The following is a 230686-nucleotide window of genomic DNA, read 5'->3' as shown; positions in this document are numbered from 1 at the left end:
AGCTCGAAGGTGCCAGTTAACGGTGCTCAAAGGTGCCGGTTGGCGGTGCACGAAGGTGCCGGTTGGCGGTGCACGAAGCTGCATCTGACCACAGCGAGCGGGCGCAAAAGGCCGTAGGACGGGCGCAGGCACGGCCAGCCGTGGCAGGCAAGTGTCGAAGATCAGGGCTGTGGCTGGCGAGCGCATCCGGCCACAGTGCGTAAGCGCCGAGAGCCATGACTCGCCGACGCATCTGGCCGCAGCACGCAAGCCCGAACGCGGCTGTGGGACGGGGCTTTAAACGGCATAGCACGGGCCCGAATGGCCATGGGACTCGGGCCTCAACGGGCGTAGCACGCGGGCTCGAACGACCGTGGGACACGACCCCGAATGACCGTGACGCGCGGTCTCGAACGGCCGTAACACGCGGCTCCGAATGGCCGTGGAGCGCGTCCGGATGGCCGTGGGACGTGGGTCCGGATGGTCATAGGACAGGAGCGGGGCGGGCCCTGGCCGGTGGAGGTGTGGAAGGTGTGTTGGGGCGGGGGAGGGTCAGGGGGACAGGTCGCGTAGGGCTGTGTAGAAGGCGTGGTGGCGGGTCAGTTCGCGTTCGACCGGCTCCACGACCATCGTGGTCGACACGGCGGCCACGCGACGGCGCATCTCGCGCTCCAGACGCTCCCGCTCCCGCGAAGCCCCCAGTTCCACGAAGTTGCGGGAGGCGATGCCCGACAGTGCTCCCAGGCCCAGCACCGACGCCATCATCAGCCCCACCCACGGCAGCGTCGCGCTGTCGCCCAGCAGTTCCAGGGCCGGAGGAAGCTGTCCCGGCATCAGCAGGCCCGCGGCCAGCCAGGCCAGGCCGGCGACGAAGGCGACCACCAGGACGTACTGCCACACCTTGAGCGCGCGCCACCACCCGGGTACGCGGTCGAGCTGCGGCGCGATCTCCGTGAGGTCCTCGGTGAGGGCCTGCGGGAGCTGGCTGGAGCGGGAGCGGGCCGCCTGGTGGACCCCGGTGCGCCACACCGGGTGCATCCCCCCGGACAACCCGTCGGCGAGTGCCTGTACGGCGTTGGCGACCTCGGCCGACTGCGCGCTCACCGAGCCGGTCGTGATGCCGCGGATCTCCTCCCCCAGGTCCTGCAGGCGCAGGCTCCTGAGCGGGTCCGAGCGGAACTTCGAGAACCACCGCGGGTACGGCCAGCCCACCCAGTGGCTCGACCGCTCGGCGTAGACGTTCTCCATGGCCTCACCCACGGCCGGTACGCCCACCGCGTCGCACAGCGCGTCCGTGAGCCCCATCCGGCGGGCCTCGTCGACCGAGGACGGCGCCGACAGGGCCTCGCCCAGCGGCATGGCCTTGCTGAGGCGCTGCTCCAGCCGGTGCAGGTCGGCCTCCAGCTTCTGGATGGCGGCGCGCCTGCGGGCCACCGCGGTCGCGATGACGCTCCTGAGGCTCTCGATGCCGCGGCCCGTGACCGCGGAGGTGGGTACGACGCTGGGATGCTCGACGCCCTCGCGGCGCAGCAGGTCGTTGAGGTCGATGACCAGCTCGGCCAGCTCTTCCTTGGTGAGCCTGTCGGCCTGGTTGAGCGCGAACACGGTCACCGCGTCATGCCCGGCCAGCTCCGTCACGTAGCGGCGGTGCGTGGACGCGTCAGCGTACTTCTGCGGGTCGAGCACCCACACCACCAGGTCGGCCAGGCCGATGAGCCGGTCGGCCTCGGTGTCGGTGAGGGCCCTGATCGAGTCGTGGTCGGGCAGGTCGAGCAGGATCAGCCCGTGGAGCTGGCTGTCGCCCTTGTCGAGCGCGCTGGCCCGGGAGAAGCGGTGCCGCCACTGGATCTGCAGCCAGTCGAGCAGCGGGCCCGCGCCCTCCAGCCCCCACACGCAGGCGTGCGTACGGGCGGTGGTCGGCCGGCGCACGCCGGTGGGCGACAGCTCCAGCCCCGAGATGGCGTTGAACAGCGACGACTTGCCGCTGCCCGTGCCGCCGGCCAGCGCGACGACGGTGTGCTCGGAGGACAGCTTGAGCCGGTCTCCGGCCTGCGTCAGCAGCGTGTTGGCCTCGGTGAGCAGCTTCTTGTCCAGCCGCCCTGGGCCGTGCTCCACCACCTTGGTGAGCGCGGACAACCGCGGAGCCAGCCCGGGCCTGGTCGCCATGGTGGTCATCGGGCGACCTCGAGGTTGTACGTCGCCTGGTAGAGGCGAGTCGCCACGGACTCGTCCGGGATGCCCGCGGTGTCGAGGGCTTGCACGTAACGCATGGATTCCTCGTCGAACAGCATGCCGATCCTGGCCCGCAAATCGCTGAGCGCCTTGGCCCCGATGCCACGCAGGGACTCCGCGCCGAGCAGCGCGTTGACCAGCCGGTGCGGCACCCCTTCGCCGTTGGTCCCGCTGAACATCGCGACCGTGAAGATCAACGAGAGCGAGTCGGGATCGAACGACACCAGCTTCGACACCGACCGCTTGGCCACGCCGTCGGTGCGTACGAGCTCGCTCAGGTGCTCCTGCCACGACGCGATGGCGCGACCGGCGTGACGTACGAGATTGTCGGAGGGCCTGTCGAGGCCCTCACCGAGGTTGGCGCCCAGCTCGGAACGGTGCCGCCAGCGCGCGACCACCTCCTCGGTGGCGCGGTTGGCGGCGGCGACGATCACCGCCTCGAGCCCGGCCCGGATCGCCGCCTTGAACGCCAGCACCCGTTCCGGCGCGTGCTTGTCCGACCGGCCGCGTTTGCGCACCTGGAGCGAGCGCACGAGGTCGCCGGAGCCCGCGAAGTCCTGCCAGCGGGCCAGCACCTCACCGTGCAGCAGCGAGCCGTTCTTCGACGCCTTGTCGACCTCGCCGAGCGCGCCCCGGAAGGCCGCCTCCACGTCGCTGCGCAGCTCCGTCCTGAACGCGACCTGCCCCTCCAGGTGCCTGGCCAGCGCGGGTACGCGGGTGCGGAAGCTGTTGAGCACGCCGTTGAGCGTCTCGCGCACGGCCTGGGCCCTGCGCTCCTCGTCGACCGACAGCTCGGCCAACCAGAGCCGCAGGTCGGTGACCTCGCTGTCGGGCAGCCGGCCGTCGGTGACCTTCGCCTCGTTGATGACGAACCTGTCGATCTCGCCCAGGCCGTATTCGGTGAGCATCCGTACGAAATGCTTCAGAACCACCTCAGTCGACCGGGGCTGCACCCGCGACAGCACGATCGCGAGCCGGGCGCCGCGCTCCTTGGCCAGCTTCAGCAGGTTCCAGGCGGGAGCGTCGGCGTAGCGGGCCGCGGTGGTCACGAAGATCCACAGGTCGGCGGCGTCGAGCATGCGGTGGGCGACCTCGTGGTGCTCCTCGACGACCGAGTCGATGTCGGGGGTGTCGAGGAGCGCGACGCCCTGCGGGAGCTTCTCCGTCGCGACCACGACCATGCTCCGCACCCCGGCTTCCGGGGCGGGCTTGTCGAGCCGCTGGAGGCTGGCGAGCAGCTCCCCCTCCGCGAACCACTTCCGGTCCTCCGGGTGGCAGACCAGCACGGGGGTGCCGGTGGTCGGGCGGCGTACGCCGGTGCGCGAGACGTTCTTCTCGGCCAGCGTGTTGACCAGGGTGGACTTGCCTGCGCCGGTGGAGCCCGCGACCACGATCAGGGCCGGGGCGGCGGTGGTCCTGACCCGGGGGAGCACGTAGCCCTCCAGCTGGGCCAGCAGCTCGGCCTGCGTCTGCCTGGCCTCGTCCGCGCCGGGCAGGTCGAGGCTGAAGCGCAGGTCCGCGACGCTCTCCCTGAGCGTGCCGAGCGCCGCCGTGAGCGCCTTGGCGGCCTCGGCGGGCAGCGCCTCTCCGCGGCCCGACTTCTCCCCGGTCGCCGCGCCGCCTCCGGGCTTCTCGCCCCTCGCCGACTCCTGGCCCTCCTGCGGCTCCGCGCCGTCACGGGGTTCGTCGCCGTCCTGCGGCTCTTCGCGATCACGAAGCTCATCGCCGTCGCGGGGCTGCCGCTCGGCCTCCGGCTCGTCGCCATCCGCCGGCTCGGGCTGCGGTAGCTCGTCGCCGTCCGCCCCGTCGGCCTGAGAATGCTCGCCGGCCCGAGAAGGCTCGTCGATCGCCGGCTCGGCCTGCGACTCCTCACCGGCCGCCTGCGCGCCCTGAGGCTCCCCGGAGGCCGACTCCACGTCCTGGGGTTGCCCGGAGGCCGTCTCCACGCCGTGAGGCTGCTCATCGCCCGGCTCGGCGTCCTGAGGCTCGTCGTCCTCCGTCGCCACGTCGTCCTGAGTCTGCTCGTCGAGTGCCGCCGGCCCGTCCGGCGACGACGCCTCGGGCTCCTCGGACGGGTCCTCCGTGGCGAAGGCATCGAAGGACGGCTGCTCGCCGCGCGGCTCCTCCCCGTCAGACGGGGGTACGGGCGGCGCCTTGCGAGGCCCTGGACCGCCGAGCGCGGCGGGCTTCACGAAGAGGGAAGGCCGCTCCACGGGATCGCCGGCCTCCTCAGGCACGTCGTCGTCAGCCGTAACCGCGTCGGCGGGCTCCTCCGGCGCCGGTGGCCCCGTGGAAGCCGCGGCAGCCTCCCGCTCCCCCGGAGCCGATGGCTCGGGAGCCGCGGGCTTCTTCCGCGCCTTCTTCGTGCCGAAGGCATCGAAGGCGTCGTCGCCCTGGACCTCTGTCAGGTCCTCGTCACCCACCGGGCGAAAGCTCAACGTCTGCTCTCCCGGTGACTCCTGCCGCCCATCATCCATGGCCGTGTTCACGGCAAGCGCTCCGCTCGAACCATCTCGACCTCCTGGCCGACCCTCACGACGTCGCCGACGATGACGATCGCCGGCGGCCGGATCCCAGCCGCGGACACGCGGTCGGCCACGGTGGAAAGGGAAGCGGTGACCGCCCGCTGGGTCGGAAGGGTACCGTCCTGTACCACCATTGCGGGAGTCTCCGGGGGACGTCCGTCTCGGATGAGCGCTTCTGCCACCTTCGCCAGCCGCTCGACGGCCATCATCAGCACCAGCGTGCCCTGGGAACGGGCCAGGGCGGGCCAGTCGACGGTGGACTTGGGGTCGTCGGGCGCGACGTGCACGGAGATCACGTGGAACTCCTGGCTGACGCCCCGATGCGTCACCGGCACCCCGGCTGAGCCGGGCACCGCCACGGCGCTGGTGATGCCCGGGACCACCAGCACGGGAATGCCGGACCGGGCGCAGGCGATCATCTCCTCGCCGCCGCGCCCGAACACGAACGGGTCGCCGCCCTTGAGCCGGACCACGAACTTGCCCTGTCTGGCTCGATCCACGAGCAGCTCGTTGATGGTCTCCTGGGAGAGCGAGCGGCCGTAGGGGACCTTGGCGGCGTCGATCAGCTCGACGTCGGGGGCCAGCTCGTCGAGCAGGGCCCGGGGCGCGAGCCGGTCGGCCACCACCACGTCGGCCTGCGCGAGAAGCTGCCGCCCGCGCACGGTGATGAGGCCGGGATCGCCGGGGCCGCCGCCGACGAGCGCCACGCCGACCGGTTTGGTGCGGTTGCGCCGGGCATCGACCGTGCCGTCGCGCAGAGCTTCCACGACCGCGTCTCTGATGCCGGCGGCCCTGCGCGGGTCACCGCCCGCGGTGACGGCGACGTTGATCTCGTCGACGCGCCCGGTGGCGGGCGTCCAGGCGGCCGAGGCGTCCTTGTCGTCGGCCCGCACGCACCACACGCGTTTGGCCTCCGCCTCGGCGGCGATGGCCGTGTTGACGGATCTGTCGTCGGTGCAGGCCTGTACGAGCCAGGCACCGTCGCAGTCGCCGACCTCGTACGGCCGGTCGTGCCAGGTGACCCTGCCGGCGGCGATCAGGTCGTCGAGCGCCGGCGTCACACTCGGCGACACGATCGTGACCTCCGCACCGGCCTCTAGCAGCGCGGGAACCCGCCGCTGTGCGACGCGCCCGCCGCCCACGACGAGGACCCGGCGGCCGGAAAGCCGCAGGCCGAGGAGGTAGGGGCCCATGGGGGGAATCTCCCGTTCGCGATGGTTCTGTGTTAGGACGTAAACCTACCGGCTCCAGAAGCGTCATTTGCTGCGCACGGGTCAACGACCGTCGAGAAGGGGCTGCCGCGGGTCCCAGCGAGGCCCGCCCTGAGCGTCCTTCCGGCGTCTGGCCATCGCTGAAAGCGCTTCAAGGATAACCCGGTTTCCCAGGTAGGCGGTGATGTCCGCGTGGTCGTACGGCGGCGCCACCTCGACCACCTCCATTCCGGCCACGGGCAGTTCGTAACAGATGCGGCGAACGGCATCGAGCAACTGCCTGGCGGTCAGTCCCCCGGGCTCGGGCGTGCCGGTGCCGGGAGCGTGGCCGGGGTCGCAGACGTCGATGTCGACGGACAGGAAGATCTGGTCGCATTCGTCGAGCGCGATCGCGAACGACTCTGTCAGGCACTCTTCCAGCCCACGGGCCACGATCTCCGTCATCTCGTACGAACGCATGTTCTGAGCGGCCATCCAGCTCAGCGTCTCCGGCTCGGGCCAGTAGCCGCGCAGCCCGATCTGCAGGAACCTGTCGCCCCGGATGGCCTCAGACTCGATCAGCCGCCGCATCGGCTGGCCGTGCCCGTAGAGGTGGCCGAACTCGATGTTCCCGGTGTCGGCATGCGCGTCGAAGTGGACCATTGACGTACGGCCGGGCGCGTACGCCCTCGCGGTGCCCCGGGCGTCCGGCAGCGCCACCGTGTGGTCGCCCCCGAGCACCAGCGGGATCGCCCCGGAGGCGGCCACGCGGTGCACCGCCTCCTCGATCGCGGCCAGCGAGCCCTCGACGTCGCCCGAGTAGCACTCGACGTCACCGGCGTCCAGCACCCGCAGGTCGCGCAGGGCGTCCACGCGCAGCGCCAGGCTGGGCCTGGAGCCGTCGTGCGGCAGGTAGCAGGCCTGGCGCAGCGCCATCGGGCCGAACCTGGCGCCGGGGCGGTTGCTGGTGCCTCCGTCGAAGGGGGCGCCGACGATCACCACGTCGGCATCCTCGTAGGAGGCCGGATCGTTGACGTCGCACCGGTCCACGCCCAGGAACGTGATGTCAGGACCGTACATGGGGCCGTAACGGGACACCGCTCACCTCCAGTGCCTCCATCATCACACGGTCTTTTCGGTCACTCCCGCCGAATCGAACGTCGCCACGTCGTGCATCACCCGTACGGCCGCGCAGACCACCGGATACGCCAGCAGGCCGCCCGTGCCCTCCCCCAGCCGCAGTTCCAGGTCCACCAGCGGGCGCAGCCCGAGGTGGGCGAGCGCGGCGGCGTGGCCGGGCTCGGCCGAGCGGTGGCCGGCGATGCAGTGGTCGAGCGCGGCCGGGTCCAGCGCGGCGGCCACGAGGGCGGCGGCACCGGCGATCACGCCGTCGAGGATCACCGGCACGCGGGCGGCGGCGCCGCCCAGGATGAAGCCCACGATGGCCGCGTGCTCGAACCCGCCGACCGCCGCCAGGGCGCGCAGAGCATCGCTGGGCGTGGCCAGGGCCCCCGACAGGCCGTTCGTGCGCAGGGCCTCGCGGACGATGCCCACCTTGCGGTCGAACGTCTCGTCGTCGATCCCCGTGCCCCTGCCGGTCACCTCGGCCGGGTCACGGCCGGCGAAGACGGCGATCAGGGCGGCGGAGGCGGTGGTGTTCGCGATGCCCATGTCGCCGGTGATCAGGCACCGGGCTCCCGACGCCACCAGGTCGCGGGCCACGCCGATCCCGGCCTCCAGGGCCCTGACCGCCTGGTCGACGCTCATCGCGGGGCCCTCGGACAGGTCGGCGGTGCCGTACGCGATCTTGTGGTTGACCAGGTTGGGCGCGTCGGGCAGGTCGGCGGCGACGCCCACGTCCACGACCGTCACGGACACGCCTGCCTGGGCGGCGAAGGCGTTGGCGACCGCGCCGCCGGACAGGAAGTTGGCCACCATCTGCACCGTGACCTCCTGCGGCCACGGGGTGACGCCACGCGCGTGCACGCCGTGGTCGGCGGCGAAGATGGCCAGCGCCGCGGGCTCGGGCATGGGCGGCGGGGTGGCACCCGCGGCGCCCGCGAGGCGTACCGCGATCTCCTCGAGCGCGCCCAGCGAGCCGCGGGGCTTGGTGAGGCGGTCCTGGTACGCGCGGGCCTCGGCGATGGCTCGAGGATCCGCGGGACGGATCGCGGCGAGCGTCTCAGCGAGCACGGCAAACCTCCACTTACGGGACGAGTTGGAGCGCTTCCTCATATCGGTCGATCACGACGTCGGCCAGGGTCTCACAGTCGCCGATCACCTCGGCGCACCGGATGTCGAGATCGGGGTGTCCCGCGCCGTACGCCAGCGCCTGGGCCCACACGCGCTCCAGCATGCCGCCCGCGAACAGCAGGTACGGCACCACGATCACGCGCTTGGCCCCGAGGCGGCGGCAGCGCTCGAGCCCGCCGGGCACCCCGGGCGGGGTGACCGACACGAACGCGGTCTCGACGGTCATGAAGTCGTAGGCGTACGTCTCCCAGAACAGCCGGGAGACCCGGTGGATCTCGGCGTTGGCGGTCGCGTCCGTCGAGCCCTCGCCGACCAGCACGACCGCCGTCTCGCCGGGCTCGATGTGCACGGGGTGGTCCTCGACGGGCAGGGAGTCGACCGCGCGGAGCCGGGGCCTGGCTCCCACGAGCTCCAGGGCGCGCGGCTTGGAGATCTCGGCGGCGGCCTCGTTCAGCCGCTCGGCCAGCAGCCCCAGCACGCGCGGGTCGGGGCCGAGGGGACGGCCGTAGTCGTACATGAGCGTCGGATGCCGCTTCTGCTCCAGCTCCATCGCGGCCGGGAACTCCTCGCTCATCCTGCTGAGGCTCATCGGCAGCGCCACGAGCCGGTGGTGCCCCTTGGCGACGAGGGAGGCGACGGAGTCGCTCAGCCGCGGAGAGGCACGTTCCAGGTAGCCACCGGACACGTCGGCGCCCGTCTGGTCCAGCCGGCAACGCAGCCGGTGTACGAACCTGCCGAACTCCGCGGCGTAGGCGTCATCCTGTGAGCCCTGCCCGATCAGCAGGAGCGGCGGCTTCATTATGAGGGAATCTCCGGTGCGTTAGACAAAGACAGGCGAGGATAACCGATGCGCCCCGGTAGGGAACAGGTCACGCTGTGTGCGCGGGGGTCGCATGCACGACGAACACGGGGTCGGAGGCGGTCAGACGGTGGGAGCCGTCGGGGTCGAGCGTCAGTCTAGATGCCAGGATCTGGGTGCCCTCGCCACGGTAGCCGTGCTCGCGCAGCTGTTGGAGCACGGCCGTGACCTGCTCGACCTTCCTGAGCGAGCACACCAGCGTCCGCGGGCCGCGGGCGGCGCAGGCCACCACGACGTCGGGGCCGCCGCCGCCCACGTAGACGGCGTCGGGGTCGGGCAGCGGCTCCAGCGCCGGCGGCGCCTGGCCCCTGGTCAGAGCCACTTTGACGCCGTGCTTGAGCACGTTGGCGCGCAGCCGGGCGCAGGACTCCTCCGCGCGCTCCACGGCGACGACGGCGGCGCCCATCCGCGCGCACTCGACGGCGATCTCGCCCTCACCCGCGCCCACGTCCCAGACCAGGTCGCCGAGCCGCGGGCCCAGCTTGGCCAGGATGAACGCCCGTACCTCCGGCGGCAGCGCCCCCTCGAACGGCAGCGCCCACTCGGCCGGGCCCGGCTGCGCGCCCGCCAGCCAGCCCGGCTCCTTGGGCTGGTGCAGCGGATCGATGACGAGGACCACGTCGGGGTCCTTCCACGGCCTGGTGGTGGCCTCGCCCATGCGGCTGTGCGTGACCCGCTCGTCCGGACCGCCGAGGTCCTCGCAGACGATCAGCGCGCGGGGCGTGGTCGGCGCCAGCTCCCTGGCGATCTCGCCGGGGCCGACGCCGGGCGCGACCAGCAGCGCCACCTTGGGATGGGCCCGGCAGGCGTTCACGACCCGGTCGATCTGGCCCGGGCCGGACGGGGCCACGACCAGCGCGTCCTCCCAGTTGAGCCCGGCACGGGCGAAGGCACGGGTGATCAGCGAGATCGCCGGCACCACCTCCGGTTTGAGGCCATGGGCCCGCAACGTGCGGACGACACCGAAGAATCCGGGATCGCCCTCGGCGACCACGACCGCGGGACCTTCTCCGTGCTCGAGGTGATCGTCCAGAACTTCGAGCAGCGCGCCGTCGGCCGCGGTCGGCGCGGAGAGCCTGAGCTGCCCGAGCACGGCGTCGGGGCCCACGACGAGCTTCGCCTCGCGCAGCTTGTCCACCGCCTTGGCCGAGAACTCGTGCCCGTCCCACCCGACCACCGTGATCATCACGCCTCACCGTCCTCACCTCAAGGGTGACGGCTGCGATCGGGTTTCACAAAGGGTACGAAGGTCAGTCCGGTGTGCCCTCAGGCCAGGTCGGACGGGATGAGGCTGTAGACGATCACGTCCTGGCCGCCCAGCGAGGACCTGGCGACGCCCTCGCGGACGAAGCCCGCCTTCTCCGCCACCCGCTGGGAGGCCGTGTTCGTCGCGAGGGCGCGTAACTGCAGCCTTCTGAAGCCCTGCCGCTCGAACAGCCAGCGCGCGATCGCCACCACGGCCTCGCCCGCGTACCCGTTGCCGCGGGCCCACGGCGCGGTCATGTAGCCGATCTCGGCCGACCTGTGGGCCCAGTCGACGTCCCTCAGGTCCACGTTCACGGCGAACCGCCCGGTGTCCCGCTCCACGACCGTCCAGGTGATGCCCGCGCCCCTCATCCGTATTCGTTCGGCCGTGCCGACGGACGCCCGAGCGTGCTCCTGCGTGTAGTCGCGCGGATAGCCCGTCATGGCCTGGGTGACCGGGTCGGCGACGGTGGCCGCCAGTTCGGGCGCGTCCTCGGCGGCCGGCTGGCGCAGCAGCAGCCGCTGGGTACGCAACTCCGTCCTGGGCAGGGCGTCGGCCTGCCGGCGGCGGTCGTAGGCCAGCAGGCCGAAGATGACCAGGTCGTGCGGCCCGTCCTCGTCCAGCACCGCGTCGCGCAGCAGACCCTCCCAGGTGAAGCCGGATTTCAGCGCCACGCGGAGCGAGGCGAGGTTGTCCAGCTTGGCGGTCAGGTCGACCCGGCGCAGCCCGACGGTCCCGAACGCCCAGTTCACCAGCCCGCGCACGGCCTCGGTGGCGAAGCCGCGGCCTCGGTAGAGGGGGTGGACGCCGTACCCGACCTCGGTCGTCCCCGCCGTCCACGAGGTCTTGAACAGGCTGATCGCGCCCACGATGACGCCCTCGGCGTCGACCATGGCCAGATGCAGGCCCTGCCCCGAGCGGCGCAGCTCGTGGACCCCGATCGACAGCCACCGGGGGATGCCGGAGGTCTTCTCGGGGGCTCCGGGCGGAAGGAACCGGGCGCCGGACCGCACGATGGAGCGGATCCTGGCGGAGTCCTTGAGGCTGAACGGCCGCAGTGTCAGCCGTTCCGTGGCGATGCTCACGTCAGCGTCGAACACGTCGGCAGGGTACACACTCGCGATGTTTGCCCCTGAAAGCGGGGGTAGGGGCGCAATTGAGAGGAGTGTGGAGAAGCGGAGGTGGTGAACGGTGCGGCTCGACTTCATCCGCCCGCTGTACGAGCGGCAGGGCCCGTACGCGTCCGTCTATCTGGGCGCGTACACGGGGCAGGAACGTGAGGCCCACTGGCGCGGCGTACGGGACCCGCTCGAGAAGGACGGGGCCGACAAGGCCACCCTGGAGGCCCTGGACGAGGAGGTCCAGCGGCTGGTGACCGGGCAGGCGATGTTCGCCGCCCACGGCGACCTGGTGCTGACCGACTCGCTCCCGAAGTCACCGGGAGAACTGGGCCGGTGGTCCCCGCTGCCGCACGTCACGCCCATGCTCATGTACCGCGGCGAGAACGTCCCGCACATCCGGGTCATCGTGGACCACGCGGGGGCCGAGCTGACGGTGTTCGGCGGCGGGTCGCCGCGCAGGGCCGTCGTGGAGGCGGAGGACTGGCCGCTGCAGAAGACCGCGCAGGGCGGCTGGTCGCAGAAACGGTACGAGCGGTGGGTGGACGAGACCTGGGAGAAGAACGCCGTCGCCGTCGCGCACGAGATCGACGAGCAGGTACGCCGCATCGGCCCGGAGCTCATCCTGGTCGCCGGCGAGCCGAAGTCGCGCTCGTACCTGCTGCACCACCTCAACACCAGGTCCGCGGACCGGGTGGTGATGGTCGAGCACGGCAGCCGCGCCGACCACGGGCAGTTCGAGGAGGACGTGGAGCGGGCGCTCGACCAGTGGCTCGACCGCAAGCGCGCCGAGCTGCTGGGGCGGCACCAGGAGACGTCCGGGCCCACCGGGGTGGCCCGCGTGGCGCACGCGCTGCGTGAGGGCCGCGTACAGGCGATCCTCCTGCCCGGCGAGCTGCCGCGGGAGATCTGGATCGGCACGGGCGGCACCCAGCTGGCCACCGATCCGCAGGAGCTGCGGCGCTGGGGCGTCGGCGAGCCCGTCCAGGAACGCGCGGACTCCGCCCTGGCCAGGGCCGCCGCGATGACGGACGCGGAGCTGTGGTTCTGCGACGGCGTCTCCGACGTGGCGGCCGTGCTCAGGTACTGATGATCACCTCGAGGGTCCTGGGTCCGTGCACGCCCTCGACCCGGTTGAGCTCGATGTCGCTGGTGGCCGAGGGGCCGCTGATCCAGGTCAGCGGGCGCGCCGGGTCGAGCCTGGCGATCGCCTCGGGCACCCCGGCCACGATCTGGTCGGCCCGCACCACGCACAGGTGGTAGTCGGGGACCAGCGTCTGGGCGCGCGTGCCCTGGCCGGGGCCGTGGTCGAGCACGATGGTGCCGGTCTCGGCGATGGCCACGGCGCAGGACGTGATCACGCCGTCGGCCGTGTCGAGGTCGGCCCAGCCGCCTTCCCGGTCGAAGCCGTCGGGGACGATCATGCGGCGCCCCGCGACGGCTTCGTCGATCTTGGCGGGCACCTCGGCGGCGGGAAGCACGTGCACGATGGCCCGGTAGTCGTCCACTCGCTCGGCGAACAGCCCCACGATGTCCTCGACCTGCTGATCCGTGCGGTAGTGGCGGGGGATCTCGACGTCCGCCGCCCCGGCCACGGCCTTGCCGATCCTGGCGAGGATCTCCTCACGCGCGCTCATTCCGCTCCCACCAGTCTCTGAAGGATTCTTCCGGAATTTCGGGAATGTCCCTGGTGTCCGTCCAGGCCGCCATCGGCCCCGGCAGGCGCTTCGGTACGAGCCCGCGCAGGCGGCTCGCCGCCCTTTGCGCCTTGGCCAGGCGTTCGTGGTCGTTGAGGATCCAGCCCGCGACCTTCATCCCGGCCCGCTCGGCCGCCGCGTGCGGGGCCTTGGCGCGCAGGTCGACCAGGACCTCGGGGATGTCGATGGCGACCGGGCAGACCTCGTAGCAGGCACCGCACAGGCTGGAGGCGTACGGCAGGGAGGCGTCCAGGTCCGAGGACATGCCGCGCAGCTGCGGGGTGAGGATCGCGCCGATCGGGCCCGGGTAGACCGAGCCGTACGCGTGGCCGCCCGCGCGCTCGTACACCGGGCACACGTTCAGGCAGGCCGAGCAGCGGATGCAGCGCAGCGCCTGGCGGCCCACCTCGTCGGCGAGCACGTCCGTGCGGCCGTTGTCCAGCAGCACCAGGTGGAAGTCCTGGCCCTCGACGGCGCCCGTCCACATGCTCGTGTAGGGATTCATCCGCTCGCCTGTGGAGCTTCTCGGCAGGAGCTGGAGGAACACCTCCAGATCCCGCCAGGAGGGCAGGAGCTTCTCGATCCCGACGACGCTGATGAGCGTCTCCGGGAGCGTCAGGCACATCCGGCCGTTGCCCTCCGACTCCAGCACCACGAGCGTGCCGGTCTCGGCGATCATGAAGTTGGCGCCGGAGATCGCGACCTTGCTCTTGAGGAAGCGTTCGCGCAGGTGGAGCCGGGCCGCCTCGGCCAGCGCGGGCGGGTCGTCGGTCAGGTTCGGCGGGACCTTGGGCATCTTCTCCAGGAAGATCTCGCGGATCTCCGACCGGTTGCGGTGGATGGCCGGGACCAGGATGTGGCTGGGGAAGTCGTCGCCGAGCTGGACGATCAGCTCGGCCAGGTCCGTCTCGTACGCGGTGATGCCCTGCGCGGCCAGTGCCTGGTTGAGCTCGATCTCCTGGGTGGCCATCGACTTGACCTTGACCACCTCGGTCTCGCCGGTGGCCTTGACCAGGCTCGCGACGATGGCGTTGGCCTCGGCGCCGTCCCTGGCCCAGTGGACGGTGCCGCCCGCCCGGGTCACGGCCGCCTCGAGCTGGACCAGGTAGCGGTCGAGGTTGCGCAGGGCGTGGTCCTTGATCGCCTTGCCGGCCGCGCGGAGCTCCTGCCAGTCCGGGAGCTCGCCGACGACGCTCGCGCGCTTGCCGCGGATCGTGTGCGTGGCTTTGCGAAGGTTGTAGCGGAGCTGCGAGTCCTGTACGGCTTTGGCCGCATTTTTCGGGAAATCGCCGGGCATTCCGAGGAAAGTCGCGCTCACTGGTGCTCCTCCGTCGATGCGAGGATCTCGGCCAGGTGCATCGTCCTGACGCCGGTCTTCTGGCGGCTCAGCGTGCCGCCGATGTGCATCAGGCACGAGTTGTCCGCCGCGCAGAGCACCTCGGCGCCCGTGTCCAGGATGTTGCGGGTCTTGTCGGCGCCCATGGCCGCGGAGACGGCCGGGTTCTTGACCGCGAACGTGCCGCCGAAGCCGCAGCACTCCTCGGCTCCCGGCAGCGGGACCAGCTCCAGGCCGCGGACGTTCTGTAGCAGCCTGGTGGGCCGGTCGCCCAGATGGAGGCCGCGGAGCGAGTGGCACGTCGGGTGATATGTCACCCGGTGCGGGAAATATGCGCCTACGTCGTCGACCTTCAGGACGTCCAGCAGGAACTCGGACAGCTCGTACACCTTCGGCGCCACCTCCGCGATGGCCGCCGCCCCCTTGCTGCCCGGCCTGGCCAGCTTCGGGTACTGCTCGCGCACCATGGCCGCGCACGATCCCGACGGCACCACCACGGCGTCGTACCCGGCGAACACCTCGGTGAAGTGGCGGGCCAGCCGCACGCCCTCCTCGCGATAGCCGGTGTTGACGTGCATCTGGCCGCAGCACGTCTGGGCGGCGGGGAAGTCCACGTCGCACCCGAGCCTGCGCAGGAGCGACACGACGGCCTTGCCCGTGCCGGGGAAGAGCGTGTCGTTCACGCACGTGATGAACAGGGCGATTCGCACGGCTCTCCTTCCAGGTATGGTCTGACCACAGTATGGTCAGACCATACCTAACCACATCCTTTCCGGCCACCATGAGGGGGTCCCGTGGACGACAGCGGCTGGCGTCCCGTCAAGCGAACGCGGACGTTCGAGGACGTTCTCGCACAGATCGAGCGGCGTATCGCCGAGGACGGCCTCACCGTGGGCGACCGGCTGCCCGCCGAGCGCCACCTGGCCGAGCAGCTCGGCGTCAGCCGCTCGTCGGTACGCGAGGCCATGCGCGTGCTGGAGACCCTCGGCGTGGTGTCCTCGCAGGCGGGCCGGGGGCCGGACGCGGGGGCCGTGCTCACCTCACGTCCCGACACGGCGCTGACCGACCTGCTCAGGCTGCACCTCGGCCTGGCCAGCCTGGAGATGCGCGAGGTCATCGACACCCGGCACATGATCGAGCAGTGGGCCGCCGCCCACGCCGCCGCCGCGCGGGCCGACACCTCCGCGCTCGCCGCCGCCCTTTCCGGGATGGACCGGGCGAAGAGCGCCGAGGAGTTCGTGGAGCACGACACCGCCTTCCACTGCGCGATCGCGGACGCGTCGGGCAACCGGCTCATCGCCGCCATCATGCGCTCGCTACGCGACTCGATGCGGAGATACTCGGTCGAAGCGGTGCAGCGCCTGGGCGACACGTCGATCCTGCGCGCCGACCACGTACGCATCCTCGACGCCATCGACCGGGGCGACGCGGACGAGGCCACCCTCGCCGTCTCGGACCACCTCGCGCACGCCTACCCCTCGCTGTTCGATCCCTGAAGGAGGTCGGCCTGCCGGCACGTGGCGCCCGAGCAGACCGCCATCGCGTCCAGCCGTTGCCGCAATCCTTCGAGCAGCGCGGGATCGGCGGTCGCGGCCAGGTTGCGCAGCTCGTACGGGTCCGCGCGCAGGTCGTAGAGCTGGCTCTCCCCCGTCGCGTACCGCACGTACTTGTACTGATCCGTACGCAACGCGCGATACGGGGGCACCGGCGTCTGCGCGGCCGACGACGGGTCCAGCGGCCTGGCGAACTCGACCAGCACGTTCCGCCGCCACACCGCCGGCGGCTTGCCCTTCAGCAGCGGCACCAGCGACCGCCCCTCCGCGAACGGCGGCACCGCGGCCCCGCCCAGCTCGGCGAACGTCGGCGCCAGGTCGACCGACGAGCTCAGCTGGCTGACCGTGGCCCCCGCCTTGATGCCGGGGCCGCGCACGACGAGCGGGACCTTGATGGCCTCCTCGAACGGAGTGGTCTTGCCCTGCTTGAGCCGGTGCGTACCCAGGTGGAAGCCGTTGTCCGACGTGAAGAAGATGTAGGTGTTGTCCAGCTGACCGGTCCGCCGGAGCTCGTCCACCACGGCCCCGACGAGGTCGTCCACACCGAGCATGGACCGCATCCTGGCGCGGTAGCGCTCGTCGACCTGGTCGATGGTCGCCTGGTCGAGGCCGGGCCGTTCACGCAGCCACTCCGGCTCCGCGCTCACGTCCTCCTGGTTGAACGAGGGCGTACGCGGCGCGATCGCGCCCGGGAACGCGTTCGCGTGCCGGACGGCGGGGTTGGCCGGGTTGTGCGGGCCGATCGGCGTCAGGTACAGGAAGAACGGCTCGCCCTTGGAGCCGGCGATGAACTCCCGGGCCTTGCCGGCCAGCACGTCCGACAGGTAGGCCTGCTCGGAGAAGCCGTAGTCGTTCAGGGAGCCGTTCTCGTTGAGCCGGTAGTCGTACTCCTCGTAGAGGCGCCGGGTCGGCACGTCCCACTCGTCCCAGCCGGGCGGCACGAACGTCTCCTCGGCCGACCCGCCCGGGTAGTGGTTGAGGTATTTGCCCATCAGCGCCGTGCGGTATCCGGCCTGCTTCATCCAGGTTCCTACCGTGGAACGTTCCAGATCACTGGTATGAAAACGGTCGAACCCGCCCTCCGGCGGCGTGTTCGTCCACACGCCATGACTGTGGACGTACTGGGAACGCAAGATCGACGATCTCGACGGGCAGCACCAGGAGTTCGTCACGAAGTACCGGTCGAACGAGGTGCCCTGTTGTACGAGTTGCCGGGTGATATTGGGAAAGTACGGCAATGTCCCGGATTCGAGGTCGTCGGCCATCACGAACACGATGTTCGGCCGGGACTCGACCTCGGCCATCGCGGGCCCTGCCGCCAGCAGTAGTAGCAGCAAGCACACGAGTCGACACAGAGCGTTGACCACAGGGTCTGAATACCCCGGAATATCCGCCATTGACACTCACGGCTGCCACAGCCGTAATAGAACTTAATTCCGGAGGTGTCATATGAAGCTCGGCCTGAACCTGGGCTACTGGCAGCGCAACGCCGACGACGCGACCGAATCCGTGCTGGCGGCCGAGCGGCTCGGCTACGACTCGGTGTGGACCGCCGAGGCGTACGGCAGCGACGTCTTCACGCCCCTGGCCTGGTACGGAGCGCGTACGAGCCGCATCAAGCTGGGCACCTCGATCGCCCAGATCTCCGCCAGACCGCCCGTCACGACGGCCATGACCGCCATGACCCTCGACCACCTCACCGGCGGCCGGCTGCTGCTCGGCGTGGGCGCCTCGGGCCCGCAGGTCGTCGAGGGCTGGTACGGCCAGCCGTTCGCCAGGCCCCTGGCCAGGACGCGCGAGTACGTCGAGATCATGCGCAAGGTGTGGCGCCGCGAGGAGCCGGTCACCAGCGACGGCCCGCACTACCCGCTCCCCCTGGCGGACGGCCTGGGCAAACCCCTCAAGCTCATCACGCATCCGCTCCGCGCGGACATCCCCGTCTATCTCGGGGCGGAGGGCCCCAAGAACGTCGCCCTGGCCGCCGAGGTGGCCCAGGGCTGGCTGCCGCTGTTCGCGTTCCCCTCCAAGATCGAGGAGATGTACGGCGAGTCGCTCGCCGGCGCTCCCCCGGGCTTCGACGTGGCCGCGATGGTGATGGTGGTCATCTCGGACGACGTGCGGGCGGCGCTGGACGGCGTGAAGATGATGCTCACGCTGTACATCGGCGGCATGGGCGCCCGGCAGCGCAACTTCCACGCCGACATCATCGGCCGCATGGGGTACGCCGAGGCCGCCGAGCACATCCAGGCGCTCTACCTGGCGGGCCGCAAGGACGAGGCGTTCCGGGCGATCCCGGACGAGCTGGCCGACGGCATCTCGCTCGTCGGGCCACCCGGACGGATCAAGGAACGTCTGGAGCTCTGGCACAAGAGCCCGGTCACGAGCCTCCTGGTCATGGGCCCGCGCGACGAGCCCTCGCTGAAGCTCATCCGCGACCTGGTGCTCGGCTGACCCCGCGCCCGGGCTAACCCGTACGGCCGATCGGAGTCGAACCCGGCGCCGGTTGGGGCTGCTGGGACGAGAACGCGTGAACCGTGCCGGGCTCGGCGGCACGGGGCACGCGGGCGGCCCGCTGGAGGCGCGTCAGCTCGCGTACGGTCCCCGCGCACAGCAGAGCGGCCAGCGCCGAGCAGGCCAGCTCCGGCAGGCCCACGCCCGTCAGGTCGCCGGCGGAGGAGTCGAGGGGAAGCCGGATCGTGATCAGCGCGAGCATGGCCAGCCAGCTCAGCCACCACCCGGTCAGCAGCGCCAGCCACCTCACCCGGTGGCCCGCGGGCGGCCTGGTGCCACGCCACACCTCGTCCACCAGCACGACGGGCGCCACCAGGTTGTAGCCGGGCATCAGCCAGGCGGCCGCCACGGGGCCGGAGACGGCCGAGCGGTCATTGGCCTGCCTGGCACGTACCAACCACGTCACGTAAGCGGCCGCCGCCGCGATCGAGGTGCCCGCCACCAGCATCATCAGCACCGCGAACGCCGTCACCGCGCCCACCACGGCCTCGGCGTCGGCTCCCTGCGGGCGGCCGCCGAACGCGGCGAGCTGGGCGGCGAGGTGGCGCCCGCGGGAGTGCTCGAAGATCACAAGGGCGCCGAGGGAGAGAACCTGGGCGGCAAGCGTCACATATACGGCAGAGGCGGCTCTCGTCGGTGTTGTCTGGTCATAGCGCACGTTGTTCTCCCCCCGGGCCATGCGCTGAGGTTCTGATTCACTTGTATCCCGGGAGCCCCGCTGTTAATCAGCTCACCACGCCGGATTCCCACGCCCAAGCTGCGATTTCGACTCGATTTCTGACACCGAGCTTGGCGAAGATGCTGCCCAGGTGCGTCTTGACCGTCGAGAGCGACACGAACAGCTCCGCGGCCACCTCCTGGTTGGTCCGGCCCCGGGCTATCAGGCGCACGACGTCCAGTTCCCGATCGGTCAGCGGGTCGTTCATGGGGGGCACGGTCCGCCTGGGCTGGGCCAGGTGCTGCAGCAGCCGTACCGTCACCGACGGCGACACCAGCGCGTCGCCCGCCGCGGCCGCCCTGACCGCCTCGATCAGCAGGGTGGGCCCGCTGTCCTTGAGCAGGAAGCCGGTCGCGCCGGAGCGGAGGGCTCCGTACACGTACTCGTCCAGGTCGAACGTGGTGACGATGACCACCCGCAGCGGGTTCTCCACGCCCGGCCCGGCCAGCGCCCGGGTCACCTCGATCCCGTCGAGCTTCGGCATCCGGATGTCGAGCAGGCACACGTCCGGCCTGAGCCGCCTGGCCTCCGACACCGCCTCCGCGCCGTCGGCCACGGCGGCGACGACCTCCATGTCCGGTTGAGCGTCCAAAATCATCTGGAAGCCGGTTCGTACCAGTTGTTGGTCGTCGGCGATGAGAACCCGAATAGTCACGGCCCCAACTCTAAGGATCGGCCGTTCGGCCGAGGCGGAAATGGTCGCACGGCCGATCCGCCGCACCCCCGCCCGCCGAGATTCTTTACGGCATGAACGACGTACTTGTTGGACGAACCCTGACCAAGAGGTTCGGGCAGACGGTCGCCCTGGGCGGCGTGGACATCACGGTACGGGCGGGCGAAGCCGTGGCGATCATGGGGCCGAGCGGTTCCGGCAAGTCGACGCTGCTGCACTGCCTGGCCGGGATCATGAAGCCGGACGCCGGAGAGGTGCACCTGCTCGGACAGCGCATCGACGCGATGGGCGAGCGGGAGCGCAGCGCGCTGCGCCGCACCCGCTTCGGCTTCGTCTTCCAGTTCGGCCAGCTCCTGCCCGAGCTGCCCGCCGAGGAGAACGTGGCCCTCCCGCTCATGCTGGGCGGGGTGCCGAGGGCCCAGGCGGTACGCCAGGCGCGCGAGTGGTTCGCGCCCCTCGGCCTGCACTCCCTGGAGGCCCGGCGGCCCGGTGAGCTGTCCGGCGGGCAGGCCCAGCGGGTGGCCATCGCCAGGGCGCTGGTCACCAAGCCGGCCGTGGTGTTCGCGGACGAGCCCACGGGGGCGCTCGACCAGCAGACCGGGCAGGACACGATGCGGCTGCTCGTCGAGGCGACCAGGCACAACGGCGCCTCGCTGATCGTCGTCACCCACGACCCGAACGTGGCCGGCTGGTGCGACCGCACGGTCGAGGTCCGCGACGGGCAGCTCCTCACGACGAGCGGGGCACGCGCGTGAACCTCGACCTGACCTGGCGGCTGCTCAAGGGCGGTGGCCGCAAGGGGATGCTGGGCACCTGGCTCACGCTGGGCGCCGTCGCCGTGTCCACGGCGCTGCTGCTGTTCGCCGTGGCCGCGAACTTCGCCTTCGAGGCCAGGAGCGACCGCGGCGCCTGGCGCAACCCGGTCCCGGCCAAGGAGAACGCTGTCGCGGTCGAGGCGGCCCGCTTCGACTTCGTCGGCGACCAGGCGATCACCGTCATCGACCTGGCCGCGCTCAAGGCCGGTGCCCCCGCGCCGCCCGGAATGCCACGCTTCCCCGCGCCGGGCGAGGTGTGGCTGTCCCCGGCGCTGGCCGAGCTGGCCAGGACGCTGCCGGCCGATCAGCTCGCCAGGCGTTACCCCGATCCGAAGGGCGTACTGGGCGACGAGGCGCTGGTCCACCCCGGCGAGCTGGTCGCGGTCGTCGGCCACGAGCCGGACGCGCCCGCGATGACGGCCGCGCGCAGCGACGACTGGATCATCGGCAAGGGCCCGGCCCGGGTGGCCGACCTCGCGGGCACGCCGTCGGAGGACTCCGAGGCCTACCGCGCGCTCACGCTCGTCGCGAGCGTGCTCATGGTGGTGCCGCTGCTGGTGTTCGGCGGCGCGGCGGCCAGGCTCACGGTCGCCCGGCGCGACCAGCGGCTGGCCGCGCTGAGGCTGGTGGGCGCGACGCCGGGCCAGGTGATCCGGATGACCGTGGCCGAGGCCGTGATCGTCGCGCTGGCGGGCGCGCTGCTCGGCGCCGTCGGCTACGCGGTCGCCGCACCGCTGCTGGCCCGCATCCCGATCGGGGGCGGTGCGTGGTTCGTCTCCGACCTGTTCCCCTCCCCGCTGATCCTGGCCGCGATGCTGGTCGCGGTGCCGCTGCTGGTGGGCCTGTCCGCGGTCGCGGGGCTGCGGCGGGTCGTGGTGAGCCCGCTCGGGGTGGCCAAGCGCGAGACGCCGCCCGGCATGAAGTTCGTCCGGGTCGTCGCCCTGCTGGCCGTGCTGGCCGTGTTCCCGCTGCTGACCAGGGGGACCAGCATCGCGATCGTGGCGGTGGCGCTCGGACTGGCGTTCCTGTGCATCAACCTGGCCGGCCCGTGGGTGGTCGGCGTCATCGGCCGCGTCACCGCCAAGAGCGCCCGGGCGCCCGCCCGGCTGCTGGCGGGCCGCCGGCTGGTCGACGATCCGCGCTCCGCCTGGCGTACGGTGAGCGGCGTCGCCCTGACCGGCTTCGTGGCGGGCTTCCTCGGGCTGCTCAGCCCGGGCGCGTTCGCCGGCGACCAGGAGCCCCCGCAGCTGCGGGTCTCCGCGCCCGCCGCCCAGGCGACGGCCGTCGCCGGCCAGGCCCGCGACCGGCTGCGGGCGGCCGGGATCACCGCGACGGTGAAGGTCACGGGGCGCTCCTCCGATCGGGTCGTGGCCGCCGCCCTGGGCAGCTCCGCCGACCCGGCCACGATCGACCGCGCCCGCACCGCGCTCGCCGGGCTCGTCCCCGGGCGCACCCCCACGACGGGGGACGACGACCGGCGGTTCGGCCTGCAGCTCCTGGCCGACGTCCGGGTGGGCACGATCGTGGTGCTGTCGGTGTCGTTCCTGGTCGCCATCGCCAGCTCGGGCATCACGGCGGCGTCGTCGGTGCTGGACCGGCGGCAGACGTACGGGCTGATGCGGCTGGCGGGGACGCCGCTGGAGGTCCTCGACCGGGCGCGGCGCGCGGAGACGCTCATCCCGCTGACCGTGATGGGCGGCGGGGCGATCCTGGTGGGGGCGTTCTGCGCGGTGCCGTTCATGATCGGTGCGATGAACGTGGTGGGCGTGGTCACGCTGGCGGGCTGCGTCGCCGTCGGCTTCGGCGGCGTGATCGCCGCGGGCGCCCTCAGCCGGCCCCTGCTCCGCTCGGTCACCGCCGACCCGGCCCCCCGCCCGGACTGACCCATCCGCGCCGCCGTACCCCGGTGGCGCGGCCGGTGGGTGGGGGGGTCAGGCCGCTGTGGGGCCGGAGCTGCCCGGGCTGGCGTGCCAGAGCTGCCGGGGCGGGTTGGCGACGGCCGGGCCGAGGTCGGAGTAGGGCGAGAGGCGGAAGCCGTTGGCGTACTCGATCTTGCGACCGCCGACCCCCGCGACCTGCTCCGGCGCCTGGGAGAGGAGGGCGCGGACCGCCTCGATGCCCTCCGCGCGCCAGAGCCGTTCGAGGTCGACGAGGTTCCAGCAGTCCACCGCGCGCATCGACACCGCCCGCGTCCCCGTGCGCCTGACCACCCCCCTGGCCAGCATGAGCCACGAGCCGAACACCGTGGCCGCGCACCGCCCCTGCACCGACTCGAAGAACGTCAGGTCGATCGGCCCCGTCGAGTCGTCGAGCGTGGTGAAGATGACCCGCTGCCCCGAGCGCACCGCCGGCGTCTGGGTCGCCACCTTGACCCCCGCGACCAGCACCTCCGCCCCGTTGCGCTGCTTCAGGAGATCTCTGGAACGTACCACTCCGAGCGCGTCGAGCAGCTCGTCGTGGAAGCTGATGACGTGGCGGCTGATGTCGATGCCCAGGATCTCCAGCTCGGCCTCGACCATCTCCGTCTCCGTCATCTCCGGCAGCTCCCCCGGCGGCAGGTGCTCGGTGAAGCCCAGCGGGAGCTGCACCGACGGCGGTTCCTCCACGCGGGCGGGTCGCGCGGTGTAACGCCGGGAGGCGCGCGGGCCCGACCGCACGCCGATCGACGAGGCCCGTTCGAGGGCCCCCACCTGGGCGATCAGGTCGCGCCGGGTCAGCACGCCCGGACGCCAGCGGGGCCCGCCCGGGTGCAGGTCGTGGAGCGCGTCCAGCCCGCCGACCTGGACGATCCGCTCGATGGTCGGCCGCGAGGGCCGGGCGCGGTCCCAGAAGTCGGCCAGCGACGTGTACGGCTGCCCGGCGACCATGCGTTCGACCTCGGCCTCGCTCACCCCCTTGACCGCCGAGAACGGCACCCGCAACGCGTACCCCTTGCCGATCTCCCCGACCTTGAACTCCCTGCGCACCGGGGAAGAAGCGCCCTCCAACGCGGCGGGCCGCACCCGAAGCCCCAGCCGCTCCACCCGCCAGTCCTTGCCCGACTTGTTGATGTCGAGCGCCAGGATCTTGACCCCGCACTGCCGGGCCTCGTCGATGATGACGCGCGGCGGGTACATGCCCGGCTCGTGCGTGAGCACCCCGGCGAAGAACGCCGCCGCGTGGTGCCGCTTGAGCCAGGCCGACTGGTACGTGGGCAGCGCGAACGCCGCCGCGTGCGCCTTGCAGAACCCGAAGGCCCCGAATGCGTCCAGCACCTGCCAGGCCCGCTCGACGGCCGTGTCGTCGAACCCGTTGGCCTTGGCCATGGGCACGAACGTCTTGCGCACCCGCTCCCGCCCCTCGGACGTGTCCAGCGTGCGCCGCAGCTTCTCGGCGAACGACAGGTCCCGCCCCGTCATCACCTCGATGATCCTGAGCACCTGCTCGTGGAACACCACGACGCCGTGCGTCTCCTTCAGCGCCTCCCGCAGCCTCTCGTGCGGGTAGTACGGCCGCCGCCACCCGTGCCTGGCCTCCAGATAGGGGGTGACCATGTCGGAGTTGACCGGGCCCGGCCTGAACAGCGAGATGTCCACGATCAGGTCGTGGAGGGTGCGCGGCTCCAGCTTGGCGACCAGCTCGCGCTGCCCCGGCGACTCGATCTGGAAGCAGCCGAGGGTGCGGCTGGCGCAGATCATGTCGTAGGTGTCCTGGTCGTCGTGCGGCACGTACTGGATGCCGGTGTCCTCGCCGCGCTGGGTGTCCAGCGCGACCACGACGTCGTCCACCCGCTTGATCTCGCTCAGCGCGTACGCCATCGCGGACTGCATCCGCACGCCCAGCACGTCGAGCTTGAGCAGCCCGGCCTCCTCCACGTCGTCCTTGTCGAACTGCGACATCGGGAAGTCCAGCAGGCTGCGCTCCACCGGCGTCCTGTCGTGCAGGCCCGCGTTGCCGATCAGCACGCCGCACGGGTGCATCGCGATGTGCCTGGGCAGGCCGTCGAGCCGCTCCGCCAGCCGGAACACCCGGTCGAGCCCCGCCTCGCCGAGCCGGCTGTCGCGCAGCTCGGGCAGGTCGTGCAGGGACGCGGTGATCTGCTTGGCCCTGATGTGCGGGAACGCCTTGGCGATGGCGTCGATCTCGTGCGGCGGCAGGCCCATCGCCCCGGCGACGTCGCGGATGGCGCTGCGCGCCCGGTAGGTCTCCATCATGGACACGCAGGCCACGCGGGCCTCGCCGTACCGCTCGAAGATGGCCTTGTAGCAGTCGAGGCGGCGGGCCGACTCCACGTCCACGTCGATGTCGGGCAGCCCGACGCGGCCCTCCGACAGGAAGCGCTCCATGAGCAGGGCATGGTCGAGGGGGTTCACCTCGCCGATGCCGATGAGGTAGTTGACCAGGCTGCCCGCGCCCGAACCGCGGATGGCGCAGCGGATGCCCATGCCGCGGATCATGTCCGTGATGCCGGCCACGGCGATGAAATATCCGGACAGGCGCTTGCGCTCGATGATGGCCATCTCGCCCCGGAGGCGCCGCCTGGCGTCGCCCGAGCGGTCGAGGCCGCGCGAGATCAGCCCGTCCTCCACCCGGTGGCGCAGCAGCGGCACCGGGTCGCGGCCGATCTCGGGCAGGTGCAGGTTGGGCGGGTCGCTGCGCAGCGCGAGCAGCTCCTCCGGATCCATCGAGCATGCCTCGGCCAGCCGCCTGGTCGTGATCAGCAGCCGCGACACCCGTTCCTGGTCCGCCCCGCAGACCTTGTTCGCCACCTGCCGCATCTCCTTGGTGCCCTTGAGGTAGGCGTGAGAGGTGGTGCGGTCGAGGTGGCGGGGGTGCAGCGGGACGAGCTGGCGGGCCGCGTCGAGCACGTCGCCGACCTGGTGGTCGACCGGGTCGAGGTAGCGCACCGCGTTGGTCAGCACGGCCGGCACGCCCATGGACTCGGCCAGCCCGAGCATGCGCACGGCCGTGGTGGCGTCGCGGTAGCCGTACTGGTCGACCAGCTCGATCACCACGCCCGGCACCGCGGCCCGCCAGAGGCCCAGCAGCATCCTGGCGTGCTCGTCGCGCCGCTCGGCCACCGCGCGGCCCACGTCGGACCTGGGGCCGAGCAGCACCACGAGGCCGTCCTCGGCGCCGAACCCGTGGTCGCCGCCGTGTCCGTCATCGCGCCCGCCGGCCCACTCCCCGATCAGCTCGCGGGTCACCTTGGGCGTGCCGCGCTCGCCCGCGTAATGCGCGGACGTGACCAGGCGGCACAGGCGGGACCAGCCCTTGGCGCGGGCCAGCACCGTGACGCGGTCCTCGGCGTCCGGCCCGGTCTTCGGCCCGGGCGCGCGGCGGCGGCCGGGCAGGTCCAGGCCGGGCACCCCGAACCCCGGCAGCGGGGGCAGGGCGTCGAGCGCCAGGTTGACGCCGAAGACCGCGGAGATCCGGGCCTCCGCGCACGCGTGGGCGTGCTTGATCGCGCCGTAGAGCCCGTCGCGGTCGGTCAGCGCGAGGATGTCCATCCCGTGCTCGACCGCCCGGCTCACCAGCGCCCGCGGAAAGGCCGTGCCGAAGCGCATGGAGTACGCGGAGCACACGCTGAGGTGCGGGAACGGCGCCGCCATCAGTCCCACGCCCTCAGCAGCAGCCAGGCGTTGCCGGCGGTGTCGTAACGCAACTCGTACGAGCCCACCTCGCGCCCCGGGCTGGCCTCCACCCGCCAGAACTTGCGTTCACCGGGATCACCCTCGCTGGTCTTCCACCACTCGCGCGCGACCACCCAGTGGTCGAGGACCCGGCGGACGAGATAGAGCCGGTCTCGCCAGACGAACTGGGTCGGCTCCCCGTCCCTGGTCCACACCTCTATCGGATCGCCATAGAGTCTGCTCAAGACGCTTCTCCCCGCGGCTCTGGTCGTTATGCTGAGCCACCCGGGGGAAGGCGGGCGCTTATATGTCGAACATATGTTCTCAGCGCCCCGAACGCAAGTCGCCGGCCTGTCTCACGAGAGGGTTGGCGCCGATCGAGTTGCGGATGCTGAAGGTCACGCTGCCCGGCCGGTAGCGGTCGTCCGAGGACTCCACCGGACGGCCCTCGTGCGTGGTCGTGACCCGGCGCTGGCGCAGGAGCGGGCTCCCCCGGCGCACCCCCAGCAAGCGGGCGTCCTCGGCGCCGGCGGACACCGCGTCGATGAGATGCTCGCCGTAGGCGAACACAAGGCCGATCGAGTCGTACAGAGCCTCGGTGACGGACTCGCAGTCGGCCGGGATCCGCTCGACGGCGGCGGCCACCCACTCGGCGTACACGGTGCGTTCGAGCAGGACGGGCTCACCCTCCAGCGAGCGCAGCCGCAGCACCTCCAGGACCTCGCCGGGGCCGAGCCTGGCGGACTCGGCGGCGCTCGCGGTCCGGCGGCGCTGGGTGATCACCTGGCCGCCGAAGCGGTAGCCGTTCGCGCGCGCCCACTGCGCGAAGCTGTGCAGCTCGGCGAAGCTCTGGCTGCGCGCCCTGCCGAGCACGATGCGCCTGGCCCCCTGCCGGGAGCCGAGCAGGCCTTCGGCGGCGAGCACGGCCACCGCCTGGCGCACGGTGCCGCGGGCCGCGCGGTAGCGTTCGGCCAGCTCAGCCTCGCTCGGGAGCTGCGAACCGACCGGGAGCGCACCGGAGACGATCTCGTTCCGAAGATCAGCGGCGATCAGTTCATAGCGCGCAACCATCAGCGACCCTTCCCATTCACGAAAGAGCAACATTCATGCGACTTACTGGTGCTCGCTTGTTTGTACAAGTTCCCTTAGGTTCCTTCCACATCCCCTGAAGTGGAGGCGTTGTGTTCACACCTCGCGCCCGTGCGGCCGGCGTTGCCGCAGCCCTTACCGTAGTCACCGCGGCGTGCGGCGCCGCGCCCGGCACCCAGCAGTCCACCGCGTCCTCCTCCTCCGCTCCGAACGCGGCCACCGCCACCTCGGCGGCGGACTTCGGCGGCCTCGACAAGCTCGTCGAGGCGGCCAAGAAGGAGGGAAATCTCCACGTCATCGCCCTTCCGCCCGACTGGGCGAACTACGGGGAGATCATCCAGAAGTTCCAGGCCAAGTACGGCATCAAGATCGAGAGCGAGACGCCCGACGCGGCCAGCGCCGACGAGATCAACGCGGTCAAGACGCGCAAGGGCCAGGACCGCGCCCCCGACGTGCTCGACCTCGGCCAGTCGTTCGCGATCAGCGGAGCCGGCGAGGGCCTGTTCGCTCCGTACAAGGTGCAGTCCTTCGACAAGATCCCCGAGGGGCAGAAGGAGAGCACCGGGCTCTGGGTCAACGACTACGGCGGCTACGTGTCCATCGGCTGCGACGCCAAGAAGATCGCCGCGTGCCCGACGAGCTTCGCCGACCTGCTCAAGCCCGAATACAAGGGCAAGGTCGCGATGAACGGCAACCCGACCAAGGCGGGCTCGGCCTTCGCCGGCGTGTACGCCGCCGCCCTCGCCAACGGCGGCTCGTTCGACGACATCCAGCCCGGCATCGACTTCTTCAAGAAGCTGAAGGACGCGGGCAACTACAACCCGGTGGAGACCACGCCCGCGACCATCGAGAAGGGCGAGACCCAGATCAGCATCGACTGGGACTACAACAACTCCGCCTACGCGCCCCAGATGGCCGCCAAGGGCCTCGACTGGAAGGTGAACATCCCCTCCGACGGCAAGTACTTCCAGATGTACGCCCAGGCCATCAACAAGGACGCCCCGCACCCGGCGGCCGCCAGGCTGTGGCAGGAGTACCTCTACAGCGCCGAGGGCCAGAACCTCTTCCTCAAGGGCTTCGCCCGCCCCGTCCTGCTGCCCTCGATGACCACCGACGGCACCGTGGACAAGGCCCTGGCGGAGAAGCTGCCGTCGGTGGAGGGCAACCCCACCTTCCCGACGAGCCAGCAGGTGGACGCGGCCAAGGCCAAGCTGGCCAGCGGCTGGGACGCCGCGATCTCGGGATGAACCGCTCCGGTTCGAAGGGCTGGCTGGGGGCGCTGCCGCTGCTGGCCTTCTTCGCGCTCGTCTTCGGCGTCCCCGCCATCGCGCTGGTGGCGGGGGCGTTCACGGCGCAGGGGCGGCCGAGCCTGGCGAACCTGTCGCAGAGCCTGCAGGGCGGCTACCTCGTCGCGATGCTCGGCAGCGTGAAGCTGTCCGCCGTGGTCGCCCTGCTGGGGGCCGTGCTGGGGACGTTCCTCGCGTACGCCGTCGTGACCTCACGCCTCACGTTCCTGCGCGAGGCCGTGCTGACGGCCTCCGGCGTGCTGGCCAACTTCGGCGGGGTGCCGCTGGCGTTCTTCTGGATCGCCACGCTCGGCAACTCCGGCGTGGTCAGCGGCCTGGTCGGGCTGCCGTCCGGCTCGCTCTACACGTTCTGGGGCCTGGTGGTGACCTACCTGTACTTCTCGATCCCGCTGATGGTGCTGGTCATGGCGCCGGCGCTGGACGGGCTGCGGCCGCAGTGGCGCGAGGCGGCGGCCAACAACGGGGCCACCGCCTGGCACTACTGGCGCTTCGTCGCGCTGCCGGTGCTGGCGCCGTCGATGCTGGGCGGGGTGGTGCTGCTCTTCGGGTCGGCCTTCTCCGCGTACGCCACCGCCAACGCCATGGTCGGGACCGTCGTCCCGCTCGTCACGTTGAAGATCGCCAGCGCGCTCACCGGCGACGTGCTGATCGGCTACGAGAACATCGCGCTGGCCCTCAGCCTCGACATGGTCGTGGTGGCCGGGCTCGTGATGGCGATCTACCTGCCTCTGCAGAAGAGGAGCTCCCGATGGCTGCACTGACCGGCCTGGAGCGCATCTCGGGTGGCTCCTCGCGCCCTCGCGTGTGGCGCGGCGCGGTGTTCCTGCTGGCGGCGGCCTACTTCCTGATCCCGCTCGGGGCCTCGCTCTGGTACACGATCTACACCCCGACCACGGGCGTGTCGTTCGCGGCCTACGGCGAGCTGCTGACGGCCGACGGGTTCGTGCGCTCGCTGCTGCTGTCGCTGTCCCTGGCCGTCGCCACGATCGTGCTGGTGCTGCTGCTGGCGTTGCCCGCGATGCTGGCCGTACGGCTCTTCGCGCCGCGGCTGCGCCCGCTGATGGAGGTGCTGTGCACGCTGCCCCTGGTGGTGCCGCCCATCACCTTCGTGGCCGGGATCGGCACGTCGCTGCGCACCGGGACGGACGTGCTGGCTCCGACGCCGTTCTGGGCCACGCTGATCGCGGTCCAGGACCCGGCGTTCCCCGTGGTGCTGGTGCTGGCGTACGTGGTGCTGGTGCTGCCGTTCGTGTACCGGTCGCTGGACGCGGGGCTGCGCGCGATGGACGTGCGGACGCTGGTGGAGGCGGCCCGCAACCTGGGCGCCTCGTGGCCGTACGTGCTGGTCAGGGTGGTCGTGCCGAACCTGCGCTCGGCCCTGGCCAGCGCGTCGTTCCTGACGCTGGCCCTCGTGCTGGGCGAGTACACCGTGGCCAGCCTGCTGGGGTACGAGCCGTTCGCGGTGTGGATCGTGACCGTCGCCGGCTCCAAGGGGCAGCTCTCGGTCGCGGTGTCCATCCTCAGCCTCCTGCTCATCTGGCTGCTGCTGCTCGCCGTGTCCTCGGCATTTGGTAAGGAGAAGGGGAAATGACCGCATCGGTGGAGTTCCGCGCGCTGCGAAGGGTGTTCGGTAAGACGGTCGCGCTGGACGGCTTCGACCTCATCGTCGCGCCCGGCGAGTTCGTCGCGCTGCTGGGGCCCTCGGGCTGCGGGAAGACGACCGCGCTGCGGTGCGTGGCCGGGTTCGAGCGGCCGGACTCGGGCGCGGTGCTCGTGGACGGCCGGGACATCACGGACGTACCGGCCAACAAGCGGGACGCGGGCATGGTCTTCCAGTCCTACTCCCTCTTCCCCAACCTGAACGCCCGCGACAACGTGGCCTTCGGCCTGCGCGTCCGCAAGGTGCCCGTGGCCACCAGGCGGAAGAAGGCGGACGAACTACTCGAACTGGTCGGCCTCCCCTCGCACGCCGACCGCTACCCGCACCAGCTCTCCGGCGGCCAGCAGCAACGCGTCGCCCTGGCCCGCGCGCTCGCCCTGGAACCGCGCGTCCTGCTGCTGGACGAGCCGCTGTCGGCGCTGGACGCGAAAGTACGCGTGTCGCTGCGCGAGGAGATCCGCCGTCTCCAGCTCGACCTGGGCATCACGACCATCTTCGTGACCCATGACCAGGAGGAGGCCCTGTCGATCGCGGACCAGGTGGCGGTGCTGCGCGACGGGCGGCTCGAACAGGTCGGCTCGCCCGCCGAGATCTACGACCGCCCGGCCACCGCCTTCGTGGCGGAGTTCGTCGGCACCATGAACCACCTCGCCGGCCAGGTCTCCGGTGACCAGGTCACGGTGCTCGGCCAGCTCCTGCCGGTCGACGGCGAGGTGCCCGCGGATCCGTCCGTGGACGTCCTGATCCGTCCGGAGGCCGTCAAGGTCGTCCCGGTCGAGGACGGTCCCGCCCACGTGCTCGCCGCCTCCTTCCGCGGCGCCTCGGTCCGCCTCCGGGTGGCGGTGGAGGGCGGGGAGGTCCTGGCCGACGTCCCCGGCCACGAGGCGGCCCGCCTCGCACCCGGAACGCGCGTCACCGTCCGCCTGGTGGACCGGCCCGTCCTGGTGGCGCCCCGCACGGTGACCGTCCCGGCCCCGGTCGTGGCGGCCGATGCGATCTGAGCACGCCGGCCCGGATGCCGTCCTGTTCGACATGGACGGCACCCTGGTCGACACCGAAGGGCTGTGGTGGCAGGCCACCGTCTCCATCGCCGCCTCCCTCGGCCGGCCGTTGGGGCCGGAGGACGTGCCGTACGTACTCGGCCGCACGGTCGAGGACGTGGCCGCCCACCTCCTCACCCCCGCTTCGGACACGCCACTCATGACCGAGGTGGCCGGACAGCCCACAGACGCCCCACTCACGACCGAGGCGGCCAAACAGCCCACAGACGCCCCGCCCACGACCGAGGCGGCCAGACAGCCCACAGACACCTCACTCACGACCGAGGCGGTCAGGCAGCCCACGGACGCCTCACTCACGACCGAGGTGGTCAGGCAGCTCACGGACGCCTTCGCCGACCTCATCGGGCAGGGCGTGAAGGTCACGCCGGGGGCGTCGGAGCTCCTGGCCGAGCTGGCCGCCACCGCCATCCCGACGGCCCTGGTCAGCGCCTCTCCCCGGACCATCGTGGAGCTGGTGCTGCCATGGCTCGGGCACACGTTCGACCTGGTGATCGCGAACGAGGACACGGCCCGCGGCAAGCCGTACCCGGACCCGTACCTGGAGGCGGCCCGCCGGCTCGGCACGACCCCCTCCCGCTGCGTCGCCGTCGAGGACAGCCCCACGGGCGTCGCCGCCGCCACGGCCGCGGGGTGCCGCGTCCTGGTGACGTCCCCGGAGAAGGGCCTGCCGTCGCTCACCCACCTCATGACCAACGCCCACCCACCAGAGGGCTGAGTGCTGGGCCTGAGGGTTGCCGATGAGGGGTGAGCGCTGAGGGCGGGCGCTGAGGGGCGGGTCGTGGGAGCCGAGGGCTTGGGGTGACGGGCCGGGTTGTGACGGGCCGGGTTGTGAAGCGCTGAGTGGCGAGGTGCTGAATGGTGACGGGCTGGGTTGTGACGGACCCCGGCCGGTGACGGGCCCGGCGAGGACACCGAGCCGGGGCGCTGGGCGCGAACCCCAGGCACGGACCCTGGACGCAGACCCTGGACGCCGAGCCGGGGCGCTGGGTCGGGGTGGGGGGTCGGGGCGCTGGGTCGGGGTGGGGGGTCGGGGTGGGGGGTCGGGGCGCTGGGTCGGGGTGGGGGGTGGCTGGTTGGTAGGTGAGGTTACTGAGGTGGTCGTGGTTCGTTAGTCGGTGCTGAAGCGGGCCAAAGCGCCCGCCTCCAGGGCCACCCAGATCGCCCCGTCCGGCCCGACCGTCAGCCCGTGCGGCTCGGCCTTTCGCGCGCCTTCGTCCCCCGCCTGCGGTCCGGTTGGGAGCGGGTACGAGTCGATGGTGCCGTCGGTGGTGATGCGGCCGAGGCGGTCGGCGGCCCACTCGGTGAACCAGAGGGCACCGTCGGGGCCGGTGACGATCGCGTGCGGCCGTGCGACCCGGTCGGGCAATGGGTACTCGGTGATCTTGCCGGCGGTGTCGATCCGCCCGACCTGACCAGCGCCGATCTCCACGAACCAGAGCGCGTCATCCGGCCCCAGCGTGATGCCCACCGGGGCGGCACCCTCCGTGGGGAGCGGGTGAACGGTCACCTCGCCTGCCAGCGAGATCCGCCCGATGGCGTTGCCCTGATTGATCGTGAACCAGAGCGCGTCATCCGGCCCCACCGTGATGAAGGCGGGCATACCGCCTTCCACCGGCACCTCGAACTCCGTCCGCTCCCCGCCGGGCCCGATGCGCCCGATCCGGCCGGTCTGCATCTGGGTGAACCACATGGCCCCGTCGGGCCCGGCGACGAGCCCGTACGGCGAGTCCGCCTCATGGGAGGTCACCTGCCCGTCGGCGGCGATCCGGGAGACCCGGCCGCCCTTGCCCTCCGCGAACCACATCGCCCCGTCCGGCCCCGGGGTGATAACCATCGGCTGCCCGTCGGCCGGATCGAGCTGATGAATCACCGGCTTCTGGCCCGGCACCATCCTGCCGACACGCCCTTCGTGGACGAGCGTGAACCAGAGCGCCCCATCCGGCCCGGTCGCGATGCCGTACGGCGCGCCCTCATCAATCCTGGTCAACATCTGCGGTCCTTCACTGGTCGATCCTGCACTGCTCAACATATGCGTCCTCCTGCCAGCGTGATCTCGGTCCCCCGGAAGCGCCGGATGAGGGCGCGGTCGTGCGACACCACGACGAGCCCGCCGCGGTAGTCGTCGAGTGCCTGCTCGATCTCCTCGGCCAGGACCGGCGAGAGGTGGTTGGTCGGCTCGTCGAGCAGGAGGAGGTCGTACTCCTGCGCCAGCAGCCGGGCCAGCGCCAGTCTGCGCTGCTGCCCGACCGACAGCGTGCCCACCTTCTGGTCGAGGGCTTGGGGCTTGAAGAGGCCGGTGCTCAGCAGAGCCGCACGCCGCTCGTCCGCATAGCTGTGGTCGTGGCCGTAGGCGTCCAGGACGGTCAGGTCGGGGTCGAACGTCACCTCCTGCGGCAGGTGGCCGACCCTTACCCGGGCGTGCTCGGCCAGGGTCTGGAGCAGCGTCGACTTGCCCGCGCCGTTGGCCCCGCGGACCAGCAGCCGGTCACCGGCTTCGACGGTCAGGGAGGGGACGTGCAACCGATCGCCGACCCGGACATCGCGCAGCTCCACAAGCACGCGAGCTTGGGCCCAGTCGTGCCCGACCGCATACCCGTGCCCAGCCGCATACCCGTGTCCGACGGCATGCTCGTCTCCGGCCGCCCGCTCGTCTCCGGCACGCTGGTGTCGGAGGCCGAGCTCACGTCCCGTATCAGGGGCGCATCGCACGCCGGCCACGCGTCCCGTAGCGGGCTCATGGATTGGAGCGGGTGCGTGTCCCAAAGCGGACGCACGGCTCGGAGCGGGCGCACGTCCCGGAGCGGACGCACGGCTCGGGGTGGGCGCATGGCTTGGAGCAGGCGCGCGTCCCGAAGCGGGCGCATGTCCCAGAGCCGGCGCATGGCTTGGGGTGGGCTCGTGGGTCGTATCAGGGGTGCGTTGTGTGCCGGGCCGGCGTTTCGGGGTGGGCTCCGGTGCTGCGTTGGGTGCAGGGCGGCCTGGGGCGGGGGTGCTGGGACTCGTTTCGTCGGTTTCCAGCGGGTCGGGGAGGGCCGGGGTGGGGGTGAAGGTGCCGTGGAAGCGGAGGGGGGCGGGTGGCCGAGGGACCGGGTCGGCCTCCAGTCGGCGCAGGCGCTCGTGTGCGTTGCGGACCCGGCTGGCCACCGAGCTCTGCACCCGCCCGGCGTTGCGGTCGTAGGCCATCTTGTTGTTGTCGCGCATCTGCCGCCCCGTGGCCACCCGGTGGGCGGTCGTGGCCGCGTAGTCGCGCACCTGCCGCACCTCCTCGCACCACGCCGCGTACGACTGCTCCCAACGGGCCCTGGCGGCGGCCTTGGCGGCCAGGAAGCCGGTGTAGCCACCGCCGAAGCGGGTGATCGCCCCGTGCTCGACCTCGAGCACGGCCGTGGCCACCCGGTCGAGGAAGACGCGGTCGTGGGAGACCACGACGACCGTGCCCCGGTGCTCGCGCAGCCGGGCTTCGAGCCAGGTCAGGGCCGACTCGTCGAGGTGGTTGGTCGGCTCGTCGAGCAGCAGGGCCCTGGGGGCGGCGGCCAGCACGCAGGCCAGGCCGAGGCGGGCGCGCTCCCCGCCCGACAGGCTGGACAGCGGCCGGTCGCGGCCCACGCGCGACAGCCCCAGCCCGTGGAACGCCTTGTCGACCCGCGCGTCGGCCTCGTAGCCGCCGCGCAGCTCGTACGCCGTCAGCAGCTCCCCGTACTCCGCCATGACGTCATCGGTGAGCGCCGACTCCAGCTCGCGGATCCGGCGCTCCATGGCGCGCAGGCCGGCCAGCGCGGCGTCGACGGCCTGCTGGACCGTGTGGCCGGGCGGCAGGTCGAGCGTCTGCCGGAGGTAGCCGGTGTCGTCGGCCAGCGTCACCTCGCCATCGTCGGGCCGCTCGACCCCGGCCAGCAGCCGCAGCAGCGTGGACTTGCCCGAGCCGTTCTCGCCGACGATGCCCACGCGCTCGCCGGGCTTCACGGACATGGACGCCTCAGCGAGGACGGCCCGCTCGCCGTATGACTTGGAAACCCCTCGAAGACTGATCAGGATGGAACTCCAATCGCAACCGTTGTAGCGTTAGTGTGCCATGCGGGAGACGCTAATGCAACTGGAGTAGTTTTTGGAGTCGAACAAGCGGCCGGGCGGGCGAAGCGCCCGGGTTCGGGACGCCGTACGGGAGGCCACCCTCGCCGAGCTGGCCGAGCACGGATACCGGGGCCTGACGGTGGAGAACGTGGCCGAGCGGTCAGGAGTGCACAAGACGACCGTCTACCGGCGCTGGGGCAGCGTCGCGGGGCTGATCTCCGACGCCCTGGAGCTGGCCAGGGACGAGCCGTGGCCCATTCCCGACACGGGCTCGATCGAGGGCGATCTGAGGGGCATCGTCCAGCTGGTGCGCAGCGGCTTCGACGACCCGGAGCTGGGGCCGGTGTCGTCGGCGTTCGTGGCGGCGGCCGTACAGGATCCCGACGCGGCGCGGGCGCTGCACGAGTTCTTCATGGCCCGGCACGAACAGTCGGCCGAGGTGGTGCGGCGGGCGGTCGCACGCGGCGAGTTGCCTGACGTCGTGGATGTCAGGGAAGTGATCAGGGTGGCCGTCGCGCCTGTTTACTACCGGTTGTTCGTGGCGCATGAGCCGGTCACCGAGCGGGACGCCGATCGTGCCGCCGACGCGGCGCTCGCCGCCGCCCGCGCCGGTGTTCTGTGAACTGCCACCCGTGCCGGTGCTCTATGAACCGCCGCCCGTGCTGCCGCCCGCGCCGGTGTGCGGCACTCGCCGCCGGCCATGCCGGTGCGCTGTGAGCCGCCGGCCATGCCGGTGCGCTGCGAACCGCCGCCCGCGCCGGCAAGAGCAGCCCGCGCCGGTGCCCCGGGAGGGTCAGGGGGTCTTCTGGCCGCGTAGTTCGAAGTCGTCGAACGTCGTCTTCAGCAGCGACGTCTCGTCCTTGGGCGTACGCGCGAACAACCCCACATACCCGTTCCCGAGCCCGTTCGGATCCTCCACCTGGTGCACCCGCCGATCGTTCACCCACATCGTCAGCCGCACCGCCGACCCGGTCTGCTCGCACGCCGCCACCACCCGGGCCTTGCCGGGCAGGCCGTCCACCTGCACCGGCTGAGCCAGCGTCCCGCCCGATCCGTCCACGATCCGCCGGATCCTGGCCTTCCCGGTCGTGTCGAGCGCGAACTCGTAGTACGTGTCGTCATCGTCCATGTTGTGGCAGTACACGCCGTACTCGCCGCTCCCGACCGACTTCTTGACCTCGGCGGTGACGGCGACGACGACGGACGAGGGCAACATCGGCGTGGGCGTGGCCGACGGGTCGGGCGTGTTGGTCGGCGTGGCGATGAGGAAGGGTATGGGCGCCTTCGCCCACCGCTCCTCGGACCCCTTCTCCACGTCCAGCCCGTACGTCCCGTCCGTCCGGTAGCCGTAGCTGGCCGTCTCGTCCGGGTCGTAGACGCCGTTCCAGCCGCCGGAGGTCTGCGTGAAGTCCTCGCGGTAGAGAACGCTCATGTCGGGCGGCCCGCTGGGGCTGAACACCGCCCACGCGGCCACCGAGCCCGCCACGAGCACCGCCGCGGCCGCCGCCGCGACGCCCGCGATCAGCTTGGCGCGGTTGCCCTTGGGCTTCTGCTGGACGGACGTGTACGGCACCGTGGCCTGCTGCCAGGCCACCTGTACGGTATGCGCCGCCTGTTCGGGCCCGGCCGACCGCCCGACGAGCTGGTCGAGCAGCTGCTGCGCGCTGGGCCGCGCGGCCGGGTCCTTCCGCAGCGCGGCCCCGACCAGCTCGCGCAGGCCGGGCTCGACCTCGCTGAGATCCGGCTCGGTGTTGAGCACCTGGTAGACGATCGAGGGCAGCGTGTCGCCGCCGAAGGGCGCCCTGCCGCTGGCGGCGAACGCGACCAGGCATCCCCACGAGAAGACGTCGCAGGCCGGGGACACAGGTTCGCCCCGCAGCACCTCGGGAGCCATGTAGCGGGGCGTGCCCACCAGCTCGCCGGTGCCCGTGACGCCTCCGAGCGTGTCGAGCGCCCGCGCGATGCCGAAGTCGATCACGCGCGGGCCGACGGGCGACAGCAGCACGTTCGACGGCTTGAGGTCCCTGTGCACCACACCGGCACCGTGGATGGCGGTCAGCGCGGTGGCCACGCCGACGGCCAGCGCGTCGAGGCTGGAGCCGCGCAGGGGGCCCGACTGGCGTACGGCGGCCTCGAGGTTCGGGCCGGGCACGTATTCGGTGACGACATAGAGCTGGTCGCCGTCGAGCGCGGCCTCGATCACCGCGGCCGTGCAGAACCTGCGCACCCTCTGGGCGGCGTCCGCCTCCCTGCGGAACCGCATGCGGAACTGCTCGTGCTGGGTCAGCTCCGGGTTGATCACTTTGACGGCGACCCGCTGCCCAGCCGGATCCTCGGCGAGATGGACCGTGCCCATGCCGCCCCGACCCAGCACGCTAAGCAACCTGTAGCGCCCGATGTGGGAGGTTTCACCGCTCACGGCGCGCTAGCTTACCGACACGCCGCACACCGCGCAGGGCCGAGCACGCCACGTATTCGCCACCTGGGGGAAAGCCGGACCCGGGTGGCATTCCCCCGCACGTACGGAGTTGACTAGGCGTCATGCATGCCATCATCGTCTCCGCCCCTGGCGGTCCTGAGGTTCTCGAATACGTGGAGCGGCCCGATCCCGTCCCCGGCGAGGGGGAGATCGTGGTCGACGTCGCGGCCAGCGGGGTCAACTTCATCGACATCTACCACCGCTCCGGCGCGTACCCGCTCGACCTGCCCACTCCCATCGGCTCCGAGGGCGCGGGCACGGTCTCGGCCGTCGGGCCCGGGGTGCAAGGGGTGGCCGTGGGCGACACCGTGGCCTGGGCCAACGTCCTGGGCAGCTACGCCGAGAAGGCGGTGGTCCCGGCCGACCGGGCCGTGCCCGTGCCCGACGGCGTCCCGGCCGACGTGGCCGCGGCGGCGATGCTCCAGGGGATGACCGCCCACTACCTCACCCACTCCACCCACGAGGTGCGGGAGGGCGACGAGGTGCTCGTCCACGCCGGAGCCGGCGGCATGGGGCAGCTGCTCATCCAGCTGGCCAAGCTCAGGGGCGCCAAGGTCCACACCACCGTCTCCACCAGCGAGAAGGAGAAGCTGGCCAGGGAGGCCGGCGCCGACGAGGTGCTGCGGTACGACGACTTCGCCGAGGCGCTGCGGGACAGGATCGACGTGGTGTACGACGGCGTCGGCAAGGCCACGTTCGAGGGCGGGCTCGACGCGCTGCGGCCGCGCGGCCTCATGGCCCTGTACGGCGCCGCCAGTGGCCCGGTGCCGCCGATCGACCCCCAGATCCTCAACCGCAAGGGCTCGCTCTTCCTGACCAGGCCCACGCTCGTCCACTACATAGCCGAGCGCGAGGAGCTGCTGCGGCGCGCCTCCGACCTGTTCGGCTGGATCAAGTCGGGACAGCTCACCATCAACATCTCGCACCGCTACCCGCTGTCCGAGGCGCACCAGGCGCACGAGGACCTGGCGGCCCGCCGGACGACAGGAAAACTGCTCCTCATACCCTGACGCCATGGACATCGCAGGATCAATCTGGTCGTTCGCCGCCGTAGTGGCACTGCTCACGCTCACCCCCGGCCTCGACACGGCTCTGATCCTGCGTACGTCCTTGCTGGCGAGCAGGCGAGCGGCCTGGGGCGTGACGCTCGGCATCCAGCTCGGCACGCTCACGTGGGGCGTGCTCACCGCGGCCGGGCTGTCGGCGCTGCTGGCCGCCTCGCGGCTCGGCTACGAGATCCTGCGCTGGGCCGGCGTGGCGTACCTGGTGTGGATGGGCCTGCGCATGCTCCTGGCCAAGACCGCGCCCCACGACGAGCCGGAGCAGGCGGTGCGGTTCGGGGGCGGGTTCCGGCGCGGGCTGGTCACGAACCTGCTCAACCCCAAGGTCGGGGCGTTCTACGTGGCCATGCTGCCGCATTTCATCCCGGACGGGGCGCCGCACGCGGTCATGGGGTTGGTGCTGGCCGGCGTGCACGTGGCCGAGGGGCTGCTGTGGAGCGCGGCGCTGATCGGGTTCGCTTCGCTGGTGGGCGGCTTCCTGCGGACGCCCGCCGTACGCCGCTTCCTCGACCGCCTGACCGGCGTGGTCATCGTCGGCTTCGGCATCCGCCTCGCCGTCACCGACTGAGGCCGAAGCCGGGGCTCGTGGGCCAGCCCAGCAGACGGGCCCCGAGCACGGCGGTCTCCAGGGTGAAGCGCTGCGTCGGGTCGTCCGGCGAGAAGCCGGTCAGACGGCGGATGCGCTCCAGCCGGTACGTGACCGCCCGCGGGCTCAGCCCCAGCCGCCGGGCCGCGGCCGTCTGGTTGCCGTGCGAGGCGAAGACGGCCTCCAGCGTCTCCAGCAGCGGCTCGTGCCCGCCCCGCGCCCCCAGCAGCGGGCTCAGCACGCTGGTCACGAGGTCCTCGATCGCGCCCCTGTCGCGCAGCAGCACGGGGAAGACGAGCAGGTCGGCCGCCTTGACCACGTCGGCCCTGAGCCCCAGCCCGTCGGCCAGCTCCAGGGCCTGCGCCGCCTCCCGGTAGGAGGCCACCACGCCGCCGGGGCCGCGCTGCGGCCGTCCCACCGCGACCCGCCACCCGGCCGGGAAGCGGGCGCGTACGTGATGGGTGAACTCTCCCACCGCGGCCGGCAGCGTCGCCGGGGCCACGCACACCAGCAGCCCGTCGCGCACGGCCACGAGCACGTTGTGCGAGCCGAACCGGGCGATCAGGTCCCGTTCGATGCGGTCCTGGTCGCCGTCGCGCATGCCGCGGGCCACGGCCACCACGTACGACCCCGCCAGCCGCAGCCCGAAGTGCTCGGCCCGCTCCGCCAGCCGCTCGGCCCGCCCCTGGAGCAGGTCGTCCACGAACTCCCGCCAGGCCTGCTCCTCCTCGCGGATGGCGGCGAGCTGCGCCCTCTCGTACCCCTCCATCAGCGCGGAGACCGCCTTGCGCAGCGCGGGCAGCGCTTCCGGCAGCCCCTCGCCGGCGGCGAGCGCGCCGTCCACCAGCACCCGCAGCGGCACCCCCAGCGTGGCGGCGCGCCTGCCCGCCGCGCGGTAGGCGTCGAGCGCCTCGCGGGAGGGTAAGCGGCCGGTCGCGGCGTGCTCGGCCAGCACCCGCCGATGCCCGCCGAGCAGGTCGGCGAGCAGGTCGGCGGGCAGCTCGGAGATCGCCATCACACTCCTACGTCACGCCTGTCGAAGGAGAGCACCGCGGTGAGCGCGAGCACGGCCGTCGCCCCCGCCAGCACAAGGTAGTCCCCGACCGGCAGCCCCTCATAGAGCGGCCGGCCCTCGGCGTAGTAGTGGAACGGCGAGACCCACTTCAGCCAGGAGATGGCGTCGATGTTCCGGCCGATCGTGACCACGACGTAGCCGGCCACCACCCACACCCCGACCACGGCGGAGGCGATCGACCTGCGCCCGGTGGCCGCGCCGACCGCCAGCCCCATCGTCCCGAACAGCAGCCCGACCAGGAGCACCCCGAGGTGCGCGGCCAGGATCCGGTCGAACGGCACCCCCATCTCCACGACCTCGCTCATCGCCCACATGGCGAGCAGCGTCACGACGGCCAGCACGAGCATCGCGACCGCCAGCGCGGCGAACCTGTCCAGCACCAGCCGCCGCCGGTCCACCGGCAGCGTGACGACCAGCTCCAGCGTGCCCGACTCCTCCGGCTGCGCGATCGCCCGGTTGGCCAGGAGCGTCGCGAACACGATGAACAGCATGGGGACGAAGAGCTGGTAGACGACCGTCTGCAGGTAGCCGGCGCTGGAGGCGAAGTCCCCGAGCCCGCCCATCAGGTCCTTGAGCGGCCCGGGGAACTTGGCCATGGCCATGGAGTCGTAGGTCTCGGGGTTCAGCTTGACGTTGGCGTACGCGCCCAGATAGACGCCCATGAAAGCGCTGATGCCCAGGCACCACCAGATGAGCGACCGCCGGTTGTCGCGCAGGCTCTTAGCGATCATGGTGCCGCTCCTCGTCGCTGTAGTAGGTCAGGAAGATCTCCTCCAGGTCCGGTTCCGCGCTCACCATGTGCACCACGGTGAAGGCGGCCGCCGCCTTGATCAGCGCGTCCGGGCGGCCGTCGATCGTGCAGCGCACGCCGGCACCCTCCACGCGCAGATCGCGCACGCCGGGCAGGTTCTCGAACGCCGCTCGCGGCACGGGCGCGTCGAAGTGCAGCTCGACCCGGCGCACCGCCTTCTCGCGCAGCGCCGCCACGTCCTCCACGGCCACCAGGCGCCCGTCCCGTACGATTCCGACCCGGTCCGAGACGTTCTCGACCTCGGCGAGCACGTGCGAGGACATCAGCACGGTTCGCCCGGACTGGCGCACCTCCCTGACCATGGCCAGGAACTCGTGCTGCACCAGCGGATCCAACCCGCCCGTCGGCTCGTCCAGGATGAGGAACTCCGGCTCGTGCATGAACGCCTGGATCAGCCCGACCTTCTGCTTGTTGCCCTTGGAGAGCTTGCGCATCTGCACCGACAGGTCGGCCTCGAGGCGCTCGGCCAGGGCTTCGATGCGCGTGTCCGGCACGCCGCCGCGCATCCTGCCGAGGAAGCGCAGGTAGTCCCTGGCCCGTTCGCGGCCCTCCAGCGCCAGCTCGCCCGGCAGGTAGCCGATCCTGGAGCGGGTCGCGGCCTCGCGCGGGTCGGCGCCGAGGACGCGTACCGTGCCCCGGGTGGGCCTGATCACGTCGAGCAGTAACCGGAGCGTGGTCGTCTTGCCTGCGCCGTTCGGCCCGAGATACCCGAAGATCTCCCCCGGCTGGATCTCCAGCGTGAGATCTTCCAGGCCGCGGCGCCTGCCGTAATACTTGGTCAGCCCTTCGGCCTGCACCACTGCTGTCATGGCCGAATCGTCCCGCCGCGCGGGACCTCCGTCACCGGACGGGTCCGGCAGCGTGCGGATGGCTTTGCTTCCGGGACGCGGCAACGAGAGGGTGGGTGGCGTGGAAACGGCGTTCGTGCTCGGTGGCGGGGGCGTGCTCGGCGCGCACGAGGTGGGCATGCTGCAGGCGCTCGACGAGGCGGGCATCAGCCCCGACCTCGTCGTGGGCACATCCGTGGGCGCCCTGAACGGGGTGGTCATCGCCGCCGCCCCGTCCGAGGCGGTGGAGCGGCTGACCACTCTGTGGCGCTCCGACGTCGTACGTACGGCCTTCGCCGGTTCGTGGGTGGCCCGGTTGTCCACGCTGGCCAGGACCGGCACTCATCTGCACCCGATCGGGCCGTTGCGCGAGGTTCTGAGCGGGACCGTGGGGGTTTCGCGGATCGAGGAGCTGGAGGTCCCCTTCCAGTGCGTGGCGGCCTCGGTCGAGCGGGCGGCGGCTCACTGGTTCACCGGCGGGCCGCTGGTCGATGCGGTGCTGGCGTCGTGCGCGGTGCCCGGGCTGCTGCCGCCCGTCGTGATCGGCGGCGAGCACTTCTACGACGGGGGGCTGGTGCACAGCATCCCCGTGGGGCGGGCCGTGCAGCTCGGCGCCAAGCGCGTCTACGTCCTGCACGTCGGGCGGATCGAACGGCCGCTGGCGCCGCCCAGGAGGTTCTGGGAGGTGGGCATGGTGGCGTTCGAGATCGCGCGCAGGCACCGGTTCGCCGAGGACATGGCCAGCCTGCCGCCCGGCGTGGAGGTGCACGTGCTGCCCGCCGGGATGACCGAGGCGCTCTCCCCGCTGCGCTACCGCGACATCTCGCAGATCTCCGCCTGCATCGAGCGGGCGTACAGCGCTTCTTCCCGCTATTTGCGTAACAGAGGAGGATGAGGGTTAGACCGTTGCAGGGAGGCCGCCGTTGCTTCCACCGCGTATTCTCCGCCGGCTGGTGCTGGCTCCGCTGGTCATCGTGGTGACCGTGTTCATGGTGGTGACGCTGCCGTTCTGGCTCCTGGTCACGGCCGCGGCCTCGCTGCGCCTGCCGCCGCCGCGGCGCAGAGGGGCGAGGTTCGTCTGGTTCGCCACGGTGTGGCTGACGCTGGAGTCGGGCGTGCTGATCGCGTGCCTGTGGCTGTGGGTGGCGGGCGGGGCCCGGCGCCAGGAGCGGCATTACGCCCTGATCAGGTGGTTCCTGGCCAAGGTGCACGCGGCCGCCGTCCGGATCTTCCGGCTGACGCTGGAGATCCGGGAGCCCGACCTGACGACCGAGGAGCAGTCCGCCAGGCTGACGCGACCGGTCATCGTGCTGTCCCGGCACGCGGGCCCGGGCGACTCCTTTTTGCTGATTTATTACCTTTTGGCGATCTATCACCGGCAGCCGCGCATCGTCATGAAGGCCGCACTCCAATACGACCCCTCGCTGGACGTCGTGATCAACCGGCTGCCGAACGCGTTCGTGCCCCGCAAGTCCGGGCAGAAGCGGGTCATCGAGGAGATCCACCGCCTCGCCGCCACGATGGGCGACCAGGACGCTCTCGTGATCTTCCCCGAGGGCGGCAACTTCACCCCGCGCCGCCGCCGGCTCGCCATCCGGCGACTGGAGGAGAAGGGCCTGACCGAGGAGGCGGAGCGGGCGCGCGGCATGGACCACCTGCTCCCGCCCCGCCCGAACGGCGCCATCACGGCCATCGAGGCGTGCCCGGCGGCGGACGTCATCTTCGTCGCGCACACCGGGCTCGACGACCTCATCACGCTGGGGGACGTCTGGCGCAAGCTGCCCTTCAACGCTCAGATCACCGCGAAGTGGTGGCGGGTGCCCGCGGCCGAGATCCCGGCGGAGCGGGAGGACCGGATCCGGTGGTTGTACGACCATTGGGAGCAGATCGACGCCTGGATCGACGCCCAGCGCACAGCCCGGGCAGACGGAGCCCAGACAAAATGAGCCCAGACGCGATGAGCGCGGGCTAGCCGAGCGGCGGCGCGCCCGGGGGCAGGACCGGGACGTCCGGCGGGCCGTGCTCGATGAGGCGGAGCAGCGCGTCCGTGTCGAGGTGCCGTTCCACCAGGTCGCCGAGCGCGTCGAGCCGCTCCTCCCGGAGCGCGGCGAAGTCCGTGCCGGGAGCCGGCGCGAAGTCGCGTCCCGCCCGCGCGGCCACGTCGGCCAGGAAGGCCCGGCGGAAACCGTCGTTCTCCAGGGCGCCGTGCCAGGTGGTGCCCCAGACGTTGCCGGCCCGGCAGCCGTCGAGGAACGGCTCGCCTCCGTCGACCGAAGCCAGCCCGTGGTGGATCTCGTACGCGCGGACCGGCTGCCCGTACGCCGTGCCCTCCGGCCGCCCGAGCCGCTTCTCCTTCGCGAACTCGACGCGTACCGGCAGCCGCCCGAGCCCTTCGACCTTGCCCGCCCCCGACTCCACCTCGTCCACGATCTCCCGCCCGAGCATCTGGAACCCGCCACAGATCCCCAGCACGGGCCCCGCGCGGTCGATGATCGCCGCCGCCAGCCCGCGCTCCCGCAGCCACGCCAGGTCGCTCACCGTGGCTCTGGAGCCCGGCAGCACCACCAGGTCGGCGTCGTCCAGCTCGACCGGATCGGTCACGAAACGCACCACGACCCCCGGCTCGGCGGCCAGGGCGTCCAGATCGGTGAAGTTCGAGATCCTCGGCAGCCGCACGACGGCCACCCGGAGGGTCTGCCTGCCGTACGGGGCGCCCACCGCGACCTTCCGGCTGTCCAGGGCCAACGAGTCCTCGACGTCCAGCCAGAGCCCGTCGAGCCAGGGCAGGACGCCGTACACCTCGCGCCCGGTCAGCCGCCTGAGCATGTCGAGGCCGGGCTCCAGGAGCTCCCGCGCGCCGCGGAACTTGTTCACGACAAATCCGGAAATATGCGATTGGTCGTCGGCGTCTAAGAGGCCCACCGTGCCGTAGAACGCGGCGAACACCCCTCCCCTGTCGATGTCGCCGACCACGATCACGGGCAGGTTCGCGGCCCTGGCCAGGCCCATGTTGGCGATGTCGCCGCGGCGCAGGTTGATCTCGGCGGGGCTGCCCGCGCCCTCGCACACGACCACGTCGTACTGACCCCTGAGCCTTTCGAGCGCCTCCAGCGCGGTGGCGCGCAGGAGGTCCTTGAGCGCGCCGTACTCCATGGCGTCCACGTCCGCCACCGGGTTGCCCATGAGGACGACCTGGCTGCGGCGGTCGGTGCCCGGTTTGAGGAGGATGGGGTTCATGTCCACCGTCGGCTCCAGGTAGGCGGCCTGCGCCTGCGTCGCCTGGGCCCGGCCGATCTCGGCGCCTTGAGCGGTGACGTACGAGTTGAGCGACATGTTCTGCGCCTTGAAGGGCGCGACGCGCACGCCCCTGCGGGCCAGCCACCGGCAGATCCCCGCCGTCAGCACGCTCTTGCCCGCGTCGGACGTGGTCCCCGCGACCAGCAACCCCCCTCTGACCATGCGATCACCGTACAGGCCCGCGCTAGGCTGGCCGCATGCCACCGGCCGACCTGCCCATTTGCCGCACCTGCGGCGTCCAGTACGCCGAGCCGCGCCCCGACTGCCCGATCTGCGAGGACGAGCGCCAGTACGTCGGCTGGGACGGCCAGCGGTGGACCACGCTGGCGGGCCTGGCGGCCGAGGGCCATCGCGGCCGGGTGGAGGAGGAGGGCCCGCGCGTGTTGGGCATCGGCACCGCCCCGCCCACGGCGATCGGGCAGCGCGCGCTCCTGCTGCGCACGCCGGAGGGCAACGTGCTCTGGGACATGGTCTCCTACCTCGACGACGACCTGATCGCCGAGGTCGAGGAGCTGGGCGGGGTGTCGGCCATCGCCATCAGCCACCCCCACTTCTACGGCTCCATGATCGAATGGTCCCGGGCCTTCGACGCCCCGGTATACATCCACGCCGCCGACAGGCGGTGGGTGGCCAGACCGGACGACTCGGTCATCTTCTGGGAAGGCGACACCCACCGGCTGTCGGAGGACCTCACCCTGATCAACGCGGGCGTGCACTTCGAGGGCGGCCAGGTGCTGCACTGGTCGTCCGAGCGTGCCCTGTTCTCGGGTGACATCCTCCAGGTCGTCCAGGACCGGCGCTGGGTGAGCTTCATGTACAGCTACCCCAACTACATCCCGGAACGTCCGCACGTCGTGCGCCGTGCCCTGGACCTGCTGGAGCCGTACGCGTTCGAGAGGGTTTACGGGGGTTGGTGGAAGCGCGTCGTGCACGGGGACGGCACGGAGGCCGTCCGCCGCTCAGCCGACCGCTACCTCTCCTTCGTCGAGGACAGGTAGCCGGCCGTTCAGCCCTCGCGCCTCTGGTCCCTGGTCTCCTCGTCCCGAACGGGCGGCTGCTTCTGACCGCCGCCGCCGTAACGCTCCTGCACCGCGTCCGCGCCCTTCGAGATCTGGTCGTCGTACTTGTGGCCGGTCCGCTCCTTCGCGTAGCGCTCGGCCCGGTCCAGCAACTGGTCGGCCTGCTTGGAATGCCCTCTGGCCAGGTTCTCCGCCTTCTTCAGCCATTCCCCGATGCGGCTCATACACGTTCCCCATTTCTTCGGACTACGGGCGCCCCCTACCCCCGCATCCTGCACATTCACTCCCGCCGCCCGGCGGCGAGCAGCGGAACCACCGCCCACCCGGCGAGCACCGTGAAAGCCGCCCAGGTCGGCGGCAGCACGAGGACGATCGTCACCAGCGCCGCGGTCGCCACGGCCCCGTTGCGCAGGATCACGCCGAGCGACAGCCCGAGCAGCGTGGCCACCAGCCCGGCGCCACCGGTCCGCGGCCTGGACGTCACCGAACGCGAGCGCGAGGTCCTCGTCCTGGTGGCCCGGGGCCTGTCCGACGCGGAGATCGCGCAGAGCCTGTACGTCAGCCTCAGCACGATCAAGACGCACGTCAGCAGCCTGCTGACCAAGCTCGGTGCGCGCAGCCGCGTCCACCTGGTCATCGCCGCCTACGAGGCCCGGCTGGTCTGAGACGTGGACTCCCGGCGGTCTCGTATGGCCTAGACTCCGGCAGATGTTCAGGGCCCCCGCCCGGCTGGCCTGGCTGGACGCCCTGCGGGGGCCGGCCGCGCTGGCCGTCACCATGCACCACGCCGGCTGGACCTTCGTCCCGGACCTCTGGGTGGAGGTGGACCGGAGGATCGACCTCGGCAGCTGGGGCGTGTTCGTGTTCTTCCTGGTCAGCGGGTACATCATCCCCGCCTCCCTGGAACGGCGCGGCGACGTGCGCGCCTTCTGGACCGGGCGGGCCTTCCGCCTCCTCCCCCTGCTGATCAGCGCCTGCGGCCTGGTGCTGCTCCTGGCCCTGGCAGGCGTGCTCCCCCTCGAACCCCAGCTCGCCGAGCGTCCTCTCCCCGTGGTCGCGCTCGGCAATCTGACCATGTTGCAGGAGCTGCTCAACCTGCCGGCCGTCATCACCGTGACGTGGACGCTCTCGTACGAGATGGCGTTCTACCTGATCAGCGTCGCGCTGTTCCAGGTGCGGCAGGCCGGCAGATCGGCGGAGATCGCCGTCGTCCTGGCGCTGGTGGCCGTGGGCCTGGGCCTGCTGGTGCCGCAGACGATGATCGGCGGCCGGGACGACGTGGCCGCCGTGCTGCTCCCCGTCGCGGTCGTGGCGGCCATCGCGGTGACCGCCCTCGGGCACGGCAGGGTACGTACGGCCGCCGCCGTCGCGGGCGGTCTCCTCGGGCTCGGGCTGGTGATCCTGGGCAGCCGGGCCGGCACCTGGCAGGGCGTGATCATTTTGGCGACGATGTTCGCGGGGACGGCGGTGTACCGGGCCGAGCAGGGAGCCGTCCGCTGGCGTACGGCGGCCGTCGCGGTGGCGGTGGTGCTGGGCTGCGGGCTCTTCGCCAAGGACGAGCCCAGCTGGGCGCCCGCGATCGCGCTCGCGTACGGCGCCTTCGGGCTGGCGTTCGCGCTGCGCCGGCGGGCGTTCCCGCGCTGGCTGGCGCGGCTCGGCGTGATCAGCTTCTCCCTCTACCTGCTGCACCCGATCCTGCTGCACGTGATCCCGAACCCGGTGCTGTACTTCCTGGCCCTGATCCCGCTCAGCGCCATGACCTACCGGCTGATCGAGGCCCCGGCCCAGCGCCTCGGCAAACGCCTGGTCGCCGGCGGCGCGGAGCCTCGATGAGGCGGCTCACGGCTTGCGGCCGACTCCTCCGTACAGCCATCGCGTGGCGGCGGGAGCCGGGTCGGCCGGGTCAGGGTGCCAGGCGTCGATGGTGACCAGACCGGGATCCACCAGGTCGAACCCGTCGAAGAAGCTCGCCACGTCGGCGTGCTCGCGGAAGTAGATCGGCGTCGGCGTGGCCGCGTACACCGTCTCGATCTGGGCGACCGCGTCCGCCGGGTGGCCGTCGACGGTGACGTGGGTGGCCGTCAGGTGGCTGCCGGACACCAGGGCGTGGCGGAGCTGGCCCATGACCGAGGCGCGCTCCTCCAGGGTGAGGAAGTGCACCATGGCGATCATCAGGACGCCGACCGGCTCGTTGAAGTCGATGAGCTTGACGGTCTCCGGGTGCCCGAGCACGTCGGCCGGGCGGCGCATGTCGGCGGCGGCCACGGTGGTGTTGTGGTCGGTCGCCAGGAGCGCGCGGCCGTGTTGCAGCACGACCGGGTCGTTGTCGACGTACACCACCCGGGCGTCCGGGATGATCTGCTGGGCGATCTCGTGCGTGTTGCCCACGGTGGGCAGGCCGGAGCCGATGTCGATGAACTGCCGGATCCCCTGCCGGGCCATGTGCCGCACCGCGCGGCGCAGGAACGCCCGGTTTTCCTGGGCCAGCTGACGGATCTCGGGCATCGCCTTCTCGACCCGCCCTACGGCGTCGCGGTCGACCTCGAAGTTGTCCTTGCCTCCGAGGTAGTAGTCGTACATACGGGCGACGCTTGGCCTGGTGACGTCGATCCCCATAGCTCCGCCACCGCCTTGCTCCGGCATGTCACGGCCTCCATTCGTGATCATTCCGTACACAAGCTATCGCAATCCGCGAAGGAGACTGTCAGGTTTTGGTGTCAAACGTGGCGTTCTGCTCCCATCGTCGAGCCGGCCGGGGCCGCCTACAGGAGGTCGTTGATCAGGTCCCGGAAGTCCTTGCGGTAGTCGAAGTTCTGCATGTCCTGCAGCCACACCGTGCGGATGAAGGGGATCTTGAGGTCCTTCCTGATCCTGCGCAGCCAGATCTCCCAGTCGTCGTCCTTGATGACGCCCAGCCGGTAGCCGGTGTGGGCGGCCTCGTAGCGATTGAATATGGACCAGGCGAGGGCGATGTTCTGCACGGAAATTTCCGGATTTCGCCGGACACTGTCGCCGATGAAATCGATGTCCGCGAATATCTCGCGAACGCGGTCATTATCGATGATCATGGTGTTGATCTCGTTGAGATAATCGATGAGCCGCTGATGGGTGCCGTACTCGAGATTGGCCGCCACCAGCCTGGTCTGCCTCGTCAGCGCCCTCGTCTGGAGCCCGACGAAGAGCAGCGTGACGAGGTTCATCGCCGCGGTCAGCAAGGCCACGCCCTGCGCATTCATGAGACGAGTATCCGGAAGACCACCATTCCATAATACGCGGACCCGATATTCATCGCATCGCGCAAAGTTATTCAGCCGGAATTGCTCCTATTACGACCGAATGGCGTGATGGTGGATATCCGCGTGGCGAGTTCGGTCAAGTGGGTCAGCCACGAATCGGCGGCGGGGTCGGGCACGGCGACGATGACGTGGTCGATGCCGAGGGCGGCGAGTTCGGCGCAGCGCCGGACGCTCTGCTCGACGCTCTCGCCCTCGGGGATGCGCATGTGGAGGGTCTTCTCGATGTCCTCGTAGGGCCGGCCCAGGCGTTCGCAGTGGGCGCGCAGGACGCCGAGCTTGTGCCGGACGTCGGCGCCGTACAGGAAGTTGCAGGCGTCGGCGTACTGGGCGACGAGGCGGAGGGTCTTCTTCTCCCCGCTGCCGCCGATGAGGATGGGCGGGTCGGCCTGCGGCGCGTTGAGCGTACGTTCCAGGCTATAGTGCCGGCCCCGGTACGGCCCGTCCTGGTCGCTCCACATCTGCCTGGCGATCTGGAGGGTCTCCTCGAGCCGCTCGAACCGTTCGGCCAGCGGCGGGAAGGGCAGCCCGAGGCCGCGGGCCTCGGGCTCGTACCAGCCGGCGCCGATGCCGAGGACGGCACGACCGCCGGAGAGCGCGTCCAGGGTGCTGACCTGCTTGATCAGCAGGCCGGGCGCGCGGTAGACGGCGCCGGTCACGAGCGCGCCCAGGCTCACCCGGCTGGTGAGGGCGGCGGCGTACGACAGCGCGCCGTACGCCTCCAGCATCGGGTCCTCCGCGGAGCCGAAGTTGGGGATCTGGAAGAAGTGGTCCATCACCCAGAGGCTGCGCAGCCCCGCCTGGTCGGCGCCGCGGGCGACGGCGGCGAACTTGTCGGCGATCGCGGCGTCGCCACCGGACCAGAGGAAACGCGGGCAGGTCAGACCGAGGTCCATAGGGGCACTCCTTGATGGGGTGGAGGGGGAGACGCCCGCCGCGGGTCACGTGGTGAGGGCGGGCATGAAAAAACCCTCCCGCCCGGGCTGCGCCCGGGGCCGAGAGGGCTCCGATAAGAGCATTATCTCACGGATGCGGCACACGTCCGGCTTCCGACCCATGTGACCTGCGGAGATTTCCAGATAACGGAATCACCTCATTCCTACTTATCCTCCGCATAACCTCCTAGCCTGTTCCTCGCACTCAAAGGGGATCTTGTTCGACACCGGCAGCTGGCTGAGCACTCGATGCTGTCCCGCTCCCCTTACGCAGCCCCGTCCGGACGAGACGGGCCCGTTCCTCCGGAGGATCAGTGAGACTACGGTCTCTGCTGGCGAGCGTTTCCATGCTCGCCACCACGATGACGGGCGCCCTGGCCGCCGCGTCGCCCGCGCAGGCGGCCGCGGACGATCCCGCCGTCGCGAAGAGCCTCGCCGCCGAGGTGAAGAGCGGCCACAAGGTCCGCGCGATCATCGAGATCAAGGGCGGCGAGAGCCTGGCGGCCGTGGCCGACAAGACGGAGAAGGCCTCGAAAGAGACCAAGGTCATCGACCGGACGAGCTCCAAGGAGTTCCTGGTCGCCTCCCTGGACCAGGCCACGCTCGACAAGCTCAAGACCGACGACCGGATCAAGTCCATCTACGAGGACGAGCTGAGCGCGCCCTCGCTCGACGTCAGCACCAAGCTGATCGGCTCCGACTGGGCCAACAAGACGGGCTGGACCGGCAAGGGCTCCACCGTCGCCATCGTCGACACCGGCATCGACCGCGACCACCCGTTCTTCGCCGGGCGGATCGTGAACGAGGCCTGCTTCTCCACCGTCGACAACGACCCCGCCATCCAGGCCGAGTCGCTGTGCCCGAACGGCCTGCCGGTCCAGACCGGCCCCGGCTCGGCCGACGCCAAGACCCCCAAGTGCCTGGTCCAGGGGGCGAACAAGTGCGCCCACGGCACCCACGTGGCCGGCATCGCGGCGGGCAAGAAGGCCGGGAACGCTCCATCCGACGGCGTCGCCCCCGAAGCGGGCATCCTGCCCGTCCAGGTCTTCACCCGCTTCAACGGCCCCATCTGCGGTGAGCTGGGCACCAGCGCCCCGTGCTTCCTCAGCTACACCTCCGACCAGAAGCTGGCCCTGCAGTACGTGGACAGCGTCCACGCCGCCTACAAGGTCGTGGCGGCCAACCTGAGCCTGGGCGGCGGCCCGAAGCAGACCAAGCCCTGCGACGACGACCCCGAATTCGGCGGCCTGCGGGACGAGATCGTCTGGCTGCAGCAGTTCGGCGTGGCCACGGTCGTCGCCTCCGGCAACAACGGCTTCACCGACGGCGTCTCCAGCCCGGCCTGCATCTCCCGGGCGGTCGCGGTCGGCGCCACCGACGACAACGACGCGGTGGCCTCGTTCGGCAACCGCGGCCCGCTGCTGGACTTCTTCGCGCCCGGCGTGGGCATCAACTCCTCGGTGCCCGGCAACGGGTTCGGCTCCATGAACGGCACCTCGATGGCGGCCCCGCACGTCGCCGGGGCGCTGGCCGTGATGCGCCAGGCGTACCCGAACCTGTCCATGGACCAGCTCCTCGACAAGCTGAAGGCCACCGGCAAGAACATCACCTACACCAGCGGCGGCACCTCGGTCACCACCAAGCGGATCGACGTCGCCAGGGCGATGCCGTGGACCCCGGACGCCACCCCGACCCCCACGCCGACCCCGACCGCGACTCCCACCGTGACGCCCACGGTGACCCCCACGGGGACGCCCACCGCGACGAAGTCGCCGAGCCCGACCGCGGCGCCGACCCCGTCGAACCGCCCGACCGACCCCGGCACGGACGCCGAGCCGGTGCCGGTGCCCACCCCCGACGACTGCGCGCGGGGCAAGGGCACCAAGCCGCTGAGCGCCAAGGCGTGGGCCAAGGAGATGCTGCGCGGGAAGGGCTCGCTGAGCGACCAGACGCTGTCGTGCTACCTCGCGATCGCGCAGAACGGCAGCAAGGTCTTCCCCGAGCTGACCGACGCCACCACGCTGTCCACCGCGTACAAGGCCCTCGCCACCAAGAGCAAGGCCGCCAAGGCGCTGCTGGACCGTGAGCTGCTGGCCGCGTGGCTGAACTACGCGCACGGCGTCTACAACGGCTCGGCCAAGGTGTCCGGGAAGACGACGCTGAAGCAGGCGATCGCCGCCGCGGAGCGGCACCGCACCGGCCGGGCGAGCGCCGCCCAGCTGAAGAAGGCCGCCGTGTTCCTGTACGGACACGTCAACAAGTAACGGCCTGCGAGCAACGGGGCGGCGGGGTGAACCCGCCGCCCCGTTGTCGTTTCAGGACGGTGCAAACGGTTGCCTCTATTTGTTTCATGGGTTGACGTAACCCGAAATGCCGACGTAACGTGACCTTCCCCCTACCCCCCAGGACGTCTCGTCGCCGGCTCGCCGGCGCCCTCTCGAAGGGACCGCGCCCAGATGACCCCTCGATCCGCTCGAATGGCCCCGATGTCGTTAAGCCGAAGGAATCTGGTGAAGTTGGCCGGTCTGTCCGGCCTCGGTCTCGGCCTGGCGGCGTGCGGCCGGGGCTTCGGCGGAGGCGGCGACGGATCCGGTGGCGGCGGCGTCCAGCTGAACATGGTCTGGTGGGGCGACGCCTCCCGGGCGCAGAAGACGCAGGCCGCGCTGGAGGTGTTCAAGAAGAAGAACCCCGGCGTCACGGTGAAGACCGAGTATCAGGACAGCGGCCCGTACAAGGACAAGCTGGCCACGCGTTTCGCCGCCGGAAACCCGCCGGACCTGATGATGATGCGCATGGACAGCCTGCGCGAGTACGCCGACCGGGGCGCGCTGCTCGACCTCAACCAGCACGCCGGCGCGGTCGACCTGTCCGGGCTGAGCGAGAGCGTACGGGCGCTCGCGGCCGTCGGCGACAAGAACTTCGGCGTCGCCTCCGGCCTGAACAGCATCGGTTTCGTCGTCAACAAGGCGCTGACCGAGAAGTACGGCGTGAAGATCCCGGACGGGAACACCTGGAGCTGGCAGGACCTGGCCACCTTCGCCCGCGAGATCAGCAAGGCCAGCGGCAAGAAGGTGTACGGCACCGGGTTCGAGGCGTACACGCTGGCCAACCTCATCGTGTTCACCCGCCAGCGCGGCGAGGACTTCTACACCGCCGACGGCAAGCTCGGCATCAGCGAGGCCACCCTCGTCGCCTGGTTCGAGATGTTCCAGTCCATGCGGGCCGACGGCGGGTTCCCGCCGGCCGGGTTCTTCGAGAACGTGGGAGGCGGCGCCGAGCAGTCGTACCTGGCCAAGGGCGCGATCGCGTCGCAGATCATCCCCACCAACAACTTCCTGGGCTACAACGCCGCCGCCGGAGGCAATCTCGTCCTGCTCCGCATGCCCGGCGAGACCACCGAGAAGCGGCGCGGCCAGTCGATCGACACCCCGGCCCTGTGGTCGGTCGCCGCGAAGTCCAAGCACCCGGCCGAGACGCTGAAGCTGCTCAACTTCCTCATCAACGACCCGGACGCCTCCAGAGCGACCGGCACGACCCGCGGCGTGCCCGCCAACACCAAGGTGGCCACCGAGGTCAGGCCGAGCCTCGCGGCCGACGACCAGGTCGCCACCGACTACCTGATCGGGCTGCAGAAGGAGGAGCTGCCGCGCTCCTACACGTACCCGCCGGGGTCGAGCAGCATCGCCTCCAGCCTGCAGTCGATCGCCGCCGAAGTGGAGTTCAAGCGGCAGACGCCGCAGCAGGGCGCCGCGGCGTTCCTCGACGCGGGCGGGAAGGCGCTCGGCGGGTGAGCGGGTCGAAGGCCGCGCCGGTGCTGGACCGGCCCGTCACCGGAGCGGAGGCGTCCGCCGGGCCGCGGCGCGGGCGCCCCGCCAGGCCGCCCCAGGACCGGGCCGGGTACCTCTTCCTGCTGCCGTGGTTCATCGGGATGCTCTTCACGGTCATCCCGTTCTTCGCCTCGCTGTATCTGGCGTTCACCGACTACAACCTGCTCAACGCGCCGAAGTGGATCGGGCTGGACAACTTCGCGGAGATGCTCCGCGACCCCGTGCTGCACCAGTCGCTGAAGGTCACCTTCGTCTACACGTTCGTGTCGGTGCCGCTGTCGCTGGCGGCGGCGCTGGGCGTGGCCATGCTGCTCAACCGCGGCATCCGGGGCCTGTCCGTCTACCGGGCGGTCTTCTACCTGCCCTCCCTGCTCGGCGGGAGCGTCGCGATCGTCCTGCTGTGGCGCTACATCTTCGGCCTCGACGGCATCGTGAACGCGTTCCTCAGCTGGTTCGGCATCGACGGGCCGGGCTGGACGACCGACCCCGACTACGCCCTCACCACGCTCATCGTCCTGCACATCTGGACGTTCGGCTCCCCCATGGTGATCTTCCTGGCCGGGCTGCGGCAGATCCCGGGCATGTACTACGAGGCCGCCGCCATCGACGGGGCCTCGCGGTGGCGGCAGTTCCGCTCGATCACGCTGCCGCTGCTGAGCCCGATCATCTTCTTCAACCTGATCCAGTCCCTGATCTCGTCGTTCCAGACCTTCACCCAGGGATTCGTCATGAGCGGCGGCACCGGCGGGCCGGCCAACTCCACGCTCTTCTACAACCTGTACCTGTACCAGCAGGGCTTCTCGCAGTTCAACATGGGCTACGCCTCGGCCATGGCCTGGATGCTGCTGGTGATCATCGCCGCGTTCACCGCGGTCAACTTCCTGGCCGCGAAGTATTGGGTCTTCTATGACAACTGAGGAAAGTTTCGTCGAGCGCGTGGGCCGGACCCGCCGTTCCCGGTACGCCAAGCACGTGCTGCTCTGCGTGGTGGGCGCGGTCATGATGTACCCGCTGGCGTGGCTGATCTCCAGCTCGCTCAAACCGGACCGGCTGATCTTCACCGACCTGTCGCTGTGGCCCTCCGAGTGGAACCCGGCCAACTACCTGGACGGGTGGACCGCGCTGGAGCAGCCGTTCAGCGTCTACCTCGCCAACTCGTTCGTGATCGTCGTGCTGAGCATCATCGGCAACCTGGTGTCCTGCTCGCTGGCGGCGTACGGCTTCGCCCGGCTGAAGTTCACCGGCCGCAAGCTGTTCTTCACGCTGATGCTCGGCACCATGATGCTGCCCGGCCACGTGCTCCTGGTGCCGCAGTACATCGTCTTCGCCAAGCTGGGCTGGCTCAACACCTACTACCCGCTGCTCGTGCCCAACTTCCTGGCCACCAACGCGTTCTACATCTTCCTGATGGTGCAGTTCATGCGCGCGCTGCCCAAGGAGCTGGATGACGCCGCCCGCATCGACGGCTGCGGGCCGTTCCGCACCTTCTGGAAGGTGATCATGCCGCTGTGCATGCCGGCGTTCGCCACCACGGCGATCTTCACGTTCATCTCGGTGTGGAACGAGTTCTTCGGCCCGCTGATCTACCTGACCGACTCCGAGCTGTACACCGTGCCGCTGGCCCTGCGGCAGTTCATCGACTCCGAGGGGCAGTCGCAGTGGGGGCAGATGTTCGCCATGTCGTTCCTGTCGCTCGCGCCCGTGATCGGGTTCTTCATCGCAGGCCAGAAGTACCTGGTCAAGGGCATCGCCACCACCGGCCTGAAATAGGGGATCGAAACGCATGGCCCGACCTCGCCGCTACGCCTTCGTCGGCACCGGTTCACGTGCCCGCATGTACCTGGGGGCGCTGCTCGGCCCGTACTCCGACGTCGGTCACCCGGTGGCGTTCTGCGACACCAATGAGGTGCGCATGGCGTACTACGACCGTCTCGTCGGCGAGACCAGGCCCGACCTGCGGATGGCGCACTACGACCCCGGCGACTTCGGCCGCCTGCTCGACCGGGAGCGGCCGGACGTCGTGGTCGTCACCTCGCCCGACGCCACCCACGCCGCCTACATCGGCCAGGCGCTGCGCGAGGGCGCGGACGTGGTGTCGGAGAAGCCGCTGACCGTGGACGTCGCCGGTCTGCGGCAGATCCGCGACGCGCTCGCCGCCGGCACCGCGGGCCTGATCCTCACCCACAACTACCGGTACTCGCCCCGGAACGCGCTGGTGCGCCGGCTCATCGCCGAGGGCGCCATCGGCGAGATCACCTCCCTGACGTTCGAGTGGTGCCTGGACACCGTGCACGGCGCCGACTACTTCCGCCGCTGGCACCGCGACAAGGCCGTCTCCGGCGGCCTGCTGGTGCACAAGGCGAGCCACCACTTCGACCTGGTCAACTGGTGGCTCGCCGACCTGCCGGAGACCGTGTACGCCCGCGGCGGCCTGCGGTTCTACGGCTCGGACAACGCCCGCAGGCGGGGGCTCGGGCCGCGCCCGGAGCGCAGCAGGGACGCCGCCGGGCCGAGCGACCCCTTCGCGCTCGACATCGCCGCCGACGACCGGCTGCGGCTGCTCTACCAGGACGGCGAGCATCTGGACGGCTACATCCGCGACCGCGACGTGTTCTCCGACGGCATCACGATCGAGGACAACCTCAACGTCGTCGTCGGCTACCGCCGCGGCGCGTCGATGTCGTACACGCTGCACGCGCACTGCCCCTGGGAGGGATATCGCGTGGCGATCAACGGCACCGGCGGGCGCATCGAGCTCGACGTCGTCGAGCGCACCCACGTCGAGCCCGTCGCCACCAGCGCGGCCATCGCCGCCGCCACCGCCGTGGACGCCCGCGCCGCGGACGGCGGCCAGGACGGCGAGCCGGAGCAGCCGCGCCGCCGGGGCGCGCGGCTCCTCCTGCAGCGGCACTGGGAGCCCGCCCGTCAGGTGCCGATCCCCGAGGGCGGCGGCGGGCCCAGTGGCGGGCCCAGTGGCGGGCCCAGCGGCGGGCATGGTGGCGGCGACACGATGCTGCTCGACGAGGTGTTCCGCGGCGCCTCCGGCGACCCGCTGCGCCGGCAGGCCGGGTTCCTCGACGGCGCCGCGAGCGTCCTGACCGGGGTCGCGGGCAACGAGTCGTTACGCACCGGGAAGGCCGTCCGCCTCGACGACCTCGGGCTGCCGCTGACCTCGGCGTCCCGTCCCACGTGACCCCACCGGGGCACGCCCTGCACACCCGCCGATCTCGAAACTGGGGGAACCGGGAAGTGTCGTACGCTCAACCCTGGGGAAAGACCCTCGGCCTCGTCGAGGCCCAGAGAGGCGGCGATACGACCATGCACGCTCCCGGCGTACCTCCCGCGCGCACCGACCGCCCGCGCGGAGTCGCCGTGCTGAGGCTGCGCGGGCAGGACGTCGCCGAGTACGTCTGGGAGCCCGACCTGCCGCTGTCGGCGTCCCCGCGCCCCTACCTCCATCCCGTGCGCACGCTCGCCGGCGTCACCGTCACCGACGCGGCGCCCGACTCGCACCCCCACCAGTTCGGCATCAGCGTGGCCGCCCCCGACCTCGACGGGTGCAACTTCTGGGGCGGGCGCACCTTCGTCGCCGGCCACGGCCCGGCCTGGCTGGACAACCACGGCACCCAGCGCCACCAGCGCTGGCTGCGCCGCACGAACACCGAGCTGCACCACACCCTCGAATGGGCCGACCCGCGCCAGGCGACGCTGCTGCGGGAGCAGCGTTCGATCGCCTGCCGGCCGGTGGACGAGACCGCCTGGTCCCTGAGCGTGCACACCCGGCTCACCAACGCCACCGACCGGCCGCTGCCGTGGCGCACCCCGGCGGCGCTGGGCCGGGTCGGCGCCGGCTACGGCGGCGTCTTCTGGCGCGGCCCCGCCTTCGACGGCGCCGCGCAGGTGCTCAGCCCGGACGGCGCCGACGTCCGGCGCGTCCACGGGCAGGACGCCGACTGGGTCGCCGTCACCGGCCGCGACCGCGACGGCCGCCCCTGGACGACGCTCTTCACCCACGCCGACGAGGCCGGCGCGCGGGACAGGTGGTTCGTCCGCGCCCGCGACTACCTCGGGGTCTGCTCGTCTCCGGCCTGGGACGAGCCGCTCGTGCTGGCGCCCGGCGAGAGCATCGACCGGCACGTCGTCACCGTGGTGATCGACGGTGCCGTCACCGCCGCCACGGCCGCCGAGCTCGCCGGCACCGCCCGGTCGGCCGCATGACCGCGCGCGTCCGGCCGAGCAGGCCCCGCCAGTCCGAAGAACCCGTAAGGCAGGAAAACCTGCGCACCCTCAACCTCGAGCTGGTCTTCCGCCACATCCTCGCCGCCGACGGCCCCATCTCCCGCACCGAGCTCGCCTCGGCCACCGGGCTGACCCGCCCCACCATCACCCGCATCGCCGAGGAGCTCCTGGCCGGCAAGCTCATCACCGAGGCCGGCCTGTCGCACAACGGACGCGCGGGGCGGCCCCGCGTCGGCCTGACGCTGTCCGAGAAGGGGCCGGCCGGGCTCGGGCTCGACATCCGCGCGGACGGCCTGGCGGCCTGCGTGGTCGACCTCACCGGCACCGTCCGCCATCTGGCCTTCACCCCCGCGACGTACTCCGGCTGGAGCGCTCCCGACGTGCTCGGGCGGCTGGCCCACATGGCCCGGGCCGCCATCGACGCCACCGCCGCCGAAGACCTGACCGTCCTGACCGCCACGCTCGCCGTCCCCGGCCCCGTGCAGGCGGGCACCGTGCAGTCCGCGCCCGAGCTCGGCTGGCGCGACGTCGACGCCCAGGCGTTGCTGCGCGACGCCCTCCATCCCCTCGACCTGCCGATCACTGTGGACAACGAGGCCAATCTGGCGGCCCTCGGCGAGCTCTACGCCAGCGACAACACCCTCGACAGCTTCGTGTACGTCTCCGGCGGGCTCGGCATCGGCGCCGGCATCGTCCTGGACGGGCAGCTCATGCGCGGCGCCCGGGGCTGGAGCGGCGAGCTCGGGCACGTGACGGTCTATCCCGACGGCAACGCCTGCCCGTGCGGCTCGCGCGGCTGCCTGCAGACGTACGCCAGCCTGTCCGCCGTCCTCGGCGACGAGCCCGCGCCGGCCGGCACCACCCCCGACGCCGCCGCCACCGGCCGGGCCGAGGCGGGCCACCCCGCCACCATCGCCGCCCTCGACGCGGCCGGCACCGCGCTGGGCATCGCGCTGGCCGACATGCTCAACATCCTCGACATCGACACCGTGCTGCTGGGCGGCAGCTTCTCCCTGCTGGCGTCCTGGCTCACCGCGAACGCCAGAGCCGAGATCGACCGGCGCGTGCTGACCGCCGCCTGGGCGCCCATCACGCTCCGGCCCGCCCTGCTGGGCCCGGACGCCGCCGTCATCGGCGCCGCGCTGACCTCCATCGACCAGATCCGCCGGCACCCGACCACCTGGCTCGCCCGCCAGTCAAACCACATGACCTCGGCCTGAGGGTCTTCCCGGCGGGCCGCCGGGAAGACCCCCGCCCGTCAGCGGGCGTGCAGGCGCCAGGGCAGGCGGACGGTGATGAACTCGTCGTTGTCCGGCTGGCCCGGCGTGCGTCCCGACGAGAACGGGAAGTTGTTGTCGTTGAGGATCCCGAGCGTGCGGTCGTCCAGGATGACGACGTCCTCGATGGTCTGGAACGGGAAGCGGAACGTCTCGCCGAACCCGCCGAGCCCCTTGGGGTTGGCCAGGTCCAGCAGGTCGGCGGCCAGGGTCTTGTCCATGGCGCCGTCGTGGTCGCGGTCGCGGCTGTCGGCCAGGTAGACGCGCTTGAGCGCGGCCGCGTCGCCCTGGTTGTTGTCCCGCTCGATGATCAGGAAGCGGTGCTGGTCCACCGCGATGGCGTCGCCGATCGCGTTGGCGGGGCTGTCCAGCCGGTACGTCCACCGCTTGCCGGTGTAGGCGCGCTTGCGCACATCGAACTCGTTCATCCGCAGCGTGCCCGCCGGGTCACCGTTGACCGTGCCCTCCAGCAGCGGATACAGCCACCGCCCGTCCGCGGAGCGGGCCATGCCCTCGAAGCCCTTGCTGCCGGCCAGGTTGGAGGTCGCGCCGTTCAGCGTGGGGTTCTCGGGCGCCTTGACGCCCGGCAGCTCGATCGGCGCCTCCAGCAGCGTGCCCCGCGCGGAGAAGTGCAGCAGGAACGGGCCGAACTCGTCGCCGATCCAGTACGTGCCGTCATCGGCCCGCACGATCGACTCCACGTCGAAGTCCGCGCCGGTGAGCTTGCGGTCGGCCCTGGTCAGCGGCCAGGACACCCGGCCTTGCGGGTCGGACAGGTTGAACCCGCCGAGCACGTTCACGGTGCCCGCGCGGAAGTCCGGCTTGATGCGGTGGACGCGCAGGAGGAAGTCGGCGCTGTTGGCCTTGTTCCCGTACCCGTTGTCGGACAGCACGTCGAACGTGCCGTCGCCGCGCCGGACGATGCCGCTGAACCCCTGGACCGGCTGGCCGGAGAAGGGCGGGGTCACCCCGTTGATCGGAGCCGTACCGATTTGGGAGCCGGACGGCTCGCTGCCGGGCACGAAGGTCTGCGCGGGGAGCGAGGCGAACCCGGTCAGCGTGGCCCGGCCCGCGCCGTCCGGCGTGGCGGCAGCGGTGGCGTAGGACGCGGGACCGGTCGCGGCGATGCCCACGGCCAGCGCGGCGGCGCCTACCGCCAGGGAGATGCGTTTCATGCCCGGCACGGTAGAGGGTGCAAATGACGCGTTTCCTAACAAAACGTGCATGCCGCGTTCACCTTTGGCGGGACCTCAGCGGTTCGCCGCGGCCCGCATCGCGGCCGCCATCGCCGCCGAGTCGTGGTCCGGCTCCGCGCCGTCCACCAGCACCAGGTCACCGGGGATGTGGTCGGCACGCAGGTGCAGGATCTCCTGGTAGGCAGGCGAGTCGTACCACTCGCGGGCCTCCTCGATCGACGGGAACTCGATGATCACCAGCCCGCCGGGCCACTCTCCCTCACGCACCTCCACCGGCGCCCCGTGCACCACGAACCTGCCGCCGAACGGATCCAGGGTGGCCTGGATGCGCTCCATGTACTGGAACACCTCCTCGTGCGGCTCCGCAACGGGACGCAGGTGGGCGAGGGCGTACGCGCTCATGGCTTGCTCCTTCGTCAGCGGGCCGCCGCCCCGGCGGCCTCATGGGAACCATCCTGCCGGGGTGCACGTAAGGGCGTCGATTACCTCATAGGTAGGCGGAACCGTCAGAGCGGCAGCGGGATGCGGTCGAAGAACCAGTACAGGCTGACCGCCACGATGGGGACCGAGATCGCGGCCACCGCCCAGCGGGCCGCGGACGTGCGGCGCAGCAGCGCCAGCAGGGGGAAGAGCACGGCGATGAGCACGAGCTGCGTCACCTCGATGCCGAGGTTGAAGCTCAGGAGCGACAGGAGCAGCCCCCAGGACCCGCTCTCCTTGATGTCGAGCGCGCCCGCGAAGCCCAGCCCGTGGATCAGGCCGAAGGCGAAGACGATCGGCAGCCGCCACTTGCCCAGCTTGTCCTCGTCGCGGCCCAGGAGGTTGGCGACCGCCACGACGATGATCGACACCGCGATGACCGGCTCGACGATCGCTCCCGGAACGTCCACGACCCCCATCGCCGCCAGCAGGAACGTGATGCTGTGGGCGACGGTGAAGGCGGAGGCCGTGACGACGACGTCGCGCAGGCGGCGGGCCCCGATGACCAGGGCCAGCAGGAAGAAGATGTGGTCGAGGCCGAACAGCAGGTGCTCGGCGCCGAGCACGAAGAACTCCCCTATCTGGCTCGACGCCTGGTGCTCGCCGACCTTCACCGTCGGCGCCGTGGCCTCCAGGACGGCCGAGCCCGTCTCGCCGTCGAGCTCGTAGCGGACCATCGTCTTCGTGCTGTGGACGAAGCTCTCGGCGTCGGGGAACAGCGCGCTGGAGATCTCGTGCGTCCCCCCGCTCTCGCCCTGGCAGGCGAAGGCGTAGGTGAGCACGGCGAAGGCCGCCTTGCCGCGCACGCGGATGTCCGCGTCGCCGACCTGGGCAGGCGTGCAGGGCTTGCCGGCGTACGCCACGGCGAAGCGGCGCGAGACATAGTCGGTCACGGCATCGCGGTTGATCTTGAGCTGGCGGAGCTGCTCGGTCCGCTCCTTCGCGTCGTAGGCCTCGGCGTAGAGCCAGGCCGACTTCATGAGGAGGTCGTACTCGAGGTCGAGCACGGCCTTGACGTTCAGGCCCGAGCCGGTCACCTCGGCGTGGGCGGTCGTGGTCGCGTCATGCGCCGCCGCCGGGGCGGGACGCGCCAGGTCGGCCAGCACACCGCCGAGGACCAGGGCGAGGACGACGGCGGGCAACCAGCGCATGCGGCGCATGTCTCGTCTCTCCATGTAGGGGATGAAGGGCCGCCCCCGGACCGGGGTCCGGGGGCGGCGGGGATTGAGTTAGCGGTTGAACCAGTGGTACATGGGCGAGTCCGGTCCCCACGTGCCGGGGCGGCCGTGCTCGTCCTTGGTGACGAAGACGCTCGGCTCGGAGGCGGTCACGCCGCCGCCGGTGGAGCGCGCGGTGACGAACCAGGCGTAGGCCGTGTCGTCCTTGAGTCGCTTCCAGGTAACCGAGGCGACCTGGCCCGAGGTGACCGTGCTCTTACCGATGACCCGCGTGGGCTTGTAGATCGCCAGCGAGTCGGTCTGGAAGGTGGTCGTACGGGAGGTGAGGTCGACCGGCAGCACCATGTTGTCCTCGAGCCCGTTGTAGCGGCGCAGCGGGTCGTACTCGTTGGCGCCGAACTCGTTGAGCAGCGGGGAGTAGGTGTCCACGCTCAGCTCCGACCGCTTGACGTTGAACTGCAGCATGCGGAAGAAGCTCGCGCCGAACTGGAGCTGGTCCTGCGGGTTGTAGCCGCCGATCGCGGTCAGCCCGAGCCGGTCGGCCGAGACCGTGTAGAACTGGTAGTCCGCCAGGAGCTCGACGACGCCGTTGCCGACCTGGCCCACCTTCGGCTTCACGTTGGTGCCCACGCCGTGCTCGTGACCGGCGAGGATGAGGAAGACGTTGGCGTTCTTCTCGACCACCGTCTTGTACAGCATCGAGCCGTCGGGAGCCGAGAAGCCGGCGCCGCGGCCGTCCGGGTTGGTGCTCGGCACGAGGTAGTCGTGCGAGAGCAGGATGCCGTTGCGGTTGGGGAACTTCTTGAAGACGGAGTCGGCCCACTCGGCCTCCTCCCTCGTCACGCCGTACGACAGGCCGACCACGACGAAGTCGAGCCCGCCCGCGGAGAACAGGTCGTAGTGGTTCTGGTTGTCGCCTTCCTTCCACGGACCGCCGTACTTGGCGTGCTGCCAGCCCTGCGACGCACCCTGGTACCGGCCGGGACCGTAGTACTTGTTGTAGATCGCCTCCGGCCCGTTCTCGGTGCCGGACTGGTTGTCGTGGTTGCCGGCGATCACGCCGTTCGGGATGCCCGCGTCGTCCAGCACCTTCTGCTGCTTCGAGGACACCTCCATCTCGCCGACGACCTGCTGCTGCGTGGCCTCGTCGGCGGGCTTGCGGATGTTGTTCTCGATGATGTCGCCGGTGTGCGCGACGTACGAGATCTTGCGCTGGTCCTTGTTGTCCTTGATCCAGTTGACGACGCCGGCGTAGGCGGACTCCCACACCGCGCGCTCCTCGGCCGTCTCCTGCTCCACCGCGCCCTCGGAGATGTACTGCGTGTCGGTGTAGTGGACGATCGAGAAGTCGTAGGAGGAGGGGTCGGCGAAGCCGTTCGGGTCGCCGGGGTCGATGTCGTCGGCGAACGGGTCCTCACCCGTCACCATGACGTGGACCTGCTGCCTGTCGATGTAGTCGTCGTCGACGACCGCCGTGAGCACGGTCTTGCCCTCGGCGGCGCCGCGGGCGCTCGTCAGCAGTTCCCACGCCTTGGACTTGGTGTTCCACGCCCGCAGCCCCGCCAGGCGCTCGGGGTCGATGGCGCCCTCCCAGCGCAGGACCGGGGAGTCCACGTGACCCTGCACCTCGACGTCGTACCGCTGGTAGACGAGGTCCTGCCCGGAGGGCGCGTCCAGCGTCTTGCCGTCGGCCGGCTCGAGCCCGTCGGTCTTGACGCGCTTCTCGCCCGGCACCCGCAGGGTCGTCGGGAGAGACTGGGCCGTGCCCTGGTAGGCCTGCTCCGGGGTGAGGATCTTCGCCTCGTTGAACGTGGCCGTCACCTGGCCGCCGTCGGGCTCGGCCACCTTCGCCGAGAGCGTGACGGGGTCCGACACATCGGTGGCCCCCCGCGCCGGGCTCAGCTCGGCCGGCGCGTCCGGGATGCCCGCGGACTCGAACACGACCTCGCGGGCCGTGGTGTTGCCGAGCCCGTCGGCGCCGGTCACGGCCAGGGTGTGCTTGCCGGCGCGCAGCCCCGGGCCCACCTGGGCGCCCAGCTCGATCGGCTGGCCGTCGAGCTTGACGTCCGGCCCGGACACGACGCCGGAGGCGTCCTCCAGCTTGACGTCCAGCACGACCGAGGCGGTGATCTTCTCACCCTCGGCCGGGACGCTCTTGGCGACCTTCGGCGCCGAGTTGTCGGTGATCAGGGTGCGGGTGGCGACCTCGCCGGTGGCCGACTCGGCGGCGAGCTTGTGCTTGCCGTCCTTGATGGCGGTGGTGTCGAGGTCCGCGCGCAGGCCGCGGGCCGGGGCGTCCACCAGGAACTCGAGGTCGATCTCGGTGAGCGGGTTCACGTTGTCGCCGCAGTTGCCGTCGCCCAGGCTGTACGAGGTCTTCAGCAGCTGTCCGGTCGCCGTGCCCTGCGCCGGGGTGAGCGCGATGTTCGAGATCGCGAAGTCGTCGCGGTTGTTGCCGCACGAGGTCGGGAAGGTGCCGGCCACGAAGTCGATCGTGTTCCAGCCGGGCACCAGGAACTCGTTCGGGATCGTGAAGTCGACGCGCTTGCTGACGAAGTCTCCGTCGAGCACGATCTTCTGGCCGTTGACGAGCAGGAAGTTCTGGTAGCGCGCCTCGATCGAGTTGCTGCCCACGTTGAAGCTGAAGGTCGCCTGGCCCGAGCCGAGCGTCTCGATGACCGGCGCCGCCGGAGCGTCGATCTTGTAGCGCAGCTCGGCCTCGCGCAGGAGGGTCTGGCTGCTGCCGCAGGTGCCGTCGCCCATCTCGTACGACGGCTTGAGGTCCTGGCCGGTCACGGTGGCGCCGTCGAGGGTGAGCTCGAGGTTGGTGATCGTGAAGTCGTCGCGGTTGTTGCCGCAGGTCTCCTTGGCGTCGCCGGTGACGACCTTGATCGTGTTGTCGCCGGGCACCAGGAACTTGGCCGGCACCGCGATGGTCACGCGCCGGCTCGCCCAGGTGCCGCCCAGGTCGATGCGCTTGCCGTTGACGAGGAGGAAGTTGTCGTACTTGTCCTCGATCCCGTCCGCGCCCACGTCGAAGCTGAGCATCGCGGCGCCGTTGCCCAGGGTGGGCTTCGTGACGGGCTTCTCGCCGTCCACGGTGAGGGACTTGACGCCGCCCGCGCTGTTCGCCGGGACATTCGCGAAGACCGGCTTGGTGCCCGCCACGAGCGTGCCGTCCGTCGGCAGCAGGCGCGGCGCCCCGGCCGGGGCGTTGTTCACGGTCACGGTGTTCTTGACGGTCACGCCCGCCGCGGTCGTGGCGGTGATGGTGTGCTCGCCGTTGGACAGCGTCGCGGTGTCCAGGTCCGCGGCGAGGCCCGTGGTGCCCTGCGGGTCGCCCTGGACGAAGAACTTGAGCGTGGCCCGCTTGAGCAGCGTGGTGTTCGTGCCGCAGCTGCCGTCGCCGAAGGAGAGCGTGTACGGGTTGTCCTCGCCGTCCGCGACCTCGCCGAGGAGTTCGAGGCCCACGTCGGACAGGACGAAGTCGTCGTAGTTCGTGCCGCACGAGGACGGGATCGCGCCCACGACGATCTCGACGGTGTTCTCTCCCTTGACGAGGCGCTCGTTCGGGATGTCGATGCTCGCGCGCTCGTTGACGAAGTTGCCGATTTCGCTGCGGTACTCGCCGTTGACGAGCACGTAGCTGTGGTACTGCGCCTCCGTCGAGTTCGAGCCCACGTCGAAGCGGAGCTTGGAGACGCCCACCGTACGGGTGGCGTTGAGCGCGGTGTCGTCGACCGCGAGCTTCGTGACGCTGTCACCGGCCGCGGTCGGGACCGCCGCGACCTTGGCCGTCCCCTCCAGGTACGAGCCGCCGGCGGGGGTGAGCGTCGGAGGGCTCGGGACGGCGGTGGTCGTCGGCGTGGGGCTGGGCCGGCCCTTGTCCTGTTCCGCCGCCCCCGGGTCGGCGTACGCGGCCGTGACGAAGCTGCTCACCAGCAGCGTCGCGATCGAGGCGGCCAGGGCGAAACGCGCCCGGCCCCCTAAACCGCCCAGTGACTTTCGTGCTGCCATTGGCAGTCCCTTCTTATGTGCATAAGGAGCCCATAAAGCGGCATGCTCCCGGGCGGACACATTGGAGCGCACGAGTGAACGTTGTGCATAGAGGGGCTGAAGGGACGATAAACGATTGCGTGATTCTGGTCATCCGTTACAAATAGGTCTCAATGGGCGCGTACCGGAACATTGGGATGTCACACGACAGCCCTCTCAGGGGCTCTAAGAGCAGTAGTCACACGCATAGGGGGTCCGTGATGTCCGATGTCACCCAGGTGTTCGCCGCCCATCGCGAACTGCTGTTCTCCATCGTCTACAACATGCTGGGCAGCGTCACCGACGCCGAGGACGTGCTGCAGGAGACCTGGCTGGCGTGGTCGTCCAAGGATCCGGACGAGATCGACCATCCGCGCGCCTACCTCGTACGCGTCGCGGTGAACCAGGCGCTCGCCCACCAGAGCGCGCTGCGCCGGCGCCGCGAGACCTACGTCGGGCCCTGGCTGCCCGAACCCCTCGTCACCTCCCCCGACGCCGCCGACCACGCCGTACGGACCGACACGCTCTCGCTCGCGCTGCTGGTGGTGCTGGAGACGCTCACCCCGCTGGAGCGGGCGGTGTTCATCCTGCACGAGGTCTTCGCCTACGCCCACACCGAGATCGCCGCCATGATCGGCCGCAACCCCGCCGCGGTGCGGCAGCTCGCCCACCGTGCCCGTGAGCACGTCCAGGCCCGCCGCCCCCGCACCCAGGTCGCCCCGGGCCTCCAGCGGCAGGTGACCGAGCGGTTCGTGGCCGCGGCCTTCGGCGGCGACCTGGAAGGGCTGATGGAGCTCCTGGCGCCGGACGTGACGCTGTGGGCCGACGGCGGCGGCAAGTCGAACGCCGGCGGCCCGCGCCCCATCCGCGGCCGCGACAACGTCTCCCGCGTGCTCGTCTCCCGCGCCGCCCAGCCCCTCGACGGGCTGGACATCCAGTACCGCCAGGTCAACGGCGATCCCTGCGCGGTGCTGTTCGTGGAGAACGCCCCGTACGCCGTCATGGTCGTGGACATGACCCCCGACGGCTCCCAGATCCAGGACGTCTACACCGTCAGCAACCCCGACAAGCTCGCCCACGTCCCCCGGCCCTCACGGGCTTCCCTGGTGACGGACGGCGAGGACGCGGCGGGGCAGCGGGCCGAGGTGATGGGGGAAGCGGTGGCGCAGCACGCCGGTCGCGGCGGCGGCCAGCACGACGAGGGCGGCGCCGACGAGCAGCGCCGGATGGTAGCCCCGGTGCAGGAGCGGGGTCACGACCAGGGGGCCGAGGATCTGTCCGATGCTGTAGCCGGTGGTGAGGATGGCGACGGCGCGCGGGATCCGCAGGTGGGAGCCGATGGCCAGGGTGAGGGTGGCGACGCCGAGGAACGTGGCGCCGAACAGGATGGCCGAGACCAGGGCGGGGACGATCCCGCCGGCCAGGGCGGGCAGCGCGATGCCGACGGCCTGCACGACGAGCGCGGCGAGGACCAGCGCCGGGCGGGACCAGATCTGGCTGAGCCATGCCCACAGGGCCGTTGAGGGCAGCGCGGCGAGCCCGACCAGGATCCAGGCGCCACTGCCGGCCCAGCCGGGCGCGCTCTGGTCGATCGCGGCGACCAGGAACGTGCCGGCGATGATGTAACCGGTCCCTTCGAGGGTGTAGCCGGCCAGCAGCGCCCCGAACCAGCGCAGCCCGGACCCGGCTCGGGGACCGGACGGGGCGGGCGGCGGCGCCTCCGGGGATGCCGGGCCGGTGCGCAGGCCCCAGGCCGGGATCGCGAGCACGGCGGTCAGCGCGGCCGCCGTCCACCAGGCCTGCTGCCAGGTGCCGGCGGTACGCAGGACCAGCACGGCGACGCCCGACAGGGCGATCCCCGCGCCGATGCCGCCGAAGGCCCAGCCGACGAGGTGGTGCGCGTGGCCGCGCAGACCGGTGAGCATGGCGTCGGCGGCGATGACGAAGATCAGCGCGCTCGCGATCCCGGCGACCAGCCGGAGCGACGACCAGAGCGCGCCGGCGTGCATGACCGGCATCAGGGCCAGCGTGACGATCAGGATCGCCAGGGACGGGCGCAGCGCCCGCCGGGAGGCGAAGATCCGAGGCGCGACGATCGCGGCGACCGCGCCGAGGAGGTACCCGACGTAGTTGGCCGTGGCCAGCTCCGCCCCCAGCCGCGGGGACAGCCCGGCCTGCGCGTGCATCATCGGCAGGATCGGGGTGTAGGCGAACCGGCCGACACCCATGCCCGCCGCGAGCGCCGCCGCGCCCTGCCCGACGATCCGCCAGGGCCGATCCGCCCGGGTCTCCTCGCCGCCGTCCGTGCCGTGCTCTCGTACGGAGGTCAAACTTCGCCTTTCGTTCGGCCGGCGGGAGCGGACGCACCCGGTGGCGGGGGACTCAGTGACCGGCGTTCTGGCCGCCGTCGACGTGCAGGATCTCGCCGGTGACGAACGGGGCCGTCTCGAGATAGACGATCGCGTCGACGATGTCGCTTATCTCGCCCATCCGGCCCACGGGGTGCAGGCCGGCGAGGAGGTCGTAGGTCTCGGCCGGGTGCATCGGCGTACGGATGACGCCGGGCGCGACCGCGTTGACCCGGATGCCCCGGGAGGCGTACTCGATGGCCAGCGACTTGGTGACCGAGTTGAGGCCGCCCTTGGTCAGCGCCGCCAGCGCGGACGGCACGCGGGTGTCCGCCTGGTCGGCCAGGCTGGTCGTGATGTTGACCACGTGCCCGCCGCCCTGGGCGAGCATGACGTCGATGGCCCGCTGGGAGATCTCGAAGAACCCGCGCAGGTTGACCCTCGTCACCAGCTCGTAGTCCTCGTCGGTGTAGTCGGTGAACGGCTTGGACACGAAGACGCCGGCGTTGTTGATCAGCGTGTCGACCCGGCCGTACGCCTCCAGCGCCTGCTCGATGACGCGCCGGCCGACGGACGGGGCGGCGATGTCACCGGCGATGGTCCGCACCAGGGGGTCGTCGGAGGGCTCGATCGATCGGGAGTTCGCGACGACCGCGTAGCCGAGCTTGCGGTAGGCGGCCACCAGCCCCGAGCCGATACCCTGGGACGCGCCGGTGATCACCGCGACTTTGTACATGCTCATGGGTTGCTCTTCTCATATGGATCGAGGCCATACGTCCCGGGCCTCGATCAGCGCGGCCGGCCGGCGAACGGGCGGACCGGCACCGCGCGGTCATGGTTCAAGCTTGCGCCAGTCGGGCGCGATCCCGCCACGACCGGTTCACTCTCTGCTGTGAGGCTGTGCCTCCCAGCGCACTACCCTGGGCGGATGGAGCTACGCCAGCTGCGATATTTCGTCGCGGTGGCCGAGGAGCTGCACTTCGGCCGTGCCGCGGTCCGGCTGCGCATCGCCGGCCCGTCGCTCTCCCAGCAGATCAAGGCCCTGGAGCGGGATCTGGGCGTACGCCTGTTCGACCGGGACCGCCGTTCGGTCGCGCTCACCCCCTCGGGGCAGGCGCTGCTCCCCCAGGTCAGGGCGCTGCTCGAGCAGGCCGACGAGCTGCGCCGCTCCGCGGCCGGCATGGCCGCCACCGAGCCGGTCCGGCTCGGCTACGTCAGCTGGCGCCCGCCCGACCTGACCGCCCGCGTGTCCGGCGTCGCCCAGCTGCACGTCGACGCGTGGGTCATGCCGTCACACACCCAGGCGGGACGGGTCGCCGACGGCAGCATCGACCTGGCCATCTGCTGGGTGCGGGCCGACGACCTGGCCGCCCACGCCCTGGAGGCCCGGCTGATCGGCGCCGACCGGCTCTTCGCGATCTCCACGGGCACCGGCACGTCGGCGGTCCCGGCCAAGGACACGTCGGTGCTGGTGGACTCCGACACCGCCACCTGGGACTCCTGGAACCGCTATGCCGAGGAGTTCGCCCGCGACACCGGTGCCCGCGTCGTGCGCATCGACGACGGCGGCATCACGGGGCCGGCCTTCTTCGACCACGTACGGCGGCTCCGCCGCCCCGTCGTCAACTCGCCGAAGGGCCAGACCGCGCCGGTGCCGCCGGACCTCGTCCAGCGCCCGGTGGTCGATCCGGCGCCGTACTGGACCTGGGCCCTGGTGTGCCGGCGCGACGAGACCCGCAAGGCCGTACGGGCCGCCGTCGAGGCGCTGACCCGGGACGTCGGCGGGCTCGGCCTGGACGCCGACACGGCCTGGCTACCGGCCGACGACCCGTTCCGCACCACCGGATGACACGGCGCCGGTCGGCGTGACGCCGGTCGGCGTGGCGCCGACCGGCCTGGTGATCGTGGTCAGCGTGGTGATCGTGGTCGGCGCGGTCGGCGCGGTCGGCGTGGTCGGCGTGGTGATCGTGGTCGGCGCGGTCGGCGTGGTCAGCGTGGTCAGCGGGCTTCGAGGGTCGCGAGGTCGCGCAGCGTGTAGCGGCGGTGCTCGCACTCCTCCTCCATCACCACCCGCAGGCAACCGCCGACCGTGCGCGGCTCCTCCGGGTAGCCGGGCGCGGGTGCGCGGGTGCAGGCCCGTTCGAGCCCGGCGTCGGTGAGGCCGTCGAGGATGCCGCGCACCAGCGCCACCCGCCCGGCGCGCACCTGCGCCACCTCCGCGTACGACGGGCGGGCGTCGAGGTCGATGCCGAGCGCCGCCGCGTCCTCGGCAGGGTAGCCGGAGTGGGTGAGGCCGAGCCGGTGGAACGGGTCCGGCGCGTCGAGGATCGCCCGGCCCGCCCAGGCGTCGGTGGCGAAGACGAGGTGGCGCAGCGTCTCGACGAGGGACCATTCGTCGTCGACCCGTTCGTGGCGCACCGCTTCGGGCAGCCGTTCGGCGCGGGCGAGCGTTTCGGACCAGAGCCGCTCGATGGTCTCCCACATCGCGCGGAAGTCGTCGGCCGCGCTCATCTCCCGTAGCCGCACCCGTTCGGGATGGCGCCGGTCGAGCTCGGCCTCGACGTAGGGGGTGACGTCCACGTCGTTGACGCGGAAATTTCGTATTTCTCCGGACACGTTGACGTCCATGAGCCAGGAGTCGACGATCTTGATCCGGCGCAGATCGCAGCTGCGGAACGTCGCGGCGGAGAGGTCGGCCATCGTGAAGCTCGCGCCTTGGAACGCGTCGGTGTTGTCGTACTGCGCTGCCATCGCGCCATTGTGCCCCGGCTACCCGCGACCGTACAGCGGCGTCACCCCGCGCACGACGGGCAGTCCCGTGCCCGAGTCGAGCACGAGGCGGTCGCCGAGCGGACGTGACAGCGTGACGGTGGTCGTGTCCATGTGGAGCGCCAAGTCGCAGATCTCGCCGGAGCCGGAGCTCTCCTCGTCCACGTCCACCACCACGAGCTTGCCGGTCTCGTACGCCCGCGCCCCGTGAACGCGGTCACAGGAGCCGTAGCCGTACTCCAGGAGCAGGTCGTGCGGCTTGCCCGCGATGAGGTCGAACCCTTTCACCTCTTCGAACTCCCTCTCCGCGGCCTGCGGCCGGGCGGTGATGGCCGAGGGGGTGACCGCCACGTACACGAACTTCGACTCGACCCCCTTGACGGTGAACAGCCACGCGGGCACCCGGATCGTGCCGCGGCTGGTCTCCAGCGTCGTCTCGCCCAACTCGGCCCCGGTCACCCGGAGCGGGCGGCAGCCCTTGGCCGGGCACTCCTCCTCGATGAAGTCGGCGGGCTTGCTGAGCTCCGCGTACGCGTGGGCCGCCGTGACGAGCGGCACCTCCGAGACCGAGCCGTCCGGCCACCGCAGGCGCGCTTCGGCCAGGGGGTCCGCGGGCAACTCGGCCGCGAGCTTCCACACGCCGTTGTGCGCGCTCAGGGCGGCCCAGGCGGGAGGGTCGGTCCAGCCGCCTCGATCCTGGAGCCCTCCGAGCGGGACGAAGCCGGAACGCCAGGCGCGGTCGCCGGCCGAGCCGTCCCAGCGCGCCACCACCTCCCGGGCACGTGCCTCGAACCGGCCCGGTGAGACCCGATTGGACCAGTTGCAGGAGGCCAGGAGCAGCATCAGGCACAGGCCCGCGATCGTCCTACGCACGACTTCGTGATCACCCCCGGACGCCTAACGTAGCCGCCCACACACCGGCCAAGTGCCCCTCTTATCGGATTTGCGGGGGAATCTCCCTGAATTAGGGGCGAACGCACTCCATGTGGTCTTCTGACTACCGGGGTGTGGAGTGATCAGACGGCTGGGCCGGTCGCTGCGGATGCGGTTGGCGCTGCTCGCCAGCTTGGCCATGTTGCTGCTGAACGTCGTCGTCAGCGCGTTCGTGCTGTACGCCATCCGGAACGAGGCCGCCGACATCCGGGCGTACGACGTGGCCAGCCAGGCCCTGCGCGTGCTGCTCATGGTCAAGCGGAACGCGTTGCCCCCGACGGTGAACACCGACGGGCTCGACGGCATCCAGGTGATCAACTCGGCGGGCCGCGTGGTCTCCTCGACGCCGAACCTGACCGGCCTGCCCCGGGTCACCACGGCGATCCCCCATCGCAACACGGCCAACGACGTCGCCGAGTTCTGCGACCTGCCCGCGTTTCCCGGACGGTGCGAGCTGGTGGTCGCCATGCACGCGTTCCAGCCGGACGGCGCCTGGGTCATCTACGCCTTCGCCCCGGCCGTGCCCTGGTACGTCAGCCTGAAAGTGGTCCTCTTCCAGATCTGCGTGGCGGCCCTGCTGCTACTCCTGAGCTGGTTCGGGGTGTCGCGCGTGGTGGCCCGGACGCTCGCACCCGTCCACAACATCACGAAGAGGCTGGCCGAGATCACCGCGGGCGGAGGCGGGATGCGGCTCCCCGTACCGGAGAACGTGGACGACGAGATCAGGACGCTCGCCTGGACCGGCAACCAGATGCTGGAGCGGCTGGAAGCCGCGATGAAGAAGCAGCAGGAGGCGGTGGAGCAGCAGCGCAGGTTCGCCGGGGACGCCTCGCACGACCTGCGCAGCCCGATCACGGCGATGCGCACCCAGGTCGAGGACGCGCTGCTCAACCCCGAGGAGGCCGACTGGCGGGCGACGGGCGAGGCGCTGCTGGCCAGCCTGGACCGGCTCCAGGCCATCGTCACCGACCTGCTCACGCTGACCAAGCTGGACGCGGGCGCGCCGAGCTCCCGGGAGCCGGTGGACCTGGGCGAGCTGGTCGCCGCCGAGACCGGCAGGCCGCGTACGAAGAACGTCGTCACCACCCTGCAGCCGGGCGTGACCGTCACGGGCGACCGACTGCAGCTGGCCCGCCTCCTGACGAACCTGCTGGACAACGCCGAGCGGCACGCCGAGTCCCAGATCCTCGTCACCGCACGGCGGCAGGGCCGGCAGGCCGTGCTGGAGGTGCTCGACGACGGCGCCGGCATCGAGCCCGGGAAGCGCGAGACGGTCTTCCAGCGCTTCACCCGCCTGGACGCCGCGCGCAACCGCGACGCCGGCGGGACCGGGCTCGGCCTGCCCATCGCCCGCGAGATCGCGCAGGCCCACGGTGGCACGCTCACGATCGAGGACTCCGAGCGCGGCGCCCGCTTCGTCTTGCGCATCCCGGCCTGAGAGGACTGAGCATCCGGTCCGCGAGGACCGAGCATCCCAGCCCGCGAGGACCGAGCAAACCGGTCCGCGAGGGCTGCCCCACACCCCCCAAGTCGGCTCCAAGCCACGCACAAGAGCCGGACCTCACCATTTCCGGATGTGAGAGGAAATTTCAGGACAAGATTGATGAAGATCGCCGCAGGTGCGGCGGTCGCCATGGCGGTCGCGCTGCCCGCGTTACCGGCGGCGGCCGACACGCCCGATGAGCGGCCCGACGTGCCCGTCGGCACCTGGCTGGCCGCGCGTACCCAGCCCGCGGTCCAGCTGACGAGCTTCACCTACACCGGCACCGTCGCCGTACCGACCAGCACGATCAACCAGGCCGCGTTCAACCGGCTCGTGGAGCAGGCCACCGCCACCGTGGCGTCCGGCAAGATCTCCTCGGACGAGCGCAGCATCGCCAAGTGGCTGTTCCAGCAGATCGCGGCCGACGTGGACACCTACCTCGCCTCGACCACCCCGGAGCGTACGGTCGAAGCCGAGGTCGGCGGCCTGTGCACCGGCTGGTGGGTCACCCCCGACGGGTACATGGTCACCGGGGCGCACTGCGTCCAGGTCGGCGAGACCGAGCTGAGCCAGCTGTTCGCGCGGCAGGCGCTGGCGAAGTTCAACCAGCAGGACGCCAAGGAGATCATCAGCGGGCTGCGGGGCCTGGAGGCCGACGAGGAGATCGTCAAGCTCGCGCAGCAGATCTACGTCACCTTCAACACCAACCACATGCAGCTCCGCAACCTGAAGCAGAGCCTGTCGGTGGTCCAGAGCCTGCCCGGCGGCGGCGTGGACAAGACGGCCAAGCCGGTCCCGGCCGAGCTGGTGTCGGTGGGCGAGAGCTACCCGGGCAAGGACTTCGCGCTGCTCAAGGTCAACGGCCAGCAGAACCTGCCGACCGTGCCGCTCGGCGACGACTCCGACGTGCGTACCGGTGACACGCTCTATATCAGCGGCTTCCCCGGCCTGGTCACCAATACGCCATTCTTCAGCCTGGAGTCCAAGCTGGAGCCGGCGCTGACCGAGGGCCCGTACAACGCCAAGCGCACCACCCAGACCGGCGTGCCGTACATCCAGACCCAGGCGCCCTCCTACCACGGCAACTCCGGCGGCCCGGTGTTCAGCAAGGACGGCAAGGTCATCGGCATGCTGATCGCCGGCACGGTGAGCGAGAACGGCGAGGCGTCGGAGAGCGAGAGCTTCGTCCTGCCGGTGGGCATCATCAAGGAGAAGCTCGGCGAGAAGAACATCAAGCCCGCCCAGACCACCACGACGACCCGCTACAACGAGGCGCTCAACGACTTCTTCCGGCACTACTACTCGGACTCGCTGCCGAAGTTCCGCGAGGTCCAGGCGCTGTTCCCGAACCACCCGTACGTGGCCAAGTACATCAGCGACGCGCAGCAGGCGATCTCCGCGGGCAAGGACGAGTCGCCCAAGCCGATCCTGCTGTGGGTGCTGATCGGGGCCGGCGTGCTGGTCGCCGCCATAATCGTCGCGGTCCTGGCCAAGGTCCTCCGCGGCCGCGGGCGGCGGCGCCGCCACCCCGAGCCGTCCTTCGTCCAGCCCCCGCCCGGCGCGGTGCAGCCTCCGTCGTGGCGGCAGCTCCCCGCGGGCCAGGTGCCGCCCCCGGCGCAGGGTGCCTATGGGCAGACGGCGTACGGGCAAGCGGCGTACGGGCAGGGCGCCGACGGGTACGGCCCCGTCGCGTACAACGCCGGCGGCTACGGCGCCGCACCGTACGGTTCGGCCCCTGACCACGCCAACCCCCACTACGGGTCGGCCCCTGACCACGCCAACCCCCAGTACGGGTCGGCTCCAGACCACGCCAACCCCCACTACGGACCGGGCCCAGACCACGCCAACCCCCACTACGGACCGGGCCCGTACGGGTACCCCGCGCCCCCGCACGGCCAGGCCCAGCCGCACTCGGGTGAGCAGACCCGCGCCGTCCGCTACGGCCAGTTCACACCGCCTCCGAACGACCGGCCCTCCTAGTCCTGGATTCGCCTTGCCCGCCCTTTCATACTGAAGGCGACGCCCGGAGACATGACTGCCGTCGATGCCGGGCGGGATCCCGCTCGTGCCCGTGAACGCGAAACCCCCGATTCCGTCGTCGGCCAAGAGGGAGACAGGAGATGCGCACGTCGTACAGACTCGTCCCGCCCGCTGTCCTGGCGATCGGCCTGCTCCTCTGCCCGGTCGCACCCGCGTCGGCCGCCGTCGCCACAACGGCCGGCCCGGCGACGGCCATGGCCCTGACCCTGGACGAGGGCAGCTGCGAACCGCTCGCACGGCGCTTCCTCTGCTCCGTCTCCTACAGCGGGGCGATCGCACCGGTCGCCATCCGCTGGTTCGTCGACGGCGGCTACATCCCCGCGTACGACAACAGGAGTTTCGTGGGGATCGGCTGCCAGCCCACGGTGCGGTACGACATCCGGGCGGTGATCTCCGACGCCACCGGCGCGTCCGTCGAGTACCACACCACGCCCGTCTGCCGATCGGGCAATCCCTGACGTGTCCCGACTGCCCGTCTTCGGTTGATCTTTCCCTTTAGGGTGGTTGCCTGAGGGAGGTATCGATGCCGAGCAACCCTGGGCGTTCCACGCTGGCCACCATCGCCGCCTCGGCCGGCGTGTCCGTGGCCACCGTGTCGAAGGTCCTCAACGGCCGCACCGACGTCGCACCCGCCACCCGCTCGATGGTGCAGTCCCTGCTGCAGGAGCACGGTTACGTCGCCCGCCGGTCACGCCGGACGCGGACGGCGGCTCCGGCCACCCTCCAGGTGGAGGTGGCCTCGGATCTGTGTACCTACTCCGCCCAGATCATCCAGGGCATGATCGAGGCCGGAGCCGGTTCGGGCGCGGCCGTCATCGTCACCAGCACGGCGGTCATGACCGGCGGCGGGACCTCCTGGGTCCGCGGCCTGGTCGACGCGGGGCGGCGAGCGGTGATCACGATCGGCGGCGAGCCGGCCCCGGCCCAGCTCGCCGCGCTGTCCCGGGCCCGCCTGCCGGTGGTCGTCGTCGACCCGCTGAACCTGCCGGACACCCCTGTGACCAGCGTCGGCGCCACCAACTTCGCCGGCGGCATGTCCGCCACCCGCCATCTGCTGGACCTCGGGCACCGTCGCATCGCCTACCTCGGCGGCATCGCCGACGCGGCCTGCAACCAGGCGCGCATGCACGGCTACCGCGCCGCGATGGAAGCCGCGGGCGTGCCCGTGCCCGCCGAATACGTCCGTACGTCGGGCTTCCGCTATCCCGACGGGGAGACGGGCGGAGCCGCACTGCTCGACCTGCGGCTCCCGCCGACGGCCATCTTCGCCGCCAGCGACGGGAGCGCCCTCGGCGCCATGCAGGCCGCCAGGGCTCGGGGCCTGCGCGTCCCGGAGGACCTCAGCGTGGTCGGCTTCGACGACACCGAGGTCGCGGTCATGACCTCGCCGCAGCTGACCACCGTACGCCAGCCGCTGCGCGAGATGGGCGGCATCGCCCTGCGCACGGCCCTGCGCCTGGCCGCCGGCGAGAAGATCGAGTCCCGCCACATCGAGCTCGCCACCGAGCTGATCATCCGCGGATCGAGCCGGGCGGCCGGCCCATGAGGTGGCGCGGCGGCTCTGGACAATGCGCCGCATACGTGATCTGACGGAGTAAGAGCGCCGACGATCGCGAACAGGAGCACCTGGACATGAGCGACACGCCGCGACTGCACACCGCGGGCAACACCCTGCTGGAGCGAGCCCGCGCGCTGCGCCCGCAGATCGAGCGCGACGCGGACCGGGCCGAGGAGCAGGGCAGACTCTCCACCTCCGTCGTGGACGCCCTACACGAGGCAGGACTTTTCGGGATATGGGTGCCAGTGCCGCTCGGCGGCGCCGAGCTGTCGCCCAGCGAGCTGATGGCCGTCCTCGGAGAGCTCTCCTACGCCGACCCTTCGACGGGCTGGGTGGTCATGGCCACCTGCCTGGAGAACGGCACGGCCGGCGCCTACCTGGGCGACGAGGCCGTCGAACACATCTTCAAGGGCCCCCGGATGCCGCTCTTCGCGGGCCAGGGCACCCGTCCGGGCATCGCCGTCCCCGAGGACGGGGGCTTCCGCCTCAGCGGGCAGTGGAGCTTCGCCTCCGCCATGCTGCACTCCCAGTACGTCCACAGCCTGGGCGCCATCGAGGGCACCGACGAGGTCCGGATCTTCATCACGCCGATCGAGGACGTCAAGCCGCTCGGCAACTGGGACGTCCTGGGCCTGCGCGCGACCGGCAGCATCGACTACTCCATGGACGACGTCTTCGTACCGGAGTCGCAGTCGCACGTCTTCGACACGAACGAGCCCCTGCGCGGCGGCGCCATCTACCGGCTCGGCCTGGTCGACCAGGCGCTGATCTGCCACTCCGCCTGGGCGCTCGGCGTCGGCCGCCGGCTGTTGGACGAGCTGAGCCGCTACGCCGTGGCACGGGCCGGGCGGACCGGGCAGATCGCCGGCAGCGACGCCTTCCACACCGACTTCGCCCGTGCCGAGGCGAAGTTCCGCGCCGCGGCGGCCCTGGTGCGCGAGACGTGGGACGACGTGGAACGCACCCTCGACTCGGGCCGGACGCTCGACGTACGGCAGGAGACGATGGTGCGGCTCGCGCTCAACCACATCACGTCGACGATCACCGAGGTCTCCCACTTCGTCTACGCGTCGGGCGGCACCTCGGCGCTGCGCGACGGGCTGATCCAGCGGCTGTTCAGGGACGTCCACGCCGGCGCCGCGCACATCACCTCGGGCCCGCAACTGCTCCGGGAGTGCGGCCGCGAACTGGCCGGCCTGGCCGCGGGCGAGTCCTGGGCACTGTTCGGCCTGGAGCCGTGAGGGTGCGCTGACCCGCGCGCTCGGGGCCGGGGCGGCGCGGTGAGACTCCGGTGAAATGTCCGTGGAACGCCGCGCTCCCAGGCTGGTCCGCATGCCAATGACTGACATGACCAGGAGCGCGGCCTGCGGGGCGGCGCTCGTGCTCGCCCTTTCCGCCTGCGGTGCGCTGGGGCGGCCGGCTCAGCCCTCGGCCTCGGTGAAGGCTCCCGACGCCCCGGCGCAGGACCAGCCCGAGGACCCGCCGGAGGAGACGCCCTCTCCGGAGGACTCTCCCGCGCGGCCGGAGTCGCCCTCGGAAGGCGTGGTCGCCGGTCCCACCTCGTCCGCCCTGCCGGTCGAGGGCCGGAACCTGCGCCTGGTCAGGTCCGGCGAGAACGAGCTGGCGCTGCAGTTCGAGCTCTTCAACGGCACGGACGACGAGATCTCGCTCGGCACGCTCGGCCTCGACAGCCGCGAGCAGCTGATCACGCTGGTGGACCTGCCCCGCGGCACCGCCTACGGCCTGATCGGCAGCTCGGGCCCGGACGGGCGGATCAGCGCGGACGTCGACATCGAACCGGGCCGGTCGGCCCCGGTGACGGCGGTCTTCGCGGCGCCGCCCAAGGAGGCCACCGAGATGCTCGTCGTGCTCAACGGCCTGCTCCCGGTGACCGTGCCGATCACGGACGCCGAACCGGCCGACGACCCCGCCCTGCGCGGCCCGCACAACGAGCTCCAGGTCGGTCCGCTGGTGTGCAAGACGACTGGCGGCACGCGTGAGGCGTTCCGGTTGCCCAGCGACGTGCTGTTCGAGTTCGGCAGCTCCAAGCTGTCACCGTCGGCCAAGTCCGCCATCGAGGCGCTGCGCGGCCGGGTCTCCGCCTCGTCCGGATCGGTGACCGTGGACGGGCACACCGACGCGATCGGGGGCACCTCCGACAACCAGACGCTGTCGCAGGAACGCGCCGCGGCCGTCAGCCAGGTGCTGCGTCCTTCTCTCGGCGACAGCTTCGCGTACCGGACGAAGGGGCACGGCGAGGGCGAGCCCGTGGCGCCCAACACCAAGCCCGACGGCAGCGACGACCCGGACGGGCGGGCACAGAACCGGCGGGTCGAGGTGCAGATCGACAGCGACACCACCGTGCGGGCCCCGGAGACGGGCAGCGATCTGACCGACGCGGGACTCCAGGTGCGGGTGGAGAGCGTACGGCGGCTGTCGGGCTACCTCCTGGCGAGCGTCAAGGTCACCAACCCCGGGTCGGAGGCCGCGTCCCTGGAGTACGAGAACCACTTCACGCCCAAGGAGCTCACCTCGGGCCAGCTGTCGATCGCGGCTCAGAACGGCCGGCAGGAGCTGTGCGGCTTCGCCGAGCCCACGTACTTCGACTTCGTCGGCACGATGAGCGCCTCCTTCGCGCCGGGCAAGCTCGACACGGTGCCCGCGGGCGCCGAGGTGACGCTGTGGGGGCTCTTCCCGGCGCCGAGCACGAACGTTACGTCGGTGAAGGTCCAGGTCGGCGGCTACGACCAGGCACTCCCGGCCGACGTGGCGAGCTGACTCCGCACGCTTTCTGGCCGAGGTCGCGAGCTGACCCCGCACGCGTCCCGAACCGAGGTCGCGGCGAGCTGAGTCCGGGTGTTGCGCGGGCCGGTCATGGGGTGGCGAGCGCGGCTCTGACCTCCTCCAGGCGGGCGGCGTAGCGGGGCCAGCCGAAGCCCGAGGCGGTGTAGGCGGCGGCCGTCGCCTCCGCCAGCTCCCCGGCCCGCCGCCGGTCCCGGCCCGCGAGCGCCAGCGCCGCCGACACGGCCCGGGCCGCGAGCCAGGGCGTGCTGTGTTCGGCCGACTCGGCGTAGACCTCGTCCAGCAGCGCCGCCGCCTCGCCGAGCTCCTCGCGCCGGATGAGCACGTCGGCCAGGTCGATGTGCGCCATGCTCGCCCCGGAGCCGTCGGTGACCGCGTAGCCGACGGCCGTACGCATATGGGCTTCCGCCCGGCCCAGCTCCCCCTCGGCCATGGCGACGGCGCCCCTGACCAGCTCGTTGAGCGGGAGGATCTGGCGGTCGTCCAGCCGCGCGGCGTAGTGGTCGGACTCGGTGGCGCACGCCAGCGCCTCCTTGAGGTGGCCCATGCCCAGCAGCGCCTGCGCCTGGTTGCTGAGACCGCGCGCCAGCCCGTGCTCGTCGCCGGTCTCCAGGTCGAAGGCGTTGGCGGTGACGTAGCGCTGGAGCGCATGCTCGGCATCGCCCGAGTAGAGGTGGAGCGTGCCGAGCGCGTCGGCGAAGGCGGACACCCGCTGCGTGTGGGAGACGCTCTCGGCCAGCTCCAGGCCCTGGAGCAGCGGCGGGAGCGCCTCGCGCAGGCGGCCGCGTTCGATCTCCACGATGCCGCGGTAGTAGAGGACGTTCATGGTCACCATGTCGTCCGACGCGATCTCGGCCAGCTCGGCGGCCCTGGTCAGCAGCTCGGCCGCGGCGCCGAACTTGCCGACCATGGTGGAGACGAAGGCGTGGTCGCTCAGCGCGGTCGCCTGCTCGGTCGGCGTACTGCCCGGCGCGTCGGCCAGGGCCGAGAAATGGCGCTCGGCCTCGCCGTACCAGCCGCGGATCAGCCACGGCGTGTGCAGTTCGAGCGCCAGCCGCAGGCCGTCGGCCGCCCGCTCGGTGCCGGGGGCGCGCTCCAGCGCGTCGAGCAGGTTGGGCCACTCCGCGAACACGGCCGACACCTCCTCCGCCGCGAGGAAGTCGGTCGGCGCGCCGAGCCGGCGGACGAACGCCACGCACCAGCCCAGATGGGCGGCCAGCGCGCCCTCCGTCTCCCCTGCGGCGAGCAGCTTCGCCCGCGCGTAGTCGCGTACGGTCTCCAGCAGCCCGAACCGCCGCCCGCCCCCGGACGTCTCCACGGTGACCAGGCTCCGGTCCGCCAGCTCGGCCAGCGCGGGCGCGACGTCCCCGACGGTCACACCCTCTCCCACGGCGTCACCCGGGCCGGGACCGCCCGTGCCGAGGTCACCCGTGCCGGGGCCGCTCGTACCGGGACCGCCTGGGCCGGCGTCGCCCGGCACGGCCGGCACGAGGTGTTCGGCGGCCTCCAGGTCGAAGCCGCCGCTGAACACCGACACCCGCCGCAGCACCAGCCGCTCCCGATCGGCCAGCAGGTCGTGGCTCCAGTCGAGGGCGGCGCGCAGGCTCGTGTGCCGGCCGCCCGCGGTGCGTCCGCCGCCCACCAGCAGGCGCAGCCGGTCCTCGACCCGTGCGGCCAGCTGCGCCACGGTGAGCGTACGGGTCAGACCGGCGGCCAGCTCGATCCCCAGCGGCAGCCGGTCCACGGCGGCGCAGATCGCCGCGACGGCGGCGAGTTCGGCGCCGACCTGGTCGGGGGCGCATCGCTGGGTGAACAGCGTCGCCGCCGCGTGCGCGGGCAGCGGTCCGACCCGGTTGAGCTCCTCCCCCGCCGCCAGCAGCGGGAGCTGCGAGGTGACCAGCACGGCCAGCCCGTCGGTACGGCCCAGCAGCCCCATGACCAGCTCGGCCACCTGGTCCACGAGGTGCTCGGCGTTGTCGAGCACCAGCAGCCCGCCGTCCAGGCGCGCGGCCAGCTCCGGCAGGGGATCGTCGGACTCCGACTCCAGCCCCACGGCCGCCGTCACCGCCGCGCGCACCGCCCCTTCCCGGTGTAACGGCGCCAGCTCCACCAGGGTCACCGCCCTGGGCTCCGCGGCCGGGGCCTGGGCCACGGCCTTGGCCGCCTCGATGGCGAGCCGCGACTTGCCGCTGCCCGGCCCGCCTGTGAGCGTGACGAGCCCCGGCCGCGCGAGCCGTCTCACCAGCGCCGCCAGCTCGCCGTCCCGGCCGACGAAGCTCGTCGCGGGGCCCGGCAGGCGTACCCGGGAGCGAGCCTGATCCGGAGCGGGCGACTCGACAGGGGGCGGCCCCGGCGACCCGGCCGAGAGCAGGGACGGCTCCGCGACGGAGAGCGGGGACGGCTCCTGCCCGGGTGCGATCACGCCTTGCGCCGGGGCGGTGTTCGTGAGCTGCAGGGACGGATCCTGGCGGAGGATCCGCAGCTCCAGCGCCGCCGTCTCCGGGACCGGGTCGACGCCGAGCGCGTCGGCCAGCCTGCGGCGGAGCCTGGCCAGCCGGTCGAGCGCGTCGGCCTGCCTGCCGGTGCGATAGAGGGCCAGCGCGAGCAGGCAGGACACCCGCTCGTGCAGCGGATGCTCGTCCGCCAGCCGCTCCAGCTCCGCGCTCACCTCGGCCGCCGCGCCGAGGGCGAGGTCGGCGGTGAGCCGCTGCACCATCAGGTCCAGCCGCCACGCCTCCAGCCGCTCCCCCTCCAGCTCGGCATAGGGGATCGCCCGCAGATCCGCCAGCGCGCTGCCGCGCCAGAGCCCGAGCGCCTGCGCCGCCGAGCCCCGGGCGCCCGCGTGGTCGCCGGACCTGGCCGCCGCGTGCGCACGTTCGGCGGCGGACCGGGCCTTGACCAGGTCGGCGGCGTGGGCGTCGAGCGCGTAGCCGCCGGGCGTCCTGACCAGGGATGAGGCCTGCCGCGACCGGCCCGCGCCCTGCCCGGGGCCGGCGGGGAGGGCGGGGAGGGCGGCGCGCAGGCGGGAGACGAGGACCCGCAGGCGTTCGGTGGGACGGGCCAGCTCCGCCTCCCCCCACAGGTCGGCGGCCAGCCGCGCGTCGGGAACCGGAGACCCGCCCGCGAGCGCGAGCCGGGTCAGCAGCGCGCGCTCAAGGAGGCGATCCACCACGATCGTCGCGTCTCCGGCACGGACGGTGACCGGTCCGAGCACGAGGACGTCCAGGCCGGGGAGGGAGGGCATGGGGGAATTATCTCAGCGAATTCCGTGAGACGTCCGTGAAACGGGGGTGCAAGGTCATCCGCTCAGGCTGGCCTCATGACACACGACATCACGGACCTGCGAGCCACCGTACAAGGAGAGGTCCTCACCCCGCGGGACGCCGGCTACGAGGACGCCCGGGCCCTGCACAACAGCATGATCAGCCGCAGGCCGGCCGCGATCGTGCGGGTCAGCGGCACCGCCGACGTCGTCAGGACGCTGTCCTACGCACGCGAGCACGCCCTGGAGGTCAGCGTGCGCGGCGGCGGGCACGGGGTGGCCGGGCACGCGCTCGGCGGCGACCTCGTGATCGACCTGTCGGCGCTGCGCGGCGTCACCGTGGACGCGGCCGCCCGGACGGCCGTCGTTCAGGCGGGCGCGATCTGGGGCGAGGTCGACCAGGCCACGCAGGCGCACGGCCTGGCCGTGCCCGGCGGCCGGATCAGCCACACCGGCGTCGCCGGGCTCACCCTCGGGGGCGGCGAGGGCTGGCTGTCTGCGAAGTACGGGCTGAGCTGCGACAACCTGATCGCCGTCGAGCTCGTCACGGCCGACGGCCGGGTGGTCGTCGCCGACGACGAGAGCGAGCCCGAGCTGATGTGGGCGCTGCGCGGCGGGGGCGGCAACTTCGGCGTGGTCACGTCGTTCACCTTCCGCCTGCACCCGCTGGGCCCGCTGGTGCTCGGCGGCATGCTCGGTTACCGGGTGTCCGACGCGCCCGCCGTACTGGAGGCCCTGGACCGGCTGCACTCGGCCGGGCACGACGACTTCGCCCCCGCGGCGGTCTTCCTGACGGCGCCACCGGCGCCGTTCGTGCCCGGGCACGTGGTGGGGCGGCCGATCCTGGCGATCGCGCCCGTCTGGCTCGGCGACCCGGAGGCGGGGGCCGAGGTGATCCGGCCGCTGTTCGAGGCGGCGACGCCGCTGTTCGACGCGGTCCAGCCGATGCCGTACCTGGCGTTGCAGTCGATGCTGGACGACGGCTCGCAGCCGGGGCGGCGCAACAGGTGGTCGGCGGAGTTCGTGCCCGGCCTGGAGCCGAGCCTGATCTCCGACCTGCAGGACGCCGCGATCGCCGCGCCGAGCCCGCTGTCGCAGCTGATCGTCTCGCCGCTGCCGGAGGCGGTCAGGACGGCGCCGGACTCCGCCTTCCCCAGCCGCCACGGCGGGCGCTGGCTGGTGCACCCCGTCGGCGTGTGGGTGGATCCCGGCGACGACCCCGCCAACCTCGCCTGGGTGGAGGAGGTGACCTCGGCGATCAGGAAGCACGGGGTCACCGGCTCCTACCTGAACCTGGAGCAGGCCGACGACGACCGGGTGCGCTGGGCGATGGGTGTGCGCAGGTATCGCCGGCTGCAGCAGGTGAAGGCGGCCTGGGACCCCGGGGACGTGTTCCGCCACTGCGCCCACGTCAGTCCGTGAGGAGCCCGGCACCCGCCCGGACGGCGGGCGGGTGCCGGTCGCGCTAGGACGGTTGCCTGGCCGCGCGCCACTCCGGCGCGAGCACCGACCAGACCTCCATGTCGTGCCGCTTGCCCCGGTACGGGTAGCTCTCCCGCAGCACGCCGTCCTTGGTCATCCCCAGCCGCCGGGCCACGGCGATGCTGGCCGCGTTCTCCGACGCGACCACCCACTCGATGCGGTGGATGCCCCGTTCCTCGACGGCCCAATCGATGATCACCCGTGCGGCCCTGGACACCAGGCCCTTGCCCGCCGCCGACGGCTCCAGCCAGCAGCCCACCTCCGCGACGCCCGTCAGGACGTCCATCGTGCGGAAGAGCACCCCGCCGACCAGCGTGCCGTCCAACCAGATGCCGTAGATCCGCCCGGTGTCGGTGGCGGCCTTCTCCGCGTATCTCTGGAGCAGGGACCGGCTCGACTCCAGGTCCGTGGCCCTGTCCGCGAACGCGATGAACTGCCCGACGAACTCCCGCGCCCGGTCCATGTGGGCCAGGAACTCCTCTGCCGACCACGGCTCCAGCGGCCGCAGCTCCGCGCCGTCCTCGCCCAGGGATATTGCGAACATCGTTTCCCCCAACGATCGAAAACCAGGCCATATCGCCAGCAGATCCTCTCACGCGGCGCGGCGGGGGCAGGTTGGCGATCTTCCCGAACAGCCCAAAACTGTGCATCGTCCCGCACGCCGACCGGCCGGGCCCGGCGGGTGCCCGACGACACTGCTGCCATGGACACGCATGACGCCGAGGGCGGCCAGGAGCGGACCGAGTTCGCGGGGGCCGTGTACGGCTCGCTGCTGGCGGCCTCGGTCGTGGCCGGCAGCGCGGTGGACGGCACGCCGGTGTCCGCGGGCGACCTCGTGGTCGTGTTGATCTGCACGGGCGTGGTGTTCTGGCTCGCCCACGTCTACGCCTGGGTGGTGTCCAGCAGAACCCAGCCCCTGACCTGGGAGCGGCTGCGCACGGCCGGCCGGCACGACTGGCCGGTGGCGCAGGCCTCGTTCCCCCCTGCCATCGGCGCCGCCTTCGCCTCGTCGCTGGGCCTGTCCGACAAGGCGTCGACCTGGGTGGCGCTGGTCGTCGCCGTGGCGAGCCAGACGGCCTGGGCTGTCGCGGCGGCCGTCACGGCCCGGGCCTCCGCGCGGGTGGTGGCCCTCTCCGGGGCCGCCAACCTCGCGATGGGGCTGGCCATCATCGCGCTCAAGACCCTGGTCGGCTCCCACTGAGGTCTTGACACGGCGCCGCCGATTTGAAAACTTCCTTAACAGATCGGGGTTGACAACGTTGTCATCACTCCTCCTGGGAGACCGCTGTGAGCACCCTCTGGCCTTCCCCGTCCCGTCGTAAACGATCTCTTATGATGGCGGTCTTATGCGCCGTGACCACCCTCGCCCTCGCCGCACCCGCCGCCGCGCTGACCGGCCCGGCCGGACCTGAGCCCGTGCCCAATCCCGGCCCTTCGGGCACTCCGACCCCCAACCCCTCCTACAGCCCGCCCCCCGGCCCGCAGGCCGCCGAGCCGGCTCCGCCCGCGGCGGAGACGCAGCGGGCGGCGCGGGACGGGCAGGCCCTGGCCCGGGCCGAGGGCGCGGCCTTCGCCTCCTCCTTCGAGCCCGGCGACCCGCAGCCGACGTGGGCCGACACGACAGAGACCGACGCCCGCGGCGTCAAGAAGGCCGCGAACGTCATCGGCACCCTGCCCGGACGCATCGAGGGCAGCATCTCGGACCGGATCGCCCGGTTCAGCGTCAGCGGCGAGAACGCCTCCGGCGGCGAGGGGAAGGAGAACCTGGCCGACGATGACGCGAACACCAAGTGGCTGGTGTTCGCCGGCACCGGCTGGGCGCAGTACGGCCTGTCCGCCCCGGTCGCGGTCGTGCACTACGCGCTGACCTCCGCCAACGACGCGCCCGAACGCGACCCGCGCGACTGGCAGCTGCAGGGCTCCCAGGACGGGCAGAGCTGGACCACCTTGGACACCCGGACCGGCGAGACGTTCACGGCGCGCTTCCAGCGCAAGGAGTACCGCTTCGCCAACCCGACCGCCTACGCCCACTACCGGCTGAACGTCGCCCGGATCGGCGGCGGCTCGACCCTGCAGCTGGCCGAGTGGGAGCTGTCGGACGGCCGGACCGGCCCCACGCCGCCCAGCGACATGCGCAGCCAGATCGGCGCGGGGCCGAACGGCGGGTTCGTGTCCAAGCCGCGCGCCGGCTTCTCCGGCCTGCGGGCGTTCCAGTACGCGGGCAGCACCACCGCCGAGACCGGCGGCCACTCCACCAACAAGGTGTTCGAGGTGGACATCCCGGTCACGGCCACGACGGAGCTGTCCTACGTGGTCTTCCCCGAGTTCACCGCGGCCGACCTGCGCTACCCCAGCACGTACGTCTCGGTGGACCTGGCCTTCCGCGACGGCACGTACCTCAGCGACCTCAAGGCCGTCGACCAGCACGGCGTCCGGCTGGCGCCGCGCGCGCAGGGCGAGTCCAAGACCCTGTACGCCGACCAGTGGAACTACAAGCGCGCCCAGATCGGCGAGGTCGCCAAGGGCAAGCGGATCAGCCGCATCCTGGTGGCCTACGACAGCCCGGCAGGGCCCGCCGGGTTCCGCGGGTGGGTGGACGACATCAAGATCGTCTCGGAGCGGAAGCGGCAGCCGTACGAGGGCCGCCCGGCACACGACGATCGCAGCCCTACCCAGTACGTGATGACCACCCGGGGGACGCACTCCACCGGCGGCTTCTCGCGGGGGAACAACTTCCCGGCCACCGCGGTGCCGCACGGGTTCAACTTCTGGACGCCGATGACCAACGCCGGCTCGACGAGCTGGCTGTACGAGTACCACCGGGCCGGCAACGCCGCCAACCTGCCCGAGATCCAGGCGTTCAGCGCCAGTCACGAGCCCAGCCCGTGGATGGGTGACCGGCAGACGTTCCAGTTCATGCCCTCGGCGGCCGAGGGGGTGCCCAACCCGTCCCGTACCGCCCGCGCGCTGGCCTTCCGCCACGAGCGGGAGGTCGCGCAGCCGCACCTGTACGCGGTCACGTTCGACAACGGGCTCAAGACCGAGATCGCCCCGGCCGACCACGCGGCGCTGGCCCGCTTCACCTTCCCCGGCACCGAGGCCAAGCTGATCTTCGACAACGTGAACAACAGCGGCGGCCTGACCCTGGATCCGGCCGGCGGTGTGGTGACCGGCTACTCCGACGTGCGCAGCGACCTGTCCACCGGGGCCACGCGGATGTTCTACTACGCCGTCTTCGACCGCCCGGTCACCGGCGGCGGCAAGCTGACCGGCCAGGGCCGCGACAACGTGCTCGGTTACCTGTCCTTCGACGCGGGCACGACGAGGACGGTCACCATGCGCATCGCGTCCTCGCTGATCAGCATCGACCAGGCCAGGCACAACCTGGAGCTGGAGATCGCCGCCTCGGACACCCTGGAGACGGTCAGCGAGCGCGCCCGCCGGGCGTGGGACGCCAAGCTGGGCGTCATCGAGGTCGAAGGAGCCGGCCGGGACCAGCTGGTCACGCTGTACTCCAACCTGTACCGGTTGTTCCTCTATCCCAACTCCGGCTTCGAGAACACCGGCACCGCGGCCGCGCCCGTCCACAAGCACGCCGTGCAGTCGGCGACCGGCACCCCGCCCAGCACGCCCACCCAGACCGGGGCGCCGGTGGCGGACGGGAAGGTGTACGTCAACAACGGCTTCTGGGACACCTACCGCACCACCTGGCCCGCGTACGCGCTGCTCACGCCGAAGGCGGCCGGGGAGATGATCGACGGGTTCGTGCGGCAGTACCTGGACGGCGGCTGGATCTCCCGGTGGTCCTCGCCCGGGTACGCCGATCTGATGGTCGGCACCAGCTCCGACGTCGCCTTCGCCGACGCGTACCTGAAGGGGGTGACCGGTTTCGACGCCGTGGCCGCCTACCAGGCCGCGGTCAAGAACGCCACCGTCGCCCCGCCCACCCGGCAGGTGGGCCGCAAGGGCCTGAACACCTCCGTCTTCCTCGGGTACACGAGCGTCCAGTCGACCGGCGAGGCGATGTCGTGGGCGATGGACGGCTACATCAACGACTTCGGGATCGCGAACATGGCCAAGGCGCTGGCCGAGCGGTCCACGGGAGCGGAGCGTGCCCGCTACCTGGAGGAGTACGAATATTTCCAGAACAGGGCGCGTAACTACGTCCACCTGTTCGACCCGGCGGTGCGCTTCTTCCAGGGACGGAACGCCGACGGCTCCTTCCGGCTCAAGCCGAGCGCCTACGATCCGCGTACGTGGGGCTTCGACTACACCGAGACCGACGGCTGGAACATGGCCTTCCACGTCCCGCAGGACGGCCGCGGCCTGGCCAACCTGTACGGCGGCGCGGACAAGCTGGCCGCCAAGCTGGACGCGTTCTTCGCCACCCAGGAGACGGCGGCGTTCCCCGGCTCGTACCGGGGGATCATCCACGAGATGCGCGAGGCCCGGGACATCCGGATGGGCCAGTACGGGCACAGCAACCAACCCTCGCACCACATCGCCTACATGTACGACTACGCGGGACAACCGTGGAAGACCCAGGCCAAGGTGCGCGAGGCGCTCTCGCGGCTCTACCTGGGCAGCGAGATCGGCCAGGGCTACCCCGGTGACGAGGACAACGGGGAGATGTCGGCCTGGCAGGTCTTCGGGGCGCTGGGGTTCTACCCGCTGCAGATGGGCAGCCCCTACTACGCGATCGGCTCGCCGCTGTTCAAGAAGGCGACGGTGCACCTGGAGGGCGGCAGGAAGCTGGTGATCAAGGCGCCGGGCAACAGCCCGCGCAACGTCTACGTGCAGGGGCTGACGGTCAACGGCAGGCCGTACGACAAGACGTACCTTCCGCACGAGCTGATCGCCAAGGGCGGCGAGCTGGTGTTCGAGATGGGGCCGAAGCCGTCGCGCTGGGGCACGGGCAGGAACGCCGCCCCGCCCTCGATCACCGACGACGACCGGATCCCCGCCCCGCTGCACGACCTCACGGGGCCGGGACGCGGCACGGCGTCGGCGGCCGGCGGCGCGGACGTGAGCGCGCTGTTCGACGACGACTCGGCCACCCGGGCGACGCTGCCCGAATGGGTGCGATACACCTTCGACGGCGACCGGGAGGCGCGTTACTACACGCTCACCTCCGGCGCCGGACAGCCTTCCGAGGATCCGTCCGGATGGGTCCTGGAGGGCTCCGCCGACGGCACGTCGTGGAAGGTGCTCGACGAGCGGGCCGGCGAGAGCTTCCCGTGGCGGCTGCAGACCCGTCCGTTCAAGATCGCGCATCCTGGCGCGTACGCCCACTACCGGATCAGGTTCACCGGCGGCACGTCGCTCGCGGAGATCGAGCTGCTCGCCCCCGCGCCGCCCGCCACGTCACCGCTGGTCATCGAGGCCGCCGGGGTCTTCGCCGCTCCTGGGGAGACCGTGACAGTCCCGGTGACCGTGTCCGACCACGCCGACCGGCCCGCCGCCGGACGTCTGACCGCGACCGGCCCCGAGGGCTGGACCCTCCAGCCCTCGGGAGGGGTCGCCTTCGGTCCCGTCGCGCCGGGCGCGTCCCAGACCGTGACGTTCCAGGTGACGGTGCCGGCGACGGCGGGTCCCGGCAGCCATCCGATCCGGCTCGCCGCGACCTCCGACCAGGGGCCGGCCTCCGAGCAGGTGACGGTCACGGTGGTCGGCGACACCGTGGAGTTCACGCCCGGCACGGCGGCCGAGGAGCCGTGGCTGCTGGAGGCCGACGGGTCCCAGCTCGACGGCGAGGTGTTCGACGGGCGCGCCCGTTTCACCGATGGCGACGGCCACGCCACCTACCGGTTCGAGCTGCCGGCCCAGGTGAGCGGGGGTTCGGTGACGCTGGACATCGGCAACCAGTTCCTGGTGCAGGTCTCGGCCGACAACCGGAGCTGGCGGACCGTGCTGCAGGAGAGCGCCGACGTGCGCGATCTGTCCAACCGCTCGGCGCGCACGCTCGACCTCGACGAACTGCGGGGCGAGGCCCGTACGTTCTACCTGCGCATCGGGGACAGCCGGCCGGAGAACGGCTGGGGGTCCTGGCTGGCCAGGGTGCGGCTGGACCTGCGGCGCTAGGAGTTGCGGAAGATCACGTCTCCCTGAGGAGGTTTCCAGGCGAAGCCCGCGGCCAGCGCCGAGCCCGTACGCGGCACGGCGACGAGGTCCGTCCATTCGAATCCGGTCGCCGGCGGAGTGACGCTCTGCCGGGTCAGCACGCCGCCGGCGTACCGGAGCGCGTCGATGGACAGGGTGGTGTAGGCGTAGGGGTCCTGGCCGTCCGGGGTCGCGGTGATCGACTGCCGGGTCGTCGCCGCGTAGACGCCGCCCGAGCCGTCGCCGGACAGGGTGGTGACGTGGTCGTCGGGCAGCCGGAGCTGCTCCCACGTCCCGCCGCGCCGGTGCAGCAGGACGGCCCCCGGCTGCGTCCAGTCGCCCTGCTGGAACCCGGCGGCGATCCAGACGTCCCCGTTCGCGGCGGCGAGCACCGCGTCGTAGCGGACCCGTACCGGTCCGTACGCGGGCACGGCCGCCGCGGGCACCGCGACGGCGGGCAGCGCCACCGGGTGCCACGCCGTGCCGTCCCAGCGCATGACGGCGGAGGGACCCCAGCCCCAGATCTCTCCGGGCGTGCGGACGCTGATCTCCCTCAGGGACGCCGGCGCGGGCAGGCTCGTCCAGCGGCCGCCGTGATAGCGCTTGAAGAACACTCCCCGTGTACGGTCGTCGCGGCCCACGACCCAGGCGTGCTCGCCGTCCGGGACGTCCAGATCGGTGATCGTGGTCCGGCCCGACCCCATGAGCCGCCAGCGCCTGCCGTCCCAGCGCGACAGCACCGAACGGGCGCCGGTGTTCCCCGCGATCCACACGTCGGCCGGGGAGGACGCCTCGATCAGGGAGATATCGCGCAGGGACCCGCCCGGGCCGGCGAACTCCGTCCACTCCCTGCCGTTCCAGTGCCTGATCAGGGGCGCGGTGACGGGCGAGCCGGTCCGCGGATCGAGCTGCTCGGTCTCGCGCCGGCCCGCGGCCCAGGCGTCCGCCGGCCCGGTCGCGGCGAGATCCGCGATGTACGTACGGGCTCCGCCGCGGAAGCTGACCTGCCAGCCGACGGCAGCCTCGACCGGCGTGACCATGGTGAGCGCCGCCAGCACGACGGCCACCGGAATGCGGTACACAGAGGCATGATGGCGCCTGCCCGGGATCCGGCCGGCTGCGCCGAGCTGAACGATTGACGAACTTCACCCCATCCGGGCGGTCAGCGCGCGCAGGCCCGCCAGGACCTCCGCCCCCGTCGGAGCCTGGTCCGGGTCGTTGAGCCACTGCATCATCACGCCCAGCAGCAGCGCGAGGTGCACCGAGCCGACGGTGCGCACCTCGCGCTCGGCGAGGTCCGCCTCGTCGCCGTCCACCAGGTGCGCGGCCATGCCGCGGCGGCCCTCGCGCTGACCGGCCACGAGCTCGTCGCGCAGCTCCGGCGAGTGCTCGGCCTGCACCATGGCCTCCAGATTGGCCAGCCACAGCGTGCGGTGCTCGCCGATCGACGCGATGAGCCGCTCCCAGAGCGCCTCGAAGCGCTCGCCGGGCGCGGCCGCCTCGTCCACGGCGGCCATCGCGGCGCCGATCTGCTCGCCCCACTCCCGCATGGCCTCCACCAGCGCCGCGTTGAGCAGCGCCTCGCGCGAGCCGAAGTGGTAGCCGATCGCGGCCATGCTGACGCCGGCCGCCGCCGAGATGTCGCGGACGGTCGTGCGCGCCCACCCCTTCTCCTCCAGGCAGCGCCGCGCCCCGGCCAGCAAATCCTCCCGGTTTCCCATGGCAGGCAGCCTAGCACGCACGCATGAGACGTCCGTCTTGCGCATTTGCCCAAACTCCGCGTACGGTTGCCCCACACCAACCGAGAAGGGAAGTCCCCATGCGGATCCTGATCTCCGGCGGCAGCGTCGCCGGTCCCGCCCTGGCCTACTGGCTGCACCGGCACGGCCACGCGCCCACGATCGTGGAGCGGGCCCCGGTCGTCCGCGGCGGCGGCGCGGCCATCGACTTCCGCGGCAGCGCGCTGGATGTGCTGGAGCGGATGGGCCTGCTGGAGGAGATGCGCCGGCACGAGACGGGGATGACCGGGATGACGCTGGTCGACGACGCCGGCGCGCCCCTGGCCGAGCTGCCCGCCAGCGCCATCTCCGGAGACCTGGAGGTGCTCAAGTCCGACGTGACGGCCATCCTGTACGAGGCCACCCGCGACACCACCGACTACCTCTTCGACGACACGATCACGGGGCTCGACCAGGACGGCTCCGGCGTCCACGTGACCTTCGAGCGCGCCGGGTCCCGTACGTTCGACCTGGTGATCGGCGCGGACGGGATGCACTCGACCGTGCGCCGGCTCGCCTTCGGCCCCGAGTCCCGCTACGTCCGCCACCTGGGCATCTACGGCGCGCTGTTCACCACGCCCAACCTGTTCGGCCTCGACCGCACGGGCCTGATGCACAACACCACCGGCCGCAACGCGCTGGCCTTCGCCGCCCGCGGCAACAGCGAGCTCCGCGTCGGCCTGTCGTTCGGGGCCGACCACCTGGACTACGACCGGCGCGACCGCCGGCAGCAGGAGAAGCTGGTGGCCGAGCACTTCGACGGCGCGGGCTGGGAGGTGCCCCGGCTGCTGGAGGCCATGAGCGAGGCCGAGGAGTTCTTCTTCGACTCCTCCGGCCAGGTCGTGATGGACTCGTGGTCGGCCGGCCGGGTGGCGCTGGTGGGCGACGCCGCCCACTGCGCCGCGCCCACCTCCGGCCGCGGCACCTCGCAGGCGTTGATCGGCGCGTACGTGCTGGCCGGCGAGCTGGCGGAGGCCCCGGACCACGCCACCGCCTTCGCCGCGTACGAGGGCCGGCTGCGCGACTACGTCGAGCGCAACCAGCTGCACGGCCGGGCCGCGGCCCGCTGGTTCCTCCAGCCGCCCACCGAGCCCCCGGTCGAGGTGGCCGAGGACGTCGTGCCGCTCAAGGACTACACCGTGGGATGAAGGTCCCGCTCAGTCCATGTCGATGTCGTCAAGATGCCCGAGCAGGCGCGAGAGGACCCGGAGGCAGGCGGTGACCTCGGCGTCGGTGAGGTCACCGCCGATCCGGCGCAGCTCGGCGCGCTGCTGCGCCACCTGGACACGGGGCCGGCGGTCCTGGCGGGCGTGTCCATGGGGGCGAGCATCGCGGTCGACACCGCGCTGGAGCATCCGGACCTGGTCGCCGCCGTGGTCGTCAGCGGCGCCGGCACCGGCGAGCCGTACTTCACCGACCCCTGGACCACCCGGGCCCTGGCCACCTGGCACGCGGCGATGGCCGCCGGCGATCTGGAGGGCTCCGTCGAGGGGTTCATGCTGTTCGCCGCGGGCCCGCACCGCGCTCTCGACGACCTCGACCCCGGCGTCGCCGGCCGCCTGCGCCGGATGGCCAGGGCCACCATGTCCAAGCACACCGCCGGCGAGCCCGACCTGCTCGTCCCGGTCCGCGACACCTGGGAGCGCGTCGCCGGGATCGGCGTTCCCGTGCTGGCCGTCAACGGCGCTCTCGACTCGCCCGACCACATCGGCATGGCCGAACGCCTCGCCCGCACCGTGGCCGACGGGCGGGCGATCTCGATCGACGGTGCCGCCCACTACCCCAACATGGAGCGCCCGGACCTCTTCAACGGCATCCTCGAGGGCTTCACGTCCGCTGCGGCATCGTGAGATGCCGTTCGGCGCGGGCCGCGGTCAGAGCCAGCCGGCCTCGGAGGCGATGCGGATGGCGTCGATCCGGTTGCGGGCGCCCAGTTTGGCGACCGCCGAGGTCAGGTAGTTGCGGACCGTGCCGTAGGTGAGGAAGAGCCGCTCGGCGATCTCCAAGGGCTGGGCGCCGGTCGCCGACATCCGCAGCACCTCCGTCTCGCGCTGGGTGAGCGGGCTCTCCGGCGCCCGCAACGCGGTCATGGCCAGGGCCGGGTCCACCACCTCGCCTCCGGCGGCGACCGTCCGGATGGCGGCGACGAGGTCGCCGGGCCTGATGTCCTTGGGGACGAACCCGGCGACCCTCGCATCGAGCGCACGGCGCAGCTCTCCCGGCTTGCTCAGCGCGGTCAGGATGAGCACCCGGCAGGCGGGCAGGCGGTCGTTCAGCTCGGCGGCGGCCGTGATGCCGTCCATGCCCGGCAGGTCGATGTCGATCACCGCGACGTCCGGCCGGTGACGCTCCGCCGCCGCCACGATCTCCGCCCCGCTGGACACCTGGGCCACCACGTCGATGCCGTCGTGGAGGTGGAGCAGCTCCACGAGCGCCTCGCGCAGGAGGAGCATGTCCTCCGCGAGGAGAACGCGGACCACGCTCATGTGCGCAATTCGGCTCGCCGCGTCGTCACGATCACTCAGCTTAGAGGCCCCGCTTCACAGTGTCTCCTCCTCGGCCTCGCCCGCGGCGGCGACCAGGTGGACGAGCCGCTCCACCTCGGCAGCGGTCGTGTGCGGGTTGAGCAGGGTGAGCTTGAGCCGCACGCGGCCCGGCCCCGCTCCCGGGAGCTCGGTACGGCCGACGACGGCGCGTCCCTCGTGGAGCAGGCGGCGGCGCAGCCCGGCGTTCACCCGATCCGCCAGGGCGGAGTCCGCCGGGAGATACCGGAAGAGGAACGCCGTCAGCACCGGGTCGGCGTGCAGTTCCAGCCGGGGATGGACGCGGACGGCCGCCGCTCCGGCCCGCGCCAGATCGTGGCAGGCGTCCACGAGGCGGCCCAGGCCGTCCCTGCCGAAGGTGGCCAGCGTGACGGCGATCTTGAAGCCGTCGGGGCGGCGGGTGGTGCGCAGCGAATGCCCGAGCAGGCTGGTGTAGCCGGCCTCCTCGTCGTCGGCCGGGTTGAGATAGGCCGCGCGCCGCTTCAGCGACTCGTACGTCTCGGCCCGCCGTACCAGGAAGACGCCCGCGGCGACGGGCTGCCAGCCCAGCTTGTGCCAGTCCAGGGACACCGAGTCGGCCCGCTCGATGCCCGCCAGCAGCGGAGCCAGCCGGTCGGACAGCAGGGCGCCACCGCCGTAGGCGGCGTCCACGTGCAGCCAGGCCCCGTGCTCGGCGGCCAGCGCCGCGCAGGTTCCCAGCGGGTCGATCGCGCCCGTGTCGGTGGTGCCGGCCGTGGCGACCACGGCCATCGGCAGCTCGCCCCGCCGCACGCACTCCCGCAGCGCGGCGGCCAGCTCCTCCGGCCGCATCCGCAGCTCGCCGTCCACAGGGATGGTCACGACCGCGTCCTCGCCCAGGCCCAGCAGCGCCGCGGCGCGCCGAATCGAGAAGTGGGCGGCGGCGGAGGCGAAGATCCGCGCCTGCGGCGCGTTCGCCGGCAGGCCGCTCCGCTCGATCCGGTGGCCGGTCGCGTGACCCAGCACCCGGTCCCTGGCCAGCATCAGGCCCATGAAGTTGGACTCGGTGCCGCCGGAGGTGAGCACACCCGCGGCCGAGTCCGGGTAGCCCACCGATCCGGCCAGCTCACCCAGCAGGAGGGTCTCCAGGGCGGTGGTCGCGGGGGCCTGGTCCCAGGAGTCCTGCGACGGGTTGAGCGCGGAGATCGCCAGGTCGGCGGCCACGGCGACGGCGAGCGGCGGGCAGTGCAGGTGCGCGGCGCAGGCCGGGTCGGCCGGGTCAGCGCTGCCGGCGGCCACCAGCTCGGTGAACCGGCGCAGGGCGTCACCGCCCGGCCCGGCGAAGCCCTGGGCGACTCCCGCGAAGAGCTCGCCGGGCGTACCGGCGGGGATCGGCCCGCCGCGCCGTGCCGCGCCTTCCGAGAGGGCGGTCAGCACCGTGCGCAGCAGAGGTTCCAGGGCGGCGGCGCCGGAGACGCCGCCGGACAGGTCGGGCACGACGGTCGGATGCGAAGACATGCGGGCTCCGGACGGGATGGACAAATGGACCGCGGTCGTACGGTTTCACCTCCTCGAACGCTACTGGGACGGGCGGCTCGCCTCCTGGGCGGCCTGGGTGGTGTCGGCCGGATCCGTGCGGAACTCGGCGAGCACCTCGAACCTGCCACCGGGGCGATGCCCCGCCGTCAGCCGCCCGCCGGTCCGCGACGCGATGCTGTCGAGCCCGGTCCCCCGCTTCCCCGGCCGTTCGGTGGCGCCGTCGTTGACCAGCCGCAGCCGTACGGACCCCGCCGCCTCCGACACGGTGATCTCGCAGGTGTGGGCCCGGCTGTGGCGCAGGACGTTGGTGACGCCCTCACGGAGCACGGCGGCCAGCGCGGTGTCGGCCTCCGCCGCCAGCGGGCCCGTCCCGACGCTCGCCACCACCTCGATGCCGGCGCTCGCCAGCACCTCGCGGGCCGCGTCGACCTCGGTACGGAGCCGCAGCTCGACCCGGTCCCCGGTGATGGAGCCGAGCTCCGCCACCGCTCGTTCGACCAGCGACCCGAGCGCGGCGATCTCGGCCCTGGCCCGGGAGGGGTCGGTGTCCAGCAGGCGTTCGGCCACCTCGCCCTTCAACGCGACCGCCGACAGGCTGAAGCCCAGCACGTCGTGCAGGTCACCGGCGACGCGCGCCCGTTCGCGGCGGACCGCCGCCTCGGCGAGCTCGTGCCGCATCCTTTCAAGCACGGTGAGGAGCCCGCTCAGCCGTCCGAGGCAGTACACCAGCCACATGATCATGATGTGGCCGCCGAACTGGGAGAGCGCCGCGGCGACGTCGTCGACGAACAGGGCGCCGCTGTCCACGGAGTGGAGGAGCCAGGTGAGGTGCCCGGCCAGGACGAGCCCGGTCATCGCCCAGGAGAGCGGCGGCCGTACGTTGAGCAGCAGCCTGCCCGTGAAGACGCTCAGCAAGCGGTCCCAGGCCTCGGGGAAGACGGCCAGCGGCAGCAGGATCAGCAGGCTCTGCGCGATCAGCGCCGCCCGCGACGGCGGGAGCACCTGGAGGATGACGACGGCGGCCAGCAGGGCCGCCGCGAGGGCGAAGGCCGGCCAGTCGTAGGGGTGGGAGGGCGCCATGACCCTCAGGACGAGCACGCACTGGATGAGCAGGACCGCGAGCAGCACGTGCCGGGCCAGGCGCGGCGACTCGATCGGCGGCGGGGCCTCCTGAGGAGCGGCGGCACGGTAGGCGCCGGCCGTGGCCCGCACCTCCGCCAACGTGCGCCGCGCGAGCTCGACCCCTTCCCGGAGGTCGCGCCGGGCGAGTTCGGCATCTCCCCCGGGGTCGCGCCGGGCGGGTTCGACGCCTTCCCGGAGGTCGCTCCGAGCGTCCCCGGGCTCCTCCTGGGCCGCCTTCCGCATCCGGAACGCGATCGCCCGCAGCTTTCCGCCGAGGACGCCGCGTAACTCTCCGTCCAGCCGCAGGCGCTCCTTGGCCAGGGCCACCCGGGCCAGCTCCTCCCGGGTGCCGTGCACCTGCTCGACGGCCCGGACGAGCGCGGACAGGCCGAACACGATGAGACCGTCGTCCGCCGTGATGATCATGTACCCGAGGAGGGCCTGGATCTCCTCCCCGGGATAGGCGTCGTACCCGAGCACGAGGACGGACGCGCCGGCCGCGGCCACGACGAGGACGAACAGCGGCCAGGCGGCCCGCCGGGGAAGAGCGCACAGGACGGCGGCGGCCACGGTCCACGGCACCCAGTCCCAGGACTCGCCGACGACCGGGAACGGCAGGAAGTAGAGCAGCACCACGGCCGCGAGGAGCGCGTACCGGCCGGCCAGGCTCCAGCGCCGCACCGCCAGCGCGACCAGCGGCGGGTACGACGCCATCGGGAGCAGCACCCCGAGCGGTCCGGCGCCGCTGTCCAGCCCGGCGAGCGCGCGGATGGCGAACAGGATGCCGAACGAGGCCCACAGCATGGCTCGGGCCAGCCGGAGCGGAAGATCGTCCGCGGTCCGCGCCACCCGGCCCCTCCTCGTGAACCGTGCAAAATGCATACCCGGCCGAGTACAGCGACACTATCAGCGGCTATGCCCCCGATGTCACGATCCCTCTGCGCCGAGATCACTCCGGCGGCCGGGTTCGTCCGAGCCCTCCGAGCACTGTGGAGACATCATGCTGAACCGACTGGCACCGGCCGTGGTCTCGGCCGTGGCCGTACTGGGCCTGGCCGGCGCGCCGAGCGCGTCCGCCGCGGCACCGACCACCGCGCGGGTCGCCGCCCAGCTCCAGAGCGCGCGCGCCGCGGCACCGATCACCGCGCGGACCGCCGTCCAGGTGCGGAGCGCGCCCGCCGACGTCCTCGCGCCCGGCCCCTTCCACCGGCAGCTCGACCCGCTGGTCGGCACCTGGAAAGCCGTCAAGACCAACTACCTCCTCGGCGGCGGCAAGCCGATCGTCTCCCGCGACATCACGGTCACGACGCGGTGGATCGCCAGGACCGGCGGCCGCTTCCTGGAGGAGCGGACCGAGGGGACCCTGGGCGGCAACCCCTACTACCGCCTGGGCGTCCTCGGCTTCTCCACCATCGACCGGCGCTACGAGTGGACGACCTTCGACAGCGCCACCCCCACCGCGATGACCTACCGCGGGCCCGCGCTCGCCAAGCGCACCAACAAGCTGTCGCTGCCCGGCACGTTCACCGACCCCGGGGTGCTCGGCCCCGAGTACGTCGGGAAGACCATCCCGATGCGGACCGTGATCACCATCAGGTCGAACGACAAGCACACCTTCGACCTGTACTTCACGCCTCCCGGCCAGTCCGAACGGCTGGTGGACCGCGTCGTCTACACCCGCAGGGCCGGCTAGGGGGATCCCAGCGCGACGGGCCAGATCACCAGAAGGTATGACTCGCCGGGGCGGTTGGACAGCCGTTCCCCCCGCCGGGCGCGGCCGTGGACCTGCAGGCCGTAGCGACCCGTGCCCTGGAACGTCAGGTTGGGCGGGCGCTCGCCGTCGGTGTGCATCCCCTCGATCTGCATGATCCCCGTCGTCGTGACGAACTCGATCTCCTCCACCTGCTCCCACCGGCTCACCGGCAGGCGGGGCGCCGCGGCATCCCATCGCACGTGCACGCCCACCCGGCCCTGGCGCTTGAGCGTGCGGATGACCAGCAGGTCGGGCACGGCCGCCACCAGGCCGCCGGGCAGCTCAGGCTCGGCGGCCGGCTCCCGGTAGGGGTTGCCGATGCGTAAGCCGTGCTCCGAGGCGAGGGCCGTCCCGCGCACGGGGGTGGGCGGCGGGGCGGGCCTGGCACGAGCGACTCGCCCCGGCACGGACGACGGCACCCGGGCGACGTCCCCCCACTCACCCTCCGCCCGCGCAGCGCGCCCAGGCTCCCGCTCCGCCCGTGCGACGCGACCGGGCTCCTGCGCCGGGAGGCCGAGATGCCGGGCCCGCTCCCGGAGATCGCGGGACTTGCCGGGCAGTCCCAGCTCCTCGGCCACCCCCACCCCGAGCCGGCGCCGGGCCTCGGGCCCGACGTCGATGGGCCACACGGTCACCAGGTAGAACTCGAACGGCACCCGCGCCACGCCGTCGTAGTCGATGTCGCGCCCCCGGGCGTGCACCCGCATGCCGTAGCGGCCGGGGCCGTGCGGAGTGAGCACGGGAAGCTCCTCGGGCGGGTCGCCCAGGAGGCCCGCCAGCCGCATCCCGCCCTCGAAGCTGATGAGCTCCACCTCCTCCACCTCGTCCCACCCCTCGGCGGCGGCGCCGGCGGGCGGGGCGTCGGCGAGCCGCACGGTGACGTCCACGACGCCGGTGTGGATGCCGGTGCGGATCACCGCCGCGCCCGGCACCGAGGCGGTCAGGCCGTTGGGCACGCCGTCCACGACGGGCACGTCCCCCTCTTCTTCCCGCACCTGGATCTGGTGGTAGCTCACGTGCACATCGGCCCGGGCTGTCGTGCTCATGCGTCACCCCTTCGACGGTCGGCTGTACCGACGCTGCCAGGCGGGTCCGACAGAATCCGGAAAGGCATCAAGATTACGACTTGTTGCAGTGCTCTACAATGGTGAGAAGTTTCCGCAAGGTAACGCCTCCTTGAAGCGCGACACGCGGCAGCGCTCCTTCGACATGCTGTTGATCTTCTGACAGCCACGAGACAGGTGCCGGTCATGACATCCACATCCGAGGACGACGAGCTGACGTTCACCACGGGAGAGCGGGCGCACGCCGCGCTGGTGGTCGAGATCCTGGGGCCGGTCGTCCCGATGCTCGCCCAGGCCATGGGCCCCAAGACCGAGGTCGTCCTGCACAACCTGACCACGATGCCCAACACGATCGCCGCCATCGGCGGCACGCTGACCGGCAGGGACATCGGCGGGCCGGCCACCGACCTGGGGTTGCGCACGTTCAAGGCGGGCTGGACCGAGCACCTGATCGGCTACCGGTCCGAGACGGCCGACGGGCTGGTGATGCGCTCGTCGAGCGTCTTCTTCCACGCCCCCTCGGGCCGGTCGGTGGCGTGCCTGTGCATCAACACCGACATCGGCGACCTGAAGCGGGCCGAGGAGATCCTGCGGGCGCTGACCTCGACCGACCCGGGCGCGGGCCCGCTGCTGAGCGGGCCGCCCGGAGGGCCGGCCGAGACGTTCCCGCAGACGCTGGAGAGCCTGGGCGACGGCATCCTGGCCGACGCCGTCGGCGGCGTGGGGGTGCCGGTCGAGCTGATGAAGAAGTCCCACAAGATCGCGGTGGTCGAGGATCTCAACAAGCGCGGCTTCTTCACCCTGCGCGGCGCCGTGGACCTGGCCGCGCAGCGGCTCCAGGTCAGCCGCTTCACGATCTACAACTACCTCAACGAACTCCAGGCCGAACCTCTTGACTAGATATTGAATTCCTCTACTGTGTGTTGAACATTGGAGGTGGGCATGGAGTCGGGAGGGTATTTCGACACGGCGTCCATCGGGCTGGTGCCCGAGGCCGTCCGTGCCGCGGTCGGCGCCTGCTACGACGCGTTGGGGCGCGGCACCCGGGGCTCGCGCGAGTGGCGGCCGGTCGTCGAACGGGCTCACCGGCGCTACGCGGCCGAGCTGGGCGTGGCCGAGGACGAGGTCGCCTTCATGGCCACCACCGGCGAGGCGGTCAACGCGATCGCGCACGCGGTGCCGTGGCGGCCGGGTGACGAGGTGCTGGTGCTGCGCGACGAGTTCCCGACCGTGGTCTACCCATGGCGGGGGCTCGGCGACGCCGTACGCGTGGTGGAGGTGGACGCGCTGCCCGGCGACGACCGGCTCGGCGCGCTGCTCACGGCCATCGGCCCGCGCACGCGGGTGGTGGCCGTCTCCCACGTCAGCTCCTTCACCGGCACGCTGGTGGACCTGGACGTGCTGGGCGCGGCGTGCGCGCGGGCGGGCGCGACGCTGGTGGTGGACGGCGCGCAGGCCGCGGGCGCGATCCCCATCGGCCTGGACCACGTGGACTTCTACGTGGCCACCGGCTACAAGTGGCTCCTGGCCGGGTTCGGCGTGGCGGTGGTCGCCGCCCGGCGCGCCGCGCTCGACTCGCTGCGGCCCACGCTGCTCGGGCATGGCAATCCCCCGCCGACGCCGCGCCTGACGTACGGGCATCTGAACCTGCCCGGCGTCTACGCGCTGGAGGCCGCCGCGGCCTTCCGCGAGACGGTCGGGCACGAGGAGATCCACGCCCGCGTGGCCCGGCTGGCGCGCCGCCTCCACGAGGAGGCGGCGGCGCTGGGCCTCGTCCCCGTCGCCCACCCCGAGCGCATGGGCGGGATCGTCAGCGTCGCCGGGCACGCCGACGCCGTCGACCGGCTCGCCGCGCGGGGGCTGGCGGTGGCCCACCGCGGCGGCCACCTGCGCATGTCCCCGCACTTCTACGCCTCGGACGCCGACGTCGACCGGCTGCTCGCCGAGCTGAAAACCCTCTGACGGGAGAGCACATGCCGAAGAGCTACACAACCCGCTGGGAGTCGTCGGTGCTCGCCGGAGCCGACGGCGTCCCCGACGCGCTCATCTCCGGTACGAGCTACGTCGTCCCCGGCTCGGGGCGGCGGCCCGTGGTGTTCCTGTTCAACGGCGGTCCCGGCGCTTCGTCGTCGCCGCTGCACATGTCGGCGTTCGGCCCCCAGCGCTTCGAGACGGTCCCGGCGGAGACCGGGCGGCGGCGGATCGTCGTGCCCAATCCCCTGTCGATCATCGACGTCGCCGACCTGGTCTTCGTCGATCCCGTCGGCACCGGGTTCAGCCGGGTGCTGCGGGAGGGCGGCGCGTCGCCGTACATGACCGTGCACGGCGACGTGGCGGCGATGCGGCACTTCATCCGCGACTGGCTGGCCCGCCACGACCGCCGGGACTGCCCCGTCTACCTCGTCGGCGAGAGCTACGGCGGCCACCGGCTGGCCACGCTCTGCGCGGAGGTCGGCGACATCGACGTGGCGGGGCTCGTCTTCGTCTCGCCGCTGCTGGACGCGACGGCGTCCACGCCCGCGCCCGGCAACGACCTGCCGCACGTGCTCGAACTGCCCACGATGGCGGTCGCCGCCTGGGCGCACGGCCGCGCGTCGGCCGGTGCGCCGGACGCCGCGACGGTGTTCGACCGGGCCCAGGAGTTCGCGCAGTCGCGCTTCCTGACGGCGCTGCACCTCGGCTCGGCGCTCCCCCAGGACGAACGCGCCGCCGTCGCCGAGCGGGTCGCCGAGCTCATCGGGCTGCCCGTCGGGCAGGTGCTGGCCGCGGACCTGCGCGTCGGCAGCGAGGACTTCCTGCGTACGCTGCTCGCCGACCGGGACGAGCTGGTCGGCCGGCTCGACACGAGGGTGACCGGCCCGATGCCGCCCCCGCCCGAGGACGACCGGCCGCTCGCGGCCGACGACCCGGCGTTCGGCATCGGCAGGTCCAACGTCATCCTCTCCGAGGAGCTGGCCGACTATCTCAGGCGCGAGGCCGGGGCGACCGACGAGGGCACCTACGTCTCGCTCTCCCTGGAGCTCAACTTCGCCTTCGACTGGCGCGGCGAGCACCCCAAAGCCGACTTCTACCGCAACCCCACCAAGCACGTCGCGCAGCTCCTGCGCGAGCGCCCCGGCATCCGCGTGCTCGTGACCGGCGGCTATTTCGACCTGGCCACGCCCCTGGCCGCGAGCACGCACGCGATCCGGCACGCCGGGGTGCCGGCGTCGAACGTCCACGTGCTGCCGCTCGTGGCGGGGCACTCCCTCGGCGACGGCGAGTCGCTGGAAACCGCCGTCTCCGCCGTACGCGCGCTCCTCGCCCCTCAAGGACAGGCCCGATGACCCTCCCCACGCTCTCCCTCACCCTGTCGCCGCGCCCCGAAGGCATCGACGTCGAATACGTCCTGCAGTCGCCGTCCGTCCCGGCGGGCCAGGCGGTCTGCCGCCTGCCGGGTGTCGTCGTCGGCATCCCCGGCGTCACCCTGCGCACCGCCGACCTGCGCGTCACCGACGACCTCGGCGAGCTCCCGATCAGTGAGGAGGCCGAGCCGCCCACGTCGAGCTGGGCGTATCGCCGGTAGTGCGCCACGCGTGACAGCGTCGGCGATGTCAAGGTGGCCTACTTCGCACCGGTACGCGCCGTGGACTCCGCCACCAGGAACGGCCCGCTGTTCGACCTGCGCGCCGAGGCGGGTGGGGTGCATGGGGCGGGCATCTCGTTCCTGGCGCTGCCCGACACCACCCACGACTACGCCATCACCCTGCGCTGGGCCGGCCAGGGCGTCTCCAGCTTCGGCGAGGGCGACGTCGAGCTGACGGGCACCGCCGAGAAGCTGGCGTTCAGCTACTATTTCGCCGGACCAATAACGAAATATCCGGACTCGGGGCCGTTCGCGATGTACTGGCTGAGCGAGCCCTCCTTCGACACCGTCGCCGTGGCCACCCAGGTCGAGCGCATCTACCGGGCGATGTGCGACTTCTTCCGCGAACCCGAGCCCGGGCACCGGGTCTTCATCCGCAAGCACCCCTACCGGGGCAACGGCGGCACCGCGCTGCACCGCTCGTTCATGTTCGGCTGGAGCGAGGCCGAGTCACCGGCCCCCGAAGACCTCACCTCGCTGCTCGCGCACGAGACCGCGCACAACTGGCCGCACCTCGACGGCGAGCACGGTGACGTCAGCTGGTACACCGAGGGCACCGCCGAGTACTACTCGATCGTGCTGCCCCACCGCGCCGGGCTCATCGACGACGACGCGTTCCTCCGCCTGATCAACGACCGCGCCCGGAGCTACTACACCAATCCCCTCCAGACGCTGAGCAACCGGGCGGCCGCCGAGCTGTTCTGGAAGGACCAGCGGGCGCAGCGGGTCCCGTACGGGCGCGGCCTGTTCTACTTCCTCGGCCTCGACGCCAAGCTCCGCGCGGCCGGCCGCCGCCCCCTCGACGAGCTCGTGCTCACCGTGCTCGACCGGAAGCGGGCCGGGGAGAAGGTCGGCGTGCCCGAGTGGATCGACCTGGTGGTCGCCGAGCTGGGCGAGCAGGCCAGGCGCGACTTCGCCGCGCTGGAGGCGGGCGAGTGGATGGTCCCCGCCTCCGACGCCCTCGGGCCTCCTTTCCGGCGCGAGGACCTCCGCGACCGCGTCGCGGAGGCCGGGTTCGACCTCGGCAGCATGGAGACCGGCGTCGTCGCGGGGCTGGTGGCCGGATCGGCCGCCGACCGGGCGGGCATGCGTGAAGGTGACCGCATCCTGGCCGGCCCCAGCGGCTCCGAGCTGGCCAAGGGCTCGCCCGCCGAGGTCACGTTCACGCTCGAGCGCGGCTCGCGGCGGTTGGAGGTGTCGTACGAGCCGCGCGGCGCCGAGGTCGCCTCCTACCGCTGGGTGCCGGCGTAGCCGTCGTGGAGGTACCGGCCGCGGAGCTCTGAGATCAGCTCCTCGTCCACGCCGAGCCGGTCGGTGACATAACGCCGAACGGAGCCGTGAGCCGCCGCCAGGTCGGCCAGGAAGAGCCGCATGATCTCGGCGGGGGCTCTGCCGTACCCGGGCCACTTCAGCTCGCGGCCCGGGTGGGCCGCCCGCCAGTCGGCGATCAGCCGGTCGGTGGCCAGCTCGGTCAGCGCGAAATCCCGCACGATGTCGTCTTCCGGCACCTCCAGCAGGGCCAGCACCAGCGCGGCCACCAGCCCGGTCCTGTCCTTGCCCGAGGCGCAGTGGAACACCACCGGCTCGTCCGCCGAGGCGATGACCTCCAGGGCCTGCCGCAGCTCCGCGACCCCGTCGAGGGCGACCTCGGCGTAGCGGTCGGCCAGGAAGCGCCACGGGTCGGCGTCCGGGTCGATCTCCGCCTGGTCGTAGGGCCGGTGCTCGATGCTGAGGTTGTGATAGGCGACCCCGTCGTGGTGCGGCACCCGCCCCCTGGCCTCGATCTCCCAGGGGTAGCGCAGGTCGATCACCGTACGGACGCCCAAGCCCAGGAAGCGGTCCCAGTCCTCGCCGCGCAGCTTGGCCAGCGAATCGGATCTGAACAGCCGCCCCCACCGCACCACGCTCCCGTCGGCGGCCCGGTAGCCGCCGAGATCCCGGAAGTTGTGCAGCCGCTCGAACGCGATATGTCTTCTCACGCGGTCACTCTACGACCGCCCCAGGCCCGCGTAGTGCTCGGCGATCTCGTCGCTGGTCGTCAGCCATACGCCGTCGTGGCCGGCGACGTACTCCAGCGCCTGGTCCAGGTACTTCGCCCGGAACGCCTGGCCGATGACGAACGGGTGCAGCGCCAGCGCCATGACCCGCCCGCTCTCGGCGGACTCCGCGTAGAGCTGGTCGAACTGGTCCTTGACCAGTTGCACGAAATCGCCGCCACTCCTGCCGTGCATCGTGAAGATGCCCAGGTCGTTGAGTTCGAGCGAGTACGGCACGCTCAGCATCCCCGGGACGTTCAGCCGGTACGGCTGATCGTCGTTCGTCCAGTCGAGCACGTAACCCAGGCCGAGCTCGGCGAGCAGGGACGGCGTCCGGAACGTCTCGGTGAGCGCGGGGCCCAGCCAGCCGCGCGGCCGCCGCCCGGTGGCCTTCTCGATGGTCTCGACCACCTCGGTCAGGTAGGCGCGCTCGTCGCCGACGTCGACCTGGAGCGTGGAGTTGTTCTTGCCATGGGCCAGCCACGCCCAGTCGCGGGCGTTGCCCGCCTCGACGATCTGGGGGTACCGCTCGCACACGTCGGCGTTGAGCAGCACGCTCGCCCGGATCCCGTGCCGGTCGAGGACCTCCATCACGCGCCAGATCGCCACCCGCGGCCCGTAGTCGCGCCAGCCGTAGTTCAGCGGGTCCGGCACGAGTGCCGCGGTCGCCTCGTTGATGCTGGTGGAGGGGCGGTCGACGGTGAAGTGCTCCACGTTCAGGCCGACGTAGAAGGCGACGCGGGCACCGCCCGGCCAGCGGATCGGCTCGCGCCCGACGATCGGGCTGTAGTCGAACAGCGTGTTCTCCATCATGTTCCTCCCGCAAGGGCCCCTGAAGGGGCTGTCTGCCCATGAAGGTAGAAATTGCGGGAGTCCGTCAGGAGGGCCGAAGGCGTCATCGGGTGGGCCGAAGGCGCCACTTCCGCTGGGAGTTCATGGTGAGCAGCACGACGGGGGACGACACCGCGAAGGGCACCGTCTCGCCCCATCTGACCCGCTTGCTGGTCAGGGCGGGCATCGCGGCGGGGCTGGACCGGTCGCGCCTCGCCGGCGTGCCCGGCCTCTCCGTCCTGGACGAGGACGGGATCCGCATCCCCACCGCCACCATCCTGCGGGTCTGGGAGCTGATCTCCGGCCCGGCGTGGCAGACGGGCGGCAGCAACCGGGTCATGGAGCTGTGGCGGCCGGGTGGCCTGGGCGTGTGGGACTACCTGTTCGCCGTCTCCGGCACACTCGGCGACGCGTTCCAGGTGGCCTCCCGCCGCCTCACGGCCATCGCCGACCCCGCCGACCGGCTCGTCGTCACCCGCGACGACGACGGCGGGGTGACGGTCAGCTGGCAGGGGCCCTACCGCGACCACCCGGACTACCCGATGATCGCGGAGTTCGCGACGTACATGATGCTCGTCATGGCGAGCTCGGGCGCCGGACGGTGGATCACGCCCGTACGCGTACACCTGCCGCACCGCTCGCCCGCCGCGCCCAGGCAGCTGATGGAGCTCTTCGGCACCAGGCGCGTCGAGTTCGAGACCGGCGAGCCGTCGATCACGTTCGCCCGGGCCGACATGGAGGCCTCGCTGCCGCGTGCCGACCCCGCGCTCGCCGCGATCCTGGACGACCACGCGCGGCTGTCCGTCGTCACCGCCCGGCCGGTGCTGGGCTGGCTCGACCGCTTCCACGCCGTGCTCGAGTCCGCGGTCGCCGGCAGCCCGCCGGGCCTCGACCAGGTGGCCGCGCGACTGGCCATGAGCCCCCGGACCCTCCAGCGCCGCCTGCACGACGAGGGCACCAGCTGGCGGGAGGAGCTGGAGAGGCTGCGCCGGCGGCGGGTGGACCGCCTGCTGCGGGAGACCACGCTCAGCGTGGAGTCCATCGCCGCGCGGGTCGGCTTCACCGACTCCCGGGCGCTGCGGCGGGCCATCCACCGCTGGTACGGCCACGGCCCCGCCGTCATCCGGGCCGGCGGCCCCACGTAGCCCGCTCCGCGCCGACTGCCGGAGATGACCGGCGTCCCTGATCAACGGCCCGGGCCAATGGACAACGTCACCGTCTGGCTGGTCATCGACGGGCCCCGTAGTCAGGGATCGCTGGCAGACGTCCAGCAGCGCGAGAGGAGAGCGAACGTGAGATCACCTTCGAGGCTGCGCCGTGCGGCGGTCGTCCTGGCCGTGAGCGGCGCGGTCGTCACGAGCGGGTTGACCGCCGGCGCGGCCCGCGCCGACATCGACCCGTTCGGAGGGTTCGACCCCGGCTCCGGATTCCTGCCGTCGGACGACTCGGGCGGCCTCAACATTCCCGGCCTCCCCGGCATCCCGAGCATTCCCGGCATCGGGGACATCGGATCCGGGCCCGCCCGTAGCTCTGGCGAGGACAGCCCGTCCTTGTCCTTGGAGGAGCCCGAGAGCGGCGGGGACACGCCCACCGGCACGGGCGACCAGCCGGGTCCGGCCACTCCGAAGACGTTCCCGAAGACCAGCGGGGGTTCCAAGCTTCCCGCCTGGCTCGAACGGGTTCTGGAGCGTGGCGCGAACGCCGCCATCGACCGGTACATCGTCGGCCGGCCGGGAAGCGGCCAGCCGCAGCGTCCCTCCCAGGGCTCCCCGGCACCGGCGCAGCGCGGCACACCGGGCCAACCGGCCCAGCAGGCTCCCCAGGCCCGGCAGGACTCGTACGGCCGCCAAGGCTCGTACGGCCAGGAGGGCTCGTACGGCCAGGAGGGCTCGTACGGCCAGGAGGGCTCGTACGGCCAGGACGGTTCATACGGACGGCAGGGCTCGTACGGGCGGCAGGTCATGCGGTTGCGGCCGAGCCTGCAGCGGCAGACCTGCCGCGTCCCCGCCTACGTCCGCCTGTACGGGACGACGGCCCGCACGGGCAAGTTCACCCCGAGGTTCTACATCGGCGGCGACAACCTCGGCAAAACACTCGTCCTCGGCGGCAACACCTATCTGGCACCCTTCGGCGACAAGCTCGCGAAGAGCAGCACGGCCGAGTACGCCTTCCTGTCCGAGTCGGGCGACGAGCTCCTCAACCGGCAGCCCACGGTCGCCAGGAACACCGTCCTGGAGGACCGCACCAGGTACGCCGCCTCCTTCCTGACCAGGGGCGTCCGGTACATCGTGATCGTCCGGTACGTGAACACGTGCGGCGAGCCGGTCGTCGACATCCTCGGCAAGGTCAAGGTGGGCTGACGATGAGACTCAAAAGCCCGCGCCGCCTGCTGCCCGTCCTCGCCGCGCTCGCGGTGATCACCGGAAGCGGAGCCGTGGCGACCGGCCCGGCCCGCGCCGACGTCATCGACCTGTGGTCGGACCCGGAGGAGCCCAGCTGGTACGAGGACCTCTATGACGATGGCACGGAGGACGAGCCCGTGATCGAGGAGGAGGAAGAGAGCCAGCGGCCCTCCCCCGGACCGACCCCCCTGAGGCCGCCCGACCCCGCGACGGCCGACAAGGAGTTTCACCTGGCCGTGGACACCGCGCTGTACCTGCTGGAGCGCCGCCCCCGCTGCAACAGCTTCGTCACCGGTCTGGACAGCCCCGGCGGCGAGAGCGCCCTGTCGATCCTGCGGGCGATCTGGAAGGCGCCCAGGCTGTTCGACCTGTACTCCAAGCACGGCACGCCCGCGCCGGACGGGCGCCTGCCGTACGCGGAGTCGACGACGGGCCGCGGCTCGGCCGGAACGATCTACCTCTACCAGGAGTGGCACCAGTCGAAGCCGCAGCCGGTGCAGTACAACAACGATGACGGCGGCAGGCCGCTCGACCCCGACGAGTGGCGCACGCTGATCCTGCTCCACGAGCTCGCGCACCTCACCGGCGCCATGGCGAGCCACCGGACCGAGGCGGGGAACACGAAGAACACCTACACGATGAACGAAGGCATCGTCCTGACCTGCCTGCGGGGCAAGGGCAGAGGGTAGGAAGCCGGACGCCTGGCGGGGAGCGGACGCGCCCCCGCCAGGCGCTTCGCCGTACGTGCAGTCCGCCGGCCGTGTGCCCACGAATAGGGGGCGACACTTCACGGCAGGGGGCACGATGACACACGACGGCACCACGACACCTGGGCGGCGGGAGCGGCCGGTGCCGCCCGGCCCGCTCCAGGACTTCGCCCAAGGGTTGCGCGACCTCCGGGGGGCGGCGGGCAATCCGAGTTACCGGGCGATGGAGCGCAAAGCGGGTTACTCGGCCTCCGCACTGTCCGCGGCGGCGGCGGGCGACCGGCTGCCGAGCCTGGCGGTCACGCAGGCGTACGTCGGCGCGTGCGGCGGCGATCAGGACGAATGGACCCGTACCTGGTACGCGATCAAAGCGAGGCTGGACACCACGACGTCGCCGCCGCCGGCCCGTCCGCGCCGCCGCTCGGCGCTGCTCTGGCTGGCCCTGGTGGCGCTCGGGCTGATCGCCCTGGTCACGGCCGGCACGCTCCCCAAGAACCTCATGGCGGCGACCGGGCCCGACCTCGCCTTCACGGCGGTCGCCGCCCCCAGCTGCCCGCGCGACGACATCCGCGGCACACCGGGCACGGGCTGCGGGAACACCTTCCAATGGCGGTTCACCACCGGCCTGCGCGGCCGGCACCAATGCTTCGTGGACGTCTCCGTGGGCAGCCCTCCCCTCCCCACCCGGCAGGTCCGGTACACGGTCAAGGACGGCTTCGGCGACGACGCTCGCACCGTCGCCGAATTCACCCTCGACCAGCACACCCACCAAGGCACCTGGGTCCCCGTCGACACCTCGGACGGCCTGGTCACGGTGGAGATCGCGGACCCGGCAGGCGCGCAGTCCACGGCGGCCGGCCCGGTCCGCCTCTCGTGCCGGTGAGCCTGACGAATAATTCGGTGCGTCGTCGGTAATCCAGAGGCGTCCGGAGGGACTACTGGGTGTGGATGATCCCGAGGAACGATTCACAGACCTCTACGACCGGCACTACCGCAGCGTCCTGGGCTACGCCCTGCTGCGGGCCGAGCGCGACCTGGCCGAGGACGTCTCCAGCGAGACGTTCCTGGTGGCGTGGCGGCGGCTCGACGACCTGCCGGAGCCGCCGCTGCCGTGGCTGCTCGGAGTGGCGCGCAACCTGCTGGCCAAGCAGCGCGACTCGCGCCACCGGCGGCAGGCCCTGGTCGACCGGATCGTGGCCCTGACCACCCCGCGCGACCAGGTGGCCTGGGACGTGGCCGAGCACGTCATCGACAGGGAGACCGCGCTGGCCGCGCTGTCGGCCCTGCCGGAGCACGACGTGGAGGCCATGATCTTCGCCACCTGGTACGGCCTGCCGCCCGAGCAGGCGGCCTCCGTCGTGGGCTGCTCGGTCCGTACGTACAACGTCCGGCTCCACCGTGCGCGCAAGCGCCTCACCCTGGCCCTCCGCCTGGGCGGCGCGAGCCCGGCCCGCAGCCTCGACTCCTGACCACACCCTTGGAGGACCCCTCATGACCGACCGAATCTTCGCCGAGCTCAAGCCCGACGGGCTGGACGAGCTGGCCGAGGACGGCTACCGGCGGCGCCGCTCGGCCGACCTGGCCCGTGCCTTCGCCACGCCGCGCGTCAAGCGGCGCTCGCGGTGGCCGCTCCTGCTGGTGGCGAGTACGGCGGCGGCCGGGCTCGCGGCCGCCACCGTGGTCGTCGCCTCCGGCGGGACCCCGACCCCCAAGACGCCAAGCCCGGCGGTCGCGGCCAAGCCGCTGACCGCCCGCTCCTTCCTGCTCGCGGCGGCCTCGACGGCGATGCGAGAGCCGGCCGAGTCCGGCCGCTACTGGTACCTCCGGGAGCGCACGTTCGCGAAGGTGCACAACGTGCCGGGCGACTACGAGGCCAAGCTCAATGCCCTGCTCAAGGCGCAGAAGGACAAGGAGGCGGGGCTCAAGGGCGCCCCGGAGCGGCTGGCCGCCGCAAAAAAGGAGTTCGACCGCAAGGTCGTGGAGCTGAAGACCAACGGGGTCGCCGAGCTGCCGTACACGGCCTTCACCGCCGACACCCGTGAGACCTGGCGGCCGATGAAGGCGGGCGAGACCGGCCGCAGCGTGAGCAACCAGGACGTCGAGGTCACCTTCGGCTCCCCGCAGGACGAGGCCGACTGGCGGGCGGCCGGCTCCCCCGAGCTGGCCGAGAAGAAGCCCAAGACCTACGACGACGCCACCGAGCGGATCCTGTCGATCGACAACCCGAGCCTGAACCTGCGCAACCTCGCGAACCTGCCCACCGGCGAGGACGCGCTGCGCCGCCGCCTGGACGACCTCTGGAAGCGCAGCCCGAACAGCGCGGACATCGGCAAGGCCGGCTACCTCTGGCAGACCGCCGTGGACCTGATGACCGCGCCGCTCCAGCCGGGCACCCGCTCGGCCCTGTTCCGCGTGCTGGCCGACCAGCCGTCCGTGACGCTGGAGGGCAAGACCTCGGACGCGCTGGGGCGTACCGGGGTCGCCCTCTCGACGCCGACGGCGCGCGAGCTCACGGTGCGGCTGGTCGTGGACGAGCAGTCGGCGGAGCTGCTGCAGTACGAGCTGGCCGAGAAGGGCAAGCTCCTGCTGCGGGTGGCGCTGGAGGACATGGGCTGGTCCGACGAGCTCGGCAGGCGTCCGGCCGGCTGAGGCCCCGGCCGGACGCCTGCCGCTGCCCCGGGGGCTCAGCGGCGCCAGATCACCGCGGAGGGGGTCCCGGCGTCGACGGTGACGTCACCGTTCCAGGTGAGGAAGGACGGCTGCGGCAGGTAGTCCTGCCCCAGGAAGAAGCCGCGCTTGATACCGGTGACGTGCACGACGGCGCCGTTGTCGGTGCCGACCACGACGCGGTTGGCGGTGATCTCCTGGATGTCGTCGGCCGTCGTGCCGGGCGGCAGCTCCACCGTGGTCGCGGCCGGGTCGTCCCGCTGGATGGACCAGGTCGGCTCCACGTGGTTCGACAGGTAGACGGTGGCGCCGCTCTTGAGGCGTACGCCGAGCGAGACGCCGACCCAGGACGAGCCGGTGTTGGGCCGGTCGGTCGTCTTCTTGAGCACCGCGTACAGGTAGTTGCGCTGGTCGCTGACCTCCGGCGTGGCAGGCGTCGTGCCGGAGGCGGCCTCGATCTTGCCCTCCCGGATCATCTCCTTGGACATGATCTGGTAGGTCCAGGAGTTGGTGTCCATCATGTACTCGCGGGCCTCGGCGGCCGGCCGGGTCTGCAGCGCCGACAGGAAGAACCGCATCGGGTCGGTGACCTTGTCGCACATGTTGTTGTTGTTCGTGCAGGTCTCCAGCTGGGCGTGGTCGCCCTCGTACGTGCCGGCGAACTGCAGCGTCTGGTGGTTGGCGGCCTGGTAGGTGTCGCTGCCCGCGACCCGGTTGCCGCGCTCGTCGACCTCCACCGCGTAGACCCACTCGATGTCGGTGGTCCGGCCCCAGCGCGCCATCAGCGCCGGCGTGTTGGTCCCGCCGTCCTCGTTGCTCCACACGACCGAGTACGTCAGCTTCGTCCGGCCCGGCGCCGACCCGGGGCCGACCTCGTGCCAGGCGATGAGCGGCGTGTCGGTCGTCGCGTTCTGGTACGGGGTGCCGAGCTCGGAGAGGTTGCGGCCGTAGACGATCGGGGCGTAGCGCAGCGCCAGGTACTCGGCGCTGCCCGGCGCGTACGTCGTCACCTTCACCCGGTCGAGCAGGACGGACGTGCTCCCCCCGGCGGATCGGTCACCGGCGAAGCGCAGCCGCAGCACGTGCGCCCCCGGCCGCACCGAGCCCAGCGCGAGCTGCCGGGGCAGCCGCTGGTCTCCGGAGACGACGAGGTCGGTGGCGTAGCGGTTGTCGACGTAGACCGACACGACGGCCGACTCGCCGCCCTTCACGGCCCAGTCCGTGCCGGGCGCGGCGGCGTTCAGGTCGACGACCGCCTCGCCGGCCCGCTTCACGAGGAACGGGACCCGTACGTCGGAGTGGTCGCGGCGAACCTGGATCGGGCGGTCGTGATCGGCCTGCGCCACGGCGGGTGCGGCGAGCGTGACCGCCGTGGCGAAGGCCGCGGCCGCGGCGGTGAGCAATGGGACGACTCGCATCAGAGTTTCCTCCGTGGGGGATTGCACCGCGAACCCGCGGTCAAAGAGATTGTCAGACCTGTCGGCCAACGCCGAGAGAGCAATCGCTGAAAATCAGGACAACGCCCCAGATCTCCGGCATATCCGACCCCGAGGCGGATGTCGACGAACGCGAAGGCGGCTCCGGGCAGGGCTGACCGGACGAAAATCCAGCACGAAACTCGTGCTCCCGCACAATCCGCCCCACCGCCCCGGCCGGGTACGGTGCGCCCATGGACACCCATGACCTCGTGCTGAGCGGCGCCCGGGTCCTCGACCCGGAGACCGGCCTCGACGCCGTCGCCCACGTAGGCGTGACCGGCGGCGCGATCTCGGCCGTCTCGACGCGGCCACTGTCCGGCCGCGAGCACCTCGACGTCTCCGGGCTGGCGATCGCGCCCGGCTGGATCGACCTGCACAGTCACTCCCACACCGTCGCCGGGCACCGGCTGCAGGCGCTCGACGGCGTCACCACCGTGCTCGACCTGGAGGCGGGGATCAGCCCCGTGGCGGAGGCGTACGACACGGCCGCGGCGGAAGGGCGCCCGCTCAACTACGGCTTCTCCGCCTCCTGGGGCATGGCCAGGATGGCCGCGGTCGGCGGGATGCCGCACGGCGGAGGGCTGGCCGCCGCGCTCGGCGCCATCGGCAGCCCGGCCTGGCAGGCGGAGGCGAGCCGGGAGCGGCTCCAGGCGCTGCTCGGGCTGATCGAGGCCGACCTCGCCGACGGGGCCCTCGGGATCGGCCTGCTGATCGGGTACGCGCCCAGGGTGGACCCCCAGGAGTACGTCGCGGTCGCCGGGCTCGCCGCCAAGGCGGGCACGCCCACCTACACCCACGCCCGCGACCTGGTCGAGCAGACTCCTGACCTGCCGATCGACGGCGCCGAGGAGATCGTCATGGCGGCCGTCGAAACGGGCGCCCACATGCACTACTGCCACGTCAACAGCACGTCGCTGCGCCAGCTCGACCGGGTGCTGGCGCTGGTGGAGCGGGTGCGGGCCGAGGGCGCGCGGGTGACCACCGAGGCGTACCCCTACGGCGCCGGGATGACCGGCATCGGCGCCGCCTTCCTCGCCCCCGAGGCGCTGCCCGCCTCCGGCATCGGGCCTGAGTCCATCGTCTACGTCCCCACGGGCGAGCGGGTCGCCGACGCCGACATGCTCCGCCGGCTGCGTGCCGCCGACCCGGGCGGGCTCGCGGTCATCCACTTCTTCGACGAGGACGACCCCGCCGACCTGGCCTTCGTCGACCGGGCGCTGCTCAGCCCCGGCACCGTCGTGGGCTCCGACGCCATGCCGCTGACCTGGGTGGGCGGGCCGCCCGAGCCGCTGGCCTGGCCGCTGCCGCCGTCCGCCGTCACGCATCCCCGTACGGCGGGGACCTTCTCGCGCGTGCTGCGCCGCCACGTCAGGGAGACGGGCCGCCTCACGCTGCTGGAGGCGGTGGCCCGTTGCAGCCTGCTGCCCGCCCGAGTGCTGGAGGACGCCGTGCCCGCCATGCGGCGCAAGGGCAGGATCCAGCCGGGCTGCGACGCCGACCTGGTCGTCTTCGACCCGGAGACGGTCGGGGACCGGGCCACCTACGCCCGCAGCACCACGCCTTCGGCCGGTTACGCGCACGTGCTGGTCGGCGGCCGGTTCGTGGTGCGGTCGGGAGAGCTCCTCCTCGACGCGCTGCCCGGCCGTCCCATCAGGCGCTGAGCCCTCAGCCGACCTCCCCCGGCAGCAATGCGAATGAATTCCGATTAAACAAAAAATGTTCCAACGGTGAACAGACGATTCCCGACCTCGTTTTAATAACCGATTGACTCGGGTTATCTTCTCGACCGAAACCCCTATAAGGTTGGCCCCGCGCGCGGGCGGACGCGGCAGTCCGCGGCGATATATGAGGTCGAGGGGACACTGGTGGGCGACGATACTCTCCGTGAAGAACAGGCGATAAGCCGGGCCACCGACCACCTGGTTCAGGTTTACGCGGGCACTCACTCAACGGAGCACGTCAGAGCCGTTATGGAGGCCGCCCGTAAGCGTTTCGACGGCTTTCCCATCAGGGATTTCGTCCCCATTCTGGTGGAACGCATCGCGCACGGAGAGTTGGCGGCGGAGGCGCGGGCCGACGAGGTCGTGGACATTGAAGTTCCGGAGACGGCCGACGATGTCCCCGATTCACCGGAAATTCACTCGCCGGAAAACGATCGGCCATCCCCGCAGTCGTCCTCCCTCATTCGCAGTAAGGGATTTCTTTCACTCGTCGCGGCGGCGGTCGTCGTGGCCGCCGCCGTCGTCGTGGTGGTGAACGTCAGCCAGGACGACCCCCCGCCACCTCCCCCGCTCACGATCGTGCGCGGCGTGATCGGCTCCGAGAAGAAGGCGTTCTTCGAGGATCCGCGCGTGCAGCAGGCCCTCGCCGGCCAGGGCCTGAAGGTCGAGGTCGAGTCGGCGGGCTCGCGCCAGATCGCCACCTCGATCAACCTCGATCGGTACGACTTCGCGTTCCCGTCGAGCGCGCCCGCGGGCGAGTCGATCCAGCGCACGCGTCACGTCAGCACGAAATACACGCCGTTCTCCTCGCCGATGGCGATCGCGACGTTCCAGCCGATCATGGACGTGCTGACCAAGGCGGGCGTGGTGAAGAAGGGGCCCGTCCCGACCTTCAGCGTCGACCGCTACCTCGGGCTCGTCACGTCGGGCACGAAGTGGGCCCAGCTCTCGCGCAACTCCGCCTATCCCGTCGACAAGAACGTCCTGGTCTCCACGACGGACCCGCGCACGTCGAATTCCGCGGCCATGTACCTGGCGACGGCCAGCTATGTCGCGAACGGCAACGCGGTCGTGCACGGCACCACCGCCGAGAAGAGCGTGCTGCCCCTGATGACCCGGCTCTTCACCAGCCAGGGCTACACCGACAACACCTCCGAGGGCCCGTTCAACGAATACCTGACGGTGGGCATGGGCCCGACCCCGATGGTCTGGATCTACGAGGCTCAGTACGTGGACGCCGCCGCGCGGGGCCGGCTCAAGCCCGGGATGGTGCTGATGTACCCGTCGCCGACCGTGCTGTCCCAGCACACGCTGGTGCCGCTCACCCCGACGGGCGACCGGATCGGACGCCTGCTGAGCACCGATCCGGAGCTGCAGGGGCTCGCCGCCGAGCACGGGCTCCGCTCGGGCGACGCCACCCGGTTCGCCAAGGTCGCCGCCGATCACAACGTGCCCGTCCCGAAGGACCTCATCGACGTGGTCGACATCCCTTCGTACGACACGCTTGAGCACCTGCTCGACGGCGTCGCCAAGTCGTACGGCTAGAGCCGTTCGTCCGCAGCGGGGCGCGGAACCTTCCGGATCGTGGGCCGGGCAGAGCATAATCGTCCATGCCTAGATGGTGGCCATGGGCGGTCGCGGTCAGCTGTTCCGTCGTCCTGCTGACGGCGATCACCGTGGCCATCGTGCGGGAAGGGCTGGAGTACGCTGGATGGCTGGCCGCTGTGCTCGCCCTGTTGGTCGTGCCTCCCGCGCTGGTCGGATGGGCGAGAAGGCGAAGCGCCCAAAGGGGACGGCTCGGCGACAGGTTCGTGGTCGGCCCGCGTGACCGGCTGCCCCGAGTCCGCGATCTCATACGGGTGGCCGCGCTCGACCATCGCTTCGGACGTGCGGACGCCCGGGCGGACGAGGTGCCGTTCATCAGGCGGGATGCCAGTCGCGAGGTCGAGGAGGCGCTGAAGGCGGGCGGATTCGTCCTCGTCACCGGTGAGTCCACCTCGGGGAAGACGAGGGCGGCATTCGAGGCGATGCGCGCGTGCCTGGACGGCCATGTCGTGGTCGCGCCCTATCTGTCGGAGGACGTGCGTCAGGCGGTCGAGCTGGCTCGCCGGCACCGGCCGAGCGTGTTGTGGCTGGACGACGTCGAGCGCTATCTGGGCGGTGCCAAACTGACCGTGGGCATGGTGGACGACCTGCTCCAGGGCGGGGAGATCGTCATCCTGGCGACGATCCGCACTGTCGAGCTGGAGGCGTTCGGTTCGCGTGCGGACGCTACGGACCCGGACGAGCGGGAGACCGAATACCGTCGGGTGGGCCGTCAGCTTCTGGGCCGTGCCACGTGGGTTCCCCTCCCTCTCCAATGGAGCGAACACGAAGTGGGCAGGGCGAATGCGGTCGCGGGTGACGACAGGGTCGCGGACGCGCTGGCGCACGCCGACGAGTTCGGAGTGGCGGAATACCTCGCCGCCGGTCCCCAGCTGCTGGAGGACTGGCGCGCCGCGCGCTCTCCCTCCAGCGCCCATTTACGCGGCTGGGCGTTGGTGGCCGCGGCCGTGGACGTTCGACGCGCCGGCTACACCTCGGGCGTGACACTCGACTTCCTGCGCCCGCTCCATGATCATTACCTGCGCGACACTCCCTACCACGCGATATCACGGTCGGAGTCATGGGAGGAGGCCGTGGCGTGGGCCGTGCATCGCCCCTACGCCACCACCAGCATGCTCATCCCGCAGGGAGACGGCCTCTACCGGACCTTCGACTACCTGATGGACGCCATGCAGGAGGATCCGCGCAAGGAGGTGTGGGATGCCCTGATCGGCTTTCTCGACGGCTCGGACCTCCCCGCATTGTTGGACGTGGGCAGCACCGCCTACGACTACGGCATGCTGGACGCCGCCGAGCAAGCGGTACGCCTGGTCGCGGACAAGGACGGAGGCCAACTGGGAGCGGTGGCGCGGACCACACTCGGGCTGGTCCTCGAGACCAGAGCCGACGCGGGCGAAGGCTCCTACGCGGCGGCACGCCGCGAATACCGGCGTGCCGTGGACTCGGGTTGGCCAGAGGCCGCCGCACAGGCCCAAATGCGGTTGGGCATCCTGCTGGCCAAGCTGGACGAACGAGAGGAGTCGGTCAAGTGGCTCAAGCTCGCCCGAGACTCCGGCCACCCTTGGTACGGCGGTAGAGCCAGTCGTCACCTGGGCTATTGGCTGGAATGGTGGGGTGAGGTGGCGCAGGCTCAGGAGGCGTTCGAGCACACCATCGACCACGGCCATCCCCGGCAGGCGATCAAGGCGATGATCGCGATGGGTGACCTGCTCGCCGGTCACGATTCCCAGGCGGCCGCCGACGCCTACCGCCGCGCGATGAATGCCGGCGACCCGGAACTCGCCACGGCCGCGGCCCTCAACCTCGGAGTCCTGCTGAATGGGGAATCCCGCCGGCAGGCCTATGAGGCGGTGGAGCGGGCCGCGGACTTCAGCGACGAGCACGGCGATCCCTGGCTGGTGGCAGCCTTCGAGTTCATGCTGAACGACTACGCCGGCGCGGGCGAACACACGCGACTGGCGCATCGGGCGGCGAGGTCGTTACGGCGCCTGGAGCAGATCGCCGCGGTGGGCCATCCGCGGGTTGCCCCGCTCGCCCTCGTCTACCTGGGAATCCTCCGCCGTGCGGAGGGGGACGAGGTCGGTGCGCGCGCCGCGTGGACACAGGCGCTGGCGAGCGGTCACCAGCCGGCACACGAGCTGGCCGGAGAGCTGCTCGCCGAGTCCGGCTCCGCCGACGCCTGACTGGCCGGCGATTCGGCGCGCGGTCAGCGCTCGCGCGGGGCGTCGTTCAGGATGTCGAACGCCTGGCGGGCCAGGCCCCGCGCTGGACGACATGGTGGCCGGCATCGTCAGACCGGCGAGTACGACAACACGTACCTGATCTTCGCCAGCGACAACGGCTACAACCTGGGCGCCCACCGGCTGGTCCAGAAGATGGCGCCGTACGAGGAGTCCACCCGGGTGCCGCTGGTCGTGTCCGGCCCCCGCGTCAAGCGCGGCGCCACCACCGCGATGGCCACCTCCATCGACTACGAGCCCACCATCCTCGACCTGGCCGGGGCCCCGCTCGTCCCGCTGTTCGGCGGCCGCACCCCCGGCGGCCGGCGCACCGACTTCTTCGGCCAGTACGCCGGCGACGGCGTCACCGGCCGGGACGGGATCTTCCAGGAGTACACGCCGGGCGACACCAAGGAGGTCTACCTGATCGACGTACCGTCCTGGAGCTCGCTCCGCACCGAGCGCTACGTCTACACCCCGCGGTACGACTTGGAACGTTCCGCGGCCAAGCGTGAATACGAGCTCTACGACCTGGCCACGGACCCGTACGAGCTGCACAACCTGCTGGCCACGGCGAAAGGCCGCGAGCGGCACGCCGGCCTCGTGGCCCGCCTGAACAAGCGCATGGCCGAACTGAGCTCCTGCCAGGGTGCCACCTGCCGCACCTCCGGCTGACCTCACGCCTCCGCTTCACCTTCCCCCGGGGAGGTGGAGCGGAGCTGTTTCACCGTACGCAGCCGGTCCGGTGGGCCGACTCCGCGCGGAAGCCGAGGGCATGTGAGGTCTCCCTTGTCGGTGGCAGAGGCCCTGCTCACACCCCACCACCAATAACAGCGCGTATGCGGTGTCGCGCCGGCACACCGCTCACGACCGGAGGCCGTTGAGCGCGATCTCGGTGAACCTCCGCCGGTCACCGGCGGAGTGCCGGATGACGGCCGCCAGCCCGCACACGATCATGTTGACGTCCGCCGCCGTCACGTCCGCCCGGACCGTGCCGCCGGCTCGCGCCGCATCGATCAGCTCCCCGACGACGGCGTGGAGTTTCGCGCGCGGCTCTCCTTGCGGCTCGGTCGAGCCCATGGCCTGCTCGATCACCTCCGACATGCCGCGATCGCCCGCCAGCACCTCGCCGACGTGCCCCAGGAATCGGGCCAGCGCCTGGGACGGGTCGCCCTCGGCCAGGCATCGCTCCCGCGCGAAGGCGACCATCTCGGCGGAGCGGTGCGCGGCGACGGCCTCGATCAGGGCCTCACGGGTCGGGAACTTGCGGTAGAGGGTGCCGACGCCGACCCCGGCCACGCGGGCGACCTCCGACATCTGCACGTCATAGCCATGCTCGGCGAACAGCGCGCGGGCCGCTTCCAGGACGCGGTCACGGTTGCGCTCGGCGTCGGTACGCGGCTTGCGGCGGGTTGGCGGAGTTGACATGCCTGGCGATCCTCTGTCTAGACTCAATTACGGAATCAGGATTCCGCATTCCATTATGCCACGTCCGAAAGGGCCGCCATCATGTCGAAGGATCGTTTCATCCTGCTCAACCCCGGCGAGGTGCGGCCGAGCCGGGTCCCCATGCCGCCCGTGTTCGGCCTCAAGGCCAGGACGGAGGACACCGAGGGCAGGCTCTCCCTCCTGGAGGTGACCCTGGCCCGCGACATCCCCCGGCACGTCCACCACGTGGCCGACGAATGCGTCTACGTGCTGGACGGCGTGCTGGAGGTCGAGTTCGACGACCGGGTCGAGCACGTGGCGGCGGGCGGGTTCGTGCTGTTGCCGCACGGCGTCCCGCACGCCCTGCGCAGGGGATCCACCCCGCCTCCGCGGGTGATCCAGATCTCCACGCCGGGCGGATGGGAGTGCTACCTCGAGGACGCCGCCGAGGCCGGACCGGACGCCACCACCACTGACGGACGGTTCGACGCCAAGAAGCTCAACCTCATCGCCGCCAAGCACCAGATCACCTACGAAGAGCGGTAACCCGAGCCGGAGCCTCCAGACCCGAGCCTGGGCCCTCCAGACCCGAGCCGGGCCATCCACTTCCCGGCCCAGCCCGCCCATCCGAGACCAAGCCACCCACCGGCCCGCGCGGCGAGCACGTCGAAGGTCGCGGCCGGCTCGGGGGTACGGCGACCGGCATGAAGCGGGCCAGGGCGGCGAGCCGGGCTCAGGCCTTGACGACCTCCACCCGGTAGCGGCCGTCGCTGTCGCGGTGAGCGCCGTGGATCTCGGTGGCCAGGTCGGGGAAGGCCCGGTCGAAGTCCTCCAGAGCCCGCAGATAGGCCATCAGCGGACCGTCGGCCGGGCCGGTCGCCTCGCCGGGCATCAGCATGGGGATGCCGGGCGGGGTGACCACCACCGTGGCCGCGGCGACCCGGCCCGGCAGGTCGGCCAGCCGGACGCGTTCGGTGCGGGCCCGGATCATGGCCTGGTAGCAGTCGGCGGGGGTGGACACCGGCTCGGGCAGGGTGGTGAAGACCTGGTCGAGCAGCTTCCCGAGCTCGGAGTCACGCAGCTTCTCGTGGACCAGCGTGCAGAACTTCTGCAGCGAGACCGCCGGCGGCCCGAAGCCGGGCAGCACCTCCGCCAGGGGCAGGTCGTCGTCGTAGGCGTTCTTGAAGTCGGTGAGCGCGTCGATCAGCGTGCCCCATTTGCCCTTGGTGATCCCCATGGAGAACAGCACCAGCAGCGTGTGGTCGCCGGTCTTCTCCACCACGATGCCGCGCCGCTGCAGGTAGGCGGCCACGATGCGGGCCGGGATGCCCCAGTCGAGCGTGCCGGTGACGGCGTCGGCCCCCGGGCAGGTGATCGTCACCTTGACCGGGTCGAGCAGGCCGTAGCCCTCGGACATCCCGTCGAACCCGTGCCACGCCGCCCCCGCCTCCAGGGTCCAGCACCGGGGCTCGGCGCACAGCAGCGCCGGGTCGGCCTCGGCGAACGAGACGCTCTGCCCGGTGCGCGGGTCGGTGACCGTACGGGGCTGCCAGACGCCGAAGAACCAGTCGGGCCGCCGGCCGTCCTCACGGATGCGCGCGGCCAGCCGCACCATCGCCTGCCGGAACCGGACCGCCTCGACGATCGCCTCCCCGGTGAGGAACGGCCCCGACGGGCCGTCCATCATCGCCGCCGCGACGTCCAGCGAGGCGATCATCGGGTAGAGCGGCGAGGTGGAGGCGTGCATGAGGTACGTCTCGTTGAACGCGTCGTAGTCGACCGGCGCCCGCTCCGCTGGGCGGACGTGCAGCATCGCCGCCTGCGACAGCGCGGCCAGCAGCTTGTGCGTCGACTGGGTGGCGAACACGGTGGGGCGGCCGGGACCGGGCAGCGTGCGCTCGTCGATCGCCATGCCGTACCGGCCGGCGTAGAGCGGGTTGAACCGGGCGTAGGCGAACCACGCCTCGTCGAAGTGCAGCCGTGGCACGCCGGCGCCCAGCAGCTCGCCGACCCGCACCGCGTCGTAGCACACCCCGTCGTACGTGGAGTTGGTGATCACCGCGTACGCCGGCGCTCCGGCGGCCAGGGGGTGAGCGGCCACCAGCGCACGGACGGCGTCCGCCTCCAGCGCGGCGGGCGGGATCGGGCCCGCCAGCCCGAGCCCGTTGCGCTCGGGCACGAGGTAGACCGGGCGGGCCCCGCTGATGGCCAGCGCGTGCTGGACCGACTTGTGGCAGTTGCGGTCGACCAGGACGGTGTCGTCGCGGGCGATCGCGTGGTGACCGACGATGCGGTTGGCGGTGGAGTTTCCGTTGACCACGAAGAACGTGCGGTCGGCGCCGAAGATGCGGGCGGCGTTGCGCTCGGCCTCGCCGATCGGGCCGGTGTGGTCGAGCGGCGACCCCAGCTCGGTGACGGAGATGGACAGATCGGTGCGCAACAGCCGCTCCCCGTAGAAGTCGAAGAACGCCCGCCCCACCGGCGACTTGAGGAACGCCACGCCGCCGGCGTGCGCCGGGGTGTGCCAGGAGTAGCGATGGTGATCCTCAAGGCGCCGCAGCGCGCCGAAGAACGGCGGCAGGATGTTCTCGGCGTACTGTTCGGCCGCGTAGGCGATGCGCCCGGCGATGAAGCGCGGGGTGTCCTCCAGCGGGAAGACGTAGCCCTGGATGACCTCGTACACCCACAGCGGAAGCTCCTGCTCCTGCGTCATCAGGAAGACGGGCAGGCCGCGGAACCGCCTGGAGACCGCGCCCAGCAGCTCTTCGGCGCCCGGCGCCTCCCACGCCACCAGCACCGCCGACAGCGACGCGTCGGACCCGACCACCGCCAGGGCATCTTCGGCCCGGTGGGTCCAGCGCACCTGGAGCCCGAGCTCGTCCATCGCCGCGCACACGCGGCGGAGCTGCTCGGCGAGTGCCGAGTCGGCGTCGGGACGTTCGGTGACGGCGGCCAGAACCGTTCGCTCCATGCGGCACTCCGTGGTCAGGGGAAGGGGCGGGAAGGCCCTGCGGGGCCCCACACAATAGTAACCCTTCGGAGTCGTACGGCAACTTCGCGTAGCGGTTGCGGCAGGTGACCGTCAAGTACGTGAGAGTAAAGTGCAGCCTGTGACTGGACGATGGCAGATGATGGTCGCCCTGAGCTTGTGCGTGGCACTTTTCTGCGCGAACTGGACCGCGCTGTACGTGGCTCAGCAGGCGATCTCCAGAGACCTCCACCTCACCTCGGCCGCCGGCGTATGGCTGATCTACCTTTATCCCGCCGCCCTGTTAGGGGTGTTGATCCCCGTGAAGGGCCGGCTCAGCGTGCTCCTCCTGGGGCTCGGCGCGTTCTGCCTGGCCTCGGCGGTGGCCGCGCTCGCCCCGAACGGCGCCATACTGATCGGCGGCCGGGCCGGGCAGGGGCTGGCGGCCGCGATCGTGCTGCGGGCGGGCTTCGAGCTCGCCCGGGAGCACTTCCGCGGCACCGAGTGGGGGCCGGCGCTGGTGATCCCGGTGGCGCTCGCCGTCCCGGCCCTGATCGCGGGGCCCGTGATCGGCGGCGTCATCACCGATTTCCTGTCCTTCCGGTGGGTCTTCCTGATCAATGTGCCGCTGACCGTCGTGGCCTTGGTGCTGGTCGCGCTCTTCACGCCCCGCACGGCCTCGCACGCGCACGCGCGCGCCTGACCAGCGTCGATATCGACTTTCCTATCGAAGCGCGGGCGTTGCCAATATTGGACACCGCATGATCGACTCTGGTCTGCTGGGGCGCATGTCGTTCGAGCAGACCAGTCTGTCCCGCCGCACCCTGCTGATCGCCTCGGCCGTCCTGCCGCTGGCAGGAGGCGCGGCCGAGGCGTCAGCCGCCGTGTCGGCCCGGCGCGCGAAGGACTACTACGACCGCGCGGCCGGGCTGGCCGGCGACGACCCGGTCCTGCGGCAACTCGTCAAGGCGCTCTCCCCCGGCGCCGTGATCCCGGACGTGAAGGCCCCCAAGCCGCTGCGGATCTTCGACAACGTCGCCGTGGTGAGCACCGGCCTGGTCTCGGCCACGGCGCTCCTCACGTCCGGGGGCGTCATCCTCATCGACGCGCTGGGGTCGCCGGACGACGCCAAGAAGATCATCGTTCCGGAGCTGCGTTCGCTGGGGGTGGACCCCTCGACGATCAAGTACGTGGTGGCCGCCCACGGCCACAGCGACCACTTCGGCGGCGCCCAGTACCTCGCCGACCGGTACGGGGCCCGCGTCATGATGGCCCCGGCTGACTGGAAGCTCGTCGCCGCCGACCGTCCGGCCAACGCTCCGAAACGGGACCTGGACATCGCCGACGGTCAGCGGCTGACCCTCGGCGACACCACGGTCACCTTTCACCACACGCCCGGGCACACGCCGGGCACCGTCTCGCCGATCTTCCCGGTGCGGTGGAAGGGACAGCGGCACACCGCGATGTTGTGGGGTGGCACCAACCCGCCCACCGCCACCAAGGACAAGCGGACCTACCTCGCCTCCGTGCTCGCCTTCGCCGCCCGGATGCGGCAGGCGGGCGTGGACGTCGAGCTGAACAACCACGGGCTCTGCGACAACGGCCTGGCGCGCATGGAGGAGCTGCGTGGCGGGTCGTCCGGGGCCGCGAACCCGTTCGTCATCGGCGCTCCCCGGGCGCAGCGCTTCATGAAGGTCATGGAGACCATGCTGCGCGGCCGGATCGCCTCCGACCGGGAGGCGAGCGCCGGCACCCGCGCGGTCAGTCCCTGACCGTTGCTGACGGAGCGTGGCCGGCGACCGAGACGCTGAGCTGCGCCGAGGAGGTCAGCACCGTGCCCACCGGCGCCCCGGCCCGCGCGGCGTCGGTGACGACGCTGCGCTCGCCCAGGTAGAGGTACGTCTCGCGGTCGAAGATGTACTCCTGTCGCTGCCCGAGCACGGGATCGACCCTGGCCGCGGCGATGCCCGCGCGCCCGGCGGCGTCCACGGCGTGCTCGACGGTGACGACGCCGGGGATGGCCGCCGCCGCGCGGAACAGGGCGGCGCGCTGGGCCGCGGGCAGGTACGCCTCCGTGAGCAGGCCGCGGACCCGGTCCCAGGCCTCGGTGTCGTCCTGCCGGGTGTTGCCGAGCTGGGTGTAGAGGTGCTCGTACATCTGGTGCGGGTCGGTGGGCAGGCGGCTCACGTAGGCGTAGTCGTTGCGCAGGAACTCGGCGCGGTCGTCGAAGTCGGCGAGCTTGGCAGGCCCGCCGCCAGGGCCGACGTTCTCGCGGGCCTCGGGCGGGATCGGCCAGCCGGGCCACGGCTCGGGCTCCAGCACCTCCTCGTCGATGAACCCGCCCGTCGCGTCGCCCGCCACGGGCAGCCAGACCTTGCGCACGGCGCGGGACAGGTAGCGCATGGGGCGCCCGTCGCGGCCCTGCCCTTCGGCGGGGTTCATGGTCCGCGACTCGTAGACGAGGAACTGGCCGGGCTCGGGGTGGAGCTCGGGCGTCTTGGTCACGTTCTGCGCCGCCCGGGTGAGGACTTCGGACGCCGCCGCGGGCATCGTGCGGATGACCGCAGGAGGGTTCCGGTGGGTCGTGACGACCACGACTCCGGCCGCCAGCGCGGCGGCCAGGCCGGTCGCCAGGCCGAGCCTGCGCAGGCGGGAGGTGGTGCGGCGCGGGCGGCGTCGAGCATCCTGGGCGATGGCGGCCAGCAGCCGATCCTCGTGGGCGCGCAGGCGGTCCGGGTCGGGCTGGGGGACCTCCGAGCGGAACCGCTCGACCCTGGTCATCTCATTCACAGACGGACTCCTCGCTGACGGTGGCCGAAGGGTTGATCCCGCCGAGCTCGGCCCGGAGCCGACCCCGAGCCCGGTTGATGCGCGACTGCACGGTCCCCAGGCGTACGCCCAGCGCCTCGGCGGCCTCCGCGTAGCTGAGCCCGCCCCAGGCGACCAGCAGCAACGCGTCACGGTGGCCCTTGGGCAGCGCCGCCAGCGCGCCCGCCAGCCGCCGCCTGGAAGCCTCGGCGCTCAGCCGCTCGTCGCTGCGCTCGGCGAACGACGCCGTGACGGGGTCGGCACCGGTGCGTTCCACGACGCGCAACTGCCGGACCTCGGTCCGGACGTGGCGGCGCATCAGGTTGGTGGCGATGCCGTACAGCCAGGGGCGCGCGCTCGGGCGGGACAGGTCGTAGCCGTCGCGCTGCCGGAACGCCGCCAGGAACGTCTCGGCCACCACGTCGTCGGCGGCGTCCTCGCCCAGCCTGCGCGTGACGTAGCGGGTGATGTCCGCGGCGTGCCGGCGGAAGACCTCGGCGAACACCTCGGGGTCGCGCCGGGACCGTTGGATGCAGGCGGCGTCATCCACCTCGGCCCGGCTCGTCCCGCTCATTCTGTGGCCTCACGGCTCTGAAATAGCACACCTGTTGTTGCCGAGCGGGCCGCGGCTTGTTCCCACCACGGTGTCACCGGAAATTTCGCCAATATTGGCCCATAAGCGCATTTCGGTCCTTACCATAATCGCCGCGGCGATCACCGGTGAGAGTCTCCGGTGCCGATGCCGCAGGGAGTTTCACGTGCGAAAGATCGCGGCCACCACGCTCGCCATCATCACCCCCCTCGCCGGAGCGAGCGCCGCTCCGGCAGCCGCCGAGGCCACGCCCGACCGGTCCCAGGTCGTCGTCATCGGCCACCGCGGCGCGGCGGGCCACCGCCCCGAGCACACGCAGGGCGGCTACGAGCTCGCCGTGGCCATGGGCGCCGACTGGATCGAGCCCGACCTGGTGCCGACCAAGGACCACGTGCTGGTCGTCCGGCACGAGAACGAGATCTCCGGCACCACCGACGTGTCGCTCCACCCCGAGTTCGCCACGCGCAGGACCACCAAGGTCGTCGACGGGCGCAACGTGACCGGGTGGTTCACCGAGGACTTCACGCTGGCCGAGCTGAAGACGCTGCGCGCGGTCGAGCGGCTGCCCGCGATCCGCCAGCGCAACACCGTCTACGACGGCTACTACCAGGTGCTCACCTTCCAGGAGGTGCTCGACCTGGCCAAGCGGCTCTCCCGCCAGTACGGCAGGCAGGTCGGCGTCTTCCCCGAGACCAAGCACCCGACGTACTTCAGGTCGATCGGGCTGCCGCTGGAGGAGCCGCTGATCGAGACCGTCAAGCGCAACGGCCTCAACCAGCCGGGCGGCCCGGTGGTGGTGCAGTCGTTCGAGCCGTCCAGCCTCAAGCGGGTGGCCAAGGACCTGCGCGTGCCGCTGTGGCAGGCACTGGGCACCACCGGCCGGCCGTACGACCTGACCGCGGCCGGAGACCCGACGACCTACGCGGACATGATGAAGCCCCAGGGACTGGCGAATATCGCGCAGTACGCGCAGTGGATCGGGCCGGACAAGTCCTCGGCGATCCCGCTCAACCCGGACGGCAGCTCGGGCACCCCGACGACGCTGGTCTCCGACGCGCACAAGGCGGGACTGAAGATCGGCGTGTACACCTTCCGCAGCGAGAACCAGTACCTGCCGCTGCAGCTGCGCCGCGGCCAGGTCGCGACCGACCACGGTGACGCGCTGTCGGAGTACCGCGCGCACCTGGACCTGGGCGTGGACGCGTTCGTCACCGACTACCCGGACGCCGCCGTCCTGGCGCGGGGCGAGCGGGGCAAGCCGCACAAGCAGGTGCAACCCCAGCAGCAGTTCGACAACGGGCTGCCGGAAGAGGGCCAGCAGTAGGCAGTTGACCGGGGCCGCCTCCGTGCGGAGGCGGCCCCGGAAGCCCGAAGCGGCGCCGGCTCCGGCGAGCAGGCCCTGGAGCGCGTCGCCGAGCTCCACCCCGACCTGGTGCTGCTCGACCTGTACCTGCCCGACGTCTTCGGTCTGGACGTCATCACCCGGATGCGCGCCGCCGGGCACGACTGCGACGTCATCGTGATCAGCGCGGCCCGCGAGCTCGACGCGGTACGCGGGGCCGCCCGCCCGGGTGTCAGCGACTACTTGCTCAAGCCGTTCGACGTCGACGACCTGCGCGTCCGGCTGAAGCCCTACGCCGCCCGGCGCGCCGGCCTGGGCAGCACGGTCATCACCAGCCAGGCCGACGTCGACCGGCTCCTGTCCGGGACCGGCTCCGCGATGCCCGCCACGCTGCCCAAGGGCATGAGCGTGGAGACGGCCGAGCTGGTCAAACGCGCGCTCCGGGAAAGCGGCGGCACCCTGTCGGCCACCGAGTGCGCCGCCCAGGTGGGCGTCTCCCGGGTCAGCGCCCGCCGCTATCTCAAGTACCTGGCCGCGATCGGCCAGGTCGAGGTCTCCCTGCGCTACGGCGGCACCGGCCGCCCGGAACGCCGCTACCGGTGGCACCGCCCCGCGTGATTCCCCGGGCCGGCGGGCACGCGGGCGGCCGCATCGGCATTAGGGTCTACTACCAGGTCACAGGCCGCGACAACTGGAGCGACACCCTTGCCGACGACACCGACAAGGCCGGATCCCCACTACCGGATGCGCACTGGCTCGGACAACCCCACACTAATCAGGACATCTCATTTGGGTAGAGCTCTCCAATGACCTGGTCGGCCAGCCGGTGAGGACGTAAGTGATCGCAATGCCCCGCATCCGCACATCGCGAAGGGAAAGCATGACCTCCAGCACCACTCGCGCCACAGGCGAACCGGACCGCCACCACACCGAGGCGGCCCCGGCCCGGCTCGCGCCGAACGACCTCACGTTGTTCCTGGGACAGTGGCTGCGATCCCCGCTGCGGATGGGCGCCGTCGCGCCCAGCTCGCGGCACCTCGCGCGCGCGGTCTCCTGCCCTCTCCCGGAGCGCGGAGAGCCCGTCGTGGTCGAGCTGGGCCCGGGCACGGGGCCGTTCACCGCGGAGATCCAGCGCCGGCTCGACGGCCGCGGCCGCCACCTGGCCATCGAGCTCAACCCGCGCCTGGCCGACCTGCTCCGCCACCGCTATCCGGGAGCCGAGGTGATCCAGGAGGACGCCAAGCATCTGCGGCGGCTCCTGGACGAGCGCGGGATCGAGCGCGCCGACGTCGTGGTGAGCGGCCTGCCCTGGACCCTCTTCCCGGCCGCCGATCAGCAGCAGCTCATGGACGCGACGACCGCGATCCTCGGGCCGTACAGCGCCTTCACCGCCTTCACCTACCTCCACGCCGTCCCGCTGAGCTCCGCGCGCCGCTTCCGCGACCTGCTGGCGGACCGCTTCGAGGAGGTCGTCCCCAGCCGCACCGTCTGGCGCAACTGGCCCCCGGCCTTCGTCCTGCACGCCCGCCGGCCCCGTTCCTGACGGGAAAGCGAGACGCCGCCCATGGCCACGTACCCGGGCCATGGGCGGCGTCAGCGGTGGCTGGCTCAGCCGGCCGTCTTGAAGGACGGCGTCACGAACGAGCCGCCCCAGTTGAGCCGGTCGGTCGGCCACAGCCGCCCGGGCTGCCGCTTGGCCATGATCTCGGCCTTGCCGCCCACCTCGCAGCGGTAGCCCTTCGGGGGCACCGTCAGCGAGATCAGGAAGTTGTCGATGGGCACCGTGCTGCACTCGTCCTTGCCGTAGATGCGGTGGCCCCAGCCCTCGTAGGTGAGCAGCGTCGCCTTCGAGCCGAGCTGGCGGCCCACGTTGGCGGACCACATGTACGGAGTGGCGGGATCGTGCAGCGAGTTCCCGAGCAGGATCGGGGCGTCACCCGTGTACCGCAGCGTGTGCGGCGGGTTCGTCGGGGTCGAGTTGAGGCAGATCGGCAGGTCGTCGTACGGGAACGGGTGGTACCGCACGTCGGGCGCCAGGCTGTTGGAGACCTTCATGAGAGCCGCGTACTCCGCGTAGTTCCGCACCCGGAGGTTGTAGTCCTGGCACAGGATCCGGGTCGGCAGCTCGGCAACGTCGCCCTCGACGGGGCCCCGCCCCGGCAGCGGCGGCACCCACGACGGCTCGGCGCCGCCGCTCAGCCAGTTGATGACCTCGCTCAGCGTGCGCCAGTCGGGCCCCTCGGTGCCGAGCGCGGCGTTGTAGATGACCTGCAGCTCCGTCATCGGCTTGTCCGGGGCGGTCGGGTAGTACAGCTCCCCGCGCCGCGCCTTGGCCAGCAGGTCCCGCCACATCGCGCGGACGTCACGCCCGTGCAGGATGCAGCTCTCGTCGGCCTCGCACCAGCCCACGAACTCGTCGAACGCGTCCTCGACCGCGACCGCCTCGGTGGCGAGGAAGCCCGCGACGCCGAGGCTGTGGTCCATGTTGCTGTCCAGCGCGAGCGCCCGGATCCGGTTCGGGAACATCTCGGCGTACATCTGGCCGATCAGCGTCCCGTACGAGATGCCGTAGTAGGTCAGCTTCTCCTCGCCGAGGGCGGCGCGCAGGGCGTCCATGTCGCGGGCCACGTTGCGCGAGTCGACGTGGTCGTACAGAGGGCCGGTGCGCTCCCGGCAGTCCTTGTGCAGCTTCTTGGTGAAGGCGTCCCAGGCGTCGAACTGGGCCTGGGAGGAGATGACGGTGTGCGGCATCTGGTTGTACACCGACGCCGAGCAGATCACCGGGTGGCTGCGGCCCACGCCTCTGGGGTCGAAGCCGACGATGTCGAAGCGCCTCTGGAGCTCATCGGTGAACCAGGTGGCGCCGTACACGGACTCCACGCCGGACCCGCCGGGACCGCCCGGGTTGATCACCAGGGAGCCGACCCGGGCCGCGGGGTCCGTGGCCTTGCGCCGGGCGATGGCCAGGTCGATCTTCTCGCCGTTCGGGTTGGACCAGTCGACCGGGACGGCCAGCTTGCCGCACTCGGCGGTGGGCTCCTCCTCGCAGGGTGCCCAGGCGATGCTGCCTGTCGTGGTCTCCCCCGAGGCTCCGTCCCGCGTGGCCGCGCCTGCGGCCGGCGAGACGGGCAAAAGCGCCGCTAACGCCACGAAGGCGGCAGCCAGCACAGAGTACTTTCGTCGCACATTGCTCCAATCGTCGTCGGCTGGCCCCCGCGCGGCACGCGGCCGACTCTGATCATCCCCGTCGACGGCCCCGTAGCCCGGCGGCGCGCGGCGAGCGCGCGCTCCATGGGCGGGCCGAGCGCAACATCCAGCCGATCCCTACGTTCGCTCGTACGTCCTACCACGAAACATATGGACGTGTTCGGGACTTATTCAGACACGTCCAAAATCAGCAAGAAGCGACGGCAGGCGTCCCCTGTGGGAACAAGCTGTCGAACACCGCGACCCGGTCGAAGGACATCGCGCGGGCGCGGGCGCGAAGCTCCAGGTCCTGCCGTTCGGCGGCGGGCATGTCGAGGACCACCCGGTCCACGGCCGCGACCAGCCCGGCGACGTCCCCGGGTTCGATGACGACGGCGGTGTCGCCGACCGCCTCGAGGGTCCCGCCCGTCGTGGTGGTGACGATCGGCCCGCCGCCGGAGAGCATCTTCTCGGCCAGGGCGATGCCGAACGTCTCCACGAACTCGGGCTCGGGCTTGGTGGGCAGGACGTAGGCCGCGCAGCCGCGCATGAGCAGCGGCTTCTCCTGGTCATCGACGTCGGTGAAGAGGACCACCCGGTCGTCGCCCTCGGCCGCCGCCCGCACCTGCTCCAGCGCCGGGCCGGTGCCGACGACGGCCAGTTTCACCCGCGACCGGCAGCGCATCCGGCCGAAGGCGGCCAGCAGGTCGTGGATCCCCTTGGCCCGGGTCACGCGGGACAGGAACAGGATGTATCCGTCGCGCTCCAGGCCGCGTCGCGCGAGCGCGGCGTCCACCTGGGCCGGGTCCGGGTCGAGGAAGGCGGCGGAGTCGATGGGCGGGTAGCTGACGGTGACGCGGCGCCGGCACTGTTCGGCGAACGTGGTGCCGCAGTGGGCGTCCACCTGCTCGGCCGAGGCGACGATCTCCTCCCGGGTGTACTCGGAGACCGCGACGACCTCGTCGTTGGCCAGGAAGGTGGTGAACAGCACGGTCGCCGCGCCGAACCGGCCTTCCCGCAGGCACGAGCGGATCACGTTGGTCACGTCGGAGCCGACGGCCTTCGCGATGGTGTGGACGTCCGGCGCGAACCCGGCCGCCCGCGCGGCCGCGACCGCGTCCACGACCACCGCGGTGTGCGGGGCGAGGTACATGGACAGGCAGGTCGTGCGTAACGGCTCGGCGAGCAGCTCGACGAGGCGGCCGGTGAGCCCGGCCTGGTGGCGTCCGTCGGGCACCCGGTAGTCGCCGACCGGTTCCGGTCGCTCCACGGTGATCCCGGCGCTGTACGGCAGCAGCCGGTCCAGCGGCTTGAGCGGCAGCCCGGCCGCCTGCAGCGTCGGGATCGGCCAGGTCAGCAGCCGTACGTCGTCGAACCCGCGGGTCAGCGCCACCTCGGCGAGATTGCGGGCCTCGCCGGAGTGACCGCAGATGACCGGGTCGGCCCTGACCACGATGACGAGACGGCGACGGGGGTGGGTCATCACGGTTCCTCCGGTGTCGCGGGCGGATCGGACAGGGACGGCGGGCGGAACCCTCGGCCCCACGCCGACGGCTCCGGCCCCAGCCGCAGGTGCAACCGGCCGCCCCGGTGCACGGTGGCGGCGCTCAGGTGTGTCGCGTGCAGGGGCTCGCCGTTGAGGGTCGCCGACTGTACGTACTGCGCGGGCGGGTCGCGATCGATGCCGTCGACGCCGATCGGTGTCTCGCGGAGCCCGCTGGTCTCGATGACGAACTCGTTGCCGCCGGCCCGGACCACGGCCCGTTCGAAGGCGGGCGCGTTGACCAGGAACAGGTTCTGCCCGGCGACCGGGAACAGCCCCAGCGACGCCCAGACGTACCACGAGCTCAGGCCGCCGGAGTCGTCGTTACCGGGCAGCCCGCCGGGACCGGTGCCGAACTGCCAGGTCAGCGCCGCCTGCACCACCTGGGCCGTGCGGTCGGGCCGGCCCGCGTAGTGGTAGGCCCACGGCGCCTCCATGTCGGGCTCGTTGTTCAGCCCCTCGAACCGGTTGAGGGCGTAACCGGCCGCCATCTCCGCCGTGCGCGGGCGGCGGCCGGGCTGCGTCACCGGTGCGGCGCCGAAGCCGAAGAACCTGTCCAGCTTGTCGATGAAGGCCGCGTCGCCGCCGGCCAGGGCGATCCTCGCGGCCATGTCGTGCAGCAGCCTGAACGAGTAGTTCCACTTGCCGCCCTCGTAGAACTCCGAGTCGCGCAGCAGCCCCGTGCCCGGGTCGAAGGCGTTGGACCAGTGACGGCTGCGGTCCTCGAGGTCGGCGGCGAGGTGCCGGTCGTTCAGCGCCCGGGCGACCTGCGCCGTGCAGTGGTGGGCGTAGGCGAGGTCGAGGGTGTGGGTGATCGGGTGCACCACTCCGTGCTCGAAGAAGTCCTCGCCGTACATCCGGCGCAGGTCGTCGACCATGTGCACGAGCGCCCAGTTCCAGTCCAGGCCCGCCCAGCCGAGCGCGTGGGCGTCCGCCAGCGCGGTGTGCGCGAGCGCGCTGGCCTGGCGGAAGAACCGGTCGGCGCCGCGGGACATCCGGTAGCCGATCGGGAAGTTGCCCTCTTCCTCGCAGACCCGGATCAGCGACTCCAGCAGGTCCGCGGCCCGGTCGGGGGCGATGGCCGCGAGCAGCGGCAGCTGGGTCTTGTAGATGTCCCACATGGTGCACACGTCGAACGCGAACGGCCCGGGAGTGGGCCAGAACGGGCTCTCGTCGTCGGCGACACACGGCTTGATCAGCGAGTGGTAGAGCGCCGTCGCGAACACGGTCCTGCGGGCCGGCGTGCCACCCTCGACCTGGACCCGGTCGAGGTGATCGCCCCAGCGGGCGCGGGTCCCGGCGCGTACCGCGTCGAAAGCCGGCTGCCCCTGCCCGCACTCGCGTTCCAGGTTCTCGCGCGCCTGGTCGCACCCGCGCAGCGAGAAGCCCAGCCGTACCTCGATGGTCTGCCCCGGCGCGGCCGGGCCCATGTAGAGCATGCCGAAAGGGCGCAGCGTGGTGTGCCGGATGCTGTCGAAGTCGAGGCGCGTGCCGCCGTCGATGAGCCGCCGGTCGTACCAGAGCATCTGCCGCCAGCCCGGGCTGTCGACGTCCACGACGACCGACAGCGGGACGCCCTCCATCACGACCGTGCCCTGGGTCCGCCCGTGCCCCATGCTCTCCACCTGGGCCCGCAGCGGCACCGTACGGCCGAGCTCGATGTCCAGCCCGCCGCAGGACAGATCGATCACCACACGGGCGCTGCTGTGCTGCGGGAACGTGTACCGGTGCACGGCGACCTTGGCGCCCACGGTGAGCTCGCAGCGGACCCCGGTGTCCAGGGTGGCCGCGTAGTAGCCCGCCTCCGCCACCTCGTCGTGCAGCGGCCAGGCCTCCCCCAGCGCGTCCAGCGGCTGCACCATCGGCGTGACCCGGACGTAGTTGTAGTACTTGCGGATCGCGCCGGTGCCGGACTGCTGGAAATGGGTGAACCCGGACGCCTGCAGCCGCTCCAGCATCTCCTCGGGCACACCTTCGGTGTTCTTCGTGTACCTCCCGTACCCCGTCGGGTACGCGCCGGAGTAGGCACAGGCCGACACCATGCCGAGCGGCGAGGTGGCCCCCGGGTGCGTGTTGCCCACCTGCGGTTTCGGCCACCACCAAGTGGCGGCCAGACCACGTGCCCGGGGCAGGTCGGTCGCCGAGGTGCCGATGAAAGGATCAACGTTGTCGAGGATGGCGGGACTCTATCCGGCGCGATCCCGCCTTGGGTTTCGGCGAGATGAACTTCTTGGCCTGCGGCACGTCAATGAAGATTTGATCCGACCCGGCACCGCCGAAACGTCACTTAGCCCACCTTCTCCAGGAAGTCCCTGGTGGAGGTGGTGTAGGCGGAGCAGAGCAGACTGCCCAGCCGCGTCGCCCCGCCATCGCCGAAGCGCCGGGTCGCGACGCCCATGGCGTTCACGCTGCGCTCCACCGCCACGCTGGAGACCGCGACCACCGTGTCACCGCACCGGTCGACCCAGCGGAACGCCTCCCGCAGCAGCGCGCGGGCGAGCGGCCCGAAACCCACCGTCGCCTTGTGGGACCAGGCGCCCGCGGTGGCCAGCCGGCTGAGCTCCCAGACGGCCGGATCGCACGGTGCCCGGCCACCGCGTAACGCCTCGGAGAAGACGTCGCGGAGCATGTAGGGACCGACGGTCGGGAGCAGCCGGCAGCACCCCGTGACCTCCTGGCGGTCCTCCGCGTAGCCGATCACGTAGACCGGATCGCAGTCGTCGTAGGAGTCGCGTTCCCTGCCCTGGACGCTGTCGACGTCCCAGTGCAGGCGTTCGTAGAACACTGTGTGGCGCAGGCGGAACATGCCGTCGACCAGCCACTCCGGCAGGTCCCTCGCCCCGCCGACCACGATCCGTTGCGCGCATCTCTCCCCCGGCGAACCGCCCACGAGCGCCTCCGCGAATGATCAGGATCCCCTTTTGTGTGTTGTTCGCGGGAGCGGGGTCTCTGGATTCAGCGTACGGAGCAGATCGCGTCCTCGATCACCCGCGTCACGGCGTCCGGGTGCGAGATGAGCGTGAGGTGGGAGCCGCCGGGGAACTCGGTGACCTTCGAGCCCGCCCGCTTGGCCATCGCCCGCTGCGAGGCCGGCACGATGATCCGGTCGCCGGTGGCGATGAAGTACCAGGACGGGATCGTCCTCCACGCCGCGGCCTTCGACGGCGTCGTGAACGCGACCGTCGAGGCGGCCCGCTGGGAAGCCCACAGCCGGTCGGCCGTCTCTCGGGGCAGGTCGGAGGCGAAGGAGCGGAGGAACACCTCCCGCTTCAGGTACAGGTCGGCCGCGCCGCCGCTCGACCCGGGGTAGGCCGAGCGGTCGTAAAGGGTGGCCGGGTCCCCGCCGAGCGCCGAGCCGGAGCCGCTGAGCTGCCCCGTGGTCTCGCCGACGTCCGGCGCCGCGGCGCTGACGTACACCAGCGCCTTGACGCGCGGGTCGCCGGCGGCGGCATTCGTGATCACCGAGCCGCCGTAGGAGTGCCCGACCAGCACGACCGGCCCCGGGAGGGTCCGCAGGAAGTCCCGTACGGTCTGCGCGTCACCGGTCAGGCCGCGCAGCGGATTGGCCACGGCCCGCACGGCGTGACCCGCCCGCTGCAGAGCTTGCACCTCCCCGCTCCAACTGGAGGTGTCGGCCCACGCCCCGTGCACCAGCACGGCCGTCACCCTGCCCGCGCCCGGCGACGGACACGACCCATGCCACGCCGCCGCCGCACCGGGCACCGGCACGACGGCCACGGCCGACAGGAGAAGGACACACGAAACCCGGCATCTCATCATGTCGTACCCCTCTCCTGCTGGACCTCGAAAAGGGCCCTATTCATTCACGCTGACATCCGCACCACCCGAACAAGGTCATGAAAGCGACAAACAGCGCCTAAATCATCCGAGCCGGCTTCTGCTTCACCATGGAGAACCTGCCACACCTTGACCTCGCCGAGGTGGCGCAGCGCCGACGCCTGGAGTAAGCGGTCGCCATACGGCATAAGCTCCACGAAGCAAACAATGGGCGGTTACGCCATTCCCTATTCGAAGGAGTGCGGGTGAAAGTTGGACGCGTGGCCGCGGCGCTGGCCTTACTGTCCTTCGTACACTTAGGCAGCGGCTGTGCCGCATGCACCGTCTCACAGGGCCCACCGGTTACCATGCCCAAATCCGACGCGGCGGCCGACGTGGTGGTCCGCGCATATCTCGCCGCCGTTGGGGCGCGTGACGCCGACGCGGCCCGCGCTCTGTCAGCGCCCTCTTATTACGAACGCGTCCACAGCTGGTCGAACGATCCGATCGATACATGGACCAGCCTGAAGGTCTCCGAGGTCGACAAGCCAAAGCCCGACACGTATGGGCCTGGCGGCTACCGGCAAGTGCGGCGGGTCTTCGTTGATATCGAGGTTCACCGGTGCAACGAAGAGCCTCCGGACGACGACCCGCATTATCCCTACACCTTTCTGGTGGGGAGGCAGTCGGACGACGATCCTTGGAAGGTCATCGATTTTGGTGGATTGGGGTGAACGGTCGCGGTGGCCCTCAGGGGCTACGGCTGGTCGTCGAAGGTCACCACTACCTTCTCCTACCTTCTCCGCCGCACCGGGCGTCAGCGTGAGGTCGAAGGCGCGCCCGACCTCCGAGAAGGGGACGGTGTGGCTGATCAGCCGGGCGAAGCGCTCCTGGTGTGCCACGAACTGCGCCGCCGGGACCAGTTCGGCGCCCCACTTCGCCTTCGACAGCGCCGTGTTGACGACGGCGGCCACGCCCGCGGTGTCGATGTAGATGTCCGTGCCGGGGCGGGGCCGGCCCAGGGAGTCGGCGCCCTGGCCGTGCAGTTCCGTCAGGCGCGCGGCCACGTCCTCCCGTGCGGAGTCGAACGGCGTCCGCCCCACGGCCAGGGCGGTCTCCAGGAGCTGCGGGATGACGTCGGCGACGGTCACGTGCTCGACCCCGCGCAGCTTCAGCCAGATCGCGCCGGACACCCGGCAGCGCCTCATCGACGTCGCGGTTCGCCTGTTCGCCCGGCACAGCTTCGCGGGCACGTCGCTCCAGATGATCGCCGACGAGATGGGCATCACCAAGGCCGCCGTCTACCACCACTTCCGCACCCGCGAGGAGCTGCTCAGCGCGGTGGTCGAACCCGCGCTGCGCCAGCTGCGGGCGGGCATCGAATCGGCCGAGACGAAACGTACGCCCCACGCGCGGGCCGAGCACCTGCTCACCGCCTACGCCACCCTCGCCGTGGAGCACCGGGCCGTGGTCGCCGTCCTCGCCACCGATCCCGGAGCGATCGACCTGCTGCGCGGCCAGCCGGAGTCCAGCGACCTGCTCAACCGCCAGCTGGCCATCCTCGCCGACATCACGCCCGGCCCGGCCGGCTACGTCAACGCCACCATCGTGCTGGCCGGCATCGCCTCCGCGGCCAGGCCGACCATCGTCCACGTCGACGACGACGTCCTGCTCCGGCAGCTCGTCGAGGCCGGCCGGCGCGCGCTCGGGCTGCGGGCACCACGCCGCCCGGCTCCCGCCACGTCGCAACCCGAGCCGGACTCGACGGCCTGACCGTCAGGGGCGCGCTCCTGCGCTACGGTGCCTGGTGCTCACGCCGGCCGGGATCTCAAGGCGATCGCGTGAACGCCTGCTCAGAGAGCGAGCGCGCGGACGACCTCCTCGTCCACTCCGATCCCCAGGCCCGGGCCGGTGGGGACCTGGGCGACGCCGTCGGTGACCGTGATGACCGGATCCGTGGCGTAGGGGCTGGTGATGAACTGCCGGCCGTTGAGGTCCACCGGCGTGTCCACGCCGAACGCCGCGAACAGGTGGAGCGAGGCCGCCAGCCCGATGTCGGACTCGGTAAGACCGGAGCCCATGATCGCCAGGCCGCAGTCCTCGGCGAGCTGGCACTGCCGCAGCGCCAGGGTCAGCCCGCCGCAGCGCTGCACCTTGGCGACCGCGACGTCGATGGCGTCGAGCCGGACGAACGTCGCCAGGTCGCTCGGATGGCGCAGGCTCTCGTCCACGGCCACCGGGATGGGACTGGCGTCACGCAGGCGGCGCAGGCCGGCCACGTCGTTGGAGGGCAGCGGCTGCTCGAAGACGGCCACGTCCAGGTCGGTCAGGCGACGGGCCACCCGCAGCGCGACGGCGGCCGTGTAGCCCTGGTTGGCGTCCACCCAGAGCACAGCGTCGGGAGCCGCGGCGCGCACGGCCTCCACGATGGCCACGTCCTCGTCCTCGGTGTGCAGGCCGACCTTGACCTTGACGTGGCGGTAGCCCAGCGCGCGGCCCTCGGCCACCGAGTCCGCGGCCACGGCGGCCGACTCGGTGGCCACGATCCAGGCCAGCTCGATGGTGTCGCGCCTGCGCCGGCCCCACAGCTCGCCGAGGGACAGGCCGAGGCTGCGGGCGTAGGCGTCGTGGCAGGCCACGTCGACCGCCGCGCGCGCCAGCGGCATGCCGATCGAGAAGCCCTTGCTGATCGTACGGTCGAAGGTGCGGCAGAGCCCGTCCAGGTCCCACAGCGGGCGGCCGACGGCCGCCGGGGCCAGGTAGTTCTCGATGGTGGAGACGATGGACTCGGTGGTCTCGTACGTCCAGGAGGGGATCGGGGTGGCCTCGCCCCACCCGATGGCCCCGTCGTCGGCGGTGACTTTCACCAGGACTCTGACGGCCGGGCGGCCGCCCTGGACGACGGACCCGCCCGCCACGGCGAAGTCGCGCAGCGAGGGCAGGCCCACGGTGAAGGTCTCGACGCGTGCTATCCGGTTCACGGGATTCAGTACCATTCGGACTTGTCGACCAGATTGATCAGTTCGCGCCCGGCCACGAAGCGCCGGGCGTTCTCCAGCAGTACGGCGAAGCGCCGCTCGTCGCCGTGCGGCCCCACGCCTCCCACGTGCGGGGTGATGAGCACGTCCGGACGCCGCCAGAGCGGGTGATCGGCGGGCAGCGGTTCGGTCTCGAAGACGTCCAGGGCCGCGCCGGCCAGGCGCCCTTCGGCCAGGGCGGCCGTCAGGTCGTCGAGCCGCACGATGGGCCCGCGGCCGATGTTGACGACGTACGACCCGGGCTTGGCCAGCGCCAGCCGCCGCGCGTCCAGCAGGCCCTCGGTGGCCGGGGTGTGCGGAACGGTCAGGATGACCAGGTCCGCCTCGGGAAGCAGCCGGTCGAGCGCGTCGGCCGGCAGCACCTCGGCGAAGCCCGGCACGGGGCCGCCGCGCCGGGCGTCCACGCCCACCACCCTGGTGCCGAACGCCGCCAGCAACCTGCCGACCTCGGCCCCGACCGCGCCCACCCCCACCACCAGGGCGGTGGCCTCGCCCATGGACAGCACGGCGCCGGGCTCCCAGTCGGGCGCCCAGCGCGCGCGGGCCTGTTCGCGGGCGTACCTGGGCAGGCCCCTGGCCAGCGCGAGCACGAGCGCCAGCGCGTGCGCGGCCACGTGGTCGGTGTAGGTGTCACGCATGTTGGTGACCTGCACAGGGTGCGCGACCAGGGCCGGATGGTAGAAGCCCGGAGGCGGCCCGGCCTGTGGGGCCTGCAGCCAGCGCAGCCGTCCGGCGTGCGCCAGCAGGTCCGCGGGCAGCGTGCCGTAGGCGGCGTCGGCCTCCGCCAGCGCCCGCGCCGCCTCCTCCTGGGTCTCCGGCTGGAGCACGACGAGCTCCGGGACCGCCTGCTCCAGCCGGGCCCGCCAGCCCGCGGTGGCCGGATCGTGCGGCGGCAGCAGCACCAGGGTGGCTGGGCTCACGCCCTCCTCGCCAGCCCGGACTCGGTGATCTCGTACAGCAGCGGCTCTCCCGCGAGGTAGCGGGCCAGCTCCTCGGCCATCGCCTGTCCGTGGCGGCGCCGCTCGAAGCCCAGGCTGCCCGCCACGTGCGGGGTGACGACGATGTTGGGCATGGTGAACAGCGGCGACCCGGCGACGGGCGGCTCCGGTTCGGTGACGTCGAGGACGGCGAACAGGTCGGTCCGCCGGCTCAGCACGTCCACGAGCGCGGCCTCGTCGACGAGGCCGCCGCGCGCCGTGTTGATCAGGGTGGCGTCGGGCTTCATCGACTCCAGCAGCTCGGTGCCGACCAGGCGCTGCGTCTCGGGGGTGAGCGGCGAGTGCAGGCTGACCACGTCGGAGGTGGCGAACAGCTCCTTCAGGCCGACGAGACGCACGCCGAGCTCCGCCGCCTGCGCCGGGTCGGCGTACGGGTCGTAGGCCTGCACGTCGAGGTGGTGATGGGCGAGCAGCCGCGCCGTGGCCCGGCCCGTGGCGCCGAGCGAGACCAGCCCGACCACCGCGTCGTAGGCCCCGATCTCGGGCCCGCGCGGGGCGCTGGCCGCGGCGGCGCGCGCGGCCAGCACGTAGCGCCAGCCGTGCTTGAGCGCGTACAGGATCTGCGAGAGCGCGAACTCGGCGACCGGCTCGGCGTTGGCCGTGGCCGCCGAGGTGACCCGCACTCCCCTGGCCCACATCTCCGGGGTGACCATCCCCTTGATGGAGCCCGCGCCGTACAACACCAGCGAGAGCTTGGGCGCGGCGGCGAGCAGGTCGGCGTCCAGCTTGGGCGCCCCCCACCCGGTCACCAGCACGTCAAGGTCGGCGAGCACGTCCGGGGTGACCCGGTCGGCGGTGAGCAGGGGCGAGGCGATGGCCAGGTGCCGCTCGATCGCCTCCCTGGCCTGAGGGCCGTAGACGTCGTCGAAGCGGTTCGGGTCCATCACGTACAGCCCGTTCAGCATTGCCTCTCCTTCACGCGAGCCGCCGCCCGCACGCTGGCCAGGCGGGCAGGCGAGCCCAACCCGGCGTGGTAGTAACGTAGCTGCCGCGCTCCCCCTGCGATGAGGTCGGCGGCAAGTGCCGGGATCCGGGCGTGCCCGTCCTCCAGCACGGTCAGGTTGGCGACGAGGGGGATCTCGGTGCGGCTCGCCGCGGCCTTCACCTGGGACAGCGCCGCCTCCTCCGGGCCCCAGCACTTGAGCACGTACGCGTCGACAGGCGCGTCGAAGGAGGCCAGGTCGATCCCCACGTCGGGGCCGGTGACCTGCGGGTCGTCGGTGGCCATGAGCAGCAGCTCGCGGCCGCCGGCCGGCACTGCCACGTCCCGGACCAGGTCGGCGATGACCCGGCCGCGGTGGTCGTAGACGGCCTGGGCGCGCTCGTGGCCGAGCGCGTCGCCCAGGCTCTCCCCGGCGGGGACGCCCTGCTGGAGCTCCCCGTCCACGGCGGCGCGCACGTCGCGCGCCAGCTCCTCGACGTCCAGGCCGCGCTCCGCCAGCCCGTTCCGGCAGACCGGGCAGAGGCAGAGCGACAGCAGGGCCCTGCCGCAGGCGGACAGGTGGGCGCCGGAGGTCTTCTCGTGGTGGCCGGCGTGCTCGGCGCCCAGCCAGCCGCACGCCTCCAGCATCAGCGCGGGCACGTCGTACTGGTCGCAGACCTCGCTCACGAGGGTGAGCGCGTAGTCGTGGACGGCGGGCTGGGCGGGGCAGAGCGCGTAAGGATAGGACTCGCCGTACGCGTTCCTGACCGTCAGGTCGGGCGCCTCTCGGCCCAGCACCGAAGAGTGCGTGAGCACCATCCAGGCCTCGGCCCGCAGCCCGGCCCCCGCCAGCGCGGCCAGCGCCGTCCCGAACCGGTCCTCGTCCGGCACCCCCCAGCTCGGCGGGTACGGCTTGAGCCGCCCCCGCCAGCGGTCGGGACGCAGCCGGAAGTAGGCCGCCGCGTGATCGGCCTGCACGATGCGGTGGCGCGGATGCCACGCGGTGGTGGCCCGGACCGAGTGATAGGCCGCCTGCAGGGTCACCGTGCTCACACCGAGCCCGGCGATGCGCTCGGCCGCCGCGGGGTCGCCCACGAGGTCCCAGGTGTAGGCGAACGCGCCGTGCCTCGTCTTCAAGCGGACTGTCACCCCTTCGTGGCGCCGGCCAGGCCGCGCGTGAAGTAGTTCTGGAAGAACAGGAAGATCGCCAGCATCGGCAGGAACGAGATCGTCATCCCGGCGGCGAACCCGGTCCAGTCGGTGGCGTGCTCGCCCTGGAAGGAGAGCATCCCGACGGCGAGGTTCTGCAGGTCGGGCTGGCCGAGCGTGAACACCAGAGGGATGTTGAACTCGTTCCAGCTGCTGATGAACTGGAAGATGACCACCACCGCGATGACCGGTTTGGCCAGCGGCAGGATGAGGCCGAACGTCTTGATGAAGCCGGCGCCGTCGAGCTTGGCCGCCTCGAACAGGTCGCTCGGGACGCTGGAGAAGAACCCGACGAACAGCAGGACGTAGAGCGCGCCCGCGCCGCCGGACATGGCCAGGATGACGCCGGCCCGCGTGTTCAGCAGGCCGAGGTTCTCGATCAGCACGAACTGCGGGACGATGATCGAGGCGACCGGGATGAACAGGGTCCCCACGATCATCCGGTAGAGCAGGGTGCGGCCGGGGAACTCGTACCTGGCCAGCACGTAGCCGCACAGAGCCGCCTTGACCAGCTCGACGAGGGTCGAGGCGACCGAGTAGAGCACCGTGTTGAAGAAGTATCCGGAGAACCCGGCGTTGACCCAGGCGCGTACGAAGTTGTCGAAGTTCAGCTGGTCGGGCACGAGGCTCGCGCCGCTGGTGAACATCCCGGCCTGGGTCTTGAACGCGGCCGAGATCGTCCACAGGAACGGATAGACCCACACGAGCCCGATGACCACCAGGATCGGCAGGGCGATGAGGTTGGCCCGGGTCCTGTGGCTGCGCCGGGCGGCCTGGCTGATCGTGGTCATCAGACGCCGTACTCCTTCCTGAGCCGCTGGGCCCGGCGGACCGCGACGCCCTGGGCGGAGACCAGGACGAAGGCGATGACGGAGAACAGCAGCGCCGCGGCCGAGGCGTAGCCGTAGGCGAACGGCACCGAGCCGAAGGCGTTCTGGTAGATGAAGTAGGACACCACGTACGTGCTGGTGCCCGGGCCGCCCGCGGTGAGGGTGACGACCAGCCCGAAGACGTGCATGGCGTTCACGATGCCGAGCAGGGTGATGATCACGGCGACCGGCCTGATCATCGGCAGCGTGATGCGGGTGAGCTTCTTCCACTCGCCCGCGCCGTCGATGTCGGCCGCCTCGTAGACCTCCTCCGGCACGTTCTGCAGCGCCGCGATCCAATAGATCATGTACTGGCCGAAGATCTGCCAGACGGAGACGAGCACGAGCACGAGCAGCGCGCTCCACCGGTTGGCGAACACGTCGAACCCCTGGTCGACCAGGCCGAGGTCGCGCAGGATCGCGTTCAGCGCGCCGTTGGACGGGTTGAGCAGGTAGGTGAAGACCAGGCCCGCCATGGCGACGGGGATGATCAGCGGCGCGAAGAACAGGGTCCGGAAGAACCGCTTGCCGCGCAGCCACTTGCGGGTGAGCACGATCGCCGCCAGGAGCGAGATCGGGAGCTTGATGACGGTGGTCAGCACGGCGAAGATCAGCGTGTTGACCACCGAGAGCCAGAACAGCGGGTCGACCAGGATCGAACCGTAGTTGTCGGCCCCGACGAACTGGTCGATCGGGCCGATGCCCGACCAGTCGAAGAAGGAGTAGTAGATCGTCGCGGCCAGCGGCCAGAGGGTGAAGCCGAGGTAGAGCAGGAGGAAGGGGGCCAGGAAGACGACCAGCCAGACCCTGTCGAAGCCGCGGGCGCGCTCGCGGGAGTGATCGACGCGTTCGGGCACACGCTCGGCGGGCGGCCGGTCCCTGTCCGGCACCCTCTCCCTACCGGGGGCGGGGGCGGTGGTTGTCATGGATGTCCTCACGAGGGAGAAGGGGGCACCGGCCGGTCAGTTCTTGTACATGTCCTTCGTGTAGTCCTTGGTGTAGTCCCAGTCGGGGAAGGTGTAGCAGTCCATCGACACCTTCAGACCGGCGGCGGCCTCCTGCTTGAGCCCTTCCTCCAGGGCGGTCTGCCGCTGCTTGACGATGGCGGCGCCCACCGACTCCAGCGACTGGCCGCTGACCAGCGCCTCGCCCATGGCCTCCCACTCCCCGTCGGGGCTCTTCGCCAGCGCGTTGACGTACGCCTTGGACTTGGCGATGTCGGGGCACTTGAGCAGCGGCACGGGAAGCTGGACGCGGTAGCCCGGCTGCGCGGCGATCTGCATGATCTGCTTGAGCGCCGGGTCGCTGACCATCTTCTCGTTGTCGACGTAGGCCAGCGTGCCGAAGGCGCTCTTGTAGTACTGCTTGACGAAGTAGCCGTTGGGGTCGGTCATCCACTGGATGAACGTCCACAGGGCGTCGGCGTTCTTGGTCTGCGAGCTGACCCAGTACTTGTTGCTGTCGTACTTGCGGCCGGCCGCGCCGGTCTGCCCGTCGTCCGGGTTGAGGCGCGGCGCCACCACGTACTTGTCGCTGCCGAAGCCCTGGCTGGCCCACACGCTCGGCAGCCAGGTGCCGTCGAAGAAGATGCCGGCCTGGTCGGCGGCGAACTGCTGGCGGGAGAAGTTCTTGTCGTTGGTGCCCGGCGCCAGGTACCCGGCCTTCTTGAGCTCCTGGATGAAGGCGAAGGCCTTCAGCTGCCCGGGCTCGGTCAGGTCGAACTTGCCGGTCTTGTAGTCGAAGAACTCGTCCGTCGAGATGCTGCTGATCGTCGCGTACCAGATCCGCTGCATGTCCGGGCCCTTGGTGGGGGCGGCGATGCACTCGGCCTTGGTCTTGGCCTTGATCTGCGCGCAGGCGTTCTTGAGGTCGGTCCAGGTCTTGGGCGGGCTGTTGACGTCCAGCCCGGCCTGCTGGAAGACCTGCTTGTTGAGGAACATGTAGCCGGAGCCCCAGTAGAGGTTCTCCGAGAACGGGAAACCGTACGTCTTCCCGTCCTGCACGTTGATGCCCTCCAGGAAGGACCCGTCCGGCCAGCGCTTGGTGAAGTCGGCGGGGACGGTGCCGCTCGGGCTGAGCGGGCTGATCCACTTCTGGTCCAGCAGCTGGGAGAGCCCGGACGCGTTCCAGTAGAACATGTCCGGCGCCTGGTTGCTCTGGAAGGCCAGGGGCAGGGTCTTCATGTAGTCGGCCTGGGTGATCGAGCGCCACTCGATCTTGATGTTGGGATGTTCCTTGGTGAACTGCGCGCCGATGTCCTTGTGGAAGTTCACCTGTTCGGCGGAGAAGTCCCAGATCTGCAGCGTGGTCTGCGATCCGCTGCCGCCGTCGCGGCCGGTGCTCGACGTGCCGCACGCCGCCACGAGCAGCGAGGTCAGGATCGCGGTGATCATCGCGGGCCGATGGAGTTTCATGAAGCCCTCCCGAGAGACGGAGGTCAGAGGGGTGTCGGGCATCGGGTAAGCGCTTGCCCGAGAGGTGGGTCCGAGAGTAACCCCGGTCACAGGCCGATTCAAGACTTGTGAGAAAGCGGTTTCAGATCGATGCTCGGTCATGACACCTGTCCGTCGACGACCCCTACCGCCAGACATATGCTGGTCTGCCTGGCACTTCTCGGCGGAGCGCGCCGATAAGATCATCAGCTCGGCGCGCCGGAAAAATCTCTACAAGCGCTTTCAGAACTTCGGGAGTACGTGTGCGCCTGCTCGCCTTCACCAAGCCCTTCGGCCCGATCGACCCCGCCCGGCTGGCCGAGACCGTGGCCTCGGTGGGCGCCGACGGGGTCGACCTCGTCGTGCGCGAGGGGCAGACGGTCAGCCCCGCCGACCCGGGCGGCATCGCCGTCGTCGCCGCCGAGCTCGAACGCCGCGGGCTCACCCTCGACGTCGTCACCACCGACCTGCTCGACGCCGACGCGGAGGCCGAACGGATCATCGCGGCCTGCGGCGAGAGCGGCGTCCCCCTCATGCGGGTGGGCTTCTTCCGCTACGACCCCGCCGCCGGATACCGCCGTCAGCTGGATGAGTCCAGGGCCGCGCTGTCCCGCCTGGCCGCCGTCGCGGCCCGGCACGGCGTGCGGCTGGCGGTCCAGTTGCATCACGGTACGATCCATCCATCCGCCTCGCTCGCCCTCGCACTCGCCGGCGACCTGGACGACGTGCGCTTCTACGCCGACCCCGGCAACCAGGCCAAGGAGGGCAGCGAGGCATGGGCGCTCAACGTCGACCTGCTGGGCGATCGGATGGCCTGCATGGGAGTGAAGAACGCCGTCTGGCGGTCCACCGCGGACGGCTGGGTGTGCGAGTGGCAACCGTTCGCGGACGGAGGCGTGGTCCCCTGGCCGGAGATCGTCCCCGGGCTGCGCGCACGCGGCTACACCGGAGTGCTGTCGCTGCACGTCCACTACCCGGCGGCCGACCCGGCGGCGGCCGTACGGCGGGATCTTGATCATCTACGCGGGCTGCTCGGCTGACGGGCGCTCCACGGGGGCAGGAGGAGCGGGTGCGTAATCTGCGGCAGGGCCGCTCGGCCCGGGTGACGATCAGTGACGTCGGGGCGGCGGCGGGGGTGTCGGCCTCGACGGTCTCCCGCGTGCTCAACGGCACGGCCAAGGTCGCCCCCTCGCTGGCGGCGCGCGTCCACGAAGCGGTCAGGCAGCTGGGCTACCGGCCCAACGCCGCGGCGCAGGGGCTGGCCCGCGGGGAGTGGGGCACCATCGGCGTGCTGGTCCCCAACCTGGCCAACCCCTACTTCCCCGACGTGCTCAAGGCGGTCTCGGCCGTCGCCCGCTCCCACGGGCGGCGCGTCATGGTCATGGAGTCGGACGACGACCCCTCGATCGAGCACGACCTGGTCGCGGACCTGATGCGCAGCTGCGACGGGGTGCTGCTCTGCTCCTCCCGCCTGGAGCGCTCGGACCTGGTCGTGCTGACCGCCCGGGACCACCCGCTCGTCCTGCTCGACCGGATCGTCCCCGGCATCGCCGCGCCCGCGGTCTCCGCCGACTTCTTCGGCGGGATGATGCTGATCTGCGGCCACCTGGCGCAGCTGGGCCACCGCCGGGTCGCCTACCTGAGCGGGCCCGAGGTGTCCTGGGCCAACGCCGAGCGGATCAGGGCGTTGGAGGCGGCCAAGGCGTTCGGCATCTCCGTCACGATCCTGCCGTGCGGGTCCACCAGCCGCTCCGGGTACGACGCCGCCGCCGAGGTGGCCGGCACCGGCGCCACCGCGCTCACCACCTACAACGACCTGGTGGCGCTGGGGGCGGTGACCCGGATGCGCGAGCTCGGGGTACGGGTTCCCGAGGACCTGTCGGTGGTCGGGTTCGACGACATCGCGCTGGACCACGTGGCGCACACGAGCCTGACCACGGTGTCGGTGCCGCGCGGTCAGCTCGGCAGGCAGGCGGCCGAGATGCTGGAGGCCCTCATGACCGAGGGGCACGACGGGGAGCCGGTGTACCTGCCGATGGAGTTGCACGTCCGCGACAGCACGGCGCCGCCCCACTGTTGACAAGTGCGGCCGGCGGCGGGAACCCTGTCTTTCTGAAAGCGCTTTCCCAGCGGAGGAGAGAGAACCCGTGGACACCGACGACCGCGCAGGGCGGCCTGGCAGCGACCGAGACGACCTGCAGCGGCAGGTCCTGGACCTGGTCGCACCACTGACCACCAGATTCAGCGCGGGCGGGGGGCGGCTGCGGCTGGGGTTCAACACGGCGCACTACGACCAGGCAGCCTCCGAGCTGGAAGCGTTCGCCCGGCCGCTGTGGGGGCTGGCGCCCCTGGCGGCCGGCGGCGGGGCGTTCGACCACTGGGAGCTCTGGCGCGCCGGGCTGGCCGCCGGGACCGACCCCGAGCACCCCGACTACTGGGGCGCCGCCTTCGACCGCAACCAGCGGCTGGTCGAGACCGCCGCCATCGGCCTGGCGCTCGCCCTGGCCCCCGAGCAGGTCTGGGACCCGCTGACCGGCCCGCAGCGCGACACGGTGGCCGCCTGGCTGCGGCACGCGGTCACCGTGGAGCCCAACGACAACAACTGGCTGTTCTTCCCGGTCATGGTGGGGCTCGGGCTCGACCGCGTCGGGGTCGCCCACGACCGCGACGCCAACACGGCCAGGCTCGACCGGCTGGAGGAGTTCGACCTCGGGCGCGGGTGGTACACCGACGGGCCCAAGTGGCAGCGCGACTACTACATCCCGTTCGCCATGCACTACTACGGCCTCATCTACGCGGCGCTCGGCGACGACCCGGCCAGGGCCGGGCGCTTCCGCGAGCGGGCCGCGGCGTTCGCCCATGACTTCCAGCACTGGTTCACCAGCGAGGGGGTCGCGGTCCCGTTCGGCAGGAGCCTGACCTACCGCTTCGCGCAGTCGGCGTTCTGGGGGGCGCTGGCCTTCGCCGGGGTCGAGGCGCTCCCGTGGGAGGTGACCAAGGGCCACCTGCTGCGGAACGTGCGCTGGTGGGGCGGCCGGCCCATCCGCGACACCGCCGGGCTGCTCACCATCGGCTACGGCTATCCCCAGCCGCACCTGGCCGAGCAGTACAACGCGCCCGGCTCGCCGTACTGGGCCATGAAGGCGTTCCTGCCGCTCGCCCTGCCCGCGGAGCACCCGTTCTGGGCCGCGAAGGAGGCCGACGCGCCGCCGTTGCCCGAGGTCAGCACCCAGCCGGAGGCGGGCGTGGCGCTGCTGCGCTGCGAGGAGGGACGGCACGTGGTGCTGCTGAGCGCGGGGCAGCACGCCCCGTGGATGCGGCACGGCGCGGCCAAGTACGCCAAGTTCGCCTACTCCACGCGTTTCGGCTTCAGCGTGCCGGCCGGGACGCTGGGGCTCGAACAGGGCGCCTTCGACAGCACGCTGGCGCTCAGCGAGGACGGCGAGCACTGGCGGCCGTGCGAGCTGCCGTACGACGTCTCCGCCTCCGACGGCGTGCTGCACGCGCACTGGAAGCCCTGGGACGACGTGGAGATCGAGACCTGGCTGGTGGCGCTGCCCCCGTGGCACGTACGGGTGCACCGGATCAGGACCGGACGGGCGCTGCGCACGGCCGAGGGCGCCTTCGCGGTCGACCGGGACCGGCCGCCTACCCGGGTGGAGACCGGTAGTGGGTGGGCCCGGCTCGACTCGCCGAACGGCCTGTGCGTGATCGAGGACCTGTCCGGCGGGCGGGAGGGAGCCCTGGTCACGCCCCTGCCCGGCACCAACGTGTTCGCCCCGCGCACCACGATCCCCACGCTGACGGGCGAGCTGCCGCCCGGCGAACACCTGCTGGCCTGCGCGGTCATCGGCCTGGAGGCGGCGGAGGGGAGCGAGTGGCCGGCGCCTCCCGCGTGGGACGCCGTCGAGCCGCTGCTCGGCCCGGCGCCACGGCCGTGATCTTGATGCCGGACAGCGGGCGGCCCGCCAGGTCGCCCGCTGTCCGGCGGCTCACCGGCAGAGGCACGCCGGGTTTGCCGTACCGCTTCCTGATCGCGTCACAAGACCACCCTCGCGTAACCGATCCGCCAGCCTCTCTCCTTCACGTCGGAGACTCTCTTGTCTAGCTTCTTGGTGCTGTGCGCGGTGTAGAAGATCCCTCTTTCGCTGGAGGACGTCTTCTTCGTGACGATCGACATATGGTCGACCCCGTTGTGGTTCTGCGGATCGAAGTCCCAGTACATGATGTCGCCGACGCGCACGTCCGAGAATGTGGAGCGCCATTGGATCCGGTGGCGGTTGGCCATGTGGCTCATGCTCTTCGTGACGATGACGAAGGTGTTCGAGTCCTTGCCGACGGGGGCTGCCCAGAACCAGTTGTTCGGGTTCTCGCGTTTCTGCTTCGCCGTTGACCCGTAGTTCCGGATCTCCAGGACGCCTCCGCCGAATCGCAGCGCCTTGGAGGCGAAATTGGTGCAGTCGCCGCCGCGGTGCCAGAAGTTGTCGTACTCCTGGTGGCTGTTCCAGTTCCTCCTGGCCCAGCTGGCGATGCCGGACGGGTTCACGTAGTCGGCCGAGACGGTGTCCGCCGGAGCATCGCCGGGTTCGGGCACGGTCGCGTCTTCGTTCATGTCCGCCGTGGCGGACCCGTCGGGGTAGACCTGGGAGTCGACCGAATCGCCGTCCGCCCGACCGGTGAGACCGTCGGAGGAGCCGTCCGGATGCTGGCTCTGGCCTGCCACGACGACATTGAAGGAATAGTCCGCGTCGTTCTCCTCTTCTTCCGTGGTCTTCTCCCCGGTCGGGTCACGCCGGAGCCGGGACTGGTGCACGGTCGCGCGGACGGTCGCGGTCCTGCCGTCGGCCGACAAAGAGACAAGGGTGTTGCTCAGTGTGGTCGTCGAGCTTTCCTGAGCCCCGCCGTCGGCGTCAGCCTCGGATTTCGCGGCCACGAGCGCTTGCTCGTCTGCCTGGAGCAGCGACTCGAACCGATTGCCCTGATCATGTTTGCCGATCGCGTCGGAGGCGCCCGCGAAACGTCCCTCGACGATGCCCTCCCGGCTGTCCAGATATTGCGTGACAGCGTCGAGGTATTCCTGCCCATCGGGAACGGCCTGCGGTTTCACGGCCGCGGTGGTGCTCCAGACGCCGCTGCCTTGTTCGTTCTCGGCGCGTACCCGGAAGACGTACGCCGATCCGTTGGCCAGCCCGGTGACGACGGCCCTCGGCTCGGACGGCGTCAGTGTCTTGACGACGGTTCCCGCGCTGTCGAGAACGTCCAGGTCGAACCCTGTGATGCGCGTGTCACCGGTCGAGTCGGACGGCGGCCCCCAGGTGACGAGCGCTCCGCCGTCACCTGGCCGCACGCTGACGTTCTGCAGGGTTCCCGGCGCGCCCGGCGGGACGTAGGTGACGGTGATGGTCAAGGGGACGCTCACGCCGGCGGAGCCGAAGGTCACCTCCGGTGCCGCGGGATCGGTGGTTCGCAGCGCGAGCTCCGCGAAGCCCTGACCGTCCTGACGGTCTCCCTGTACGGACCCGGAGATGTCGATCTTCGGGTTGGCCAGGTCCACCTCGGCGAACGGCTCGTCCAGCAGCTTGGCGGAGACCTCTGCCCCCGACGCGTCGGCGGCGAGGCCGTCGGCCAGCTCGTACGCCGACACCTTGAGGGCGGCGGGGCACGTGGCAGCACATGTGGGGGTTCCGAGATCGAGCGTTGCCGAGGCGATCTCCGCACCCGCCGGGATCGTGGTGAGGTCCGCCTTGAACGTGGAGATCAGGCCGCCTCCCACGTGGAACACGGCGGCCTTCTCGAGCGGGCAGGCGTGCCCGTCACAGGCGTCGGAAGACGTCTTGGCACCCCGTATGGCGAGTACTCCGGCGCCGAGGGTGGTGGATCGAGTGGGTTTGTCTGCCGTCGGTCGCGGAGCTGTGAAGGTGACGGGGGCAGTACGGGCGCTGCAGGCGGAGCCGACACACGCTTCCATCTGCCACTTGTAGACGGCGCCGGGCGTGATGAGGTCGGAGGAGACCTTCAGGGCGGCGCGCTGCCCGCCCTGAACGGTGCTGGACCCCGCCGGGCTCGGTCCCACGACGGCGCCGGCACTGTCGTAGAGGTAGAACCTGGCGGTGAGCGGCTCTCCCGAGGGCCGCAGGAGCACGCCCGAGAGCACGACGGCTGACGGGTCGCTCACGCCGGTGGCAAGGCCGGTGGGCACCTTGGGCACGTCCGTCGCGAACGGTGTCCACGACGACCAGCCGCTCGCTCCGGTCGGGCTCGTCACCCTGACACGGAACCGGTACGACCCGGGGTTCAGCAGGGCACCCGCCGGCGGCGTCCAGGTCGCGGTGGCACCGGAGGCCACCGCCTTGGGGCCTCCCGTGGCGACCACGTCACTGCTGCCGGCCTTGGTGACTTCGAACGTGTAGTTCAGCTGCGCTCCGGCGGGATCGGTCGCCTTGGCCGACAGCGTGGGCGTGAGGCTCGCGACGGTGTTGACCGCCGGGTCGGAGGAGGCTCTGGGCGCGATGTCGAGCCCTGAAGGGGTGCCGATCTTGTAGGTGAAGGTGACGCTGAGCGCGGGTTCCTTCTCCCCTTGGGCGCCGGAGACGTAGTTCGAGGAGTAGTACCGGCGCCAGGTCGAGGCGTCCTTCTCGTCCGCGCCGCGCAACTGGATGCCGTAGTCCGGCTGGCCGTCGGCCCATGCCTGCACGATGGCGTCGGTGTCCCAATGCATGAAGTCCTGAGGGCAACTCGCCGCCCCGTGCGCGGTCTTCGTGATCACCGCGCCGCTGGTCGTCGTGGCCGGCTCCGAGCCGTACTTGATGGTGTCCGGATCCCAGGCCGCCGTGATCCGGCGTGCCTGCACCCCCGCGCTGGGGTCCACGCACACCGATGACCAGAACGTCCACAGCCGCAGGTCCGTGTCCACGATCTGGGTGCCGCGCAGGTCCTCGATGTGCCGGAACTTCAGGTACGAGCGGGCGATGTGGGAGCCGTCGTACGTGCCCGCCTTCAGCTCGGTCGAGCCGCGCTGCGAATCGGGGATGTCGCTCTGCACCCAGGTGTCGGTCTCCACGGTGAGCGTGCTCGTGGGGTCCACGGTGACGGGGTACTTCACCGCCGGGTCCGAAAGAAACCTCGGGTCCGGCTTCAGCACCAGCACCGCACCGTCGCCGCTCTGCCGCACCGTCGTCTCGATGGCGGCCTGATGAACGGGCTCGCCGGAGCGCTCGTCGGTCGTGGAGTCCCACATTCGCGGGGCCGGAGCCGACGCCAGCACCTTGCCGGCACCATCCTGAAGGTTCAGGCCGTGATCGGCGGCCTTGGAAAGCCTCAGGCCCTTCGTGACCATCGGCAGCGTGAACTCCAGCGGTCCCGTCGGACGCCGGTGCAAGACGATCGAATGGCTGAATCCGTTCGGCAATGCCCTCAGGGTGAGGTCACCGCCGGGCACCACGTTCTCGTAGGTCGCCGTGTCCCCCTTGATCTGCGGCGACGGCAGAGCCTTGCCCCACGAGACCGCGAACGAGCGATCCGCGCCCCGCACCTCGGCAAAGGGCTCCAGACCGCCGTCGGACAGGCGGACGTCCGATGCCACGGCCTTCGGCCGCAGTCCCGCCTCGCCGTCACGCACCAGGGACGTGTCGATGGGGCGCCACTCGCCGCCGTCCTTCACCCGTACCGGGCCGGGGAAGGTTTCCAGCGTGAACGTGCCGTCAGGGTTGGCCCAGAGCGAGGAGCTGTCACTCTTCTCGCTCTCCACCTCCACCCGCGTGCCCTGTGTCTTCGCCGATCGCGCGGCGGCCACCCGGTCGGCCGGAGGGCTCCCGTCGTCGGCCACCGCGGCCGAGCCCCCGGAAACCGGTCCGGCCAAGGATGCGGCGACCATCAAGGCCACCAGGCCGCCGAGCGCGCCCCCGCGCCGCTCACCCACCGCGCGGTGACCGGCTAAGAGACCGCCTGTCCCCCGTGATCGTTTCACCGTGTTACCTCCTCGTCGCAGCCGTCACAGGCTGTCGTCGCCGGCCGCCGCCCCGTCCGTCACCGGCACGCCTCTGGGCCGGAAAGCCGGACATTCGCGCCCCGGAGAAGGGCGGCGGTCACAGACCAGCCATCATTTTCAGCGCGGCTCCGGCCGAGGCGAAGATCGTTCCATCACAGCGCAAATGTCCTGGAAGAGGCCCTGCGAGAGGGACCGGACACCGCGCGGCCGGGGCGCCGGCGAACTTGACCGCGCTGATCGCCGTCGAAGTAGGTGCTTCCGTCGGAGTGCACATGCCGAACGGGGCACGTCGATCGGAGGATCCATGGCGCTGAGAATCCATTTCACGGGCGAGGATCTCGCGCGAACGCGCATCGCCCCCGGGTGCGACGCCATGTGGGAGGTGATGCTCAGCCTCTACAGGTTGCGCCGCCGGGAGCGGACGATCGTCTTCAGTCAGTGGAAGAAGGAGGCGCTGGCGAGAGTGCCCGCGGCGACCCGGATGCTGACGACCCTCGCGCCCGCGCGAGGCTATACCGTCGACTTCCTCACCCCGCGCACCGAGCCGGGCTCGATGACGGCGGGAACCGAGGCCCTGCGCCGTACCACACGTGAGCGGCTACATCTCGACCTGACCGAGTTGTCCTGGCGCCATCCCGGCAGGCGGTTGCCCGGGTGGGTCGGCCACCTCGCCGAGGGTGGCTCGCAGACGTTGGGCGCCGTCGCCGACGCGGCCGAGGCCTACTTCGAAGCATGCTTGTCGCCGTACTGGCCACGGATCCGCGCGCAGGTCGGCCAGGAACGCGCCCGCCGCGCACGAGTGCTCTTCGAAGGCGGCTGGGAGGCGGTGTTCGCCACGCTCCACCCGTCGGCGCGGTGGAGCTTCCCGACGCTGGAGCTCGCCTATCCGGCCGACCACGACATCCATCTCAACGGCCGGGGCCTGGTGCTGCAGCCCTCGTTCTTCTGCAGGCAGACACCGATCACCCTGCGCGATCCCGAGCTGCCCCCGGTGCTGGTCTATCCGATCGAACACGACCCCACCTGGGCGCACGGCGAGACCCCCGACCGGCGTCCGACGCTGACGAGCCTGCTCGGTCCCACCCGGGCCCAGGTGCTCGAGACCATAGCCCACGGTGACTGCACCACCGGCGAGCTCGCGCGTCAGCTGGACATTCCCGGCTCGACCGCCAGCCGCCAGGCCACCACACTTCGCCAGGCCGGCCTGGTGACCAGCCACCGCCTGGGCCAAGCAGTCATCCACACCGTCACCGACCTGGGCACCGCCCTCCTCAACAATCACCACCCCGGCCTGATCGCCTGAAGGGTGTGCCATGCGGGCAGCGCCGGGTTCATACGGCGATGGGGAGGTCCGCGCGCTGGTGCAGGGATTCGGCGGCGTTGATGAGCATGTTCGTCGCGTGACCGAGCAGGGGGTTGGGGTCGGTGGCGCGGCACACGGTGAAGACCCTGCGGACCTGGGAGGGGTCGCCGAGCCGGAACACGCACACCTCGCGCGACTCGATCATCGCCAGCTCCGGCACGATCGCCACCCCCAGCCCTTTGCGTACGAGCTCGAAGGGCAGGTTGTAGTCGTTGGTGCGGAACAGCACGTCGGGGTCGAAGCCGCTGGCCGCGCAGATGTGCGACAGGTTGAGCGAGGCGTCCATCCCCTCGGTGTAGGAGATCCACCGTTCGGCTGACAGCTCGCCGAACTGGATGCGCTTGCGGGCGGCCAGCCGGTGACCGGTCGGCACGAGCACGTAGAGCGGCTCCTCCATGATCAACGTCATGGTCAGGTCCTTCGGCCAGTTGTGCGGCACCATGCCGTACTCGAAGACCACGGCCAGGTCGAGCCGCCCCTCGTTGACGGCGGGAATGGTCCGGTGCGGATCGCCTTCCTCGTAGCGGATGTCCACGTTGGGCCGGTCGCGCAGGAACTCGGCCAGCACTGCGGGCACCAGCCGGAACCCGGCGGACCAGAAGCTGCCGAGCCGCAGCCTGCCCCGGTGGGTGGTGGCGAAGGAACGCATCTCCTCCTCCGCCGCTTCGAGGTCGGCCAGCAGCCTGGCGGCCTTGCGGGCCAGCTCGGCCCCCGCCGCGGTGGGCCGGATGCTGCGCGGCAGGCGCTCGAACAGCTGGACGCCCAGGGTCCGCTCCAGCGAGGAGACCTGCTGCGAGATGGCCGACGGGGTGAACCCGAGGCGCTTGGCGGCGGTCCGGAGCGAACCGGTGGCGACCACCTCACGGATCGCCTGAAGCTGGGCGGGAGTAAGCATCGGCTCAACTTAACAGTCCGGCGATAAGCATCACCAGACCGCGGACCATCTTGAGGCAAGGCGATCGATCACCTGGGCGGCTACCTGGGGCGGGTGAGAAAGAGGATAAGGAGGAGTGAACAGGTTGTGCACCAATGCGCATGCTCGCTTACCTTGTCGTATCCAAACGGACCCCCAATATTGGTGTTTACGGAACGTAGTAGTACCAAGCGCGAGAGGTGGTGTCCTGCGCGATGCGGTTCACCCAAGCAGCCGCCGCATTCGGCCTGGCGGGACTCCTGTCCCTGACAGCTTGTTCCGGAGGCGGCGCCTCCCAGGCGGCCGCCCCGGCACAGCAGAAGAATCAGGAACTGCACGACCTGCTGCCCGACAAGATCAAGAAGAGCGGCACGCTCAACGTGGCCGCTGGTCACAACTACCCGCCGCTGGTCTTCCTCGACACCGACAACAAGTCGGTCATCGGCCTCGAACCCGAGCTGATGAAGGCCATCGGCCAGGTGCTCGGCGTCGAGGTGACGTTCAGCCAGGCCAGCTTCGACAGCCTCATCGCCGGTGTGCAGGCACGCCGCTACGACCTGGCCATCCAGGCGATGCTCGACAAGCCGGAACGCCGCGAGAAGGTCACCTTCGTCGACTACTTCAAGACCAGCAGCTCGCTCCTGGTCCAGGAGAAGGACGCCCAGGCGATCAAGTCGCTCGACGACCTCTGCGGGAAGACGGCGGCCGTCGAGCAGGGCACCGCCCAGGCCGACGACGCCGAGCAGCAGAAGAAGAAGTGCACGGACGCGGGCAAGCCGGCGGTCCAGGTGCTGGTGTTCCCCGACACGGTCGGCTGTCTGCAGGCCGTCTCCACCGGCCGGGCCAACGCCTTCATCGGCGGCACTCCCACCATCACCTACCAGGCCGAGCAGTCCGGCGGCCGGATGAAGCAGGTGGGCGAGCCCTACCGCTTCCTGCCGTACGGGATCCTCGTCAACAAGGAGGACCAGAACCTCTCCAAGGCCGTGCAGCAGGCGCTGCAGAAGCTGATGGAGAACGGCTCCTACGCCAAGATCCTCGACAAGTGGAAGATGTCGTCGGGCGCCCTCGACAAGGCCGTGCTCAACGGCGGCGAGTCGTGACCACGACCGGGCAGACCGCTCCCCCGGCTCCACGGGAGCGGATCCAGGCCGTCCCGCTCCGCCATCCGGGGCGCTGGGTGAGCGCGGCCGTCCTCGGCTTCCTGGTGATCTTCCTGCTGCAGGGCTGGGTGGCCAACCCGCGCATGGAGTGGAAGGTGGTCGGCGAGTACCTCTTCTCCCCCGCGGTCCTGAGCGGGCTCGGCACCACGCTGCTGCTCACGCTGCTCGCCATGCTCGTCGGCGTCGCGGGCGGCATCGTGCTGGCCGTGCTGCGCATGTCGCCCAACCCGTTGCTGGCGGCGCTGAGCGCGTTCTACATCTGGGTCTTCCGCGGCGTGCCGCTGCTGGTGCAGCTGCTGTTCTGGTACTTCCTGTCCGCGGTGGTGCCGAAGATCGGGCTCGGCGTGCCCTGGGGGCCGACGTTCTTCGAGGTCGACACCAACCTGATCATCACCCAGCTCACCGCGGCGGTGCTGGGCCTCGGCCTGCACGAGGCGGCCTACATGGCCGAGATCGTGCGGGCCGGCATGACCTCCGTCGACCACGGTCAGACGGAGGCGGCCCACGCCCTGGGCCTGACCCGCTTCCAGACCCTGCGCAAGATCATTCTTCCGCAGGCCATGCGGGTCATCATCCCGCCGACGGGCAACCAGGTGGTCTCCATGCTCAAGACCACCTCCCTCGTCTTCGCCATCGCCGTACCGGAGCTCCTGACCTCGATCCAGGGCATCTACTCCAGGAACTTCCAGCAGGTCGCCCTGCTCACGGTCGCGTGCTTCTGGTATCTGGTGGCCACGACCGTCCTGAACGCCGGGCAGCACTACATCGAACGCAGGTTCAGCCGATGACGACCCTCATCCGCGCGGAAGGCGTGCACAAGCGGTTCGGAGCGCTCGACGTACTCAAAGGCATCGATCTGGAGGTCGCGGAGGGAGAGGTGCTGGCCGTGATCGGCCCGTCGGGGTCCGGCAAGTCCACCTTCCTGCGCTGCATCAACCACCTCGAACGCATCGACGCCGGCCGCCTCTACTTCCGCGATCACCTGATCGGCTACGAGGAGCGCGACGGGAAGGTCTACGAGCTGCCGGACAAGGCGATCGCCGCCCAGCGGGTGGACATCGGGATGGTCTTCCAGCGCTTCAACCTCTTCCCGCACATGACCGCGCTCGAGAACATCATGATGGCGCCGATCATGGTCAAGAAGGAGCCGAAGGCCGAGGTACGCGAGCGCGCCCACGCCCTGCTGACCAGGGTGGGGCTGGCCGACAAGGCGAACAGCCGCCCCGACCAGCTGTCCGGCGGCCAGCAGCAGCGCGTCGCCATCGCCCGCGCCCTGGCGATGCGGCCCGACCTCATGCTGTTCGACGAGCCGACCTCGGCCCTCGACCCGGAGCTCGTGGGCGAGGTCCTGGACGTCATGCGCGACCTCGTACGCGAGGACGGCATGACGATGATCATCGTCACCCACGAGATGGGATTCGCCCGCGAGGTGTGCGACACCATCGTCTTCATGGACGACGGGGTCGTCGTGGAGTCCGGGCAGCCCGGCGCCGTGCTCGGCGAGCCCCGGCACGAGCGCACCCGGGCATTCCTCAGCAAGGTCCTCTGACTCCCGAAGGAAAGATATCCACGTGTCCCGCGTCATCGTTCTCGGCGCCGGAGTGCTCGGTGCCTCCGTCGCCTACCACCTGGCCGCCGCAGGGGCTCAGGTCGTCGTCATCGAGGCCGGCGGCCCCGCCGCGGGCACCTCCAGCGCGACCTTTTCCATGGACGTCACCCACCTGAAGACCCCGCGCGCCTACTACGAGCTCAACCGCGCCAGCGCAGCCCTGCACGCCACTTTGGCCGAGGAGCTCGAAGGCCCGTCGTGGCGGCACCCCATGCCCGCCATCCAGTGGGGCGACAGCGAGGAGAGCCGGCGGGGGCTCAGGGAGCGGGCCGTCCGCCTCAAGTCGTGGGGGCACCCCTGCCGCATCGCCGACCCGTCCGAGCTGCGCGAACTCGCCCCCGCCGTCGACCCGGCGGCGTGCACGGCGAGCGAGCTCGTGGTCCACGACCAGAGCGCGTGGTACGACGCCCCGCTCTTCGTGCAGCGCCTGCTCGATCGCGCCGCCACGCTCGGCGCCGACATCAGGTACGGCCTGCGGGCACAGGCGCTGATCCGCGACGGCGACGCCGTCACCGGTGTCGAGACCGGCACGCGGCGCTGGGAGGCCGACTGGGTGGTCAACTGCACCGGCCCGGACGCCGACCGCATCGCGGCGCTGGCCGGCACCGACCTGCCCATGACCCGGATCCCCGGGCTGGTGGGAGAGAGCACCCCGGTCCCCGGCCTGCGGCTCGACGCCATCCTGGCCACACCCGAGGTGGACCTGCGCCCCGCCCCCGGAGACCGGATCTGCTCCATCTCCTGGCCCGTGGACGCGCTGCTGCCCGGCCAGAGCGACGACGCCCTGGCCGAACGGTTGCACGCCGGTGGCCAGCGGGTCCTTCCCGCGCTGCGCGCCGCCCGGCTGGCCGGCGTACGCCTCGGCGTCCGGCCCGTGCCGGCGGACGGCCTGCCGCTGGCGGGCACGCACCCCGAGGTCCCCGGCCTCTACCACCTCGTCACCCACAGCGGCGTCAACCTGGCGCCCGAGCTCGGCCGGCTCGCGGCTCAGGAGATCATCGACGGTGACGGCCCCGGCCTCGCCGGATACCGCATCACCCGCGGCGTCACGGCCTCCGTACAGGACGAGAGCCTGACCCTCATGACCACCCGCTGACCCCGCCCGAGGCCGCATGCGCAGTGTGCGGCCTCGGGGGTGTCCGTCACCGGGATCATCCCAGCACGGCCTCGTCGTCGCAGCGGACCGTGACCAACGCGAAGAACACGTGCGTCCGCGCATCCTGGGAGACCACCGACTCGAACACGTCGCACGCCGTGAACCCGTGGTTGAGCGCGTTCTGCCTGGCGGCGCTCTCCGCGTTGGCGAGCGCCGTGTCCTCCACCGCTCCTTTGCCGAAGCCGTCGAACAGCGCGCCGCTCTGGGCGGTGGCCGCGGTGGTGGTCGCAGTGACGGTGGCGGTGACCAGCGCGGCCGCGACCAGCAGCTTTTTCATCAGGTACGACATGGGAGCTCCTCATGGCTCGTCGGTGGGTCTACACCCGATGGGCGTTCCATCCCGTTCCACGCGCCGACGAGGACCGCGTTCACCCTCCTTCGACGCGCCCTCGGTCGTACGATCACTGGGCATGAAGATCCCCGACCCGCCCGAGACCGGACCCGAGGCTTTCGAGGCGGCGCTGCGGGCCGCGGACTGGACCGCGTTCGTCCCGGAACACGACCTTGTCCCGCTGCGCGCCGCACTCGTCGAGCTGGAGCGACGCCACGGTGTCGTCGACGCGCACCGGTACGCGACCGAGCGGATCCGGGAGCACGGCGCGTTGCTGCGCCATCCGGACGTCCACCAGGTCGAGATCACCGCGCAGGCGCTCAGCCCGTCCGGCCGGTATCTGGCGGTGGGCGACTTCGGGGGCGACGACTACGACCGCGGAGCCACCCTGCAGATCTGGGAGGTGACCACCGGGCGGTGCGTCAACGTCATCGACTGGATCGAGGGCGGGATCGGCTGGCCCGGCTACGGCGAGGTCATCCAGTGGTCGGCGGACGATTCGCGCCTCGCCATGGCCTACCGGTCGAACAACGTGGGCGTCTGGGACCCGTTCGGCGAGAAGAACGAACCCGTCGGAACCGCTCGCCTCACCTACTCGGGACGCCCGGACCCGTTCGCCCTGGCGCCCGACGGTGTGCGCGCCTACGTCCTTCAGGAGGCCGACGCGCGCGCTCACGGCGCCGTCGTCCCGCTGGACGGCGGGGAGGTCTGGCCGGACGACCCCAGGATCGAACCGCTGTCGGACGGCAACCGGTTCGTCCTGGACCGGGTCGTCTGGTCGCGAGACGGCCAGCGGCTCTACGGGAACCTGCACGACGGGCGGATCTGCTCGATCGACGTCGCGTCGGGCCGCGTCACGTGGATGACCGAGGGCGACCGCAACTACACGTGGCCGTCCGGCGAATGGAGCCCCGACGAAAGCCTCCTCGCCTTTCACCACGACGGCCGCCTGGTGATCGCGGACGCGCTGACGGGGCGGCGGGTGTCCGAGGGGCCCGGGTACGCCGAGGTGACGTTCATGTCATGGGGGACGCGCCTGGCGATCGTCGAATGCGGTTCGCGCGTCGGCATCGTGGACAGAACCGGGCAGCACCGCTACGACCTCGACCTCGAGCTGCGGTCGCCGAGTTACGACCTGGACGTACGCCCCTGGGCCTGGGAGCCGGACGGCGAGCGTGCCGCGTGCCTGACCGCCGAGGGCGGCGTCGAGATCTGGTCGCTCGGTGACGAGGGAGGCGAACGGCTGCGCTCCTTCGACGCGCCCGCCGAGGCCACGGGGGTGCACTGGGGCGCCGACGACGTGCTCGTGGTGCTGGGCACGACGGTGCTGCGGTTCCTGCGCGCGGACTCCGGCGAGGTGATCGGCGACTTCAGGTTGCTGCGGCAGCCGTCCGCGCCACGTCCCCTGATGCTCGACGACGAGGACTTCGGGGAGGACATGTACCCCGAGCCGAACCCCACGTTCGCGCTGGACGACGAGACCTGGGCCGTCGCCCTGCTGCCCGGAGTCGTGATCGCCCCTCCCGGACGCGACGACGACCTGGCCGCGGCCCTCGCGTGGGCGCCCGCCCGGCGGTTCGCCTGGCCCGTGCACTGGGGTGAGCTGGAGGTCGTCCCCGACGCGCCCGCCGCGGCCGAACGCGTGCCCGAACCGCTGTACGAGTACTTGGAGCCCTTCCGGGGCCGGACGATGACGGACCCGGGCCCTCAGGAGTGGCCGCCGCCCGACACCGCCACCGTCGACGACCTTTTCCGCGCCTTCCGGGAGGCGGTCGTGGAGTACGGGGTCAACCGCCGCAACACCTGGGCCGGCGAGGCGCTCCACTCCGCGGCCGTGCTCAGGGCGCTGCGCGGGGAGACGGCCGGGGCGCTGGAGCTGATCGGGACGTTGCCCGAACATCGCCGGCCACGCGTCGCCGCCGAGGTGGCGATGATGCTCGCGGCCTCGGGGCTGAAGGACGACGCGCGTTCCGTCTTCAGCCGTACCGACGGAATGTGGGGTGAGTCCGCCTCGACGGCGGGCTCCATGGGCGCCGTCCATGCGCTGCTGGGCGACGGCGCACAGGCCGACGCGTGGTTCGACCGGGCCCGGGAGAAGGTCCGCGAGAACGACGGCGGCTGGGACCACCGCCTCCCGGTCGTCCGGGCGCTGATGGAATGCGGCCGCGAGGACGAGGCGCGCGCCCTGCTCGCCGAGGGCACCGGCGCGGCCGGCGACGACGTCGGCATCCCGTTCCTGGGCTACCTGCTGCGCAAGGGCAAGGTGGAGCTCGCCGAGGAGTTGCTCCGGTCCGGTGACGGCTGGTTCCAGGGCTGGGGCGCGCAGCGGCTCCTCGTCGAGCACGGCCTGCCGCGCATGCTCGTGGACTGGGGTGAGCGCTACAACTGCTGGGTGGAGGAGGCCGTGCCGATCGCGGAACGCAACGCCGCCCACGGCCGCCCGGCCGGGCCCGGCGGCGCGGACGTCGAGGCCCTCGCGCAGGCGCGTGCCGAGCTGCTCCGCATGCCCCCGGGACGTCGCCACGGCCCAACCGTCAAGCTCACCGTCCAAGCCGCCGAATGCCGCCACCTGAGCGCGGTGCTGGCCCTGCTCCCCGAGCTGCCGATGCCGTCCTACGGCGGCATCAGCTCTCACGACCGGCCGTGGGTCGCCTCCGCGGCCCTGCGAATCGTCACCACCGGCGTCGACGTCGACCCCTGGTGACACCCGGGCGGACGCCGGCGTAGCCCCTGCCCGCTGATGGGGCCTACTCGGCTTCGGCCGGCGAGTCGGTCTTGACGGGCGCCGGCCGGACAGCGAGCTCTTCGTAGTTTCTGATACGGACGGGCGGGAGCGACCGTATCCGTGCTTGTCTGATCCAGGAGGTGTCGAAGCCGTCGGGCCAGGCGGTGGTCTCGTCGAAGACCACGCGTTTCAGCGAAGCACCGGTCAGGACGGCGCCGGTCAGCGTGGCGCCACGGAGGTCGGCGTAGTCCAGGCGAGCGCCGCGCAGGTTCGCGTTCCGCAGGTCGGCCCTGGTCAGATCGGTGCCCCGGAGGTCGATGCCCTCGGCGATGACTCCGGTCAGAACCGCGTCGCGCAGGTCGGCCTGGTAGAGGATCGCGTCGGCAAGGATCGCCCCCGCCAGTCGTACCCCGCTGAGATCCGCGCGGGTCAGGTCGGCTCCGACGAAAGCGGCCTCGGTCAGATCGCCGAAATGGAAGTCCGCGTCGCGCAGCCGCGCGGAGGCGAGGTTGACCCTGGGCAGGACCAGGCGGTCGAGGCGGAGCACCTGTCCCCGGACCGCGTCCCGGCGGCCGAGGACGGTCAGTGCGGCGTGGATGTCAGGGGCGCGGAGGGAGAGGTTGACCGAACCGCCCGCCGCCGTGGCGGCGTGACGCGCGTGCCGGGCGCCGCGTTGCGGCTCGCAGGCTCGGTTGCCGACGAACACGGAGAGGATCTCCCCGATGGTCCGGCGGTCGGCCGTGGAGGAGCGGGAGATGCGTTCCAGCGCGTAGATGCCGCCGAGGCGGACGTCCACGCTCGGGTCACCCAGATGCGCTATGGCGGCGGCGAAGGACTCGGTCGCCTGCCCGTGACGGCTGAGCTGTAGCTGGCGCCAGGTGAGATAAGCGCCGATCAGCAGCACCAGGCCACCGACGCCCTGGAGCAGGGCGGTGCGGATGTTGTTCACGGCGGTGGCGAAGTCGGCCGGCGGCTTTGCCGCGCCCAGGTCCCATGCGAGCAGGTAGCGGGGCAGGAAGAGGGCGCCGGCCAAGGCGCCGAATCCCAGGAGCGCGGTGAGGAGGAAGGGCCCCGAGATCCGGTACCGCCAGGAGGGGCCGACGCGTGCGATCTTGTCCGTTCGCACGGGGTGTCCGGGGAGCGGAGGTGTGTGATCTTCGATCCTGCCGCCGCCAAGGCCTCTGAATGACTTCTTCATCTGTGCGGCGGCTCTCCGATCGTCACTGACCTCTGCGGTTCGACAGCCCTTCGTGGCTTCACTCCTGGGAGAAGCAGTACGACTATGACACTTCGCCGCCGACCTCAACACAGCTGGACCTGTGTGAGGTCGTGCCGGCCGAGTTCTCCATGGACCTCGGCCGCACAGCTACACCTCATCGGCCGGCATGCCCCTGTGCTCTCGCGTCTACTGCTCGCCCTGGGACAGGTGGGCCTTGGCGTCGTCGTAGGAGGCGTCACCGCTCGCCCCGGCGGGCCGGTAGACCAGGTACAGCACGCCCGTCGCGAACGTCTCCGACTTGATCAGTTCCAGCGGGATGGAGTTCTCCCCCTCGTCGAACAGGCGCTCGCCCTTGCGGACGGCGATCGGGTGCACCAGCAGGTGCAGTTCGTCCAGCAGCCCCGCGGCCAGGAGCTGGCGGACCACCGACACCGAGCCGCTGACGGCGATGCGGCCGCCCTGCTCGTTCTTCAACGCGGTCACGGCCTCGACCAGGTCGCCCTGGAGCAGCTCGGAGTTCCGCCAGCTGAACTCCAGGGGCTGGCGCGACACGACGATCTTCCGCGCGTCGCCGAGCGTCTTCGCGAAGCCCGCGTCCTCGCCGCCCTCAGCCTCCCGCTCCGGCCACGCTCCGGCGAAGCTGTCATAGGTCTTGCGGCCCAGGAGCAGGGTGTCGGCCATCTGCGCCGTCACGGCGGCGCCCATCTCGTCGTTGAAGTACGGGAAGTGCCACTGTGCCGGCTCCTCGACGACCCCGTCGAGCGAGATGAACAGGCTTGCAGCGATCGTCCTCATGATGTTCCTCCAAGGAAGGGGCGGAGCCGTCCGGCTAGCCGCTCTGATGTTCTGTAGCCTCGCGGAATCACCTTACGGATCTCTTAAGGTCTCCCTTCGGAAGGGGACTTTTGCTTATGAACTGGCAGCAGGACTCGGTGACCGCGGTGAACGCATTAACCGCCCGGTGGGTGCAGACCTGTTCGGGTGGATCGGTCGTGATGGCCGGCGCAGGGGCCTGGCCGCTGCTGGCCCACCTGGCATCGGCCGCCGAGGGACGAGGCCGCACAGAACTGCAGGATGCCGTCGGGATGGACGCCGCCACCGCGTCCCAGGCGGCCCGAGCCGTACTGTCGATCATGGACAGGTCCACGGCGATCCGGTCGGCACTGGGCCTGTGGTCCCGGCCGGACCTGCCGCTGCATCCGGCCTGGATCGCGACGCTTCCCGAAGGCATGTACGGCGAGCTGACCTCGGACCCCGCCGCGGACCAGCTCCGGCTCGACGCCTGGGCCAAGGAGCAGACCGGCGGGCTCATCCCCGCCATGCCCCTCCAGCTGACCGCCCGCGTGCTCCTCGTCCTGGCCATGGCGCTGACCGTCCGCACCACCTGGCTACGCCCGTTCACCGACGGCATCGACCTGTTCGAGTACGGCCCGTGGGCCGGACGTGAGATCCACGTCCTACGCCGCAGGACCCGCGTACTCAACCGCGCCAGAGTCGCCGACACCCCCGCCGGCCCGCTGACCATGCTCCGCGTCATGGGCACGGGCGGAATCGACGTCCACCTCGTTCTCGGGGACGAATCGATGAAACCCGGCCACGTCCTCACCGCCGGCATCGACGTACTGGCCGGACGCCACCCCACCACCCCAGCCGGCCTCCTGCCTGCGGACAGCCCGGCTCCCGGAATGACCGTCCGTCACGTCCGCGACCGCGCCCCCGACGACGCCTTGAACGTCACGGTCCCGCGCTTCACCATCGCCTCCACGCACGACCTCCTGGACCTGCCCGAAGTCTTCGGCCTGGCAACGGTGACCGACGTGACCCGCGGGCACTTCCCCGGCATCAGCGCCCAACCGCTCGCCGTCACCCAGGCCCGGCAGGACGCCGTCGCCACCTTCCAAGCCACCGGCTTCGAGGCCGCCGCCGTAACCGCCCTCGGCGCCGTCGGAGGCGGAATCGCCCCACCGCCTCCCTACCGCGTCAGACACATCGACCTCGACTTCAGCCATCCCTTCGGATTCCTCACGGTCGACCGCCGAAGCCGCCTCATCCTGACCGCCGGCTGGGTCGCCGAACCCCAGAACCTGAGCAGGCTTGAAGACTGAAGGAGCCGAGCAGCCGGGCTGCCGTCAACCGAGGCGTGCGAACAGGGCCAGTCCGGCGACGGTGGCTATTCGCGATGACGAGCGGCAATGGGGAGAAAGTTCCCTACCCTTTCCCAGACGCCGACGTTGACGCGGCGGCAATCCGGGGGCCCACTACCCGGACGCCACAACCTCACCGGCCGTGACCTGAGGAGGGTTGGGAAGCAGGGAGACCATGCGCTCCCTAACGAAGTCCGCGGCTTTCTTGGTTGATTCTTCGGCTCCAGCCTCATCTTCGAAGACGCTGGTGGAAAGCATCACCCCATCCCCGGCGTCAACCCAGAAGTAGGCCACGAACCCGGGGATCGGGCGGATGAGCGGCACGAACTCCTCACTCACCAGGCGCCCGGCCCCGGCGGGATCGGTTACCCCCTCGTACCGCCGTACCATTGCGTACATCGTCGACCTCCTCCTGGAGCCCAAGATCGCCCCTTGAGGGAGGAACTACCCCCGCCACGGGCCCTGTGAAGCCAAGGGCCGGTAATGAATGCCACATTCAGGACCTGGAACAGCAGAGAAGATGACCACGCAGCCCCACCACGTCGACCACGAACTCATCCAGGCCGCGACGCACGTCGCCCGCACTCGCTGCCGGGGTGACAACCACACCATGGCAGCCGCGGCCCGTGCCCGGGACGGCCGGATCATCACCGCCGTGAACGCCTACCACTTCACGGGAGGACCCTGCGCCGAGCTGGTCCTCATCGGCGCGGCAGCCGCCCAGGGCGCCTACGAGCTGGACACCATCGTCGCCGTGGGCGATCGCGACCGGGGCGTCGTCCCCCCGTGCGGCCGCTGCCGTCAGGTCCTCCTCGACTACTTCCCCGCCCTCAAGGTCATCGTCGGCAAGGACGACCGCATCCGAACGGTCCTCATCACCGATTTGCTCCCCGAAACCTACGTCTGGGCCGACCACCAGCTCGACGCCGGGTAAACCGCGCCTCGTACGGTGTCAGCGGCGGGCAGGGGTGGCGGGCACGAAGTCGTCGTGGCCGAGCACGCGGAGCAGGCTCAGATGGTCAATCGCGGAGGTTCCCGGCGCAGGGGTGAAGATGATGCATCGTCCTCAAGCCGTGACCGGCGCCGTCCGAGCGAACGCACCGGCCACCGCCGCGCGACAGTGTGGGCCGTCCCGGCGAGGGGATCTGACCGCGACACAACCCGCGTCAGTCGCAGGCCTGAGTGCTGACGGGCTGGGTGGCGCCGGCGGCGCGGCGGGCGTCGGAGGCGACCTCGGAGGCGGTGAGCACGTACCCGGTGTCGTCCGCGCTGACGACGGCGGCGAAGACCACGCCCAGCACCCGGCCGTCGGGGCTCAACAGGGGGCCGCCCGAATTGCCTTGCTGGACCTTGCCCCGGATGAGGTACACCTCCCGCGTCACCTCGGTGACCCGGTAGATGTCGGGGACGCGAGCCCGCTGCCGTGCCGCGACCCGGGCCGGCTGTGTGGTGAACCCCTGGTTCTTGGGATACCCGGCGATGACGGCGTCATCGCCCTTGTCCGCCTCGGCCTCGAAGGTCAGGTACGGCAACCCGAGGTTGAGCGTATACAGCACCGCCACGTCCCGCTGCGGGTCGTAGTGGACTACCACAGCGGGGTGCGATCGGCCGGTGTGATCGATGACGACCAACTCGCTGTCGACCCCGGCGACCACATGCGCGTTGGTCATGATGTGATCGGGCGCGTACACGAATCCGGTGCCGGTGATCTGCTTGTTGCAGGAGCGGGCCACTCCCTGCACCTGAACGATGCCTGTCCGCGCCGCTCGCAGGCCGGCACTGTCGAGCACCTCCGCATCCGGCGGCGGGACGTTCACGGTCGGCTGGCCGGCGATCGCGTCCAGCACCGGCGGGAAATCGGATCGGTCGATGAACCGCTTGAACGGTTTCTGCCAGTCACGTGCCGCCTGGGGTATCGCCTGGTCCACTGTCCCCAGGATCAGTGAGCCGCGGATCTGCTCCACGACGGTGGTCAATGAGCTGGACACCAGCACACTGCCGACGAGCCAGGCGATGACCAGCACCGATAAACCGGAGACGAGTGTGCCGCCCAGCGCGTCCAGCATCCTGCCCGGCTCGTGCCGCAGGTAGGAGCGGATCACCGCGCCGACAGTGGACGTACCGAACTGGAAGATCATCGCGGCCAGGAACACGATGATGATCGCCAGCATGGACTCCGGGACATCCCCGTCCACGACCAAGCCCGCCACAGGTGGCGCGATGTAGATCCCGAGCACGCATCCGCCCACGAAGCCGACGAAGCTCGCGGCCCCGACGATGAATCCCTGGCGATAACCGGAGACGCCGGAGAGGATGAGCAGGGTCAGCAAAATGAGGTCGAGTAGATCACCGGGCACAGACAAAGGTAAGCACAATATGAGCTCTGGCGCTTCACACGAATCGATCTCGCCAGAATGTGGAATTTCAGATTTCCGGAGACCCGGCTGGAAGACCTCATCCTTCTCTTCAGTCGCCGACAGGACGGCATTCATCCTGGCGGATATCGGCCCGACTTCACGCCTTTGTGCGCCATGCGAGATCGGCGCCGACCATAAACGCAATGAGTTGATCCATCACTCATTGTTGATGTTGCGAGTTCATGGCCACCACGCCGCTTCTCAATATCCGGCAAGAGTGCGCTCGGCCGGAGCCGGGATCGTCAGGGACTCACTCGTCCTTGCGCCAGCGGGCGCGCAGGTGAAAGGCGGCGGTCTTGGGACGGGTCGGGTCGAGGCGGCGGGCGTCTTCGCCGATCGTGTCCGGGGAGCAGCACGTCCGCCGCAACCTCGAACGGCCTGAGATGCTGCGACTGCTCGCCCTCATGGCCGCGGAGTCGTCGGCGCCGGACCATCCGGCGCATGAGTGGTTCCGCGACAGGTGCGAGAATGCTCGCGGTCGCCGTCCGCCGGGACCAGGACAAGGGCCGCATCTCCAACGCCAGGGACCCGAAGGGCATCGCCGGGTCCCTGGTGGCCCTGTGGGACGGGCACCAGCTCCAGTGGCTCATCGATCCGCGACGTGACCTGGTCGCGGCGATGACCGCCGCGTTGCAGGACCTGATGGGACATCCCACCTGATCCGCAACGGCGCCACCACGGGTGCGGCACGCGCCGCATGGCCGTTCAGTGCGGTGGCACGTCGTTTGCGACCGGCGATCAGGCGCCGGCCGCCGATGGGGTCCTGCCATCGACGCCGGCCGTACGGCTGGATCAGGCCAGGAGAACCGCCGCGAAGGCCGGCGGCCGGCCTCTTCGCCTGGCAGCTCCGTGGGGAGGCACGGCCGTCGTTCCCACTCGCACGGAAGGGTGACCTCGTCACGAGATGGACCGGAGCCGGCCGTGGGACCGGCGCCGGAGTCGGTCGACGGCCTCGGCCGTCTGGTCGTCGGCTGGGAGGAAGACGACGAGTTGCTGGGCCTCCGCAGGCAGTTCGAGCGTCTCGCGAAGCAGTCGAAGCTGGTGCCCGGCCGGGTGGTTGAGCCGGAGAACGCCACGTCGCGGCACCACATGACGCTTCAGGCGGCGGGTGAAGTCGGGCCCGGCGATGGGGGTGAGCTCCGCGGTGAGCCACTCGAGGTTCTCGAGGGATGGCGCCTGCCACAGGTCGAAGGCCTGCTCGTCCGCGATGTCGTCCCAGTCGGCGAAGAACGTCCGGGCGCGGGGGTCGGTGAACAGGTAGCGGTTGAGGTTCGGATGGGCGGCGTCGAGCAGTCCGGTGCCGCTGGTGACCAGCTCGTAGCCGCCGGTGTGGGCGAGGACGTCGCCCAGCCGGTTGGTCACGATGGCGACGCCGGGTTCGAGGAGGCGGAGTGTCCGCAGGACCGACGGTCGTACGTGCCGGGACGGTGGCACGGGCCGGATGTGGACGGAGCATTCGTCGCCGGTGATCTTCGCGAGGTAGCGCAGGTGGTTGCGCTCCGGAGGGCTGAGGCGCAGCGCGTCGCCGAGGGCGTTGATGACCGCCGGCGACGGATTGCGGTCGCGGCCCTGCTCGATGCGGGTCAGGTATTCGACGCTGATGCCGGCCCACGTGGCGAGGTCCAGCCGGCGCAGACCCGGTGACCGGCGGCGGCCGCGGTCCGGCAGTCCACGGGATTCCGGCTGGATGCTGTCGCGCTTGGCCCGGATGAAATTCCCCAGTGGCGTCCCCACGTCGACACGCTACCGGGCCGCCCGGCGATCGCACAGTGCGGAGGGTGACCCTCCGGGGGCTAGCCTGAGCTCGGTCTGGCTGTCGGCCACGGTGCGGCTCGATCGTGGTGTGCATGGAGAGTACGTCGACGCGGCGTTCCGGTCAGGCGTTGCTGGTGTGGGGGCTGCTCGTGGTGGCCGCGAACCTGCGGGCGAGCTTGACCGGCGTCGGGCCGTTGCTGGATCAGGTGCAGGCCGATCTGGGTCTGGCCCCGGCCGTGGCGGGCCTGCTGAACACGCTGCCGTTGCTGACGTTCGTGGTGCTGTCCCCACTGGTGCCCCGGCTGGCCGCGCGGTGGGGAGCCGAGCGGTTGCTCGGTGCCGCGCTCGTGGTGCTGACGTTGGGGATCGCGCTCCGGTGGATGCCGGCGGCCGTCGGTCTGTTCGGCGGAACCGTGCTGATCGGGGCGGGCATCGCCGTTGGCAACGTGCTGCTGCCGAGCCTCATAAAGCGCGATTTCCCCACCAAGGTGGGACTGCTGACCAGCGCCTATGCCACCGTGATGGGCGGTGTCGCCGCGGTGGCGTCCGGGGTGGCGGTGCCGATCAGTGAGGTCGCCCCCGGCGGTTGGTACACCGCGTTGGGTTGCTGGGTCCTGTTCGCGCTGGTGGCCGTCCTGCTGTGGCTTCCCCAGGTGCGGGCTCCGCGGCGTACCGCGCGGGCGATTCGCGGACACCGGTTGCCGTGGGGTTCCGGGCTGGCGTGGGCGGTCACGGCGTTCATGGGACTGCAGTCGCTGGGCTTCTATGTCGTCGTGACGTGGCTGCCCCAGGTTTTCCAGGACAACGGCATGAGCGCGGCCACCGCGGGCTGGCTGCTGTTCCTGTTCCAGGCGGTCGCGGTGCTGACCAGCCTGGCGGTGCCCGGAGCGATGCGGCGGGCGCGCGACCAGCGCGCGCTGGCGACGATCTGCTCGGCGGCCATGTTCCTCGGCTACCTCGGACTCTTCGTGGCGCCGGGACTGGCGTTGCTGTGGAGTGTCGTCCTCGGGTTGGGCGGCGGCGCCTGCCTCGTGCTCGCGCTGGCCTTCATCAGCCTGCGCGCCCCAGACGCCAGCGTGGCGGGCGCGTTGTCGGCGATGGCGCAGTCGATCGGTTACCTGCTGGCCGCCGCGGGGCCAGTGGTTTTCGGGCTGCTGCACACGGTGAGCTCCGGCTGGCGAGCACCGATCATGTTGATGTGCGTGGCCGCGGCCGGCCAGACGGTCGTCGCGCTGGTGGCCGGTGGGGGCACGGTACGTTCAGCCGCCGGCGACTCGACAGGCCCGTAAAACTGTTTTGTCCACAACGGCAGCACCTGCGTTCTTCTCCCTGTGACCCCACCTGCGCGATCGCGGGCTATTTTTTCCGGGTTATTGACGAAATATGAACGACTAGGCACACTCTCCGCAAGCTGCCCATCGGATGGGCGCTGACGTGGAGGACGTGAGTGATGACTGATGCCGACAACGGGTTGAACGTCGACCGGCGGTCCCTGCTGGCGGGCGCCGCCGGCCTTCTGGGAGCGGCGGCGCTGCCCGCGACCGCCGCGCAGGCGACGCCGGCGAACGCCGCCATGAAGCGATACCCGTCGAACTGGCCCGACCTCGAGCCCTACGGTCTCGCCGACACCCGGCTCGACCTGTGGCCGCGCGAGGACAACTCCTTCATCCTCCCGCTGGAACTCCGCCCCCATGACCAGGAGCTCGGCCGGGTCTGGATGCGCGACACCTACGTCAACTGCTTCGTCGTGAACGGCCGTCCCGTCTACGTCGCCACCGGCACCACCCGGGCGCCAGGGACCGCAGGGCCCGCCCCGTGGAACGACGGCATCTTCGTGTGGACCTCCCCGTCCCTGCGCGGGCCTTGGAGGCTGGCCGACACCACGGGCATCCGCCCAGGCGCCGAGAAGGGCAAGGTCTGGTCGCCCGAGTTCGCCGACGAGAACCGGCCCGGACGCACAGTGGTCGCTCCGTGGCAGGAGTACTGGAACGACGACCAGTTCGGCAAGCGCGGCGACGTCTGGGCCCCGGAAGTGCACTACTTCCGCGGCAAGTGGTACATCGTCGCCTGCATGGGCGACCACTCGAAGAAGGTCGGCTCGTTCATGCTGGTGAGCGAGGGCGGGGTTGAGGGCCCGTACCGGCTGGTCCAGGGCAACCACGACAAGCCCTTCGGCGACTCCTTCATCGGCGGGCCCGGCTTCATCCTGCCCGGCGCCTACCACCACATCGACGGCAGCCTCTACACCGAGGGCGATGACGCCTGGCTGGTGCTGCACAACCACCTGTACGCGAAGTTCCGGGACGACATGGAGGACATCGTCCCGACCACCAACCTCCCGAGCTTCCAGCAGGTGCCCTACGCGCCCGAGCCGTATCTCGAAGGCGCGTACGTGTTCAAGCACGGCGGCAAGTACTTCCTGCTCCAGGCCGCCTGGAACCGATCCTCGACCAATGCCGACGGCAGCACCCGGTACGCCTACGACCCCCCCGGCGCCGGTCGCACGCAGTACCACTACGACGCGGTCGTCGCCGTCTCGGACACGTTCGAGGGACCGTACTCGAAGCGGTGGACCGTGGGTGTCGGCGCCGGCCACAACAACTTCTTCGTGGACCACAGCGGCAAGCTGTGGGCGACATTCTTCCGCAACCCCAGATTCGGCTACTGGTCCGACCCGTCGCGCGTCGGCGACACGGCGGTGCCCGGGGTCGTACGGGTGGAATGGACGGGGCCGAAGGGCAACCGCCTGTACGTCCAGCGCCGGAAACACACGATCGACGACTGACCCGCACGGCCGAGGGGGCTCAGGTCACCAAGCCCCTGCGGTAGGCGTAGACCACCGCCTGCACGCGGTCACGCAGGTCGAGCTTGGTGAGGATGCGCGAGACGTACGTCTTGACGGTTTCCTGGCTGATCACCAGCGTCGCGGCGACCTCGCTGTTGGACAGGCCGTCGGCGATGAGGCGCAGCACCTCCAGTTCGCGTGGGGTCAGCGCGGCGTCGTCCGGCGTGTCCTCGGCGGGGCGGATCCGCGACGCGTACCTGCCGACGAGCTGCCGTGTCACCTCGGGTGCCAGCAGCGCGGCGCCGGTCGCGACGGTGCGGATGCCGTGCAGCAGCTGCGCCGGCGGGGCGTCCTTGAGCAGGAACCCGCTGGCCCCCGCGCGCAGCGCCTCGTACACGTACTCGTCCAGGTTGAACGTCGTCACCACGAGCACCTTGACGGGATCGGCCACCCCGGCGCCGGCCAGCAGGCGGGTCGCCCCGATGCCGTCGAGCACCGGCATCCGTACATCCATCACCACGATGTCCGGGTTCAGCCGGCGGGCGAGGTCGACCGCGGCGCGGCCGTCCCCGCACTCGCCCACCACCTCCAGGTCGGGCTGCGCATCGATGATCGTCGCGAACCCGGTGCGGATCAGCGCCTGGTCGTCGCAGACCAGGACCCGGATCGGCGCGGTCACGACGCGCTCCCGGCGGGGATGCGGGCCCGTACGTCGAAGCCGCCGCCCGCGCGCCGGCCGGCGCTGAACTCGCCGCCCAGGGCGTCGACCCGGTCGCGGAGCCCGGCCAGGCCCCGCCCGCTCCCGCCGGGAGAGCGGGTGCGGGAGCCGGAGCCGTCGGTGCCGACCTCCACGGTGATCTCCTTCTCGCCGTAGCCCACGCGGACCTCGGTATGACTGCCGTGGGCGTACTTGAGGGCATTTGTCAGAGCTTCCTGCACGACCCTATAGGCCACGAACTCCGCACTGCCTGCCGACTCCGCGGGCTCCCCCTCCTCGGTGAACGTCACCGGCTGCCCGGCCTGACGCGTCTGCTCCACGAGCGTGTGCAGATCGCCGGCGGACGGCGTACCGGCGTCGGTGTCGTGGTCGGCCTTGAGCAGGTCGAGCAGGTGCCGCAGATCGCTGATGGCCCGCCGTCCGGTGTCGGTGACGGCGGTCAGGGTCGCGTCGAGGCGGTCGGGCGCGGCGGTCAGGTAGCGTGCCGCCTCGGCCTGTACGACCATCGCCGTCACGTGGTGGGTCACGACGTCGTGGAGTTCGCGGGCGATGCGGGTGCGTTCGGCGGCGCGGGTGGCCTCGGCGACGTGGCGGCGGCGTTCGGCCTCGGCGGCCCGGGTGGAGCGCAACCAGGTCCCGATGCCCCACGCGAGGACCAGCGCCAGGTAGAACAGCGCGATGTCGGCCGGCGTCTCCTTCGAGCCGAGCCGGTCGAGCGCGAACATCAGCGGCAGGTACGCGGCGGAGAGCAGGATCACGGTGACGCGCCGGCCACGTTCCAGATGGGCGCCCGCGCTGATGAGCGCGATGGGCAGCGCGGTGCCGGCCAGCGCGTGATAGGCGAAGAGCTGGTCGAGGGCGAAGCCGAGCGACACCAGGACGAGACCGGCGGCCGGCCACCGCCGGCGCACGGTGAGCGGGAGACATTCGAGAGCGATCACGACGACGGCCAGCGCGTCGTAGGGGCGGGCCGGCAGGTCGCCGATCTGCGTCCCGCGGCCTTGGAACGCCGGCAGGAGTGACGCGACGGTCAGCAGCAGCGCGAACGGTAAATCCCGTACCGTGACGTCACACCGCCGCCACAGGTCCTTGACCCGGCGGAGATCGATCATCGGAAGAGCCTAGCGGTCACACCGTCGCCCGCGTGTCCCCCTTGCGAGCTACCTGCGAATGTCCACCGTGTGGTGACGATTCCGGGACCGTCGACTCCATAGCGTTACGACGTGGCACGGCGCCTCAGCCGCCGTGTGAAGACGTCTCTCGCTGGAGGACATCATGCTCCGCACATACAAGACTGCCGTTGTGGCCGCGCTGTGCAGCACCGTAATCAGCACGGCGGTCGCCGGCTGCGACAGCGACTCGCTGGACAACTGGGACCCGCTCGCCCCCACGACCCAGAAAGCCGATCCCGGCCCGATCTCCGGAACCAAGAAGATCGATGTCGCGGGCCGGTCGGTGAACGTGTCCTGTTCGGGCGACCCGGCGAAAGGCAGGCCGGTCATCATGCTGATGCACGGAGGGGGTGACGGGCTGGACAAGATGGCCGCCCTCCAGAAGACGCTGAGCAAGAAGAACCGGGTCTGTTCCTACGACCGGCTCGGCGCGGGCGCGAGCGACCAGCCGGATGGCCCTCAGGACTTCGCCGGCACCGGGAAGATCCTCACCGGGGTGCTCGACCGGGTCGCCGGTGACGGCCCGGTCGTCCTGGCGGGGCACTCGCTGGGCGGGCTGATCGCCGCCAGGTACGTCCCCGACCATCAGGACAGGGTCAAGGGGCTCGTCCTGATGGACACCACGTCGCCCACGATGGTGGACGACATCACGAAGGCGATCCCTGAGTCCGCCAAGGGTCCGGCGGCCGAGGTGCGCGCGCAGAACCTCGCGATATTCCAGGGTCAGAACCCGGAGAAGCTCGTCATCACCGACGGGAAGGTCCGCTCCGCCGGGAACATCCCGGTGGAGGTGATCCAGCATGGGAAGCAGTACCTCGCGGCCATCCCCACGTACGGACAGCGCCTGGAGCAGGCGTGGTCCGCGGGCCAGCGCAAGTGGCTCGCGGTGTCCAGCGCCAGCAAGCTGAGCACGGCCACCGACAGCGGGCACTACATCTACGTCGACCAGCCCGATGTCGCCGTCCAGGCCATCGAGCGCGTCACCTCGCAGGTGGCCGGCGAGTAACCGGCCGGCCGAGGGCTGCGACGGTCAGTGCCTGGACGGCGCCAGATGGGCGCGCTCTCCTTGCGCGCCGAACAGGGTGAGCAGCTCCGCGGGCCGCTCGTCGGCACTGCCGATCCAGTGCGGGATGCGGGTGTCGAACTCCACGGCCTCGCCCACGCCGACCAGGAACTCCTGCTCCCCGAGCACGAACCTGACCTGTCCGTTGAGGACGTAGAACCACTCATATCCCTCGTGGGTCTGCAGCTTCATCGTGGCTGATCGGCCGGCGGGCGGATAGATCACCTTGTAGGCCTGGACACCGCCGGCGCGCCTGGTCAACGGCACCATCACCAGCCCGGATCGCCGCACCGGCCGCAGGTGGATGCGCGGGTCACCGGTGGGCGGCGCCGCGACGAGATCGTCGAGCGGTACGTCGTGCGCCCGGGCCAGCGGCAGCAGCTGCTCCAGCGTGGGGCGGAGCTTGCCGTTCTCGAGACGGGACAGCGTGCTCGCGGTGAGGCCGGTCTCGTTCGCCAGCGCCGCCAGCGTGGTGCCCCGCGCCCGGCGCAGAGCACGCAGGCGCGGCCCGACTCCGGCCAGAACGTCTTCGGAGGTGTCCATGCCATCGATGATGCGGATCCGCAACTTTCCTTGCAAGCCCGCGATGACGGCGGCGATGCTGCCAGTACACCACCGGCGCTTCCGGATCACGCCGACCGACGAAGGGCAACTCACGTGGACACCACCCGACACCGCCACCCCACCACCGACGTCCCGAGCGACCAGGACGCCGAGCTGTTCTGGGAGCGGCACTACCGCTCCCGCCGTACCTGGGACGCGCGCGTCAACCCGCTGCTGGCCGAGACCGCCGCGCCGCTGCGCCCCGGCGCCGCCCTGGATCTGGGCTGCGGCGCCGGCGGCGACGCCATCTGGCTCGCCCGGCGGAGCTGGCACGTCACGGCCGTGGACATCTCCATCACCGCCGTCGAACGGGTCCGGGAACGCGCCCGCGAACTCGGCATCGCCGACCGCGTCGCCACCGAACAGCACGATCTGGCCCGAAGCTTCCCGGCCGGTCGGTTCGATCTCGTCTCCGCCCAGTACTTCCACACCCCGTTCCCGCTGCTCCGAAGCCAGGTCCTGCGCACCGCCGCGCAAGCCCTGCGCACCGGCGGGCTGCTGCTGATCGTCGACCACGGCTCCACCGCGCCCTGGTCGTGGAACCAGGACCCCGACCTCCACTACCCCACACCCACCGAGGTCGCCGCCGAACTCGATCTCGACCCCGCCCACTGGACCGTCCTGCGCGCCGACATGCCCCACCGCCGGGCGACCGGACCCGCCGACCAGATGGCCACCGTCATCGACCACATCCTGCTCATCCAGCGAACCGCCGGATGACCGCCCGAACCACACCACACGACGTCACGTCGAAACGGAGCGACTCGATGCCGGCAAACCGCGCGCAGCGATCCAAGGACACCACGCCTCCGCGGACCGGCGCCGACGAGAAGGCCACCCTGCGGGGCTTCCTCGACTACCTGCGCGACGCGGTCGCGGACAAGGTCGCCGGCGCACCCGAACCGCAGGTCCGAACCGGCGGAGTGCCCTCGGGCACCAACCTTCTCGGGCTGCTCAAGCATCTGGCGTTCGTCGAACGGTTCTACTTCCTCGGCGAGGACGCCGGCGACTGGCGCGCCACCATGCGACCGTCCACAGAAGACACCGTCGACGGCGTGCTCGCCGACTACCGCAAGACCGTCGAGCGAGCGAACCAGGTCATCGACGCCTGCCCAGACCTGGCCCTTCCCGCCCCGCGACCCCCACGTCCGGGGCCGGCACCATCGATGCGATGGGTCCTGGTGCACATGATCGAGGAAACCGGCCGGCACGCCGGCCACGCCGACATCCTCCGCGAGCAGATCGACGGATCCACCGGCCGCTGACGGATGCGTGGCAGGCGCCTCGGTTCGGGCGCCGAAACCCGCGTGTCACTTGGTCCAGATGGCGGCGTGACGGCCCAGCTCGGCGGAAGCCCTTGGCCTTGAGTTCTTCGCACCGGCTCTGATAGCCGGCGGCGGTCATACCGGTGCAGGAGTAAGCCAAGGTCGGCTCCGCGCGAGCCGGGGCCGCGGGCAGATCACGGGGTGGTGTCCGGTGGTGGACCGATGATCTGGTAGCCGTGGCGGGCGGCCACCTCGGCCAGCAGGCCGGGGTCGGTGTCACGGGCGGCGATGTCGGCGGCGAAGTGTTCGAAGCCGGCCGGCCAGGTCAGCTGGAGCAGGCGTAGCGGACAGTCCTGGCGGTTGGCGAAGGCGTGGGGCAGGTGGCGTGGCAGCAGGACGAAGGCGCCGGCTCCGGCCTGCCAGGTCTGGTCGCCGCAGTACAGCTGGACGGTTCCCGACAGCACATAGAACGCCTCGTCGTCGTGCTGGTGCACATGCCAGGGAGTGGCGAAATACGGCGGGCACTCCTGCTCGATCAGGGTCAGGGCCTTGCCGGTCTCCGACTCCCCCGCCTTCACGGTCATCGTGGTGCCGAGGAACCGATGGGTGGCACCGGCCCCGGCCGGCAGGTGGAGCGCGCTCATGGCCGCCTCTGCTGGGTGTAGAGCCGGATCTCGATGCCGTCGGGGTCGATGATGGCGCCGATCAGCCATCCCACGCTGCCTTCGGCGATGCCGGAGTGCTCCACACCGAGCGCGTCCAGGTGATCGGACCAGGCGTGGAGCGCCTGCAGGGTCGGCACGGCCAACGCGACCGGATCGAACCCGCTCAACCCGGCGGCCCGCTCGGGCTCCTCACGCAGCGCGATCATGAGCGTCTGGTCCGTATCGGCCAGCGCCACGCCGCGCAGCACGCCGTCCTCGACGAACTCGATCGCCACCTCGAGGCCGAGCACGCGCCGGTACCACTCCAGGCTCTTGTGCACGCTGGAGACGGGCAGCTTGACGTGGTGGAACCCGCCTAAGAGCACCATGCCCCACCTCTTTTGTAGTGCCACTCTAAGGTCATACTCTAAAGTGGTACTCTAAATCGGTGGAAGACGTCAAGAGTCCAAAGCGGCGCTCGGCACAGACCAGAAGCCGGATCGTGAACGCCGCCCAAGGGCTGTTCGTCGTGCGGGGCTACGCCGGAACGACCTTCCAGCTGGTCGCCGACGCGGCCGAGGTGTCGGTGCAAACGGTGTACTTCCATTACGGGACCAAGAGCCAGCTGCTCAAGCACGTGGTCGACGTCGCCTCCGCCGGAGACGACGAGCCCGTTCCGCTCCTCCAACGGCCCTGGTTCGCCGCCTTACAAGCGACCCGGGACCCGATGGAGGTCGTACAAGGATGGGTGCACCAGAGCGGGGTCATCCTCGACCGGGTCGCCCCCGTCCTGGCGGTGGTCCGCGACGCGGCGGCCGGCGACCCTGACATGGCCGCCCAATGGGCTGCCAACAGCGAGCAGCGGCACACCGCCCACGGGCAGGTCGTCGCCATCCTGGGCCACTTGCAGGCCCTGCGGCCCGACCTGACCGAGCACCGAGCCACCGACGTCACCGTCGGGATCCTGTCGCCGGATCTGTTCCTGGTGATGAGGCGGGAATGCGGGTGGACCACGGCGCAGTGGGAGGACTGGGCCGCCGACCAGCTCTCCCACGGCCTACTGTCCGCCTGACGACCAGCACCGCGCCATGCGCCGGTCCGGCGTCAGCCGGATGCCCGCTCGATGATCTCCTGCTCGGTGAGTGGATCCGAGGGATGATGGCTCAGGCACTGGCGTCCTCGGATGAGCACCTCGGATATGCCGTCGCTCGCGGCGTAGAACTGCCCGGTATCCAGCCGTCCGACCCGGTCGGCGTGGCCTCCGCGGGCCCGCGCCAGCCCCTTGACCACGTCGATCTGCGTCGGGCTGTTGATCCTCCCGATGAACTGGGTCGTGGCGTTCCCCGCGATGTGGTTGTGCAGACCGCGGGGTGTCTGGGTGGCGAAGACGAGGCCGAGGCCGTACTTGCGGGCCTGTGAAGCCAAGGTCAGCGTGCTGGCCAGCGCTTCGGTCTTCGGTGTCGCCGGTACGAGGGCCTGCGCCTCGTCCATCACGTACAGGCCGTTGAGAGGACGGCCGCGCGCCGGATTCCGTTTGATCCAGGAGAACAGGGCCATCTGGAGCTGATTGACGAATCCTGGTCTCGCCTGGTCGCTGAGACCGATGAAGCTGATGACGGAGACGCGGGCCCGCTTGCCCCCGGACGGGCTGAGCAACTGCTCAGGGTCGGCCGGCTCACCGCTGCCCGCGAAGAGCGGATCGTTGATCGTCGCGGCGGTGAGGAGCTGCCCCAGTTCGGCGGCGATCTGGTCCGCGCGGTCGATCTGGCTGACCTCCAGCGGCAGGGCGGCGAGCAGGCCGAGGAACGCGGTGAAGTCGCCGCCGCCCGAGCGGGCGAAGTGACCCAACGCCTGGCGGAGGATGGCCTTCCCCTTGCGGGCCTTGGCGCTTGCCCCGTCCACGTTCGCCCGGGAGGCGAGCGCTTCGACGGCCAGGCCGAGGGCGGAGTCCAGCTCATCACGATCATCGAGCACGGGCGCGAAATCGGGGAGCGGCTGGAAGGTCAGCGGGCGTCCACGGGAACGGCCCGGGGTCCAGATCACGACTTCGGTCTCGGCGAAGTAGCGCGCTGCTTTGTCCGCGTCCTCGTCGCTCCAACCAGGAGGCGGGCTGGGCCAGGGATCGCCCAGCCGGGCGAGGTCGTTGTTGGAGTCGAGCACTATCGACGACACGCCGTGCAGCGCGCACTCCTCGATGAGCCGCCGCAGGAACACGGTCTTGCCAGAGCCGGATCCGGCGAACACGGCCGTGTGGCGGGTGAGGAGGCTCAGCTTCAGTTCCAGATCGGCGCCGGTGTCCAGACGCCTGCCGACCGGGATGACCGCGGTGCGGTCGCCCGTGACCTCCGGAACGGTCCTCGCCGGGCGTTCGGATCCCGCCGTCGACGGCTGAGGCGGTGCTGGAACAGGAAATGTCAGCGCGCCGTACAGGCTGCTGAGCAACTCGGTGCCGCCGGCCGGACGGCGCGCACGCAGCCAGGTCTCGAACTCCGGGTCCTCATCGGCCGCCATCTGCCGCAACGCCTCGAAGACGCGCAGGTCGTCACCCCGTACGGCAAGTGACAGCCCGCCCCATTCCTTGAGCTGTGTCAGGCAGGCTTGCGTGGCCGGCCCGTCCGACCATGCGAGATTCCGCAGCACGACGAAACACCGGTCGGGCATCTCCGGCCCCAGGCCGGACGCCGCGATGCCGTCGTTCAGCCGCTTGAGTGCTGCGATGTGGTGCGACGCGCCGATCATCCGGAACGTCCAGTGGCGCTGCTCCTCGGAGTTGGGGTCCAGTGCCTGCCGCAACCTCGCGTGCAGGCTGGGCCGGCGGCCCGGCGGCGGATCGACGGAGAAGGCCTCGCCTGCTTTGTCCTGCTCCGTGATCCAGGCGTTGAGACCCGCGGTGAGCAAGGGCGGGGCGAGTTCGTCCTCGTGTTCCGGATCGAACGCGTTGGATACGTCGGCCCGTCCGTACAAGTCGGCGAACCGCGCGTCGAGCCGGGCCAGGTTCGTCTCCGGTACGGCGGGGACGGTCTCGGCAACAGGCGCCACCGCGGGAACCGGCTCGTCTCGATCGAAACGTTCCAGCGGACGTACTTCGCCTTCCGCCCGACATATCGCGACATGTGCGCTGATGAGGCGGAGCAGCGTCCTCGGCGTATGGCCCGGCGCTGTCGCGAACGCGGCAGGGGCGATGGGCCAGGCGGGAGAGGGAGGGGTGAAGCCCGCATGCGTGAAGGCCACGGCGAACCTCCGCTCAACCAGGTTCCGGGCGATGTCCGCGCTCGCGATCGTGGTGAGGATCAAGGAAGGCCGGAACCTGTCCTGCGCCGTGCCGATGGCCCGGTTCCTGATCAGATTCCACGACGAAGGCAGGCAGGCCACCAGGCACAACGTTCTCTGGGTGGCGTGCACCAGGGCCATGAGCCCGCTCGCGACCTCGTCGATCACGTCCTTGCGTGGCTTGGCATCGGGTGGCGGCGCGACGGAGTCCGGGGTGCTGGCCGCGCGGGAGTGTTCGAGGAGCGCGTCGATCTGATCCACCGCGATAACGCTGGGGCCGGTCAGCGCGAGGATCATCGACAGCTCGACCGCGATGTCATGCGGTTTCTTGACTCCTTTGCTCAGTCCCCAGGCTGCGCGGTCGCCTTCCTCGGCCTCCTCGGTCGACATCAGGTGATCGTAGGCGACGTCGAGGGCCGGGCCCGAGGCGACGGCGTAGAGGGCGAGCGCTCGGATGGTGTCGCGGCACCGTAGCAACTGCCTGTTCCGGGCCACCAGACCGTTCACCAGAGCATCGAGGTCTTCGCGGGTGATGCCCGTCCCGCGCTCGGCGGCTGCCCCGATCCGGCCATCGGCTCCCGCGAGAACGACCAGGGCACGCAGGGCCACCATCGCCTGGCTCGGGGCGTCCGGGCCCGCGGCCGAACGGCCGAGGTCCTCGACCATCGCGCTCATGGTCCGATGCCAGAAGTCGTCTCCGGCGCTGAAATCCACGAGAAAGAAGTAGCCGCCGGCCTGCGCGATCTTGCCTCTGACCCAGCCGAGAAGGTGAGTCTTGCCGGCGCCTCCCTCACCCTGGATCACGACGCCGAGCGGGCTGGTCCGGGAGGCCGCGGACGCCTCGTCGATACCGTCGAGGATCAGCTGTTCCGCCCGCGGATGCATCCCGTCGATGTGGAAGGGTGGCGGGTTCCAGGCATGCTCGGCCGTGGTCGCCCAGTTGAGGACCCTGGAGATCGCGCGTAGTGCCCGTTCCTCGGTCTCGTTCATCGCGCCTCGATCGCCAGCAGATGCTTGCTCACACCGCCTACGACGACGGCCGATTCCCTGTCCTCGTCGGTCAGGGTCTTCTGGTCCGCCTCCGGTACGAGATGGACGTCCGGAAGTCGTTCCAGTTGCCGCAGCGCCTCGTCGATCTCCTCCCGGGGGACATCTCCCAACTGTGCGCGCAGATGTGTCAGGAGCACCCAGTCCTGCGGTTCGCGAGCCAGGTGCCAGTAGGCGTCGCGGATCGCCTTGGTCGGATCGTCCGGAGCCGGGGCCCCGCCTTCGCGGGCCTTGACGACGAACTCGGCCAGGCTCAGATCCGCGGCGTCGAGGTAGCCCTTGATCATGCGGAGGACGCCGTAAAGGGTGCGGCCGAGCGATCCTCCGCGGTCCGGAGCCGAGCCTTCCAGCTCTGTCACGCACCAGGCCCAACCGTCCTCGGTGAGCGTGTGGTGGTAGGACCTGCCCGGCTTCTCGCTTGTGACGAGACCGAGCTTGTTCACCCGGCGCCGGGGCTCTCCGTCGAGCGTGTTCCCGACATGGGCTCGCAGCTCCGGATTGGACGCCGTCCCGCCGAGCATCATCAGCCCCAGGAGCAAGGCCCGCTCCCGGGTTCCGAAGGCGGTGTTCTTCATGATCAGCTCTCCTCGGATCGATCGTCCACAACGGTGTGGAAGCTGGTCGCTATGAGTTCCCGGCGGCCGTTGACGTCCTTGAGCGTGCCGGCCGCATGCACGAGGGTCCGGTTGCGGTGCGCTTCGACGGCCACGTCGTAGGCCGCCTCGTCGGGCAGGCGCACCCATATGGAGCCGCGTGGCTCGCCGTCCCCGATGGCCACCTCGCCGCGTACGTGGACACGGAACCGGTCCTCACCACCGTTGTCGAAGAGCGTGCCGATGAGGCCTGTGACAGAGGCGCTCTCGCGGTGGAGGCGCCGCAGCCTGTGGGCGACGCGGCGCAACAGGGTGCCGGTCTCGGCCTCGAAGACCACCGTCCGCGCGGGGACCTCGGAGGGCAGCGCGCGGGCCCAGCGGAAGCCGACCTCGAACCGGGTCCCGGGATCGGTGCCGGCGAATCGCGCGAGCGCGACGCACAGGTCGGCCGACACGCCGTCCCGGACCGTGTCGTCGAAGACGCTGATGTCGCCGGTTCTGCGTACCTCGGCGCTGGCTTCGCGCAGGAGCAGCGTGGCGCGCTGCAGCAGGGTCAAGGTGCGGCGCGCCAGCGGAGGATCGCCGGAATTCTCCCCGTCCAATGGGATGCGTACCGTGAGGAGGTCCCCTGACGGCACGATCGGTCCGATCCAGACGCGGGCGAGCAGATCACGCACTGCTTTGGGGGCCGTGCCGTCGAACACCGGCCGAGGTCCGTCCAGAGCGGCACGCGCCGCCGCGCTCAGGGCGGCGTGCGCGCTGTTGAGGGCTGTGACCGCGTCCACCAGCCCGAACTCGCCATCCATGGGGACGATCGGTGCGCGATACCACTGGACATCGGCCATGGGCGAGCTGATGTCGGATGCGATGTCCTCGACAGAGCGGTCCTCCACCCTCGCCAGCAGCGAAAGGGTCTCTCTGAGACGCCGCGGTCCGTCGGCCAGATGGTCCGCTCCGGGCACCAGGATCTCGTGATCGCCCTCATGCACCCAGACAGCCGCGCCCCTCCAGCCCTCCGGCTGGCGAACCCAGCCGGTAGCGGCCAGATAACTGCTGACATCGGCGACTGACACGTTCCTCATCAGGCGAGCGGTCCCGTGGGCGCTCCGACGAGCTCGCGTAACGCGCGGACCGTGAGAACGTTCCCCAACGGCACCTGGATGGGGACCTGCCGTTTGGCGCTGGGAGAGGCGATGGGCCGCTCCCCCTCGAACCCGCGGTAGTAGCAGAGCCGGCTCAACGTCAGCCCCTCGGTCTCCACGCGTGCGTATCGGTCGCTCTCCGGTGGGACCACGACGAGGAAAAGGTAACGGGGAACGAGAAACGGACCGGCGACGAGCTTGTTGTACTGCACCTCGTCAAGCCCGCGAAACTGCAGATCCGGGCCCTTGCTCAGCGGCTTCGACCACGACTTGACCTGTACCTCGATAGCGGGCGAGGAGATGTACCCCGTTCGTCCGGCATATCGAAATCCCAGGTCGATGCCGTCATGGTCGAGATCGTCCTTGTAGACGAGAAGGCCCGCGGCCGAAGCGAGCACCCTCACATAGTCCTCGGCGAACTTCCCTTGATGATTCCGCTGGTCCAGCACGCAGTCTCCCTCACCAGCCGACCGCTTGATCCGCACGCTAGAGAGTATCCACAAGGCGGCCGAGAGGAGAGGGAGTTTCGCTTTGGCGACGCATGAGACGCATTTTCCCGATTTATTATCGGTCGCCCTGAATATGGCAATTACCTGCAGCCATTTCGGGCCGGCGGCGCACATCTCGTACGGCGACTCTACCGTTAGCGTGATGCCCCACTTCGAGAGAGGCGGTCACCCATGGACTCCCCGGACCAGGTGCCGCCGGATGCGCCCGCGCATCACGAGGACGTTCAACTGCGAGCACACGCCAGCGGACAGGGCAAGGTCTACCAAGCAGGTCGAGACCAGCACTTCCACTACGGAGACGGGGCACGCACCCGTACGGAGCCAGGATCCGTCGTCAGCGAGTGCCCTTATCCGGGCCTGGCTCCGTTCACCCGAGAACGCGCTCGATGGTTCTTCGGCCGCGACCGCCTCACCGCCGACCTGATCGATCGCCTCGATCGACGTCAGCGAACGGGCGGGCCACAGATGATCGTGGCTTCCTCAGGAGCGGGAAAATCGTCGCTCCTGAGAGCGGGCCTGCTGCCCAGGCTGGAGAACGGGGCGTTGCCGGGCTCGGCCGAATGGGCGAAGATCCTTTTCACCCCCACCGCCAGACCTGTACACGCGCTTGCCACGCACCTCGCGCCGCTCCTCGCGCAACCTCCTTCGGTCGAAGAGCTGGTCGGCAACCCTCAATCGTGCGTCACCCTGCTGGACGACCGGCTCGCCGGCGACAACGGCCTGGTCCTGGTGGTGGACCAGTTCGAAGAGCTGTTCACACTCTGCGGCGACGTCGAACAGCGACGCACCTTCGTCGAACTGCTGAGCCGGATCGCCGCTCCGCGCGCCGACGGACCGGCGCTGGTCGTGCTCGGCGTACGGGCGGACTTCTACGCCGCGTGTGCCGACTTCCCTGCCATCAAGACGGCCTTGCAGGACGCTCCCTTGGTGGTCGGCGCGATGACGGTTGAGGAAGTCAATGAGGCCATCGTCTTTCCCGCCCAGAACGTCGGAATGGACGTCGAACCTGGCCTGCTGCAACTGCTGCTGCGTGACCTGGGGGCGGACGGCGACGGGCTCGGCGGGTATCAGGCGGGCAGGCTGCCCCTCCTGGCTCACGCTCTGAGAGCCTGCTGGCAGCAGCGCAATGGCGCCACTCTCACAGTGCGGGGCTACGAGGTTGCGGGCGGGATCCAGCACGCCATCGCCACCACGGCCGATCGTGCCTACAACAGTCTGGACGCGGCCGGGAAGCGTATGGCGCGCTCGCTGTTCCTGCGGCTGACCAGGATCGGGAACGGAACGGATGACTCCAGGCGGCGGCTGTCCCGAACGGAGCTGATCGGCACCAGCGCCGACCCCGGATTGGCCGCGACCGTGGTGGACGTGTTCACCAAGGCTCGGCTGCTCACGCAGCACCACGACGCCGTGGAGATCACGCACGAGGCGTTGCTGCGGAGCTGGCCGCAGTTGCGGCGTTGGATCGACCGTGATCGCGCCGGGCAGCTCGTCCAGCAAGAGCTGGAGGAGGCCGCGACCGCGTGGCAGCGAGAGTTCCGCGACTCGTCGAGGCTCTATCGGGGCAGCCGCCTGGCCGTCGCCAACAGATGGGCGGCAAGAGCAGCTCCAGACGATCTGGCCCCCGTCGTCAAGGCGTTCCTGACGGCCTCCGTGGCCCAGGAACGCAGGACCGCCAGGCGGCGTACCGCCATGGTCGTCTTTCTCGCCGTGCTCTCGCTCCTGGCCAGCACCGCCGCCGTCGTGGCCGTCGACCAGCGGAACAACGTCGCGGCACGTGATCGGGTCAATCTGGCCCGGCAGCTGGCCGCCAAAGCGGAGGCGCTGCTGACGACACGCCTGGACACGGCCCAACTCCTGGCGGTGGCCGCCTACGAACTGGATCAGAACCCTCAGACGAAGGACGCGCTCTTCCAGGCGACCACCTCCAGCCCGCATCTCAGCAGGTACCTCTACGCCTCATCGCGCGTGACGGCATTGGGTTCTTCGGCCGACGGCCGCTTCCTGGTGACCGGCGCGCAGGACGGCAACGTACAGCTCTGGGATCTCAGCACGACCGCCGGCCAGGCCATCGGCCGGCTCAGCAGGCCGATCACAGACGTCGGCGTGGACGCCATCGGCAACACGGTCGTCTTCACGGACGGAGCGGCGGTGCGACTGTGGCGGAAGGAGACCGGCACTCGGAACGTTCCGGGGCCGGACGGGTTCCGGCCCACCGCAGTCGGCGTCAGTCCCACGCACCGATACGTCGTCGTCGGCTACTCCGGGAGCGACACCTCCGCCTATCCGTCACGGGTGGTCGTGCACGACGAGAGCGGCAACCGATCACATACGGCCAGGTCCGAACTGGACTTGTCCACCCGGTTCGGCGAGATCGTCTTCGCCGGGGACGATGAAGCAGTCATCTACAACGGCCTGACCGCGTGGGAGCGGTGGTCGCTGCCGGCAGTGACCATCCGTTCTGCCGCGCACGGTTGGGTACGCGTCGACACGCCGTCGGTGACGGCCATCTCCCCGAAAGGCCGGCACTTCGCAGCGGCGTGGGGCGAGACCAGGGTGCCGATCTGGAGAACCAATTCGGCGATATCGAACCTGTCCGACGGCGACCTGGCCGGAGTCACCTCAGGAGCCAGCCCCAATGCACTCGCGATCAGCGCCGATGGCAGGCGACTGGCCGTAGCCGACACCGGAAGAATTCATGTCTCGACCACTTCCAAGAACGAGCCGTCCAACCCGGAGGTCCTGACGGGAAGCAGTTCCATCAACGACATGGGACTCGCCTTCCTCGGTGGCGGCTCGGACCGCCTGGTGTCCGCCTCAGGGCGAACCCTGGCGATATGGGACCTCAATCAGGTGACCCGCTTGAGTCAACGCATGCCCATCCCGCTGAAGTGGTCCTGCATGGCGTGCAACGGACCTGCCCTCGCGGTGCGAGAGGGCGAGGACGACGTTCTGGTGACGAGCGAATCGGGCCAGACGATTCTCGCCGGCGTCGGCAGCGCCCCGTTCCGGAACAGGCGGATCAAGGGGAAGTACGCCCACGCGGCATGGAGTCCCGACGGGAAGAGACTCCTCCTGATCAAATACAGCGGCGAAATCGAGATTCGTACCCCTGCCCCCGATTGGCCGACCGCCGGAGCTTGGGACACGCGCCAGGAATCCATTCTCGGAGCGGCCTGGACATCGGACGGGCGCGGCATCGTCATCGTGCCTGACTCAGGCGACATCGTCCTCATCGATCCCGGCACGGGCCGCGTCGTCCGAACAGTCCCGCACTCTGCTGACCGTCAGAAGAACCTCAGCCAGGAGCATGGCTACAGCGGGCCCGCTCACATAGACCCACAGACGATGACGGTGGCCATTGAAGATTCCACGGCGGGAGCAATCCGGGATGTTCTGCGCGTCATCGACATGGCTACCGGCCGGGAACTGCTTGTCCGGGGCGACACCATGGTCGGTGTCGCCTTCGCTCAGGGGCATCTCCTCATCCAACGAGTGACCGGCGATCTGGAGATCAGGGACGCCCGCACGACCAAGCTGATCCGCGTGCTCCCCGAAAACGGGCACTACGTGAACGGGCTCTGGGCCAGCCGGACGGGAACGGTAGCCCGCCTGCGCTCGGACGGAGCGGTTGTCCTGACCGACCTCAACACCGGATCGGATATCGGAAAGATAGAGGCGCCTCAGGAACGACGTGAGGTCAGGACGGGGCTTGCCTTTTTGAGCCGGGGAAGAAGGCTGGTCGCGGTGACGAAGCCCGGCCCGGAGAGAAGCGCGAGGCTGGTGGTTTGGGAGTATGGCGAGGACAAAATGCTGCAAGCCGCCTGCGCCACGGTCGGACGTACACTACTCCCCGAGGAAAGAGTGCTGTATATCGGCGCTAACTCGCTGGGACGGCTGCCTTGCACGAGCCCTCGTTGATGGGACGCAGGCGGCCGGACGAGATTGAGGCATTTGTCGGACCTGTCATCACCCGCGACCGGGAAGCGTCTTGGGACATGGGCTTTTGAAGCGGAATCCTTGGCGAAGTAATAGATGAGCGGCCGCCCGTTACGGAATCCTTGAGCAGGCGAGAACGCCGCAGCCCGCCATACCGGCTGCTCCCCTGAAGCGATCAACAAGTGCGATGGCGGACCCGTGGAACAGCTGGAATACCGAAGGCTCATCAAGGTGCTGGAGCAAGTGGCCGGGGCCCGGAAGGGTGAGCTCTATCCGGTGCTGGCCGAGGCCGTGGCCGTCCATCTCGGGTGGATCGACGCGTTCGTGGCCGAGAACCCCGCATATCTGGCGCTGGGAAGTGACGGCGAGGAGCAGTACCTCACCATGTTCCGGCCGGACTTCGTGGAGGAATACGTCGAGCGCTGGCGCTGGAACAATCCGTTCGCCTCGCGCGACGGGATCGCCTGCCTGAGCCGCCACGGTGTGGCGACCCTCGGACGGCTCCGCCTGCGGGCGACCGAGCCGGAGCGGGACTTCGCCGACACCTTCCTGCGCCGCAACGGCATCGACGACATGCTGAAGATCGTCGTCAGGTCCCCGGCCACGGGCGCGGTCAGCACGCTGGGGGTGCCGTTCGACGGTGATCGGCGCGCCATCGAGCCGAGCGACCTGCTGATGGCGGCCACACTGGGCCCGTTGCTGATCCCGTACTTCGACGCGAACCTCGTACCGGCCTCCGTGCGGGACCTCACCTCGGGTGAGCGCGACGTGGCCGAACTGGTGGTGCTCGGGCTGGGCCACAAGCACATCGCGCGGCGGCTGAACGTCAGCGAGAGCGCGGTCGAGAAACACCTCACCCGCGTCCTCGAGAAGACGGGATGTGGCAGCCTGACCGAGCTGACCGCCCAGTGGAATCGCCGTCCGATGAGCTGACCGGACGCGAATGAGCCTCCCGTTTGACGTACATCCGGGACGGGGGGTTCGTCAAACGGGAGGATGTCCAGGACGGAAGGCATGCGGAAGGAGAAGCCGCGTCGCGCATGCTACGTTGTGCCCTTCCCACCACGGGCTTCGCCGCAGGCCCGGCTCCTGGACACAGCAGTCGGCTCGTACGGCCAGCCCATGCGACACCTCATCTCTGGAGGAACAGCCAGTGGAGAAACACGCGCCCACCGGGTCCAGACCGCGGAAGGCCCACTTATGCGACGATGACGCGTCCTGCCGCATGGCGACGGCATGACGATGATGCTGGCAGGCCGCTACTCGCTGATGTCGCAGCTCGGACAGGGCGGCATGGGCACGGTGTGGCTGGCCGTCGACGAACTGCTGCGGCAGCAGGTCGCCGTCAAGGAAGTACGGCTGCCCGCCGATCTGGACGAGGCGTCCCGGGCCGAGCTGACCGAGCGGACCCTGCGTGAGGCGCGGGCCGCGGCGCGGCTGCGTTCGCATCCGTCGATCGTCACGGTGCACGACGTCGTCATGGACAGCGGCCGGCCGTGGATCGTGATGGAGCTGGTCAACGGCCGTTCCCTCGACCGGATCGTACGCGAGGACGGGCCGCTGCCGCCCGCCCAGGCCGCCTGGGTCGGGCGGCATGTGCTCGACGCGCTGGCCGCCGCGCACGCGATGGGAGTCCTGCACCGCGACGTCAAGCCGGGCAATGTTCTGCTCACCCAGGACGGGCGGGTGCTGCTGACCGACTTCGGCATCGCCACCGTGGCGGGGGACGCCGCGCTGACGCAGACCGGCCTGCTGAACGGCTCGCCCGGCTACATCGCGCCGGAGCGGTTGCGTGGCGAGGCCGACGGCCCGGAGGCCGACCTGTGGTCGCTGGGAGCCACCCTGTACACGGCGGTGGAGGGCAGAACCGCCTACACCGGCCCCAATGGGGCGGCCGTGATGGCGGCCGTGCTGCTGCACGAGCCCGCTCCCCCGCAACGGGCCGGTTCGCTCACGCCCGTCCTCGCCGCGCTGCTGGTGAAGGATCCCCGGCAACGCTGCGGCCCCGCGCAGGCGGCGGCGTGGTTGCAGGCGGTGGCCCAGGGCGAGGTTCCCGCGAACACCCGCCCCACGTCCCGGCGGCGGCCCGCACCCACGTGGCGCCGGTTCGCCGTCGTGGGCGGCGCGCTGGTTCTCGCGCTCTCCCTGACGGCGGGTGCGGTGATCTGGGGGATGACCCGTCTCGGCGAGAGTACGGGCGCCCAGCCGACGCCGGCCGGCGGCACCACGACGCAGTCCAAACCCGTGTCGTCCTCACCGGCCGGGAAACCGCTCTTCGGCACCGGCCTGCACTCCTGCAAGGTGCTGACCGCCGCGCAGGTCCGCACGCTGCTCGGCGCCACGCTCCAGAGCGACCATCGCGACCGGAAGATCTGCCAGTACTTCGGCACCAACGGCTCCTACGCGACCGTCTCCCTCTACCGGGTCGACACCCTCAAGGGAGCCAAGGCCAACTTCGTCGGCATCAAGCAGACCTTTCAGGATCTGCGGGACGAACATCCGGACATCGCGTTCGCCCGGACTCCGGTGGTCGGCGAGGAGTCGTTCGCCTCCGTCTACCGGACGAACGGCACGTACGTGGCCAACATGGTGTTCCGCATGTCCAACGTCACCGCCACGTTCAGCTACAACGGCCCGCGGCCGGGGACGAAGGCCATCGGGCGTGCGGCCGCGTCCGTGGCCGCGGCGATGGAGGCGGCCCGCCCGGCACGTTGATCGGCGCCGGTGGTTGAGATTACTCACAGGGCGAAATGTCCGGATTGTCATGACAAGTCGGTAATGGATCAGGCAGAATGCGGGACCACCAGCGTCTCCCTCCACCGGAGGAAATCCTCATGCGTCGACCCCTAGGGGTACTCGCCGTCGTCGCCAGCCTCGCCTCCTGCGCCCCGTCCACCGGCGGGGCGGCCGGAGCGGCGCCCGAGATGACCGCGCCGACCACCCCTCCGACGCAGACCGAGGAGGCGACTCCCGAGCCGACCGCCGAATCGGACAAGTGCCGCGTGAGCGTGGCCAGGCCGGGCATCTCCGCACTCAGGATCCAGACCTCGGCCGTCCGCCGCGGCTGTGTGCGCCCGGCGCTGCTGCGCATCCGAGTCATGCGCGCCGTCCCCGGCGACGATCCGGTCGTCAAGAGCGGCGCCGCCAGGAAGGACCGCATCACCCTGAAGCTGCCCTGCAAGCCGGGCACGTACTACGCGGTCGCCACCGACTACCGCGGCGGCACCGCCAAGTCCAAGGCCGTACAGCTGACCTGCGCCACTCCCACTCCCACTCCCACCCCCACGACGCGGGATACGGGGGCGCCGCCGGTTTCCGAGACGAAGAAGACCGCCACCTCCGTCGGCACGGCACTGGAGAAGGAGGTCGTCCGGCTGACCAACGCCGAGCGGGTCAAGGGCGGCTGCGACCCGCTCAAACACGACGCGCGGCTGCGCAGGGCGGCGTTCGGGCACTCGGCCGACATGGCGAAGAACGACTACTTCGACCACGACTCCCAGGACGGCCGCGACATGGTCGACCGCATTCGTGCGACCGGCTTCACCGGCTCGACCCTGGCCGAGAACATCGCCATGGGGCAGCGGTCGGCGGCCGAGGTGGTCAAGGGCTGGATGAACAGCGACGGCCACCGGAAGAACATCATGAACTGCTCGTACACCCTCATCGGGGTGGGCGCGGCGAAGGACGCGCAGGGGCAGATCTACTGGACGCAGGACTTCGCCGCCGGCTGATTCCCAGCCTGTCACGAGAGATCTCTGTCCTCACCGTGCAGGTGATCCTCGAAGGTGGGGCGTCGATCCGCCGTACGCGACCACACGATCAGGGCAACCAGCCGGAAGGGAGCCAGTACGAGCCTGAGCACCCGACGCCCCAGTCGACGGATCAACCTGAAGAGCTCCTTGAGCGTCTCCCAGGGACGTCCCAAGGCCACGACGGCCAGGAGGAAGGCCATGCGGCCGAAACCGATCCCTGCAAAGTCGTCCGGGTCGTCTCGCTCCTTCTTGCTCACCACCGATCCTCCCGAGCTGGCCCGGTGAACAATGATCCATCAAATCAGCCCTCCTGGGCGAGGTCCAGGAAGAGAGCGGCCGACCAGCCGAAGGCGGTCGTCGCGCGGCCCGCGCGACGACCGGTCAGCGGGTTCCAGTACTCGTGGAGGCCGCCACCGTCGCGGACCATGGCCAGCGTGCGCTCGCGCAGCTCGGCGGCCGTCTCCTGATGCCCCGAGCGGCGCAGACCGTCGATGAGCAGGTAGTTGACGTTCAGCCAGACCGGTCCGCGCCACATGGCCTCGGGGTCGAATCTCGGGTCGTCGAAGGCGACGGTCGGCACCGGACGCTCGGCCCAGAAGCTCGGCGAGCGCAGGCCGGCGACGAGCCGGTCCGCGATCCCCGCGGGGAGCCTCCCGGTGAAGAGCGGCATCAGGTCCAGCGGGGTGCGCACGTCCGCCTCGCGACCGCCGACCACGGTGGCGAACCTCGTGCCGTTCCACCGGCGCGCGATCATGCGGTCCACCAGGGCCTGCGCCCTGGCCCGCCACGGCGCGGCGTCCTTGCCGAGCGCCTGTGCGATGTCGCCCAGGCGGTCGTACTGGAGGGCGAGGTAGGCGTTCAGGTCGGGCGGCTCGGCGCGGGGGCCGCCGTCCCAGATGGGGCTGTCGTCCAGGCCGGACGAGTACGGGTGCAGGTACTCGGCCAACCCGTCGCCGTCCGGATCGGAGCGGGTGAACCACCACTCCTGGGAGCGGGCCAGCGGCTCGTACACCTCGGCGAGGAAGGCGGGGTCGGGGTCCACCTCGTGGATCTTCCACACCGCCCACGCGGTGAGCGGCGGCTTGGTGACGGGGACGGCGTCCCCGATCGGCCCGCCCCCGACGTGCTCGGCCAGCCTGGCCAGATCGGAGCGGGGCAGGTCCGTGGTCTCGGCCAGCGCGCCGTGGTCGTGTACGACGTCGGGGATCAGGCCGTCGGGGCGCTGATGGTCGAGCAGGATGCGGATCTGCTCTCTGGCCAGGGCGGGGTCGGCGTGCCTGAGCGCGATGGCGTGGAAGTAGGAGTCCCAGTTCCACAGGCCGACGTAGCCGTTCTTGGAGGGGACGAGTGACTCTCGGCCCTGGATCCGTACCAGGTTCACCGCCAGCGTCCACCACGCGTCCTCCGCGCGCTCGCGCAGGTCCGCACGTACGGCGGGCATGCGGGCGAACCAGTCGCGCCACCGGGCGGCGGCCGCGTCGAGCACCGCCGCCGCGTCGTGCGTCGCGCGATCCGGCCCGACGAGGGTGACGCAGCCGTCGATGTCGGCCTCGCCGCCGTCCCACACGGCCCGCGCGCCCGCACCGGTCAGGACGAGGGTGTCCGGGTCCGCGAAGGCCATGGCCACGCCGCCCGCGAACTCCACGCGGTCCGGCAGCACCCGCAGCACCGGCAGTTCGCCGCTCCCCGAAAGGATCCGCAGGCCGGTGAGCACCTTCGTGTCGGCGAGCCTGGTCTCGTACCGGGCTCTGGCGATCCAGAGCGAGCCGTCGTCCGCCGCCATCACCAGCAGCCGCGAGCCGCGGTCGGTGAACGGGCGTTCGCGTAGGTCCGGCATCAGCGACCTCCCAGGCCGGAAGCGGCCATCGAGTTGATGATCTTCCGCTGGCCGATGAGGAACGCGATGAGCGTCGGCACGACGGCGATCGCGGAGGCGGCCAGGATGAGCCCGTAGTCCACGGCCGTGCGCTGGCCGGAGAACTGGCTGAGCAGCAGCGGCACCGTGGCCAGCTCGGGCGAGTTCAGGAAGATCAGGGGGAAGAAGAAGGAGTTCCAGGACGCGAGGAAGGCGATGATGCCGAGCGCGCCGAGGCCGGGGCGGATGTTCGGCAGCACGACGTTCCAGAAGCAGCGCCAGCGGCCCGCCCCGTCGATCCTGGCGGCCTCCTCCAGCTCCACCGGCACGGCCCTGATGAACTGGCGCAGCAGGAACACCGCGAACGGGTTCGCGATGCTCGGCACGATGAGCGACAGGTGCGAGTCGATCCAGCCGAACCTGGCCAGCATCAGGTAGAGCGGCACGACCGTCACCTGCGCGGGCACCATCTGCGTGGCCAGGAACACCACGAACAGCACGCCGGAGCCGCGGAACCTGATCCGGGCGAAGGCGTAGGCGGCCATGGCCGAGGTCAGCAGCGTGAGCGTGACGTTCAGCGCGGCGATGTAGAAGCTGTTCCAGTACGCGGTGCCGAACGGCACCGCGCCGAGCGCGTCGGGGTAGTTCTCCCAGCGCCACGGGTCGGGCAGCCAGTCGAGCGGGTTGTTCAGCATCTGCCGCACGCCCTTGAACGACGTCAGCAGCATCCAGACGAACGGGAACAGCATCGCCAGCCCGCCGAGGGTGAGCCCGGCGTGCAGGGCTACCTGCCTGGGTCGCATCCCGGCCCCCTCACGAGTCGTAGTGGACGAGGCGCTTCTGCGCCGCGAACTGGACGAGCGTCACGAGCAGCGTCAGGACCAGGAGGATCAGCGCGGCGGCGCTGCTCATGCCGAACTGGAAGTCCTTGAAGCCCAGCTCGTAGACCTGGTAGACGATCGTCCTGGCGCCGTCGTTGTCCTCCGGGTCCACCAGCACGTAGATCTGGTCGAAGGCCTGGAACGAGCTGATCACCGCGACGACGGTGGAGAAGAAGATCGTCGGCGAGAGCAGCGGCAGCGTGACCGAGCGGAAGATCCGCAGGCTGCCCGCGCCGTCCATGCGAGCGGCCTCGACGATCTGCGGCGGGATCGTCTGGAGCCCGGCCAGGAAGATCACCACGTTCAGGCCGAGCGACGACCAGATCGTCACGACGGCGATGGCCACGATCACCCAGCCGGGGTCGCCGAGCCAGTCGGGAGCGCTGATGCCGAACCAGCGCTCGAGCGACGAGTTCAGCACGCCGTAGTCGTTGCCGGCCAGGATGATCTGCCACATCAGCGCGACGGCCACCGAGCTGGTGACCACCGGGAGGAAGTACAGCACCCGGTAGAAGCCGCCGCCTTTGACGTTGTTCAGCGCGACCGCGATGAGCAGCGCGAAGACGAGCCCGAACGGCACGGTCAGCAGCGCCAGCTTGACCGTGTTCCACACCGCCAGCCCGAACTCGGGATCGGAGAGCTGGGCGGCGAAGTTGTCGAAGCCGACCCATTCCTTCTGCCCGAGCCCGTCCCAGCGCATGAACGCCAGCACGACCGCGAAGCCGAGCGGGAAGACGAGGAACACCAACAGCGCGGCGACCTGCGGCGCGAGGAAGAACGCGGCCCACCAGCCGTCGCGGTTGCGGACGGGCCGCGCCCGGTGGAGCGTGCGGGGCCGGGCCCGTGCGAGGACGGTCACGGCTAGCCCAGCTTGCCGTCGACGAGCTTCTGGAGCTGGGTCATGCCCTCGTCGAAGCCGACCTTGCCGGTCCACACCTTCATCAGGTGCTCGTTGATGTCGGCGGTGAGGCCGGGCACGGCGACCTCCTCGGGGTAGTTCGCGAAGCCCGTGTCACGCACGTCGAGGAAGGTCTGGGCGTGGGCGGGGTAGCCGTCGGCGAGGACGATCTGCTCGGCGCCCTTCACGGACGGCACGGCGCCGCCGTCCTTGAGCCTGATGAGCTGGCCCTCCTTGCCGACGAACTCGGTGAGGAAGGTGAACGCCTGCTCGGGCAGCTTGGTGTCCTTGTTGAGCGCCAGGTAGGAGGCGGCCACCGCGCCGGGCATGGGCCCGCCGGTCTGCGAGGGGAACGGCACGATGTCGTAGTCGTCCAGCTCGCCGCCCTTCTTCAGGGAGTCGATCATCCACCGGCCTCCGGCGTAGAAGCCGGCCTTGTGCTTGAGGAACTGCGTGCTCGGGCCGTTGCTGTCGGGCAGCAGGTCTGCGCTGAGGAAGGTCTTGTCCTGGTAGCCCTTGGCCAGAGTTTGCAGAGCCTGGCGTGCCTTGGGGTCGGTGGTGGCGACGAACTTCCCGCCGTCCCAGACCTTCCCGCCGAAGCCGTTGATCATGGAGTACGTGGAGCCGTACCAGTTCCAGAAGATCGACCCGGCCTTGCCCGCCGCCTTGAGCTTGGCGTTCATGTCGAGGTACGTGGCCATGGTCCACCGCCCGGCCTCGTTGAGCGCGGCGGGGTCCTCGGCGATGCCGGCGTCCTTGAGCGCCTTCTTGTCGAACCAGAGCACCTCGGGGTTGGTGTCGTTGGGGACGCCGTAGATCTGGCCGTCCTTCCTGGCGCCGCCGTAGATGCCCTCGAAGAACTCCTCGGGCTTGCTCTTGGAGGAAGGGCCGGCCAGCTTGTCGTTGAGCGGGGTCAGCACCCCGGCGGAGACGAACTTGCCAATGTTGTCGTCGCCCACGAAGAACACGTCGGGAGCGGTCTTGCTGGTGAGCTGGGCCAGCAGCTTGGGGTGGTAGTCCTCGTACTTGGCGACCGGCTCCAGCTTGAGCTTGATGTCGGGGTGGCGCTTCTCGAAGTCCTCGGTGAACTTCTCGTAGAGCTTGATGTCCTCGGCCGATCCCCAGGTGGACCAGCGGACGGTGACCGGGCCGGATCCGCTGCTCATGCCGGGGACGTTCCCGCCGCCGCTGCCGCTGCACGCGGTCGTCGCGACGGCGAGGATGCCCAGGACTGCCAGGGCACGGTTCATGGTCGGCTCCTTACGGGGGTTTGCGTGGGGGGTGTGGGTCAGGCGAGCCCGCCGCCGTCGACGACGAGGGCGGAGCCGGTGATGTAGCTGGCCGCGTCACCGGCCAGGAAGAGCACGGCCTGGGCGATCTCGTCCGGGGTGCCCGCGCGGCCCATCGGCCGGTCCGCCGCGTCGGATCGGAAGGCGGCCCAGTCCTCGCCGAGCTGGCGGGCCTCGTCGCGCAGCATGGGCGTGTCGGTGTCGCCGGGGTTGACGGAGTTGACCCGGATGCCGGCCTTGGCGTGGTCGATGGCGAGCGCGCGGGTCATGTTCACCACGGCGGCCTTGGAGGCGCAGTACGAGATGGCGTTGCCGCCGCCCTTGAGGCCCCACCCCGACCCCGTGTTCACGATCGAACCACCCTCGGTCATCGCCGGGATGGCGTGCTTGCACATGAGGAAGACCGAGCGGACGTTGACCGCCATGACGCGGTCCCACTCCTCGACGTCGAGGTCGAGCGCGGTGGTGCGGCGGATGATGCCCGCGTTGTTGAACAGGACGTGCAGGCCGCCGAAGGTCTCGACGGCGGCGCCGACGACGCGCCGGCAGTCCTCGGGGTCGGAGACGTCCGCCTGCACCGCGATCGCGTCTCCCGCCTCCTCGGCGATCCGCGCCACGGTGGCGTCCGCGCCGGCCGCGTCGATGTCGGCGACCACCACCCGGGCGCCCTCCCGGGCGAAGAGCAGGGCGGTGGCCCGCCCGATGCCCGAGGCGCCGCCCGTGACGATCGCGACCTTTCCGTCGAGCGTCTTCATCCGTCGAACTCCTCACTTGCCGCACAAATGCGATAAATCGTGCTTTCGCGGTATCCAGTGATCACCTGGACGTGCCCGCCGAGCTTCTTGTCGAGGTCCTCGTCACCGCTGTCGGCCAGCAGCGGCCGTCCTTTCAGCGACGCGAGCTTCTGCTGGGTGGCCAGGACGAGGAGCCGTCCGGAGTCGCCCCCATCGAGCACCGCGTCGAGCACCCGGGGCGACACCTGCTGGTTGCCCCGCCCCAGCACGAACCCCTGCCCGCCGATGACCGACAGAACCAGCGCCGACTCCCTGCCGCTGACCAGGCCGAACAGCTCGGCCTCCGCGACATCCGCCGCCACCAGGCGGCCGCCCTCGTGGACGCGTTCGACCACGTCCACGCCGAGCAGCGTGGTGGCGAGGCCCAGCGTGCGGCCGACGGCCCGCGTGGTGGCGCCAGGCCCGAGGACGTATCGGACGCCGGGCCGCATTCTGGCCACGACCTCCCGTGCGACCCCCTCGGCGGTGGCGGGCTCCACGCCTGACGATCCGGACTTGCGCCCCGACAGCGCGGCGCGGGCGGCGGGGACGCGCAGGCTGCCGTACAACCGGGGGCTGACCAGGCCGCGGCGGTAGGCGTCCTCGTCGAGATCCACCACCTCGGCCTCGGCCGTACGCGCCGGGTCGAACTCCGCCGCGACGAATCCGGCGGCGGCCGGGCTGACGGCGAAACAGCCGGAGTACACCTTCACCCCGGCCGGGACGCCCAGCGCGGGCGGCGCCTGGTCGCCGAGCGCGCGGACCGCGTCGAGCACGTCGCGCGCCGTCCCGTCACCGCCCGCGAACAGCAGCAGGTCCACCCCCGCCAGGGCGGCCACGGCGCGCCGCGTGTCCTCCGCGCTCGTCCCGGCGGACCCGCCGGACGGCCGCCGGATCAGGTCGTACGGGGCCCCGGAGGCGCGCACGCTGTCCTCGCCCATCCGGCCCGGCACGGTCAGGACCCGTGTCCCGGGACGGCGGGCCACCAGCGTGCGGACGGCCCGCGCCGCCCGCTCGCCGGCCCGGGGCGTCGCCCCCATGGCCAGGGCCGCGCGCTGCACCCCCACGCCGTCGCTGCCTTTGAGCCCGGCCGCGCCGCCGAGCCCGGCGACCGGGTTGACGACCAGCCCGACCACCGCCGCGCCCGTCATGACAGATGCTTGCGGACGTAGGCGCGCCAGGTGGGCGCCCACTCCTTGGGGTCGTCGAGCGACGTCATGTCGATCTTGTGGACGGACTGGTTGTACGGCGCGCCCTTGACGAACTCGGGATCGCGCCGCGCCTCCTCGGCCACGTGCGCCAGGATGAGCGCGTACTCGTCGAGGTCCTCCTTCGAGTACGACTCCGTGGGCTCCAGCGTGAACGGCTCGGGCACCACGTACGGGTGGTGGCTGGTCCAGTAGTGCACCCCGAAGTCGGCCGCTCTGACGCCGATCTCCTCCGAGTGCACCCCGGTCTGCTCCGACAGCTCCTGCCACGAGTAGCGCACCTGCTCGACCCTGCGCCGGTCCCACGGCGCGGACGCGCCCGGGATCTGCAGGATCTTGTGCATCAGGTAGTTGTTGTTGAGTACGGCCGTCTCGGCGACCTGCCGCAGGCCCTCGGCGCCGAGCGCCATGATCCAGGCGTAGGCGCGCACGATGTTCGGGGTGACGCCGAGGAACGGCCGCACCTTGCCGATGGAGGCGGGCGGCGTCTCCAGGCGGTAGGTCTCGCCGTCGAAGGCGACGACCGGGCCGGGCAGGAACGGCGCCAGGTCCTCGGAGACGCCGCACGCCCCGGCCGCGGGACCGCCGCAGGCGTGCGGCGTGGAGAACGTCTTGTGCAGGTTGAAGTGGCACAGGTCGAATCCGGCGTCGCGGGCGCGGGTGATGCCGAGGATGCCGTTGGCGTTCGCCTGGTCATAGCAGGCCAGGCCGCCCGCCTCGTGCACCAGGTCCACGAACTCCCTGATCCGGGGGTTGAAGATGCCGGTGTCCTCCGGGTTGGTGATCATCAGTGCGGCGGTGCGCGGGCCGACTGCGGCGCGCAGCGCCTCGATGTCGGGCAGGCCGTCGGCGTCCGGCATCAGGGTGATGACCTCGTAGCCCGCGGTCTTGGCGCAGGCCGCGTTCGACGGGTGGGAGAACATCGTGGTGATCACCTGGTCGCGGCCCGCCTCGCCGCGGGCCGCGTGGTACGCGCGGATCATGGCGATGTTGGCGTAGATGGCCGCCGATCCGGAGCCCGGCTGGAGCGAGACCCGCGCCATGCCGGAGATCTCCGCCAGCATGCGTTCGAGCCGCCAGTAGATCTCCAGCACGCCCTGCACGGTGTCCTCGTGCTGGAGCGGGTGCAGCTCGGCGATGGCGGCGGCGAACCTGTCGTTGACCTTGGGGCTGTACTTCATCGTGCAGGTGCCCTGCCCGACGTCGATGTTGAGGTCGACGCCCAGGTTCTCCTGCGACAGCCGCAGGTAGTGCCGCAGCACGTGCAGCTGGGACATCTCGGGCAGCTTCGGCGGCTGCGCGCGGCTCACGGAGTCCGGCAGCTCGACACGGGGCGCGCCGGGCTCGGGCACGGCGAGGCCGCGGCGGCCGGGCGCCGACAGCTCGAAGATGATCGGCTCGTCCCAGCGCGCCTGGTGGAAGCGGCGCAGCGGCGGCTTCGGCGCGACGGGGAGCTCGGCGAAGGACTCCGTGGTGTTCACAGCGTCTCCTGTACGGCTGCGGCGAGCCGGTCGATGTCGGCGATGGAGTGGCGTTCGGTCACACAGACCACGACCGTGCGGTCGTCGAGCGGGACGCCGCCGTAGATGCCGCGCTCGCGCAGCCCGTCGAGCAGGGCCGCGCTGGAGGGCACCTCGATGGCGAACTCGCGGAAGTGGATCGCGTCGCGGTGCCGCACCGTGACCGACGCGGCCAGGGCCTCCATGGCGTAGCGGGTGCGGGCCAGGATCGTCTCGCCCAGGTCGCGCATGCCCTGGGGGCCCATGAGCGCCAGGTAGACCCCGGCCGTGATGCCCCAGAGGGCGGCGGCGGTGCCGACCCACTCCTTGCCCTCCTCACGGTGCGCGAAGGAGGTGCGGTCGTAGTAGACGTCGCCGAAGCCGTACTCGCCGGGCACCTTCGTCGGCGCGATGCCGAACAGCCGGGACGGGAACTCCGCGACCAGTGGCTCGTGGTCATGCGTGGCGATGTAGCCGGCGTGGCCGCCGCCGTAGCTCTGATGCATGCCGAGCGACTGGATGTCGCCGCAGACGATGTCCGCGCCGTAGGACGCGGGCGGGGCGAGCACACCGAGGGAGATCGGGTCGGCGCCGACCACGAGCAGCGCGCCGTGCGCGTGGGCCAGGTCGGCCAGCTCGCGGCCGCGCGTCTCGACCACGCCGTAGACGTTCGGGGTCTCCAGGTAGATCGCGGCGTAGGAGTCGTCGAACGCCTCGACCGCGATCTCGCCGCCCTCCCCCACCTCGGCCAGGACGATCTCGACGTCCGGGGCGAGGAAGTCGCGCAACTTGCTCAGTTTGTCGGCGGTGATGGCGGCGCTGACGCAGACCTTCGAGCGCTCGGTGTAGCGGCACGCCATGCGCAGGGCGGTGCCGGCCGCCTGGAAGCCGTCGTAGGTCGGGACGTTGACGACGTCCATCTCCAGCAGCTCGCCCATCATGCTGACGTACTCGAACAGGGCCTGGAAACGGCCGTGGTCCTCGTACGGCTCCCCCGCGTACGCGGTGAGGAACTCGCTCCTCCCGTTCACCTCGTCGCACACGGCCGGGACGTGGTGCGGGTAGCAGCCGTGGCCGAGGAAGCTCAGCGCCTGCTCCGTGTCGGTGACGCGGTCCAGCAGGCCCTTCATGTGGCGTACCAGGTCGTGCTCCGCCGTGAACGGCGCGGGCAGGTCGAGCGGCCGGGCCAGGCGCAGCTCGGAGGGGATGTCGGCGTAGAAGTCCTCGACGCTCGACGCGCCGATCGCGGCGAGCATCTCGGCCCGCACGCCGGGTTCGGCGTTCGGGATGTACGGGTGCGTCACGTGTCTCCTTCGATCCTGAGCACTACGGCGTCGCGCGGGGCGAGCTCGATGTCGCCGCGCAGGCGGGTCTGGGTGAGCAGGTCCGTGCCGGGGTACGGCAGGGTGACCCGCTGCGGGGTGGTCGTGTGGTTGAGCAGGAAGAGGTGGCGCCTGCGGCGGACCGCCTCCACGCCCGCGGGCACCTCGACGGCCGCGACGCCGCCGAGCACCTGGTCGAGCACGGGGGTCGTGTCGTCGAGCAGGCAGCTGACGTAGGTGACGTTGCCCTTGCGGGTGATCGCGGGCAGGCCGTCAAGGTCGCCGCCCTCGTACGCGGCCAGCACCGCCGCGGGGTCGTCACCGTGTTGGCCGTCGCTGCCGAGGCGCACCCACTCTGTCCAGGTCCTGGCCACGCCGCCGGCGCCCCCCGCGTACCGCACCCGCTGGGTCGCACCATCGGCGAGGGGCCAGAACTCGTCGATCGTGACGCCGAGCAGGTCGCGCAGCGGGCCGGGCGCGCCGCCGTCATGGACGCGATCGGCGGCGTCCACGACACCGCTGAACGGGCCGATCACCAGCTCGCCGGTGACCGACGCCAGCCTCCCGGCCTGCTCGGGTGTGCACAGGTAGAGATTCGGGACGATCACCACGCGGTAACCGGACAGGTCGCGGTCCGGCGGCGCGAGATCGACCGGGATGCCGCGGGCGTGCAACGGCGCGTACCAGGCGAGCAGCAGGTCCTTGAGCTTGAGCCGGTCGGACGGCATCGACTCCGGCGCCTCCAGGCCCCACCAGCTGTCCCAGCCGAGCACGAGTGCCACCTCGGCCCGCGTGTCCGTGCCCGCGACCTCCGCGAGTCGCCGCAGGTCGGAGCCGAGGCGGAGGGTGTCCTGCCAGCCGCGCGTGCGCGTGCCGCCGTGCGGGAGGAGGGCCGAGTGGAACTTCTCCGGGCCGTACCTGGCCTGACGCCACTGGAAGAACATCACGCCGTCGGCGCCGTGCGCCAGCGCCTGAAGGCTGTGCAGCCGCATCATGCCGGGCGGTTTGGGGACGTTCACCTCGCGCCACGACACCGCCGACGGCGCCGACTCCAGCAGCAGCCAGGGGCGCCGTTTGAGCGAGCGCATCAGGTCGTAGCTGAGCGCGACCGCCACGTGCGACTCCGGGTCGGCCGGGTCGGGGTAGGCGTCGTCGCTCACCAGGTCCTCGGCCGCGGCCCATGCCCAGTAGTCGAGGCCGTGCAGGATGCTCATGAAGTTCGTGGTGACGGGAACGGCCGGGGTCACCACGCGCAGCACGTCACGCTCGGCCGTGAACAGCTCCAGGAGCGCGTCGCTGCAGAACCGGCGCCAGTCGAGGAGCTGAGCCGGGTTGATCGGCCCTGGCGCCTTGCGCGGCGGCTCGACCTGGCCGAACGCGGTGTAGTGCTGGCCCCAGCAGGACGTGCCCCAGGCGGCGTTCAGCGACTCGATCGTGCCGTGGCGGGCCTCCAGCCAGGCGCGGAAGTGCCGGGCCGACTCCGGGCAGAAGCACTCCAGCGTATGGTCGGCGTACTCGTTGCCGACGTGCCACATGGCCAGGGCGGGGTGGCCGCCGTACCGCTCGGCCATGGCGGTGGCCAGCCGCACGGCGTGCTCGCGGAAGACCGGCGAGCTGGGGCAGTAACCCTGGCGCGAGCCGAACTCCAGCCGCACCCCCTGCGCGTCGACCGGCATGACCTCCGGGTGCTCACGGACCAGCCACGGCGGCGGGGTCGCGGTCGCGGTGGCGAGGTCGGCCGCGATGCCGTGCTCGTGCAGCAGGTCCAGGACGCGGTCGAGCCAGCCGAAGTCGTACGCGCCGGGCCGTGGCTCCAGCCGCGACCACGAGAAGACCGCGACGGTGACCATGGTCACCCCGGCCTCGGCCATGAGCCGCATGTCCTCGGCCCAGACCTCCTCGGGCCACTGCTCGGGGTTGTAGTCGCCACCGAACAGCAGCCCCGGCACGCGCGTCAGGCTCACTCCCGCTCCCTCCTCGTGATATTTTGTATTCAGAATTCATAGTGCAGTATTTTGTATCGCGTCAAGCGCTAAGCTTGGCCCGGCCGAAAACCGAAGGAGCCTCATGCCCATCGAGCGGCGACCGCTTCGCGAGCAGATCAGGGAAGAGCTGCTGACCAGGCTCGACCGGGGCGACTTCGTCGCGGGCACCGACGTCAACGAGGCCGCGCTGGCCGCGGAGCTGGGCGTCAGCCGCACCCCCCTGCGCGAGGCCCTCATCACCCTCGCGGGCGAGGGCGTGCTGGAGAGCAACCAGGGCCGCGGCTTCAGGTTCGCGCCGGTGAGCCGCAAGGAGTTCCGGGAGCTCTGCGAGATCGTGGCGGCGCTGGAGTCGCTCGCACTCGACTGCTCCGACCCCGACCACCTGCGCCGCATCGCGCCCGAGCTGCTGACGATGGCCCAGGAGTTCCCCGACCGGATCGCGGAGCAGCAGGAGATAGAGCGTCACGACGACGAGTGGCACGACCTGCTGCTGAGCGGCTGCCGCAACGAGCGCCTGCTCGACCTCATCACCAGCGTCAAGGCGGGAATGCGCCGCTACGCCCACCTGCTGGCGGGCGACGACACTCCGCTCGAACGGGAAGCCACCGAGCACCGCCTGGTGGCCGAGCTCCTCATCACCGGAGACCTCCCCAAGGCCGCACAGGCCCTGCGCGACAACTGGGTCAACGGCATGGAACGCATGATGTCCCGCATCCCCTCAGCCGATTAGCCCTCCGGCACGCACGCCGGCACCGTCGCCACGAACACCCGCCCCCCGGCCCGCGTCTCCCTCTCTCATCCGCCCACCGCTCATCCCAGCGGCACAATCCCCCGCACCCCGTTCCACCAGCCGCACCACCGGGCCAGCCCCATCATGGCCCGCACCAGCCGGTCGACGGGGCGAGGTCTTGGTGCCCGTCAGCACCACGGCGGCGGGCCTGCCGTTCACGGCCGGCAGCGACACCCTTATGAGCAGGCGAGCGGAGGTGTCCCGCGATCGCTCTGAGCGCTAACGTGATCTGATGCCCCGCCTGCCCGCTCTCATCGCATCAAAGTACGCGGGCAACGCCCCCTACACTGCGCTGATCCACACGCTGGTGACGCCGCCCCTCCTCCCCAAAGCGAAACCCTGGGTGGCGGCCGGCACCGGCTGGATGATCGAGTTCACCCAGCTCGGCAACATCCCGGCCACGCTGCGACCGCCGCTGCGCAGGCCCGACCTCTCCTGTTACACGGTGGGCCCCGCAACAACCCGGACCGCGCACACGCTCTGGCTACGGAGGACGAAGACGGAATGACAGCGTGGCGGATCCTGCTGCTCACGGCGACCGTGGCGGGCCTGGCATGCCTGGCGACGTCAATCGGCCGCCCCTGGGCGTACTTCACAGTGCAGAGCAACGTCATGCTCGCGCTCTACTACGGCTGGCGGCTGGTCACCTCCCGCAGCCGGTCGGCCTCCCCGGACGTCAAAGGCGCGGTGACCTTATACCTGCTGGTCACATGCCTGGTGAACTACATCTCACGCGACCTCGCGAACCCACTGGCACTGCTCGACGGCGGCAGCGTGCGCGGGCTGGGCAACTTCCTGCTGCACTACGTGACACCCGTCATGGCGCTGGTCGACTGGGCCGCCTTCGACCGGTCGCGCCGGGTGCGCTGGGCCGCCCCGTTCGCCTGGCTGGGCTACCCGCTCCTGTACGGCGCCTTCGTGCTGCTCGCCGCCCCCAACCTGCCCCGCCGCTATGTCTACCCGTTCCCGAACGTGGAGCGACTGGGCTGGCCGACAGTCGCGTCGCTGGCACTCGCCGCACTAGCCACCTTCGTGGCGCTTGGCTACGTCCTGTTCGGCATCCACCGACTCACGACCAAACCAGGCCGCTTGAGCCCACACCGAATCTGGCATCGTCCGCAGAGGGGCCGACAACCGGACACCCTCGGTTAGGGCGGGTAAGCCTACAGAGGCCCGGCGGAGCAGGCTCGTCACCCCTTGGCAGCACCCGTACGAGGATGGCGCTCAGGCCACCGTTCAAGGGCCGCGCCCACGCTGTCGACCAGGATGTCGCTCGCTCCGATTTCCTGCGGCGCTCACGAGCTTCTCGGATCCCGCCGACGCGAAGGGATCGACCTTGACGACCCCGGCCGCCACCTCATCCAGCCCTGTGGAGAAAGGGCCTGCCTCGACGCTGTCCCGAGAATAGGTGAGGAATCATCCCTTCGTAAGAGCAAGCGAACAGGTGGGACCTGGCGGCGATGAGCTTTCGTGACTCGGAGCGCACGACCAGGCGGGCCGCGCCCGCGATCAAGAAGTCCTGACGAACGGGCAGCGACGTGTCCACCGGTCCCTTCTCCGAACCAAGGCCAAGCGAGTCGTACTCAGCGGCACATCGCATCGACGAGTTCCGAGAAATGCGGGAACTCTGCTCGTGCGGCAGCCACGATCTGGGCGGGGGCACGGCGGCGGCCGGGTGCGTGTCGCTCAGCGATCGCATGGAAGGCCTCATTCGGCTCCGCAGGCAAGTCGGGATCACTGAATGCCTCCGCGGGACCCAGACCAGCGGCGAACAGCCAGAGGAGATCACCAAGATCCCGGGCAATCACACCGCGCTCCCCCTCGGAACCGATGTGGACAACGGGCTGGTCGGTGATCGCCACATCAGGCCGTACCAGCCAGAAGCCGGTGTAGTCACCCGTCCCGGTCGCGCCGAAGAAGCGGAACTCGCTACCATCGACCTCTTGGTTGCCGGTCCACAGCTGGAACCACCACGCCGTCCGATCGGGCTCCTCGAACTGATCGTATAGCTCGAAGTCACAGCCGCGAGCCTCGTCGGCCTCCTCATCCCACTCCCACTCGAAGCCAACCTGAGCCACCTCGGCCAGGGCAGTGGGCAATACGAGATCTTGAGATATGTCCGCCACCCCAAAAGATTAAACGATCATCGAAGGCTGCCGGAAACGTGGTGCTTCAAGCGTGGGAGCGCATGAGGATCGCCCAATCCCGATAACAGGTGCTCCAGCGTGTCCAAGGTCGTTGCGGCCCTCACCATCAGCCGAGCCAAGACCGACGTTCCGTCGCCCGCACCATCGCCAAGCTCTGCCGATCCGACCTCCTCGCGGTCGACAACATCGGCCTGCTCCCACTCAGCCACAAGACAACCGAAGCCTTCTACCACCCGATCGACGCCGCCTACGAACGCCACCTCTCGCCATCACCCTCACCATCCATCCCTCCGAGTTCAACACGATCATCCCCAAAACCACCGCCTCATGCGCCACGCACACATGGTCAAGACCAACGGTGAATCCCACCGCCTAGCCGAAGCCCTCACCCGCAATGGCGTCGTACCCCTGACCTGACCACCCGACAAAACCGTTCATGTCCGCCAACCTGGAGATCTCATGGCCGCCTGCCTGGACCGGGGTGGCCGCCCGCCTGGACAAGATCGTGGCCGTCCACATCCAGCGATTGAGCCCGCATTACTAGACATACTGGACTCCAATCGACTCCCGCTCTCCTAAGGAACGGCTTGAGCCGCTGCTGCCCGAGGGTGGTAGGCGGGGCGGTCGGTGGAATGTCCACCGCACGACGATCGACGGCGTGTTGTACCGGGCCCGTACCGGGCGGCCCTGGCATGATCTGCTCGAACGATTCAGCTCCTGGATCACGGCCTACAAGCGGCACCGCCGCTGGTCGGCCGATGGCACCTGGCAGATGCTGCTGACCGCAATCCAGGCCGAGCAGGGCGCCGAGGGCCGCCTGGACTGGGACATCTCCGTGGACTCCACCACCGTCCGGGCGTACTAGCACCCCGCCGGCGCGCCCCGCACACCGCCCCGCCGACAGCGGGTGAGTGGGAAAAGGGGACGCCGCCGGGACAAATCGGGGCGATCCGGTGCTGGCCGCGCTGGCCGCCCGACTGGCGGAGGTGGTCAGGCTGGGGAGTGCCTAGGCCGTTCCCGTGGCGGGTTCACCACCAAGATCCACCTGTCGGCAGACGGCCGCTGCCGGATGCTGTCGCTGATGCTGACTCCGGGCCAGTACGGCGACAGCCCCCAGTTCCGGCGGGTGCTGGACACCATCCGCGTCCCCCGGCTCGGACCGGGACGCCCGCGCGCCCGGCCCGACAGCCTGACCGCGGACATGGCATACTCCTCCAACGCCAACCGCGCCTACCTACGCCGCCGCAAGATCCACCACACCATCCCCGAACTCCGCGACCAACGCGCCAACCGCCGCCGGCGCGGCTCAAACGGGGGACGACCCACTGGCTTCGACGCCGAACGCTGCAAGGCACGCAACGTCGTCGAACGGGCGATCAACCGCTTAAAAAACTTCCGCGCCGTGACCACGCGTTACGACAAACGCGCCTACATCTTCCTCGGCACCGTCACCCTAGCCGCTCTGATCATCTGACTCCAAACCTGATCCAAGAAACAGCTCTTAGGGGCGAATATCGTGCATGTCTTCATCCTCGTCCTCGAGGGATCACCCATCGGCCCTGACGTCGGATTTTTCCTGCGCGACGTGAAATCGCGCACGTGACATTCGCCCGCTATTTAGTCCAGTTCGTCGCTCAGCCGTTGGTGTCCGAGAGTGTGGTGCTGACGGTGATACCGAATATGGTCACGATCGATTTCATGCTTCAGCATGAGCTTGCCGATTGGCTCGCCATCCGTTCGATCTATTACGCTGTAATTATCCTCAATGGTGATCGCCCCGTATTTGAAGAGGTCTCGGTGGTTGGGGCAAAGGCAGAGCATGTTGGCTTTGTTGTCAGGCCCTAGGTGCGGCCGCTCTAGCCCACGGATGTGTACAGTGGCAGCGATCCGCAGACCGCCTGGCACTTCAAGCACGGTGCCACACACCTGACATGCATGGTCGTACACCTGCTTCAGATCAGTCGCCAGCAACCTGTCCGCATAGACCCCAGGCGCAACCTCTTCCCGGCGCCCAGGGGGAAGCTTTCGACTCAGATGGGGCGTTGCGGCCTTCTTCGGTGACCCATCATCTAGCTGCTCAAGCCGGAACTGAAGCACAGTAGGCCCATCGACACCACGTTTGGTCCAGTAATCGGCAACCATGAAAAGCCCGTCGTAGCTGTAACCGGCCGACGGCGAAAATCTCTCATCACCCCCAGCGCCACGAATAACCCGCACCGGCAGCTTGGTCATAATGCTCTTGATGAGAGCAGCGTTACCCGAATCGTCCGCCGACTGATCCTTTACCTGCACGCCAGTATTAGGATCACGCCCACCATGACCGGTGTAAATTATCACATCCCCGTAGTCTTCATCGTCCTTGTAACCGCCCGAAACCACGATGGACTCCGCGCCACCCCGTTCAGCAGTGCCACAGATGCCCGCCTGCAGCGGCCTGTGCACACCTGCGTCGTGCAACGCCCGACGGCTCTCGAAGACGGTGTCCGGCCGGATTCCCTCAATGGCACCATAGAACTCTTTGGCTTCGAAGCGCTTCTGACTCTTATGCGCACGGTTGCGGACCAGCGCGATGTGGGCTGCAAAGTTCGACTCACGCTTCTGCGGAATGGGGAGACCCTTATCTCGCAGCGACTCACGCGCATGCTGGAAGATCGTATCCAGCTCGAGGAACTCAGGCTGCTCTGGGATTCCTTCACGGATGAGGTGAATCAGCTCGCCAGTAAAAGCTGTGTAGGTATCTAGACCGCCGAGCGCGGTCTTGTTCTCGGCCGTCGCTGTCATTAGATATGTGCCAGTGACACGGGCGCTGTTCGCAACCCGCTCCGTGCCATCCTCGGCACCCATCAGCCCGAGCGCGAGCCCGCTGTAGCAGCAGTCAAGGATCACAATCTTGCGCCGCGCGCGACTCGCCCGAAGCTCATTTCTTACGGTGTCGTAGGCCACTGCACTGTACATGCGATCCTTGTGTGAGTCGACCAGCGTGAGATATAGGTCGCTCTCCAATGAATGCATCAGACCATGGCCAGCGAAATACACGATAAGGGTATCTTTAGCCTCTTCTCGAGCCTGCCACAACGGATCCATCATGGCGTCTACCGATGTGGGGTTATGAACAATCGTGCAGTGCTCCGCCGGCAAACCCCACAGGTCAGACCGCTGCAGGAGACCGCTCAACGCCTTCAGGTTGTTTTCTACAGCAGGGAGAGATCCCAAATAGGTGTATTTACTCGTGCCAATCAGTACGGCACGCGATGTTAATGGGTCTGGGAGGTTCAATCGTGATCCTCCAAAGCCTTCAGGATTTGGACAACGAATTCCGACTCTGCCTCAGAGACCACGACAGTGGTCGCCCCATGCTCTATGGTCACCTGTGGACGATGACGCCGCGTTCCGCGCCACCGCGATAGTGTCTCGATGAATGCCGGCCATTGCAACCCACTTGTCACGACCAGGGCGATGAGATCGAGCGTGTCCCCCATCTCGCCGGGTTCCGGATCTTTCGACTGCAGGCGCACATCCATATAGTCAAGAGCGTCGAGGTCCCTCATCAGCCAGTCATAGAGCGACCGCAGCTCCTGCTCGGCAAAATCTCCGCTCATGCGAAGGTTGACCGTTTCAGCCACCAGAATCTCCACCAATCAGCAACGAATCCGTATCGGGGATACTACCGCCACTCACCCCGCATAAGCTGCCAAACGCAAGGAAAACGGGCAACTCGTTCAGCCTCCCCGCGACCAGCATCCACCCAATCGTCAATCGTGCGCACACTAGAACACGAAGGGAAGGTCGATCCACGACAGTTTCCACATCTGATTGCCAGACCAGCTGCACATACGGGCCTTACGGTTGAACGTGCCGTAGCACCGAGCACTGGCCGCTCCGAAGGAATCACTGGCTAACGTCCTCCGCATCGACTGCACTGTCACGCCCAGACAGGTCGACGTAGCGGTCTTCGTTGAGCACGGGACACGCCGTCTTTGAAGCAACACTCTTCGCCCCCTTGGCTCCTGTCGAGGACGACATGCACTTGGCGCGCTGAGATCACTGTTCCCTAGAGCAGCGCCCACGCAGCGAGTCCGAGCGTAAAGCCCTCGACGAGTTCGGGGACATGCACAGGCTGATCTTGCAGGTAGCGCGGAGCGCGACAAGAAGCCGATCGGCAGCGTGAAGGCCGGCTGACCGCCCTTACGGCTGATCGCCCTTTATGTGAGGCGGGCCTTTCACACGGCCGAGGGCCCACTTTTGCGTGATGCTCCAGGCATGCCGTTGGCCGCGAATCTCTGGATCACTCTGGCGTCCGCGCTCGTCGGGGCGGGGGTCGCGAGCCTGGGACTGCTCGTCGGGTTCCGGCAGTGGCGCAAGAACCTTGAGGTAGAGCGCGACAAACTCGACGTGGAGCGCGCCAAACTCGCCTGGGACAAGGAGAAGGCCCAGCAGGAGCTCGTCGCGGAGGAAAGCGAGGCGGAGCGGGAGTACCAGGAGCGCATGCTCGCCGCTCATGAACACGCCGACTCCTTGGAACGCCGCACCCTCGACTACCGCGAGGCCGTCGTCGACACCCTGCGCCGACTGAAGATCCTCGATATGTCGCAGCCCCTCAACCTCGAGTCCTTGTATGTACAGGTGCGGGTGCGCGAGGAGGAGCCTTCCCTCTACGTGCGTCCCGACGAAACCCGCCGCTCCCGAGAGGAGCCACACGCCGCGCGCCCGGCGGAGACGCACATGCCCGAGGAGTCGCTGGCCCGGTACCACCGGATGGCAGTCGTGGGCGACCCGGGAGCGGGGAAGACGACGATGCTGAAATTCCTGACGTTCCGGATGGCGCGGGGGGACCTTGGTCCTGCGCTGCCGGTCTACGTCGAGCTGCGTGAGTTCGTGGACAGCGGGAAGGAGCGACTGCTCGACTACGCCGCGGAGCATCTGCTCGACCACCGATATGGATTCAGGGACGCGGGTCCGTACCTGGAGGAGCGGCTGGCGGCGGGGCGCCCAGGCCGACGGGTTCATCTCCCAGGTGGTCTTCCGGCACAAGCCGGCTGGCCCGGTGACCGTACGGCTGCCGCTCCGAGGGCACCACGTTCGGTAAGACGTCTGACGGTTTACCACAGCTCAAGGGCGCCAAGGACAAGGCCGCGGCGGCGCCGGTCGTGCTGACCGCGATGGACGCCAAGGTCGAGGCCTCCCCCGACGAAGGCAGGTCCACCCCGGTCGAGGCCCGCGTGGAGACCTCCGGCAGCACGCCGGAGCTGGTGTTCACCCCGGACGAGAAGTTCCTGGCTGACCCGGCGGTGACTTACCCGGTGACGATCGCCGCCGCCGACGACTGGTTCGGCGGCGGAAGACCCACCGACGCCTGGGTCGGCAAGAACACGGGCGGCAACAACGCCGCGGCCGGGTATCTGCGCGCCGACACCACCTCCACCACCGCCGACATCGCCCGCCTGTACCTCAAGTTCAACACCGAGGACCCCGTACTCGAGGGCGCCACCGTGGTGGATGCGGACCTGTGGGTGTGGAACTACAAGTCCGGCGGCCCCAACAACGTGAATTGCGGCGATCCGATGGGCGGGTCTGGTATGGGAGCGCGCCGCATCACCACCTCCTGGGACACCTCCACCTTGAGCTGGTCGCGACAGCCCACGCTCGCCAACGTGGAGGGCGAGAGCGGCAACAAGGCCGGCTACAACTACGAGGCCGAGCCCCTTCGCCCAGCTGGTGCACCAAGGAAGAGCATCTGGTGCACCGGGTCACCAACATGGCCCGCGCCTGGATTGAGCGGGACGAGCCCAACCACGGGGTGGTGCTCCAGGCCGTCAGCGAGACCGCCACGATCAACTGGCGCCAGTACTACTCCAGCGACTACAGCGGCGCGGACTACCCGGGCTACCGACACCCGCCTGCCCTCATCGTCGAGTACATCCCGAGCGTCAAGGAGCACCTGATCGTGCTCCGCACGTACCCGGGCGACGCCTGCGTCGTCGTACGCCGACGCAGGCCTGGGTGGCGGCGGGCAACGTCCACGACGAGCTTCCCCCGTCGCGCGTCATGACCGACGACGAGGCGCTGGCCGGCGCCGTGGCCACCAACAGCTCGGCGCAGACCTCCGAAAAGCCGAACCAACCGCCTGCGTGATCGACACCCAGAGCGTGAAGACCTCCACCAACGTGCCGCTCACCAGCCAAGGCACCGACCCCGGCAAGAAGATCGTCGGCCGCAAGCGAGGCATCGCCACCGACACCCAAGGCATCATCCTCGCCGTGACCGTCGCCGCCGCAGGCCCGGCCGACAACGTCATCGGAATGCGACTGATCAACCAAACCAAAACCGCCTACCCGACGATAACGAAAACCTGGGTCGACTCCGGCTTCAGAAATGCCGTAATCGAGCACGGCGCCACATTGGGCATCGACATCGAAGTCGTAGCCAGAAAGCCCGAGACCCGCGGATGCCACATCGTCAAACGCCGTTGGGTCGTCGAACGCAGCCTGGGCTGACTCATGCTCTATCGCCGCTTAACCCGCGATTATGAAACCCTCCCCTCCAGCTCCCAGGCCATGATCCACCTCGCATCGATCAACACCCTCACCAAGCGCATAACGGACGAGACCACCCCAACCTGGCGGGGCACTTACTAGAACATAAGCCGCAATCTACTCAAATCAAATGCCCTCTTAGGCGACCCCGCCGATGCGATCCTGCACGAACCCTGACTGGTCGGCACGCTGGAGCAGGCCCGCGCCGCCCCTTGCACGCTCATCCGCAGGAAGCTGGGGCCATGATTATGTTGGCTGTCCCATGGGTGCACTGATGCAGATGGCCGAATTATTGAAGTTCTGAATCGTCTCAGTGAGTGGCGACGAGTTTCTGTAGCTGCAGACCGCTCTGCGAAATAAGATGAGGATAATCTCGAATGAGCAACTTTGCCACGAGATCGTCGATATTTTCCCTAAGGAGGCTGCTGTTCATGCTGAGAAGCTCTTCGCAGATGTCGAGGAAGGACCTGATCACGTCCTTGTCGTCGTCCTCCTCCACGGCTGGCATAAACACTTCGGCAACGACCTCGAGCAGATATTCGAACATGCTGATGTAGGTTTCACCGTCTTGCTCGGCCTCCGCGTCGAGCGCCTGAATGAATCGTCGCGCAGAGGGCATCTTCCAAAGGATCTCACGAGTTCGCCGGATCTGTTCTTCCAGGCTCACAAACTCGTCGCGATCAAAGTCATTCATGCTCGTCCCCGAGGGAATATTCGCCGAATACTGAAGTGATAGGTCAAGGAGGCCTCAGGCCGCTGCGCAGTGCACCGGCCCATGATTACATCCGCCCAGGTCATGACCCTGCGAGGGCTTCGCGTGGTGTGCGCGAGCTCCGGCCATCCCGGAGACGGAACCAAGTGCGGCATGATGATCAGCCGTGCTCCTTCGCCTGGCCTACCTCACCATCACGAACACGTTCGCCGCGCTGCGGTTGCTGCCCATGGGCGATCGGGACAAGGATTCGCACCTGAGGACCGAGCCTTTCTTACCGCCCTGCTGACCTCGTTGCCCCGCGAGGCCCTGCGCCGACTGTGGCTCCTCGTCCGGCCGGACACCGTCCAGCGCTGGCACCGCGATCTGATGCAACGGCGTCATGCCCGCACCTGCCGGCCGAAGCAGCCTGGGCGCCCACCCACGGTCCGCTCCATCCGCACTCTCGTCCTGCGCCTGGTTCGGGAGAACCCCGGCTGGGGATATCGGCGGGGTGCATGGTGAACTCACCACGCTCGGCATCAAGGTCGCACCGTCCACGGTCTGGGAGATCCTCAAGCAGGAAGGTCTTGATCCGGCGCCCGAGCGGGCATCCACCACGTGGGCCGATTTCCTGCGCTCGCAAGCAGACGCACTGCTGGCCTGCGATTTCATCGAGACCATCATGCTCAGCGGCCAGCGCCAGCACATCCTGGCTGTCATCGAGCACGCCACCCGGCGCGTCCACGTGCTGGGCACCACTGCTCACCCGAGCGGGAACTGGGTGATCCAGGCGATGAAAAATCTCGTGATGGATCTGGAAGATGCGGGCTGCCAGGCACGCTTTCTGATCCGAGACAGGGATGGGAAGTTCCCCGCCCTCATGGACGAGATCCTCGCCGACGCAGGCATCCAGACCGTACTCACCGGCATCCGAATACCTCGCATGAACTCAATCATGGAACGCTGGGTGCAGTCCCACCACGCGTCTGGATCCCGGGGACGAGGACATCCGCGCTCTGCTTTCCGCGATCTGATGGAGGGGTCCGTGCACGATTACCGCCGCCTGCTCGACCGCCATGGGGTGACGTGGGGCGAGCAGCTGATCCCCTACGTCGGGGAGGTGCACACGAGCGCCTACCTCATGAACGGTTACGACTACTGGAGCGCCTGCTTCCGCCAGCTCGGCGGGACGCGCCGCGACATGGACGCGCGGATGGGCGAGCTCGACCTGGACGGCGTGGTACGGGACGCGCTGGGTGGCGACGTCCTGGACAACCTGGCGGCTCTGCGCCTCACTCCCGAAGGGCACCGGTTGGAGGCCCGGACACTGGCCGTACTTGATGACGCGCCGCTCTCGACCACGCTGCTGCTGGACTCCGGCATGCCGGAGGAGGTCACCGTGACGGTCGACGGCGTCGCGCACGTCGTTCCACCGGGAGGCGCCAAACTGGTGGCGATCACCAGCGCCGGCACGGTGATCGCCGGAGAGCGGATTGACCTCGGCGCGCTCACCAGGCGGGCGCGCGCAGCCCGGGTGCGGCTGCGCGCCGGGTTCCCGTGCAGGTGGACCGTCACCAGTGGGGACGGGCAGGGATGGTATCCGCGGGGCGCCGTCCGCGCTCTGGATGCCCAGCTGCGACCGTACTTCCACGGCGACGACCTGGAGGTCGACGTTCCCGCGGAGCGCCTCACAGTATCCGTGACGCGCGGCATGGAGTACGGCTCGGCCACGGTGGACGTGGAGCCCGCGCCGGGAGAGGAGCTGACCGTCGAGCTGACGCCCGAACGTCTCTACGACGCGGCCGCCCGCGGCTGGTACGGCGGCGACCTGCACGTCCACCTCAACTGGATGGGCGACGAACCGGCGACCCCAGAGCGGGCCGCCGCCGCGCAGATCGGCGAGGACCTGCACGTGCTGAACCTGGTCGCGGGCAACGTGGCAGGTGAGCGGGTCTATGACCGGGAGCTGCTGGAGGAGTGGGTCGGGCGGGACCTGCCGTGGTCGGACGAGAGCCACATCGCCAGGTTCGGCGTGGAATACCGCAATGACCTGCTCGGACACTTCAGCGCCTTCGGCCTCACCGGCATGCCCACGCGCTTCCACAGCGGCTTCGGTGACAGTCCGGACGCGCATCCCAACAGCGCTCCGCTGGCGGAACTGCGCGGCCTTGGCGCGGTCACCGGCTACGGCCACCCGTTCCACACCGATCTGAGCGACACCGACCCGCCGGACAGGGCCGTCGCCGCCGGGCGCAACTGCTCGGCCAGGGAGATCGTGGTGGACGCGGCGCTCGGCCTGATCGACAGCCTGGACGTGCTCAACCACTCCTCCATCCAGGCGACCGCCGTGGTCTATCGCCGGCTCATCGGGGCCGGCAACCGGCTCGCGGTGACCGCCGGCACCGACGCGGTCCTGTCCATTTCACGGCGCGGCACCGCGTCGAGCCCGCCCGGCTGGGAGCGGGTGTACGCCTGGGTCGATGGGCCGCTGACCGCCGTTTCCTTCGCCGAAGCCGTACGCCGAGGCCGCACGTTCGCCACCACGGGCCCCTGGCTCGAGCTCGACGTCGGCGGTCACCGGCCGGGCGACACGATGCGGCCGGCCGAGGGCGACACCGTCACGATCACCGCGCGAACCGTCGGCCCCGAGGTGGAGTGGCTCCAGCTCAGGACCGCCGACGGCGTAATCGCGGAGGGCGGGCCCGGCCTGCTCACCGCCGAGCTCACCGTGCACGAACCGACCTACGTGGTGGCCGTGGCAGGAGGCGGGCCGCATCCCCGGTCAATGCACCCTGGGGGCGCCTACGCGCACACCAGCCCGGTCTACATCGGGGATCACGTGGCCAGGCGGGCCGACGTCGAGTGGTGCCTGCGCTGGCTGGACCTCCTGGAGCCGCTGCTGGACGCGGACGGCACGTTCGCCTCGGCCGCGCAGCGCACCGCCCACCGGGATCTGCACGATCAGGCTCGCCAGGTGTACCGGGCCAGGCTGCGCGCGGTGAGCGGATCCTGAATTTTCGACAAGGATGCCCCGAGCTTCGTGGAACTTCGCCACCCGGCGCATTCACTTCCTCGGTGTGACCGCCCACCCGGCCGGAGCGTGGACGGTCCAGCAGACCCGCAACCTTCTCATGGACCTCGGCGACCGGGTCGGTTCCTTCCGCTTCCTCATCCGCGAGCGAGATACCAAGTTCACCAAGGTGTTCGACGCGGTTTTCGCCGGCGCGGGCGTGACAGTGGTGAAGACCCCGCCGCGCACACCACGGGCCAACTGCTACGCCGAGCGATGGGTGCGCACCGTACAAGCCGAGTGCACCGACCGCATGCTGATCTACAACGAACGGCACCTGCGCTCGGTGCTGACCGAGTATGTCGACCACCACAACCGTCATCGCCCGCACCAGTCCCGCTCACAGCGACCACCCGATCGTGACGATCGGACCGTCCTGCCGCTGGAGGGGCGGATCGAACGTCGGAAGGTGCTCTGCGGATTGATCAACGAGTATCACCGAGCCGCGTAGCCACTCCGGAAAACTCCCAGCTCAAGCCCGACGCGATGGATTTCGAAGCGGTACAGGCCGACCTGGGCTGGGTCTCCGTCGCGTAGAGGGTCTGCCATGACAACACTTCCGCCCACAATTGCCGGCTTGTTCGGTCAGATGGTGCTCAGACGAGCCGCCGTCACGACGGTCTCTGGCCCGAATACCACGCGTCGCGTCAGAGCGTGCAGCATACGGCCAGGCCGCCGACGTCACCACCCGGGCAGCCCCGGCCCAGGCAGGGCGAACACTGTGGCGACAGCAGGCCTCGCGGCATCGGCAGCCGCGACGCCCATAGGAATTCCCTATGGCAGCTGCTGATATTTCATCTTTGCCTCTCGTTCTTTTCCGGACATACCGTGAATCGGGTCGACGAGGCGCACACCGCGATTGCTCGAAAGATTCGCGCTGTGCCCGCGCCGAGCGAATGAGCAAACAACCGAAAGGAATGGCAGCATGACCACGGTCGAAAACGGAGCTGAGCCGCGAGAGCTTAAAGGAAGGCGAGCCCTGGTCACAGGTGGTTCCCGCGGAATCGGAGCGGCCGTCGTGCGCCAACTCCTGGACGCGGGCGCCGAGGTCTTGGCCACCGCCAGGTCGACCACGTACACGGCGCCGGAGGGAGCCGCCTTCGTGACGGCCGACATCCGGACACAGGCCGGGACGGAGGCGCTGGCCACGGCCGTGCAGGAGACGCTCGGCGGGGTGGACATCCTGGTCCACAACGCGGGTGGTGCGCGGGCCAACGCGGGCGGCAGCGCCATGACGATCCCCGCCGAGGACTGGCAGGACGCGCTGGAGCTGAACCTCCTGGCGGCGGTGCGGCTGAACTCGCTACTGGCACCGGGGATGCGGGAACGGGGATCGGGGGCGATCGTGCACATCTCCACGGCCGCGCTCCTCCCGCCGGTGCCGGTGTTCGCGCACTACCAGGCGGCGAAGGCGGGGCTGGAGAGCTACAGCCGGGCCCTGGCCGCGGAGCTGGCCCCGTTCGGAGTCCGGGTCAACGCCCTGGGCCCCGGCAGGACCGCCACGCCCGGCGGCGAGGAGACGCGGAGGCGGTGGGCGAGCGACAACGCGGAATCGGGCGCGACCTCCACACCCCCGCTCGGGCGCGACGGCCGGCCTGAAGACATCGCCAGCGCGGTGCTGTTCCTCGTGTCCGACCGGGCGAGCTGGCTCACCGGGACCTATTTCTCCGTGGACGGCGGCGAATACCCCAGGAACTGATGCCGAAGGGAAATTCGACGGCACATTTTTACATCAAACAACGAAGGAATAATGGGATGGAAAAATACAACGACAAGAATGTAGTGGTCACCGGTGGCAGCAGCGGCATCGGGCTCGCGATCGCGAAGTTCCTGACGGACGGCGGAGCCCGCGTGGTGATCACCGGCCGTTCTCAGGCCACGCTCGACGCCGCACGGGAGCAGTTGGGCGAGAACGTGGTGGCCTTCCGCGGCGACGTGTCCTCACTGTCCGACCTCGACGCCCTGGCAGACCAGGTGAAAGCCGAGCTCGGCACGATCGACGCCCTGTTCGTCAACGCGGGCATCACGCTCCTGACGCCTTTCGAGTCGACGACCGAGGAGGTGTACGACGAGCTGTTCGCGATCAACGTCAAGGGCGCCTTCTTCACCGTGCAGAAGCTTGCCCCGCTGCTGAACACGGGTGCCGGCGTCGTCCTCACCACCTCGGTCGCCGGCGCCGTCGGCATGCTGGACACCAGTGTCTACGCGGCCGGCAAGGCGGCGGTGCGCTCCCTGGCCCGCAGTTTCTCCCGCGAGCTGCTTCCGCGCAGGATCCGCGTCAACGCGATCAGCCCTGGTCCCATCGACACGGGGATTCTGGAACGCTCCATGACCACGGAGGACGCCGAGCAGTTCAAGGCGGAGCGCGTCGCGGACAATCCCATGCGGCGTTTCGGCACCCTCGACGAGATCGCCACCGCGGCCGCGTTCCTCGCCTTCGACGCGACGTACACCGCGGGCGTCGAGCTCGCCGTGGACGGCGGAGTCACCCAACTCTGACCGGCCCCACGCCCGGCCACTGCGCCTCATGGCACACCGCGGGCCGGATCACCTTTCCCTCACACCATCCTCGAACGCTCATTGGGACGACCGATCACAGCACGAGCTGTTCGGCGGCGTTCACTGCGGCAATCTCATCGTGCGGCTCACCGGCCTCAGTGCCTGACCGGCGAAAGGAGGCGGAGCTGTCCCAGATCTCCTGACGCAGGAGCTCCAGCAGAGCGGTCGCCGCCGGGCCCGCGTCGGACCGGACCACGGCGATGACGGGCTGGGACACAGCCGGGAACACCGGACGCGCGAGGTGCTCATAACCGCGGGGCACCGCGGAGGCCGGGACGAGCGTCACCCCCAGGCCGTGGGCGGCCCACCGAACGGCTGTCGCCGTCTGGGACACGCGGGCGACCGTGGCCGGGGTCAGCCCGTCGTTCCGCGACACCTCCAGCAGCACGCCGTCCAGTGCGCTGTCGCGGTCGAACCTGACCCACGGCTCCCCTTCCAGCTCGCGCAGCTCGACCCGGTCCGCGGCGAGCTGCCGGTGCCCGGCGCCCAGCACCACGACGAACTCCTCCTCGCCGAGGCGGTGGGCGTCCGCGGGGCTCCGCTCGCACGCGGCCATCAGGGCGAGGCCCAGCGCACCCCTGCGGCACAGCCGATCCAGCTCAGCGGAGCTCGACTCCTCGAAGACGGTGACCTCCAGCCGCGGGAAGCGGCGCCGCAGCACGCTCAGCGCGCCCGGCAGCTGCCGCGTGCCGAAGCCCAGCTGCGCCGCGACGACCAGCTCCCCCACCAGGTCATCCGCGCCGGCCCGCGCCGTTGCCCGCGCCCGCCGAGCCGCGTTCACCGCGACCTCCGCCTCCTTCAGGAACGCCCGGCCGACCGCGGTGGGCACCAGTCCGGCCGACGTCCGGGCGAACAGCGTCACGCCGAGGTCACGCTCCAGGTTGCGGATCTGCTGGGACATCGACGGCTGGGCGACTTGCAACAACTCCGCCGCCGCCGTCACCGAGCCCTCCGCCGCGACCGCCAGGGCGTACTCGAACTGGCGAAGGCTCATCAGCTCCCATCCCTCCTGGGGCGAAGCGTGACCCACCCCGTCGTCATCGTGTCCCGAACCACTAACGTCAGCCGGATTCCACGACCGGCGATGAACATTCTTCAGCCACCCGGCACCCTCGCCTCAACACACTCCCCTCCCGAACCCTTCCCAAAGGTGACGCCGTTCCGCTCAGTCGGTACCGACCACAGAGCCGGCTCACCGGTGCGCGCGGCATCCTCGCCGTGATAAGCGATCCGCGGAACTACCCTCGCCCGCCACCGCATCGGTAGCCCGCGCGGTCGGCGGACGCTGTTGTCGTGAGAGAGCGCGGATGCGGGCTGACAGGACCAGGATCCCGGTCCACGACGTGAACACATGCGAAGGCACCCCCAAGCACATCGACCACCCCCAGGTCGGTGGCCTGTCACTGAACCGGGAGAGACTGGGCGTCAGCGGCGCGACAGGCCAGGCGCTCGTCGTCCTCCACCCCGACCCCGGCACCGACAGCGCCGACAAGCTGGCGCTCCTCGCGTCCGTCATGCGGACATGACCCCGCCCGTGCCCAGCCACCCGGCCGGGCGGCCCAACCCGAGGAGATCGCCGACGTGCTCTGCTTCCTCGCCTGGCCGCGCTCCAGATCTCATCACGTGCACCGTGGTCGCGGCGGACGGCAGATTCACCGCGATCTAAACGGCTGACCATGACTCGATCATGGAGCGATGGGCGCAGTCCTGTCGCCGCGAACTCCTCGACCGTCGCCTGCTGTGGAACGAACGTCATCTGCGCCATGCTCTGCGCGAGTATGAACGAATCCACAACCAGCACGGCGCCCACCAAGCCCGGGCCCAAGCGGCCCCGCTGTTTCCCGTCCCGGCCCCGATCACAGACCCCGAGCGGATCACCGACCTGAACATACGCCGAAGAGACCGGCTCGGCGGAGTTCTCCACGAGTACTCATATGCAGCTTGAAAGGCGCAGTGTTCATGACTGTAAACGGAGCGCCGCTGCGGCCGGACTACCTCACTGGTCGCTTCCGCCGCCTGGTTGCCGCCCCCCGGTCCGGCTGCACGATCTGCGACATGGCGCCGCCACGCTGGCGCCGGCCGCGTACACCGATCTGAAGGTGGTGCGGGCGATGCTCGGGCGCGCCAGCATCGTACTCACCGCCGACACCTACGTCTCAGAGGCCGCCCACCAAGCTGCCCAAGAGACGGCCCAGCTGGTGCTGAACGCCGCGTCCGCGCTGGGGCGAAAGCTCAGCGCGTGACTCAGCTTTGCCCCAGCTCTACCTCACGCCGCCGCAGTAGGTGGATGCGGCTGGTATTTCCGCTGGTGGAGAAGCGCGCCCTGCAGAATTCGAACCTGCGACCGTCGGATTAGAAGGCGGTGCCGCTTGGTGGTGGTTCGTGCCGCCTCCCCACATTTTGCGTGTCAGGCAGTGCCGCGTCCTGACGGCGCATGTCGGGGCGTACGAGCACGCACGGAGCACGGCCGCCGCCCTGTTCGGCGGTTGCATCCCAGCTCCGCGGAAGTGGATTTCGCGCTCCAGTCATGCAGGCACCGTCCGTAGAGGTCGCTCGCAGTGCTCGGCACGTGCTCCAACCCATACAGCACTCCCGTGGACGCAACCGAGTACGAACGCTTCTACAACCAGAACCGAGCCCACCAAGCCCTAAATCAAGCCGCCCCGCTGCGTCCTGCCCCGGCCCCGGCCCCGATCACAGACCTTGGACGGATCACCGACGCGAGACCTGCACGGATGGAATTACCGGCAGGCGCACTGTCGCGCAGCAGGAAGTAGCTGGGCAGGACGACCATCAGCCAGATCAGCGCGGCGCTGCGGCGTGCCGGGCGTCGCGGCGATCTGGCCGCCAAGGCCGCGCCGATCCAGGCCGCCTTGCGCGAGCGGCACCTGGGCCAACCGGCTGCCATCACCGCCGCACACGCCGCCTCCACACGGTCGCTGGTCGCCGTCCTTGTCACCCTGAACGAGCAGGTCGCGGCCCAGCACAAGGAGGTCGAGGCGCATTTTGAGCAGCACCCGGCCGCTGAGATCATCTGCTCCCAGCCCGGGCTGGGAGCGATCCTCGGCGCCCGGGTGCTCGCAGAGTTCGGCGACGACCCCCACCGCTACACCTCAGCGCCCCGCCATCGCCATCGGCCCCGCCGCGATCATCGACAGTGCCGGCCTGGTCTCGGTCACCTACGTCGGACCTGCCGGCACCGTCGGTTGGAGAGGAGGACGGGCCGGAGCCGGTTGGTGCCGATACCCACGATCCCTGCTCGGCGCCCGGGATCGCCGGACTCAGACCAGGAGCGGGGCGAGGTGGTTGGTTCGCGTTCCCTCGGCGGAGGTCAGGTAACCGCGCAGCCGCCCCGCGATGCTGCCCAGTTCGCCGGACAGCGCGTACGACGGGCCGTACAGAGCGGGTGGCCGGATCGCGGCGACCTGTGCGTTGAGGTCGGTGACCAGGCCGGCGCTGGTGCCGCCGTTGGGCACGATGCGGATCGTGTAGTCCAGGATGCTGTCGGCTTCCCCGCCGATGATGTGGGCGCCGGGCAGGATGCCGATGCCGGTGTCCCAGTCCATCGAGTTGCGCACATTCTCGAACACGGCCGAGGTGGCGTGCTTCGTGCCCGGGTTCTTGGAGAAGACCACGGCCACGTTGGGGGTCGTCCGGTGCGTGCCTTCCTGGTAGACCATGGCGTAGCCGCTGGTGGTGCTGGTCTGCGTCCACGGGTAGTAGGGGATGTTCTGGCCCGCCCGGTACCACTCGCTCGGGTCGCCGTTGGCGTCGAGTCGCAGCGCCAGGGCGGTGAAGGCGTCGGCGGAGCGCAGGAACGGCAGCCAGTTCTCCAGGTAGAACTCGACGTTCGCGACTGTCGTTCCGGCGTTGACGACCTTGGGCAGCCGGATGACGCGGCGGATCTCCAGCGTGCCGTTGGACAGTCTGGTGTAGCGGGTGAGCTGCGGGACGGCGTCCGATCCCGCGAAGTCGGCGACGAGTTCGGCGTACCACTGCCGGTCGGCGATGGTCCACACGTCGGTCGCGGTCGGGGTGGTCCGCTCGACGCGGACCGTGCGCTGGTAGGCGCCGGGGCGGGTGCCCGCCTGGTTGACGTTCCAGCGCCGGTCGAGGACGTTGGTCGCGGCTTCGACGTTCAGGCCCCACAGGACGGCCTGCATGACCCGGTCGGTCTCCTCGCCCTCGTAGGTGGGCGAGAGCAGTGGCCGGTAGCCGGTCGGGCAGTGCCGCATCTGCGGGATGCAGCCGCCACCGCCGAGTCGGAAGTCGAACTGCTCCCTGCCTTTCCAGGAGTTGCGCTGCCACACGTCCGTGCCCTCGGTGAGCAGCTTCCACGTCCAGCCCTTGGCCGCCGCCGCGGCGGGCGTCGCCGCGATCAGGGGTAGCGTCGCGGCGGTCGCCAGAACGGCACGCCTGCTCAGGCCGGTGCTCCGTTTGTCGCTCATGTTGGTGTTCTCCTTTGCTGGGGGGAATTCAGGAGGTGTAGGGCTCCAGCCCGGCCGGTACTGCAGTGCGCTCCCATTCGGCCTCGTATCCGATGCCGGGCGCGGTTCCCGCGTGGACGAGCCCGTTGGCATCGACCGCCTCTTCCCTGGTCACGGGGTTGGCGGGGACGAACGACTCGTAGTAGGTGGTGTTGGGGATGGCCATGCACAGGTGGGTGTGCACGATGCCGCCGCCGTGAACCTCGGCGCGCATCCGGTAGGCATCGGCCAGGTGGGCGATCCGCATCGCCCCGGTGACGCCGCCGCGCAGGCCCGCGCTGGTGCGCACCGCGGTGGCGGAGCCGTTGGCGATGAAGTCGGCGGTGTTCATGTGGGCGCCGTCGCTGGTCTCGGCGACGATCAGAGGTACGTTCACTTTCTCGGCCAGGCGCTGGTAGGCGGTCGCGCTGAACTCGCGCATCGGCTCCTCGTACCAGAGGTATCCGGCCTCGGACAGGACTCTGCCCAGCTTGATCGCGTCGAGCAGGTCGAACCCGGCGGATCCGTCGTACATCAGCGGCACCGAGTCGCCGACGTGCTCGCGCAGTGCCGCGCACAGGGCGATGTCGCGGTCGACGTTCCCCCAGGCGTGCAGCTTGATGGCCGGGTAGCCCAGTTCCAGGCACTGGTCGGCGACGTCGAGGTACTCGCTGACGGTGGCGAAGGTCGAGGTGGAGGCGTACGCGGGGATGGCGGTGCGGTACCCGCCGAGCAGTTGGTGCACCGGCAGCCCGGCGGCCTTCCCCGCGATGTCCCACAGCGCCACGTCGACCAGGCCGTGGATGTAGAGCGGCATCTCCTCGATGCGGTCCAGCTCCCAGACGCGGTGCCACAACCACTCACGCTGCAGCGGGTCGGCGCCGAGCAGTTCGGAGCGCAGCCGCCGGTCGGCGATGTCAGCCAGGATGGCGCCGCGTTGGCTGTAGGCGTAGCCGGTGTGCCCGTCGTCGGTGGACAGCACGAGCCAGCCGCCGGTGTGCGCGGGCTCGGACCCCGGCAGGCCGTCGCGCCAGCGGAAGGCGGGTGTGACGGCGGGCTGCGCGCACAGGACGACGTCGACAGCGGTGATCTTCACATTCACTCCGTTGCGGTTCAGTTCTTGACGGCGCCGTCGAGCAGTCCGCGCACGAGGTGGCGCTGGGCGAACAGGAAGACGAGCGCCACGGGCACCACGGTGAGCACGCCCGTTATCGCGGCTTCTGGCCGGTGGATGGGGAGATCGCTGCCTCCCAGTGCCGGGTTGAGCGCGGGCGAGCCGGAGATCAGCACGCCGAGCCCGACCGGGAGGTTGAAGGTCTCGTCGTCGCCGAGCATCACGAACGGGAGGAAGTAGTTGTTCCAGTTGCCGATGAAGGCGAAGAAGGTCAGCAGCGCGATCAGCGGCTTGCCCAGCGGCAGGGCGACCCTGGCGAACAGGGCGGCCTCCGAGCAGCCGTCGATCCTGGCGGCCTCCAGCACCTCGCGCGGCAGCAGGGTGGAGAAGTAGATGAAGGCGAGGTAGACCCCGAACGGGTAGAGGCTGGCGGGCAGGATCACCGACCAGGCGGTGCCGGTGAGCTGGACCGCGTTCACCTCGAGGAAGAGCGGGAGCACGAGCGCGGCGGGTGGCACGATCATCGCCAGCAGCGTGGCGATGAGGATGACCCGTCGGCCGGCGATCCTCGTCGCCGCCAGCGCGTACCCGGCCAGCAGGGACGTGGTCACCGACAGCAGCACCGCGCCGCCGGTGTAGACCGCCGAGTTGACGATCCACTGATAGATGACGCCGTCGTTGAAGGTGGTCAGGTTCCGCCAGGCGGTCAGGTAGCCGTCGAGCGAGCCGAAGGACAGCGGATGCCCGCCGGTGATCTGGGCGTCGGACTTGGTCGGCGCCAGCACCAGCCACACCAGCGGCAGTGCGCAGGCCAGGGCCACCAGGCCGAGCACGACGGACACGGATGTCCGCCACACCCACGGCCCGCCGAGCCGCTCGGTCATCGGTCGACCTCCGTCTCGAAGAACTTGGCCTTGAAGACCAGGAAGCAGGCGGCCACGGTGCAGACGGCCAGGAGCATCAGGCACAGCGCGGCGGCCGCGGCGAAGTCGCCGTTGTCGAAGGCGAACAGCAGGCCGAGCTGGTTCAGCGACCACGACTTGGAGCCGGTGAAGGCCACGCCGTACAGCAGTTGCGGCTCGATGAAGATCTGCAGTCCGGCGGTGAAGGCCAGGATGACCATGTAGACCACGTACTTGGAGATGAGCGGCAGCTTGATCCGCAGGGCCGTCTGCCACCAGGTGCAGCCGTCCACCTTGGCGGCCTCCAGCACCTCGCGCGGCACTCCCTGCAGGGCGCCGTACATGATGACCACCCACTGACCGAAGCCGGTGGCGAAGGCCATCAACGCGAAGATCATCACCAGGTACGACGGTTTCAGCACGTCGTTGCCGGTCCGCATGCCCAGGCCGTGCAGCAGCGGGGCGAAGGGGCTGAGCGCGGGCTGGAGCATGACGTACCAGAGGAGCACGCTGGCCGAGCCGGTGACCGCACCCGGCAGCATGTAGACCAGGCGCAGCGCCGTGCTGTACAGGGGACGCTGGTCCTGGACGAACAGCGCCAGCAGCAGCACGCCGATCACCATGGCCGGCAGGTACAGCGCCATGAACAGCGACACGTTGCCCAGCGCGGGCAGGAAGCGGAAGTCGGCGATCGCGTTGCCGTAGGCCCGCGGGTCGCTCAGGGACTCGTAGAGGGCGTACATCACGGGGCCGATCCCGAAGACCGCGAGCAGCACCAGGTACGGGGTCACGCACAGCCAGCCGAACAACTTACCCGACGTCATAGCCCTGTGCCTTCGCCAAATTCACCAGCTCGGCCTGCAACGCCTCCAGGCCGGCCCGGACACTGCCGCCGGAGCGGATCGCGGGGACCACCGTCTGGGTGAACGCGCCCTCGACGTCGTAGCGGGTGGGCTGCTGCACCGGGTTGACCTTGGCCGCCTGCTCCCGCATCACCGGGAACGGGTCGGACGCGTAGAACGGGTCACCGGCCAGCCGCTTGGCCCACGCGTCGGCCGAGGGGCCGTAGGCAGGGTAGGTCGGCGCGCCCTTCTGGTAGCCGGCGTCGGTGGTCATCCACTGGATGATCTCGGCGGCCCCCTTCATGTTCTTGGAGTGGCGCGAGACCAGGTAGACGCCGCCACCCGCGCTGCCGGACCAGTTGGTCGTCTCGCCGTCCCAGGACGGGTACGGCGCCGCGGCGATCTGCCCGTTGGGGGTGGCGAACAGGTCCTTGGGCTTGAACAGGTAGTCGCCGAGCCAGGAGGCCCCGGGCAGCATGAGGACTTTGCCCTCCTTGCCCAGCTTGGCCATCTCCGGGTCGA

General features: G+C 70.6%; 198 protein-coding genes and 5 pseudogenes (1 of these 203 cut by a window edge). 98 read left to right on the top strand and 105 right to left on the bottom strand.

The window, feature by feature from the left end; all coding sequences use genetic code 11:
* Positions 1 to 531: 531 nt before the first annotated feature.
* The 8 genes from ABZX61_RS33755 to ABZX61_RS33720 form a co-directional block, all read right to left on the bottom strand.
* Positions 532 to 2154 (bottom strand): YfjP family GTPase, encoded by a 1623-nt coding sequence (locus ABZX61_RS33755; RefSeq protein ID WP_350731613.1) that lies wholly within the window; start codon positions 2152 to 2154, stop codon positions 532 to 534.
* Complete coding sequence (locus ABZX61_RS33750) at positions 2151 to 4634, bottom strand: dynamin family protein (protein ID WP_355200157.1); 2484 nt, start codon at positions 4632 to 4634, stop codon at positions 2151 to 2153. Before ABZX61_RS33750 ends, ABZX61_RS33755 begins: the two co-directional genes overlap by 4 nt.
* 62 nt (positions 4635 to 4696) lie before the next feature.
* The gene (gene cobA, locus ABZX61_RS33745; RefSeq protein ID WP_350731616.1) at positions 4697 to 5929 is read right to left on the bottom strand and encodes a uroporphyrinogen-III C-methyltransferase; all 1233 of its coding nucleotides are present in this window, start codon (positions 5927 to 5929) and stop codon (positions 4697 to 4699) included.
* A gap of 81 nt (positions 5930 to 6010) precedes the next feature.
* Positions 6011 to 7024, bottom strand: a complete 1014-nt coding sequence (speB, locus tag ABZX61_RS33740; protein ID WP_355200156.1) for an agmatinase — start codon at positions 7022 to 7024, stop codon at positions 6011 to 6013.
* 24 nt (positions 7025 to 7048) lie between these two features.
* A complete protein-coding gene (gene cobT / locus ABZX61_RS33735; protein WP_350731620.1) occupies positions 7049 to 8119 on the bottom strand; it encodes a nicotinate-nucleotide--dimethylbenzimidazole phosphoribosyltransferase in 1071 nt (356 codons plus the stop codon).
* Between the two features lie 13 nt (positions 8120 to 8132).
* The gene (locus tag ABZX61_RS33730; protein WP_355200155.1) at positions 8133 to 8978 is read right to left on the bottom strand and encodes a sirohydrochlorin chelatase; all 846 of its coding nucleotides are present in this window, start codon (positions 8976 to 8978) and stop codon (positions 8133 to 8135) included.
* A 70-nt stretch (positions 8979 to 9048) separates the two neighbouring features.
* Positions 9049 to 10224: a precorrin-6y C5,15-methyltransferase (decarboxylating) subunit CbiE gene (cbiE, locus tag ABZX61_RS33725; protein WP_355200226.1), complete on the bottom strand. Its 1176-nt coding sequence runs from the start codon at positions 10222 to 10224 to the stop codon at positions 9049 to 9051.
* Positions 10225 to 10304: 80 nt separating this feature from the next.
* Entirely contained in the window at positions 10305 to 11384 is a 1080-nt protein-coding gene (locus ABZX61_RS33720) for a GNAT family N-acetyltransferase (protein WP_355200154.1), read from the bottom strand.
* Between the two features lie 91 nt (positions 11385 to 11475).
* Between ABZX61_RS33720 and ABZX61_RS33715 the strand changes: the two genes are divergently transcribed.
* Positions 11476 to 12492 carry a Vms1/Ankzf1 family peptidyl-tRNA hydrolase gene (locus ABZX61_RS33715; protein ID WP_355200153.1) on the top strand — a complete coding sequence of 339 codons (1017 nt, stop codon included), beginning with the start codon at positions 11476 to 11478 and terminating at the stop codon, positions 12490 to 12492.
* Here the strand turns inward: ABZX61_RS33715 and ABZX61_RS33710 are convergent.
* The 3 genes from ABZX61_RS33710 to ABZX61_RS33700 are packed head-to-tail and all read right to left on the bottom strand — an operon-like array spanning position 12482 to position 15145.
* Positions 12482 to 13039 carry an LUD domain-containing protein gene (locus ABZX61_RS33710; RefSeq protein WP_355200152.1) on the bottom strand — a complete coding sequence of 186 codons (558 nt, stop codon included), beginning with the start codon at positions 13037 to 13039 and terminating at the stop codon, positions 12482 to 12484. The genes ABZX61_RS33715 and ABZX61_RS33710 overlap by 11 nt on opposite strands.
* Entirely contained in the window at positions 13026 to 14417 is a 1392-nt protein-coding gene (locus ABZX61_RS33705; protein ID WP_355200151.1) for a lactate utilization protein B, read from the bottom strand. The genes ABZX61_RS33710 and ABZX61_RS33705 overlap by 14 nt, the downstream gene beginning before the upstream one ends.
* Positions 14414 to 15145 (bottom strand): (Fe-S)-binding protein, encoded by a 732-nt coding sequence (locus tag ABZX61_RS33700; RefSeq protein ID WP_355200150.1) that lies wholly within the window; start codon positions 15143 to 15145, stop codon positions 14414 to 14416. Before ABZX61_RS33700 ends, ABZX61_RS33705 begins: the two co-directional genes overlap by 4 nt.
* Before the next feature lie 84 nt (positions 15146 to 15229).
* On the opposite strand from ABZX61_RS33700, the gene ABZX61_RS33695 reads away from it, so the two are divergent.
* Entirely contained in the window at positions 15230 to 15931 is a 702-nt protein-coding gene (locus tag ABZX61_RS33695; protein WP_355200149.1) for a FadR/GntR family transcriptional regulator, read from the top strand.
* Here the strand turns inward: ABZX61_RS33695 and ABZX61_RS33690 are convergent.
* A complete protein-coding gene (locus ABZX61_RS33690; RefSeq protein WP_350731635.1) occupies positions 15907 to 17331 on the bottom strand; it encodes a sulfatase in 1425 nt (474 codons plus the stop codon). The two genes, ABZX61_RS33695 and ABZX61_RS33690, sit on opposite strands and share 25 nt — an antisense overlap.
* A gap of 106 nt (positions 17332 to 17437) precedes the next feature.
* Between ABZX61_RS33690 and ABZX61_RS33685 the strand changes: the two genes are divergently transcribed.
* Positions 17438 to 18439 (top strand): LLM class F420-dependent oxidoreductase, encoded by a 1002-nt coding sequence (locus tag ABZX61_RS33685; protein ID WP_350731637.1) that lies wholly within the window; start codon positions 17438 to 17440, stop codon positions 18437 to 18439.
* Positions 18440 to 18452: 13 nt separating this feature from the next.
* On the opposite strand, the gene ABZX61_RS33680 is transcribed toward ABZX61_RS33685, so the two are convergent.
* Both ABZX61_RS33680 and ABZX61_RS33675 read right to left on the bottom strand, forming a co-directional pair.
* A complete protein-coding gene (locus ABZX61_RS33680; RefSeq protein WP_355200148.1) occupies positions 18453 to 19178 on the bottom strand; it encodes a DUF4328 domain-containing protein in 726 nt (241 codons plus the stop codon).
* 46 nt (positions 19179 to 19224) lie between these two features.
* Entirely contained in the window at positions 19225 to 19872 is a 648-nt protein-coding gene (locus ABZX61_RS33675; RefSeq protein ID WP_192786983.1) for a response regulator transcription factor, read from the bottom strand.
* A gap of 92 nt (positions 19873 to 19964) precedes the next feature.
* On the opposite strand from ABZX61_RS33675, the gene ABZX61_RS33670 reads away from it, so the two are divergent.
* Positions 19965 to 20645 carry an ABC transporter ATP-binding protein gene (locus ABZX61_RS33670; RefSeq protein WP_350731640.1) on the top strand — a complete coding sequence of 227 codons (681 nt, stop codon included), beginning with the start codon at positions 19965 to 19967 and terminating at the stop codon, positions 20643 to 20645.
* Positions 20642 to 22588, top strand: coding sequence for an ABC transporter permease (locus ABZX61_RS33665; protein ID WP_355200147.1), 1947 nt, complete (start codon positions 20642 to 20644; stop codon positions 22586 to 22588). The genes ABZX61_RS33670 and ABZX61_RS33665 overlap by 4 nt, the downstream gene beginning before the upstream one ends.
* 48 nt (positions 22589 to 22636) lie before the next feature.
* On the opposite strand, the gene dnaE is transcribed toward ABZX61_RS33665, so the two are convergent.
* The 3 genes from dnaE to ABZX61_RS33650 all read right to left on the bottom strand — a co-directional run bounded on the left by dnaE (position 22637) and on the right by ABZX61_RS33650 (position 27388).
* Positions 22637 to 26296, bottom strand: a complete 3660-nt coding sequence (gene dnaE / locus ABZX61_RS33660) for a DNA polymerase III subunit alpha (protein WP_355200146.1) — start codon at positions 26294 to 26296, stop codon at positions 22637 to 22639.
* On the bottom strand, positions 26296 to 26562 hold the full coding sequence (locus ABZX61_RS33655; protein WP_185067348.1) for a DUF6504 family protein: 267 nt from the start codon (positions 26560 to 26562) through the stop codon (positions 26296 to 26298). The genes dnaE and ABZX61_RS33655 overlap by 1 nt, the downstream gene beginning before the upstream one ends.
* A 79-nt stretch (positions 26563 to 26641) precedes the next feature.
* Positions 26642 to 27388, bottom strand: a complete 747-nt coding sequence (locus tag ABZX61_RS33650) for a GntR family transcriptional regulator (RefSeq protein ID WP_350731645.1) — start codon at positions 27386 to 27388, stop codon at positions 26642 to 26644.
* Positions 27389 to 27498: 110 nt separating this feature from the next.
* Here ABZX61_RS33650 and ABZX61_RS33645 point away from each other — a divergent pair, with 110 nt between their 5' ends.
* The 5 genes from ABZX61_RS33645 to ABZX61_RS33625 are packed head-to-tail and all read left to right on the top strand — an operon-like array spanning position 27499 to position 32149.
* The gene (locus ABZX61_RS33645) at positions 27499 to 28653 is read left to right on the top strand and encodes an ABC transporter substrate-binding protein (RefSeq protein WP_350731647.1); all 1155 of its coding nucleotides are present in this window, start codon (positions 27499 to 27501) and stop codon (positions 28651 to 28653) included.
* The gene (locus ABZX61_RS33640; protein WP_350731649.1) at positions 28650 to 29474 is read left to right on the top strand and encodes an ABC transporter permease subunit; all 825 of its coding nucleotides are present in this window, start codon (positions 28650 to 28652) and stop codon (positions 29472 to 29474) included. Before ABZX61_RS33645 ends, ABZX61_RS33640 begins: the two co-directional genes overlap by 4 nt.
* Positions 29462 to 30304 (top strand): ABC transporter permease subunit, encoded by an 843-nt coding sequence (locus ABZX61_RS33635; protein WP_350731651.1) that lies wholly within the window; start codon positions 29462 to 29464, stop codon positions 30302 to 30304. The genes ABZX61_RS33640 and ABZX61_RS33635 overlap by 13 nt, the downstream gene beginning before the upstream one ends.
* Complete coding sequence (locus ABZX61_RS33630; RefSeq protein ID WP_355200145.1) at positions 30301 to 31374, top strand: ABC transporter ATP-binding protein; 1074 nt, start codon at positions 30301 to 30303, stop codon at positions 31372 to 31374. Before ABZX61_RS33635 ends, ABZX61_RS33630 begins: the two co-directional genes overlap by 4 nt.
* Positions 31364 to 32149 carry an HAD family phosphatase gene (locus ABZX61_RS33625; RefSeq protein WP_355200144.1) on the top strand — a complete coding sequence of 262 codons (786 nt, stop codon included), beginning with the start codon at positions 31364 to 31366 and terminating at the stop codon, positions 32147 to 32149. The genes ABZX61_RS33630 and ABZX61_RS33625 overlap by 11 nt, the downstream gene beginning before the upstream one ends.
* Before the next feature lie 393 nt (positions 32150 to 32542).
* Here the strand turns inward: ABZX61_RS33625 and ABZX61_RS33620 are convergent, their stop codons facing one another.
* Both ABZX61_RS33620 and ABZX61_RS33615 read right to left on the bottom strand, forming a co-directional pair.
* Entirely contained in the window at positions 32543 to 33424 is an 882-nt protein-coding gene (locus tag ABZX61_RS33620) for a virginiamycin B lyase (protein ID WP_355200143.1), read from the bottom strand.
* 32 nt (positions 33425 to 33456) lie between these two features.
* Positions 33457 to 35403 carry an ATP-binding cassette domain-containing protein gene (locus ABZX61_RS33615; RefSeq protein ID WP_355200142.1) on the bottom strand — a complete coding sequence of 649 codons (1947 nt, stop codon included), beginning with the start codon at positions 35401 to 35403 and terminating at the stop codon, positions 33457 to 33459.
* A 136-nt stretch (positions 35404 to 35539) separates the two neighbouring features.
* On the opposite strand from ABZX61_RS33615, the gene ABZX61_RS33610 reads away from it, so the two are divergent.
* Positions 35540 to 36127, top strand: coding sequence for a TetR/AcrR family transcriptional regulator (locus tag ABZX61_RS33610; RefSeq protein WP_350731659.1), 588 nt, complete (start codon positions 35540 to 35542; stop codon positions 36125 to 36127).
* 171 nt (positions 36128 to 36298) lie between these two features.
* Here ABZX61_RS33610 and ABZX61_RS33605 read toward each other — a convergent pair whose 3' ends face one another.
* Positions 36299 to 37924 (bottom strand): serine/threonine-protein kinase, encoded by a 1626-nt coding sequence (locus tag ABZX61_RS33605; protein WP_355200141.1) that lies wholly within the window; start codon positions 37922 to 37924, stop codon positions 36299 to 36301.
* 122 nt (positions 37925 to 38046) lie between these two features.
* Between ABZX61_RS33605 and ABZX61_RS33600 the strand changes: the two genes are divergently transcribed.
* Positions 38047 to 38994, top strand: coding sequence for a quinone oxidoreductase (locus ABZX61_RS33600; protein WP_355200140.1), 948 nt, complete (start codon positions 38047 to 38049; stop codon positions 38992 to 38994).
* A gap of 4 nt (positions 38995 to 38998) precedes the next feature.
* Positions 38999 to 39613 carry a LysE family translocator gene (locus tag ABZX61_RS33595; RefSeq protein ID WP_355200139.1) on the top strand — a complete coding sequence of 205 codons (615 nt, stop codon included), beginning with the start codon at positions 38999 to 39001 and terminating at the stop codon, positions 39611 to 39613.
* Here ABZX61_RS33595 and ABZX61_RS33590 read toward each other — a convergent pair.
* Genes ABZX61_RS33590 through ABZX61_RS33580 form a run of 3 tightly spaced genes read right to left on the bottom strand, consistent with a single transcriptional unit; the run spans position 39603 to position 42326 of the window.
* A complete protein-coding gene (locus tag ABZX61_RS33590; protein WP_355200138.1) occupies positions 39603 to 40646 on the bottom strand; it encodes a helix-turn-helix domain-containing protein in 1044 nt (347 codons plus the stop codon). The genes ABZX61_RS33595 and ABZX61_RS33590 overlap by 11 nt on opposite strands.
* Positions 40646 to 41437, bottom strand: coding sequence for an ABC transporter permease subunit (locus ABZX61_RS33585; RefSeq protein WP_355200137.1), 792 nt, complete (start codon positions 41435 to 41437; stop codon positions 40646 to 40648). Before ABZX61_RS33585 ends, ABZX61_RS33590 begins: the two co-directional genes overlap by 1 nt.
* Positions 41427 to 42326, bottom strand: a complete 900-nt coding sequence (locus ABZX61_RS33580) for an ABC transporter ATP-binding protein (RefSeq protein WP_355200136.1) — start codon at positions 42324 to 42326, stop codon at positions 41427 to 41429. The genes ABZX61_RS33585 and ABZX61_RS33580 overlap by 11 nt, the downstream gene beginning before the upstream one ends.
* Before the next feature lie 100 nt (positions 42327 to 42426).
* Between ABZX61_RS33580 and ABZX61_RS33575 the strand changes: the two genes are divergently transcribed.
* Together ABZX61_RS33575 and ABZX61_RS33570 are read left to right on the top strand one after the other, a co-directional pair.
* Positions 42427 to 43239: a patatin-like phospholipase family protein gene (locus ABZX61_RS33575; protein WP_350731671.1), complete on the top strand. Its 813-nt coding sequence runs from the start codon at positions 42427 to 42429 to the stop codon at positions 43237 to 43239.
* A 28-nt stretch (positions 43240 to 43267) separates the two neighbouring features.
* Complete coding sequence (locus ABZX61_RS33570) at positions 43268 to 44290, top strand: 1-acyl-sn-glycerol-3-phosphate acyltransferase (protein ID WP_355200135.1); 1023 nt, start codon at positions 43268 to 43270, stop codon at positions 44288 to 44290.
* 22 nt (positions 44291 to 44312) lie between these two features.
* On the opposite strand, the gene ABZX61_RS33565 is transcribed toward ABZX61_RS33570, so the two are convergent.
* Positions 44313 to 45803, bottom strand: coding sequence for a cobyric acid synthase (locus ABZX61_RS33565; RefSeq protein WP_355200134.1), 1491 nt, complete (start codon positions 45801 to 45803; stop codon positions 44313 to 44315).
* Between the two features lie 35 nt (positions 45804 to 45838).
* Here ABZX61_RS33565 and ABZX61_RS33560 point away from each other — a divergent pair, with 35 nt between their 5' ends.
* Complete coding sequence (locus tag ABZX61_RS33560) at positions 45839 to 46639, top strand: MBL fold metallo-hydrolase (RefSeq protein WP_355200133.1); 801 nt, start codon at positions 45839 to 45841, stop codon at positions 46637 to 46639.
* Positions 46640 to 46647: 8 nt separating this feature from the next.
* Here the strand turns inward: ABZX61_RS33560 and ABZX61_RS33555 are convergent, their stop codons facing one another.
* Positions 46648 to 46884 (bottom strand): antitoxin, encoded by a 237-nt coding sequence (locus ABZX61_RS33555; RefSeq protein ID WP_350731678.1) that lies wholly within the window; start codon positions 46882 to 46884, stop codon positions 46648 to 46650.
* Positions 46885 to 46940: 56 nt separating this feature from the next.
* Positions 46941 to 47108 (bottom strand): hypothetical protein, encoded by a 168-nt coding sequence (locus ABZX61_RS33550; protein WP_355200132.1) that lies wholly within the window; start codon positions 47106 to 47108, stop codon positions 46941 to 46943.
* Here ABZX61_RS33550 and ABZX61_RS33545 point away from each other — a divergent pair.
* Positions 47101 to 47325 carry a LuxR C-terminal-related transcriptional regulator gene (locus ABZX61_RS33545; RefSeq protein ID WP_355200131.1) on the top strand — a complete coding sequence of 75 codons (225 nt, stop codon included), beginning with the start codon at positions 47101 to 47103 and terminating at the stop codon, positions 47323 to 47325. The two genes, ABZX61_RS33550 and ABZX61_RS33545, sit on opposite strands and share 8 nt — an antisense overlap.
* A gap of 43 nt (positions 47326 to 47368) precedes the next feature.
* Complete coding sequence (locus ABZX61_RS33540; protein WP_355200130.1) at positions 47369 to 48493, top strand: acyltransferase; 1125 nt, start codon at positions 47369 to 47371, stop codon at positions 48491 to 48493.
* 6 nt (positions 48494 to 48499) lie between these two features.
* On the opposite strand, the gene ABZX61_RS33535 is transcribed toward ABZX61_RS33540, so the two are convergent.
* From ABZX61_RS33535 to ABZX61_RS33525, 3 genes are all read right to left on the bottom strand, one after another.
* A complete protein-coding gene (locus tag ABZX61_RS33535; protein ID WP_355200129.1) occupies positions 48500 to 49303 on the bottom strand; it encodes an SAM-dependent methyltransferase in 804 nt (267 codons plus the stop codon).
* A 119-nt stretch (positions 49304 to 49422) separates the two neighbouring features.
* Positions 49423 to 49896, bottom strand: coding sequence for a hypothetical protein (locus ABZX61_RS33530; RefSeq protein ID WP_350731685.1), 474 nt, complete (start codon positions 49894 to 49896; stop codon positions 49423 to 49425).
* A 71-nt stretch (positions 49897 to 49967) separates the two neighbouring features.
* The gene (locus ABZX61_RS33525) at positions 49968 to 50849 is read right to left on the bottom strand and encodes an LLM class F420-dependent oxidoreductase (RefSeq protein WP_355200128.1); all 882 of its coding nucleotides are present in this window, start codon (positions 50847 to 50849) and stop codon (positions 49968 to 49970) included.
* A gap of 353 nt (positions 50850 to 51202) precedes the next feature.
* Between ABZX61_RS33525 and ABZX61_RS33520 the strand changes: the two genes are divergently transcribed.
* The 7 genes from ABZX61_RS33520 (at position 51203) to ABZX61_RS33490 (ending at position 60174) form a co-directional block, all read left to right on the top strand.
* Positions 51203 to 53152, top strand: a complete 1950-nt coding sequence (locus ABZX61_RS33520; RefSeq protein WP_355200127.1) for a S8 family serine peptidase — start codon at positions 51203 to 51205, stop codon at positions 53150 to 53152.
* A gap of 246 nt (positions 53153 to 53398) precedes the next feature.
* Positions 53399 to 54679 (top strand): extracellular solute-binding protein, encoded by a 1281-nt coding sequence (locus ABZX61_RS33515; protein WP_355200126.1) that lies wholly within the window; start codon positions 53399 to 53401, stop codon positions 54677 to 54679.
* Positions 54676 to 55632: a sugar ABC transporter permease gene (locus ABZX61_RS33510; protein ID WP_355200125.1), complete on the top strand. Its 957-nt coding sequence runs from the start codon at positions 54676 to 54678 to the stop codon at positions 55630 to 55632. The genes ABZX61_RS33515 and ABZX61_RS33510 overlap by 4 nt, the downstream gene beginning before the upstream one ends.
* An 82-nt stretch (positions 55633 to 55714) precedes the next feature.
* The gene (locus ABZX61_RS33505; protein WP_355200225.1) at positions 55715 to 56485 is read left to right on the top strand and encodes a carbohydrate ABC transporter permease; all 771 of its coding nucleotides are present in this window, start codon (positions 55715 to 55717) and stop codon (positions 56483 to 56485) included.
* 13 nt (positions 56486 to 56498) lie between these two features.
* Positions 56499 to 57908 (top strand): Gfo/Idh/MocA family oxidoreductase, encoded by a 1410-nt coding sequence (locus ABZX61_RS33500; protein ID WP_355200124.1) that lies wholly within the window; start codon positions 56499 to 56501, stop codon positions 57906 to 57908.
* A gap of 179 nt (positions 57909 to 58087) precedes the next feature.
* Positions 58088 to 58933, top strand: a complete 846-nt coding sequence (locus ABZX61_RS33495; RefSeq protein WP_355200123.1) for a PmoA family protein — start codon at positions 58088 to 58090, stop codon at positions 58931 to 58933.
* Complete coding sequence (locus ABZX61_RS33490; protein ID WP_355200122.1) at positions 58930 to 60174, top strand: ROK family transcriptional regulator; 1245 nt, start codon at positions 58930 to 58932, stop codon at positions 60172 to 60174. The genes ABZX61_RS33495 and ABZX61_RS33490 overlap by 4 nt, the downstream gene beginning before the upstream one ends.
* Positions 60175 to 60212: 38 nt before the next feature.
* On the opposite strand, the gene ABZX61_RS33485 is transcribed toward ABZX61_RS33490, so the two are convergent.
* From ABZX61_RS33485 to ABZX61_RS33470, 4 genes are all read right to left on the bottom strand, one after another.
* Positions 60213 to 61406 (bottom strand): esterase-like activity of phytase family protein, encoded by a 1194-nt coding sequence (locus tag ABZX61_RS33485; RefSeq protein WP_355200121.1) that lies wholly within the window; start codon positions 61404 to 61406, stop codon positions 60213 to 60215.
* A 75-nt stretch (positions 61407 to 61481) separates the two neighbouring features.
* Positions 61482 to 61829, bottom strand: coding sequence for a DUF1330 domain-containing protein (locus ABZX61_RS33480; RefSeq protein WP_350731700.1), 348 nt, complete (start codon positions 61827 to 61829; stop codon positions 61482 to 61484).
* A gap of 104 nt (positions 61830 to 61933) precedes the next feature.
* Positions 61934 to 63082: a HupE/UreJ family protein gene (locus ABZX61_RS33475; protein ID WP_350731702.1), complete on the bottom strand. Its 1149-nt coding sequence runs from the start codon at positions 63080 to 63082 to the stop codon at positions 61934 to 61936.
* A gap of 54 nt (positions 63083 to 63136) precedes the next feature.
* The gene (locus ABZX61_RS33470) at positions 63137 to 67024 is read right to left on the bottom strand and encodes a metallophosphoesterase (protein ID WP_355200120.1); all 3888 of its coding nucleotides are present in this window, start codon (positions 67022 to 67024) and stop codon (positions 63137 to 63139) included.
* A 230-nt stretch (positions 67025 to 67254) separates the two neighbouring features.
* Between ABZX61_RS33470 and ABZX61_RS33465 the strand changes: the two are divergent.
* A pseudogene (locus ABZX61_RS33465) lies at positions 67255 to 68193 on the top strand (RNA polymerase sigma-70 factor); the annotation flags it as partial.
* Between the two features lie 18 nt (positions 68194 to 68211).
* On the opposite strand, the gene ABZX61_RS33460 reads toward ABZX61_RS33465, so the two are convergent.
* The gene (locus ABZX61_RS33460) at positions 68212 to 69450 is read right to left on the bottom strand and encodes a YbfB/YjiJ family MFS transporter (protein WP_355200119.1); all 1239 of its coding nucleotides are present in this window, start codon (positions 69448 to 69450) and stop codon (positions 68212 to 68214) included.
* A 52-nt stretch (positions 69451 to 69502) separates the two neighbouring features.
* Positions 69503 to 70210: an SDR family oxidoreductase gene (locus tag ABZX61_RS33455; protein WP_355200118.1), complete on the bottom strand. Its 708-nt coding sequence runs from the start codon at positions 70208 to 70210 to the stop codon at positions 69503 to 69505.
* A 186-nt stretch (positions 70211 to 70396) separates the two neighbouring features.
* Here ABZX61_RS33455 and ABZX61_RS33450 point away from each other — a divergent pair, with 186 nt between their 5' ends.
* A complete protein-coding gene (locus tag ABZX61_RS33450) occupies positions 70397 to 71317 on the top strand; it encodes a LysR family transcriptional regulator (protein WP_355200117.1) in 921 nt (306 codons plus the stop codon).
* Positions 71318 to 71466: 149 nt separating this feature from the next.
* Here the strand turns inward: ABZX61_RS33450 and ABZX61_RS33445 are convergent, their stop codons facing one another.
* Together ABZX61_RS33445 and ABZX61_RS33440 are read right to left on the bottom strand one after the other, a co-directional pair.
* Positions 71467 to 72219: a DinB family protein gene (locus ABZX61_RS33445; protein WP_355200116.1), complete on the bottom strand. Its 753-nt coding sequence runs from the start codon at positions 72217 to 72219 to the stop codon at positions 71467 to 71469.
* Positions 72220 to 72237: 18 nt separating this feature from the next.
* Positions 72238 to 73110 carry a hypothetical protein gene (locus ABZX61_RS33440; RefSeq protein ID WP_355200115.1) on the bottom strand — a complete coding sequence of 291 codons (873 nt, stop codon included), beginning with the start codon at positions 73108 to 73110 and terminating at the stop codon, positions 72238 to 72240.
* A gap of 139 nt (positions 73111 to 73249) precedes the next feature.
* Here ABZX61_RS33440 and ABZX61_RS33435 point away from each other — a divergent pair, with 139 nt between their 5' ends.
* The 6 genes from ABZX61_RS33435 (at position 73250) to ABZX61_RS33410 (ending at position 81029) form a co-directional block, all read left to right on the top strand.
* On the top strand, positions 73250 to 74608 hold the full coding sequence (locus ABZX61_RS33435) for a HAMP domain-containing sensor histidine kinase (protein ID WP_355200114.1): 1359 nt from the start codon (positions 73250 to 73252) through the stop codon (positions 74606 to 74608).
* Between the two features lie 165 nt (positions 74609 to 74773).
* On the top strand, positions 74774 to 76633 hold the full coding sequence (locus ABZX61_RS33430) for a trypsin-like peptidase domain-containing protein (RefSeq protein ID WP_355200113.1): 1860 nt from the start codon (positions 74774 to 74776) through the stop codon (positions 76631 to 76633).
* Positions 76634 to 76773: 140 nt separating this feature from the next.
* On the top strand, positions 76774 to 77151 hold the full coding sequence (locus ABZX61_RS33425) for a hypothetical protein (RefSeq protein ID WP_355200112.1): 378 nt from the start codon (positions 76774 to 76776) through the stop codon (positions 77149 to 77151).
* Positions 77152 to 77216: 65 nt separating this feature from the next.
* The gene (locus ABZX61_RS33420) at positions 77217 to 78239 is read left to right on the top strand and encodes a LacI family DNA-binding transcriptional regulator (RefSeq protein ID WP_355200111.1); all 1023 of its coding nucleotides are present in this window, start codon (positions 77217 to 77219) and stop codon (positions 78237 to 78239) included.
* A gap of 86 nt (positions 78240 to 78325) precedes the next feature.
* Positions 78326 to 79492: an acyl-CoA dehydrogenase family protein gene (locus ABZX61_RS33415; RefSeq protein WP_355200110.1), complete on the top strand. Its 1167-nt coding sequence runs from the start codon at positions 78326 to 78328 to the stop codon at positions 79490 to 79492.
* Between the two features lie 91 nt (positions 79493 to 79583).
* Positions 79584 to 81029 (top strand): OmpA family protein, encoded by a 1446-nt coding sequence (locus ABZX61_RS33410; RefSeq protein ID WP_355200109.1) that lies wholly within the window; start codon positions 79584 to 79586, stop codon positions 81027 to 81029.
* 94 nt (positions 81030 to 81123) lie between these two features.
* Here the strand turns inward: ABZX61_RS33410 and ABZX61_RS33405 are convergent, their stop codons facing one another.
* A complete protein-coding gene (locus ABZX61_RS33405; protein WP_355200108.1) occupies positions 81124 to 84297 on the bottom strand; it encodes a BTAD domain-containing putative transcriptional regulator in 3174 nt (1057 codons plus the stop codon).
* A 75-nt stretch (positions 84298 to 84372) separates the two neighbouring features.
* Between ABZX61_RS33405 and ABZX61_RS33400 the strand changes: the two genes are divergently transcribed.
* Entirely contained in the window at positions 84373 to 85737 is a 1365-nt protein-coding gene (locus ABZX61_RS33400; protein ID WP_355200107.1) for an FAD-binding oxidoreductase, read from the top strand.
* Between the two features lie 43 nt (positions 85738 to 85780).
* Here ABZX61_RS33400 and ABZX61_RS33395 read toward each other — a convergent pair whose 3' ends face one another.
* A complete protein-coding gene (locus ABZX61_RS33395; RefSeq protein ID WP_355200106.1) occupies positions 85781 to 86341 on the bottom strand; it encodes a GNAT family protein in 561 nt (186 codons plus the stop codon).
* Between the two features lie 159 nt (positions 86342 to 86500).
* Between ABZX61_RS33395 and ABZX61_RS33390 the strand changes: the two genes are divergently transcribed.
* Both ABZX61_RS33390 and ABZX61_RS33385 read left to right on the top strand, forming a co-directional pair.
* The gene (locus tag ABZX61_RS33390) at positions 86501 to 86998 is read left to right on the top strand and encodes a hypothetical protein (RefSeq protein ID WP_355200105.1); all 498 of its coding nucleotides are present in this window, start codon (positions 86501 to 86503) and stop codon (positions 86996 to 86998) included.
* 152 nt (positions 86999 to 87150) lie between these two features.
* Positions 87151 to 91878, top strand: coding sequence for a GH92 family glycosyl hydrolase (locus ABZX61_RS33385; RefSeq protein WP_355200104.1), 4728 nt, complete (start codon positions 87151 to 87153; stop codon positions 91876 to 91878).
* On the opposite strand, the gene ABZX61_RS33380 is transcribed toward ABZX61_RS33385, so the two are convergent.
* Both ABZX61_RS33380 and ABZX61_RS33375 read right to left on the bottom strand, forming a co-directional pair.
* A complete protein-coding gene (locus ABZX61_RS33380) occupies positions 91875 to 92978 on the bottom strand; it encodes a hypothetical protein (protein ID WP_355200103.1) in 1104 nt (367 codons plus the stop codon). The two genes, ABZX61_RS33385 and ABZX61_RS33380, sit on opposite strands and share 4 nt — an antisense overlap.
* A gap of 63 nt (positions 92979 to 93041) precedes the next feature.
* Positions 93042 to 93617 carry a helix-turn-helix domain-containing protein gene (locus tag ABZX61_RS33375; protein ID WP_350731735.1) on the bottom strand — a complete coding sequence of 192 codons (576 nt, stop codon included), beginning with the start codon at positions 93615 to 93617 and terminating at the stop codon, positions 93042 to 93044.
* Positions 93618 to 93715: 98 nt separating this feature from the next.
* Here ABZX61_RS33375 and ABZX61_RS33370 point away from each other — a divergent pair, with 98 nt between their 5' ends.
* Complete coding sequence (locus ABZX61_RS33370; protein WP_355200102.1) at positions 93716 to 94822, top strand: FAD-dependent monooxygenase; 1107 nt, start codon at positions 93716 to 93718, stop codon at positions 94820 to 94822.
* Between the two features lie 33 nt (positions 94823 to 94855).
* Positions 94856 to 95524, top strand: a complete 669-nt coding sequence (locus tag ABZX61_RS33365) for an alpha/beta hydrolase (RefSeq protein WP_355200101.1) — start codon at positions 94856 to 94858, stop codon at positions 95522 to 95524.
* A 24-nt stretch (positions 95525 to 95548) separates the two neighbouring features.
* Here the strand turns inward: ABZX61_RS33365 and ABZX61_RS33360 are convergent, their stop codons facing one another.
* The 3 genes from ABZX61_RS33360 to ABZX61_RS33350 are packed head-to-tail and all read right to left on the bottom strand — an operon-like array spanning position 95549 to position 99685.
* Positions 95549 to 96154, bottom strand: coding sequence for a response regulator transcription factor (locus ABZX61_RS33360; protein WP_355200224.1), 606 nt, complete (start codon positions 96152 to 96154; stop codon positions 95549 to 95551).
* Between the two features lie 60 nt (positions 96155 to 96214).
* Positions 96215 to 97693, bottom strand: coding sequence for a pyridoxal-dependent decarboxylase (locus ABZX61_RS33355; RefSeq protein ID WP_355200100.1), 1479 nt, complete (start codon positions 97691 to 97693; stop codon positions 96215 to 96217).
* 60 nt (positions 97694 to 97753) lie between these two features.
* Positions 97754 to 99685 (bottom strand): histidine kinase, encoded by a 1932-nt coding sequence (locus ABZX61_RS33350; RefSeq protein ID WP_355200099.1) that lies wholly within the window; start codon positions 99683 to 99685, stop codon positions 97754 to 97756.
* A 151-nt stretch (positions 99686 to 99836) separates the two neighbouring features.
* Here ABZX61_RS33350 and ABZX61_RS33345 point away from each other — a divergent pair, with 151 nt between their 5' ends.
* Positions 99837 to 100529 (top strand): DUF1579 family protein, encoded by a 693-nt coding sequence (locus ABZX61_RS33345; protein WP_355200098.1) that lies wholly within the window; start codon positions 99837 to 99839, stop codon positions 100527 to 100529.
* On the opposite strand, the gene ABZX61_RS33340 is transcribed toward ABZX61_RS33345, so the two are convergent.
* Positions 100526 to 101635: a hypothetical protein gene (locus ABZX61_RS33340; RefSeq protein ID WP_355200097.1), complete on the bottom strand. Its 1110-nt coding sequence runs from the start codon at positions 101633 to 101635 to the stop codon at positions 100526 to 100528. The two genes, ABZX61_RS33345 and ABZX61_RS33340, sit on opposite strands and share 4 nt — an antisense overlap.
* Positions 101636 to 101839: 204 nt before the next feature.
* On the opposite strand from ABZX61_RS33340, the gene ABZX61_RS33335 reads away from it, so the two are divergent.
* From ABZX61_RS33335 to ABZX61_RS33315, 5 genes are read left to right on the top strand one after another with little or no spacing between them, the layout of a single operon-like run.
* On the top strand, positions 101840 to 102553 hold the full coding sequence (locus ABZX61_RS33335) for a PAS domain-containing protein (RefSeq protein ID WP_355200096.1): 714 nt from the start codon (positions 101840 to 101842) through the stop codon (positions 102551 to 102553).
* A gap of 42 nt (positions 102554 to 102595) precedes the next feature.
* Positions 102596 to 103615: an aminotransferase class V-fold PLP-dependent enzyme gene (locus ABZX61_RS33330; RefSeq protein WP_355200095.1), complete on the top strand. Its 1020-nt coding sequence runs from the start codon at positions 102596 to 102598 to the stop codon at positions 103613 to 103615.
* Positions 103616 to 103626: 11 nt separating this feature from the next.
* A complete protein-coding gene (locus ABZX61_RS33325; RefSeq protein ID WP_355200094.1) occupies positions 103627 to 104979 on the top strand; it encodes a hypothetical protein in 1353 nt (450 codons plus the stop codon).
* Entirely contained in the window at positions 104976 to 105218 is a 243-nt protein-coding gene (locus ABZX61_RS33320) for a hypothetical protein (RefSeq protein ID WP_355200093.1), read from the top strand. Before ABZX61_RS33325 ends, ABZX61_RS33320 begins: the two co-directional genes overlap by 4 nt.
* Before the next feature lie 33 nt (positions 105219 to 105251).
* Positions 105252 to 106529, top strand: coding sequence for a hypothetical protein (locus tag ABZX61_RS33315; RefSeq protein WP_355200092.1), 1278 nt, complete (start codon positions 105252 to 105254; stop codon positions 106527 to 106529).
* On the opposite strand, the gene ABZX61_RS33310 is transcribed toward ABZX61_RS33315, so the two are convergent.
* Both ABZX61_RS33310 and ABZX61_RS33305 read right to left on the bottom strand, forming a co-directional pair.
* The gene (locus ABZX61_RS33310; RefSeq protein ID WP_355200091.1) at positions 106508 to 107257 is read right to left on the bottom strand and encodes a tyrosine-protein phosphatase; all 750 of its coding nucleotides are present in this window, start codon (positions 107255 to 107257) and stop codon (positions 106508 to 106510) included. The two genes, ABZX61_RS33315 and ABZX61_RS33310, sit on opposite strands and share 22 nt — an antisense overlap.
* A 9-nt stretch (positions 107258 to 107266) precedes the next feature.
* A complete protein-coding gene (locus ABZX61_RS33305) occupies positions 107267 to 108127 on the bottom strand; it encodes a polysaccharide deacetylase family protein (protein WP_355200090.1) in 861 nt (286 codons plus the stop codon).
* Positions 108128 to 108216: 89 nt separating this feature from the next.
* Between ABZX61_RS33305 and ABZX61_RS33300 the strand changes: the two genes are divergently transcribed.
* The 6 genes from ABZX61_RS33300 to ABZX61_RS33275 all read left to right on the top strand — a co-directional run bounded on the left by ABZX61_RS33300 (position 108217) and on the right by ABZX61_RS33275 (position 113903).
* Positions 108217 to 109290, top strand: coding sequence for a helix-turn-helix domain-containing protein (locus ABZX61_RS33300; RefSeq protein ID WP_355200089.1), 1074 nt, complete (start codon positions 108217 to 108219; stop codon positions 109288 to 109290).
* A 147-nt stretch (positions 109291 to 109437) separates the two neighbouring features.
* Positions 109438 to 110505 (top strand): hypothetical protein, encoded by a 1068-nt coding sequence (locus tag ABZX61_RS33295; RefSeq protein WP_355200088.1) that lies wholly within the window; start codon positions 109438 to 109440, stop codon positions 110503 to 110505.
* A 2-nt stretch (positions 110506 to 110507) separates the two neighbouring features.
* Entirely contained in the window at positions 110508 to 111236 is a 729-nt protein-coding gene (locus tag ABZX61_RS33290; RefSeq protein WP_355200087.1) for a hypothetical protein, read from the top strand.
* Positions 111237 to 111351: 115 nt separating this feature from the next.
* The gene (locus tag ABZX61_RS33285; RefSeq protein ID WP_355200086.1) at positions 111352 to 112137 is read left to right on the top strand and encodes a helix-turn-helix domain-containing protein; all 786 of its coding nucleotides are present in this window, start codon (positions 111352 to 111354) and stop codon (positions 112135 to 112137) included.
* 61 nt (positions 112138 to 112198) lie between these two features.
* Positions 112199 to 112723 (top strand): sigma-70 family RNA polymerase sigma factor, encoded by a 525-nt coding sequence (locus tag ABZX61_RS33280; protein WP_350731760.1) that lies wholly within the window; start codon positions 112199 to 112201, stop codon positions 112721 to 112723.
* Between the two features lie 22 nt (positions 112724 to 112745).
* Complete coding sequence (locus ABZX61_RS33275; RefSeq protein WP_355200085.1) at positions 112746 to 113903, top strand: CU044_5270 family protein; 1158 nt, start codon at positions 112746 to 112748, stop codon at positions 113901 to 113903.
* Between the two features lie 35 nt (positions 113904 to 113938).
* Here the strand turns inward: ABZX61_RS33275 and ABZX61_RS33270 are convergent, their stop codons facing one another.
* Positions 113939 to 115339 (bottom strand): hypothetical protein, encoded by a 1401-nt coding sequence (locus ABZX61_RS33270; protein ID WP_355200084.1) that lies wholly within the window; start codon positions 115337 to 115339, stop codon positions 113939 to 113941.
* 251 nt (positions 115340 to 115590) lie between these two features.
* Here ABZX61_RS33270 and ABZX61_RS33265 point away from each other — a divergent pair, with 251 nt between their 5' ends.
* The 5 genes and pseudogenes from ABZX61_RS33265 to ABZX61_RS33245 all read left to right on the top strand — a co-directional run bounded on the left by ABZX61_RS33265 (position 115591) and on the right by ABZX61_RS33245 (position 121619).
* Positions 115591 to 117060, top strand: a complete 1470-nt coding sequence (locus ABZX61_RS33265; protein WP_355200083.1) for an amidohydrolase family protein — start codon at positions 115591 to 115593, stop codon at positions 117058 to 117060.
* A 204-nt stretch (positions 117061 to 117264) separates the two neighbouring features.
* Positions 117265 to 117444, top strand: a pseudogene (locus ABZX61_RS33260) (three-helix bundle dimerization domain-containing protein); the annotation flags it as partial.
* A gap of 183 nt (positions 117445 to 117627) precedes the next feature.
* Positions 117628 to 118665 (top strand): hypothetical protein, encoded by a 1038-nt coding sequence (locus ABZX61_RS33255; protein ID WP_355200223.1) that lies wholly within the window; start codon positions 117628 to 117630, stop codon positions 118663 to 118665.
* A gap of 65 nt (positions 118666 to 118730) precedes the next feature.
* Complete coding sequence (locus ABZX61_RS33250; protein ID WP_355200082.1) at positions 118731 to 120908, top strand: hypothetical protein; 2178 nt, start codon at positions 118731 to 118733, stop codon at positions 120906 to 120908.
* 51 nt (positions 120909 to 120959) lie between these two features.
* On the top strand, positions 120960 to 121619 hold the full coding sequence (locus tag ABZX61_RS33245; protein WP_355200081.1) for a sulfatase/phosphatase domain-containing protein: 660 nt from the start codon (positions 120960 to 120962) through the stop codon (positions 121617 to 121619).
* 189 nt (positions 121620 to 121808) lie between these two features.
* Here the strand turns inward: ABZX61_RS33245 and ABZX61_RS33240 are convergent, their stop codons facing one another.
* Entirely contained in the window at positions 121809 to 122372 is a 564-nt protein-coding gene (locus ABZX61_RS33240; RefSeq protein WP_350731771.1) for a helix-turn-helix domain-containing protein, read from the bottom strand.
* 81 nt (positions 122373 to 122453) lie between these two features.
* Here ABZX61_RS33240 and ABZX61_RS33235 point away from each other — a divergent pair, with 81 nt between their 5' ends.
* Positions 122454 to 122918: a cupin domain-containing protein gene (locus tag ABZX61_RS33235; RefSeq protein ID WP_350731773.1), complete on the top strand. Its 465-nt coding sequence runs from the start codon at positions 122454 to 122456 to the stop codon at positions 122916 to 122918.
* A 187-nt stretch (positions 122919 to 123105) separates the two neighbouring features.
* Here ABZX61_RS33235 and ABZX61_RS33230 read toward each other — a convergent pair whose 3' ends face one another.
* A complete protein-coding gene (locus ABZX61_RS33230) occupies positions 123106 to 125343 on the bottom strand; it encodes an Orn/Lys/Arg decarboxylase N-terminal domain-containing protein (RefSeq protein WP_355200080.1) in 2238 nt (745 codons plus the stop codon).
* Between the two features lie 139 nt (positions 125344 to 125482).
* On the opposite strand from ABZX61_RS33230, the gene ABZX61_RS33225 reads away from it, so the two are divergent.
* The gene (locus tag ABZX61_RS33225; protein WP_355200079.1) at positions 125483 to 126043 is read left to right on the top strand and encodes an MFS transporter; all 561 of its coding nucleotides are present in this window, start codon (positions 125483 to 125485) and stop codon (positions 126041 to 126043) included.
* Between the two features lie 58 nt (positions 126044 to 126101).
* On the top strand, positions 126102 to 127112 hold the full coding sequence (locus ABZX61_RS33220; protein WP_355200078.1) for an MBL fold metallo-hydrolase: 1011 nt from the start codon (positions 126102 to 126104) through the stop codon (positions 127110 to 127112).
* On the opposite strand, the gene ABZX61_RS33215 is transcribed toward ABZX61_RS33220, so the two are convergent.
* Complete coding sequence (locus ABZX61_RS33215) at positions 127102 to 128121, bottom strand: CU044_5270 family protein (protein ID WP_355200222.1); 1020 nt, start codon at positions 128119 to 128121, stop codon at positions 127102 to 127104. The genes ABZX61_RS33220 and ABZX61_RS33215 overlap by 11 nt on opposite strands.
* Position 128122: 1 nt before the next feature.
* Positions 128123 to 128722 (bottom strand): RNA polymerase sigma factor, encoded by a 600-nt coding sequence (locus ABZX61_RS33210; RefSeq protein ID WP_355200077.1) that lies wholly within the window; start codon positions 128720 to 128722, stop codon positions 128123 to 128125.
* Between the two features lie 184 nt (positions 128723 to 128906).
* Between ABZX61_RS33210 and ABZX61_RS33205 the strand changes: the two genes are divergently transcribed.
* The 3 genes and pseudogenes from ABZX61_RS33205 (at position 128907) to ABZX61_RS33195 (ending at position 131625) form a co-directional block, all read left to right on the top strand.
* On the top strand, positions 128907 to 130064 hold the full coding sequence (locus tag ABZX61_RS33205) for a glycerophosphodiester phosphodiesterase (protein ID WP_355200076.1): 1158 nt from the start codon (positions 128907 to 128909) through the stop codon (positions 130062 to 130064).
* Between the two features lie 63 nt (positions 130065 to 130127).
* A pseudogene (locus ABZX61_RS33200) lies at positions 130128 to 130700 on the top strand (response regulator); the annotation flags it as partial.
* 262 nt (positions 130701 to 130962) lie between these two features.
* Positions 130963 to 131625: a methyltransferase domain-containing protein gene (locus ABZX61_RS33195; protein ID WP_350731785.1), complete on the top strand. Its 663-nt coding sequence runs from the start codon at positions 130963 to 130965 to the stop codon at positions 131623 to 131625.
* 65 nt (positions 131626 to 131690) lie between these two features.
* Here ABZX61_RS33195 and ABZX61_RS33190 read toward each other — a convergent pair whose 3' ends face one another.
* From ABZX61_RS33190 to ABZX61_RS33160, 7 genes are all read right to left on the bottom strand, one after another.
* Complete coding sequence (locus tag ABZX61_RS33190) at positions 131691 to 133268, bottom strand: alpha/beta fold hydrolase (protein WP_355200075.1); 1578 nt, start codon at positions 133266 to 133268, stop codon at positions 131691 to 131693.
* Between the two features lie 208 nt (positions 133269 to 133476).
* A complete protein-coding gene (locus tag ABZX61_RS33185) occupies positions 133477 to 134751 on the bottom strand; it encodes a glycosyltransferase (RefSeq protein WP_350731789.1) in 1275 nt (424 codons plus the stop codon).
* Complete coding sequence (locus ABZX61_RS33180; RefSeq protein ID WP_355200221.1) at positions 134751 to 136964, bottom strand: glycoside hydrolase domain-containing protein; 2214 nt, start codon at positions 136962 to 136964, stop codon at positions 134751 to 134753. Before ABZX61_RS33180 ends, ABZX61_RS33185 begins: the two co-directional genes overlap by 1 nt.
* 134 nt (positions 136965 to 137098) lie before the next feature.
* Positions 137099 to 137701, bottom strand: coding sequence for an acyl-homoserine-lactone synthase (locus ABZX61_RS33175; RefSeq protein ID WP_355200074.1), 603 nt, complete (start codon positions 137699 to 137701; stop codon positions 137099 to 137101).
* A gap of 65 nt (positions 137702 to 137766) precedes the next feature.
* On the bottom strand, positions 137767 to 138549 hold the full coding sequence (locus tag ABZX61_RS33170; RefSeq protein WP_355200073.1) for an alpha/beta hydrolase: 783 nt from the start codon (positions 138547 to 138549) through the stop codon (positions 137767 to 137769).
* 86 nt (positions 138550 to 138635) lie between these two features.
* Positions 138636 to 138806: a hypothetical protein gene (locus tag ABZX61_RS33165; protein ID WP_355200072.1), complete on the bottom strand. Its 171-nt coding sequence runs from the start codon at positions 138804 to 138806 to the stop codon at positions 138636 to 138638.
* 240 nt (positions 138807 to 139046) lie between these two features.
* The gene (locus ABZX61_RS33160) at positions 139047 to 139739 is read right to left on the bottom strand and encodes a hypothetical protein (protein WP_355200071.1); all 693 of its coding nucleotides are present in this window, start codon (positions 139737 to 139739) and stop codon (positions 139047 to 139049) included.
* On the opposite strand from ABZX61_RS33160, the gene ABZX61_RS33155 reads away from it, so the two are divergent.
* The gene (locus tag ABZX61_RS33155; RefSeq protein WP_355200070.1) at positions 139720 to 140361 is read left to right on the top strand and encodes a TetR/AcrR family transcriptional regulator; all 642 of its coding nucleotides are present in this window, start codon (positions 139720 to 139722) and stop codon (positions 140359 to 140361) included. The two genes, ABZX61_RS33160 and ABZX61_RS33155, sit on opposite strands and share 20 nt — an antisense overlap.
* Positions 140362 to 140441: 80 nt before the next feature.
* Here ABZX61_RS33155 and ABZX61_RS33150 read toward each other — a convergent pair whose 3' ends face one another.
* Genes ABZX61_RS33150 through ABZX61_RS33120 form a run of 7 tightly spaced genes read right to left on the bottom strand, consistent with a single transcriptional unit; the run spans position 140442 to position 148038 of the window.
* Complete coding sequence (locus ABZX61_RS33150; protein ID WP_355200069.1) at positions 140442 to 141569, bottom strand: enolase C-terminal domain-like protein; 1128 nt, start codon at positions 141567 to 141569, stop codon at positions 140442 to 140444.
* Between the two features lie 5 nt (positions 141570 to 141574).
* A complete protein-coding gene (locus ABZX61_RS33145; RefSeq protein WP_355200068.1) occupies positions 141575 to 142546 on the bottom strand; it encodes a D-2-hydroxyacid dehydrogenase in 972 nt (323 codons plus the stop codon).
* Positions 142543 to 143529 carry a hydroxyacid dehydrogenase gene (locus tag ABZX61_RS33140; protein ID WP_355200067.1) on the bottom strand — a complete coding sequence of 329 codons (987 nt, stop codon included), beginning with the start codon at positions 143527 to 143529 and terminating at the stop codon, positions 142543 to 142545. The genes ABZX61_RS33145 and ABZX61_RS33140 overlap by 4 nt, the downstream gene beginning before the upstream one ends.
* Positions 143523 to 144683: a hypothetical protein gene (locus tag ABZX61_RS33135; protein WP_355200066.1), complete on the bottom strand. Its 1161-nt coding sequence runs from the start codon at positions 144681 to 144683 to the stop codon at positions 143523 to 143525. Before ABZX61_RS33135 ends, ABZX61_RS33140 begins: the two co-directional genes overlap by 7 nt.
* 8 nt (positions 144684 to 144691) lie before the next feature.
* A complete protein-coding gene (locus ABZX61_RS33130; protein ID WP_355200065.1) occupies positions 144692 to 145546 on the bottom strand; it encodes a carbohydrate ABC transporter permease in 855 nt (284 codons plus the stop codon).
* A complete protein-coding gene (locus ABZX61_RS33125) occupies positions 145546 to 146550 on the bottom strand; it encodes a sugar ABC transporter permease (RefSeq protein ID WP_355200064.1) in 1005 nt (334 codons plus the stop codon). The genes ABZX61_RS33130 and ABZX61_RS33125 overlap by 1 nt, the downstream gene beginning before the upstream one ends.
* A 36-nt stretch (positions 146551 to 146586) precedes the next feature.
* Positions 146587 to 148038 carry an extracellular solute-binding protein gene (locus tag ABZX61_RS33120; RefSeq protein WP_355200063.1) on the bottom strand — a complete coding sequence of 484 codons (1452 nt, stop codon included), beginning with the start codon at positions 148036 to 148038 and terminating at the stop codon, positions 146587 to 146589.
* Positions 148039 to 148319: 281 nt separating this feature from the next.
* Here ABZX61_RS33120 and ABZX61_RS33115 point away from each other — a divergent pair, with 281 nt between their 5' ends.
* The 3 genes from ABZX61_RS33115 (at position 148320) to ABZX61_RS33105 (ending at position 151997) form a co-directional block, all read left to right on the top strand.
* On the top strand, positions 148320 to 149096 hold the full coding sequence (locus ABZX61_RS33115) for a sugar phosphate isomerase/epimerase (protein ID WP_355200062.1): 777 nt from the start codon (positions 148320 to 148322) through the stop codon (positions 149094 to 149096).
* A gap of 29 nt (positions 149097 to 149125) precedes the next feature.
* On the top strand, positions 149126 to 150136 hold the full coding sequence (locus ABZX61_RS33110) for a LacI family DNA-binding transcriptional regulator (protein ID WP_355200061.1): 1011 nt from the start codon (positions 149126 to 149128) through the stop codon (positions 150134 to 150136).
* A 67-nt stretch (positions 150137 to 150203) separates the two neighbouring features.
* A complete protein-coding gene (locus tag ABZX61_RS33105; protein WP_355200060.1) occupies positions 150204 to 151997 on the top strand; it encodes a DUF2264 domain-containing protein in 1794 nt (597 codons plus the stop codon).
* A 98-nt stretch (positions 151998 to 152095) separates the two neighbouring features.
* Here ABZX61_RS33105 and ABZX61_RS33100 read toward each other — a convergent pair whose 3' ends face one another.
* On the bottom strand, positions 152096 to 156022 hold the full coding sequence (locus ABZX61_RS33100; protein WP_355200059.1) for a DNRLRE domain-containing protein: 3927 nt from the start codon (positions 156020 to 156022) through the stop codon (positions 152096 to 152098).
* A 325-nt stretch (positions 156023 to 156347) separates the two neighbouring features.
* On the opposite strand from ABZX61_RS33100, the gene ABZX61_RS33095 reads away from it, so the two are divergent.
* Complete coding sequence (locus ABZX61_RS33095; protein ID WP_355200058.1) at positions 156348 to 157346, top strand: helix-turn-helix domain-containing protein; 999 nt, start codon at positions 156348 to 156350, stop codon at positions 157344 to 157346.
* A 28-nt stretch (positions 157347 to 157374) separates the two neighbouring features.
* Here ABZX61_RS33095 and ABZX61_RS33090 read toward each other — a convergent pair whose 3' ends face one another.
* Positions 157375 to 158301 carry a LysR family transcriptional regulator gene (locus ABZX61_RS33090; RefSeq protein ID WP_355200057.1) on the bottom strand — a complete coding sequence of 309 codons (927 nt, stop codon included), beginning with the start codon at positions 158299 to 158301 and terminating at the stop codon, positions 157375 to 157377.
* Between the two features lie 233 nt (positions 158302 to 158534).
* On the opposite strand from ABZX61_RS33090, the gene ABZX61_RS33085 reads away from it, so the two are divergent.
* From ABZX61_RS33085 to ABZX61_RS33070, 4 genes are read left to right on the top strand one after another with little or no spacing between them, the layout of a single operon-like run.
* Positions 158535 to 159422, top strand: a complete 888-nt coding sequence (locus ABZX61_RS33085) for an ABC transporter substrate-binding protein (protein ID WP_350731817.1) — start codon at positions 158535 to 158537, stop codon at positions 159420 to 159422.
* Entirely contained in the window at positions 159419 to 160270 is an 852-nt protein-coding gene (locus tag ABZX61_RS33080; protein WP_355200056.1) for an amino acid ABC transporter permease, read from the top strand. The genes ABZX61_RS33085 and ABZX61_RS33080 overlap by 4 nt, the downstream gene beginning before the upstream one ends.
* Positions 160267 to 161031, top strand: a complete 765-nt coding sequence (locus tag ABZX61_RS33075) for an amino acid ABC transporter ATP-binding protein (RefSeq protein WP_355200055.1) — start codon at positions 160267 to 160269, stop codon at positions 161029 to 161031. Before ABZX61_RS33080 ends, ABZX61_RS33075 begins: the two co-directional genes overlap by 4 nt.
* A gap of 22 nt (positions 161032 to 161053) precedes the next feature.
* The gene (locus tag ABZX61_RS33070) at positions 161054 to 162187 is read left to right on the top strand and encodes an FAD-binding oxidoreductase (protein ID WP_355200054.1); all 1134 of its coding nucleotides are present in this window, start codon (positions 161054 to 161056) and stop codon (positions 162185 to 162187) included.
* A 55-nt stretch (positions 162188 to 162242) separates the two neighbouring features.
* On the opposite strand, the gene ABZX61_RS33065 is transcribed toward ABZX61_RS33070, so the two are convergent.
* Complete coding sequence (locus tag ABZX61_RS33065) at positions 162243 to 162536, bottom strand: hypothetical protein (protein WP_355200053.1); 294 nt, start codon at positions 162534 to 162536, stop codon at positions 162243 to 162245.
* A 121-nt stretch (positions 162537 to 162657) separates the two neighbouring features.
* On the opposite strand from ABZX61_RS33065, the gene ABZX61_RS33060 reads away from it, so the two are divergent.
* Entirely contained in the window at positions 162658 to 165282 is a 2625-nt protein-coding gene (locus ABZX61_RS33060; RefSeq protein ID WP_355200052.1) for a WD40 repeat domain-containing protein, read from the top strand.
* A gap of 43 nt (positions 165283 to 165325) precedes the next feature.
* Here ABZX61_RS33060 and ABZX61_RS33055 read toward each other — a convergent pair whose 3' ends face one another.
* Positions 165326 to 166429, bottom strand: a complete 1104-nt coding sequence (locus ABZX61_RS33055) for a pentapeptide repeat-containing protein (protein WP_355200051.1) — start codon at positions 166427 to 166429, stop codon at positions 165326 to 165328.
* A gap of 279 nt (positions 166430 to 166708) precedes the next feature.
* Entirely contained in the window at positions 166709 to 167317 is a 609-nt protein-coding gene (locus tag ABZX61_RS33050) for a dihydrofolate reductase family protein (RefSeq protein WP_355200050.1), read from the bottom strand.
* 116 nt (positions 167318 to 167433) lie between these two features.
* On the opposite strand from ABZX61_RS33050, the gene ABZX61_RS33045 reads away from it, so the two are divergent.
* Positions 167434 to 168627 carry a serpin family protein gene (locus tag ABZX61_RS33045; RefSeq protein ID WP_355200049.1) on the top strand — a complete coding sequence of 398 codons (1194 nt, stop codon included), beginning with the start codon at positions 167434 to 167436 and terminating at the stop codon, positions 168625 to 168627.
* Positions 168628 to 168780: 153 nt separating this feature from the next.
* Here ABZX61_RS33045 and ABZX61_RS33040 read toward each other — a convergent pair whose 3' ends face one another.
* On the bottom strand, positions 168781 to 169065 hold the full coding sequence (locus ABZX61_RS33040; RefSeq protein ID WP_355200048.1) for a hypothetical protein: 285 nt from the start codon (positions 169063 to 169065) through the stop codon (positions 168781 to 168783).
* Between the two features lie 121 nt (positions 169066 to 169186).
* Here ABZX61_RS33040 and ABZX61_RS33035 point away from each other — a divergent pair, with 121 nt between their 5' ends.
* Entirely contained in the window at positions 169187 to 169600 is a 414-nt protein-coding gene (locus tag ABZX61_RS33035) for a cytidine deaminase (protein WP_355200047.1), read from the top strand.
* Positions 169601 to 169832: 232 nt separating this feature from the next.
* Here ABZX61_RS33035 and ABZX61_RS33030 read toward each other — a convergent pair whose 3' ends face one another.
* Positions 169833 to 171158, bottom strand: coding sequence for a MarP family serine protease (locus tag ABZX61_RS33030; protein ID WP_355200046.1), 1326 nt, complete (start codon positions 171156 to 171158; stop codon positions 169833 to 169835).
* A 175-nt stretch (positions 171159 to 171333) separates the two neighbouring features.
* Positions 171334 to 171489, bottom strand: a complete 156-nt coding sequence (locus ABZX61_RS33025; protein WP_355200045.1) for a hypothetical protein — start codon at positions 171487 to 171489, stop codon at positions 171334 to 171336.
* A gap of 35 nt (positions 171490 to 171524) precedes the next feature.
* On the opposite strand from ABZX61_RS33025, the gene ABZX61_RS33020 reads away from it, so the two are divergent.
* Entirely contained in the window at positions 171525 to 171743 is a 219-nt protein-coding gene (locus ABZX61_RS33020) for a hypothetical protein (protein WP_355200044.1), read from the top strand.
* 237 nt (positions 171744 to 171980) lie between these two features.
* On the opposite strand, the gene ABZX61_RS33015 is transcribed toward ABZX61_RS33020, so the two are convergent.
* Positions 171981 to 172817: a helix-turn-helix transcriptional regulator gene (locus ABZX61_RS33015; RefSeq protein WP_355200043.1), complete on the bottom strand. Its 837-nt coding sequence runs from the start codon at positions 172815 to 172817 to the stop codon at positions 171981 to 171983.
* A gap of 113 nt (positions 172818 to 172930) precedes the next feature.
* Here ABZX61_RS33015 and ABZX61_RS33010 point away from each other — a divergent pair, with 113 nt between their 5' ends.
* Positions 172931 to 174127, top strand: coding sequence for an MFS transporter (locus ABZX61_RS33010; protein WP_355200042.1), 1197 nt, complete (start codon positions 172931 to 172933; stop codon positions 174125 to 174127).
* A gap of 161 nt (positions 174128 to 174288) precedes the next feature.
* Entirely contained in the window at positions 174289 to 175623 is a 1335-nt protein-coding gene (locus tag ABZX61_RS33005; RefSeq protein ID WP_355200041.1) for a family 43 glycosylhydrolase, read from the top strand.
* Between the two features lie 19 nt (positions 175624 to 175642).
* On the opposite strand, the gene ABZX61_RS33000 is transcribed toward ABZX61_RS33005, so the two are convergent.
* Positions 175643 to 176302 carry a response regulator transcription factor gene (locus ABZX61_RS33000; RefSeq protein WP_355200040.1) on the bottom strand — a complete coding sequence of 220 codons (660 nt, stop codon included), beginning with the start codon at positions 176300 to 176302 and terminating at the stop codon, positions 175643 to 175645.
* Positions 176299 to 177453: a histidine kinase gene (locus ABZX61_RS32995; RefSeq protein ID WP_355200039.1), complete on the bottom strand. Its 1155-nt coding sequence runs from the start codon at positions 177451 to 177453 to the stop codon at positions 176299 to 176301. The genes ABZX61_RS33000 and ABZX61_RS32995 overlap by 4 nt, the downstream gene beginning before the upstream one ends.
* A 163-nt stretch (positions 177454 to 177616) precedes the next feature.
* Here ABZX61_RS32995 and ABZX61_RS32990 point away from each other — a divergent pair, with 163 nt between their 5' ends.
* Positions 177617 to 178519, top strand: coding sequence for an alpha/beta hydrolase (locus tag ABZX61_RS32990; protein ID WP_355200038.1), 903 nt, complete (start codon positions 177617 to 177619; stop codon positions 178517 to 178519).
* A gap of 24 nt (positions 178520 to 178543) precedes the next feature.
* On the opposite strand, the gene ABZX61_RS32985 is transcribed toward ABZX61_RS32990, so the two are convergent.
* On the bottom strand, positions 178544 to 179119 hold the full coding sequence (locus tag ABZX61_RS32985; protein ID WP_350731851.1) for an XRE family transcriptional regulator: 576 nt from the start codon (positions 179117 to 179119) through the stop codon (positions 178544 to 178546).
* Between the two features lie 114 nt (positions 179120 to 179233).
* On the opposite strand from ABZX61_RS32985, the gene ABZX61_RS32980 reads away from it, so the two are divergent.
* On the top strand, positions 179234 to 179899 hold the full coding sequence (locus tag ABZX61_RS32980) for a class I SAM-dependent methyltransferase (protein ID WP_355200037.1): 666 nt from the start codon (positions 179234 to 179236) through the stop codon (positions 179897 to 179899).
* A gap of 47 nt (positions 179900 to 179946) precedes the next feature.
* The gene (locus ABZX61_RS32975) at positions 179947 to 180444 is read left to right on the top strand and encodes a DinB family protein (protein WP_355200036.1); all 498 of its coding nucleotides are present in this window, start codon (positions 179947 to 179949) and stop codon (positions 180442 to 180444) included.
* A 194-nt stretch (positions 180445 to 180638) separates the two neighbouring features.
* Here the strand turns inward: ABZX61_RS32975 and ABZX61_RS32970 are convergent, their stop codons facing one another.
* Both ABZX61_RS32970 and ABZX61_RS32965 read right to left on the bottom strand, forming a co-directional pair.
* The gene (locus ABZX61_RS32970; protein WP_355200035.1) at positions 180639 to 181088 is read right to left on the bottom strand and encodes a cupin domain-containing protein; all 450 of its coding nucleotides are present in this window, start codon (positions 181086 to 181088) and stop codon (positions 180639 to 180641) included.
* The gene (locus tag ABZX61_RS32965) at positions 181085 to 181477 is read right to left on the bottom strand and encodes a VOC family protein (RefSeq protein WP_355200034.1); all 393 of its coding nucleotides are present in this window, start codon (positions 181475 to 181477) and stop codon (positions 181085 to 181087) included. Before ABZX61_RS32965 ends, ABZX61_RS32970 begins: the two co-directional genes overlap by 4 nt.
* Before the next feature lie 113 nt (positions 181478 to 181590).
* Between ABZX61_RS32965 and ABZX61_RS32960 the strand changes: the two genes are divergently transcribed.
* Positions 181591 to 182160, top strand: coding sequence for a helix-turn-helix domain-containing protein (locus tag ABZX61_RS32960; RefSeq protein WP_355200033.1), 570 nt, complete (start codon positions 181591 to 181593; stop codon positions 182158 to 182160).
* Positions 182161 to 182192: 32 nt separating this feature from the next.
* Here the strand turns inward: ABZX61_RS32960 and ABZX61_RS32955 are convergent, their stop codons facing one another.
* The 4 genes from ABZX61_RS32955 to ABZX61_RS32940 are packed head-to-tail and all read right to left on the bottom strand — an operon-like array spanning position 182193 to position 187589.
* On the bottom strand, positions 182193 to 185348 hold the full coding sequence (locus ABZX61_RS32955) for a DUF87 domain-containing protein (RefSeq protein WP_355200032.1): 3156 nt from the start codon (positions 185346 to 185348) through the stop codon (positions 182193 to 182195).
* The gene (locus ABZX61_RS32950; protein ID WP_355200031.1) at positions 185345 to 185980 is read right to left on the bottom strand and encodes a hypothetical protein; all 636 of its coding nucleotides are present in this window, start codon (positions 185978 to 185980) and stop codon (positions 185345 to 185347) included. Before ABZX61_RS32950 ends, ABZX61_RS32955 begins: the two co-directional genes overlap by 4 nt.
* Before the next feature lie 2 nt (positions 185981 to 185982).
* The gene (locus ABZX61_RS32945; RefSeq protein ID WP_355200030.1) at positions 185983 to 187080 is read right to left on the bottom strand and encodes a hypothetical protein; all 1098 of its coding nucleotides are present in this window, start codon (positions 187078 to 187080) and stop codon (positions 185983 to 185985) included.
* Positions 187080 to 187589 carry a DUF4365 domain-containing protein gene (locus ABZX61_RS32940; RefSeq protein WP_355200029.1) on the bottom strand — a complete coding sequence of 170 codons (510 nt, stop codon included), beginning with the start codon at positions 187587 to 187589 and terminating at the stop codon, positions 187080 to 187082. The genes ABZX61_RS32945 and ABZX61_RS32940 overlap by 1 nt, the downstream gene beginning before the upstream one ends.
* A gap of 231 nt (positions 187590 to 187820) precedes the next feature.
* Here ABZX61_RS32940 and ABZX61_RS32935 point away from each other — a divergent pair, with 231 nt between their 5' ends.
* The 4 genes from ABZX61_RS32935 (at position 187821) to ABZX61_RS32920 (ending at position 195316) form a co-directional block, all read left to right on the top strand.
* Complete coding sequence (locus tag ABZX61_RS32935; protein ID WP_355200028.1) at positions 187821 to 191567, top strand: AAA family ATPase; 3747 nt, start codon at positions 187821 to 187823, stop codon at positions 191565 to 191567.
* A gap of 216 nt (positions 191568 to 191783) precedes the next feature.
* Entirely contained in the window at positions 191784 to 192518 is a 735-nt protein-coding gene (locus ABZX61_RS32930; protein ID WP_355200027.1) for a helix-turn-helix transcriptional regulator, read from the top strand.
* 303 nt (positions 192519 to 192821) lie between these two features.
* Positions 192822 to 194300, top strand: coding sequence for a protein kinase (locus ABZX61_RS32925; protein ID WP_355200026.1), 1479 nt, complete (start codon positions 192822 to 192824; stop codon positions 194298 to 194300).
* Positions 194301 to 194419: 119 nt separating this feature from the next.
* Entirely contained in the window at positions 194420 to 195316 is an 897-nt protein-coding gene (locus ABZX61_RS32920) for a CAP domain-containing protein (RefSeq protein ID WP_355200025.1), read from the top strand.
* A gap of 11 nt (positions 195317 to 195327) precedes the next feature.
* Here ABZX61_RS32920 and ABZX61_RS32915 read toward each other — a convergent pair whose 3' ends face one another.
* Genes ABZX61_RS32915 through ABZX61_RS32870 form a run of 10 tightly spaced genes read right to left on the bottom strand, consistent with a single transcriptional unit; the run spans position 195328 to position 207026 of the window.
* A complete protein-coding gene (locus ABZX61_RS32915) occupies positions 195328 to 195594 on the bottom strand; it encodes a hypothetical protein (protein WP_350731865.1) in 267 nt (88 codons plus the stop codon).
* Between the two features lie 44 nt (positions 195595 to 195638).
* Complete coding sequence (locus ABZX61_RS32910) at positions 195639 to 197174, bottom strand: glycogen debranching protein (RefSeq protein ID WP_355200024.1); 1536 nt, start codon at positions 197172 to 197174, stop codon at positions 195639 to 195641.
* On the bottom strand, positions 197174 to 197995 hold the full coding sequence (locus ABZX61_RS32905) for a carbohydrate ABC transporter permease (protein ID WP_350731869.1): 822 nt from the start codon (positions 197993 to 197995) through the stop codon (positions 197174 to 197176). The genes ABZX61_RS32910 and ABZX61_RS32905 overlap by 1 nt, the downstream gene beginning before the upstream one ends.
* 10 nt (positions 197996 to 198005) lie before the next feature.
* Positions 198006 to 198932 carry a sugar ABC transporter permease gene (locus ABZX61_RS32900; protein ID WP_355200023.1) on the bottom strand — a complete coding sequence of 309 codons (927 nt, stop codon included), beginning with the start codon at positions 198930 to 198932 and terminating at the stop codon, positions 198006 to 198008.
* A gap of 2 nt (positions 198933 to 198934) precedes the next feature.
* Entirely contained in the window at positions 198935 to 200221 is a 1287-nt protein-coding gene (locus ABZX61_RS32895; protein ID WP_355200022.1) for a sugar ABC transporter substrate-binding protein, read from the bottom strand.
* A 38-nt stretch (positions 200222 to 200259) separates the two neighbouring features.
* Entirely contained in the window at positions 200260 to 201015 is a 756-nt protein-coding gene (locus ABZX61_RS32890) for an SDR family NAD(P)-dependent oxidoreductase (RefSeq protein WP_355200021.1), read from the bottom strand.
* Positions 201012 to 202184 (bottom strand): NAD(+)/NADH kinase, encoded by a 1173-nt coding sequence (locus ABZX61_RS32885; RefSeq protein WP_355200020.1) that lies wholly within the window; start codon positions 202182 to 202184, stop codon positions 201012 to 201014. The genes ABZX61_RS32890 and ABZX61_RS32885 overlap by 4 nt, the downstream gene beginning before the upstream one ends.
* Positions 202181 to 203722, bottom strand: coding sequence for an aminomethyl-transferring glycine dehydrogenase subunit GcvPB (gene gcvPB, locus ABZX61_RS32880; RefSeq protein WP_355200019.1), 1542 nt, complete (start codon positions 203720 to 203722; stop codon positions 202181 to 202183). Before gcvPB ends, ABZX61_RS32885 begins: the two co-directional genes overlap by 4 nt.
* Positions 203719 to 205044 carry an aminomethyl-transferring glycine dehydrogenase subunit GcvPA gene (gene gcvPA, locus ABZX61_RS32875; RefSeq protein WP_355200018.1) on the bottom strand — a complete coding sequence of 442 codons (1326 nt, stop codon included), beginning with the start codon at positions 205042 to 205044 and terminating at the stop codon, positions 203719 to 203721. Before gcvPA ends, gcvPB begins: the two co-directional genes overlap by 4 nt.
* The gene (locus ABZX61_RS32870; RefSeq protein ID WP_355200017.1) at positions 205041 to 207026 is read right to left on the bottom strand and encodes a beta-galactosidase; all 1986 of its coding nucleotides are present in this window, start codon (positions 207024 to 207026) and stop codon (positions 205041 to 205043) included. The genes gcvPA and ABZX61_RS32870 overlap by 4 nt, the downstream gene beginning before the upstream one ends.
* A gap of 103 nt (positions 207027 to 207129) precedes the next feature.
* Here ABZX61_RS32870 and ABZX61_RS32865 point away from each other — a divergent pair, with 103 nt between their 5' ends.
* From ABZX61_RS32865 to ABZX61_RS32855, 3 genes are all read left to right on the top strand, one after another.
* Positions 207130 to 207777, top strand: coding sequence for a GntR family transcriptional regulator (locus tag ABZX61_RS32865; protein WP_355200016.1), 648 nt, complete (start codon positions 207130 to 207132; stop codon positions 207775 to 207777).
* A 292-nt stretch (positions 207778 to 208069) separates the two neighbouring features.
* Complete coding sequence (locus tag ABZX61_RS32860) at positions 208070 to 208345, top strand: hypothetical protein (protein ID WP_355200015.1); 276 nt, start codon at positions 208070 to 208072, stop codon at positions 208343 to 208345.
* Positions 208342 to 208989 (top strand): Pr6Pr family membrane protein, encoded by a 648-nt coding sequence (locus ABZX61_RS32855; protein WP_355200014.1) that lies wholly within the window; start codon positions 208342 to 208344, stop codon positions 208987 to 208989. Before ABZX61_RS32860 ends, ABZX61_RS32855 begins: the two co-directional genes overlap by 4 nt.
* Before the next feature lie 431 nt (positions 208990 to 209420).
* Here ABZX61_RS32855 and ABZX61_RS32850 read toward each other — a convergent pair whose 3' ends face one another.
* Positions 209421 to 209936, bottom strand: a complete 516-nt coding sequence (locus ABZX61_RS32850) for an SMI1/KNR4 family protein (RefSeq protein WP_355200013.1) — start codon at positions 209934 to 209936, stop codon at positions 209421 to 209423.
* A gap of 607 nt (positions 209937 to 210543) precedes the next feature.
* On the opposite strand from ABZX61_RS32850, the pseudogene ABZX61_RS32845 reads away from it, so the two are divergent.
* A pseudogene (locus ABZX61_RS32845) lies at positions 210544 to 211458 on the top strand (IS5 family transposase).
* Between the two features lie 143 nt (positions 211459 to 211601).
* On the opposite strand, the gene ABZX61_RS32840 reads toward ABZX61_RS32845, so the two are convergent.
* Both ABZX61_RS32840 and ABZX61_RS32835 read right to left on the bottom strand, forming a co-directional pair.
* Complete coding sequence (locus tag ABZX61_RS32840; protein ID WP_355200012.1) at positions 211602 to 213260, bottom strand: YDG/SRA domain-containing protein; 1659 nt, start codon at positions 213258 to 213260, stop codon at positions 211602 to 211604.
* A complete protein-coding gene (locus tag ABZX61_RS32835; RefSeq protein WP_355200011.1) occupies positions 213257 to 213607 on the bottom strand; it encodes a hypothetical protein in 351 nt (116 codons plus the stop codon). Before ABZX61_RS32835 ends, ABZX61_RS32840 begins: the two co-directional genes overlap by 4 nt.
* Positions 213608 to 214244: 637 nt before the next feature.
* Here ABZX61_RS32835 and ABZX61_RS32830 point away from each other — a divergent pair.
* The 4 genes and pseudogenes from ABZX61_RS32830 to ABZX61_RS32815 all read left to right on the top strand — a co-directional run.
* Complete coding sequence (locus tag ABZX61_RS32830) at positions 214245 to 215138, top strand: hypothetical protein (RefSeq protein WP_355200010.1); 894 nt, start codon at positions 214245 to 214247, stop codon at positions 215136 to 215138.
* On the top strand, positions 215132 to 215926 hold the full coding sequence (locus tag ABZX61_RS32825; protein ID WP_355200009.1) for a hypothetical protein: 795 nt from the start codon (positions 215132 to 215134) through the stop codon (positions 215924 to 215926). Before ABZX61_RS32830 ends, ABZX61_RS32825 begins: the two co-directional genes overlap by 7 nt.
* 58 nt (positions 215927 to 215984) lie before the next feature.
* A complete protein-coding gene (locus ABZX61_RS32820) occupies positions 215985 to 216116 on the top strand; it encodes a hypothetical protein (protein WP_355200008.1) in 132 nt (43 codons plus the stop codon).
* A pseudogene (locus tag ABZX61_RS32815) lies at positions 216089 to 216619 on the top strand (transposase); the annotation flags it as partial. The gene ABZX61_RS32820 and the pseudogene ABZX61_RS32815, both read left to right, overlap by 28 nt.
* A 208-nt stretch (positions 216620 to 216827) precedes the next feature.
* Here ABZX61_RS32815 and ABZX61_RS32810 read toward each other — a convergent pair.
* Positions 216828 to 217211, bottom strand: coding sequence for a hypothetical protein (locus ABZX61_RS32810; protein ID WP_355200007.1), 384 nt, complete (start codon positions 217209 to 217211; stop codon positions 216828 to 216830).
* Positions 217212 to 217395: 184 nt separating this feature from the next.
* Here ABZX61_RS32810 and ABZX61_RS32805 point away from each other — a divergent pair, with 184 nt between their 5' ends.
* The 5 genes from ABZX61_RS32805 to ABZX61_RS32785 all read left to right on the top strand — a co-directional run bounded on the left by ABZX61_RS32805 (position 217396) and on the right by ABZX61_RS32785 (position 222780).
* Positions 217396 to 217518 (top strand): hypothetical protein, encoded by a 123-nt coding sequence (locus ABZX61_RS32805; RefSeq protein ID WP_355200006.1) that lies wholly within the window; start codon positions 217396 to 217398, stop codon positions 217516 to 217518.
* A 204-nt stretch (positions 217519 to 217722) separates the two neighbouring features.
* Positions 217723 to 220224 (top strand): CehA/McbA family metallohydrolase, encoded by a 2502-nt coding sequence (locus ABZX61_RS32800; RefSeq protein ID WP_355200005.1) that lies wholly within the window; start codon positions 217723 to 217725, stop codon positions 220222 to 220224.
* A 13-nt stretch (positions 220225 to 220237) separates the two neighbouring features.
* Positions 220238 to 220732 (top strand): integrase core domain-containing protein, encoded by a 495-nt coding sequence (locus tag ABZX61_RS32795; RefSeq protein ID WP_355200004.1) that lies wholly within the window; start codon positions 220238 to 220240, stop codon positions 220730 to 220732.
* Between the two features lie 474 nt (positions 220733 to 221206).
* A complete protein-coding gene (locus tag ABZX61_RS32790; RefSeq protein WP_355200003.1) occupies positions 221207 to 221980 on the top strand; it encodes an oxidoreductase in 774 nt (257 codons plus the stop codon).
* A gap of 56 nt (positions 221981 to 222036) precedes the next feature.
* Entirely contained in the window at positions 222037 to 222780 is a 744-nt protein-coding gene (locus tag ABZX61_RS32785; RefSeq protein ID WP_355200002.1) for an SDR family oxidoreductase, read from the top strand.
* 94 nt (positions 222781 to 222874) lie between these two features.
* Here the strand turns inward: ABZX61_RS32785 and ABZX61_RS32780 are convergent, their stop codons facing one another.
* Positions 222875 to 223834, bottom strand: a complete 960-nt coding sequence (locus ABZX61_RS32780; protein WP_355200001.1) for a LysR family transcriptional regulator — start codon at positions 223832 to 223834, stop codon at positions 222875 to 222877.
* A 313-nt stretch (positions 223835 to 224147) separates the two neighbouring features.
* On the opposite strand from ABZX61_RS32780, the gene ABZX61_RS32775 reads away from it, so the two are divergent.
* On the top strand, positions 224148 to 224366 hold the full coding sequence (locus ABZX61_RS32775; RefSeq protein ID WP_355200000.1) for a hypothetical protein: 219 nt from the start codon (positions 224148 to 224150) through the stop codon (positions 224364 to 224366).
* Positions 224367 to 225581: 1215 nt separating this feature from the next.
* Here the strand turns inward: ABZX61_RS32775 and ABZX61_RS32770 are convergent.
* The 6 genes from ABZX61_RS32770 to ABZX61_RS32745 form a co-directional block, all read right to left on the bottom strand.
* Positions 225582 to 225944, bottom strand: a complete 363-nt coding sequence (locus tag ABZX61_RS32770; protein WP_355199999.1) for a hypothetical protein — start codon at positions 225942 to 225944, stop codon at positions 225582 to 225584.
* Between the two features lie 177 nt (positions 225945 to 226121).
* Entirely contained in the window at positions 226122 to 227288 is a 1167-nt protein-coding gene (locus ABZX61_RS32765; RefSeq protein WP_355199998.1) for a hypothetical protein, read from the bottom strand.
* A gap of 28 nt (positions 227289 to 227316) precedes the next feature.
* Positions 227317 to 228402 (bottom strand): enolase C-terminal domain-like protein, encoded by a 1086-nt coding sequence (locus ABZX61_RS32760; protein WP_355199997.1) that lies wholly within the window; start codon positions 228400 to 228402, stop codon positions 227317 to 227319.
* Between the two features lie 17 nt (positions 228403 to 228419).
* Positions 228420 to 229304, bottom strand: a complete 885-nt coding sequence (locus ABZX61_RS32755) for a carbohydrate ABC transporter permease (protein WP_350727272.1) — start codon at positions 229302 to 229304, stop codon at positions 228420 to 228422.
* Positions 229301 to 230146 (bottom strand): sugar ABC transporter permease, encoded by an 846-nt coding sequence (locus ABZX61_RS32750; protein ID WP_355199996.1) that lies wholly within the window; start codon positions 230144 to 230146, stop codon positions 229301 to 229303. Before ABZX61_RS32750 ends, ABZX61_RS32755 begins: the two co-directional genes overlap by 4 nt.
* Positions 230133 to 230686, bottom strand: the 3' end of a protein-coding gene (locus ABZX61_RS32745) for an extracellular solute-binding protein (RefSeq protein WP_355199995.1). 739 nt of this gene lie beyond the right edge of the window; 554 of the gene's 1293 nt are visible here — the last part of the coding sequence; the start codon falls outside the window, past its right edge — the gene reads right to left on this strand; its stop codon occupies positions 230133 to 230135. The genes ABZX61_RS32750 and ABZX61_RS32745 overlap by 14 nt, the downstream gene beginning before the upstream one ends.

Source organism: Nonomuraea sp. NPDC003709 (assembly GCF_040610775.1).
GTDB classification, from domain to species: domain Bacteria; phylum Actinomycetota; class Actinomycetes; order Streptosporangiales; family Streptosporangiaceae; genus Nonomuraea; species Nonomuraea angiospora_A.
The sequence above is the reverse complement of the archived record's forward strand: the minus strand, read 5'-3'. Positions and strand labels throughout refer to the sequence as shown.

Bases quoted from the DNA above. Each gene is read 5' to 3' on its own strand.
- ABZX61_RS33755 (WP_350731613.1), bottom strand. From the start codon at position 2,154: ATGACCACCATGGCGACCAGGCCCGGGCTGGCTCCGCGGTTGTCCGCG.
- cobA (WP_350731616.1), bottom strand. From the start codon at position 5,929: ATGGGCCCCTACCTCCTCGGCCTGCGGCTTTCCGGCCGCCGGGTCCTC.
- ABZX61_RS33730 (WP_355200155.1), bottom strand. From the start codon at position 8,978: ATGAAGCCGCCGCTCCTGCTGATCGGGCAGGGCTCACAGGATGACGCC.
- cbiE (WP_355200226.1), bottom strand. From the start codon at position 10,224: ATGATCACGGTGGTCGGGTGGGACGGGCACGAGTTCTCGGCCAAGGCG.
- ABZX61_RS33710 (WP_355200152.1), bottom strand. From the start codon at position 13,039: ATGAGCGCGCGTGAGGAGATCCTCGCCAGGATCGGCAAGGCCGTGGCC.
- ABZX61_RS33685 (WP_350731637.1), top strand. From the start codon at position 17,438: ATGAAGCTCGGCCTGAACCTGGGCTACTGGCAGCGCAACGCCGACGAC.
- ABZX61_RS33680 (WP_355200148.1), bottom strand. From the start codon at position 19,178: ATGGCCCGGGGGGAGAACAACGTGCGCTATGACCAGACAACACCGACG.
- ABZX61_RS33670 (WP_350731640.1), top strand. From the start codon at position 19,965: ATGAACGACGTACTTGTTGGACGAACCCTGACCAAGAGGTTCGGGCAG.
- dnaE (WP_355200146.1), bottom strand. From the start codon at position 26,296: ATGGCGGCGCCGTTCCCGCACCTCAGCGTGTGCTCCGCGTACTCCATG.
- ABZX61_RS33650 (WP_350731645.1), bottom strand. From the start codon at position 27,388: ATGGTTGCGCGCTATGAACTGATCGCCGCTGATCTTCGGAACGAGATC.
- ABZX61_RS33640 (WP_350731649.1), top strand. From the start codon at position 28,650: ATGAACCGCTCCGGTTCGAAGGGCTGGCTGGGGGCGCTGCCGCTGCTG.
- ABZX61_RS33635 (WP_350731651.1), top strand. From the start codon at position 29,462: ATGGCTGCACTGACCGGCCTGGAGCGCATCTCGGGTGGCTCCTCGCGC.
- ABZX61_RS33630 (WP_355200145.1), top strand. From the start codon at position 30,301: ATGACCGCATCGGTGGAGTTCCGCGCGCTGCGAAGGGTGTTCGGTAAG.
- ABZX61_RS33625 (WP_355200144.1), top strand. From the start codon at position 31,364: ATGCGATCTGAGCACGCCGGCCCGGATGCCGTCCTGTTCGACATGGAC.
- ABZX61_RS33620 (WP_355200143.1), bottom strand. From the start codon at position 33,424: ATGTTGACCAGGATTGATGAGGGCGCGCCGTACGGCATCGCGACCGGG.
- ABZX61_RS33615 (WP_355200142.1), bottom strand. From the start codon at position 35,403: ATGTCCGTGAAGCCCGGCGAGCGCGTGGGCATCGTCGGCGAGAACGGC.
- ABZX61_RS33600 (WP_355200140.1), top strand. From the start codon at position 38,047: ATGCATGCCATCATCGTCTCCGCCCCTGGCGGTCCTGAGGTTCTCGAA.
- ABZX61_RS33595 (WP_355200139.1), top strand. From the start codon at position 38,999: ATGGACATCGCAGGATCAATCTGGTCGTTCGCCGCCGTAGTGGCACTG.
- ABZX61_RS33590 (WP_355200138.1), bottom strand. From the start codon at position 40,646: ATGGCGATCTCCGAGCTGCCCGCCGACCTGCTCGCCGACCTGCTCGGC.
- ABZX61_RS33585 (WP_355200137.1), bottom strand. From the start codon at position 41,437: ATGATCGCTAAGAGCCTGCGCGACAACCGGCGGTCGCTCATCTGGTGG.
- ABZX61_RS33580 (WP_355200136.1), bottom strand. From the start codon at position 42,326: ATGACAGCAGTGGTGCAGGCCGAAGGGCTGACCAAGTATTACGGCAGG.
- ABZX61_RS33565 (WP_355200134.1), bottom strand. From the start codon at position 45,803: ATGGTCAGAGGGGGGTTGCTGGTCGCGGGGACCACGTCCGACGCGGGC.
- ABZX61_RS33560 (WP_355200133.1), top strand. From the start codon at position 45,839: ATGCCACCGGCCGACCTGCCCATTTGCCGCACCTGCGGCGTCCAGTAC.
- ABZX61_RS33555 (WP_350731678.1), bottom strand. From the start codon at position 46,884: ATGAGCCGCATCGGGGAATGGCTGAAGAAGGCGGAGAACCTGGCCAGA.
- ABZX61_RS33540 (WP_355200130.1), top strand. From the start codon at position 47,369: ATGTTCAGGGCCCCCGCCCGGCTGGCCTGGCTGGACGCCCTGCGGGGG.
- ABZX61_RS33535 (WP_355200129.1), bottom strand. From the start codon at position 49,303: ATGCCGGAGCAAGGCGGTGGCGGAGCTATGGGGATCGACGTCACCAGG.
- ABZX61_RS33530 (WP_350731685.1), bottom strand. From the start codon at position 49,896: ATGAATGCGCAGGGCGTGGCCTTGCTGACCGCGGCGATGAACCTCGTC.
- ABZX61_RS33525 (WP_355200128.1), bottom strand. From the start codon at position 50,849: ATGGACCTCGGTCTGACCTGCCCGCGTTTCCTCTGGTCCGGTGGCGAC.
- ABZX61_RS33505 (WP_355200225.1), top strand. From the start codon at position 55,715: ATGATGTACCCGCTGGCGTGGCTGATCTCCAGCTCGCTCAAACCGGAC.
- ABZX61_RS33500 (WP_355200124.1), top strand. From the start codon at position 56,499: ATGGCCCGACCTCGCCGCTACGCCTTCGTCGGCACCGGTTCACGTGCC.
- ABZX61_RS33490 (WP_355200122.1), top strand. From the start codon at position 58,930: ATGACCGCGCGCGTCCGGCCGAGCAGGCCCCGCCAGTCCGAAGAACCC.
- ABZX61_RS33485 (WP_355200121.1), bottom strand. From the start codon at position 61,406: ATGAAACGCATCTCCCTGGCGGTAGGCGCCGCCGCGCTGGCCGTGGGC.
- ABZX61_RS33480 (WP_350731700.1), bottom strand. From the start codon at position 61,829: ATGAGCGCGTACGCCCTCGCCCACCTGCGTCCCGTTGCGGAGCCGCAC.
- ABZX61_RS33475 (WP_350731702.1), bottom strand. From the start codon at position 63,082: ATGGAGAGACGAGACATGCGCCGCATGCGCTGGTTGCCCGCCGTCGTC.
- ABZX61_RS33455 (WP_355200118.1), bottom strand. From the start codon at position 70,210: ATGAGCATGTACAAAGTCGCGGTGATCACCGGCGCGTCCCAGGGTATC.
- ABZX61_RS33450 (WP_355200117.1), top strand. From the start codon at position 70,397: ATGGAGCTACGCCAGCTGCGATATTTCGTCGCGGTGGCCGAGGAGCTG.
- ABZX61_RS33445 (WP_355200116.1), bottom strand. From the start codon at position 72,219: ATGGCAGCGCAGTACGACAACACCGACGCGTTCCAAGGCGCGAGCTTC.
- ABZX61_RS33430 (WP_355200113.1), top strand. From the start codon at position 74,774: ATGAAGATCGCCGCAGGTGCGGCGGTCGCCATGGCGGTCGCGCTGCCC.
- ABZX61_RS33425 (WP_355200112.1), top strand. From the start codon at position 76,774: ATGCGCACGTCGTACAGACTCGTCCCGCCCGCTGTCCTGGCGATCGGC.
- ABZX61_RS33420 (WP_355200111.1), top strand. From the start codon at position 77,217: ATGCCGAGCAACCCTGGGCGTTCCACGCTGGCCACCATCGCCGCCTCG.
- ABZX61_RS33415 (WP_355200110.1), top strand. From the start codon at position 78,326: ATGAGCGACACGCCGCGACTGCACACCGCGGGCAACACCCTGCTGGAG.
- ABZX61_RS33410 (WP_355200109.1), top strand. From the start codon at position 79,584: ATGCCAATGACTGACATGACCAGGAGCGCGGCCTGCGGGGCGGCGCTC.
- ABZX61_RS33405 (WP_355200108.1), bottom strand. From the start codon at position 84,297: ATGCCCTCCCTCCCCGGCCTGGACGTCCTCGTGCTCGGACCGGTCACC.
- ABZX61_RS33400 (WP_355200107.1), top strand. From the start codon at position 84,373: ATGACACACGACATCACGGACCTGCGAGCCACCGTACAAGGAGAGGTC.
- ABZX61_RS33395 (WP_355200106.1), bottom strand. From the start codon at position 86,341: ATGTTCGCAATATCCCTGGGCGAGGACGGCGCGGAGCTGCGGCCGCTG.
- ABZX61_RS33390 (WP_355200105.1), top strand. From the start codon at position 86,501: ATGGACACGCATGACGCCGAGGGCGGCCAGGAGCGGACCGAGTTCGCG.
- ABZX61_RS33375 (WP_350731735.1), bottom strand. From the start codon at position 93,617: ATGGGAAACCGGGAGGATTTGCTGGCCGGGGCGCGGCGCTGCCTGGAG.
- ABZX61_RS33370 (WP_355200102.1), top strand. From the start codon at position 93,716: ATGCGGATCCTGATCTCCGGCGGCAGCGTCGCCGGTCCCGCCCTGGCC.
- ABZX61_RS33365 (WP_355200101.1), top strand. From the start codon at position 94,856: ATGCCCGAGCAGGCGCGAGAGGACCCGGAGGCAGGCGGTGACCTCGGC.
- ABZX61_RS33355 (WP_355200100.1), bottom strand. From the start codon at position 97,693: ATGTCTTCGCATCCGACCGTCGTGCCCGACCTGTCCGGCGGCGTCTCC.
- ABZX61_RS33345 (WP_355200098.1), top strand. From the start codon at position 99,837: ATGCTGAACCGACTGGCACCGGCCGTGGTCTCGGCCGTGGCCGTACTG.
- ABZX61_RS33340 (WP_355200097.1), bottom strand. From the start codon at position 101,635: ATGAGCACGACAGCCCGGGCCGATGTGCACGTGAGCTACCACCAGATC.
- ABZX61_RS33335 (WP_355200096.1), top strand. From the start codon at position 101,840: ATGACATCCACATCCGAGGACGACGAGCTGACGTTCACCACGGGAGAG.
- ABZX61_RS33330 (WP_355200095.1), top strand. From the start codon at position 102,596: ATGGAGTCGGGAGGGTATTTCGACACGGCGTCCATCGGGCTGGTGCCC.
- ABZX61_RS33325 (WP_355200094.1), top strand. From the start codon at position 103,627: ATGCCGAAGAGCTACACAACCCGCTGGGAGTCGTCGGTGCTCGCCGGA.
- ABZX61_RS33320 (WP_355200093.1), top strand. From the start codon at position 104,976: ATGACCCTCCCCACGCTCTCCCTCACCCTGTCGCCGCGCCCCGAAGGC.
- ABZX61_RS33305 (WP_355200090.1), bottom strand. From the start codon at position 108,127: ATGATGGAGAACACGCTGTTCGACTACAGCCCGATCGTCGGGCGCGAG.
- ABZX61_RS33290 (WP_355200087.1), top strand. From the start codon at position 110,508: ATGAGACTCAAAAGCCCGCGCCGCCTGCTGCCCGTCCTCGCCGCGCTC.
- ABZX61_RS33285 (WP_355200086.1), top strand. From the start codon at position 111,352: ATGACACACGACGGCACCACGACACCTGGGCGGCGGGAGCGGCCGGTG.
- ABZX61_RS33275 (WP_355200085.1), top strand. From the start codon at position 112,746: ATGACCGACCGAATCTTCGCCGAGCTCAAGCCCGACGGGCTGGACGAG.
- ABZX61_RS33270 (WP_355200084.1), bottom strand. From the start codon at position 115,339: ATGCGAGTCGTCCCATTGCTCACCGCCGCGGCCGCGGCCTTCGCCACG.
- ABZX61_RS33265 (WP_355200083.1), top strand. From the start codon at position 115,591: ATGGACACCCATGACCTCGTGCTGAGCGGCGCCCGGGTCCTCGACCCG.
- ABZX61_RS33250 (WP_355200082.1), top strand. From the start codon at position 118,731: ATGCCTAGATGGTGGCCATGGGCGGTCGCGGTCAGCTGTTCCGTCGTC.
- ABZX61_RS33245 (WP_355200081.1), top strand. From the start codon at position 120,960: ATGTCGAACGCCTGGCGGGCCAGGCCCCGCGCTGGACGACATGGTGGC.
- ABZX61_RS33240 (WP_350731771.1), bottom strand. From the start codon at position 122,372: ATGTCAACTCCGCCAACCCGCCGCAAGCCGCGTACCGACGCCGAGCGC.
- ABZX61_RS33235 (WP_350731773.1), top strand. From the start codon at position 122,454: ATGTCGAAGGATCGTTTCATCCTGCTCAACCCCGGCGAGGTGCGGCCG.
- ABZX61_RS33230 (WP_355200080.1), bottom strand. From the start codon at position 125,343: ATGGAGCGAACGGTTCTGGCCGCCGTCACCGAACGTCCCGACGCCGAC.
- ABZX61_RS33220 (WP_355200078.1), top strand. From the start codon at position 126,102: ATGATCGACTCTGGTCTGCTGGGGCGCATGTCGTTCGAGCAGACCAGT.
- ABZX61_RS33215 (WP_355200222.1), bottom strand. From the start codon at position 128,121: ATGACCAGGGTCGAGCGGTTCCGCTCGGAGGTCCCCCAGCCCGACCCG.
- ABZX61_RS33210 (WP_355200077.1), bottom strand. From the start codon at position 128,722: ATGAGCGGGACGAGCCGGGCCGAGGTGGATGACGCCGCCTGCATCCAA.
- ABZX61_RS33195 (WP_350731785.1), top strand. From the start codon at position 130,963: ATGACCTCCAGCACCACTCGCGCCACAGGCGAACCGGACCGCCACCAC.
- ABZX61_RS33185 (WP_350731789.1), bottom strand. From the start codon at position 134,751: ATGACCCACCCCCGTCGCCGTCTCGTCATCGTGGTCAGGGCCGACCCG.
- ABZX61_RS33155 (WP_355200070.1), top strand. From the start codon at position 139,720: ATGACGTCGGCGACGGTCACGTGCTCGACCCCGCGCAGCTTCAGCCAG.
- ABZX61_RS33140 (WP_355200067.1), bottom strand. From the start codon at position 143,529: ATGCTGAACGGGCTGTACGTGATGGACCCGAACCGCTTCGACGACGTC.
- ABZX61_RS33130 (WP_355200065.1), bottom strand. From the start codon at position 145,546: ATGACCACGATCAGCCAGGCCGCCCGGCGCAGCCACAGGACCCGGGCC.
- ABZX61_RS33125 (WP_355200064.1), bottom strand. From the start codon at position 146,550: ATGACAACCACCGCCCCCGCCCCCGGTAGGGAGAGGGTGCCGGACAGG.
- ABZX61_RS33120 (WP_355200063.1), bottom strand. From the start codon at position 148,038: ATGAAACTCCATCGGCCCGCGATGATCACCGCGATCCTGACCTCGCTG.
- ABZX61_RS33095 (WP_355200058.1), top strand. From the start codon at position 156,348: ATGGCGCTGAGAATCCATTTCACGGGCGAGGATCTCGCGCGAACGCGC.
- ABZX61_RS33090 (WP_355200057.1), bottom strand. From the start codon at position 158,301: ATGCTTACTCCCGCCCAGCTTCAGGCGATCCGTGAGGTGGTCGCCACC.
- ABZX61_RS33085 (WP_350731817.1), top strand. From the start codon at position 158,535: ATGCGGTTCACCCAAGCAGCCGCCGCATTCGGCCTGGCGGGACTCCTG.
- ABZX61_RS33075 (WP_355200055.1), top strand. From the start codon at position 160,267: ATGACGACCCTCATCCGCGCGGAAGGCGTGCACAAGCGGTTCGGAGCG.
- ABZX61_RS33065 (WP_355200053.1), bottom strand. From the start codon at position 162,536: ATGTCGTACCTGATGAAAAAGCTGCTGGTCGCGGCCGCGCTGGTCACC.
- ABZX61_RS33060 (WP_355200052.1), top strand. From the start codon at position 162,658: ATGAAGATCCCCGACCCGCCCGAGACCGGACCCGAGGCTTTCGAGGCG.
- ABZX61_RS33050 (WP_355200050.1), bottom strand. From the start codon at position 167,317: ATGAGGACGATCGCTGCAAGCCTGTTCATCTCGCTCGACGGGGTCGTC.
- ABZX61_RS33045 (WP_355200049.1), top strand. From the start codon at position 167,434: ATGAACTGGCAGCAGGACTCGGTGACCGCGGTGAACGCATTAACCGCC.
- ABZX61_RS33040 (WP_355200048.1), bottom strand. From the start codon at position 169,065: ATGTACGCAATGGTACGGCGGTACGAGGGGGTAACCGATCCCGCCGGG.
- ABZX61_RS33035 (WP_355200047.1), top strand. From the start codon at position 169,187: ATGACCACGCAGCCCCACCACGTCGACCACGAACTCATCCAGGCCGCG.
- ABZX61_RS33030 (WP_355200046.1), bottom strand. From the start codon at position 171,158: ATGAATGCCGTCCTGTCGGCGACTGAAGAGAAGGATGAGGTCTTCCAG.
- ABZX61_RS33025 (WP_355200045.1), bottom strand. From the start codon at position 171,489: ATGAGGGCGAGCAGTCGCAGCATCTCAGGCCGTTCGAGGTTGCGGCGG.
- ABZX61_RS33020 (WP_355200044.1), top strand. From the start codon at position 171,525: ATGAGTGGTTCCGCGACAGGTGCGAGAATGCTCGCGGTCGCCGTCCGC.
- ABZX61_RS33010 (WP_355200042.1), top strand. From the start codon at position 172,931: ATGGAGAGTACGTCGACGCGGCGTTCCGGTCAGGCGTTGCTGGTGTGG.
- ABZX61_RS33005 (WP_355200041.1), top strand. From the start codon at position 174,289: ATGACTGATGCCGACAACGGGTTGAACGTCGACCGGCGGTCCCTGCTG.
- ABZX61_RS32995 (WP_355200039.1), bottom strand. From the start codon at position 177,453: ATGATCGATCTCCGCCGGGTCAAGGACCTGTGGCGGCGGTGTGACGTC.
- ABZX61_RS32990 (WP_355200038.1), top strand. From the start codon at position 177,617: ATGCTCCGCACATACAAGACTGCCGTTGTGGCCGCGCTGTGCAGCACC.
- ABZX61_RS32985 (WP_350731851.1), bottom strand. From the start codon at position 179,119: ATGGACACCTCCGAAGACGTTCTGGCCGGAGTCGGGCCGCGCCTGCGT.
- ABZX61_RS32975 (WP_355200036.1), top strand. From the start codon at position 179,947: ATGCCGGCAAACCGCGCGCAGCGATCCAAGGACACCACGCCTCCGCGG.
- ABZX61_RS32970 (WP_355200035.1), bottom strand. From the start codon at position 181,088: ATGAGCGCGCTCCACCTGCCGGCCGGGGCCGGTGCCACCCATCGGTTC.
- ABZX61_RS32965 (WP_355200034.1), bottom strand. From the start codon at position 181,477: ATGGTGCTCTTAGGCGGGTTCCACCACGTCAAGCTGCCCGTCTCCAGC.
- ABZX61_RS32955 (WP_355200032.1), bottom strand. From the start codon at position 185,348: ATGAACGAGACCGAGGAACGGGCACTACGCGCGATCTCCAGGGTCCTC.
- ABZX61_RS32950 (WP_355200031.1), bottom strand. From the start codon at position 185,980: ATGAAGAACACCGCCTTCGGAACCCGGGAGCGGGCCTTGCTCCTGGGG.
- ABZX61_RS32945 (WP_355200030.1), bottom strand. From the start codon at position 187,080: ATGAGGAACGTGTCAGTCGCCGATGTCAGCAGTTATCTGGCCGCTACC.
- ABZX61_RS32935 (WP_355200028.1), top strand. From the start codon at position 187,821: ATGGACTCCCCGGACCAGGTGCCGCCGGATGCGCCCGCGCATCACGAG.
- ABZX61_RS32925 (WP_355200026.1), top strand. From the start codon at position 192,822: ATGACGATGATGCTGGCAGGCCGCTACTCGCTGATGTCGCAGCTCGGA.
- ABZX61_RS32920 (WP_355200025.1), top strand. From the start codon at position 194,420: ATGCGTCGACCCCTAGGGGTACTCGCCGTCGTCGCCAGCCTCGCCTCC.
- ABZX61_RS32910 (WP_355200024.1), bottom strand. From the start codon at position 197,174: ATGCCGGACCTACGCGAACGCCCGTTCACCGACCGCGGCTCGCGGCTG.
- ABZX61_RS32905 (WP_350731869.1), bottom strand. From the start codon at position 197,995: ATGCGACCCAGGCAGGTAGCCCTGCACGCCGGGCTCACCCTCGGCGGG.
- ABZX61_RS32895 (WP_355200022.1), bottom strand. From the start codon at position 200,221: ATGAACCGTGCCCTGGCAGTCCTGGGCATCCTCGCCGTCGCGACGACC.
- ABZX61_RS32890 (WP_355200021.1), bottom strand. From the start codon at position 201,015: ATGAAGACGCTCGACGGAAAGGTCGCGATCGTCACGGGCGGCGCCTCG.
- ABZX61_RS32885 (WP_355200020.1), bottom strand. From the start codon at position 202,184: ATGACGGGCGCGGCGGTGGTCGGGCTGGTCGTCAACCCGGTCGCCGGG.
- ABZX61_RS32865 (WP_355200016.1), top strand. From the start codon at position 207,130: ATGCCCATCGAGCGGCGACCGCTTCGCGAGCAGATCAGGGAAGAGCTG.
- ABZX61_RS32860 (WP_355200015.1), top strand. From the start codon at position 208,070: ATGCCCCGCCTGCCCGCTCTCATCGCATCAAAGTACGCGGGCAACGCC.
- ABZX61_RS32855 (WP_355200014.1), top strand. From the start codon at position 208,342: ATGACAGCGTGGCGGATCCTGCTGCTCACGGCGACCGTGGCGGGCCTG.
- ABZX61_RS32830 (WP_355200010.1), top strand. From the start codon at position 214,245: ATGCCGTTGGCCGCGAATCTCTGGATCACTCTGGCGTCCGCGCTCGTC.
- ABZX61_RS32810 (WP_355200007.1), bottom strand. From the start codon at position 217,211: ATGAATGACTTTGATCGCGACGAGTTTGTGAGCCTGGAAGAACAGATC.
- ABZX61_RS32795 (WP_355200004.1), top strand. From the start codon at position 220,238: ATGCCCCGAGCTTCGTGGAACTTCGCCACCCGGCGCATTCACTTCCTC.
- ABZX61_RS32790 (WP_355200003.1), top strand. From the start codon at position 221,207: ATGACCACGGTCGAAAACGGAGCTGAGCCGCGAGAGCTTAAAGGAAGG.
- ABZX61_RS32785 (WP_355200002.1), top strand. From the start codon at position 222,037: ATGGAAAAATACAACGACAAGAATGTAGTGGTCACCGGTGGCAGCAGC.
- ABZX61_RS32780 (WP_355200001.1), bottom strand. From the start codon at position 223,834: ATGAGCCTTCGCCAGTTCGAGTACGCCCTGGCGGTCGCGGCGGAGGGC.
- ABZX61_RS32775 (WP_355200000.1), top strand. From the start codon at position 224,148: ATGCGGGCTGACAGGACCAGGATCCCGGTCCACGACGTGAACACATGC.
- ABZX61_RS32765 (WP_355199998.1), bottom strand. From the start codon at position 227,288: ATGAGCGACAAACGGAGCACCGGCCTGAGCAGGCGTGCCGTTCTGGCG.
- ABZX61_RS32755 (WP_350727272.1), bottom strand. From the start codon at position 229,304: ATGACCGAGCGGCTCGGCGGGCCGTGGGTGTGGCGGACATCCGTGTCC.
- ABZX61_RS32750 (WP_355199996.1), bottom strand. From the start codon at position 230,146: ATGACGTCGGGTAAGTTGTTCGGCTGGCTGTGCGTGACCCCGTACCTG.